General features: G+C 46.7%; 161 protein-coding genes, 1 other RNA gene, 5 pseudogenes, 2 riboswitches and 1 other annotated feature. Of the genes and pseudogenes, 49 read left to right on the top strand and 118 right to left on the bottom strand.

Annotation, left to right across the window (positions count from 1 at the left end; all coding sequences use genetic code 11):
• Window positions 1-61: 61 nt before the first annotated feature.
• The 12 genes from metQ to AXI59_RS08320 form a co-directional block, all read right to left on the bottom strand.
• Window positions 62-880 carry a methionine ABC transporter substrate-binding lipoprotein MetQ gene (gene metQ / locus AXI59_RS08375; protein ID WP_061522177.1) on the bottom strand — a complete coding sequence of 273 codons (819 nt, stop codon included), beginning with the start codon at window positions 878-880 and terminating at the stop codon, window positions 62-64.
• A gap of 13 nt (window positions 881-893) precedes the next feature.
• The gene (locus tag AXI59_RS08370; protein ID WP_061522176.1) at window positions 894-1,562 is read right to left on the bottom strand and encodes a methionine ABC transporter permease; all 669 of its coding nucleotides are present in this window, start codon (window positions 1,560-1,562) and stop codon (window positions 894-896) included.
• Window positions 1,555-2,580: a methionine ABC transporter ATP-binding protein MetN gene (gene metN / locus AXI59_RS08365; protein WP_061522175.1), complete on the bottom strand. Its 1,026-nt coding sequence runs from the start codon at window positions 2,578-2,580 to the stop codon at window positions 1,555-1,557. Before metN ends, AXI59_RS08370 begins: the two co-directional genes overlap by 8 nt.
• Before the next feature lie 105 nt (window positions 2,581-2,685).
• Window positions 2,686-2,792: riboswitch (SAM riboswitch) on the bottom strand.
• 113 nt (window positions 2,793-2,905) lie between these two features.
• The gene (locus AXI59_RS08360) at window positions 2,906-3,256 is read right to left on the bottom strand and encodes an SCP2 sterol-binding domain-containing protein (RefSeq protein WP_061522174.1); all 351 of its coding nucleotides are present in this window, start codon (window positions 3,254-3,256) and stop codon (window positions 2,906-2,908) included.
• 95 nt (window positions 3,257-3,351) lie between these two features.
• Complete coding sequence (locus tag AXI59_RS08355; RefSeq protein ID WP_061527913.1) at window positions 3,352-3,672, bottom strand: thioredoxin family protein; 321 nt, start codon at window positions 3,670-3,672, stop codon at window positions 3,352-3,354.
• 5 nt (window positions 3,673-3,677) lie between these two features.
• Complete coding sequence (locus AXI59_RS08350) at window positions 3,678-4,046, bottom strand: toprim domain-containing protein (protein WP_082791746.1); 369 nt, start codon at window positions 4,044-4,046, stop codon at window positions 3,678-3,680.
• Window positions 4,047-4,114: 68 nt separating this feature from the next.
• Window positions 4,115-4,351, bottom strand: a complete 237-nt coding sequence (locus AXI59_RS08345; RefSeq protein WP_061522172.1) for a YusG family protein — start codon at window positions 4,349-4,351, stop codon at window positions 4,115-4,117.
• A 54-nt stretch (window positions 4,352-4,405) separates the two neighbouring features.
• Window positions 4,406-4,789, bottom strand: coding sequence for a glycine cleavage system protein GcvH (gene gcvH / locus AXI59_RS08340; protein ID WP_061522171.1), 384 nt, complete (start codon window positions 4,787-4,789; stop codon window positions 4,406-4,408).
• Window positions 4,790-4,850: 61 nt separating this feature from the next.
• Window positions 4,851-5,207: an arsenate reductase family protein gene (locus AXI59_RS08335; RefSeq protein ID WP_061522170.1), complete on the bottom strand. Its 357-nt coding sequence runs from the start codon at window positions 5,205-5,207 to the stop codon at window positions 4,851-4,853.
• Window positions 5,208-5,322: 115 nt separating this feature from the next.
• Window positions 5,323-7,107, bottom strand: a complete 1,785-nt coding sequence (locus tag AXI59_RS08330; RefSeq protein WP_061527912.1) for an acyl-CoA dehydrogenase family protein — start codon at window positions 7,105-7,107, stop codon at window positions 5,323-5,325.
• A gap of 15 nt (window positions 7,108-7,122) precedes the next feature.
• Entirely contained in the window at window positions 7,123-8,298 is a 1,176-nt protein-coding gene (locus AXI59_RS08325) for an acetyl-CoA C-acetyltransferase (RefSeq protein ID WP_061522168.1), read from the bottom strand.
• Window positions 8,299-8,308: 10 nt separating this feature from the next.
• Window positions 8,309-10,678, bottom strand: coding sequence for a 3-hydroxyacyl-CoA dehydrogenase/enoyl-CoA hydratase family protein (locus tag AXI59_RS08320; RefSeq protein WP_061522167.1), 2,370 nt, complete (start codon window positions 10,676-10,678; stop codon window positions 8,309-8,311).
• A 190-nt stretch (window positions 10,679-10,868) separates the two neighbouring features.
• On the opposite strand from AXI59_RS08320, the gene AXI59_RS19285 reads away from it, so the two are divergent.
• Complete coding sequence (locus AXI59_RS19285) at window positions 10,869-11,009, top strand: YuzL family protein (RefSeq protein WP_082791745.1); 141 nt, start codon at window positions 10,869-10,871, stop codon at window positions 11,007-11,009.
• A 29-nt stretch (window positions 11,010-11,038) separates the two neighbouring features.
• Here AXI59_RS19285 and AXI59_RS08315 read toward each other — a convergent pair whose 3' ends face one another.
• On the bottom strand, window positions 11,039-11,947 hold the full coding sequence (locus AXI59_RS08315; protein ID WP_061522166.1) for a proline dehydrogenase family protein: 909 nt from the start codon (window positions 11,945-11,947) through the stop codon (window positions 11,039-11,041).
• 86 nt (window positions 11,948-12,033) lie between these two features.
• Between AXI59_RS08315 and AXI59_RS08310 the strand changes: the two genes are divergently transcribed.
• From AXI59_RS08310 to AXI59_RS08295, 4 genes are all read left to right on the top strand, one after another.
• Window positions 12,034-12,288, top strand: a complete 255-nt coding sequence (locus AXI59_RS08310; RefSeq protein WP_061522165.1) for a hypothetical protein — start codon at window positions 12,034-12,036, stop codon at window positions 12,286-12,288.
• Window positions 12,289-12,299: 11 nt separating this feature from the next.
• On the top strand, window positions 12,300-12,632 hold the full coding sequence (locus AXI59_RS08305) for a spore coat protein (RefSeq protein WP_061522164.1): 333 nt from the start codon (window positions 12,300-12,302) through the stop codon (window positions 12,630-12,632).
• A gap of 139 nt (window positions 12,633-12,771) precedes the next feature.
• Complete coding sequence (locus tag AXI59_RS08300; RefSeq protein ID WP_061527911.1) at window positions 12,772-13,257, top strand: MarR family winged helix-turn-helix transcriptional regulator; 486 nt, start codon at window positions 12,772-12,774, stop codon at window positions 13,255-13,257.
• Entirely contained in the window at window positions 13,254-14,849 is a 1,596-nt protein-coding gene (locus AXI59_RS08295; RefSeq protein WP_061522162.1) for an MDR family MFS transporter, read from the top strand. Before AXI59_RS08300 ends, AXI59_RS08295 begins: the two co-directional genes overlap by 4 nt.
• A gap of 33 nt (window positions 14,850-14,882) precedes the next feature.
• Here the strand turns inward: AXI59_RS08295 and AXI59_RS08290 are convergent, their stop codons facing one another.
• On the bottom strand, window positions 14,883-15,215 hold the full coding sequence (locus tag AXI59_RS08290; protein WP_061527910.1) for a tautomerase family protein: 333 nt from the start codon (window positions 15,213-15,215) through the stop codon (window positions 14,883-14,885).
• Window positions 15,216-15,223: 8 nt separating this feature from the next.
• Here AXI59_RS08290 and AXI59_RS19280 point away from each other — a divergent pair.
• Window positions 15,224-15,803 (top strand): annotated as a pseudogene (locus AXI59_RS19280) (LysR substrate-binding domain-containing protein); the annotation flags it as partial.
• Between the two features lie 14 nt (window positions 15,804-15,817).
• Here AXI59_RS19280 and AXI59_RS08280 read toward each other — a convergent pair.
• From AXI59_RS08280 to AXI59_RS08265, 4 genes are all read right to left on the bottom strand, one after another.
• The gene (locus tag AXI59_RS08280; RefSeq protein ID WP_061527908.1) at window positions 15,818-16,063 is read right to left on the bottom strand and encodes a YusU family protein; all 246 of its coding nucleotides are present in this window, start codon (window positions 16,061-16,063) and stop codon (window positions 15,818-15,820) included.
• A gap of 24 nt (window positions 16,064-16,087) precedes the next feature.
• Window positions 16,088-16,912, bottom strand: a complete 825-nt coding sequence (locus tag AXI59_RS08275; RefSeq protein WP_061522159.1) for an ABC transporter ATP-binding protein — start codon at window positions 16,910-16,912, stop codon at window positions 16,088-16,090.
• Between the two features lie 155 nt (window positions 16,913-17,067).
• On the bottom strand, window positions 17,068-17,505 hold the full coding sequence (locus tag AXI59_RS08270) for a YusW family protein (protein ID WP_061527907.1): 438 nt from the start codon (window positions 17,503-17,505) through the stop codon (window positions 17,068-17,070).
• A 118-nt stretch (window positions 17,506-17,623) separates the two neighbouring features.
• Window positions 17,624-19,408, bottom strand: a complete 1,785-nt coding sequence (locus tag AXI59_RS08265; protein WP_061527906.1) for a M3 family oligoendopeptidase — start codon at window positions 19,406-19,408, stop codon at window positions 17,624-17,626.
• A gap of 129 nt (window positions 19,409-19,537) precedes the next feature.
• Between AXI59_RS08265 and AXI59_RS08260 the strand changes: the two genes are divergently transcribed.
• Window positions 19,538-20,380, top strand: coding sequence for an oxidoreductase (locus AXI59_RS08260; RefSeq protein ID WP_061522156.1), 843 nt, complete (start codon window positions 19,538-19,540; stop codon window positions 20,378-20,380).
• Between the two features lie 88 nt (window positions 20,381-20,468).
• Window positions 20,469-20,933: a Dps family protein gene (locus AXI59_RS08255; RefSeq protein WP_061522155.1), complete on the top strand. Its 465-nt coding sequence runs from the start codon at window positions 20,469-20,471 to the stop codon at window positions 20,931-20,933.
• A gap of 49 nt (window positions 20,934-20,982) precedes the next feature.
• On the opposite strand, the gene AXI59_RS08250 is transcribed toward AXI59_RS08255, so the two are convergent.
• Complete coding sequence (locus tag AXI59_RS08250; protein WP_061527905.1) at window positions 20,983-22,332, bottom strand: S1C family serine protease; 1,350 nt, start codon at window positions 22,330-22,332, stop codon at window positions 20,983-20,985.
• Window positions 22,333-22,608: 276 nt separating this feature from the next.
• Between AXI59_RS08250 and cssR the strand changes: the two genes are divergently transcribed.
• Both cssR and cssS read left to right on the top strand, forming a co-directional pair.
• The gene (gene cssR / locus AXI59_RS08245) at window positions 22,609-23,286 is read left to right on the top strand and encodes a two-component system response regulator CssR (protein ID WP_061527904.1); all 678 of its coding nucleotides are present in this window, start codon (window positions 22,609-22,611) and stop codon (window positions 23,284-23,286) included.
• The gene (gene cssS / locus AXI59_RS08240; RefSeq protein ID WP_061522152.1) at window positions 23,283-24,638 is read left to right on the top strand and encodes a two-component system sensor histidine kinase CssS; all 1,356 of its coding nucleotides are present in this window, start codon (window positions 23,283-23,285) and stop codon (window positions 24,636-24,638) included. Before cssR ends, cssS begins: the two co-directional genes overlap by 4 nt.
• Window positions 24,639-24,665: 27 nt before the next feature.
• Here cssS and spxO read toward each other — a convergent pair whose 3' ends face one another.
• The gene (gene spxO, locus AXI59_RS19740) at window positions 24,666-24,830 is read right to left on the bottom strand and encodes an anti-adapter protein SpxO (protein ID WP_156476243.1); all 165 of its coding nucleotides are present in this window, start codon (window positions 24,828-24,830) and stop codon (window positions 24,666-24,668) included.
• Between the two features lie 179 nt (window positions 24,831-25,009).
• Here spxO and AXI59_RS08235 point away from each other — a divergent pair, with 179 nt between their 5' ends.
• On the top strand, window positions 25,010-25,885 hold the full coding sequence (locus AXI59_RS08235) for a TetR/AcrR family transcriptional regulator (protein WP_061527903.1): 876 nt from the start codon (window positions 25,010-25,012) through the stop codon (window positions 25,883-25,885).
• 37 nt (window positions 25,886-25,922) lie between these two features.
• On the opposite strand, the gene fumC is transcribed toward AXI59_RS08235, so the two are convergent.
• Both fumC and AXI59_RS08225 read right to left on the bottom strand, forming a co-directional pair.
• The gene (gene fumC, locus AXI59_RS08230; RefSeq protein WP_061527902.1) at window positions 25,923-27,311 is read right to left on the bottom strand and encodes a class II fumarate hydratase; all 1,389 of its coding nucleotides are present in this window, start codon (window positions 27,309-27,311) and stop codon (window positions 25,923-25,925) included.
• A gap of 69 nt (window positions 27,312-27,380) precedes the next feature.
• On the bottom strand, window positions 27,381-27,566 hold the full coding sequence (locus AXI59_RS08225) for a YvzF family protein (protein ID WP_061522149.1): 186 nt from the start codon (window positions 27,564-27,566) through the stop codon (window positions 27,381-27,383).
• A 118-nt stretch (window positions 27,567-27,684) separates the two neighbouring features.
• Here AXI59_RS08225 and AXI59_RS08220 point away from each other — a divergent pair, with 118 nt between their 5' ends.
• From AXI59_RS08220 to AXI59_RS08210, 3 genes are read left to right on the top strand one after another with little or no spacing between them, the layout of a single operon-like run.
• The gene (locus AXI59_RS08220) at window positions 27,685-29,127 is read left to right on the top strand and encodes a spore germination receptor protein GerAA (protein ID WP_061527921.1); all 1,443 of its coding nucleotides are present in this window, start codon (window positions 27,685-27,687) and stop codon (window positions 29,125-29,127) included.
• Window positions 29,102-30,202, top strand: coding sequence for an endospore germination permease (locus tag AXI59_RS08215; protein WP_061527901.1), 1,101 nt, complete (start codon window positions 29,102-29,104; stop codon window positions 30,200-30,202). The genes AXI59_RS08220 and AXI59_RS08215 overlap by 26 nt, the downstream gene beginning before the upstream one ends.
• Entirely contained in the window at window positions 30,199-31,311 is a 1,113-nt protein-coding gene (locus tag AXI59_RS08210) for a Ger(x)C family spore germination protein (RefSeq protein WP_061522147.1), read from the top strand. Before AXI59_RS08215 ends, AXI59_RS08210 begins: the two co-directional genes overlap by 4 nt.
• 41 nt (window positions 31,312-31,352) lie before the next feature.
• On the opposite strand, the gene liaR is transcribed toward AXI59_RS08210, so the two are convergent.
• The 11 genes from liaR to AXI59_RS08155 all read right to left on the bottom strand — a co-directional run bounded on the left by liaR (window position 31,353) and on the right by AXI59_RS08155 (window position 41,195).
• On the bottom strand, window positions 31,353-31,985 hold the full coding sequence (liaR, locus tag AXI59_RS08205) for a two-component system response regulator LiaR (protein WP_061527900.1): 633 nt from the start codon (window positions 31,983-31,985) through the stop codon (window positions 31,353-31,355).
• Window positions 31,963-33,045: a two-component system sensor histidine kinase LiaS gene (gene liaS / locus AXI59_RS08200; RefSeq protein ID WP_061527899.1), complete on the bottom strand. Its 1,083-nt coding sequence runs from the start codon at window positions 33,043-33,045 to the stop codon at window positions 31,963-31,965. The genes liaR and liaS overlap by 23 nt, the downstream gene beginning before the upstream one ends.
• Entirely contained in the window at window positions 33,042-33,773 is a 732-nt protein-coding gene (gene liaF / locus AXI59_RS08195) for a cell wall-active antibiotics response protein LiaF (RefSeq protein ID WP_061527898.1), read from the bottom strand. The genes liaS and liaF overlap by 4 nt, the downstream gene beginning before the upstream one ends.
• Window positions 33,774-33,811: 38 nt before the next feature.
• Window positions 33,812-34,681, bottom strand: a complete 870-nt coding sequence (gene liaG, locus AXI59_RS08190) for a LiaG family protein (RefSeq protein WP_061522296.1) — start codon at window positions 34,679-34,681, stop codon at window positions 33,812-33,814.
• Window positions 34,682-34,785: 104 nt separating this feature from the next.
• Complete coding sequence (liaH, locus tag AXI59_RS08185) at window positions 34,786-35,463, bottom strand: stress responsive protein LiaH (RefSeq protein ID WP_061522143.1); 678 nt, start codon at window positions 35,461-35,463, stop codon at window positions 34,786-34,788.
• A 13-nt stretch (window positions 35,464-35,476) separates the two neighbouring features.
• Entirely contained in the window at window positions 35,477-35,857 is a 381-nt protein-coding gene (locus tag AXI59_RS08180; protein ID WP_061522142.1) for a hypothetical protein, read from the bottom strand.
• Between the two features lie 154 nt (window positions 35,858-36,011).
• Entirely contained in the window at window positions 36,012-37,280 is a 1,269-nt protein-coding gene (locus AXI59_RS08175) for an MFS transporter (RefSeq protein ID WP_061527897.1), read from the bottom strand.
• A 162-nt stretch (window positions 37,281-37,442) separates the two neighbouring features.
• Window positions 37,443-38,012, bottom strand: a complete 570-nt coding sequence (locus AXI59_RS08170; RefSeq protein WP_061527896.1) for a cob(I)yrinic acid a,c-diamide adenosyltransferase — start codon at window positions 38,010-38,012, stop codon at window positions 37,443-37,445.
• Window positions 38,013-38,015: 3 nt separating this feature from the next.
• Window positions 38,016-39,245: an ABC transporter ATP-binding protein gene (locus tag AXI59_RS08165; protein WP_061527895.1), complete on the bottom strand. Its 1,230-nt coding sequence runs from the start codon at window positions 39,243-39,245 to the stop codon at window positions 38,016-38,018.
• The gene (locus AXI59_RS08160) at window positions 39,242-40,288 is read right to left on the bottom strand and encodes a FecCD family ABC transporter permease (RefSeq protein WP_061527894.1); all 1,047 of its coding nucleotides are present in this window, start codon (window positions 40,286-40,288) and stop codon (window positions 39,242-39,244) included. Before AXI59_RS08160 ends, AXI59_RS08165 begins: the two co-directional genes overlap by 4 nt.
• Window positions 40,251-41,195: an ABC transporter substrate-binding protein gene (locus tag AXI59_RS08155; RefSeq protein ID WP_061527893.1), complete on the bottom strand. Its 945-nt coding sequence runs from the start codon at window positions 41,193-41,195 to the stop codon at window positions 40,251-40,253. Before AXI59_RS08155 ends, AXI59_RS08160 begins: the two co-directional genes overlap by 38 nt.
• Window positions 41,196-41,383: 188 nt before the next feature.
• On the opposite strand from AXI59_RS08155, the gene AXI59_RS08150 reads away from it, so the two are divergent.
• Complete coding sequence (locus AXI59_RS08150; protein WP_061527892.1) at window positions 41,384-42,175, top strand: SDR family NAD(P)-dependent oxidoreductase; 792 nt, start codon at window positions 41,384-41,386, stop codon at window positions 42,173-42,175.
• Between the two features lie 55 nt (window positions 42,176-42,230).
• On the opposite strand, the gene AXI59_RS08145 is transcribed toward AXI59_RS08150, so the two are convergent.
• The 5 genes and pseudogenes from AXI59_RS08145 to AXI59_RS08125 form a co-directional block, all read right to left on the bottom strand.
• Window positions 42,231-43,109, bottom strand: coding sequence for an SMP-30/gluconolactonase/LRE family protein (locus tag AXI59_RS08145; RefSeq protein ID WP_061527891.1), 879 nt, complete (start codon window positions 43,107-43,109; stop codon window positions 42,231-42,233).
• 63 nt (window positions 43,110-43,172) lie between these two features.
• On the bottom strand, window positions 43,173-44,915 hold the full coding sequence (locus AXI59_RS08140) for a HAMP domain-containing sensor histidine kinase (protein WP_061527890.1): 1,743 nt from the start codon (window positions 44,913-44,915) through the stop codon (window positions 43,173-43,175).
• A complete protein-coding gene (locus AXI59_RS08135; RefSeq protein WP_061527889.1) occupies window positions 44,912-45,631 on the bottom strand; it encodes a response regulator transcription factor in 720 nt (239 codons plus the stop codon). The genes AXI59_RS08140 and AXI59_RS08135 overlap by 4 nt, the downstream gene beginning before the upstream one ends.
• A 170-nt stretch (window positions 45,632-45,801) precedes the next feature.
• Window positions 45,802-46,037 (bottom strand): annotated as a pseudogene (rsoA, locus tag AXI59_RS08130) (sigma-O factor regulator RsoA).
• On the bottom strand, window positions 46,034-46,570 hold the full coding sequence (locus AXI59_RS08125) for a sigma-70 family RNA polymerase sigma factor (RefSeq protein ID WP_156476245.1): 537 nt from the start codon (window positions 46,568-46,570) through the stop codon (window positions 46,034-46,036). Before AXI59_RS08125 ends, rsoA begins: the two are co-directional and overlap by 4 nt.
• 241 nt (window positions 46,571-46,811) lie before the next feature.
• On the opposite strand from AXI59_RS08125, the gene AXI59_RS19275 reads away from it, so the two are divergent.
• The 3 genes from AXI59_RS19275 to AXI59_RS08115 all read left to right on the top strand — a co-directional run bounded on the left by AXI59_RS19275 (window position 46,812) and on the right by AXI59_RS08115 (window position 48,734).
• Complete coding sequence (locus tag AXI59_RS19275) at window positions 46,812-46,967, top strand: YvrJ family protein (RefSeq protein ID WP_064485277.1); 156 nt, start codon at window positions 46,812-46,814, stop codon at window positions 46,965-46,967.
• A gap of 120 nt (window positions 46,968-47,087) precedes the next feature.
• Window positions 47,088-48,248, top strand: a complete 1,161-nt coding sequence (locus tag AXI59_RS08120) for an oxalate decarboxylase family bicupin (RefSeq protein WP_061522131.1) — start codon at window positions 47,088-47,090, stop codon at window positions 48,246-48,248.
• A gap of 66 nt (window positions 48,249-48,314) precedes the next feature.
• A complete protein-coding gene (locus AXI59_RS08115; protein WP_061522130.1) occupies window positions 48,315-48,734 on the top strand; it encodes a regulatory YrvL family protein in 420 nt (139 codons plus the stop codon).
• 33 nt (window positions 48,735-48,767) lie between these two features.
• On the opposite strand, the gene AXI59_RS08110 is transcribed toward AXI59_RS08115, so the two are convergent.
• Genes AXI59_RS08110 through AXI59_RS08100 form a run of 3 tightly spaced genes read right to left on the bottom strand, consistent with a single transcriptional unit; the run spans window position 48,768 to window position 51,637 of the window.
• The gene (locus tag AXI59_RS08110) at window positions 48,768-49,571 is read right to left on the bottom strand and encodes an ABC transporter ATP-binding protein (RefSeq protein WP_061527888.1); all 804 of its coding nucleotides are present in this window, start codon (window positions 49,569-49,571) and stop codon (window positions 48,768-48,770) included.
• 18 nt (window positions 49,572-49,589) lie between these two features.
• Entirely contained in the window at window positions 49,590-50,600 is a 1,011-nt protein-coding gene (locus tag AXI59_RS08105; protein ID WP_061527887.1) for a FecCD family ABC transporter permease, read from the bottom strand.
• Window positions 50,600-51,637, bottom strand: a complete 1,038-nt coding sequence (locus tag AXI59_RS08100; protein ID WP_205632583.1) for a FecCD family ABC transporter permease — start codon at window positions 51,635-51,637, stop codon at window positions 50,600-50,602. The genes AXI59_RS08105 and AXI59_RS08100 overlap by 1 nt, the downstream gene beginning before the upstream one ends.
• Before the next feature lie 242 nt (window positions 51,638-51,879).
• Between AXI59_RS08100 and AXI59_RS08095 the strand changes: the two genes are divergently transcribed.
• Entirely contained in the window at window positions 51,880-52,815 is a 936-nt protein-coding gene (locus AXI59_RS08095) for an iron-hydroxamate ABC transporter substrate-binding protein (protein WP_061527885.1), read from the top strand.
• Between the two features lie 150 nt (window positions 52,816-52,965).
• Window positions 52,966-53,880 (top strand): class I SAM-dependent methyltransferase, encoded by a 915-nt coding sequence (locus tag AXI59_RS08090; RefSeq protein ID WP_061527884.1) that lies wholly within the window; start codon window positions 52,966-52,968, stop codon window positions 53,878-53,880.
• A gap of 43 nt (window positions 53,881-53,923) precedes the next feature.
• On the opposite strand, the gene AXI59_RS08085 is transcribed toward AXI59_RS08090, so the two are convergent.
• Both AXI59_RS08085 and sspJ read right to left on the bottom strand, forming a co-directional pair.
• Window positions 53,924-55,336 (bottom strand): amino acid permease, encoded by a 1,413-nt coding sequence (locus tag AXI59_RS08085; protein ID WP_061527883.1) that lies wholly within the window; start codon window positions 55,334-55,336, stop codon window positions 53,924-53,926.
• Window positions 55,337-55,446: 110 nt separating this feature from the next.
• Window positions 55,447-55,627: riboswitch (Lysine riboswitch) on the bottom strand.
• Between the two features lie 118 nt (window positions 55,628-55,745).
• Window positions 55,746-55,886: a small acid-soluble spore protein SspJ gene (gene sspJ / locus AXI59_RS08080; protein WP_061522295.1), complete on the bottom strand. Its 141-nt coding sequence runs from the start codon at window positions 55,884-55,886 to the stop codon at window positions 55,746-55,748.
• 183 nt (window positions 55,887-56,069) lie between these two features.
• Here sspJ and AXI59_RS08075 point away from each other — a divergent pair, with 183 nt between their 5' ends.
• On the top strand, window positions 56,070-56,552 hold the full coding sequence (locus AXI59_RS08075) for a metal-dependent hydrolase (protein WP_061522123.1): 483 nt from the start codon (window positions 56,070-56,072) through the stop codon (window positions 56,550-56,552).
• A 51-nt stretch (window positions 56,553-56,603) separates the two neighbouring features.
• The gene (locus AXI59_RS08070) at window positions 56,604-58,460 is read left to right on the top strand and encodes an LTA synthase family protein (RefSeq protein ID WP_061527882.1); all 1,857 of its coding nucleotides are present in this window, start codon (window positions 56,604-56,606) and stop codon (window positions 58,458-58,460) included.
• A 30-nt stretch (window positions 58,461-58,490) separates the two neighbouring features.
• Here AXI59_RS08070 and AXI59_RS08065 read toward each other — a convergent pair whose 3' ends face one another.
• Window positions 58,491-59,417, bottom strand: a complete 927-nt coding sequence (locus tag AXI59_RS08065) for a substrate-binding domain-containing protein (RefSeq protein ID WP_061527881.1) — start codon at window positions 59,415-59,417, stop codon at window positions 58,491-58,493.
• Window positions 59,418-59,538: 121 nt separating this feature from the next.
• On the opposite strand from AXI59_RS08065, the gene modA reads away from it, so the two are divergent.
• From modA to AXI59_RS08050, 3 genes and pseudogenes are all read left to right on the top strand, one after another.
• Complete coding sequence (gene modA / locus AXI59_RS08060; RefSeq protein ID WP_061527880.1) at window positions 59,539-60,336, top strand: molybdate ABC transporter substrate-binding protein; 798 nt, start codon at window positions 59,539-59,541, stop codon at window positions 60,334-60,336.
• Window positions 60,317-61,000, top strand: coding sequence for a molybdate ABC transporter permease subunit (gene modB, locus AXI59_RS08055; protein ID WP_061527879.1), 684 nt, complete (start codon window positions 60,317-60,319; stop codon window positions 60,998-61,000). Before modA ends, modB begins: the two co-directional genes overlap by 20 nt.
• Window positions 61,001-61,094: 94 nt before the next feature.
• Window positions 61,095-61,298: pseudogene (locus AXI59_RS08050) on the top strand (response regulator transcription factor); the annotation flags it as partial.
• Between the two features lie 28 nt (window positions 61,299-61,326).
• Here AXI59_RS08050 and AXI59_RS08045 read toward each other — a convergent pair.
• Window positions 61,327-62,157 carry an aldo/keto reductase gene (locus tag AXI59_RS08045; RefSeq protein WP_061527878.1) on the bottom strand — a complete coding sequence of 277 codons (831 nt, stop codon included), beginning with the start codon at window positions 62,155-62,157 and terminating at the stop codon, window positions 61,327-61,329.
• Between the two features lie 217 nt (window positions 62,158-62,374).
• On the opposite strand from AXI59_RS08045, the gene AXI59_RS08040 reads away from it, so the two are divergent.
• Window positions 62,375-62,860 carry a hypothetical protein gene (locus AXI59_RS08040; RefSeq protein ID WP_061527877.1) on the top strand — a complete coding sequence of 162 codons (486 nt, stop codon included), beginning with the start codon at window positions 62,375-62,377 and terminating at the stop codon, window positions 62,858-62,860.
• 38 nt (window positions 62,861-62,898) lie between these two features.
• Here the strand turns inward: AXI59_RS08040 and AXI59_RS08035 are convergent, their stop codons facing one another.
• From AXI59_RS08035 to AXI59_RS08010, 6 genes are all read right to left on the bottom strand, one after another.
• Entirely contained in the window at window positions 62,899-64,914 is a 2,016-nt protein-coding gene (locus AXI59_RS08035; protein WP_061527876.1) for a Na+/H+ antiporter, read from the bottom strand.
• A 253-nt stretch (window positions 64,915-65,167) separates the two neighbouring features.
• On the bottom strand, window positions 65,168-65,650 hold the full coding sequence (locus AXI59_RS08030; RefSeq protein ID WP_061527875.1) for an SRPBCC family protein: 483 nt from the start codon (window positions 65,648-65,650) through the stop codon (window positions 65,168-65,170).
• Between the two features lie 120 nt (window positions 65,651-65,770).
• The gene (cysI, locus tag AXI59_RS08025; RefSeq protein WP_061527874.1) at window positions 65,771-67,489 is read right to left on the bottom strand and encodes an assimilatory sulfite reductase (NADPH) hemoprotein subunit; all 1,719 of its coding nucleotides are present in this window, start codon (window positions 67,487-67,489) and stop codon (window positions 65,771-65,773) included.
• 26 nt (window positions 67,490-67,515) lie between these two features.
• The gene (locus tag AXI59_RS08020) at window positions 67,516-69,324 is read right to left on the bottom strand and encodes an assimilatory sulfite reductase (NADPH) flavoprotein subunit (protein ID WP_061527873.1); all 1,809 of its coding nucleotides are present in this window, start codon (window positions 69,322-69,324) and stop codon (window positions 67,516-67,518) included.
• 172 nt (window positions 69,325-69,496) lie between these two features.
• Entirely contained in the window at window positions 69,497-71,812 is a 2,316-nt protein-coding gene (helD, locus tag AXI59_RS08015; RefSeq protein ID WP_061527872.1) for an RNA polymerase recycling motor HelD, read from the bottom strand.
• A 182-nt stretch (window positions 71,813-71,994) separates the two neighbouring features.
• A complete protein-coding gene (locus AXI59_RS08010; protein ID WP_061527871.1) occupies window positions 71,995-72,603 on the bottom strand; it encodes a trimeric intracellular cation channel family protein in 609 nt (202 codons plus the stop codon).
• A 245-nt stretch (window positions 72,604-72,848) separates the two neighbouring features.
• On the opposite strand from AXI59_RS08010, the gene AXI59_RS08005 reads away from it, so the two are divergent.
• The gene (locus tag AXI59_RS08005) at window positions 72,849-73,649 is read left to right on the top strand and encodes a zinc-dependent metalloprotease (RefSeq protein ID WP_061527920.1); all 801 of its coding nucleotides are present in this window, start codon (window positions 72,849-72,851) and stop codon (window positions 73,647-73,649) included.
• A gap of 33 nt (window positions 73,650-73,682) precedes the next feature.
• Here AXI59_RS08005 and AXI59_RS08000 read toward each other — a convergent pair whose 3' ends face one another.
• The 6 genes from AXI59_RS08000 to csoR form a co-directional block, all read right to left on the bottom strand.
• The gene (locus tag AXI59_RS08000) at window positions 73,683-74,102 is read right to left on the bottom strand and encodes a disulfide oxidoreductase (RefSeq protein ID WP_061522107.1); all 420 of its coding nucleotides are present in this window, start codon (window positions 74,100-74,102) and stop codon (window positions 73,683-73,685) included.
• Window positions 74,092-74,763, bottom strand: coding sequence for a DsbA family protein (locus AXI59_RS07995; protein ID WP_061527870.1), 672 nt, complete (start codon window positions 74,761-74,763; stop codon window positions 74,092-74,094). Before AXI59_RS07995 ends, AXI59_RS08000 begins: the two co-directional genes overlap by 11 nt.
• Window positions 74,764-74,879: 116 nt before the next feature.
• Window positions 74,880-76,991: a heavy metal translocating P-type ATPase gene (locus AXI59_RS07990; RefSeq protein ID WP_061527869.1), complete on the bottom strand. Its 2,112-nt coding sequence runs from the start codon at window positions 76,989-76,991 to the stop codon at window positions 74,880-74,882.
• A gap of 147 nt (window positions 76,992-77,138) precedes the next feature.
• Window positions 77,139-79,568, bottom strand: coding sequence for a copper-exporting P-type ATPase CopA (gene copA / locus AXI59_RS07985; protein ID WP_061527868.1), 2,430 nt, complete (start codon window positions 79,566-79,568; stop codon window positions 77,139-77,141).
• 83 nt (window positions 79,569-79,651) lie between these two features.
• Window positions 79,652-79,858, bottom strand: coding sequence for a copper chaperone CopZ (gene copZ, locus AXI59_RS07980; RefSeq protein WP_061521587.1), 207 nt, complete (start codon window positions 79,856-79,858; stop codon window positions 79,652-79,654).
• A gap of 72 nt (window positions 79,859-79,930) precedes the next feature.
• Complete coding sequence (csoR, locus tag AXI59_RS07975) at window positions 79,931-80,236, bottom strand: copper-sensing transcriptional repressor CsoR (RefSeq protein ID WP_061521588.1); 306 nt, start codon at window positions 80,234-80,236, stop codon at window positions 79,931-79,933.
• A 138-nt stretch (window positions 80,237-80,374) separates the two neighbouring features.
• Here csoR and AXI59_RS07970 point away from each other — a divergent pair.
• Window positions 80,375-81,391 (top strand): annotated as a pseudogene (locus tag AXI59_RS07970) (Gfo/Idh/MocA family oxidoreductase).
• 46 nt (window positions 81,392-81,437) lie between these two features.
• Here AXI59_RS07970 and azoRB read toward each other — a convergent pair.
• The 12 genes and pseudogenes from azoRB to AXI59_RS07910 all read right to left on the bottom strand — a co-directional run bounded on the left by azoRB (window position 81,438) and on the right by AXI59_RS07910 (window position 93,912).
• Window positions 81,438-82,073: an FMN-dependent NADH-azoreductase AzoRB gene (azoRB, locus tag AXI59_RS07965; RefSeq protein WP_061527867.1), complete on the bottom strand. Its 636-nt coding sequence runs from the start codon at window positions 82,071-82,073 to the stop codon at window positions 81,438-81,440.
• 161 nt (window positions 82,074-82,234) lie between these two features.
• Window positions 82,235-83,261 (bottom strand): annotated as a pseudogene (locus tag AXI59_RS07960) (FUSC family protein); the annotation flags it as partial.
• A 163-nt stretch (window positions 83,262-83,424) separates the two neighbouring features.
• Complete coding sequence (locus AXI59_RS07955) at window positions 83,425-83,730, bottom strand: barstar family protein (protein WP_061527865.1); 306 nt, start codon at window positions 83,728-83,730, stop codon at window positions 83,425-83,427.
• 15 nt (window positions 83,731-83,745) lie between these two features.
• Complete coding sequence (locus AXI59_RS19735; RefSeq protein ID WP_156476242.1) at window positions 83,746-85,266, bottom strand: pre-toxin TG domain-containing protein; 1,521 nt, start codon at window positions 85,264-85,266, stop codon at window positions 83,746-83,748.
• Window positions 85,267-86,359: 1,093 nt separating this feature from the next.
• Complete coding sequence (gene csn / locus AXI59_RS07945) at window positions 86,360-87,196, bottom strand: chitosanase (RefSeq protein WP_061527864.1); 837 nt, start codon at window positions 87,194-87,196, stop codon at window positions 86,360-86,362.
• Window positions 87,197-87,971: 775 nt separating this feature from the next.
• Window positions 87,972-88,565, bottom strand: a complete 594-nt coding sequence (locus tag AXI59_RS07940) for a YdeI/OmpD-associated family protein (protein WP_061527863.1) — start codon at window positions 88,563-88,565, stop codon at window positions 87,972-87,974.
• 453 nt (window positions 88,566-89,018) lie between these two features.
• Window positions 89,019-89,381, bottom strand: a transfer-messenger RNA (tmRNA) gene (ssrA, locus tag AXI59_RS07935).
• Window positions 89,382-89,552: 171 nt separating this feature from the next.
• Window positions 89,553-90,023: an SsrA-binding protein gene (gene smpB / locus AXI59_RS07930; protein WP_061527918.1), complete on the bottom strand. Its 471-nt coding sequence runs from the start codon at window positions 90,021-90,023 to the stop codon at window positions 89,553-89,555.
• A 137-nt stretch (window positions 90,024-90,160) separates the two neighbouring features.
• Window positions 90,161-92,494, bottom strand: coding sequence for a ribonuclease R (gene rnr, locus AXI59_RS07925; protein ID WP_061527862.1), 2,334 nt, complete (start codon window positions 92,492-92,494; stop codon window positions 90,161-90,163).
• Between the two features lie 18 nt (window positions 92,495-92,512).
• The gene (locus AXI59_RS07920; RefSeq protein WP_061521595.1) at window positions 92,513-93,253 is read right to left on the bottom strand and encodes an alpha/beta hydrolase; all 741 of its coding nucleotides are present in this window, start codon (window positions 93,251-93,253) and stop codon (window positions 92,513-92,515) included.
• Between the two features lie 118 nt (window positions 93,254-93,371).
• The gene (gene secG / locus AXI59_RS07915; protein ID WP_061521596.1) at window positions 93,372-93,602 is read right to left on the bottom strand and encodes a preprotein translocase subunit SecG; all 231 of its coding nucleotides are present in this window, start codon (window positions 93,600-93,602) and stop codon (window positions 93,372-93,374) included.
• 121 nt (window positions 93,603-93,723) lie between these two features.
• Window positions 93,724-93,912: a helix-turn-helix domain-containing protein gene (locus tag AXI59_RS07910; RefSeq protein ID WP_095241444.1), complete on the bottom strand. Its 189-nt coding sequence runs from the start codon at window positions 93,910-93,912 to the stop codon at window positions 93,724-93,726.
• A gap of 196 nt (window positions 93,913-94,108) precedes the next feature.
• Here AXI59_RS07910 and rghR point away from each other — a divergent pair, with 196 nt between their 5' ends.
• From rghR to AXI59_RS07890, 4 genes are all read left to right on the top strand, one after another.
• The gene (gene rghR / locus AXI59_RS07905; RefSeq protein WP_061521598.1) at window positions 94,109-94,516 is read left to right on the top strand and encodes a transcriptional repressor RghR; all 408 of its coding nucleotides are present in this window, start codon (window positions 94,109-94,111) and stop codon (window positions 94,514-94,516) included.
• Between the two features lie 27 nt (window positions 94,517-94,543).
• Window positions 94,544-94,975 carry a helix-turn-helix domain-containing protein gene (locus AXI59_RS07900; protein ID WP_061521599.1) on the top strand — a complete coding sequence of 144 codons (432 nt, stop codon included), beginning with the start codon at window positions 94,544-94,546 and terminating at the stop codon, window positions 94,973-94,975.
• An 81-nt stretch (window positions 94,976-95,056) separates the two neighbouring features.
• Window positions 95,057-95,374: a winged helix-turn-helix transcriptional regulator gene (locus tag AXI59_RS07895; RefSeq protein WP_061527861.1), complete on the top strand. Its 318-nt coding sequence runs from the start codon at window positions 95,057-95,059 to the stop codon at window positions 95,372-95,374.
• Between the two features lie 127 nt (window positions 95,375-95,501).
• A complete protein-coding gene (locus tag AXI59_RS07890; protein ID WP_061527860.1) occupies window positions 95,502-97,202 on the top strand; it encodes a methyl-accepting chemotaxis protein in 1,701 nt (566 codons plus the stop codon).
• Window positions 97,203-97,218: 16 nt separating this feature from the next.
• On the opposite strand, the gene AXI59_RS07885 is transcribed toward AXI59_RS07890, so the two are convergent.
• From AXI59_RS07885 to AXI59_RS07845, 9 genes are all read right to left on the bottom strand, one after another.
• Window positions 97,219-98,622: a sensor histidine kinase gene (locus tag AXI59_RS07885; RefSeq protein ID WP_061527859.1), complete on the bottom strand. Its 1,404-nt coding sequence runs from the start codon at window positions 98,620-98,622 to the stop codon at window positions 97,219-97,221.
• On the bottom strand, window positions 98,613-99,275 hold the full coding sequence (locus tag AXI59_RS07880; protein ID WP_061527858.1) for a response regulator transcription factor: 663 nt from the start codon (window positions 99,273-99,275) through the stop codon (window positions 98,613-98,615). Before AXI59_RS07880 ends, AXI59_RS07885 begins: the two co-directional genes overlap by 10 nt.
• 20 nt (window positions 99,276-99,295) lie before the next feature.
• On the bottom strand, window positions 99,296-100,066 hold the full coding sequence (locus AXI59_RS07875) for a lantibiotic immunity ABC transporter MutG family permease subunit (RefSeq protein ID WP_061527857.1): 771 nt from the start codon (window positions 100,064-100,066) through the stop codon (window positions 99,296-99,298).
• Between the two features lie 2 nt (window positions 100,067-100,068).
• The gene (locus AXI59_RS07870) at window positions 100,069-100,797 is read right to left on the bottom strand and encodes a lantibiotic immunity ABC transporter MutE/EpiE family permease subunit (protein WP_061527856.1); all 729 of its coding nucleotides are present in this window, start codon (window positions 100,795-100,797) and stop codon (window positions 100,069-100,071) included.
• Complete coding sequence (locus AXI59_RS07865; RefSeq protein ID WP_061527855.1) at window positions 100,794-101,507, bottom strand: lantibiotic protection ABC transporter ATP-binding protein; 714 nt, start codon at window positions 101,505-101,507, stop codon at window positions 100,794-100,796. The genes AXI59_RS07870 and AXI59_RS07865 overlap by 4 nt, the downstream gene beginning before the upstream one ends.
• Before the next feature lie 109 nt (window positions 101,508-101,616).
• On the bottom strand, window positions 101,617-102,300 hold the full coding sequence (locus tag AXI59_RS07860; protein ID WP_061527854.1) for an ABC transporter permease: 684 nt from the start codon (window positions 102,298-102,300) through the stop codon (window positions 101,617-101,619).
• Window positions 102,301-102,317: 17 nt separating this feature from the next.
• On the bottom strand, window positions 102,318-103,235 hold the full coding sequence (locus AXI59_RS07855) for an osmoprotectant ABC transporter substrate-binding protein (protein WP_061527853.1): 918 nt from the start codon (window positions 103,233-103,235) through the stop codon (window positions 102,318-102,320).
• A gap of 14 nt (window positions 103,236-103,249) precedes the next feature.
• Entirely contained in the window at window positions 103,250-103,903 is a 654-nt protein-coding gene (locus tag AXI59_RS07850) for an ABC transporter permease (RefSeq protein ID WP_061521612.1), read from the bottom strand.
• Window positions 103,904-103,920: 17 nt separating this feature from the next.
• Window positions 103,921-105,066, bottom strand: a complete 1,146-nt coding sequence (locus AXI59_RS07845; RefSeq protein ID WP_061527852.1) for a betaine/proline/choline family ABC transporter ATP-binding protein — start codon at window positions 105,064-105,066, stop codon at window positions 103,921-103,923.
• A gap of 285 nt (window positions 105,067-105,351) precedes the next feature.
• Between AXI59_RS07845 and AXI59_RS07840 the strand changes: the two genes are divergently transcribed.
• Window positions 105,352-105,885, top strand: a complete 534-nt coding sequence (locus tag AXI59_RS07840) for a GbsR/MarR family transcriptional regulator (protein WP_061527851.1) — start codon at window positions 105,352-105,354, stop codon at window positions 105,883-105,885.
• A 30-nt stretch (window positions 105,886-105,915) separates the two neighbouring features.
• On the opposite strand, the gene opuCD is transcribed toward AXI59_RS07840, so the two are convergent.
• From opuCD to opuCA, 4 genes are read right to left on the bottom strand one after another with little or no spacing between them, the layout of a single operon-like run.
• Window positions 105,916-106,590, bottom strand: coding sequence for a glycine betaine/carnitine/choline/choline sulfate ABC transporter permease OpuCD (opuCD, locus tag AXI59_RS07835; RefSeq protein WP_061527850.1), 675 nt, complete (start codon window positions 106,588-106,590; stop codon window positions 105,916-105,918).
• Between the two features lie 17 nt (window positions 106,591-106,607).
• Window positions 106,608-107,525: an osmoprotectant ABC transporter substrate-binding lipoprotein OpuCC gene (gene opuCC / locus AXI59_RS07830; protein WP_061527849.1), complete on the bottom strand. Its 918-nt coding sequence runs from the start codon at window positions 107,523-107,525 to the stop codon at window positions 106,608-106,610.
• Window positions 107,526-107,538: 13 nt separating this feature from the next.
• Window positions 107,539-108,192 (bottom strand): glycine betaine/carnitine/choline/choline sulfate ABC transporter permease OpuCB, encoded by a 654-nt coding sequence (gene opuCB / locus AXI59_RS07825; RefSeq protein ID WP_061521620.1) that lies wholly within the window; start codon window positions 108,190-108,192, stop codon window positions 107,539-107,541.
• Window positions 108,193-108,212: 20 nt separating this feature from the next.
• Window positions 108,213-109,352, bottom strand: coding sequence for an osmoprotectant ABC transporter ATP-binding protein OpuCA (gene opuCA, locus AXI59_RS07820; RefSeq protein ID WP_061527848.1), 1,140 nt, complete (start codon window positions 109,350-109,352; stop codon window positions 108,213-108,215).
• Between the two features lie 261 nt (window positions 109,353-109,613).
• Here opuCA and AXI59_RS07815 point away from each other — a divergent pair, with 261 nt between their 5' ends.
• Window positions 109,614-110,171, top strand: a complete 558-nt coding sequence (locus AXI59_RS07815; protein ID WP_061527847.1) for a GbsR/MarR family transcriptional regulator — start codon at window positions 109,614-109,616, stop codon at window positions 110,169-110,171.
• A 21-nt stretch (window positions 110,172-110,192) separates the two neighbouring features.
• Here the strand turns inward: AXI59_RS07815 and AXI59_RS07810 are convergent, their stop codons facing one another.
• Window positions 110,193-110,825 (bottom strand): NAAT family transporter, encoded by a 633-nt coding sequence (locus tag AXI59_RS07810; protein ID WP_061521623.1) that lies wholly within the window; start codon window positions 110,823-110,825, stop codon window positions 110,193-110,195.
• A 488-nt stretch (window positions 110,826-111,313) separates the two neighbouring features.
• On the opposite strand from AXI59_RS07810, the gene AXI59_RS07800 reads away from it, so the two are divergent.
• Window positions 111,314-112,024: a zinc ribbon domain-containing protein gene (locus tag AXI59_RS07800; protein WP_061521625.1), complete on the top strand. Its 711-nt coding sequence runs from the start codon at window positions 111,314-111,316 to the stop codon at window positions 112,022-112,024.
• 40 nt (window positions 112,025-112,064) lie between these two features.
• Here the strand turns inward: AXI59_RS07800 and AXI59_RS07795 are convergent, their stop codons facing one another.
• Entirely contained in the window at window positions 112,065-113,858 is a 1,794-nt protein-coding gene (locus tag AXI59_RS07795; protein WP_061527845.1) for a zinc ribbon domain-containing protein, read from the bottom strand.
• 125 nt (window positions 113,859-113,983) lie between these two features.
• Between AXI59_RS07795 and AXI59_RS07790 the strand changes: the two genes are divergently transcribed.
• Window positions 113,984-114,451: a GNAT family N-acetyltransferase gene (locus AXI59_RS07790; protein ID WP_156476241.1), complete on the top strand. Its 468-nt coding sequence runs from the start codon at window positions 113,984-113,986 to the stop codon at window positions 114,449-114,451.
• A gap of 44 nt (window positions 114,452-114,495) precedes the next feature.
• Here AXI59_RS07790 and eno read toward each other — a convergent pair whose 3' ends face one another.
• The 7 genes from eno to AXI59_RS07750 form a co-directional block, all read right to left on the bottom strand.
• Window positions 114,496-115,788, bottom strand: coding sequence for a phosphopyruvate hydratase (eno, locus tag AXI59_RS07785; protein ID WP_061521628.1), 1,293 nt, complete (start codon window positions 115,786-115,788; stop codon window positions 114,496-114,498).
• A 27-nt stretch (window positions 115,789-115,815) separates the two neighbouring features.
• Entirely contained in the window at window positions 115,816-117,351 is a 1,536-nt protein-coding gene (gpmI, locus tag AXI59_RS07780; RefSeq protein ID WP_061527844.1) for a 2,3-bisphosphoglycerate-independent phosphoglycerate mutase, read from the bottom strand.
• Entirely contained in the window at window positions 117,344-118,105 is a 762-nt protein-coding gene (gene tpiA / locus AXI59_RS07775) for a triose-phosphate isomerase (protein ID WP_061521630.1), read from the bottom strand. The genes gpmI and tpiA overlap by 8 nt, the downstream gene beginning before the upstream one ends.
• Window positions 118,106-118,130: 25 nt before the next feature.
• Window positions 118,131-119,315 (bottom strand): phosphoglycerate kinase, encoded by a 1,185-nt coding sequence (locus AXI59_RS07770; protein ID WP_061521631.1) that lies wholly within the window; start codon window positions 119,313-119,315, stop codon window positions 118,131-118,133.
• Between the two features lie 312 nt (window positions 119,316-119,627).
• Window positions 119,628-120,635 (bottom strand): type I glyceraldehyde-3-phosphate dehydrogenase, encoded by a 1,008-nt coding sequence (gene gap, locus AXI59_RS07760; protein WP_061521632.1) that lies wholly within the window; start codon window positions 120,633-120,635, stop codon window positions 119,628-119,630.
• A gap of 33 nt (window positions 120,636-120,668) precedes the next feature.
• Window positions 120,669-121,703 carry a gapA transcriptional regulator CggR gene (gene cggR, locus AXI59_RS07755; protein ID WP_061521633.1) on the bottom strand — a complete coding sequence of 345 codons (1,035 nt, stop codon included), beginning with the start codon at window positions 121,701-121,703 and terminating at the stop codon, window positions 120,669-120,671.
• Window positions 121,704-121,979: 276 nt separating this feature from the next.
• A complete protein-coding gene (locus AXI59_RS07750; RefSeq protein ID WP_061527843.1) occupies window positions 121,980-123,374 on the bottom strand; it encodes an arabinose-proton symporter AraE in 1,395 nt (464 codons plus the stop codon).
• Between the two features lie 254 nt (window positions 123,375-123,628).
• Between AXI59_RS07750 and AXI59_RS07745 the strand changes: the two genes are divergently transcribed.
• Window positions 123,629-124,717, top strand: a complete 1,089-nt coding sequence (locus tag AXI59_RS07745) for an arabinose utilization transcriptional regulator AraR (protein WP_061521635.1) — start codon at window positions 123,629-123,631, stop codon at window positions 124,715-124,717.
• A gap of 45 nt (window positions 124,718-124,762) precedes the next feature.
• Here the strand turns inward: AXI59_RS07745 and AXI59_RS07740 are convergent, their stop codons facing one another.
• Entirely contained in the window at window positions 124,763-125,770 is a 1,008-nt protein-coding gene (locus AXI59_RS07740; protein ID WP_061521636.1) for an LLM class flavin-dependent oxidoreductase, read from the bottom strand.
• A 112-nt stretch (window positions 125,771-125,882) separates the two neighbouring features.
• On the bottom strand, window positions 125,883-126,776 hold the full coding sequence (locus AXI59_RS07735; protein ID WP_061527842.1) for a LysR family transcriptional regulator: 894 nt from the start codon (window positions 126,774-126,776) through the stop codon (window positions 125,883-125,885).
• Between the two features lie 97 nt (window positions 126,777-126,873).
• Here AXI59_RS07735 and AXI59_RS07730 point away from each other — a divergent pair, with 97 nt between their 5' ends.
• Window positions 126,874-127,791, top strand: coding sequence for a DMT family transporter (locus AXI59_RS07730; protein ID WP_061527841.1), 918 nt, complete (start codon window positions 126,874-126,876; stop codon window positions 127,789-127,791).
• Window positions 127,792-127,824: 33 nt separating this feature from the next.
• Here AXI59_RS07730 and AXI59_RS07725 read toward each other — a convergent pair whose 3' ends face one another.
• On the bottom strand, window positions 127,825-129,168 hold the full coding sequence (locus tag AXI59_RS07725; RefSeq protein ID WP_061527840.1) for an amino acid permease: 1,344 nt from the start codon (window positions 129,166-129,168) through the stop codon (window positions 127,825-127,827).
• Window positions 129,169-129,226: 58 nt separating this feature from the next.
• Window positions 129,227-129,468: a binding site (T-box leader), on the bottom strand.
• Between the two features lie 441 nt (window positions 129,469-129,909).
• Here AXI59_RS07725 and AXI59_RS19730 point away from each other — a divergent pair.
• From AXI59_RS19730 to AXI59_RS20340, 4 genes are all read left to right on the top strand, one after another.
• Window positions 129,910-130,077, top strand: coding sequence for a hypothetical protein (locus AXI59_RS19730; RefSeq protein WP_156476240.1), 168 nt, complete (start codon window positions 129,910-129,912; stop codon window positions 130,075-130,077).
• Window positions 130,078-130,202: 125 nt separating this feature from the next.
• Window positions 130,203-130,412 carry a hypothetical protein gene (locus tag AXI59_RS20350; RefSeq protein ID WP_240491498.1) on the top strand — a complete coding sequence of 70 codons (210 nt, stop codon included), beginning with the start codon at window positions 130,203-130,205 and terminating at the stop codon, window positions 130,410-130,412.
• Window positions 130,376-130,999, top strand: a complete 624-nt coding sequence (locus AXI59_RS20345) for a hypothetical protein (RefSeq protein WP_240491497.1) — start codon at window positions 130,376-130,378, stop codon at window positions 130,997-130,999. Before AXI59_RS20350 ends, AXI59_RS20345 begins: the two co-directional genes overlap by 37 nt.
• Window positions 131,000-131,080: 81 nt before the next feature.
• Window positions 131,081-131,509 carry a hypothetical protein gene (locus AXI59_RS20340; RefSeq protein WP_240491496.1) on the top strand — a complete coding sequence of 143 codons (429 nt, stop codon included), beginning with the start codon at window positions 131,081-131,083 and terminating at the stop codon, window positions 131,507-131,509.
• Window positions 131,510-131,538: 29 nt separating this feature from the next.
• Here AXI59_RS20340 and AXI59_RS07715 read toward each other — a convergent pair whose 3' ends face one another.
• The 3 genes from AXI59_RS07715 to AXI59_RS07705 form a co-directional block, all read right to left on the bottom strand.
• Window positions 131,539-132,513, bottom strand: coding sequence for a LacI family DNA-binding transcriptional regulator (locus AXI59_RS07715; RefSeq protein ID WP_061527839.1), 975 nt, complete (start codon window positions 132,511-132,513; stop codon window positions 131,539-131,541).
• An 87-nt stretch (window positions 132,514-132,600) separates the two neighbouring features.
• The gene (locus tag AXI59_RS07710; RefSeq protein ID WP_061527838.1) at window positions 132,601-133,272 is read right to left on the bottom strand and encodes a YczE/YyaS/YitT family protein; all 672 of its coding nucleotides are present in this window, start codon (window positions 133,270-133,272) and stop codon (window positions 132,601-132,603) included.
• The gene (locus tag AXI59_RS07705) at window positions 133,269-134,156 is read right to left on the bottom strand and encodes a Cof-type HAD-IIB family hydrolase (protein WP_061527837.1); all 888 of its coding nucleotides are present in this window, start codon (window positions 134,154-134,156) and stop codon (window positions 133,269-133,271) included. Before AXI59_RS07705 ends, AXI59_RS07710 begins: the two co-directional genes overlap by 4 nt.
• A 726-nt stretch (window positions 134,157-134,882) precedes the next feature.
• Here AXI59_RS07705 and AXI59_RS07700 point away from each other — a divergent pair.
• From AXI59_RS07700 to AXI59_RS07690, 3 genes are all read left to right on the top strand, one after another.
• A complete protein-coding gene (locus tag AXI59_RS07700; RefSeq protein WP_061527836.1) occupies window positions 134,883-135,740 on the top strand; it encodes a MurR/RpiR family transcriptional regulator in 858 nt (285 codons plus the stop codon).
• A 183-nt stretch (window positions 135,741-135,923) separates the two neighbouring features.
• Complete coding sequence (gntK, locus tag AXI59_RS07695) at window positions 135,924-137,468, top strand: gluconokinase (protein ID WP_061527835.1); 1,545 nt, start codon at window positions 135,924-135,926, stop codon at window positions 137,466-137,468.
• Between the two features lie 26 nt (window positions 137,469-137,494).
• Complete coding sequence (locus AXI59_RS07690; RefSeq protein ID WP_061521643.1) at window positions 137,495-138,823, top strand: GntP family permease; 1,329 nt, start codon at window positions 137,495-137,497, stop codon at window positions 138,821-138,823.
• Between the two features lie 39 nt (window positions 138,824-138,862).
• Here the strand turns inward: AXI59_RS07690 and AXI59_RS07685 are convergent, their stop codons facing one another.
• From AXI59_RS07685 to lutR, 5 genes are all read right to left on the bottom strand, one after another.
• Window positions 138,863-139,585 (bottom strand): LutC/YkgG family protein, encoded by a 723-nt coding sequence (locus AXI59_RS07685; protein WP_061527834.1) that lies wholly within the window; start codon window positions 139,583-139,585, stop codon window positions 138,863-138,865.
• Entirely contained in the window at window positions 139,585-141,015 is a 1,431-nt protein-coding gene (locus AXI59_RS07680) for a LutB/LldF family L-lactate oxidation iron-sulfur protein (RefSeq protein ID WP_061527833.1), read from the bottom strand. The genes AXI59_RS07685 and AXI59_RS07680 overlap by 1 nt, the downstream gene beginning before the upstream one ends.
• Window positions 141,016-141,044: 29 nt before the next feature.
• On the bottom strand, window positions 141,045-141,761 hold the full coding sequence (locus AXI59_RS07675) for a (Fe-S)-binding protein (RefSeq protein WP_061521646.1): 717 nt from the start codon (window positions 141,759-141,761) through the stop codon (window positions 141,045-141,047).
• Between the two features lie 173 nt (window positions 141,762-141,934).
• Window positions 141,935-143,131 carry an aminotransferase-like domain-containing protein gene (locus AXI59_RS07670; RefSeq protein WP_061527917.1) on the bottom strand — a complete coding sequence of 399 codons (1,197 nt, stop codon included), beginning with the start codon at window positions 143,129-143,131 and terminating at the stop codon, window positions 141,935-141,937.
• 32 nt (window positions 143,132-143,163) lie between these two features.
• On the bottom strand, window positions 143,164-143,883 hold the full coding sequence (gene lutR / locus AXI59_RS07665) for an L-lactate utilization/bacilysin biosynthesis transcriptional regulator LutR (protein ID WP_061521648.1): 720 nt from the start codon (window positions 143,881-143,883) through the stop codon (window positions 143,164-143,166).
• 204 nt (window positions 143,884-144,087) lie between these two features.
• Between lutR and lutP the strand changes: the two genes are divergently transcribed.
• Window positions 144,088-145,767: an L-lactate permease LutP gene (lutP, locus tag AXI59_RS07660; protein WP_061521649.1), complete on the top strand. Its 1,680-nt coding sequence runs from the start codon at window positions 144,088-144,090 to the stop codon at window positions 145,765-145,767.
• Between the two features lie 35 nt (window positions 145,768-145,802).
• On the opposite strand, the gene rpoN is transcribed toward lutP, so the two are convergent.
• Window positions 145,803-147,110, bottom strand: coding sequence for an RNA polymerase factor sigma-54 (rpoN, locus tag AXI59_RS07655; protein ID WP_061527916.1), 1,308 nt, complete (start codon window positions 147,108-147,110; stop codon window positions 145,803-145,805).
• Between the two features lie 76 nt (window positions 147,111-147,186).
• On the opposite strand from rpoN, the gene yvfG reads away from it, so the two are divergent.
• Window positions 147,187-147,405: a protein YvfG gene (gene yvfG, locus AXI59_RS07650; RefSeq protein ID WP_061521650.1), complete on the top strand. Its 219-nt coding sequence runs from the start codon at window positions 147,187-147,189 to the stop codon at window positions 147,403-147,405.
• A gap of 10 nt (window positions 147,406-147,415) precedes the next feature.
• Here yvfG and AXI59_RS07645 read toward each other — a convergent pair whose 3' ends face one another.
• From AXI59_RS07645 to AXI59_RS07575, 15 genes are all read right to left on the bottom strand, one after another.
• On the bottom strand, window positions 147,416-148,387 hold the full coding sequence (locus AXI59_RS07645; protein WP_061527832.1) for a polysaccharide pyruvyl transferase family protein: 972 nt from the start codon (window positions 148,385-148,387) through the stop codon (window positions 147,416-147,418).
• Window positions 148,366-149,538, bottom strand: coding sequence for a DegT/DnrJ/EryC1/StrS family aminotransferase (locus tag AXI59_RS07640; protein ID WP_061521652.1), 1,173 nt, complete (start codon window positions 149,536-149,538; stop codon window positions 148,366-148,368). The genes AXI59_RS07645 and AXI59_RS07640 overlap by 22 nt, the downstream gene beginning before the upstream one ends.
• Window positions 149,539-149,552: 14 nt before the next feature.
• A complete protein-coding gene (locus AXI59_RS07635) occupies window positions 149,553-150,191 on the bottom strand; it encodes an acetyltransferase (protein ID WP_061527831.1) in 639 nt (212 codons plus the stop codon).
• Window positions 150,188-150,796, bottom strand: a complete 609-nt coding sequence (locus tag AXI59_RS07630; RefSeq protein WP_061527830.1) for a sugar transferase — start codon at window positions 150,794-150,796, stop codon at window positions 150,188-150,190. Before AXI59_RS07630 ends, AXI59_RS07635 begins: the two co-directional genes overlap by 4 nt.
• Complete coding sequence (locus tag AXI59_RS07625; RefSeq protein WP_061527829.1) at window positions 150,793-152,310, bottom strand: MATE family efflux transporter; 1,518 nt, start codon at window positions 152,308-152,310, stop codon at window positions 150,793-150,795. Before AXI59_RS07625 ends, AXI59_RS07630 begins: the two co-directional genes overlap by 4 nt.
• Window positions 152,307-153,341, bottom strand: coding sequence for a glycosyltransferase (locus tag AXI59_RS07620; RefSeq protein ID WP_061521656.1), 1,035 nt, complete (start codon window positions 153,339-153,341; stop codon window positions 152,307-152,309). The genes AXI59_RS07625 and AXI59_RS07620 overlap by 4 nt, the downstream gene beginning before the upstream one ends.
• Window positions 153,338-154,414 carry a polysaccharide pyruvyl transferase family protein gene (locus AXI59_RS07615; protein WP_061527828.1) on the bottom strand — a complete coding sequence of 359 codons (1,077 nt, stop codon included), beginning with the start codon at window positions 154,412-154,414 and terminating at the stop codon, window positions 153,338-153,340. The genes AXI59_RS07620 and AXI59_RS07615 overlap by 4 nt, the downstream gene beginning before the upstream one ends.
• Before the next feature lie 4 nt (window positions 154,415-154,418).
• Window positions 154,419-155,456, bottom strand: coding sequence for a glycosyltransferase family 2 protein (locus tag AXI59_RS07610; protein ID WP_061527827.1), 1,038 nt, complete (start codon window positions 155,454-155,456; stop codon window positions 154,419-154,421).
• 18 nt (window positions 155,457-155,474) lie between these two features.
• On the bottom strand, window positions 155,475-156,578 hold the full coding sequence (locus AXI59_RS07605) for an EpsG family protein (protein ID WP_061527826.1): 1,104 nt from the start codon (window positions 156,576-156,578) through the stop codon (window positions 155,475-155,477).
• 3 nt (window positions 156,579-156,581) lie between these two features.
• On the bottom strand, window positions 156,582-157,730 hold the full coding sequence (locus AXI59_RS07600) for a glycosyltransferase family 1 protein (RefSeq protein ID WP_061527825.1): 1,149 nt from the start codon (window positions 157,728-157,730) through the stop codon (window positions 156,582-156,584).
• Window positions 157,723-158,565, bottom strand: a complete 843-nt coding sequence (locus AXI59_RS07595; RefSeq protein WP_061527824.1) for a glycosyltransferase EpsE — start codon at window positions 158,563-158,565, stop codon at window positions 157,723-157,725. The genes AXI59_RS07600 and AXI59_RS07595 overlap by 8 nt, the downstream gene beginning before the upstream one ends.
• Complete coding sequence (locus tag AXI59_RS07590; protein WP_061527915.1) at window positions 158,562-159,701, bottom strand: glycosyltransferase family 4 protein; 1,140 nt, start codon at window positions 159,699-159,701, stop codon at window positions 158,562-158,564. Before AXI59_RS07590 ends, AXI59_RS07595 begins: the two co-directional genes overlap by 4 nt.
• A gap of 13 nt (window positions 159,702-159,714) precedes the next feature.
• A complete protein-coding gene (locus AXI59_RS07585; protein WP_205632582.1) occupies window positions 159,715-161,535 on the bottom strand; it encodes a polysaccharide biosynthesis protein in 1,821 nt (606 codons plus the stop codon).
• Between the two features lie 224 nt (window positions 161,536-161,759).
• Entirely contained in the window at window positions 161,760-162,440 is a 681-nt protein-coding gene (locus tag AXI59_RS07580; RefSeq protein ID WP_061521662.1) for a CpsD/CapB family tyrosine-protein kinase, read from the bottom strand.
• A 5-nt stretch (window positions 162,441-162,445) separates the two neighbouring features.
• On the bottom strand, window positions 162,446-163,153 hold the full coding sequence (locus AXI59_RS07575; protein ID WP_061527823.1) for a YveK family protein: 708 nt from the start codon (window positions 163,151-163,153) through the stop codon (window positions 162,446-162,448).
• Window positions 163,154-163,399: 246 nt separating this feature from the next.
• Here AXI59_RS07575 and slrR point away from each other — a divergent pair, with 246 nt between their 5' ends.
• Both slrR and AXI59_RS07565 read left to right on the top strand, forming a co-directional pair.
• The gene (gene slrR / locus AXI59_RS07570; protein ID WP_061527822.1) at window positions 163,400-163,855 is read left to right on the top strand and encodes an HTH-type transcriptional regulator SlrR; all 456 of its coding nucleotides are present in this window, start codon (window positions 163,400-163,402) and stop codon (window positions 163,853-163,855) included.
• 80 nt (window positions 163,856-163,935) lie between these two features.
• Window positions 163,936-165,384 carry a carboxylesterase/lipase family protein gene (locus AXI59_RS07565; protein ID WP_061527821.1) on the top strand — a complete coding sequence of 483 codons (1,449 nt, stop codon included), beginning with the start codon at window positions 163,936-163,938 and terminating at the stop codon, window positions 165,382-165,384.
• The last annotated feature ends 84 nt before the right edge of the window (window positions 165,385-165,468 follow it).

Here is a 165,468-nt window from a genome sequence, read left to right as displayed (position 1 = left end):
GCAGAAAAAACATGGTTTTCTCTACAAGCTGACCCCGGATTGTTCATCCGGGGTTTTCGTCTTATTCAGATACGGGAAGCACGGCTCCGTCGTATTTCTTCTCAATGAAGTCTTTAATTTCTTTAGAGTGAAGAACTTCCATAAGCGCTTTGATTTTTGCTGAGTTTTCGTCACCTTTGCGCACGGCAATGATGTTTGCGTATGGGTTGTTTTTCGTTGATTCTACTTCAATCGCGTCTTTTAACGGGTTTAATTTGTTTTGGATCGCATAGTTGACGTTGATGAAGACCGCGTCGCCTTCTTCTTCGTTATATGCTTTTGCCGTTAATTCCGGCGCGATTTTTTTGAACGTCAGGTTTTTCGGATTTTTTGCGATGTTTTTCGTTGTTGCATCAACCGTCTTCACTTTCGGATCTAACGTGATCAGCCCGGCTTTTTGAAGCATCGCCAGCATACGGCCTTGTTCAGCGACGTTATTTGTCAGGATGATTGTCGCGCCGTTTGGCAGGTCTTTCAGTGATTTATATTTTTTCGTGTAAATACCGAACGGCTCAAGGTGAACGGCGCCGGCATTAACGAGTTTGTAATCTTTATTTTCTTTCATTTCCTGCTCAAGGTAAGGAACATGCTGGAAGTAGTTGGCATCCACTTCTTTATCAGCTAATGCTTTGTTGTACATTTTGTAATCGTTCAGCACTTTTACTTTTAATGTATAGCCTTTTTTCTTCAGTAACGGCTCCGCTTCTTTTAAAATTTCAGCATGCGGTGTCTTTGTCGCGGCGACGACGATTTCTTTTTTATTTGAGCCGGCGCTTGATCCGCAGGCAGCCAAAACTCCTGCAAAAACAAGAAACAGCGCACTTAACGCAATCTTTTTCAATGTAAATCCTCCCTTATCTTTTGTCTATTATATTTGTGATCACATCACCGATAATCTGAATGATAAAGACGATGATGAGAATAAATACAGTTGCCACAAACGTTACATCCGTATTATTTGACTGGTAGCCTTCTACATATGCAAGGTTTCCGAGTCCGCCTGAACCGATGGCGCCTGCAATAGCGGTCGAACCGATCAGGGCGATGGCTGTAACGGTGATGCCTGAGATTAACGCAGGCATTGATTCAGGAATCAATACTTTAAAGATGATCGTCGAAGTTTTCGCTCCCATTGATCTGGCAGCTTCGATGACTCCTTTATCAACTTCCCGGAGCGCGATTTCCGCAAGGCGGGCATAAAACGGCGCAGATCCGATAATTAAAGCGGGCAAAGCCGCGTTCGGACCTAAGATCGATCCGACCAAAAACTTAGTAAAACCGAGGAGCAGAATAATTAAAATAAGAAACGGAATAGACCGGAATACGTTAACCACTGCCGCAATCACGCTGTTAATCGCTTTATTCTGCCATAAGCTTCCCTTGCCCGTTAAAAAGAGCAGAAGACCGAGGATAGCCCCGATGACAAAAGAAAAGAGTAAAGCGATAATCGTCATATAAAGGGTTTCATAAGTTGCGGTCCACAGTTCACTTACATCAACGTTCGGAAACCATTTTTCAAACATTTGTGATCACCTCTGCTTCTACCTGTTTGTCTTTAATGAACCGGATCACGTTTTCTACTTCTTTTTCCTGTCCGTCAATGTGGATGAATAAAGAACCGTACGCCCCGTCCTTCGTCTGAGAAATCTTGCCCTGCAGAATGTTGACATCCACATTGAAGTTCCTGATCATCTCAGTGATGAGAGGCTGTTCAGCAGCCTGACCGACAAACGAGAGCTGAATCGTTTTTCCTGTCGCTGTTTCCTGAAGCAGATGCTGAATGGTTTCTTTCGTTTCCTCAGGTTCGGTTACCTGCTGAACGAAACGCTTTGTCATCTGTTCGCGCGGATTTCTGAAGACTTGAAGCACTTCGCCTTCTTCGACGACTTTACCGTTTTCCATGACGGCGACTCTGTTGCAGATTTTGCGGATGACGTGCATTTCATGGGTAATGAGCACAATCGTCAAACCGAGTCTTTCATTTATATCGGATAAAAGATCTAAAATTGAATCTGTCGTCTGCGGATCAAGCGCTGACGTTGCTTCGTCACAAAGAAGGACCTTCGGATTATTGGCGAGCGCCCGCGCGATTCCGACACGCTGCTTTTGTCCGCCGCTCAGCTGGGAAGGATACGATTTTTCTTTTCCTTCTAATCCGACCAGTTTAATCAGTTCATCAGCACGGCGGATCCGTTCTCTTTTTTTCACGCCGGCAATTTCCAGCGGAAACATAATATTATCACGAACGGTGCGCGACCAAAGCAGATTAAAGTGCTGAAAAATCATGCTGATTTCCTGGCGCGCTTTTCTTAAACCGCGGCTGCTTACTTTATTTAATTCCGTCCCCGCGACTTCCACGGTACCTGAAGTCGGTTTTTCAAGACCGTTCAGAAGACGGATTAAGGAACTTTTACCAGCTCCGCTATATCCTATAATTCCAAAAATTTCGCCCTTTTTGATGTCAAGGTTGACATCTTGGACAGCATTGACATCCCCATGTTTCGCTTTGTACACTTTTGAAACATTTTGAAGATGGATCAAAGCAATCACCTGCCTTACACTATTCTAAGAAATCTTCCGGAATTCTCAGCAAAAGAAAAGCCTTTCTGCACAATTGAGCAGAAAGGCTTATTGAAAAAGGCCTTTCTCTCATCTTCCAAAGCAGATTGCTTCGAGTGAATTGGCACCATTTCAACATAGTTGATGGTTGCCGGGCTTCATAGGGCACTTCCCTCCACCTCTCTTGATAAGAGAAAACATATCGTCTTTTCGTCCGGAAATTCTTAATGTAGGATAGCATGGCGAATGATAAAAAGTCAATAAAATAAATAATGATAGATATTTTCACATAGTAGATTGGCAGATTTTAAGGCCTTTTGCTGATCGTTTGAAAAAATCCGTTTGTCAGCCACAGGATGGCTTCCAGTTTCAACAGGGCTCTGAATGATCCTTTCACTTTCAGTCTTCCGCTTTGAATGAGCTTTTGCAGGGAGATGTCGCCGTGCAGCAAATGAATGATTTCTGTTTGGTTTCCGTAAAAGGTCAAATTAGACCCTTCGGCTGAGGCCGAGGTTTTTCTCATTTCTCCCTGCCCGTTAATTGAGACCGTTAAAGCTTCTGTTTCACCTTGGAACGTAATCAGCAGCGTCGAGGTATGTAATAGGGGTTTCAAAAACAGATGCTGTCCGTCATTCTCTAAAACTTCTATTTTCTCCACTCGTATAACCTCCTGTTTATTGGCCGTACATACAAAGTTCTCTTTTAACGGGAAGAACCCTTTATAAAACGGACGACATTTTCCTATAAAAAATGTCACATAGAGGACGTTTGAGATGTTTTTTGTTTAATCAGCTCGTATAAATAGGAAACGGAGCGGAATGCGTATCCTTTCTCAACAAGCTTTCCGTCTTTAAACAGCAGAAAGCACGGGACACTCTCAATCTGAAAGGCTTTGGCGAAGACGGGGGAATAATTAACGTTGTTTTTATAGAAGGCGACGCCGGGCAGCATTTCCTCGGCAACAGACAGCATTTTGGCCGCCAGCTGGCACGTGCCGCAAAATGGGGTGTATAAATAAAGGAGATACACATCATCTTTAATGGATTCAAGTTCGTTTTCTTGGAGTTCTTTCATTTTGATTACCACCTCAGGTCTTTCTTTTTCAAAAATACGGGGTCCACATCCAGTCCGGCGCGAAGAAGCACCGATGCAAGATGGTGGCTTGGAGACGCCTCAACTTCCCTGTATGTTCTGTCTATATAGATATGGCGGGCTTCAGGAAGCTCCCGTTTCAGCTGCTTTCTTAATTTTTCTCCTGAATCGTCTGCATCAACTAAGATATAAACATCTTTGTCAAACAAACGGTCCGCTAAATCTTCCAATTCCGTTTGGCCGATCGTTCCATTTGTACAGACAATATCCAGAGGTGCACTGAGCACTTCCCTGACTTTGATTTTATCTGATTTTCCTTCTACGATTAAAACCTTCTCTTCATCGCCGATATTCATTGCGCATCACCTGCCGGTTTTTTTAGCCTCAGATTGAAAAAGAAGGCAGTGAAATTCACCGCCAACTGTTAACACCAGCCGCTTTCATAGTCGCAATCCACGTATTTCGGATCCTTCCCGGATACAACATCGGCTGTTTTATAAAATTTTTGATTTTCAAATGAAAAGCCCGGTTTGAGCTCATATTGGTTCATGCCTGTCATTTGGCCGATGGCTTCATTTTCATGAAACAAGGAAAACCGGCCGTTTTGCAAGCGGCCCGTTACGTTCTCCGTTACATCAACCTTTTGTTTATCAAAAGCCATTATGGACACCTCCCGTTACAGATAGAGTGTCCAAATGGTTCTTTTGCTATCCGATTAGTCTTCCTGCGTCATTTCTTCGTATTGTTCGGCAGTCATAAGGTTTTCGATTTCTTTTGCATCAGCCGGTTCAACGACGATCATCCACGCTTTTTCGTATGGAGACTCATTCACGAATTCCGGGCTGTCATCGAGGTCTTCGTTTACTTCCGTCACCGTTCCGTTGATCGGCGCGTACAGTTCAGATACCGTTTTTACGGATTCAACGCTGCCGAACGGCTCGTCCGCTTTAATTTCAGCGCCGACTTCAGGAAGCTCGACAAATACGATATCGCCAAGTTCAGATTGCGCGAAATGCGTAATTCCGATACGGACTTTTTCGCCTTCAACTTTTACCCATTCGTGTTCTTCTGAATAACGTAAATCTTTCGGTGTGCTCATCTAAATCCCTCCATTTTTTATGCTTATAATAAGAAGATACCATAATTCTTTGATACTGACATTAAATCCAATATTTTTCGAATTGGTCTTCTTTAAAGCCGACTGTGACTTTTGTGCCGTCGGACGTGATCGGACGCTTAAGCAGCATTCCGTCGGATGCCAGAAGTTCAAGCTGTTCATCCTCTGACATGTGGTACAGCTTTTCCTTTAAGTTCAGCTCACGGTATTTCATGCCGCTCGTGTTGAAAAACTTTTTCAGCTCAAGGCCGCTTTTTTCATAAAGGTCTTTGATTTCTTCTTTCGTCGGCGTTTGTTCCGTAATATGTATTTCGTTTATTTCCTTGCCGTGGTCTTCCAGCCATTTTTTCGCATTACGGCACGTTCCGCATTTAGGGTACCAGTAAAAATTTATCGACATCTTCTTCACCCCTTGTAAATGATCGTCGTTATTTTAACACAATCACTGGTAAAAACCTAAAACGTTGCTTCATGAAAAAGCGCTCCGAAATCGGAGCGCTTACAGAAGCTGTGCATTATACCGTATATTTTTCTTCTCTGAAAATGACGGCTGCCGCTTCACGTTTTTTCTGAATGAGATTTTTCGGTGTCAGGCGCGTCAGTTTGCGCAGCACGGAAAGCATCATTCGGAGTGAATCGCCTTCTTCCATGGCGATTAATGATTCTTTTGCGTGCGCTTCAATGTCCTGAAGAGCTTCCTGCGCAAAGATTTCTGTATATAACAGCTTTTGCGCGGCTTTTTCAGCGCCGTCTGCCGCGATCGCTTTTTCCGTTCTGAGGACGGCAGATTCCAACGCGTACAGCGCGCTGACGATGTCAGCGATGTTTACCATGATTTCCTGCTCGCGGTCAATCGCCTTCCCGTATTTCTGCGCCGCAAGACCGGCTGTTAAAAGGGCGATTTTCTTTGCCTGTCTGACGATGTATTTTTCCTGTTCAAGAGGCTCTGAACCCGGTTCTTCAGGCATCAGCATCATTAATTCCTCTTGAAGCGCCTTCGCTTTATCAAAGAGCGGAAGATCCCCTTTTACAGCTTTTTTAAGGAATGTGCTCGTCACGATCAAACGGTTGATTTCATTCGTTCCTTCAAAGATTCTGTTGATTCTCGAATCGCGGTAAGCGCGCTCAATTTCATATTCCTGCATAAAACCGTAACCGCCGTGGATTTGGACGCCTTCGTCGGCAATGTAATCAAGCGTCTCTGATCCGCACATTTTATTCAGCGAGCATTCGATCGCATACTCGGCAATGGATTTTGCGACTTCGCGGCCGTCTTTTTGTGCTTCCTCGGTCAGTCTGCTCATGTTATCTTCAAAAAGGCCGACCGTTCTGTATACAGAGCTTTCCATCGCATAAAGCTTTGCTGACATTGTCGCAAGCTTTTCCTGAGTAAGGGTAAAGCTTGAGATCGGCGTTTTAAATTGGCGGCGCTGGTTTGCATAAGCCGCTGACAGCTCAATGACCCGTTTTGAAGCGCCGATCGTGCCGACCGCAAGCTTGTAGCGCCCGATATTGAGGATATTAAACGCAATCACATGGCCTTTTCCGATTTCGCCAAGCAGGTTTTCTTTCGGCACTTCTGCTTGATCTAAAATAAGCGTTCTTGTGGATGAGCCTTTAATTCCCATCTTTTTCTCTTCAGGGCCGGTTGACACACCCGGATAATTTTTTTCTACAATAAATGCGGAAAATTTATCTCCGTCCACCTTTGCATAGACGACAAATACATCGGCAAACGCTGAGTTTGTAATCCATTGTTTTTCTCCGTTTAAAATGTAGTGCGTGCCCGCTTCATTTAAAACGGCGGTAGTTTTTGCGCCGAGCGCATCTGATCCGGATCCCGGCTCTGTCAAAGCGTATGCCGCGATTCTTTGACCTGAAGCTAAATCCGGCAAGTATGTTTTTTTCTGCTCTTCCGTTCCGAAAAACACGATCGGCAATGAACCGATGCCGACATGGGCGCCGTAAGAAAGAGAAAAGCTGCCAGCACGTGAAAATTTCTCTGTAATGAAGGCCGAACTGATTTTATCAAGTCCGATGCCGCCGTATGCTTCAGGCACATCTGCGCCGAGAAGGCCTAGATCGCCGGCTTTTTTCAGCAGTCTGACAGAGTGCTCAAACTGATGGTTTTCGATTTCATCAATGTACGGAAGAACATCGTTTACGACATAGTCTTCTGTCGTTTTTCCGATCATTTTATGTTCGTCTGTAAAATCCTCCGGTGTGAACACCTGATCATATGCGGTATCTTCAATAAGAAAGCTGCCGCCTTTTTTGACTTTGACCGTTTCCTGTTTCATGATTGTTTCCCCCTTTTAAAGTAGCTCAAATACGCCGGCAGCCCCCATGCCGCCTCCGATACACATTGTTACCACGCCGAATTGCTCGTTTCTCCGTTTCATTTCATGTATGAGTGAAAGAGTCAGCTTCGTTCCCGTGCAGCCGAGCGGATGACCGAGAGCGATCGCTCCGCCGTTGACGTTGACTTTTTCTTCGTCAATTCCGAGTGATCTGATCACTTGTATGGCTTGTGAAGCAAAGGCTTCATTCAATTCAAAGAGCCCGATATCCTGTAATTCCAGCCCGGCGAGCTTGAGGGCACGCGGAATGGCTTCAATCGGCCCGATTCCCATCACCTCAGGCGGGACGCCGCCCACGGCAAAGGAACGGAATTTCACAAGCGGCGCCAATCCGAGCGATGAAGCTTTCTCACGATCCATAAGCATGACCGCCGCTGCTCCGTCACTCGTTTGTGATGAGTTTCCGGCTGTCACGGTTCCGGTTTTTGAAAAAGCCGGACGGAGCTTCGCTAAAATATCAGCTGACGTTCCCGCGCGCACCCCTTCATCTTGAGAAAAAACAAAGTGCTTTTCCCGGGGTTTATGATCAGCGCCGATTTCTGTCAGCGACACGTCGACGGGCACGATTTCATCTTTAAATTTCCCTTCCTCCAGCGCTTTCGCCGCATTTTGGTGGCTGCGGACGGCAAATGCGTCCTGATCCTCGCGGGAAACGCCGTATGTTTCGGCAACCTGCTCCGCTGTATGGCCCATGCTCATATAATATTCAGGTGCATGTTCAGCCAAAGCGATATTCGGGCGCGTCACATGCCCCATCATCGGGACTTGCGACATAGATTCCGCTCCGCCCGCGATGACAGTGTCACCTGCGCCGATCATGATTTTTTCCGCTCCGTACGCGATGGATTGAAGTCCGGAAGAGCAGTATCGGTTTACCGTAATGGCCGGCACCGTATGGGGAAGCCCCGCCAGCGCGCCGATATTCCGCGCCATATTTAAGCCCTGCTCGGCTTCAGGTGTTGCACATCCGATAATTAAGTCATCGATATTTCCTTCATAGCCGCCTGCCCGTTTCAGCGTTTCTTTGACACAAAGCGCTCCCAAATCATCAGGACGAACGTTTGCCAGCGACCCTTTTTTCGCTTTACCGACCGGGGTTCTCGCACCGGCCACAATGACTGCTTCTCTCATAAACACCCTCCTAGTTCCGTAAAGGTTTGCCTTTGACCAGCATATGCTGCATTCTGGCTTGAGATTTCGCCTCGCCAGCGAGACTTAAAAAGGCTTCTCTTTCAATCTCGAGTAAATATTCTTCAGAAACCTCCGTACCGAACGGAACTCTTCCGCCGGCAATGACATTGGCAAGCTTTTTCGCAATCTTCATATCGTGATCTGATAAATACCCTGAACGCCTCATCTGATCAGCTCCGAGCAGCAAGGCCGCACAGCCGGTTTCTCCGGTAACTTTCACTTTTTTCCGTGCAGGCGGACGATAGCCGCTGTCATATAAGGACGCCGCAAGCTTTTTCGCGTCATGTAACAGATGGTCTTGGTTCATGCTGACTTGGTCAGCCGGAGACAGAATCCTCATATCACGGGCTTCGTGCGCAGAGCCTGACACCTTGGCTAAAGCAACTGTTTCGAACGTTTTAATAGCCGCGTCCATCAATTCCGCTCCGTTATCCACGTAATTCATGTACAATCCTTTGTTTCCGCCGCCGCCCGGAATCAGACCGACGCCTGTTTCGACAAGGCCCATGTATGATTCACTTGCAGCTTGAATGCGCGCCGCCGGAAGGCAGACTTCGGTTCCGCCGCCGAGCGTCATGCCGAATGGTGCCGCCACGACCGGTTTGGCGCTGTATTTTATGTTCATCATCGTTTGCTGAAAACGGCGGATGACAAAATCGACTTCCAAGAAGTTATCATCCTGGGCTTCCATTAAGATCATCGCCAGGTTGGCGCCCGCGCAGAAATGTCTGCCTTGGTTTCCGATGACAAGCCCTTTATAATTCCGCTCCGTCTCCTCGAGCGCTTTGTCAATCATTTGGATAATGTCTAACCCGATCGCATTGCTTTTCGTGTGGAATTCTAAAAGTACGACATCATCGCCGATATCAATCAGGCTCGCGCCCCCGTTTTTGCAGATGACGCCGTTTGTTTCTTTTATCGTTTGCAGACTGATTCGTTTCGGATTATCTTTGATCGCCCTGTATTGGCCGTTTGCATAATAAAATTGCGTTCCGTTTTCCTTCATATAGAAAGTGTCATTACCCTTATCAAGCATTTCTTTCACCCAGCCGGGAAGCTCCGCGCCTTCTTTTTCAAGACGTTTTACCGACTCACTGACGCCGATGGCATCCCACATTTCAAACGGCCCGAGCTCCCATCCGAAGCCCCATTTCATGGCTTCATCGATTGCTTTTATATCATCAGCGATTTCGCCCAGCAGCTGAGCGGAATATAAAAGTGTTTTCGAGGTGATGTTCCAAAGCAAGTGTCCGGCACGGTCATCAGAGTATATAAGCGCTTTCATTTTGGCTTTGGCACCCTTTGCCTGTTTGGCTGCTTCTAAAGCGGGCGTTTTCATTTTTGAGCGTTCACCATATGTCATGGTAAGCGGATCAAGCTCATATATTGTCTTACCTTCTTTTTTATAAAAGCCTTGGCCCGACTTGCTGCCAAGCCAGTTGTTATTCAGCATTTCATTCATAAATTCAGGCAGCTTAAACATGTCTTTTTCAGCGCCGTCAGCCTTATCGTACACATTTTTTGCGACATGGGCGAAAGTATCAAGCCCAACGACATCGAGAGTTCTGAAGGTTGCGCTTTTCGGTCTGCCGATCAGCGGCCCCGTCACGGTATCCACTTCGCCAATGCGATAGCCGCCGGAAAGCATTTCTCTTACAGTGACTAACAGGCCGTAAGTTCCGATGCGGTTGGCGATAAAGTTAGGCGTGTCTTTTGCGATCACGACACCTTTACCGAGCGTATTTTCAGCAAATGATGTCATGAATTCCAAAACGGCTGGATCGGTTTCCTGAATCGGTATGATTTCCAAAAGCTTGAGATAGCGGGCAGGATTGAAGAAATGGGTTCCTAAGAAATGAGCTTTAAAATCGGCTGATCTTCCTTCTGCCATTTTCGTGACAGAAATACCGGATGTATTGCTTGAAACGATGCTCCCCGGTTTGCGGTATTCATCAACAAGTGAGAAAATCTGTTTTTTCACGTCGAGATTTTCAACGACGACTTCAATAATCCAATCGGCATCCTTCAAATCAGCCGCGTTATCCTCTATGTTGCCAGGCGTAATATAGTCGAGATTGGCAGCAGAAGTCAGCGGTGCAGGCTTTTGCTTCAGCAGCTTTTTCACGGCCGATCGGCTCAGTCTGCTGCGGACCTCCGGGCTTTCTAATGACAGCCCTTTTTTCACCTCATCCTTTGTCAGCTCGTTTGGCACAATATCAAGCAGCAGGACGGGAATTCCGATGTTAGCCAAGTGCGCGGCGATTCCGGACCCCATTACTCCTGATCCAAGAACAGCTGCTTTCTTTATAAACTTGTGCATGAGTCATCCCCCTTGAACTTTGAATGAATAATCATTCATTTTTTCAGCAAAAAAAATGAAACCCTTTTCTTCTTTCATCTTAAAAGATTTCGAGGCTGACTTCAATAGCTAATATGGAATTTTTTTAAATTTTTTGGCTTTCGCATGATCCGCAGCGAAGACGGGAATCTTAAAGCCGGAGGTGAAGGGAATGGTGCGGGTAAAAAAAGATCCGTCTTCTGCGGCAGTGAGCGCGGCCAGCGTTAAAGGAAATGCGGGGCCGACACAAAAGCATGGCGGCGGCAAACGTACGAGCCAAAATCAGCAATATAAAAAAGAAAACATGGAATAACAGGCAGCGGCTGCTTTTCGGGGCAGCCGTTATTTTTTGAAGATCCCTTTTAACACAAACGCTGCATTGGCCGGACGTTCAGCAATCCTTCTCATAAAGTAGCTGTACCAGTCGGTTCCGTACGGCACATACACCCTCATCCGGTATCCTTCAGCAGCAAGCTCCTTCTGCCGCTCCGTCCTGATCCCGTACAGCATTTGAAATTCAAATTGCTCACGGGGAATATCGTGTTCGGAGATAAGTTTTTTCGTGTAAGAAATCATGTCATCGTCATGGGTCGCCACCGCTGTTTCATGGCCGCTCAGCAGCTGGAGCTTGATCAATTGCTGATAATGGAGATCGGTCCCTTTTTTATCCGGAAATGCAACAGCCGCCGATTCTTTATAAGCGCCTTTTACAAGCCTGAGCCGCGGCTTGTATGGCTGAAGGCTTCCGATATCCTCAGCGGCGCGGTACAAATACGCCTGAATCACGGTTCCGAGCATAGGGAAATCCGGTTTGCACCGTTTATACAGCTCCAGCGTTCGTCCGCATCTGGCGTAATCCTCCATGTCAATCGTTACAGGAACGTTCCGCTCTTTCGCTTCTGACAGGATCTCCCTTATATGATTCTCAGCGAGTTTCTCTGAAATATCCAATCCGATGGAAGTTAATTTCACAGACAGCTCACAATCTAATTGATGATCGGCAATGGCTCTGATCGCTTTTTTACATTCTTCCGCCGTCCGCCCAGCATCCTTCTTTGAACCGGCATATTCACCTAAATAATCAATGGAGGCCGATAATCCTGATTGATTGAGCCGCTTCACCGTTTTCACCGCTTCGCCGATCGTTTCGCCTGCGACGAATCTTCCTGCGCCGAAACGGATGCCGTAAGCCTGGGCAAGTTTGGTAAGCATTTTATTTTTGGACAAAAACAAACTTATGCTCCGCAGCAAGGATGAGCACCACCTTTTAATTTATCCGTATGAAATCACGAGCATAGAGAAACCTAACAAGAACAGAAATCAAAGGAGGCGTTTATATGAACAATCAAGAGCAGCACGCAAACATGCCGCCTGCCGTTATCTCAACGAAGGATCATTTGTATCTGGAGGACATGCTGAACTGGAATCTGCTTGCTATGAAAAAAGCGCACTTTATGGCAGGACAATGTCAGGATCAGACATTAAAACAAGAGCTTGAACAGATCGGCCAGATGCATGAAAAACATTTTCAAAAAATATTAGGCCATTTGAATCCTGCCCAAGGCGGACAGACAACAGGCTATATGCAATAGGAGGAAAAAATATGAATCAGCAAAACCAAAAAATCAGCAACCCGCAAACCCCGGTGCCGAATACGGCGCAAATGAATGACAGAGACTTGGTGAATGAGCTGCTGACGACTGAAAAATATATGACGTCATCATACTGTACAGCGTTGCACGAATTCAGCCACGAGTCTCTTTATCAAGATATTCAATCTATTTTCGATGAGTCACAAAAAGCGCAAAGAAGATTATACGATGTGATGTTTCAAAACGGCTGGTATTCCCTCGAAGCAGCGGATACCCAAAAGCTTCAGCAATCGTACCAGAAATTTCAGCAGACCATTCAGCAGCAATCTCCTTATCAGCAATAAGAAGTGTAAAGGATTGATGTTTTCGCCAAGCATCAAATCCTTTTTTTTTATTTTTTTACAAAAGGATTGACATATCATTAATCCTTATTTATATTTAACTAATGTTAATTATTTTCCGAGGAACAGATTAGGAGGATTTATGAAAAACGCGGATCAATATGTGTCTGATATTCAAGCATCCCTTCAGACCCTGCTGCAAAAAATACAGCCGGAAATGGTGGAAAGCATGGCAAAGCAAGAGGTGACACCCGCCCAATTATTTGTTTTAGCCAGTTTAAAAAAACACGGCAGCTGCAAGGTTTCTGAGATTGCGGAGCGCATGGAGGTGAGGCCGAGCGCGGTGACCTTAATGGCCGACCGCCTTGAGCAAAAAAGCCTTATCGTCCGCACACATAATAAGCAGGACAGACGAGTCATCGATATCAGCCTCACAAAAAAAGGCGAAAAAAAATTCGAAGACGTTGTCGCGGGAAGAAAAGCGATATTAGCGCGCAGCCTTTCCGTTCTGTCTGAAGAAGAGCTGATACAGGCGTCGAAGATCATTCAAAAAGTTGCGGATGCCGCCGACAATCACCTGACGGCGGAAGACAGACATGAAAAAGAAAAGAGGAGTTGCCGAAAATGAGCACTGAACATTCGAATTCAAAACGCACATTATTAATAACAGGCTTAATCATCGCCATGTTTTTCTCAGCCCTGGACGGCACAATTGTGGGAACAGCGATTCCTAAAATTGTGGGCGATCTTGGGGGATTAAGCATGATGACGTGGCTTACCACGGCATATCTGCTGACTTCTACCACGGTCGTTCCGATTGCGGGGAAACTTGCTGACTTATTGGGACGCCGCGTCGTATATGTCTCAGGTTTGATTATCTTTATGGGCGCTTCCGCATTGTGCGGAATGGCCAACAATATGACTGAATTGATTATTTTCCGCGGATTGCAGGGGATCGGCGGCGGTGTCATGATGCCGATGGCTATGATTGTCATCGGAGATTTGTTCACAGGTAAACAGCGCGCCAAGTTCCAAGGTCTGTTCGGAGCGATTTACGGCCTTGCATCCGTTATCGGCCCGCAAATCGGCGGATGGATTGTCGACTCTTTAAATTGGAAATGGGTCTTTTATATTAACCTTCCAGTCGGAATCTTAGCCGTAATCTTTATTGCAAGAGGGCTTCAAGGCAAGAAACAGACAGGACCGATCAATTTTGATATCGCCGGCATTTTCACAATGATTGTCGGGATTGTCAGCCTCCTTCTCGCGCTCAGCTTCGGCGGCAAGGATTACGCATGGGGCTCTTGGCAGATTATCAGTCTCTTTGCGCTTGCCCTTATCGGCATTGTCGGGTTTGTCATTGCTGAATGTAAAGCAAAAGAGCCGATTCTTCCGATGCATTTATTTAAAAACAGAACATTTACCGTGCTGAATTTGATCGGCTTTTTCATGAGTATCGGTATGTTTGGCGCCGTAACGTTTGTTCCTTTCTTTATGCAGGGCATTATCGGGGTCAGCGCCACTGCTTCCGGCACCATTATGACGCCGATGATGGTTTCTATGATTATTACAAGTATAATCGGAGGCCAGCTCGTCTATAAGATTGGCATTAAACCGCAAATCATGATCGGCATGCTGATTATGGGCGTCGGATTCTTTTTATTAACCACATTGCAGCTGGATACTAGCAAGCTTGCGGCAACGTGCTATATGGCCGTGATCGGGCTGGGCATGGGACTTGTCATGCCGCTTCTCACACTTGCGCTGCAAGAAACGTTCTCAAAAGAAGAGCTTGGAGTGGTTACATCTTCAAGCCAATTTTTCCGGATGATCGGGGGAACATTCGGAATTACGGTGCTCGGCGCCGTCATGAATGCGAGATCCGGCACCCTTTTAACCGACAGACTCGTGCCGTACTTAGACTCACTTCCGAAACAGGCCAGTGCCTTTGCCGCTCAGTTTAAAGACATGATTGCGAGCAATCCTGAAGGACTGCTTCAATCCCTGTTCAGCCAGGAATCGATTAAGCAAATTCCGGCCGCTTTCTCTTCCCATATCGTGCCGGTTTTGAAAACGTCGTTAATGGATTCGCTTCACAGCGTGTTTTATACTGGTTTGGCCTTCATCGCAGCCGGATTTGTTCTGACACTGTTCGTGAAATCAATTAAACTGACAAACAAAAAATCTGGAAAAGAAGAAGAAAAGGCGAAAGCCGTATAATGTACAAAAGCCCGCGAAAGCCGCGGGCTTTTTTTATGTCTCACTTATCATTTGCGCCATTCCGTTTCCGAATGACCAGTCTTCCTCCGTATTTCCGGAAAGCACGATAAACACGTCTTCTTTTCTGATCTCAAGGTCTTCATGAAGGCGGCTTGCCAATTGATGATAAAATGCTTTTTTCTGTTCGGCCGTTCTGGAGTTCTTCAATGTAAAATGCACATAAATCAGATCATCGGTCCGCTCGACTTGAAGATAGGACGGATCATAGAAAAACTCGCCTTTTTGATGCTGATGCACCACCTGAAAATAGTCATCATGCGGCACATCAATGATTTCCGTCATCGTTTTGTGAATAGCCGTACTCAGCTTTTTTTCAAACGACTGCCGCCGTCAGGCTGCCGAAGCTCCTGGCAGCCTATTATGAACGTTATCCTGACGTACAGCTGTCACTTTCTACAGGTCATACTCAATTTTTAACCGACAAAGTTCTGCGTTACGAATTAGACGGCGCATTTATCGGCTGTCATATCAAACATCCGGAACTGCAATCTGTCCCGGCGTTTGAAGAAGAAGCGGTGGTCGTGACGCCGGCTGCTGTCACTGATTTAGAAGAGGCAGTGAAAAAGCCGATCCTTGTGTACAGCACGGGCTGCACGTACACACTGGAGCGCTGGCTTCACTCCGCCGGAACGGCACACCCGGCCATTATGGAATTCGGCACTCTTGAAGCGATCATCGGCGGAGTGACGGCTGGACTCGGCACCACGCTGCTTCCTAAAAGCGTCATTGAACAGCATGCTGCACAAGGGTCCGTCCAAACCTGGACCATTCCGAAAGCATTCAGCTTTATAAAAAACAGCATTTGTCACGCGGAAGGATTCGTATATGAGCAGCGCATTGCGGGCTTTTATTGATTCTTTTTCAGCAAAAAAAGCTTCCGGCACCTCTATCTGATGCCGGAAGCTTTTTTATTGTTTTTTTCTGTGCTTTTCATTCAGCAGTTTTATATGCTGTATCGTATCTTTAATACCCTGTTTGGCGTCCGGATAGGATTCATTCCAATGTTTTACGAGCGGAGGCATGCTTTTTGCGATATGTGTATACAAAATCCACTGCTTGACTTCTTCCTTTAATTCATGATCGGTTTCGCCAAGCAACAGCTCCGTGTATTTCTCAAGCAAACCGTCAAGCTGCTGCTGAAGCTTCTCTTCCATACCGTTCCCTTCCCTCTTCAATGATTATGACGTACGGGCGGAGAGGGCCGCTTCCTGAACGATACATCTGCCGCGTCCGTGCGGGATGCAAAGCGGCGTGCCGAAGAGCGGGTCCTGCGTAACCTGACAGTTCATCGCAAATACCTGCTGCACAAGATCGCAAGTGATGACTTCCTCAGGGCGGCCTTCCGCATAAATCTGTTTATCCTTAATCGCCACGAGATAATGGGCATAGCGGCACGCCAAATTCAAGTCGTGCAGCACCATAACGATCGTCCGCTTTTCTTTCTCATTTAATTCAAACAGCAAATCAAGAATTTCAATTTGATGGGTCATGTCGAGATAGGTTGTCGGCTCGTCAAGCAGAATGATATCCGTATCCTGAGCGAGCGTCATCGCAATCCACGCGCGCTGGCGCTGGCCGCCTGACAAGGAATCTACCGGGCGGTCGGCCATTTCCTCAAGCTTCGTCGCTTTGAGCGCCTTCGCCACTGCGTTTTCGTCCTCTGCCGACCATTGCTTCAGCCAGCTTTGATAAGGGTATCTTCCCTGCTTCACAAGCTGATGCACCGTAAGGCCTTCGGGAGCCGACGGGCTCTGCGGCAAAATGGCAAGCTCTCTTGCCACTTCCTTTGTCGGAAGTTTGGCAATTGCTCTTCCTTCTAAAAGAACAGATCCGCCCCTCGGTTTCATCAGCCGTGCCAATGAACGTAAAAGTGTCGACTTTCCGCAGCCGTTGCTGCCAATCAATACGGTAATTTCGCCTTTTGGAATTGTCACATCCAACTCATCAATAATAACGGTTTCCCCGTACCCTAAGCTCAACGTTTCTGTAGAAATTGCACTCATTCCGCTAACCGCTCCTTTTTGTGTTTCCCAACACTATGTATATAAACAAATTGCCTAAATATTCAACAATGAGATCATGATTATATTGTAACAGAAATTAATGACTTTGAGTATCATTATCAATTAGTTTCAGGCAAAAAAGGCATTGCTGCGGTTTAGTTCTTGATTTCTGTCATTTCCCCGTCGCTTTTCTTAAGCTTCAAATAAAAATGGTCATAATGGCTGTCTAAATTGAACGCAGAGAGCACCTGCCGAACGACTTCCCTTTCCGGCATCCGGCTGTTTAAAGCCAGTTCTCCAAGAATCATCTTCATTTCATCAAGCGCTTCTTCACCTTCCCGATGGACGCCTGACAGCTTATCTTGTATGTCCGCCTTTTCGTCACGGCCCTTTTTTTTATACATGCCTTCATAGCGGTTATGCTCGCCGTCCCCGTAGTTCACCCGAAGGGAAAAGCTCTCGTAAGGAACCGGCTTTGCGGATGAGACGGGTGTGATGTCTTCTTTTGCTTCCCGTTCTTGTTCATTCAATCGGCATCCGGCAATCAGCATCAGCGTGATACATACGGCGCCCGCCGTCCTGATCCATTTCATGCGATTCACTCCCATTCATTTCCGATCGTTTTTAGGTATGTCCAAGGGCGGGCTCCGTCATTCATTCAAGATAAAAAACAGCCGGAGCGGTGAACACTCCGGCTGCTGCGTATGAAGATTAAGATTCAGTCAGCTTCAAAAAATCTTTCACGTCTTGTACGGCAAGACCGACTGCATCTTCCCAAAACGCGCGCTTCGTTAAATCCGCGCCTAAATGCTTCATTGCCAAATCTTCAACCGTCATGGAAGCAGTATCGCACAACAGCGCGATATATTTTTCTTCAAAATCGGTTTTTTCCCGAAGCGCTCTTGCGTATATGCCAAGCGAGAATAAATAACCGAACGTATACGGAAAATTGTAGAACGGAACTCCCGAAATATGAAAATGAAGCTTTGACGCCCAAAAATGAGGATAGTATTCTCCTAATGAATCACAGAATGCTTCTTTCTGCGCCGCTTCCATCAGCTCATTTAATCTGTCTGCCGGGACGACTCCCTGCTTCCGCTCTTCATAAAAACGTGTCTCAAATAAAAACCTCGCATGAATATTCATAAACATGGCTACGCTTCTTTGTATTTTATCCTCCAGTAAAAACAGCTTTTCATCCTTTGTCTCAGCTTGTTTCAAAGCGGCATCGGCTACGATCATTTCTGCAAAGGTTGAAGCGGTTTCGGCTACGTTCATCGCATAGGCTCTGTTTAACTGCCGCACTTGAAGCATCGCCTCCTGGTGAAACGCGTGCCCAAGTTCATGCGCAAGCGTTGACACATTTGAAGCGCTGCCGGAAAACGTCATAAAAATGCGTGATTCCCCGCTGTCAGGAAAGCTCGTGCAAAAGCCGCCGACCCGTTTGCCGCTGCGGTTTTCCGCCTCGATCCAGCGATCGCGAAACGCTTTTTCCGTGAATGAGGAAAGCTTTTTGCCGAACGTCGAGAATTGGCTGACGATCAGATTGGCCGCTTCATCATATGTGTATTCCTTAGGCGCCTCACCTACCGGAGCACTCACGTCATACCAATTCAGCCGCTCCAGCCCCAAAAGAGACGCTTTTCGATTTAAATACTCGACAAACGGCTGTTTATGATCAGTGATGACCTGCCACATCGCATCCAACGTTTCTTGTTTCATTCGGTTGATTGCAAGCGGTTCTTTTAAGGCGCTTTCCCAGCCCCGCGCTCTATATGTTTCGGTACGGAAGCCGGCCAGATGGTTCAATGTGCTGCTGAACAATCCCTCTTCCCGCTCCCATGCTTCATTTAACCTCTCAAACACGTTTTGTCTGACGGAACGATCCGGGTTCGCCATCATGTTTTCCGCTTGGCCGACTGATAGCTCCTGATCCTGAAACGGGATCTTCATTCTGCCGACTGACGCATTGTACAAGTCGCCCCAGGCATGATAGCCGTCAACGGCCAGGCCTTCAATCAGTTTCTCTTCTGCTGTACTGAGTTTCTCTGCGACCCTGTCTCTTCTTTCATTTAATATGTATGTGAGATCCTGCAGGCCGGGTTGTTGCAAAAGTCCTTCCCATACGGATTGATCAATTTGAGCAAGTGTATGGTCCAGCGTGACAAGAGAGGATTTAAAATCGCTGCTCAGCTGATTAATTTGCGCCTTCCATTCATTCGCCTTTTGATCTTTAATATTTTGGGCCTGAAGACAGCTGACGAATGCTCCGGCCTGCCTGATCATGATGGCTGACCGTTCAAACATATCAATCAGACGGGTCAGCTCCTTATCATCATCTGCATGCTGTGGGGCTTTAAACGCCTCTGCCGCTTGTTGAAAAGCGCTGAGATGATGTTTCAGCCTGCTGATGTACGCTTGAAATTCTTCCGACTGGCTTCCGCCTTTAAAAATTGAGCTTAAATCCCACGTTTCGTTCAAACCCTCTAAAGCCATCTTGTAAAACCCCTTTCATCCGAGTTTATTTTTATTATAGAACAATTCTGACAGATTTCCGAACGATTTTCCCTTCTTTCCGGAAGATGTTATACACTATGTATATGAAAAAAACGGGAGGATCACGATATGACCAAAAAAATTGCCATTGTAACGGGCGCAACGAGCGGATTTGGGCTGCTGACAGCCATTAAGCTTGCCGGGCCTTATCACGTCATCGCAACAGCAAGGCAGCCGGAAAAAGCTGAGGCGCTAAAGCAAACGGCCGCTCAATCAGGGGCTGGCGGGGATCTTACCATTGTTCCGTTAGATGTGACAGATGAACAATCCGTTTCTGACTTCGGGAAAACGATCAGCGATTACGGAGCTGTCGATCTGCTTGTAAACAATGCCGGTACGGCGTACGGAGGATTTATTGAAAACGTGCCGATGGAACATTACAGAAGGCAGTTTGAGACGAATGTATTCGGCCTGATCAACGTCACGAAAACCGTGCTGCCGTATATGAGAAAACATGGCGGCGCGAAAATCATTAATATCAGCAGTATCAGCGGCTTGACAGGCTTTCCTGCCCTCTCTCCTTATGCGTCTTCCAAATTTGCGATAGAAGGGTTTACAGAATGCCTGCGCTTAGAGCTTTTGCCTTTAGGGATTGCTGCCGCCTTAGTTGAACCGGGATCATATAAGACATCTATTTGGGAAACATCTCTCGCAAAGCAAATTACGCCTCCCGGCAAAGAATCGCCATATGACCGTTATTATGAACCCATTAAGGCTTACGTCGAAAACAGCGCTTCAAAAAGCGGGGATCCGCGTGAGGTAGCGGAGCTGATTTATCAATTAGCCCAGCAAAAACAGCTGAAAAAATTAAGGTATCCGATCGGCAAAGGCGTCAAACTGACTCTGGCCTTCCGCTCGGTTTTTTCCTGGTCCGCATGGGAATCCGCCATTAAGAAAAAGCTGTTCCACTGACCTTATTTATAATTATTATAATTTAGTATTGATTTTTATTTGATATGTGATATAATTAAATCAACAGATCACAGGGAGGACGATAAATATGAACACACAACATACGAAAAAAAATGAATCTTTAGTTGAGAACTCAATGAATACCCAATTATCAAACTGGTTTATTCTGTACTCTAAGCTGCACCGCTTCCATTGGTATGTAAAAGGGCCTCACTTCTTTACGCTTCATGAAAAATTTGAAGAGCTGTATAATCAAGCGGCGGAAACAGCCGATACGATTGCCGAACGGCTTCTGGCCATCGGCGGACAGCCGGCCGCAACATTAAACAGCTATCTTAAACAAGCCTCCATCTCTGATGAAGGCAGTGAAAAAACTGCTTCTGAAATGGTGCAAACGCTGATTAACGATTACAAACAAATCAGCAGCGAATCGAAATTTGTCATCGGCATCGCCGAGGAACAAAACGACCCTTCAACAGCCGATCTTTTTGTCGGTTTAGCGGAAGAAGCGGACAAACATGTGTGGATGCTTTCAGCATACTTAGGTGAATAACGAAAAAAAGCTGAACCCCTAATTTGAGGGTTCAGCTTTTTTATGCGCCTCAGCTTGCGCTTTCAGTTTGTTTTGTTAACGTGACATCCAGCGTCTTTTTGCTTCCGCCTCTGAGGACTTGGATAGACGTCTTGTCACCGATTTTCAATTCATTATAAAGGATCTGTCTGATATCTGCGCTGCTTTCAATATCTTTTCCATTTAATTTTACGATGACATCATTAGACTTGATGCCGGCTTTGGCCGCCGGTGAACCGGACTGTACTTCTTTTACATAAACGCCTTTAGACAGCTGGTCTCCAAACAATCCGAGCGTATTTTGCTGATACGTTTCCGGCACTTGCGCCATGTCAATCATCTGCACACCTAAAAATGGGCGTTCGACTTTCCCTTTGGCCAGCAGCTGGTCAACAATCGGTTCTACATCGTTGCTCGGGATGGCGAATCCGAGTGATTCCACACCGTTTTCACTGACTTTCATACTATTGATCCCGATGACTTGGCCGCTTGAGTTGATTAACGGGCCGCCGCTGTTACCCGGATTGATTGCCGCGTCTGTCTGAATGACGTTCATTTCCACCGTGCCTTGTGACGTATCGGCGTCAACCGTTCTGTTAAGCCCGCTGATGCCCCCTTGAGTGACGGTGCCGGAGAACTGCTGGCCGAGCGGGTTGCCGATGGCAATGACTTTATCCGCTATACGGAGCTTAGAGGAGTCCCCGAAGCTGGCCACCTTTTTGACATTTGACGAGCTGATTTCCAACACGGCTAAATCACTGATGGCATCCTTTCCGACGAGCTTCGCCGTTTCGGTTTTACCGTTATATAGATTCACCGCCAGTTTGTTGGCGCCTTCTACGACATGGTTATTTGTGATGATATACGCTTTTTGGCCATCCTTTTTAAAGATGACGCCGGACCCCGTGCCGCTCTCCGTTTCAGAGCTTGAGCTGCTGTCGAACCCGAACTGGCTGCTTTGAGATGCTTGATAGTTGGACACTCCGACGATGGCGGGCTCCAAATCCTCTACCATATCCGCTACGCTTGATGTATTTTTTAAAGGCGCTGACGTAAAGTTTGAGGACTGCACCTGCTTTGTATCTGAAACAGCTTCCATCTTATGCTGCTCACTCGGCAGATTCGGCACAATGCCAAGCACCAAACCTCCGCCGATAATTCCGCCTAAGATCGGGCTCAGCCATGCGGCTCTCCGTTTCTTTTCTTTTTTCACTGCAGCCGTCTTCTCGATTTCTGCTGACGAGGCTGTCTCTTTTATTGCTGGCGTTTCAAGCAGCTGCTGCTCCTGATGGCTTATCTGCTTCGGTTCCTGTTTATTTTGTTCCGTATGTGAAAGATCTGACTGATCCCTGCTGATACTGTCATCTCGGTGATCGTTCATATTCATGCACGCTCCTTTAGCATGTTTTCATTCTATTCATTGCATATTCATTGCATGTACAAGTTCTATTGTCCCAATAATAAGGAGAAAAGCAAAGCACCAAAACAATATGTGTTTGAACATGTTATCTTCCCCGCTTTTTTTCTTCCTTTCTTCCCTTATACACATCATAAACAAACATTGTGGGATAAAAATGAAAAGAATATGTGAAATTATGAAAATGCGCCTTGAATGTGTTAAAACTAGTATAATGACGTTGAAAGGATGTGAGATGCCTTGTCATACACCATTTATCTAGTTGAAGATGAGGATAATCTGAATGAACTGCTTACAAAATATTTAGAGAATGAAGGCTGGAACATTACATCTTTTACAAAAGGTGAGGATGCCAGAAAACGGATGCAGCCGTCTCCCCACCTGTGGATTCTTGACATCATGCTTCCGGATACAGACGGCTACACCCTCATAAAAGAAATAAAAGAAAAAGATCCTGATGTGCCGGTCATTTTTATTTCCGCACGGGACGCGGATATTGACAGAGTCCTTGGCTTAGAGCTTGGAAGCAATGATTATATCGCAAAGCCTTTTCTGCCCAGAGAGCTGATTATACGGGTTCAAAAGCTGTTGGAGCTTGTCTATAAAGAACAGCCTGCCGCTAAAAAAACCGGGACCGCCGTATCCTCCTACAATGTAGCCGAAGAAGCCAGAGAGGTTTATGGCGAAGATGGGAACCTGATCAATCTCACGTCTAAGGAATTTGATCTTCTGCTTTTATTCATTCATCATAAAGGCCATCCCTTTTCCAGAGAGGATATTTTGTTAAAAATATGGGGCCATGACTATTTCGGTACTGACCGGGTGGTCGATGATCTTGTCCGGAGGCTGCGGAAAAAAATGCCCGAGCTTAAGGTTGAAACCATTTACGGATTCGGCTACAGGATGATGACGTCATGAAAAATAAACCGCTCGCTTTTCAAATATGGATTGTGATTTCGGGCATCCTCTTAGCCATCTCTATCCTATTGCTCGTGCTGTTTTCAAATACGCTGCGTGACTTTTTCACGGATGAAACATACACGACAATTGAAAATGAACAGCATGTCCTGACGGAGTACCGTCTGCCCGGATCTATTGAGCGGGGATATTACAGCGAGGAAGCGACCGCCCCGACTACATTCCGTCCGGTGCAGCACGTCCTTTTGCCGGAGCGGGAAGAATCGGCCAGCGACAGAGATTTGAGCTACCTTTCTAACTCGTTTATCCATAAGGTGTACAAGCTCGCCGGCCGCCAGCACAGCATCACGAAACGATACAGCGCAGAAGTCAGCGGGGAGAAGGTGTTTTTTGTCATTAAAAAAGGCCTCACCATTAACGGACAAAATGCCATGATGCTGTCTTACGCACTTGATTCCTATCGGGATGATCTGGCATACACACTGTTTAGGCAGCTTCTGTTTATTATTGCAGGCGTTATTTTATTAAGCTGGATTCCGGCGATTTGGCTCGCCAAATATTTATCGCGGCCGCTCGTTTCCTTAGAAAAGCATGTAAAGCGGATATCTGAACAGGATTGGGATGATCCGGTCATCGTCGACCGAAAAGACGAAATCGGAAAATTAGGCCATACCATTGAGGATATGCGGAGCAAGCTGGTTCAAAAGGATGAGACAGAAAGAACGCTTTTACAAAATATCTCTCACGATTTAAAAACGCCTGTTATGGTTATAAGGGGTTATACCCAGTCGATAAAAGACGGGATTTTTCCTAAAGGTGATCTTGAAAACACAATTGACGTGATTGAAGGCGAAGCTGAAAAGCTTGAGAAAAAAATTAAGGATTTATTATATTTAACGAAACTTGATTATTTACTGAAACAGCCGATTCATCATGAAACATTCGACATTGTAAAGGTGACAGAAGAAGTGATTGAGCGGCTCAAATGGGCGCGGAAAGAATTATCGTGGACCGTTGACACGGGAGATGTGACGATGATGTCCGGTGATCCGGAGCAATGGAGCAAGCTCCTTGAAAACATTCTGGAAAATCAAATTCGCTACGCCGAAACGGCGATTCACGTTCAAATCAGCCAAAATCAGCAGCAGATTGTGATGACGGTTAAAAATGACGGTCCTCCGATTGAGGATGAGATGCTATCCAGCTTATACGAGCCTTTTAATAAAGGGAAGAAAGGCGAGTTTGGCATTGGACTCAGCATCGTAAAACGGATTTTAACACTGCACAAAGCATCTATTACAATTGAAAATGATCAATCGGGTGTTACCTACCGAATTATCGTTCCAAAGTAGACTGTAATTTTTTATTGCAGTCTTTTTTCATGTGAAGGAATAGCCGTTAAAATCTCTGTAGTTCGTTTTCAGCGGTTTTTGGCATTGATGAACCCATTTCTTTTCAGATATCGTCTGCTTTGGATATTTAACCTTTTCGACTTTAATCCCTCTGTTTCGCAAGCGGCTGATCATTTCGTCTAATTCTCTCATATTTGAGATTCACCCTTTCGCCAGAACTTTGACCATTCGGTCATCTCACTTTATAATATAAATAAAACAAAACAAAAAAACAAGTTACAATCAGGTTAAATTTATGGAAAATCAATATGACCACATAGTCATACATGAGCAGCAGACGCCAGCCTCCTGGCTCCGAAAGGGTGGAACCATTGAAGGAAAAAGAAAAGCTGATTATTGAAGCAGCTATAAAACTGTTTGCCCGTAAAGGGTACAAATCAACATCAGTTCAAGAAATTGCCGATGAATGCAAAATCTCCAAAGGCGCTTTTTACATTTATTTTCCTTCCAAAGAAGCTTTGCTTCTATCAATGCTGAATTACTACTATGATAAAACGTTTACCCGTATCACTACGATTCAAACAGAAGGTGACAGCCCGAGAGCCGCTTATCAGAAACAGCTTGCGGTGTTTTATGAATCGATTCTCACGCATCAGGATTTTATTACGGTTCAGATGAAAGACGGATCTCTGCCTTATACAGAGGAAGTGGCGCAGTGCGGAAAAAGAATCCGCAGTTCGATTCTGCAATTTCACATTGACAGCCTCCTCAATATTTACGGAGAAAAGGTTGAGCCGTATACAGCCGAGCTTTGTTTCTTAATAGAAGGAATCAATCAGATATATCTTGAATATATCATCTTGACGGGACGGGCCGTACAGCCGGCCGCATTGGCGGATACGGTGATTCATAGAATTGATGACATCGTGAACGGGATGGCGGACAGACGGGATGAACCTTTTATTTCTCTTGATGAGGCAAGCTCACTGTTCGGACCGCTTCATAACGGACAGCCCGATCCTTTAAGTAAATCGATTTTGCAGACCCTCCGTGCCTCAATCAGCACGATGGACAAATCGCAAGCATCTGAATTCACCGAGAGCTTGGAGATTCTGGAAGCGGAAATGAAGAAAAAGTCGCCGAAACCGGCAATTATAAAAGGGATGATTCTGAATTTGAAGGAATCAGAACTGCTGGCTGAAGATGCAGAGCAGCTCAGCTATTTATTAAAACAGCAGTTTATTTAGAAGAACGGCCGCAGTTTTTGCAGCCGTTCTTTCTTTTTTATGCTTTCGGGTGCACCATATCTTCCGGTCTTACCATTTCATTAAATTGCTCTTCTGTGAGCAGGTTCAGCTGTAATGCCGCTTCTTTCAGCGTCAAGCCTTCCTTGTGGGCAAGCTTGGCGATTTTCGCGGCGTTTTCGTAGCCGATATGCGGGTTGAGCGCCGTAACGAGCATTAATGAGTTAGACAGATTTTCTTGAATCGTCTCTTTATTCGGCTCAATTCCGACGGCACATTTGTCATGGAAGGAATTCATTCCGTCGCTGAGAAGCTGCACCGTTTGCAGGAAGTTATAGATAATAACCGGTTTGAAAACGTTCAGCTCGAAGTTGCCTTGGCTTGCTGCAAAACCGATTGTTGCGTCATTCCCCATGACTTGAGCGGCGATCATAGTCAGCGCCTCGCATTGAGTCGGATTGACTTTACCAGGCATGATAGAACTTCCCGGCTCATTTTCAGGGATGACGATTTCGCCGATGCCGCAGCGCGGGCCGCTTGCCAGCCATCTGACGTCATTTGCGATCTTCATCAGGTCGGCAGAAAGTGCTTTTAACGCGCCGTGAACGTGAGTGATTTCATCATGGCTTGTCAGCGCATGGAATTTGTTCGGCGAGCTTTTGAACGTCTGCCCCGTTACTTTTGTGATTTCCTCAGCCACGAGTTCACCGAATTGCGGATGGGCGTTGATTCCCGTTCCGACCGCCGTGCCTCCGATGGCAAGCGCACGGATTTTTTCAGTGGCTTCCAGAATCATTTCTTTCGAACGGTCAAGCATATAGACCCAGCCGCTGATTTCTTGGCCGAGCGTCAGCGGAGTCGCGTCCTGCAAATGCGTGCGTCCGATTTTAACAATGTCTTGATAAGCCTTCGCTTTTTCATCAAGTGTCGCGCGGAGCTGGTCAAGCGCCGGAACGAGCTGTTCGTATACGGCAAGAACCGCCGCAACGTGCATTGCCGTCGGGAATGTGTCGTTTGAGCTTTGGCTGCGGTTGACGTCATCATTCGGATGAATCGTAAGGTCAGAATGTTTTTCTTTCAATAAAGCAGTCGCGCGGTTCGCCACCACTTCATTCATATTCATGTTGCTTTGTGTGCCGCTTCCCGTCTGCCAAACGACGAGCGGAAAGTTATCGTCATATTTGCCTTTTAACACGTCATCACAAACAGCCGCAATCGCCTGTGCTTTTTCAGAATCTAAATTGCCGAGGCGTTCGTTAGCGATCGCCGTGCTTCTTTTTAATATTGCAAACGCCTTCACAACACGCTGAGGCATTTTTTCAAAACCGATTTTAAAGTTCTCTTTGCTGCGCTGTGTCTGAGCGCCCCAAAACTTATCTGCCGGAACTTTTATTTCTCCCATGGTGTCTTTTTCAATTCTGTATTCCATTTTATGTATCCCTCCATAACAGTTGCTTCACCCTGAGTATTATTCGCCAGTAACAGATGAAACCCTTTTTTATTTTTCGATCTTTGCGGACTTTAATTTCAGTTCAAGATAGACGCGCGAATCCTTAGAGTATTTATATTTCGGATTTGTTTTCCGGTACTCCTTTGACGTATAGGCTACCTCATAATGCGCCTCAAATGATTTGATAAGCTGTTCAATTTCTTCGGCATTCCCTGCCAGTCTGACTTGTGCCACATCTCTCCTCCGCTTTCATAAAAAAAACTTGTACCATGAAATACTTTAACATAGTATATCATTTTTTTAACAGGAAAAGATAACCTCTACATAAGGATTGGAAGGCGGGGTGATTGCGGTGGCACAATCGGAATTCAAGGAATATATTCACATTAATCTGGCTATGGTGCTTCCTCACGTTGAACAGAACGATGATCTTATTCAAAATAAAAAAATGCTTTCAAACGGCCTTGTTTTTTATTATTTGTATCTCAGCGAACTGAATGATGAAGACAAAATAAAAGAAGCAATCAAAACTCTGGTGAAGGAAGAGGAGACTCTTACATTAGAAACCGTAACAAAACGTCTCGATATGATTGACGCCCGCCCCGTCACTACGGCAAAAGAAGCCGTCACTTCCATTCTCAGAGGAAATTGCGCCGTTTTTATTAACGGGCTTGACAACGTATACATTCTGACCACGGGTAAAAAGGAAAAGCGAAGCATAACAGAGCCTACATCCGAAAAGGTCGTAAGAGGGCCGAAAGTCGCCTTCACCGAGGATACCGATTCAAACATTGCCATGATCAGACAAAGAACAAACCATCCGAAGCTGAAAACGAAAAAAATCCTGATCGGAGAAAGCAAGTTAAAATACGCAACCGTCATGTATATTGAGGGCAAAGCCAAATCGTCTGTCGTCAGCGATGTTGAAAAGCGCCTTGGCGAAGTGCAGCTGGACGACATCCAAGATTCCGGGACGCTTGAGGAACTCATTGAGGACAATAAGTATTCGCCGTTCCCGCAAATACAAAATACAGAACGGCCTGACAAAGTCTCCTCCGCCCTGTTCAACGGCCGGGTTGCCATACTGGTGGACAACTCTCCGTTCGCTCTGGTGGTGCCTGCTTCACTCGGCATTTTGATGCAGTCTCCCGACGATTATTATGAACGGTGGATCTCAGCCTCGCTCATCCGGGCGCTGCGGTTCACATCTATTTTTATCACGCTGTTTTTTTCGTCGATTTATATCGCGCTCGTATCGTTTCATCAAGGGCTTCTGCCGACGTCTCTTGCTGTCACCATCTCGGCGAATAGAGAAAATGTCCCATTTCCGCCTATCATTGAGGCGATGGTGATGGAAATTACGATTGAACTGCTGAGAGAGGCAGGCTTAAGGCTTCCCAGCCCGCTCGGCCAAACGATCGGGTTAGTAGGGGGAGTCGTTATCGGACAGGCAGCCGTTGAAGCCAACCTCGTCAGCTCTATCATGGTGATCGTCGTCAGCATTGTCGCGCTTGCTTCGTTTACGGTGCCGCAGTACGGGATGGGGCTGTCATTCCGTGTGCTCCGGTTCATCTCAATGTTCACTTCGGCAGCGTTCGGGCTGTTCGGCATGATTTTATTTATGCTGGCGATTTACACTCATTTATCGAGACAACGAAGCTTCGGTTCTCCGTATTTCTCGCCGAATGGGTTTTTCAGCTTAAAAAATGCCAATGACTCTATTCTCCGTCTCCCTATTAAAAACAAACCAAAAGAGGCGAAAAACGCAAATGAGCCAGAAAACAACTCAAAATAAGCTCACAACCTATCAAGGAACGGCCGTGATTTCCAATACAATGCTCGGTGCCGGCCTTCTCACCATGCCGCGGGCGCTGACATTAAAGTCAAATTCGCCTGACGGCTGGATTGCATTAGGGCTGGAAGGCATTATTTTTATCTTTTTGATCTATCTCAACACGCTCATTATGAAAAAGCACCAGTACTCTTCTTTTTTCGATTATATGAAAGAAGGGCTCGGCAAATGGGCCGGAAATATCGTGAATCTCATGATTTGTTTGTATTTTATGGGAGTCGCCAGCTTTGAAGCCCGGGCGATGGCGGAGATGGTCAAATTCTTCTTATTGGAAAGAACGCCCGTGCCGGTCACTCTCTTTATTTTTATTGCCTGCGCCGTCTATTTGATCATCGGGGGCATGAGCGATATGGGCCGGCTGTTTCCTTTCTATTTGACGATCACGATTATTATTTTATTGGTTGTGTTTTCTTTCAGCTTTAAAATATTTGATTTAGACAACCTGAGGCCGGTGCTCGGACAGGGGGTTTCTTCTATTATGAACTCTCTGACTGTCGTTTCAGTTTCTTTTTTAGGGATTGAAATCATGCTGTTTCTGCCCGAATACCTCAAGAATAAAAAGGATACATTTCGTTTGTCGGCTATGGGCTTTTCCATCCCCATTATGCTATACATCATTACATACGTGCTCGTCGTCGGGGCGTTAACCCTCCAGGATGTCAAAACAATGATTTGGCCGACGATTGCGCTCTTTCAATCCTTTGAAATAAAAGGGCTGTTTATCGAAAGGTTTGAGTCCTTTTTACTTGCTGTATGGATTATCCAGTTTTTCGGCACTTATGTATCGTACGGATATTTCGCCACGTCAGGGCTGAATAAAATTTTCGGGCTGAAGAAGAAAATAGGCGTTATCTTCGTGGCTATTGTCACATACTTCGGATCGTTATTGTCCAAAGACGCCAATAAGCTGATGCTGTTCAGTGATATTCTCGGCTACATTTTCTTAGGTTTGTTTTTGCTGCCTTTGCTGATGTTTGCAGTCGTTGCCGTGAAAAGGAAGGTGAAAAAAGCGCAATGAAGAAATCCATCGTCATCATTCTCTGCACATTGCTTTTGGCCGGATGCTGGGACAGCCGGAATATTGAGGATTTAAGCCTTGTCATCGGAGTCGGGCTGGATAAGCCGGCGGAAGAAAACGTGGAAGTGACGCAGCAAATTCTGATTCCGAAAAAAGTCAGTTCCGAGCAATCATCGTCAAGCGACACGACAAAGGTGACTTCCACCCCCGGGGAAACCGTTCATCAAGCCTTGAGGACGGCCTCATTAAAAAATCATCCTGCTTTTTCCCAGCATTTGCGCGTCATGCTGTTTTCTGAAGCGCTGTTAAAGGACGGCATCCCGCTTGACGCACTGATGAACCAATTTATCAGGGATAACGGAACAAGAAGAAGCTGCAATGTGCTGACGGTGCCCGACAAAACGAAAGACATTTTCTCAGTCAGTGATCAGGGAGAGCCTGCGTCAAACACCATTTACGACTTAACGGAGAATAACTCAGTGACCATCCGGCTGATGGAGCCCGTGACATTGGGGGATCTGTCTGAGAAAATCGCCAAAGGAGAAACCTTCGCCATTCCTCAAGTGCGCAAAATAAGCGGCAGACTGGAAATCTGGGGCGCGACCATTATTAAAAATAAATTTTGGTATGCGAATTTAACGCCTATTCAAGTTGAGAATTTGAATCTGTTTACGGGCAAGGTAAAGGGAGGGGTTACGTATACAAAGAACGACAACCGCTATTTATCATTCGAAATTTTTTCCAGCAACTACAAAGTTGACACGAAGTATCGAAACGGGAAATTTAAATTTATCGTGACCCGGTTCGTTGAAGGCCGGCTGTCCGAGGACTGGAATCCGAAGGAAGATTCCTTTAAGGAGTCCTATATTAATGAAATCAAAAATGCGGTAAAACGCAGCATTCATTCAGATGTCACCACATTCATCGATTATTTGCAGCATGAATTGAAGGTTGATATTACAGGTTTAGGCGATCAAGTCAGGATCCATTACCCGGTTAAATGGAGAAAGGTTTCGGCTGACTGGGACCATCATTTCAGCCAATCAGATATAGAATACAAGGTCAAAGTGGCCATCAAAGATTTCGGAACAAAGGGAATGTCCCAATAATACGACACGGAGGAGAGTGTGCATTCGCGGCTCTCCTTCGTTTATGTCACGAGATGATTGCGATGGGCGTATACCGCAGCCTGAGTCCGGTCACTGACGTCAAGCTTTGATAATATATTCGTAATGTGGGTTTTCACCGTTTTAATCGTAATAAAAAGCTCTTCGCCGATTTCTTTATTCGTCTTTCCTTCCGCGACAAGGCAAAGGATTTCCAGCTCTCTTTTTGTCAGCGTTTCGTGCGGAAGCGTGTTTTCTGAATGGCGCAGTCTTGATAACACCTTTCCGGCAACCTTCGATTCAAGCTTCGGCTCTCCCTTGGCAGCCGCTCTGATCGCTTCGGCTATTTCTGCGGCCTTGGATGTTTTCAGCAAGTAGCTGAGGGCTCCCGCCTCAATGACCGGATATACTTTGTCGTCATCAATAAAGCTTGTCAGCACGATGATTTTCGGATCTGCCAGTCTGGCGCAGATGAGCTTCGTCGCTTCAATGCCGTCCATGCCTTCCATGACAAGATCCATTAAGATCACATCGGGCAAAAGCTCTGCGGCAAGGTCGACTCCCTGCTGTCCGTCTGATGCTTCGCCGATGACTTCTATATCAGGCTGCGTTTCTAAAAACGCGGCCAGTCCCATTCTGACCATTTCATGATCGTCAATTAGTAACACTCGAATCACTGTCGTTCTCTCCTTCTGGTTTCCGATAAATCGGGACTTTCACGTCGACATGTGTGCCTTTTCCCTTTACAGAAATGATTTCTGCTATACCGCCGATTTCACTGGCTCTTTCTTTAATAGAATGTAAGCCGTAAGAGGAAGCCTTTACTTGATCCATCGTAAAACCCGCGCCGTTATCAATCACCTTAAGCTGCAGCTGCTGATGTTTCGCGCCGAGCCTTACTGTGACCTTTGTCGCTTTGGAATGCCTGAATACGTTGGAAAGCGCCTCCTGGACGATTCTGAACAGATGATCTTCCACACCTTTTGACACACCTGTGTCGCGGATATCCCACTCAATATCAAGCGGCTGCTTTGCTTTGAACTCTTTTAACAGCTCAATCAGCCCTTCCTTCAGGCCTTTTCCTTCTAACGTGACAGGCCTCAGGTGAAGAAGCAGCGCCCTCATTTCGTTTTGCGCCTCTCCCGCCATATGCTCGACCATTTTTATCCGTTTGACGATTTTGTCATCAGAGTCTTTCACCTGTTCCAAGACGGCGGACGTCATCATGGAGATGGCAAACAGCTGCTGGCTGACGGCATCGTGAAGGTCACGCGCCAGCCGCTGGCGTTCTTCAGAGATGACCGATTTCTTCATTTGATCCTGCCATTCCGACCGCTCGTTCGAAAGCTTTTGCAGCGATGTGACTTGAAGCTCAACCCGCTTGGCCATTTCGTTGAGCTGGTCTGCCGCCAAACCGATTTCGTCATCACCGAGAGGCGGCACCCGATAAGCAAAATTGCCGTTTTCAAATTTTAAAATCGCTTCAATCAGCTTATCCATTCTCGTTTTGAGGTAGTTTCCGTACATATATCCGGAGATCAGCCCGGCTGCAAGGCTCGTTAAAAGCAGGATGAGAACAAACGGAATGCCGAACCATCCGGAGGAAAGCAGCAGCACCGGGTCAAGCTGGTAGTATAAAAGCATCAGCGTGATAAACGCAGCGCAAAGGAGCAGGCTGATGCCCGTTGTCATCCGCATGGCGCGCCACTGGATATTGGCGAGTATTTTTTTCCTCATAAATAGTTCACATCCACATCGCCGATAAATAAAGAAATTGATATTTTAATCCGCCGCGGTGAATCGCCGTAATCAGGGGATACCGTATACAGCTTCGTGCTCATACCGCTTTTTTTAGAACCGAGCAGACTCATGTCGCCGATAAAAGCGGAAGAGCTGACGGCGACTTCAATATCAGGCGGGACGTATACATCTACATTGCCGATGACGCCGCTGATTGTAATCGTGCTTTCTCCTTCCGGAATGATGGCTTTTGACAAGTCGATTTTCACATCACCGATAAAACCGGATACATTTAAATCATTCAGATCAAACGGGTCCTTCATCATCCTGAGCTCGCCGATAAAAAAACTGCGGAGATCCGGTTGTCTGCTGTCCGGCTGGGAAGAAGGCTCCGGGTCTTCTTCTTTTTCCAGATTGATTTTCTTCTCTTTATGCTCAAACACACGCTTTCCTTTGAGAAGCCTGTAGCCCGCGTAAATGAGAAAGGCGGCGAAGGCATAGCCGAACAGGTTAAACGTGACGCTGAACAGGTTTTTTAAAAACAAAAAGGCGGCGAAGATATACAGGACGGAGCCGAACCAGCTGCGGGAATACTTTTTAAAAATATAGCCTGCAATCAGAAAAAAGAGCGGCCAAAACAGGAAATCGCCGATGCCGATAATACGTAAGAACATGCTGATGCCTAATAAGGCGATGATAAGTCCGAGAATCTGTTTTTTTGCCATTTCAGCTGCTTACGCCTCCTTTCCAGTGCCGATCTTGTCTATTGTAACGCAACATTCCCGCTTGTGACTTTTATTTCGATCGGCTGAGCGCCATTCCCTTTGACGCCGGTGAGCCTTTCGCCTTCTTGATGTGTCTCGTCAAATGAATAAGACGATTTGATATTTCCGCTTGCCGATTCGGCGTTGACCGTAAAATCCCCGTCTTTCGGCAGGCTGATTGCTGCGCTGCCGCTCGTAAGCCTGACGGACGCAGGAGCATTTGCTTCTTGCAGCGATGCATTTACATTTCCTGAAGTAACCAGCACGTTAAAAGCGCCCGCCACATGATGCAAATTAACATTTCCGGAGGATGAGCGGACATTTGCGGTTTTTGCGGCAAGATCGGAAGCAATCAGATGGCCTGATAATCCTTTCGCTTCAAACGTTTCAGCGCGGACCTTCTTTAATGTCATGCTGCCGCTTGAGGAACGGACGCCCAGGTGAGCTAAGCCTAATCCCCTGTTTCCGTCAACTTCAATGTTTCCGCTTGACGAGCGGACGGTAATGTCCTGCTTATATTCATATGGAATGCGGACGATTAAAATGGAGCGGTGAAAGACATTCAAAAATTGAAAGCCTTTTTCCTTTGCCGTGAGGTTTAACGTTTTGCCTTGACTGCGGACAAACAGTTTTCCGGATTGGCCTGTGACGTGTGCCGCAATGTCGTTGCGGGTCTCGGCAATGATTTTCACATCCATTTGTTCCGAAGAAACCGCCAGGCTGCTGATCTCCCGAGGCGAAACGCTTGCCGATTCTGCTTCAGTTCCATTCAGAGGAAAAAGCCGCTCTGCAAAAACATCTTTCACCAAAAACAAGCAGCAAATGAGGACGCCTGCCGTAATCAGCAATTTGCCAAACATGGGCTTCATTACGTTCCATCCTTTTTTATTCATTTTATTATAAAGGAAAAGCCGGATAATTGATACGTGCATATAGGGAAGAGGCTTTATACGCCGATCTTCCCTTTTGCACATTATTCACTGACAGCTGTCGGCTGATCTGTTTTTTTCAAGGACAGCGAGCGCATCTTATCAAGCTCGGCCTCCACCTCGTCCGAATATTGCGAGCGGCTGTATTCTGTGTTTGCCTCTGCGGAATTTCCGTATTTTACGCGGACTTCCATTTCTTCAATGCGGTTTTCAACCCGCAGAAACTCTCTGTAGGCGCTCTCATTATCAATCTTATCGAAAGATGCATTCATATGCTCTTTCGCTTTTGCCGCATTAGCGCGGGCGATGAGCGCCTGTTTTTTATCCTTTACATCACGAAGGCGTGTTTCAAGCGTATCAAGCTGTTCCTTCAGCTCGGCCAGCTGTGTTTTCGCCTGCTCATAGGCCTCTGCATGTTCAGCCGCTTTACCCTCCAGGTATTTCATTTCAGTCAGAGCTTTTTTCGCAAGCTCTTCCTCACCGGCATCAAAAGCGAGCTGGGCTTGATTTTTCCGCTTAGCCGCCGTTTCGTGAGCATCTTCCTGCTTTTTCTTAAACTGATGGACGATCGTGTGCTGTTTGACAATCGTTTGTTTTGCCTTGGCGATGTCACTCTCCATATCACGCACATATTGATTCAGCATGACTTTCGGATTTTCTAATTTATCCAACCCTTCGTTAACAGATGCGACGAACATATCTCTTATTCTTTTTAAGACCATTTTTTATTCCTCCTTATTTTTTCTTCAAAAATTCTTCCCACTCTGAATCAAAATTAGATTGATAGCCGGGGGATGCCGTTTCCGGCTCATATGAGCGGGCGTCAGCTGATGAGCTGCCTTGCTTCATCATTTTCCAGCCAAAGTACACCATGGCTCCCGCCAGACCGATCGCAACGATAAACGGAAGAGAAGCGACGAGAATCATCGCCCCGATTAATCCGGCGATCATACCTGTAACGGCGCTGCCTTTTGAAAAGCGTTTGATTCCCCAATACAGTAAGAGGCCGCCGATGGCAAGCGGAATGATAAATGCGAAATGGCCTCCTCCGAAAAAGACGGAAAGTCCAAACACGATAAGCAGAAAACCGCCTGCAGTTTTTACATTTATATTCATGTATATCCTCCTTTCGTTTTCCTTGTCTTTACTATAAACAAAACGGATCGCCGGCAAAACGAGTCAGAGATTGATTTTCACATCAGACCGGAGTCGTATAAGGCCCCGGACCCCAAATAAAAAAACGCCGCTGGAAACGGCGTTTTTTAGTATGTTATATTCGGATGCTTGCTTCTTTTTCTCTGATTAAATCAGAGCGTTCCGCTTTCGCCAGCTTCGTAAAGAGCAAGATGCCGATACCGGAAAGCACTTCAACCAAACCGCCCGCCGCAATGACTTTCCCGGAGCCGAAGGCATTTGCGGCATATCCGCAGAGGACGGCGCCGAGCGGAATGGAGATATTAGAGATCATATGGATGACCGCGTAGACTTGCGGCTGATCATCGTGATCGACAGAGGTCTGGATAATGGTATATTCCGGCACGTTGATGGCGCTGACCGCAGAACCGAACGCAAAGGCTGCGAAGAATACGAGCGGCAAAAACGTGTTTATGCCTGTGATAAAAAACGCGGCTCCTTCAATGATCCCTGCCGATACAAATAAGAGCCCGTATTTGTTCACCTTCACCTTAGCCAGAATAAATCCCATTAAAAACGCTCCCCCGGTGCCCGTCGCCTTCAGAAGAGAGAAAACAAGCGGCGGCATGTTTAATTCCTCCGCGACATATACAGCCGAGAGCGCTTCCCACGGAGCGGCCGCAAAATTCATGAAAATACAGTAAATCGCAAGCGGAAATAAAATCTGGTGCTTTCTGACAAGGGTGAAGCCCCGTTTGAGCCTGCCAAAATATGTACCCCGCTGTTTGACGGCGACAGCTTCCGTTTTTGCCTGATTCACTTGATATGTAATAAAAAGAACGAGAAAACCTGATAGAAGATAGAAAATAAGTGCAATAAACATGGAATAGACGGGACTGATAAAAGTCAAAAACACCCCGCTTAACGTAATCGCGGCAAGCCTCACGATCTGGCCGGATGACTGAATAACCGCATTCGCTTTTTGCAGGCTGTTTTCTCCGACAATATTGGGGATTAAAGAAATTGAGGCGGGATTATAGGCAGCGCCAGTCGCCGAATGGACAATCATCAGAAGCATGACAAACCATAAGGGAGAAAAACCGTTGAAATAACAGATCGGAATGATTAAAACGACCGCGGCCCGTGTAATATCAGAAAAATACATCCAGAATTTCAGCGTATGCTGCTTCATAAAAGGCCCGGTAATCGGCGCCAGCATCGCCTCCGGAAGAAAAGTGACAGCAATTAAAAGCGCTGTGCCGATCGCGCCTTCCCCGTCAAAAATTAAAAACCAAAGAATTGAATTGAAGGCAAAACCGTCACCTGACAATTTGATAAGCCTGGAGATAAACAGAAAGGTGAAATTTTTATGCCAGATGCTCTCGCTCTTATTATATGTATCCATCTATCAAATCCCCCATTTTTTTACAATGTTTCTTACAATATCTCATTGTTTCATTTTTCAGTCAATAATGCATAAGATACATTTTCCTACGGGCAATAGGGGATCAATTGAGCGATAAATAAAAAAACAGCCGGCATGGCGAATGTACCGGCTGCGAAAAGCTTATTTATCGTCTCGGAATACGGCTGCGCTTCTTTCATACTCGATATCCTTGACGCCTTGTCTTGCGTTCACTGCTCTCGCCGCCGCAAAGAAATAATCTGACAGGCGGTTCAAGTAACGCAGCACCGCTTCGTTTATATCTTCAGTTTTTCTCAGTTTCACCACGATCCGCTCCGCCCGTCTCGTGATGGTCCGCGCGATATGAAGCTGCGCAGCCGCCTTATGCCCGCCAGGCAGAATGAATTTCTCAATCGGCGGCGCTTCAGCCGTGTAACGGTCAATACAGGTTTCCAAAACGGAAACCGCTTCATCTTTCAATTTGTATTCCTTATGTTCGGTAACAGCCGCCAAGTCGCCGCCGCAGTCAAACAGCTCGTGCTGAATGTTTTGCAGCTCGGCTTGCAGATCACTGCAGTCCGGGCAGCAGGAAAGCTCCGCAAGCGCGAGTCCGACAAAGCTGTTCAGTTCATCAATCGTCCCGTAGCTTTCGACCCGGAGACTGTCTTTGTCCGTTCTTCCGCCGATCAGACTTGTTTGGCCTTTATCGCCTGTTTTCGTATACAGCCTCATGGGCTACATCCCTCCTTCTTCCGCTTCTTTTACGCATTGCCTCACGCCGCGGCGGATCACCTGCTCCGCATGGCTTACATCCAGTTCATGTCCGGTTTGCGAAGCGGCAATGACAATATCGCCTTTTGCTTGTTTGCCGCAAAGGGCTTGCGCTCTCGCTTCGCTCGCCGCCATTAAAAACCTTGCAAACGCTTGATCAGATAAAGAGCCGCTGATCAGCACCCAAAGGCTGTGACGTGCTGTCACGGTAATGCAGACCGAATCAAACGTGAGGCAAACATAATCGCTCTCTTTTTCGCCGCATGTGCTCATAAGCCGGCGGCTCCATGAGAAACCTGAGCCGTCAGCCGCCGTTGACAATATTCTCAGCGGTTGGTCTGTATGCAGTGTCACAGTATTTCCGCTTTTGTTTATGAGTGATGAAAAAGGAACGGGTTCCGCTCCTTTTTGATTCCCATCCTCCGATACAAGCGTGATTAGCGGTTTAGGCGACGTTTCCTGATGAACAGCGCTGACGTTTGTACCGTATATGTCTTCGATTTTCTGTTTCGTCAAGGCTTGCTCCGGCGTTTGTTTCGGATAAGCACAGCCTTCTTTCATCATCAGCAGATGATCACAGTATTGGCTTGCGGCATTAAGGTCGTGAAAAATACTGACTGCCGTAAGCCCTTTTTCTCTCGTCAGCCGCTTTACGATATCGAGCAGGCCTTTTTGGTACTTGAGATCGAGAAATGTCGTCGGCTCGTCCAGGCATAAAATATTCGGCTGCTGGGCCAAGGCTTGAGCCAAATAGACACGCTGCCGTTCTCCGCCGCTCAGATGCCGAACGGATTGGTGCGCATATTGAGCGATGCCTGCCATTTCCATCGCTTCTTGAACGATTTCTTCGTCTTTTTGATTCGTCTGCCTGAATAGGCCTTTTTGAAAAGGGTATCTGCCGAAGGACACCGTTTCTTTCACGGTAAATGTAAAAGCTTGTTCTGTTTGCTGCGGCAAAACGGCCATGATTTTCGCAAGCTCCCTCGGCTTATATGCGCCGACGGGCCTGCCGCAGAGAAGCACATCCCCTTTTTCCGGAGCCATCATTCCTGTCAGCAATTTCATAAGTGTTGTTTTCCCGGATCCGTTCGGCCCGAGAATTCCCAGAAATTCACCCTTTTCAGCCGTAAAGCTTACATCCTTCACAATCAGCCGTTCCCCGTACCCTCCGGACAGGCTGTTAACCTCTATCATAAACGTTTCCCCCCATGATGCTGACGAAGCAGAATCAGCGCAAATACGGGCGCTCCCGCCAAGGCTGTCATAATGCCGATCGGCAATTCGACCGGTTCAATCACGGTCCGGGAAAACAAGTCTGCCAGAATGAGAAAACCGGCGCCCGTCAATGCAGACAGCGGAAGCAAATGGCGATGGTCCGTTCCCCACAAAAGCCGTGTCACATGCGGAATGACCAGGCCGACAAAACCGATGGTTCCAGATACGGCCACAGCTCCTCCCGTCAGCAGAGACCCGGCAATGATCATGAGAAATTTTCTCCTCTGGACACTGACGCCCAAAAGCCTCGCCTTTTCCTCTCCATAGGTCATGACGTTCAATTCTCTCCCGTTGATGAGCAAAAGCGCCGTCCCGGCCAGAAAAAAAGGCAGAAACAGCGCGACATAGCCCCAGCCCCTCATCGACACGCTCCCTAACAGCCAGCGGACGATCGGCAGCAGATCATTTCCCGTTAAGGCGATCACAAGAGAAATGAGGGCGCCTAAAAATGAATTCATGATAATGCCGGTCAAAATGAGCGTCGAAACAGACATGGACGCATGGACGAGCCGGCTGAAAAACAGCACCGCCGCCATGACCGCAAGAGCTGCGGCGACACTGATAACCGGCAGTGTAAATCGTCCGAAGAAAGGCAGCTGAATACCGAAAAACAAGGTCAGGACAGCTCCCGCGGAGGCCCCTGAGGAAACGCCGAGCGTATACGAATCAGCGAGCGGATTTTTCAAAAGCCCCTGAAAGGCCGCCCCCGCGATCGAAAGCGCTGCTCCGACAAGAGCTGCCAGGACGACTCTCGGCAAACGGATATTCATCATAATATTTGTGTACATAGGATCAACCGAAGACGTCCGGCCGATTCCGATCATAACGACATCGGATACAGGAATATGCAGGCTCCCGATCGAGATGCCGAGCAGCATACAGATCGCTAAAAACAAAAGGCTTACCGTATATGCCAGTGCGCGGTTATTTTTTAAACGTGTCAGGATAAACGCTTTCTGCAAGTTTCTCGACCCCTTTTACAAGGCGCGGGCCTGAACGTGTGACAAGGTCAGGATCAACCGAATATACACGATGGTCTTTCACCGCATTGATGGCGCCCCAGCCGGCGCGTTTTTCCACTTCAGCGGCTTTTACGCCGTCCGTCGTTATGATGACATCAGGATTCAGTTTTACAATCGCTTCATCCGTCAGCTGCACCCATCCGGTTTGGCTGCCGGCGGCGTTTTTCGCGTGTATATCCTCAAGCATTTCATTCATAAATGTGCCTTTGCCCGTCGTATAGACGTCAGGAGACACTTCGACGAATACTTTCTTTTCATCTTTTTCAGAAATAGAATCCGCCTTTTTTTCTATGGCAGAAAGGTCTGATTTCATTTTTCCGACTAAGCGGTCTGCTTCCTTCTCTTTGCCGGCCGCTTTTCCGATCATATGAATAGACTTGTACACATCTTGGAACGATTGCGCGTCATTGACCGTCAGGACGGTAATTCCTGCATCTTTTAATTGCTTCATCGCATCAGCCGAAGCGGACATGGATGACGCGTGGGCCAGCACGAGATCAGGTTTCAGCGCGATCACCTTCTCTGCGTTAATATTCATATCTCCGACTTTCGCGATTTTTTTTGTTTCCTTTGGATATGTATCATTTGTCGTGACGCCGACGACCTTATCTCCAAGTCCCAGAGCGTATGTAATTTCGGTATTGCTCGGCATCAGCGAAACGATTTTTTTCGGTTCCTTCTGAATGGTTACTTTTTCATTTGCGGCATCCTTGACGGTTACCGGGAATGCCTCGGTTGAGACGGCCTTTTGTTTGGTCTGGCTTCCTTCTTCATGGCCGCCGGAACAGCCGACGATCAGGAACGCGGTGACAAGCAGCGCCGTCCAGATTGCGGTGATTTTTTTCATTTTTTATACTCCCCCTGCTTATGATAAACGATTTGTCCCTCTGACATTCGTATCCTTTTTTCGCAGTAATTATACTATATGTCTGTCAAGCTTGTATATCAGTCCTTTTTACATGAAAGCAGGTTGTTCGTAAACACTAAAATCCATCGTGTATACTGTTACATTATCGCGCAAAAGGGAGGATCATCATGCAATTACAGCTTGAACAGAAGCTCGTTCTCATTACAGGGTCAACTTCCGGCATCGGAAAAGCCGCCGCGAAATGCTTTTTAGCCGAAGGAGCCGCAGTGATTGTGAACGGGAGAAAAAAAGACACCGTTGAACGGACGGTTGAAGAGCTTTCCGCTTACGGGACGGTTCACGGCATTGCCGCCGATTTATCACGCCAAGAGGAGGCCGACGAGCTGATAAAACAGGTCAGCCGCATCGGAGAAGTGGATATTCTCGTCAATAACCTCGGCTTTTTTGAAGTGAAGGATTTTGCTGAGGTGACGGATGAAGAATGGAGCCGGTATTTCGAGGTGAATGTCATGAGCGCCGTCCGCCTGTGCCGCCGCTATCTGCCGCAAATGCTCGAGAGAAACAGCGGCCGGATTTTGAACATTTCCAGTGAAGCAGGTGTCAAACCGCTTGCACAAATGATTCCTTATTCAATGACTAAAACAGCCTTAATCAGTTTATCCCGAGGAATGGCGGAAATGACAAAGGGCACAAAAGTCACCGTCAATTCCGTGCTGCCGGGGCCTACTTGGACCGAGGGCGTCGCTTCCTACATGGAAGGAGCTGCAAAGGCTGCCGGTGAAGATACGGATACCTTTGTGAAAGATTATTTCAAAGTGAACGAGCCGACATCGCTCATTCAGCGTTACACCACTCCTGAAGAAGTAGCCAACACGATTGTATTTCTCGCGTCTGAGACGGCTTCTGCCATTAACGGCACCGCGCAAAGGGTCGAAGGCGGCATTATCCGCTCCATTTAACCCATACAAAAAGCCCAGCACAAGGGGGACAGTCCCCCAAGGTGCCCGGGCTTTTTTATACAATGCCTGCAAAAGGGACCGGCTCCCAGCCCCCAGTCTCAAGCTCGATCGAAAACAGGCCGCCAGCGTGCGGCTGTTCGAGTCTCTCGGCTTCCGTCATTTTTTCCGTCGCCGTCGTAATATACAACGTTTTCAGCTCTTTGCCTCCGAAGGCGCAGCAGGTGACATATTTTGCGAGAACGTCAATCGACGCGATTTCTTTATGCTGAAACGGGTCAATCTGAACGGCCCGTCCGCCTCCGAATAAAGCCACCCACAGCATCCCGTTTTGGTCAATGGTCATTCCGTCAGGAGACCCGTCCGATTTTGGAAACCGGTAGACGGTTTTAGGATCCGATACATCTCCGGTTTCAGGATCGTATGTGTAGCAGACGATTTCCTGTGTCGGGGTATCGATATAGTACATCAGGTTTCGATTCCGATCCCAGTCCAATCCGTTGGAGGTGGAGACTTGATCCTTGATTTTCACTAGGCTGCCGTCCGTGTTTAACCGGTACAGCGAAGCCTCCTCCTCCTTACCTTCCATACTCGTCGTTCCCGCCCAAAGCCTTCCGGACGGATCACATTTCGCGTCATTGAAGCGGATGCCGTCCCGCATGTCCTTCGGCCGCTTCATTTTCGTCAATGTATCTTCCTGAAGATGATAAAGATAAAATCCATCTTTCATCGTCATGACCAATTCTTCCTTTGAATACAAAGCAAGCGCCGTCACAAACGATTTAAATTTAACGGAACGGTTTATTCCGTCAGCCGGGGTGAACATATGGAGCTGGCTGCCCAATATATCTACCCAGTACAGGCATTCTTTCTCCTTGTCCCATAAAGGGCCTTCTCCGATGACTGCTCTCGTATCTGCTTGTAATGCTGCTTCCATGTTTGCACACCTCATTTGCTCGTCGTTCTCTTATTGTTATTCCCGACAAAGCGGCGTCCAAACTCAATCTTTTTTTAAAAGAATCGTAATTACCGTTCCTGCATTGATTCTGCTGTTGACATGGATGGTTCCGTTATGGAGATGAACGAGCTCCTTGGCAATCGCAAGCCCGAGCCCCGTGCCTTCTGACGGACCCTTCGTATTCGTTCCGCGGTAATAGCGGTTAAACAGCTGATGGATGGTTTCTTCGTCCATTCCTCTGCCGTTATCCTTTACCTTCAGAATGAGCTGTTCTGCGGATTCCTCAAGTACGACCTGAATGGCGGTTCCTTTCTTATTATGCTTCACAGCATTCGCCAGCAGATTCTCCAGGATGCGGCGGAACCATGCTTCGTCAATCGCGAAAAGAATGTCTTCATCTTTCGTAGAAAATGTAATGTCATAGCCTTCTGAAAATGTATTTTTCGTAAAATCATTCGTGACGTTTCTGATAAAGGGAACGACGCTGATCATTCTTCTTTCGATTGGCAGAGCGGCGTTTTTCAGCCGGTACGTTAAGTTTAAGTCCTCAATCAGCTTAGACATATATTCTGATTTTTCTCTGACGATCTGCCCCATTTCTTTGACTTCTTCCGGCGTCCAGTCGTATTGCTTCGACTCCAGCATCATGCTGTAGCCGTAAATCGTACTGAGCGGCGTTTTTAAATCATGGGACAGACCGGCGATCCATTCTTCCCTTGTCGTCTGAATTTTTTCCCTGTTTTCCTTGTCCCGTTTCAGCGTGTCGGTCAGCTGATCCATTGATTCGAAAATCTCGGAGAAAAAGCGGAACGGATGCTTTGTTTTGCCTTTTTTGTTTTTGCTGACAGGGCGGCCTTTTCGGTTGCGCGGCTCCTCAAGCCGGCCTTTCGATAAGTTGACGAGCCATCTGATCGTGTGAAAAAGCGGCCATCCGAAACGGAAGGAATACCAAATCGTCAGCATGCAAATCATGAAAACCAAAACTCCGATCAGCAGAAACAGGGTTTTCAGCACATTTTTCAAAAATGATTTATTAAATTCATGATCGGGAATATAAACGGGATTCGGAACTGTCGCGACCATCCATTTTGTTTTATCAATTCTTTTAAAGGAAAATTCCCGCTTATAATTCCACGGCTTTGAACTGTATTTCAAAAGCTCGAGCTCATTTATATTTTCCCGCTCTTTTTTCGTGCTGTTGATATCTCCGAGCAGTCTGCCGTTGGCCTCAAGAAGATACACCGCGCCTTTTTCCCGTTTAATAAAATCTTTTGTGCTTTTTTTGTATTGAGTAAGGGAAGAAAGAGATGGTTCATGTGACTCGATGTACGTGAAGAGCTGTTCACTGGCAGATTTCCAGCCAAACAAAATTAAATAGGTCTCATCATTAATCGTGACTGTCCAATAGTTCAGCTTGTAGTTGTCAAAATTTCTATTCTGATAAATGGATAAGAGCTCTTTTCTGCTGTAATGGCTCGGCACATCTCTTGGCACACGGTAAGCGTAATCTGTTTTCTCCTGGTCATTAATAATTTGAAGCCAGCCATGCTGTTTTCTGACCGACATCTTTAAAAATTCATCGACCTCCCATGATCCGTCCTCATTTTTATCAAGCCATGCTTCAAAGGAGTCAGCCGTCGCTTTTGTGAGGCCGGCGTTGGCTTCAGCTTCACTGAAGCGCCAATCCAAATAGAAAAACGAAGCGATGGCCATGGCGGTAATCAGCAGGATGACAAGCAGCAGCTGCCCGAAAAAATGGAGCAGAAATTTCCCGCGCATCCTCATGATTCGGTTCCTTTTTCTCCTTGATCGGGAATGAACCGGTAGCCGAGGCCGCGAACGGTCACGATATAATCCGGATTGCTTGGGTCCTTCTCAATCTTTTCTCTTAGCTTACGGATGTGCACCATGACCGTATTGTTGTCACCGTAAGACGGATATCCCCATACTTTTTCATAGATTTGATCCTTTGAGAGCACCACATTGGGATGCTCGCAGAAAAACTGCAGCAATTGCAGAAGCTGCGCGGAGCAGCTGACGGGCTGGCCGCCGACAATCAGCTCGGCGTTTTGCGGTGAATATGAAAAATAGCCGTATGAATACGTCTTTTCCGCCTCTTTATCTTCCCGCTTATATGTTCTCTTTAAGTGCGCTCTGATGCGCGCCGCCAATTCGAGCGGGTTAAACGGTTTCGTTATATAATCATCTGCTCCCAATGCAAATCCTGACAGCTTGTCCGCGTCAGATGACCGGGCAGTCAGAAAAAAGATCGGAGCGTCGGTATAGTTTCGTATTTCCGTGCACGCTTCAAAACCGGACATCCCTTCCATCATGACATCCAGCACAAGCAGATCGACGCTTTCATGCTTGACATGCTCTATGGCTTCCTCAGCGCTTCCGGCCGACTTTACGTTATGATAGCCTTCTTTGATGAGAACGCGTTTAACCATATCAACAATCGCCTTCTCATCGTCTACAATTAAAATTGACGCATTTTCCACTTTGACGTTCCTTTCTCTCTGTTTTTTTCATCATATCATTATATGGATGAGATTTGGTACTTTTTTAGTGCGGAGGTATTACGGGGCACAGAAAAGAAAAACGAGACCGGACAGCTGCTCTCGTTTTTCTCGTGTGTGATGGCAGAGTATAGTTGAAGCCGCCGTTCGCCTCAGGAGCTTTCATTAATAAGATGAAGAATAAATTCCCAAAATCCCGGTACTTCCTGACATAACAGCATGTCCGCTTTCTCAAATATCTTGATCTTCAGTTCCTGTTCCAAATCCTCTCTTTCCTGGTAAGAAGTATTGTTCAGTTTTTTTTTATCATTGGTGAAAAACGCGAAATGAAGTATTCCATTTCGTCATGATCTGTTTTCTCTTTGTTGCATTCAAATGGCCCGTTCACTGCTCCTTTTCCCCCTTTTTTTGCTTGTCCAGCTGTTTTCTGAGATTGTCCAGCCCCTTTTTGTGAATATTGGAAATGTTTTGCCTGGATTCGCCTAACGACTCGGCAATCTCCTTCATTGTTGCCCCGTGAAGGTAAATGTTCGTTAATACACTTTTTTGTTTATCGGTTAATGTTTGAAGCGCTTCGTACAAGTCCCGGTTTTGGACGTGCTGGCTCAAATCCCCCTGCTGCCGCAAAAACTCTTCATATGCGTCTTTCCCCATTTCATAGGGAAGCGGTTCGCCTCCTTCCGGCTGATCAACCGTCAGCGGATACCGCTTTTGGTTTTTACGGATGCGCTTGTCAAAGTCGATGGAGAAAATCCGGATCATCGAGTTCATATATTTAATGATCCGGATTTCCTTATAAAACTGCTTAAAATTTTCGTCCAGTGATTTTGCATCCTTCTCATTTGAGTGTTCCATCACATTTTTGAACTGCTCGTAATGCTGGGGGTTGCTCAAAAAATGTTTAACAATAGGGTGTTTCATAATTTCCTTGCATTTTGACCGTAAAAGAACTTGATAGTCCATAAAACCGCCTCCTAGTTACATTAAATGAAAGAAAGCAAAAAAAGTAAACTACTCCTTTCCGCCTAAGGTTTCTTATCCCTTATGGCCCAGTTTTTTATCGGACAAAAAAAGAACCGCTCCCGGGCTTTCAGGTTTACGATATCCGTTCTATCTTTCACTTATATACATGACTACAGATCAAGACAGGAGGTGGTAGGAGATGGATCAGGTTTTTATAGAAGAAGTTGTGAGACAAATCGGCAATCTCGGTTTCCCCGCACTGATTGCCATGTACCTTCTCACCCGGTTTGAGAAAAAGTTTGACCACCTGATCGAGCTGATGACGGAACTGAAAGACCAGAAGATGAAAAATTAATTTTCGAACGAAGTTGACTTTTCATCGGAACGCATCACTTAACTAAGCAGAAGGGAAAACGAAAGGCCTTTCACATTCTCTTTCTGGCAAAAAAACATAGTTTGAGAGGGGACGATTTACATGTCAAAAGAAAACAACGGCAATATCCCGCAGCCGATCAGAGGAGACAAAGGGGCTACAGTCACCATTCCCCGAAACCTTGAAAGGGACCGCCAAAACCCTGATATGCTGGTGCCGCCGGAAACAGATCACGGTACAGTCGACAACATGAAATTCTCGTTCTCAGATGTTCACAACCGGTTAGAAAAAGGCGGTTACGCCCGTGAGGTAACCGTGCGCGAGCTGCCGATCTCAAAAAATCTGGCTTCTGTCAACATGCGTTTAAAACCAGGGGCGATTCGCGAGCTTCACTGGCATAAGGAAGCGGAATGGGCTTATATGATGACAGGGAAAGCGCGCATTACCATTGTTGATGAACAAGGCCGCAGCTTTATCGATGATGTGAAGGAAGGGGATTTATGGTACTTCCCGTCAGGTCTTCCCCACTCCATTCAGGGGCTTAAAGAAGGCTGTGAATTCCTGCTTGTCTTTGATGACGGGTCATTCTCTGAAAATAGTACGTTCCAATTAACAGACTGGCTTGCCCATACGCCTTTGGATGTCATCGCGAATAACTTCGGGGTAACGGAGAAAGAGCTTGCTAATCTTCCGGCGAAAGAAAAATATATCTTTGAAGAACCGGTTCCGGGCTGCCTGAAGGATGATATTACAGAAGGGCCGAACGGCGAACCGCCTTACCCATTCACGTACCGTCTGCTTGATGAAGGGCCGACTGCGGAAACAGACGGCGGTAAAGTATATATCGCCGATTCTGCAAACTTCAAAGTGTCAAAAACAATTGCTTCCGCGCTCGTTGTTGTAGAACCCGGCGCAATGAGGGAGTTGCACTGGCATCCGAATACGCATGAATGGCAATATTATATTTCCGGCAAAGCGCGTATGACGGTGTTTGCTTCTGACGGCCATGCGAGAACCTTTAACTATCAGGCGGGCGATGTCGGTTACGTTCCATTCGCGATGGGCCACTATGTTGAGAACCTTGGAGATGAGCCGCTTGTCTTCTTAGAAATCTTTAAGGATGATCACTATGCCGATGTGTCACTGAACCAATGGCTCGCCATGCTTCCTGAGACATTCGTTCAGCAGCACCTTGAATTAGGCAAAGACTTTACGGATATCCTTTCAAAAGAAAAACATCCTGTTGTGAAAAAGAAAAAATAAAGACACAAATGGACTTGCAGAGTTCCGCCTCTGCAAGTTTCCTCTGTGTGAAAAGGAGCTGAACTGATGATCACTCAAACCCCGAAAGTGTTTCTTCTTCAAGTGCTTCAATATACAGCAGCTGCGGCAGCCGTATTATTCGGTTATTTTATCGTAATGATGACAGTGTTTTCTTTAGCCGGGACAAGCTATGGATCAATTGCGTACGTCCTGCTTTTTGCCGTGCTTTTTATCTTTCTCGGATTATGCTTTGAACCGCTTGAGCGGCTGATGATACATAGCTTCACTTTTTTTCAAACGGGCAGGCTGTCTTTTATCCTTTTAGCAAGCACCGTGCAGCTGTTATTTCTCTGGATGACCGCCTATATGACAGATGAGCTGGTTGGGGACATTTGGCTGTCGACGACGGAGGAGCTGATTGTAGCCGCTGTTTTTTTTGTTTTGGATAAATGCTTTTCCGGCCATAAAAACACACGGGAACACTAAAAAAACGCAGGCCGGATGGCTGCGTTTTTTGCGTTACACCGTTACGCTTTCATGCTCGATTAAATCGTAGGTTAAGCAAACGGGTTTGTTCGTGCGCGGATCTTTTACGATTTGCGCGTCAATATGAAAGACCTCTTCCAAAATGCCGGGTGTCATGACTTCCTCCGCAGTCCCTTCCTTCATGACCCGCCCTTTTTTAAGCGCGATCATATAATGGGAAAAACGTGCGGCATGGTTCAAATCATGAATAACCATCAAAATGGTGCGGCCCTGTTCTTTATTTAATTTATCCAGCAGCTGCAAAATTTCAAGCTGATGGGCAAGATCTAGATATGTGGTCGGTTCATCGAGAAGAAGCAGCTCTGTTTCTTGAGCAAGCGCCATGGCAATCCATACACGCTGCCGCTGTCCTCCTGATAGCACCTCGATCGGACGGTCGTGAAAGGAGGCCATTCCCGTCTCCTCAAGGGCCCACTTGATCATTTCGCGGTCTTTTTCACTCAGGCGCCCCATTCCGGACTGATGCGGGAACCTGCCGTAGGAGACAAGTTCGTATACGGTCAGCCCGCTCGGCGCTTCAGGCGTCTGCGGAAGGATCGCCATTTCCTTCGCTATATCCTTCGTAGACATTTTCATGATCGCCTGTCCGTTTAAATAGACGGCGCCCGTTTTCGGACGCATGATTCTGGACATCGTTTTAAGAACCGTCGATTTTCCGCAGCCGTTAGGACCGATTAACGTTGTGATTTTTCCCTTTGGTATGGCGATATGCAAGTCTTTCGCAATCAAACGGTCGCCATAACCGACAGTAAGCTGTTCTGCCAATAATGAGTTCATCGCAGCAGTCTCCCTCCTTTATTTCGTTTTCATCAGCAAATAAATAAAATACGGCGCTCCGAGCACGGAAATCACCAAACCGACCGGAACCTCCGACGGAGCGAGTACATTTCTCGCCAGCGTATCAGCCAGCAGAAATAAAAACGCGCCGATTAAAGCGGAAACGGGGATAAGCGTTTGATGGCGCGGGCCTGTAAGCCTTCTTGCCAAATGCGGCGCAATCAAGCCGAGAAATGCGATTCCGCCAGCAGTAGCGACGCATGAAGCGGCCAGCGCAACGGCAGCAATCAGCAAAATGCGCCGTTCCTTTTCAACCGCTGTTCCAAGCCCCGTTGCCAGCTGATCTCCAAGCTGGAGCACATTTAAATACCGGGCTTTATAGAGGCTGAACGGCAAAAGAATCAAAAGCCACGGCAAAATGGACAGCACCATCTTCCAATTGGCATTCCAAATCGAGCCGGAAATCCACACCAGCGCCTGCATGAAGTCTTGCGGCGCCATTTTCAGCTGGAAAATCAGCAATAGAGCGTTAAATCCCGCATTTACGCCAATCCCGACTAAAATGAGCCGAACCGGCGAGACTCCTTTTTTCCAGGCCAGGACATAGATGAGAAGAGCGGCGAGAAAGGCTCCGGCCAACGCACTTACCGGCAGCAGCCACGTGCTGAACATGCTTAAATCAGCAGCGGTCCCCTGGAAAAAGAAAATAAACAGTACAACGGACAGGGAAGCCCCGGCATTAATGCCGAGAATTCCGGGCTCCGCCAAATCATTTTGAGAGACGCTTTGAAAAATCGCGCCTGCCGCAGCAATTCCGGCGCCGACCAATAAGGACAGCACCATTCGCGGCAATCTGAATTCAAATAAAACAAGCTGGTCGCGGGCGTCTCCCTGTCCGAAAAAGACACGAATCGTCTCTAAAGGAGCGATGCGGATGACGCCCATGTTTAAGCTGATAAAAAAGACGATTAATATAAGAAGAAACGTAACGGCCATAACGGCCAGCGGTTTTTTCGTTTTTGTTTTCATTACAGCCCTCTCCTTTCCCTGCGCGCCAAATAAAAGAAAAAGGGAACGCCGATGAGGGCGGTCAAAGCGCCGACCGGTGTTTCAAACGGCGCATTCACGAGTCTTGCAGCAATATCACTGAACACAAGCAGGACAGCGCCGAAAACCGCTGAACAAGGAATAATCCACCTGTAATCAACCCCGACCAAAAAACGGGTGATATGCGGAATGACCAGGCCGATAAAGGAAATGGCTCCGGCGACTGAGACAGAAACGCCCGTTAACAGGACGACGACAAGCATTCCGACGACTTTCACGAGCGCTGTGTATTGCCCGAGCCCCTTGGCCAGCTCCTCCCCTAAACTGAGCACCGTTACTGAACGCGCAATGAGAAATGCGAGCACCAATCCAACGGCCCCGACAACCAAAAGCAGCTGCACGCCCTGCCATTTCACGGATGCGACTCCGCCGGCATACCAAAACTTCACATCTTGGGCGACATCGAAACGGATCGCAATCGCGCTTGACAGCCCCGTTAAAAAATAGCCGACGGCCGTACCGGCCAGCGCAAGCTTCACCGGTGTCAGCCCGCCTTTAGAAAACATGCCGATGCCAAAAACCGCCAGAGCCCCGATGCCCGCACCAGCGAAGGACCATAATACAAGCCCGGCGGCAGACAATGCCGGAAAAAAAGCAAACGCCAAAGCGATTGCAAATCCTGACCCTGATGTCACTCCCATAATGGAAGGCTCAGCCAGCGGGTTTCGCGTCAGCCCTTGCATAATAGCCCCGGACACAGCTAAAAAAGCCCCGACCAAAGCGGCAGCGGCAGTTCTCGGCAGCCTCAGATCACGTACGATCTGATGGGATGTATTTTGCGGCTGAAAGTGAAAGAGAGCATCCCACACCGTCCGAAGATGAATGTCAGCAGCCCCGACAGAAACGGAAAGAGCTGCGCCGATCAGTAAGACGGCAATACCTGCACAAAGCAAAATGACCGCTCTGAAGGAACGCGCCGTCCACTGAATTTCGCTCCCTGAAGCACCTTGAGCCGTCATTGTCTGTTTCTTTTTCAATAGACCCAACACTCGTTCTTCCTTTCTCAAAACGACAATAGTGATAATGATTATCAATGACTTTTTTCAGTATAGCATCTTTACCTTCCCTTGTAAGGACTAAATTCATATAAAAAAGAAAGATTTCTTTAAAAAATAGCGTGCTTCTCTGAAACCGCAATGATATAATCACATTGATAATGATTCTCTTTATCACCCATAATCTATGAAAGAGGGAATGACAGATGTTCTATACATACAAGAAGATCGGCGCAGCGCTCATTGCCGTATTGCTCATCGCCGCTTTGGCCGCCTGCGGAAATTCATCAGACACGAAAGGTTCTTCTCAAAAAGAAGAAACCGTCACATATAAAGCCGAAAACGGCAATATCAAAATTCCGAAGCATCCGAAACGGGTCGTCGTCATGGCTGACGGCTACTACGGCGACTTTAAACAGCTCGGCATCAACGTTGTCGGCGCGCCGGAAAACGTATTTAAAAACCCTTACTACAAAGGAAAAACAAAGGGCGTTACAAATATCGGCGACGGCACATCCGTTGAAAAAATCGTCGACTTAAAGCCTGATTTAATCGTCGTCTGGACGACACAGGGCGCAGATATAGAAAAACTTGAAAAAATCGCTCCGACGGTTGCCATCAAATATGACAAGCTGAACAACATAGACCAGTTCAAAGAATTTGCGAAAATGACAGGCACGGAAGATAAAGCCGACAAATGGCTCGCCGAATGGGATAAAAAAACCGCAGCCGCTAAAACAAAGGTTCATAAAGCGGTCGGCTCGAAAACCATCTCCATTATGCAGACAAACGGCAAAGATATTTACGTATTCGGTAAAGACTTCGGCCGGGGCGGAAGCATCATTTACGACAAACTGGGGCTCAATGCTACAAAGCTGACGAAGGAAAAAGCTATTAATCAAGGACCTGGCTATGCCAGCATTTCACTTGAAAAACTTCCTGACTTCGCCGGAGACTATATCTTTATGGGACCGTGGCAGGCGGGCGGCGACACAGGCGTACTCGACAGCCCGATTTGGAAAAACCTCGATGCCGTGAAACAAAAGCATGTGTACCATATTGACCCGATCGGCTTCTATTTCTCTGATCCGATCTCACTTGAGGGCCAGCTTGACTACATGACGAAAAGTTTAACGAAGTAACCGGAGAGCCGCTAAAACAGCGGCTCTTTTTCCGTAAATATCTTGACAAAGAAATTTATTTATGCTAAAATTTACAAATTTGGATCAACGTGTATAATAAGATTCTCCCGGTCGGGGGAATCTTATTTTTTTATATGGAGGATGAATAGCATGAAGCAAAATGAATCGAGTGTAACTTCCTTAATATCAGCTTTTGGGCGGGCCTATCACAGTAAATACGATCGTCCGAAAATTTTTGATGATTTTATCGCCCAGGATCTCATTTCCCAAAAAGAGTTCTCAGACATCAAAGATCATATGATCCAAGGTATACAGTTTTTCAGCAAAGATATTGCTCAACGGTTTCAGGATGATCCGGAAGAAATTCTGAAATGGATTACCCAAGTCCAGCTTTCTCCAACACCCTTAGCACGTGCCGCGTATTGTGAAAAAGCATTGCTTAACGAAGTGATGTTAGGAGCAAGGCAGTATGTCATACTTGGAGCCGGGATGGATACGTTTTGTTTCCGGCATCCGGAATTGGAAAACAGCTTAGACATATTTGAAATTGATCACCCGGCTTCACAGGAATGTAAAATAAACAGGCTGGAAGCTGCTGGTTTTAGCATTCCGAGCCATCTTCACTTTGTTCCGATGGACTTCACCGATACGTTTTCTTTCAAACAGCTACAAGAGCATGGATTTGGCTGCAAAAAAACCTTTTTCAGCCTTTTGGGCGTTTCTTATTATGTAGCGAAGGAGGACATTGCACGCTTAATCAATCACTTATTTGCCCAAGTCCCGGCAGGAAGTTCTATCGTGTTTGATTATGCGGACGAAAAACTCTTTGAAGAAAAAGGGATGTCTGACAGAGTTGAACATATGGTACAAATGGCTTCAGCGAGCGGAGAACCAATGAAGTCATGTTTTACCTATGATGAAATCGAGAAAATGTCAGAAGCATCAGGTTTACTCATTTACGAACATTTATCGCCGTCTGCAATCCATGACCTTTTCTTTCGAAATCGTACGGACTATTTGTCAGCATTTGAAACGATTCATTATATTCACGCTGTAAAAAAATAAGCCGATACAAAAAGACACCTCACATCTGTGAAGTGTCTTTTTTTCATACCGTCTGTTTGCCTCTGATAAATTTCTTTGACACAAACGGATATAATATCAATCCGACGAAAAACAGCCCGATGCCGAGAATAAAGGTCGTTAAATCGGCAGTTCCGGTCACAATCACGTATAAAGAGTATACGCAGGCGAGAATAGCGATAATGCCGTCCTTCACTCTTGAACCCTTCAGCTGATCATACGTCTCGCCTTTCCATATGAGCTTCAGGCTGTAGATGGCCGATACAAGGTATGGAATCAAGTATGCGAGCGTCGCCGCCGTCGTCAAAAATGTAAACGCGTCACTAATCGTCCGGGAAATCACCGAAAAGATAAAGATCTGAGACATCACGTTCGTTACGATAAGCGCAACAACCGGACTGCCCTGTTTATTTGTTTTCGCAAAAACTGCGGGAAAGTCGCCAGATTTCGCCGCTTGATACGGTACCTCGGAACCGAGCAGAATCCATCCGAGCATTGTTCCGAACAAGCAAAGGATGGCCAAAATTGCCATAATGATGCTTCCCGCGCTGCCGACAATCGCATACAGCACGTCAACAAACGGTTTTTCCGAGCCGACAAGCTTATCATGCGGAAGCACCCCCATCGTAATCAATGTGACGATGATATAGATGCTCAGCGCGATTAACAAGCCGGTAATAGTCGCGCGTTTGACGTCACGCTGTGAGCTCGCGCGGCCTGATAAAATAACGGCCGATTCAATTCCCACGAATGCCCATAATGTTGAAATCGCCGCATTGTGAATTTGGCCGCCGATTCCGTCAACTGTATGAGGTGCGCTTTGAACGGGAAAATAAAAATGATCAAAAAACGACGTTTGAAACACAAACAAACCTGCAATGATAAAAAAGATAAATCCTAACACTTTTGAAAACGTCGTTATGAAATTTAACTTACTCGCACCGTTAATGCTGGAAACGAGAATCGTATGAGTGCCCCACAATAAAACCGTACATACGGCAAACGTCAAAAGCTGGCCGAGCGTCACCGTCTGGCTGCCGATTGAAAACATGTCGCGCTTATCCGTCAAGATCGGGAAAAACGACGTTAAATAACCGGCAAGGCTCGTGATGATCGCCACGTTGCTGATCCAGCTCGCCACCCAATATCCCCAAACCATTGTAAATCCGGCGGCGTTGCCTTTTTTCGGATCGTTAAACAGCGCTCTTGCATAGCTTTGCGGGCCGGCCGTCAGCTCAGGCTTACGGATGGATAAGTGCCCGAAAACAAGCGCGATCATTAAAACGCCGGCTCCCGTTAAGAGCCATGCTGATGCAGCGCCGAGCGGACTCGCGATGGCCGCAAGCGAGCTCGGCAGCGAAAAGATGCCCGAACCTACCATATTCCCTACGACAAATGCCGTTAATAACCAAAAACCCCATTTTTTCGTCTGTTCCATTCCAGTACCTCCACATTATTCATTCGTAAGGACCAGACCCCGAGACCACATTTATACACAAAAAAAGCCTGAACAAAAGTCCATGCTTAAAGAAACACACACACCCTTGATCTCCGGATAGCCCTCCGCGAAAAAGCACGCGGCAGTCCTGCACTTATTCAGATACAGTCCCAGCATAAAGAAGGATCGGCATTCTTTACACTTCGGCGCTGATGCCTTTAACACATGTTTTGCGGCCCCTGTCAGCCTGGCATGTGCGACTCATCATCAAGCGCAACCTCTACCTCACCGAGAAAGAGTGAGGATTTTTATCATTCAATTCTAATCAGAGGTTATCAGAGATAAAAAGATCTGTCAAAGGGAATTAGATGGAAAACGGATAGAGCGTTTGCCCTATCCGATTGATGTGTCAGCGATTGTTTTTTTTCTTTTGAACCGCTTCTTGAAGCGGATCGTCTTTAAGAGCTGCACCGGCGTCGTCAAGCGCGCCTTGCATGATGTTTTTGTCTTTATCGTTGTTTTTTCCTTTTTCTTTGTTAAAGAAAGCCATCAGTATCACCTCTTTATGAAAAATGGGTACACCTATAATGTGGCTTTTTCCGCAGCATAATATGCGAAAATCCGCGTCTCCTTCCTTTTGGCGGAACAGGTAAAGTTTGTTGCTCAAACATGCATTCTCTTGATATATTTGTAATTCAGGGGAATTTGGCAAAAATAAAAAGGAGAAGCGAAAATGACAGGAAAAACACACATCATGGGAGGCATCGCTTCTTGTTCGGCAATCGCATATTATTACGGGTTTGATCCGGTTCTTATGACGGCATCGGGGGCCATTGGAGCGTTAATTCCCGATATATGCCATACGAAAAGCAAAATCGGCAGGACGCTGCCTTTACTGTCTAAAGTCGTGAGTACGGTGTTCGGCCACAGGACCTTTACGCACAGCCTGCTGTTTATGCTCATTATGTTTTTGATTACGGCAGCTTACATTCCTAATAAAAGCATTTCTGCCGGGCTGATGATCGGGATGGCGAGCCATCTGGTGCTGGACGCATGGACGGTTAACGGAATTAAACTGCTGTTTCCGTCCGCGATCCGCTTCCGGCTTCCTTTATACATGAGGACGGGAAGCTTTTCGGAACAGCTTGTACTGGCCGGCTTAACGATTGTATCCTGCTATTATTTTTACGAACTGTTTCACGGCCGCATCTCATAAACGAAAGCGTTCGGGATATGACCGGCGCTGCGAGGGTGAGGAGTCATACATATGAAAGCAATCTTCATAAAAAAACAATGGTTTTTATGCCTGTCTATTCTGTTAATGTGGATAAAAACCTATCTCGTCTATAAACTCGGCTTTGATTTGCAGATTAATTCCTTCCTGGAGGAATGTCTGCTTCTCATGAATCCGCTGAGCTTTATTCTGCCGCTGTTCGGAATCGGGCTTTTGCTGGCGGGAAAAAAACAGCGGATATTTTTGCTCGCCGCCAACGTCATATTGACGGGGATTTTGATCGCAAACACGGTTTTTTACGGGTTTTACATTGATTTTATTACCATTCCGGTACTGTTTCAGGCCAGCAATATGGGCGATATGGGGAGCAGCGTCCAAGAGCTGTTTCACCCGCTTTATATCGCTTTGTTTATCGATATTGCGCTTCTTTTTTATCTTGGGAAAAGAAACGCGTCCGTTAAAGAAAAGGCGGGCGCCCGCACCGTCAAGACGTACGCCTGGGCTTCTGCCGGCCTGATTCTGTGCAATCTCGCGCTCTCGGAAGCTGAGCAGCCGAAGCTGTTCACGCATCCCTTTGACCGCGAAGCGCTTGTGAAAGGAATCGGGCTGTTCCACTTTCATTTGTATGACACCGTTTCGCAAACCTTCTATGCCGGCGCAAAAGCGTTTGCTGACGAAGACAGCCTGGCAGCGGTTTCTAATTACACCCAAGCGGATTACAGCAAGCCGTCCGAATCAAAGTTCGGGCTGGCAAAGGGGCGCAATGTAATCTTTGTCACGCTCGAATCAACGCAGAGCTTCGTCATGAATAAGCGGGTCAACGGGCAGGAAATTACCCCGTTTATGAATAAGCTGCGGAAAGAAAGTTATGATTTCACCCATTTTTATCAGCAGACCGAGCAGGGAAAAACATCTGACTCGGAATTCATCACCGCCAATTCGTTATACCCGTCTTCAAGCGGCGCCGTTTTTTTTACAAAAAGCGGCCATCAGTTTCATACGATATATCATACGTTAAAAGACCATGATTACTATTCCGCCGTGTTTCACGCCAACAATAAGGCCTTTTGGAACCGGGACGAGATGTATCAGACATTTGGAATTGACCGTTTTTTTGATGTAGATGAATTTAAGGTGACACCGGAAACATCAACAGGCTGGGGATTAAAGGACAAAGAGTTTTTGGAGCAGTCCGCTGCAAAATTAAAAAAACTGCCTCAGCCCTTTTACAGCAATTTGCTGACTTTGACTAACCACTTCCCGTTTGAAATCGGGGAACAGGATAAACTCATTGATGAATCCGACACAAGCAGCAGCTTATTAAATCGCTATGTGACAACGGTCCGCTACGAAGATGAAGCCCTGAAACACTTTTTCAAAAAGCTGAAAGAAGAAGGCCTGTATGACAACGCGATGATCGTCCTGATGGGAGATCATTACGGCATCTCGGAAGCCCATAATAATGGGCTCGCCGAGTTTTTAGGAAAAGAGGAGATCACTCCGTATGACACGGTTCAGTTTCAGCGCGTGCCGTTTATCATTCATATACCGGGAGTGACCGACCGTGCGCCCGAAACGATTTCTGCGGCCGGAGGACAGGTTGATGTGAAGCCGACCTTATTGCATCTTCTCGGTATAGAAACGAAAGGCAGCATCCAGTTCGGCAATGATCTGTTTTCCAAAGAAAGAGCACCGTTTGCCGTTTTGAGAAACGGCAGCTTTATCACGAAAGATCATGTTTATACGAAAAACACGTGTTACCGCCGCAAAACAGGAGAACCCCTGCCTGAAGACGGTGCGTGCAGACATGATAAAGAGAAAGCGGAGCAAGAGCTCATGCTCTCAGATAAAGTATTGAACGGCGACTTGCTTCGGTTTTACAAACAATAAAAAAATCCCTCCGTGTCCAGGGGGATTTTTTTATGTTTCGTATAAAAGACGTCCAGTCATTTTCGTATCATAGCCGGCTAATTGAGACAGCTGAGACCGGAATTCCTCTGAATGAAGAATATCCTTTACGCTTTGAACGAGCTCCCGGTTTTGTTTCAATACGACAATATCGTACTGCTCCCGGATAATTGGGATAAAATCCGTTCCGGCCATATGCGCCGCATGCTGCGCCCCGACTCCCGCATCCGCCTTCCCGCTTGATACTTGAGACGCCGCGGATAAATGATCCGTCACAATATCGTTGTAACCGGCGACTTCAAACGGTTTCATGCCGAGTGAGCCCAGCTGTTCATCCAGCAGCACTCTTGCGCCTGACCCTTTTTCACGATTGACGATGCGGACATCCTTTCTGTTCAAGTCTTTGAAGCCTTGAATGTTCAGAGGGTTTCCTTTTTTCACATATAATCCTGCCTGCCGGAGCACGACGTGGAAAAGTACAAACGGCTCTCCTGTCAGGATGCGCTTCACATACGGAATGTTGTACTGCCCCGTCTCGCCGTCGTATAAATGCAGACTGACGATGTCGCATGCTCCCCGGTACATCTCAATCAGGCTGTTTAAGCTGCCGCTGTATTTGCGGAGCGGTGCCGCCTGTATCTTTTGCTCCAGCTGTTTGCTGAGCAGGTCCATAGAGACATCCTGTCCGCTGATGATGACAGACTGCCTTTGTTCCGGCTCCTGTCTGCCGGACATGTCCGATGTCTCCTTCACCGGTGTCTTTGCAGTCGTTCTCATGTTCGTTTTATATTGTTTTAAGTCCTCTTCATCGACCCTCATCTGCCTTCCGACCCTGTATGCCGGAATGAGTCCTTTTTTTATCAGATCATATACGGTAAGCTTTGAGACCTTCAACAGACCCGCAACTTCTTCTATCGTATAGGAAGTGGCTTCGCTCATATTATCACGCTCCGCTTTTATTATAACTGTTCATATGTTGAAAAAAAACAGCACCATTTCGTACAATTACGTTATAATTAGTTTGATCTAATGATATTTAACTATAAGGGGTGCAATCATCTTGAAAAAGAAAGCAACAATCTTAACAACTGCGGCCATGGCTGTTTTCTTAGTAACTGCTGGGTGCTCATCCGGACAATCCTCCAAAGGCGGAGAAAGCGAAAAAAAAGTAACGCTTACCGTTTCTGCGGCAGCCAGCGCTCAGGATGCGCTTGAAGAAATTCAAACCAACTACGAAAAATCTCATTCAAACGTAACCATCCAAGATAACTTCGGATCATCCGGGACATTACAAAAACAAATTTCACAGGGCGCGGGAGCGGATTTATTTTTCTCAGCCGCCGAAGATAAATTTGATACGCTTGTCAATGACGGAGATATTGACAAAAAAGACAGCAAGGATCTTCTGAAAAATGAGCTTGTACTCATTGTGCCTGAGAAAAACAGCGCCCACATTAACCATTTAGATGACCTGAAAAAAGACAGCACGGAAAAAATCGCGCTCGGCACGCCTGAATCGGTGCCTGCCGGCCAATACGCGAAGCAGTCACTGACGAAACTGTCATTGTGGGATCAGGTAAAAAGCAAAGTCGTATATGCAAAAGACGTCCGCCAAGTGCTTTCCTATGTTGAGACCGGAAATGTCGATGCCGGGCTTGTGTATAAAACCGATGCGCTCGTTTCGAAGAAAGTGAAGATTACCGATGAAGCGCCTGCGAAAACACACGATCCGATTGTTTATCCGCTTGGGATCGTAAAGGATACGAAGCATCGGAAAGAGGCAGAGGCATTTTATATGTATCTGCAATCAAAGGAAGCAATGAAAGTGTTTAAGAAATATGGATTTACTGCCAAGTAACCTGACGGCTGCGGAGTTTTTCACCCCTGTCGCCCTCTCTTTTGAAGTGGCTGCGGCAGCGGGCATTGCCGTCATCATTCTCGGGACGCTTGCAGGCGCCTGGATGGCGAAAGCGCGTTTTTTCGGCAAAACGGCTGTGGAAACCCTTTTTATGCTTCCGCTCGTTCTTCCTCCGACCGTTGTCGGTTTTATCCTTATTATCATTTTCGGAAAGCACAGCTTTTTCGGCCGGGCGATTGAATGGATCTTTCATCAGCCCGTCATCTTCACTTGGTGGGCCGCCGTGATCGCTTCGGCCATTGTTGCCTTTCCGCTCATGTATCAATCAGCCAAAACCGGTTTCGCTGCGATAGACCCCGACATCGAAGGGGCGGCGAGAGTAGACGGAGCCGGAAGCTGGAGGGTTTTTACCCATATTTCCGTTCCGCTCGCCTTTCCGTCCTTACTGACAGGGAGCATTCTCAGTCTCGCAAGGGCGCTCGGCGAATTCGGGGCAACGTTAATGTTTGCCGGAAACATCCCGGGCGTTACCCAAACTCTGCCGACCGCGATTTATGTCGCGATGGATTCCGGCAACGAAACGCTCGCTTGGGCTTGGGTGATTTGCATTATGATCATTTCTTTTTTCATGCTGTTTTTCATTCAATTGAAAAAACCGGTGTAACCATCATCGCCTCTCCGTAAAGTTTTACGGGAGGCTTTTTCTTTTAAAATCGGGTTGGTATATAATGAAACAAAAACAGGTAAAGGGTGCGGCCATGATGATTAACGTCATTATTGCGGATGATAATTCTTTCATCAGAGAAGGAATGAAAATCATTTTACACACATATGAAGAATTTTCGGTATCAGCAACATTGGAAAACGGGCTGGAGGCTGTTGACTATTGCAAAAACAACCCCGTCGATATCGCCCTTTTGGACGTCCGCATGCCGGTCATGAATGGCGTCGAAGCCGCAAAAAAACAGCCTTTTCAGGCTGTTTTTTTGATTAGAACAGAAGCTCATCCGGGTTCGGACCGACACGCTCGTCCTTATTCAATGCATTGATTTTTTCGATTTCTTCCTGTGACAGTTCGAAATCAAAAATGTCGGCATTTTCTATAATGCGGTGCTCTTTAATGGATTTTGGAATTGTTACGACTTCGTTTTGAAGGTCCCAGCGCAAAATCACTTGGGCAACCGATTTGTTATGTTTTTCTGCGATTTGTGACAGCACGTCGTTATCCAGCAGCTGCCCCTGCATAAGCGGAGACCATGCTTCCACTTGAATGCCCTGCGCCTTACAGAAATCTCTTACTTCTTTCTGAGTCAAACGAGGATGGAATTCAATTTGGTTGACCATCGGCTTGATTTCGGCATCCTTCAGCAGCTCTTCCAAATGATGCACTTGGAAGTTGCTGACGCCGATCGCGCGGATTTTGCCGTCTTTGTACAGCTTTTCAAGAGCGCGCCATGTGTCTTTGTACTTGTCCTTCCCAGGCCAGTGGATCAAATACAGATCCAGGTAATCAAGGCCGAGGCGCTCAAGGCTTTTCTCAAACGCGTCAAGTGTCTTTTCATACCCTTGGTCTTCATTCCACACTTTTGACGTGATGAACAGCTCGTCTCTGGCAACGCCTGAAGCTTTAATGCCTTCACCGACGCCTTCTTCATTTTTATAAATAGCCGCCGTGTCAATGCTGCGGTAACCGTTTTTAATCGCTGCTTTGACAGAGTCTGCCGCTTCGCTTCCGTTTTCTACCTTGTAGACACCAAGGCCGAACCACGGCATTTCTACACCATTATGCAGCTTCACAGTATCTTTTAAGCTATTAGCCACTTTGAACCATCCTTTCTATTCACTATGTAAACGTTTATTATTATCTCACATTTTTACCGTCTGAAACCAACAATACGCTCGCAGCCATATAGGGAACCATCTTTAGTTCCCAAGAACCATAAACGTTATTATTTTCCTATTTTATAAAAAGCTGGTTAACTGGGTGGCTGACCGGGTAAAACCAACTGTACCCACCAAACATTAAAGGAGGAGATACATGAAACGTTTACGTATCCCTATGACCGTTGCCCTCGGCGCCGCTTTGTCACTCGCTCCTATGTCCTTTGTATCTGCGAAAGAAAATCCAGCTCCTCAGAACATCTCACAGAAATCATCAGACGTCACAGCAAAAGATGTCGGTTTAAACATCGACGTTGACCTATTAGGAATCGACAGCAAAATTGCTGACGCGATTAAATCCGCCCAAAACCGTGATGGATTTGTGAAAAATTTAATGGAGTCTTCTTTTTACTCATCCGGTCAAAAATATAATGTCATGGTGTTTAATTTGAGCCAGGAATATGAAGACCATTTAAACGGCGTCCAGTTTTACGGTTCCGCGGTTTATGACGGGATTACGTACGGCATTTGGGTGTTTGAAGACGGAAGCTTCACCAATAAAGGCGACGGCGGCTGGATCAACTGGGCCTTCAGAGGCTGGTTCGACCGCGACGGCAACTCTGTCGAATTCCATCGCCCGTAATATGCAAAAAAAGCCGGCGCCTTATGCGCCGGCCTTTTTTATTCCCCTCCGTCAAGCATTGCCGCTTCCACATCATTAATGTATTGGCGAAGCTCATGTGACATGTCCCGGGAAATTTCCCGTTCTTCGAATAAGGTTTGAATTTCGTTACGGATGGCCTGTACGGCCTTCAGCTTAATTTCAAGCTTCTGATTTTCAAAACGGCGGCTCGGGCTCTGCTCTTGATACGTATTCTCCAGCCTGAAGATCAAATGATTGTAAAATGATAGGACGGCGAGCGTAACGTCTTTATTTTCATCCGTCATATGTTTTTTTAGGCTTTCAATGGCCGCTTTAGCCGTTTTGACCCTGGTTGTGCGGATTAAACCTTCTTCATTTAAAATCGACATTTCCGGCTTTTTATGCTCGCCGAAAAATATCCAATACATAAGCCGTTTCAGCTTCGTCTTTGATAAGCCGACTTTAAATGGGTTGGTGTACAGCACTTCCAGCTCATCAAACCTTTCCTGAAGGCTTTCAGCCGTTTCTTCCGGTATCTCTCCCCGGTCAATCAGCCGCAGCAGCTCTTCTTGTTCAGCCTGAATACCCTGCGCGCGAACTTTTCGTTCATCTTTTTTCGTGCGTTTTTTAACAGTGAATTGCTGAAACCTGAGATTTTTCATTTTCTCATTGTATTCGGCAATGACCGCAAGAGACGCTGTTTTGTTTGTATCATTCATGTTTTCCTTAATCGTCGTTAAAGCAGCCTTAATCAGCTTCCGTCTCGCTGTCAGCAATTTGACTTTCTTTTCTTTTACATTGTCCTCCGGTTTATCAGTCAATATCGGAAGCACAATCGTGGCCAAAACCAATGTGCACAGAATAACGCCCGCAGCCAAAAAGAGAATCAAATTCCGTTCAGGAAACGGTGTGCCGTCAGCCAGCACGTAAGGAATTGAAAACGAACCTGCAAGCGTGACCGCTCCCCTTACCCCAGAGACAGAAATCAGCAGGGTGGTGCGCAGTCCCGGTTTATAAATGTTTTGATCCTTGTTAAAGAACCATTTCCCGTTCCAAAAAAACAGCACCCATAAAAACCTGAGAATCATTACCGTCATTGTAATGACGAGAATGTACCCGATGACCATCATATTGTTAAACGCGGTATCATTAAAAATGACAGACACGACATCCGGTATTTGTGCTCCCAGGATGACAAAGACGAGACCGTTGAGAATGAACAGAATGATATTCCACGTACTTGAAGACACGATCTGCAGTTTGACCATCGTGGATTCAAGACGATCCTGCTCGACTGCATGTGTAATGCCGCCAGCCACAACTGCTAAAATGCCTGATACACCGATTTCTTCCGCAGCCAGATAAATGACAAACGGCGTCAGGATTTGAATGAGCATGTGCATCGTGACATCCTGCATACCGAGGCGGCGCAAAAATAATCGGAAACGGATGATCAGAAAGGAAATGACGACACCGCTGAGCAGGCCGCCGACTGAGATAAGAACGAAGCTGAACGCGGCCTGCGTCAACGAAAACGCGCCCGTCACGGCAGCCGCAATCGCAAACTTGAAAGCGACAAGACCTGACGCATCATTCATCAGACCTTCCCCTTCAAGCAAACGGAGAATCCCTTTAGGCATCTTCACACGCCCTGACAGCGCGCTGACCGCCACAACGTCAGTCGGTGACAGGATCGCCGCCAGCCCAAATGCGGCGGCAAGCGGAATGTCCGGGATCATCCAGTGAATCGTATAACCGCCGACAATCACGGTGGCAAACACAAGACCCAGCGCCAGCAGCAATATCGGCGCTCTTAAATTCCAAAGCTCCGCCCGCGGCGTTCTCTTCCCGTCGTTAAAAAGAAGAGGCGCGATAAACAGAACAAAAAACAATTCCGTATTGAGTTCAAAATGAAGCCCCTGCGGAAATGAAGCCGCAATAATACCGAGCGCCACCTGAATCAGCGGCACTGGAATAAAGGGGACAAACCGATTTACGATATTTGAGATCGCAATGATGGATAAAAGTACGAGTACAACTAAAAATATGTCCAAACGCATGACCTCCTTCATCTGCTGCATCGATTTATGATGATCATTGCCTGTCTTGTTCATTTTGCCAAGGGTCAGCGCTATTTACCTGACAATCCAATACCATTTTCGCCCCATGTGTCTTCTTTTATTTTACCCTTTTTTATTTAATATTTCTCACAATGCGCTCACGGCGAACTTTTTTGCCGCAGGCTTTTTTCTTTTTATAGAAACAAGAAAAAAGCCTGTTTTGAAAAAACACGCTTTTCGTTCTTGTTTATGGTAACTGATCGATAATCGCGGCGTATTTCTCACGCTGTTTTTCCCATTCGTCTTTTGGAAAGTCCATATATTCACCGTCCAGTAATGCGCGGTATACATCAAGGCATACGTGCCATCCGGCCAGGTCTTTTGAGGTATGATCGCTGAGAGCCGGAATATATTCTTTTAATATCAATAAACAGCGATCATTCTCAGGATAAAGCTCAAAGCGCACCCAGCCTTCCCCCCATTCGTACTGGAGAAAGGATTGTTCTTTGAAGTCTGTTATTTTCATATCAAAAGAAGCACCTGTCCCGTCGTTCATATGAAATGTGATCGCGCCGTTTTTTCGAAGATCTTTCACTTGGAGGTTAGGCATCCATTTTTGCAATGTATCATTTTCAGTTAATGCCGCCCAAACCTTTTCTGGTGAATGATGCAGCGGACAATGATACACGGCTGTATAGCCGCCCCCAGTCTTCTCTACTGCTGCTGACATAATGTGACTCCTCCTCACTCGGATAAGGTGCTTGAAGTTACCCTGAAAAAGGATAGAGAAAGCTGCTCTTTAGTCAGCATTTCTCTATCCTTTTTTATTTTTGGCATTGCGTCTCTCTTTTTATTCGTGAAAATTCGTTCCGTCTGTCGTTGCTTTAATCATCCCGGCTCGGATGACGAAATCTCCAAAGTGTTCGCCTTCCTCGCGTTCTTTGGCGTAGCGCGGGAGAATCGTCCGAAGCTCGCTCAGAATCTCTTCTTCGCCTAAATTTTCACGGTACATTTTGCTTAAGCGGCTGCCGTCAAAAGCCGCTCCCAAATACATGTTATATTTTCCGGGCGCCTTGCCGATAAATCCGATTTCACCAAGGGCATGGCGGGCGCAGCCGTTCGGGCATCCCGTCATACGGATGGTGATTTCTTCATCACGGAGCCCGTTTTCATCCATGATTTCTTCAATTTTATCAATCAGCTTCGGCAGATAACGCTCCGCTTCCGCCATTGCGAGTCCGCATGTCGGAAGAGCGACGCAGGCCATTGAGCTGCGGCGCAGGGCGGAATGCTGTCTGCCGTCGGACAAGCCGTATTGTTCAATTAATTCGCTGATTTGTTTCTTTTTCTGGCTTGTGACATTGCCGATAATCAGGTTTTGATTAGACGTAAGGCGGAAATCGCCGGTATGGACTTTGGCAATTTCCCGTAAGCCTGTCATGAGCTTGTAATCTTCGTAGTCTATGACGCGGCCGCCTTCGATAAACATCGTAAAATGCCATTTTCCTTTAACGCCCTTTACCCAGCCGTAACGGTCGCCGTTATGGTCGAAATGATAAGCTTTCGCTTCATCCAAACGCCAGCCGAGGCGGTTTTCCAGCTCGGTTTTTACGTTTTCGAGCCCGAGGCGGTCAACTGTATACTTAAATCTGGCGTTTTTTCTGACGGAGCGGTTTCCGTAATCACGCTGAATCGTAATGACTTTTTCCGCTACATCGTACAGCTGCTCCGGTTTGCAGAATCCGATTACTTTAGAAAGCTGGGGATAAGTGGCCGTATCACCGTGCGTCATTCCCATGCCGCCCCCGATCGCCACATTGAAGCCGATCAGCTTACCCTCTTCCACGATGGCGATAAAGCCCAGGTCTTGAGAAAAAACGTCGACATCATTGGACGGAGGCACGGCAATCCCGATTTTGAATTTCCGCGGCAGATAAAGCGGCCCGTACATCGGCTCTGTTTCTTCCGTTTCCGGCGTACCTGCCACACGCTCTTCATCAAGCCAGATTTCATGATAGGCTCTTGTGCGCGGGAGAAGGTCGTCACTCAGTTTCTTTGACCATTCATATACTTCCGCATGGATCTCAGACTGATACGGGTTTGAAGCGCACATGACGTTTCGGTTGACGTCTCCGCAGGCGGCTATTGTATCTAATAACGCAGCGTTAATTTCCTGAATCGTTTTTTTCATGTTCCATTTTAAAATCCCATGCATCTGGAACGTCTCACGCGTTGTGAGCTTTAACGTGTGATTGCCGTATTTTTGCGACAGTTCATCCATCACAAGCCACTGTGCCGGCGTTGAAACGCCCCCGGGCATACGGACGCGCAGCATGAACTGATAAGCCGGTTCAAGCTTTTGCTTTTGGCGTTCATTGCGGAGATCGCGGTCATCCTGCAAGTAGCTGCCGTGATGCTTCATCAGGCGGTTGTCGTCATCCGGGATGCCGGCTGAAATCCGGTCTAGCATGACTTCCTTCAGTGTGCCGCGTAAATAATCGCTTTTTTCTTTAATTTCCTCAACATCACTCGGAGGGCCTTCCGGCGCTTTTAAAATGTTGTTCACCATGCTGAAAAACTCCTTTCAAACCAAAATCAATATACGTCACGCTGATAGCGTTTTTTCTGCTGCATGTCAGCCAGGAAGCTTTCCGCTTTTTCACGGCTCATGCCGCCTTCTTCCTGAATGATGTCAAGCAGCGCCTGGTGCACGTCATGCGCCATATGCTGTTCGTCTCCGCAGATGTAAACGGCAGCCCCTTGCTGCAGCCATTCAAATAGTTTTTTGCTTTGCTCTTTCATGCGGTGCTGCACATAAACTTTTTCTTCTGCATCACGAGAAAATGCGACATCCATTTTTGTCAGCACACCGTCTTTCAGCCGCTTTTGCCATTCCGTCTGATACAGAAAATCTGTGACGAAGTGCTGGTCTCCGAAAAACAGCCATGTCTTCCCTTGCGCTCCGGACTCTTCACGCTCCTGCATAAATGAACGGAACGGCGCGATGCCTGTCCCCGGTCCCACCATGATAATAGGTGTATCAGGATTTTCCGGAAGCTTGAAGTTTTGGTTGTGCTGAATGTAAATCGGCAGTGTGTCTCCGGGCTGGAGCCTTTCCGCACACAGGATGCTGCACACGCCTTTACGTTCCCGGCCATGCGCATCGTACCGGACTGCTCCGATCGTCAGATGCACTTCTTCCGGATTCGCTTCTAAACTGCTTGCAATCGAGTAAAGGCGGGCCGGCATTTTACGCAGAATGGAAATAAACTCTTCCGCGGATGCTTCCCACGGTCCGAAATCACGGATAAGATCAAGCAGATCACGGCCTTCAAGATAGGCTTTTGCCTGCTCTTCATTTCCTTCCGCCAGCAGCTCACTCAACTTATTGTCAGACGTAAACTGGACAAATTTTTGCAAGAGCGGTTTTGTTAACACTGTGATTTCAAAGTGAGAAGTGAGCGCGTCCTTCAGCGAGCGGACCTCTCCTTGTTTATTCACCGCCACCTCTTGCTCGGGATTCCACTTCAGCTCTTTGAGAAGCTCGTCAACGAGAGCCGGATCATTTTCGGGATAAATGCCGAGGCTGTCTCCCGGCTGATACGTCAGACCCGAGCCTTCAAGAGACAGCTCAAGATGGCGTGTCTCTTTATTTGAGCCGCGTCCGTTCAAATTGATGTTCTCAAGAACCTCCGCCCGAAACGGATTCGTTCTGGAATAAACGGATTCACCGGTCTGCGGCGCTTGAGCCGGAGCTTCGGCTGCGCTGTTTCCCTCTCCTTCGCTCAAACCGCCAATAACGGCATCAAGCCATTCCGAAAATGGTTCATCATAGTCAAGATCACAATCAACCCTCGGCGCAAGCTGCGTGCCGCCGAGTTCTTCAAGGCGCTGATCAAATTCTTTACCGGTTTGGCAGAAGAATTCATAAGAGCTGTCGCCGAGCGCCAATACGGAATAACGGAGAGCATCAAGCTTCGGAGCGCGTCTGCTGTGAAGAAATTCATGAAAAGCCAGCGCGTTATCCGGCGGATCGCCTTCTCCGTGCGTACTCACGACGATCAGTAAATTGTTTATTTTTTTCAGACTATTCGGCTTAAAATCATTCATCGGCGCGACGGTGACTTGGAATCCCCGTTCCTCAAGCGTTTTTACCGTCTGTTTCGCAAGACCTTCCGCATTTCCGGTTTGTGATCCGTATAATACGGTCACTTCTTTGGAGAGCGCAGGGCTTTCAGCCGGGAGCCCTGCGGCAGGTGCCGCGGTGTCGACGGATTCGGTTCGGGCTGCAGCCAGGTAACCGCTCAGCCAGATTTTCTGTGATTCGGTCAAGGTCGGCAGAAGGCGGTTAAGGAGCTCTGCCTGCTCCTGATTAAACGGGCTGTTCATGACCTGAAGTTGCAACGATATCCACCTCACAAGGAATTAAACGTAATGTACGTTATTTCTATAGGAATTGTCAAAATAAGTTCTAATTGAACTTTACCGAAAGTTTGTATGTAAGTAAAATATATAATCATGATGATAATGATTAAGATTTCTAATGATAAAAAGCCCTTTGCGGCAGGCAAAGGACTTACACATATAAATCAGCTGGGACTTCTGTAATGAAGGGTGTCACTTCTCCGAGAGACAGCACGGTCAGATGGTGCATCGCCCGCGTACAGGCTGTATATAAAAGCTTGCGGTCATGATCGCTGCTGTATTGGCGAAAGGAGGCATCATACACAATGACGGCGTCAAACTCAATGCCTTTTGCCAAATAAACCGGAATGACACAAACGCCCTGTTGAAAGGTATGGTTTTCTTTGCTGATCAATCGGATGCTGTTTTTTTCGCTGACGGCACTGTAAAGCCGTTTCGCATCATCTGCTGTTTTACAAATGACGGCGATTGTTCCCAATCCTTTTTGCTGCAGCTCCCGTATCGTATCCGCCAGTTTTTCTTGCTGCGCTTCTGCTGTGTCCGTCCGGCAGACACTCGGTATTTCACCGTTCCGGTTAAACGGCTCAATGTCAGCGCCATCGGCCAGCAGCGCTTTCGTAAACTCGACGATCTGCCTAGTCGATCTGTAGGTCCGCGTCAGACTGATGCGTTCCGCTTCTCCTCCCTGAATACATCCGGCGAGTGAAGAAGGGCCTCTCATCGCATGAGCGTAGATAGACTGGTTTACGTCACCAAGTATCGTCATTCTCGCCGCGGGAAAGATGCTTCGTATATAAGTGAGCTGAAACGGAGAATAATCTTGCGCTTCATCAATGAATATGTGCTTCATTTGTGTATTTTTTCTTTTTCCTTCTATTAAGTCCTGCAAGTAAAGATACGGGGCTGCATCTTCGTACGGAAGCGTCTGCTCTGCAAATGCTTTGCTGCTCAGTGCCCCGATCAGTTGCCATTGATCGGGTTTTTCAAAGGTTCCCCAGTCTGAGAATAACTGAAGATACATCCGTTTGATATCGAGAAAGCCGAGCTGTCTGACCGCCTGCTTAATCGGCTTATAGGCTTTGCTGACAATGATGGCGCAAAGCAGCCGCTGTTCCCGCTGATGGTCGTCAAAGGTATGCTCGCCAAACGCCTCTTTTTTTTGGAGTTTTTGATATACATCAGCATAGTCTTCCTTATCGAGCAGCTCGCTTTCCTGCATCACCCATTCCTTCCGCCGTTCCTTTTTTTCCAGCGCGCTGATTTCAGCAAGAAGCCATTCAGCCGTCAGCTCCGCTCTGTTCGGGATCGGCAGATGATGATCAAGCGAATAAAAATAAGCTTCAATTTGCTCCTTTGGAATCAAGGTTTCTCCGCGAAAGCTGATATGTTTACAAAGGAGGCCGGAAGCAGACAGTGAACTGACATAGCGGTCAATGAGACTTTGAAACGATGATGATGCTTTATAAGCAATTGCAGAAAGCCTCACAGAGAGAGCGGCATTATCTTGCTCTGTCAAACAATATTCGAGCTGCTCATACGGGCTTTCACAATGAAACTTGCGCCCGAGCCGGCGGACGATGTATTCCTGAAAGGTTGCCTGTTCCATGTTTTCTTCTCCCAGCTCGGGCAATACAGCGGATACGTAGCTGTTAAAAAGAATGTTTGGAGAAAACAAAACAATCTGGCGGGCATCAAGCACACCGCGCCCCCGATACAGCAAATAGGCGGCACGCTGAAGCGCTGCGGATGTTTTTCCGCTTCCTGCGGCTCCCTGCACAATCAGATATTTACTTTTTTCATTCCGAATGATTTCATTTTGTTCTTTTTGAATGGTTGACACGATGCTTTTCATTTGCGAGCCGGAATGGTCGCTCAGCACCTCTTGGAGCATTTCATCGCCAATCGTCATATCCGTATTAAACATCGCTTTAAGCGTCCCGTTTTTAATCATAAACTGCCGCTTCAGCGTGATTTCTCCTTCTATTGTTTCTTCCGGCACTTCATAACGGGCTTTTCCCGGGGAATATTGATAGTAGAGTGAGGAAATGGGGGCACGCCAATCGTAAATGAGAAATCGCTCGTCTTTTTCATCCATCAGAGAGGTCAGTCCAATATATATCTGCTCCGATGCAGACTCTCCTTTTTCCGTAAAATCAACACGGCCGAAATAAGGAGATGCCTTCAGCTTTTTGATTCTCTGAAGCTGCTGATATTGATGCCGATGGTTTCGTTCACGTTCTGAGAGCATATCCGCCTGCTGTTTGATGCTTGAAAACGTCTCCGCTTTTTCATGGTCATCCTCCAAATTAACGGTGACATCCTCCCAAAACGTTTTTCTCAGACCGATAATATCCTGCTTCAGTCCGCCGGACGACGATTCAAGCCGATTTTGCTTTTTATCAAGTTCGTCCAGTACGGCATCTATCCTTGCCTGCTCTTCTTTCCACTCTTGATCATGCTTTGCCATCAGCGGCACCTCCGACATAAAAGTTGACAAACAAGCTGACATACTTTAAAATTAAAATTGGATATTAATATATATTATTCAATATTTTAGTCAAATACAATTCATCTTATCATATCAGCCAGGACTTTTTCAAGGAGGGCCTGTTTATACAAAAACCGATTTCCTTTTGGGAAATCGGTTTTTTATTGATCTATATGATAGGAACGATTCGGCAGCCTCCATCTGAATACATAGGAACAGATGCGGCATGCCACAAGCACAAGGAACAGCACATACAAGCCGATGGCATTTCCTGCCCAGCCGAGTCCTACGATTAATCCTCCGAGTGCGGCCCAGACCGCATAAATTTCCGCCTTGAGCACCAGCGGTTTCCTTCCCGCAAGCAAATCACGGATGATGCCGCCCCCGCTGCCTGTCAGCACGGCCGCTGCAACCACCGCACTGAGCGGATGACCCATTTTGACGGCATACAAAGCGCCTTGGATGGCAAACGCGGCAAGCCCGATCGCATCCGATAGGTTCCCCCACTTCTTCCAGTGCCTTAACAAAAGCTTCGGAAACAAAAAGACAATCGTAACTGATGCGAGTGCGATCTGAAAAAACGCGCCCTGCTCCCACAAGGCAGAGATCGGAACACCGATAAGCAGATTTCGGATGGCGCCTCCGCCAAACGCCGTGACAATCCCCAAAATATACACGCCTAAAATATCATACTCCTCTTCCATCGCAACAATCGCTCCGCTGACCGCAAACGCAATGATGCCGATTACACTAAGCAGCTCCCAGGCCATTCCATATGCTCCTTTTTATTTGTTAAATTTTCTGACGACCTTTAGATTTTATAATCGCTTTCCCTTAAAATCAACCTTATTTTTGAAAGATTCTGATCTCTGATAGGCCTCATTCCGTTCCAAAACCGGGACAGCCGTATCCCAAACGGTTGGAGTCCCAGAATATTTTCCTATTTTACACTTTAATGGAAGGTATTTTGCGATTTTCATTGAATTACTTTTCTAACTTAAAGGGGGTATATGAGATAAAAATCAGTTCACTTGTTTTTCCTGTTTTATTGACTGCCGGATTAATCCCCGGCCTGCCATCTGCCGAAAGCCATACACATTCGCACAGCCATGCAGAGCCTGCAAAGACGGTGTATACGGACCCGCTTCCGAAGGCTGATCATTTTAAGGATATAAACGGTCCCGTCCAGATTGAACAGACGGTTGATACGAAAATTTTGGATGAACACGGAAAACAGGTCGGCACAAAACGGTTTAACGCCAATGTCAGCCAAAATAAAGCTTCGACAAAAGCAAGCACAGGCAGCCAAAAGGTAAGAGTGCTCGCTGTGGCGGACGCAGAATACCGGGCCAAATACAGCGACTGGCAAACCAGAATCGTCCAGATTGTGGAGCAGGTCGATGTCGCGTTCAATCGTGATCACAATATTGATTTCGTTGTTCAGGCTGTCCAAGCGTGGAATTCCTCCGGCTCTAACAGTTCTCAAATTTTATCTAATCTCCAAAACAGCTTCAGCAATCAAAATTATCATTTTGTCGTCGGTTTTACCGCAAAATCGAGCTTTGACGCAGGCGGTATTGCGTATGTATATAACGGAAAGCCGAGCGGCCCCGCTTTCAGCGTCAACCTTGACCAAGGAACGGCCAATACCGCAAAAGCGGCTCAGCATGAATTTTCCCATAACTTCGGGCTGCAGCATGACGCCCAAGGAAGCGGCATCCGCTGCGTCATGAACTATGATTACGCGTACTCAGTAGATATTTGGGACAGCTCCCATAACAGACAGATTGAGACAAATAAATCTTGGTATAAGTAATAGAAAAAGAGCCGCTCAAATTGAGCAGGCTCTTTATTTTGAAGTGCGTTCCGTTTTCACAAAACACATACAGATGATAATGAGAATAAATGCCGTAAGGGCTAAGAAAGGAATCGTGATAAAACCGAACCAGTTAATATATTCAGATGAGCAAGGCACGCCGTATACGCAAGGCTTAATGCCGCTGAAACCGGGCACCTTCTGTTCCAGGTAATGCATGGTTGAAATAAACGCACCGATAACGGCCATCGGGAGCACATATTTTTTCACACGCATGTCACCTTGGAAGGTGGCGATTCCCAAGATCAGGACAAGCGGGTACATCAATATCCTCTGGTACCAGCACAGCTCGCATGGAATAAACTTTCTGATCTCGCTGAAATAAAGGCTGCCGAGCATGGCAGCAAGAGCGATAACCCAAGAAGCATATAAAAATACGATTCTATTTTTCATTTTTCAGCTCTTTCTTAATCGTTTTTGAGATTTCATCATAATTAGAGAATGTTTTAATCACCTTATCATTCACGTAAATCGTCGGTGTAGCCGTAATGTTTAATTTATCATTCAGGTCAGTGTCAGCTTTAAGCTCTTTTGCGAAGGTCTCTTTATCGAGGTTTTCTTTCAGCTTCTCAGGATCAACCTTTTTTGCGGTGCTTTTCACCGTTTTTTCAAGAAGCGCAGGCGTGACCCATTCCTGTTCGCTAGACGGCTGCTCCTCAAACAGCTTCTCATGAAATGCCCAGAATGATTTCGGATCTTCTTTCCAGACCTCTTCTGAAGCAAGAGCGGCCAGACGGGAGCCCGTTCCGTGGAACATCACGTTCACAAATGAAAATTTGACGTCGCCTTTGTCAATAAAGTCCTTTTTGATTTTCGGAAAAATATCGCTGTTAACTATTTTACAGGAAGGACACTTGTAATCTCCGAATTCCACTACCGTGACCGGAGCGCTTTCCTTGCCGAGCACTGGCTGGCCTTTAATGGAAGGCTGGCTGGCGACCGTTTCGCCCGCTTTTTCTGTTTGATTATTCATAATCACGATGGCCGCAAATAAAACGACAACGATCAACGTCAGGATCACCGCAAATTTCGCAGACGTTTGTTTCTTTTTCACTCAGACACCTCATTGTTTTTAAAATAAAAAAGAAGCGGATGCCGGATGGCCCGCTTCTCTATTTTACCAAGACAACCTTCGGGAGCAAACCCTGAAAAACGAATTATCTTTGACATTTATCCGATTTTCACTCTCATGACGCGCATGGCGTTGGCAACGGCAATAAGCGTGACGCCGACATCAGAAAAGACCGCTTCCCACATCGTAGCGAATCCGAGCGCGCCGAGCAGGAGAAAAATGATTTTTACGCCTAACGCAAAGCCGATGTTCTGCCAGACGATTCGGCGGGTGCGGCGTGCAATCCGGATGGCTTCTGCTGTTTTTGACGGCTGGTCTGTCATCAGGACCACATCAGCTGCTTCCACAGCGGCATCCGAACCGAGAGCGCCCATGGCAACCCCGATATCAGCTCTGGCAAGCACAGGCGTATCATTAATCCCGTCGCCGACGAACATCAGTTTTTCATTCGGCGAAAGCTTCGCTTCCAGTTCTTCAATACGCTGCACCTTATCCTCTGGCAGCAGCTCGGCATATACGTCATCGATGCCTAACGCTCTGCCGACGGCCTCTCCGGTCTGTTTTGAGTCGCCTGTCAGCATCATCGTCCGTTTGACGCCGAGTGCTTTTAAGGAAGCGATGGCCTGTTTGGCATCCTCCTTGATTTCATCAGCGATCACGATGGCTCCGGCATACTGCTGATCAATGGCTATATAGACAACCGTTCCGGCGTCTTCACCCTTGCTGAAGGCGATCTGTTCTTTTTCCATGAGCTTTTTATTCCCAGCCAAAATCGTTGATCCGCCAGCTTTTGCCCGAATACCGTGTCCGGGAATTTCTTCATAATCGTCTATTTTTTCAGCAGCCAGCGGTTTCCCGTAAGCTTCGCGAATGGATGCTGCGATCGGGTGGTTGGAATGGATTTCTGCAAGTGCCGCCGAATAAAGCAGCCGGTCTTTTGTGAAACCTTCCGCCGGTTTGATGTCAGTAACGGCAAAATTGCCTTTTGTTAAGGTTCCCGTTTTATCAAAAACCGCGTAAGCCACCTGATTAAGCGCTTCTAAATAGTTGCTGCCTTTCACAAGCACCCCCGCTTTTGACGCGGCTCCGATACCGCCGAAAAAGCCGAGCGGGATGGAGACGACGAGCGCGCACGGACAAGAAATCACAAGAAAAATCAGCGCCCGATACACCCAGTCGGAAAGCGCGGCGGATGGGACGAGAAGCGGCGGCAAAAAGGCGAGAAGCACCGCAACAATGACGACTGCCGGCGTATAATATTTGGCAAATTTCGTGATGAAGTTTTCCGTTTTTGCTTTCCGGCTGCCCGCATTTTCAACAAGATCTAATATTTTCGATACGGCAGAGTCTTCATACCCTTTTGACGTCTCAATGTGCAAAACGCCGTTTTGGTTCATGAAACCGGCCATCACATCTTGTCCGGGCGCCGCTTTTTTCGGTACGGATTCTCCGGTCAAGGCGGATGTATCAACCATTGATGATCCGCTCAGCACCTTTCCGTCTAACGGAATGCGTTCTCCCGGATTGACGACAATGACCTGTCCTGCCTTTACTTCCTGCGGAGAAACCGCCGTAATGCCTTCTTCTGTTTTCAAATTTGCGTACTCAGGACGAATGTCCAATAGCGCGCTGATTGATTTTCTGGATCGGTTGACTGCCGCTCCCTGAAACAGTTCGCCGATTTGGTAAAACAGCATGACCGCGACGCCTTCCGGGTACTGATGAATGATAAAAGCGCCGATTGTGGCAAGCGCCATCAGAAAATGCTCATCAAACACCTGGCCCCGCACAATATTTTTGGCCGCTCTGGCCGCGATATCACCGCCGATGATCAAATAAGATGCGAAAAAGAGCAGAAATTCAAGGACGGCCCCCGCGTGAACGAAATAAGCAATTGCCGCCAAAATGGCGCCTGCGGCCAGCCTCGCCATCATCATCCGCAATTTTTTGAGGTATACATCGCCGCCTGTTTTTTTATCATGTTTCGAACGGACGGTTACGTGCGGATCAATGGTTTTTACTTTTTTCGCAACTTCGTCTTTCATCCATTGTTCGTCTTTGCCGCCGGCTGAAACCGTGATGGTGCTCGCCGCAAAATTGACATCACACCCGTCAACGCCGTCAATGGACTTTACGCCGTTTTCAATTTTTTTCGCACAGTTGCTGCAATCCAGTCCGTCTAACACAAATTCCCGTTTGGCTGCTTTCATTTTGACTCACCTTACCTTCCGTAACAGGATTCCCAAAACACGAATGTAAGTAAACAAATTATATATATGATCACATATTCATATATTAGATACATTTATTATATGCCGGTTTTGAATAAAGTGTCAATAAAAAAGACAAAACCGGCATCAGCCGACTTTGCCTTTTTTCACCTTTTGTAAACGCAATGCGTTGAGGACCACCGATACTGAACTGAAAGCCATTGCCGCGCCCGCAACCCACGGGGCTAAAAAGCCGGCTGCGGCAATCGGAATGCCGATGCTGTTGTAGCCCAAAGCCCAGCCTAAATTCTGTTTAATATTTCTCATAGTCAGACGGCTCATGCCGATGGCGTCTGCGATGCCATTCAGGTCTCCGCGGATCAGCGTGATATCCGCAGTCTCCATTGCAATGTCAGCCCCCGTGCCGATAGCCATGCCGATATCAGCCGTCGCCAGTGCCGGAGCATCGTTAATACCGTCGCCGACCATGGCCACGAGCCTGCCTTCTTGCTGCAGCCGGGAAATTTCTTCAGCCTTTTGTTCAGGAAGCACTTCAGCAATCACAGCGGTGATGCCGGCTTCTTTTGCGATGGCTTCCGCTGTTTTCTTGTTGTCTCCGGTCATCATAATGACATCAAGACCCATGTCCGTCAGGCGTTTCACCGCAGCTTTTGACGTATCTTTTATTGTATCGGCGACAGCGATAAGCCCTGCTGCTTTTCCGTCCGCGGCTGCAAGCATGACCGTTTTCCCCTCCGCTTCAAGCTCAGACATTTGAGAAAGAAGCGCTTCATGTTCGATGTTTTCACTTTCCATCAGCCTTCTTGACCCGACGAGAATCGTTTTGCCTTCCGCTTCGGCTTGTATGCCGGAACCGACGCGGGCTTCGAAACGGGTCAGTTTCGGAATGGTGACGCCCCGTTTTCTCACACCGGATACGATTGCTTCGCCGAGCGGATGCTCCGAGCCTGTTTCAGCAGCAGCCGCAAACCTCAGCAGATCCTCTTCTTTCACGCCGGCTGCGGGAACGGCGTCTGTCAAAACCGGTTTGCCGTTTGTAACGGTTCCCGTTTTATCAAGCACGATCGTCGTCAGCCGCTGTGTTTTTTCTAAATGTTCTCCGCCTTTAAACAGAATGCCGAATTCAGCCGCCCGGCCTGATCCCGCCATAATGCTCGTCGGCGTGGCAAGTCCGAGGGCGCACGGGCAGGCGATGACGAGAACCGCGATGAACTTGCCGATCGCTTCAGAAAACTGTCCCGGCGCCGCCCATATATACCAAATGAGAAAGGTCAGCACGGCAACGCCTAACACAATCGGGACAAAGATGCCGGATATGTGATCCGCGAGCCGCTGAATCGGCGCTTTTGATCCTTGTGCTTCCTCCACAATTTTAATAATGTGAGAGAGGGCCGTATCCTTTCCGACATTGACTGCCCTGATCTTGAGAAAGCCGTTTGCGTTAATCGTTGCGCCGATTACGGTGCTCCCCGGAGATTTATCAACGGGCAGGCTTTCTCCGGTGATCATAGATTCATCAATCGCTGAATGTCCTTCGATGACCTCACCGTCTACAGGCACGCGCTCTCCCGGTTTCACATATACGATGTCACCGGTGCGGACCTCTTCGATCGGAATCACCTGTTCCCGGCCGTCCCGCACAACCGCGGCCGTCTTCGCCTGAAGCTTCATTAATTTTTTAATCGCTTCTGATGAGCGCCCCTTCGCCTTCGTTTCTAAAAGTTTCCCCAACAAAATCAAAGTCAGCAGAATCGCGCTCGTTTCATAATAAAGCCCCTCAGCATGACCGTTTCGGCCGAGGCCGGTGATAGTCAGATAAAGGCTGTAAACATATGCCGCCGTCGTGCCGAGCGCAACAAGGACATCCATATTGGCGCTTTTATTTTTGAGGGCTTTGTACGCTCCTGTGTAAAAAGGCCATCCGATGATGAGCTGTACCGGTGTGGCGAGTGCGAATTGCATCCATGGGTTCATCAGGATGTCAGGCATCCAGATAAAGGACGTAAATGAAAAGTGGCTAACCATCGACCATAAGAGGGGAAATGAGAGAACGGCGGAAAATATCAGCCTGATCAGCTGTTTTCGCTGTTCCTTTTGCTTGCGGCTTTCGGCTGAACTTTCCTCGTCATCTCCCATTTCTTCTAAACGGTAGCCGAGTTTTGCGACTGTGTCTTTTAAGTCTGCGGCTGTAACGGCTTTTGGATTGTATTCAACGGTTACTGTTTCCAAAGCGAAGTTAACCGGCGCGCTGTCGACCCCCTCTAGTTTATTCAGCCGCTTTTCAATCCGATTGGCACAGGCGGCGCAGGTCATCCCTTCAATCTGAAAATCCGTTTTTTCTGTGACGACGTGATATCCGAGTTTCTCAATTTTTTCTTTAATCGCTTCAGATTCGATTTTGTCAGGGTCATAGGAAATGTTTGACGTCTCAAGCGCCAGATTGACGGAGGCGTCAGTAACCCCGTCCATACGTTTCAGACCTTTTTCAATTCTTGCTGCACAGGCGGCGCAAGTCATGCCTGCCACTTGAATCGTCATCTCTTTATGTTCTTTCAATGCACTCACCTCTCATTAAACCCCCATGGGGTATGTAAAACGATAAAAGAAAACCGCGCCCGTGTCCCAAGCGCGATAAGGCATTACACGACATCATAGCCCTGATCTTCAATAGCGTCTTTTATATCTGATACGGAGACTTGTTTTTCATCAAACGTAACGTCAACCTGTCCGGCTTCAAGATGCACCTGAACCGCGGTGACTCCGTTCAGCTCTCCGACGCTCGTTTCCACGGCTTTTACACAGTGCTGGCAGGACATGCCTTCTACTTGTAACGTTTTTTGTTCCATGATGCTTCCCTCCACATATAATTTTCACATTCAGTTTACCATACCCCTGTAGGGTATTTCAAAACGTTTTGTTTAGGATTTCGCAAATTTTTTTATCACATCCAGCAGCTCGGTAATGGCGTGCTCCCCGTTTCCGCTCTTAATCGCATCTGATACGCAGTGATGAGTGTGGTCTTCTAACAGATGAAGAGCGACCTTTTGCATGGCTGCCTGTACGGCCGAAATCTGAACGAGAATATCCACGCAGTACCGCTCATTCTCTACCATGTTCTGAATGCCTCTCACCTGGCCTTCAATCCGTTTCAGCCGGTTTTTAATCTGTTCTTTTTCCTTTGAACTTTTATGATTTAACGATTGATGCTCCGTATGCTTGTCCATTCATCCACCTCTATTTCTCATAATCATTCTCATTATACAAGTTCAGAAAACTGATGTAAAAATAATTCACCTCACAGGTTTTACCAGCCGGCACATAGGGTATAAAACGTTTATCTGTTATGAAGAGGGGGAGAATCATTGAATACAATACAGGTCGGCCTATTAGGGTACGGTTTGTCAGGTTTCGTCTTTCATGCTCCGCTGTTAGACGTTCTTGAGGACTACCATATTAAAAAAGTCATGACATCCAGAACGAATGAGGTGAAACGGGATCTGCCCGGGGCTGATGCCGTACGCACGATAGAAGAGATTACCGGCGACCCTGACATCGGCCTCGTCATCGTCACTACACCGAGCGGAATGCATTATGAATCAGCGATGAAATGTCTCCTGGCGGGAAAACATGTCGTTGTGGAAAAACCGATGACGGCCACGGCCGCTGAAGCTGAAGAGCTGAAGAAAACGGCTGAAGACAAAGGGGTCCTATTGAGTGTGTATCATAACCGCCGCTGGGACAATGACTTTTTAACGATTCAAAAGCTTATTCAAGACGGATCGCTTAAGGACATTCATACATCCGGAAGTACGGGAAAAATGGCGGAAAAAAAGCGGAGCTGCCACAGGCACGCTGTATGATCTCGGTTCGCATATCATCGACCAGGCCCTCTGCCTCTTCGGCATGCCGCAAGCTGTCACGGCACATGTGATGAAACAGCGGGAGAACAGCGAAACAACCGACTGCTTTCATGTCACATTGCATTACAGCAAGCTTCATGCCGTTCTTCACTCCGGCTCTATGAATGCGGCAAGCGGTCCCCGCTACCAAATTCACGGGAAGCATTCAAGCTTTATCAAATACGGGACGGACAAGAGGACGCGCTGCTTGCGGGCAAAAAACCGGTTGATGACAGCTGGGGCGCAGACGATCCCGACTATTTCGGAAAGCTGACAATCGCAGAGGGTAATAAGAGAAATACAGACACAATTCCCTCGCTGCACGGTTCATACCTTACGTATTATAAGCATTTAGCAGACAGCATTCAGAAAGAAAAACCGCTTCCCGTTACGGCTGAGGAAGGCATTCAAGTCATTCGCATCATTGAAGCCGCAATGAAAAGCGATGAACAAAAACGGACAGTTATACTGGAATCTTAAATCAAAAACCTCCCCGCCGTATAAAGCAGGGAGGTTTTTATCGGGATCAGAAGGATTTTCCGGCTTCTTTCGCGCGGGCAATCGCATCTTCTTTAATTTGCTGCGCTTTATCCGGCTCAGCATTATGGCCTTCCACGATTAATCCGTCGAAAGAAGGAACCCCGAAGAAGTTCATCATGATGCCGATGTAGCGGTGGCCCATTTCCATATCAGCCGCCGGGCCTTCAGAGTAATAGCCTCCGCGCGCTTGAATGTGCAGCGCTTTTTTATCAGTCAGAAGGCCGATCGGTCCTTGTTCTGTGTATTTGAATGATTTTCCTGCTACTGCTACAGAATCAAGATACGCTTTCATCACAGGCGGGAATGAGAAGTTCCAAAGCGGTGTGACAAACACGTATTTATCAGCTGACGCGAATTGATCGCTCAATTCATTAAGACGGCCGACTTTCGCTTTTTCCGTTTCAGAAAGCTCTTCAAAACCAGTGCCTGATCGAAGTTTGCCCCAGCCGCTGAATACGTCCGCATCAATGTGAGGAATGTTTTCTTTATACAGGTCGATATGTACAACCTCGTCATTCGGGTTTGACTCTTTATAAGATTCGATAAACGCTTTTCCGGTTGCCATGCTGTAAGATGTTGCTTCATCGTGAGGGTGAGCAGTGATATAAAGTATTTTTGCCATAGTATAACAGCCCTTTCGTTTTCAGATTACACACACATTTATTATGAAATATGAATGTTTTTTTATACTATTCAACTCTGTAATAATTATAGTTACAAAAAAATCATTTAGCAACTATAATATCTCGAAATTAGTGTATTTTTTTAAAAAAGACGGACGGCTTACCGTTTATAGGCCGTCCGCAATCCGTTGTAAAGCACGGATAATTCCCCGCTGATCCTTGGATATGCCTGTAACGTCGGCACTTCCGTCAGCGGGCTGTGTTTGTTTCAAAGCGGCTTCCGCCATGCTATCAAATAATGCCGCAACTCGCCGCACTTCTTTCTGATCGATGGCGGGGCGGCGGTTATACTTGTAAGCCGACAGCAGGGAATAGCCTAAATGCTCCGCCCCGGCAATGGCTGGCCATAACACATCTGAATGGCTTTTCGGGTACTCGCCGAGCGCCTTATCATACTCATCTCTCAGCTGAATCAGGCTGACCCTCAAGCGGTGCACATCAAACGGTTTCTTTCCGGTGTCAGGCATTAATAAAATCTGCAAAAATTCACCTTCCCGGCGGATGACGCCGCTTAACAGCTCCGGCAGCCTTTTTGAAGAAAAGCGCCGCCACAAAAGCATCGTACCCGCCAGTCCGATTAAACTGCCCAATATGACATCCGTCAGCCTTGCCGTCATAAAATAAACGATGCTCTCGTTTGCATGCATACTTTCGGCAATCAATAACGCGTTCGCTGTCAAAAAGAGCACGGCAAAGACGTAATTGCGGACGATAAACAGCTCAAGCAGGCATTGGAGAACGGCCACACATAACGCAATATAAACGCCCTCCGGCCTGCCGTACAAAACAGCCGCCGCAATGATGACGCCGATAATGGTGTCGGCCGAACGCTGAATCGCCCTGTGCAAGGTGAACAAAACCGTTGTTCCGAGCATAACCGCCGATGCTGAAAGAGGAATCCAATACGAGCAGTGAAACCCAAGGCCTCCCGCAAACAATGACGCAACCATCAGAACGATTCCGTATTTTAGCGCCCTGATGAAAACCGGGGAATCCCAGCTTAAAGCGTTTCGCAGAAAGAGAAACGGTGATCGGAGACGGATCTGTTCTGTTTTTTGGTCCGGCTCACCTGATGCGGCATTGAGCACTTCCTGCAGCTGCGCATACAGCTTTTTCTGTGCTTTTGTCACCGATCCGGACGGTATCGGCGTCTCCATCTTTACGGCCACGGCGCATTCAGAAGCTTCTATACCCGCGGGGGTTTCCGTATATATGGACAGAAATCGAAAGCCTAAACCTCTTCATCCCTATTATCGGATAGAAAAATGGCTGACGGGAAGTACGCACTTTTTAGTGCCTGTCAGTTTTCCCATCTGACGGCTGTTCTATCCTAATGAAAAATTCATCATCCAATTCTTCCTCAGCCTTTTTTAATATCCTTAATACATCATCAGCATCCGAACCTAAATACATTTGACTGGTCTCAAAATGTCTCCAAACCAAAGTCAGCGGCAGTTCCATCCAGCCTGTAAGGCAATCCCATAATGCATTCAAATTTTCACCATAATAGTCCGGGAAATCTAACTTATCTTTTAATATGCGGTGTAAAGCTTCTATGCTTGTAAAATCTTTACCGTCTATAATTACTTCTATCATTAAAACCGCCCTCCATTATTTTATTTTATGAAATGTTTTATAGTGATCAGTTGATTTGTAAATCAAACCATCATTCGAAAAAAGCAGCCTGTCATTTCCCCTATACCCTTTAGTATAGTTTATATCCGCTTCATACCATACTCTATTTTTCGCTGAAGGTAAAGGGTTTCCCTCGTTCATAAATATATCTCCACCAAGACTTTTTCCCGGTGCTACATCTGCTAAATTTCCCTTTTTTCTTACCCAACCCAATTTTTTCGCTTCTGCTTTTGTTATGTAGTTATTTGGCAATTTACCGTGTTTAGAAACAAAATCAGCCACTTCATTGAAGCTATTTAGTACTTTATTAGCTTTAACACTGTTCTCAACATATTTTGATGTTTTGTTAGCCTTTGATACGGTGCCCGCTAATTTCCCTGGAAGCTTAGTTAAATCTCCCCCTACTATACTTAATGCAGCTACTGTTCTATCAAATGCGGAAAGATCATTTTGAGTAATGAGATCTTTACCTGATATGGCTTCGCTCCCCCCTTTAATATTCGATAAAATTGGAATAAGGTCAGCAGTAACAGAGAACACGCTTTTTGCATTTTTTAGGTTACCTGCATCATAATGAGAGATATTGTTTATATTAACTTCTATTTTCTTTATATTTTTTTGAGAATTCTCCAATTCCTTTGTTTTTTTATTTAGTTTATTTAATTTTGTAGTCGTTAAACCATCTGAAGAATAATAATGGTAATTATAAATCACTTTAGTTTTACCTATAGCATCCAAGTTTTTATCTAGCTTATCAAGTGAATTATTCACATGTTTCATACTTTTGGATACTTGCGTAACTCCAGAATTAATCTGATCAACTGATTTGGTCATTTGCTTTATATTAGAATCAATAGCTTTAAGATTTGCATTTGTCTCGTCTGCTGCTTTATTCAGACCGACAAGTGCATGGTTCATTTGATCATAACCACGATTACACTGATCCATGGCTCTTTGCATATCATCTAAGTCCCTATTCATTTCGTCTACTTTTTTATTCATGTCATCCAGGTTTTTAACCCATCCGTCCATGGCTTTATTCATTTCGTTAAGATTTTTTACTTCTCCATCAAGAATAACATTAATTTCATCCATAGCTTTATTACATTGATCTAATGCAGCAACTATTTCATCAATATCGTTACCAATTTCCTTCAAAGTCCGCACAAGAATTTTATAATCATCTACTGCTTTTTGCACTACTGGGATAACCTTAGTTCTTATTAATTTTTTTGCACTTTTAATTTCGCTGTCAATAATTTTTTTGACTGCTTTCTTTTTGGTTTCTACCCATTTTGTTTGTTTAGACTTGTCTAATTTGTGATACTCTTCCTGAAGCTTTAAAAGCGTATTTAAAGCTTTGTCTAAATCAGTAAGATCCTTCTTGTTTATTTCATTTGAAGCAGCAATTGCTTTTTCAGGCTTTATGTAATTCGGTAAATTAATCATTGAAAACATGAAAATAATTAGAATAGCAATTAAGATTTTTTTCACCATTAGTTCCTCCAATTTATTCTTTAGCTTATTACATGCTCAATTCAATGTGCCAAATCATCCCTCCCTCTCATATATTTTTATAAATTTTAAATAATTCCCTTAATAGGTATAACACATAAATATAGTTTTATCAACCTATAAAAATTCCTTATTTTATATTAATATTTAATAAAATAAGGGATTTTCATTTACTTCTATCCTTAAATAAATAACATAAGCAATATGTATTTTAAGTTTGAGTAACCTCACTTAGAAAAGAATTTTAGTTTAAATTAAGGAATATTCTGAATAAATAGTGTATTAGGGCGTTTTAAAAACAGGTTGGCTATTGTCTTTGTTCTGGCTTTAGGTATCTCAGCTGTCACCGGCTCAAACATCGCCACAGAATAAGTACCAAGACAAAAGAGAAGCTGAACTTCTGGCTATTGCCCTTGTACGAAGCATCAATTTACCACCAAGAAAATAGCAGATATACGTTTAATGTAGAAAGGCAATCGCGGCAGGAGTTCCTTTGATTGATATTGTTCAAATGAAAAATTTCCTTAAATCCCTTTCACCTGCTTAAGCGAAAAATGCAACAAATGGGTGCTGTCAAAGATAGAAGAAAGCTTCAAATCTTATTTTTTGGGCTATAGTGATTAGAGGCTGCAGGCCTTGGATAGCTGGCGAATCACTGGTCATGGATGAATATGGGTTCTTATAGGGAGACTATAACAGTGTCACAAAATATGTTTGCATGATGACATTTCTGGGTTACAAACGGATTATGTTGGAGTATTAAACTTGAACAATGTGTAGGGTCGTTTCATAAACTGGCTGGTTATACTCTTCGCGATTTAATAATCAAATTAGTAAGAAAAGCTGTCATTAGCTCAAGGAGTAATTAAAAAAGGGGATATACGCGGATTTACAATGTTAAGGCAAAAAACCTTAAATCAATTCGGTGTTTCTCAATGCTACTTGTACACTCTTTACGATCAACTGCTATTGATGAATCATAATTGCCAACAAAAAAATAGCAGGCCGTGTTAAAAGGCGGCCAAAACGGCCGCCCATGTTTTGGGAATCCCCCTCCGGCACAACTCGTTGCTGCTTACTTGATCACGAAGTCACCATACTCGTCTGATGAAACCTTAATCGGCCCGTTCAGATTATAGTTGTTCGCCTTTGCGATAGAGCGAAGCACATCCACTCGGGCAACTGATTCTCTCCATTCATCACGTGTATCAGAATTTGATGGATTCATCAGGTCGTCATAGCGTACATCCAAGAATTTAGTTAACCATTTCTTCTCATCTGCTCCATCTTTAGGAGAGCCGCCCGCTTTTTTGTTTGTGCGTTTGATCAATGCATACAAGGAGTCCGGGTCGTCACCATCGCCATGCTGGATAATTGTATCGTACATCACAGCTTTCGCCAGTGCCGTTTTCAGTCCGATATTATCTGACCGTTTCATGGCAGGCTGATAATACAAGCTGTCGTTTACAGCGTCTTGAGCAGCGCGGAAGTCCTTATCGTTTCCAAGCGAGCGCCACGCAGAATCAAATCCCTTGAGATTGCTTATATTACCGCTTTCTTTTTCTGCCAGGCGGCGCAATTCAGGCAGGTACTTTTTCAGTTTGTTATCCGGTACTGCCTTTGTATACACTTCCACTACTTCCAGTGCATCCCCGGTAGCGGTTGTAAAGACGGCCCGGCCGCAAGTATAGCCTCTTCCATCAGGCAAATGTTCCACATATCCATATTGAATTTCTGTCTTGCCGTTTTCAAAAATACTGGTCAGCTGCTCCGCTCGACGCTTCTGATCCTTGTCCAGCCCCGCTGCAAAAACCGTTTCGTTCATCATCAGGGTAAAAATCACGGCCAGAATAAGTGAAGAAATTGCTGCCCTTCTCCATGAAACTACTTTTGCCTTCAAACGGACTCTCATTCTATTACCCCTTTCAACATAAGATAACTACTGGTTTAGTATACAATAAGGTGCTGTTCTTTTGTTAAAATAAATATTTTTTGTCATTATTTTCTATAATAGATGTCGGTCCGGATTAAAAGGTTTTGCGTTTCAATTTCTGTCCATATATAAAGGAAATCCTTGACTATGACCGGGAGGGATACATGATGCAGCAGCTGAAAGGGATGTAACCAGCTACTAAAACAAAACTGAATTCATTCCGCTGCTAAGGTATTCAATTTCGGCTTCGTAACCTATTCTATTTTAATGAGAAACCTATTCCCCAATTCTTCTTGTGCCTCTTGAAATATCTCTAATACATCATCGGCATCTGCACCTACATACATTTTACTGAACTCAAAATCCATAGGAGTGCGGGAGTCTAACTTATCTTTCAATGATGAAAAGCTTCTATCTTTTTAAAATCTTTTCTGTCTATAATGACTTCTTTCATGAAGCGCATTCTCCTTTTTTTGTTTCACAAAAACGCAGTGCCGTCACATTGACATTTAAACCATAAAAATAGGGATTTGGAATGCAAAAAAAGCGTACCTTTCAGCAAAAAGCCAAAGAGTACGCTTTTGTGTGCAGTATTTTTCTTTTCTTAGCTGGTAATGCGTAGGACTGTTACGGTAGTTGTTTGCTTATACTTAACGGATCACTTTTATGTTTTTTCCATTTTAAATTATTGATTGAGTGTTACCTGCGATCCAAAAAGGAGCTTAACGTTTGATTCATTTATTGTCTCAATCGATTAATCATTTAATCCCTTTCCATTGAGAATGTGCTGTACATATTTTTCAACCCTTGACTCTCGCGTTTTGGATTGTTTGGCTTTAGAAAAATATAGAATATATGCTCTTTGCCGACCGGGCGTCAACGCTTCAAACGCAGTTTTCAAGGCGGGGATTTCATCGAATTTATTTTGAAGTTCTTCAGGAATTGTGAATTCTGTTTCCTTTTTAAAATTCACTTTCAGACCGGCTTTTTCAACTTTAACGGCTTCATCAATATAGGCTTTCAAGATGGTTTCCATTTCAGCTATTTCTTGAACATTGGTGAACCGAATCTGGCGCGCCGCCTGTACATTCTCTGTTTGTTGGATTAGAATTCCATGCGGATCCTGTAACAAGACCCCTTTGGGAAACAGAAGCGCACAATATTCTTTAAATCCATGTATTAAAACGATGTTTTTTTTCTCAAACGTGTAACAAGGATGCATCCACTTAAATTCTTCGGTCAGCTCACAGTCAAGAACAATATTTCTCAACTTCTCATATTCTTCCTTCCACTTTGTGGCTTTACTTATATATTCATCAACCTTAGGATTCGTACTGCTATTTGTCATCAAGGAACACCCCTCTTCAATTTCTCGATCATCTGACAGTTAAGGATATTCGTACTCAATTTCTCCAACTATTTATAATGAAACATTAATTGTTATCGTGTCAAGCAGATCTGGCCTGGAAAGTTTTAGTCGCTAATCTGCCCTTTCAGTTAAAGAAAATCAACAATATTTGTTTAACAGAACCAATAAGTAAGAACAGGCCCCGAAAGATAGTATCTATAAAAAGCTTATAAGCATGGGGGCTATAACTCCTTGCTCTAATAACTTCATAAGATTCCAAAACTTATTGATCATCATTTCCTAAAATATATTTAATACACATTAATGCATAATATTCGCTCGACAAATTGCATTCATTTCATATAAATCATTGCAAAAAATAAAGCATAAACTGTCCTTTTGGACAATTTATGCTTTATTTTAGCCACAGACTACACTGTGGTTTGGCGTTATGTATGGAGACGGTGGGAGTCGAACCCACGTCCAGAAACATCGATTACTTAAGCGTCTACGAGCGTAGCCTGCATATTTAGTGTTTCACTCGTCTTCGTGCCTGCGGGCGGGCCTTCCGAGAGCTAGTCTGTCAGTCTCTTCTTACGTTCTCAGACGGGAACGCAAGCGTAGCCTACTTGGATGTGCTCTTCACGGACACATAGGCAATGTCAGGAAGAGCTCGCTGCGTTTATTAGGCAGCTAGTGCTAAGTTTTGGTTAAAACTTTTAGTTTTGCCAGTTATATTTAGGTGCGTGTTAACGAGATCGCCTCTCGGCTCGCAGCTCAAGCTCGATCCATCCCTGTCGAATCCGTAACGTCCCCTTGTAAAGGGTATACGGGAGATATATCAAGCTCTTGCTCACTGGCTGTACTCTTATTATATCATGGTCACAGACAAATTCAATTGGGAATTACTTCAAAAAAAAAACCGCCTGTGAACTTGATGTGTGAACAGTATAGCATAAGGCTGATCATCACATCAAGCTGTATGCATCAGAAGCCTTTTTGTCTGTCTCTGAACGCTCTTTCAATTTCCCGCTTGGCGTCTTTGCGTTTTAAGTCTTCACGTTTATCGTATGTTTTTTTGCCTTTTCCGAGGCCGATCAATACTTTGGCAAAGCCATTTTTCAAGTACAGCTTTAACGGCACGAGGGAATAGCCCTTTTCTTTTGTCAGCCCGATCAGCTTATTGATTTCTTTCCGGTGCATCAAAAGCTTTCTCGTCCGCAGCGGGTCATGGTTGTAGCGGTTTCCCTGCTCGTACGGGCTGATGTGCATGTTGTGCAGAAACACTTCGCCGTGTTCGATTTTTGCGAAGGAATCCTTCATGTTTACGCGGCCGGCGCGGATGGACTTAATCTCCGTTCCTTGCAGCACGATGCCTGTTTCATAGGTTTCTTCTATAAAATAATCGTGGTTCGCTTTTTTGTTTTGCGATAATACTTTGCCTGATCCTTTTGGCATGCCTTGCCCTCCTCTCTCCAAAAAACCGTTCGTATGTGCGATACGCTCTATTTTAGCAAAAGGAACGCGTAACGACAATGAATATGCGGCTTGCGAAAGAAAGCAAACAGAGCATTTTGCCCTATTTGCTTTCTCTGTTACTTCTTCTTTTTGCGCTTTTGCTTCGGCGCGTTTTGGAAGCCGCGTTTCTTCTTTTTCTTTTTCGGCTTTGTAAACCATTCCCCTTTTTCTTCTGATGGCGGCGGGGAAGCAGGTGTATTGCTGTTTAATACACGTTTTCGCGCCGGTCTGCCGCGTTTTCTGCGGTCGCCTGTTGTTTCTCTCGGACGGCGGGTGCCTTTCATGCCGACAATTTCAAAGTCGATGTTTCTTTCGTCTTTATTGACGTCAACGACTTTGACCGTAATTTCATCTCCGATGCGGTAAACGTTGCCCGTGCGTTCGCCGATCATAGCGAAGTGCTGCTCGTCAAAACGGTAATAATCATCCGTCATGAAGCTGACATGCACAAGCCCTTCAATTGTATTCGGCAGCTCGACGAACATCCCGAAGTTGGTAACGGAGCTGATCATGCCGTCAAATTCTTCTCCGATCTTATCAAGCATATATTCCGCTTTTTTCAGATCGTCCGTTTCCCGTTCGGCATCTACGGCGCGCCGTTCCATCGTTGACGTATGGTCAGCGATTTCCGACAGGCGCTCGGCCCACTTTTCTCTCGTTGCTTCGTCCGTTTTCCCGTTGATTAAATACGTTCTGATCAATCTGTGAACGATTAAATCAGGGTAGCGGCGGATCGGCGATGTGAAGTGAGTGTAGAATTCAGTTGCCAGCCCGAAATGCCCCAGGCTTTGCGGATCATATTTCGCCTGCTTCATGGAACGCAGCATAACCGTTGAAATGACCGTTTCTTCCGGACGGTCCCGCACTTCGTCGAGAATGCTTTGCAATGCGCGCGGATGAATATCTCCGGCTTTTCCCTTTACGATGTAACCGAATGTCGTCACAAATTCCAAAAACTTTTGGAGCTTTTCGGCGTTCGGCTCTTCGTGAATCCGGTAAATAAACGGAACGTTCATCCAATGGAAATGCTCGGCCACCGTTTCGTTTGCGACAAGCATAAATTCTTCAATCAGCTTTTCAGCGACGGAACGCTCTCTGATCACGACGTCTTTTACGGCGCCTTCATCATCGACGAGCACTTTCGCTTCTTTAAAATCGAAGTCAACGGCCCCGCGGTTCATCCGCTTGGCCCGGAGAATTTCAGCCAGACGCTCCATGTCTTTAAACATCGGAACAAGCGGCTCATATCTTTCTTTCAGCTCGGCGTCGTCTTCGGTGAGAATCTGATTGACATCTGAATATGTCATTCTTTCCGCCGTTTTGATCACGCTTTGGAAAATCTCATGCTCTGTCACTTGCCCCTGCTGATTGATGGTCATTTCGCAGGAAAGCGTCAGGCGGTCGACTTTAGGATTTAAAGAGCAGATCCCGTTTGACAGTCTGTGCGGAATCATCGGAATAACCCTGTCGACTAAATATACGCTTGTGCCTCTTTCCAGCGCTTCTTGATCAATCGGCGAGTTCTCTGTGACGTAATGGCTGACGTCGGCGATATGGACACCGAGTTTGTAACTGCCGTTATCAAGCTTTGTCACGGTGACGGCGTCATCCAAATCCTTCGCGTCCGCGCCGTCGATGGTGACGATGACTTGGTCTCGTAAATCACGGCGGTCTTTTATGTCCTTTTCATCAATGGTGTCCGGCGTATTTGTTGCCTGCTCCATCGCTTCAGCCGGAAAATCTCCCGGCAGACCGTGCTTATGGATAATTGATAAAATATCAATGCCCGGATCATTTTTATGTCCGAGAATCTCAACGATTTCTCCCTCGGCGTTCATCCGGCCTTCCGGATAGCTTGTCAGCTTCACCACGACTTTATGGCCTTCCGCCGCGCCGTTTTTGGCGTGTTTCGGGATAAAGATATCACTCGTGATTTTTTTATCATCCGGGATGACAAAGCCGAAGCTTTTTGTTTCTGTGTATGTGCCGACGACGCGGTCAATGCTTCTTTCTAAAATGCGGATGACCGTTCCTTCCTGTCTCGAACCGCTTGACTGAGAATTCAGCCGCACCATGACAATATCGCCGTTCATGGCCGTATTCAGCTCAGTCGGCGGGATAAACACGTCGCTTAAAGCGGTATCCTCCGGCAGCAGAAAAGCAAAACCCTTCGCATGCGCCGAAATTTTTCCTTTTATTAAATTCATTTTTTCCGGAAGCCCGTAGCGGTTGCTCCGCGTGCGCACGATTTGGCCTGTCTCCTCGAGCGCCACTAAAGCTTTCACCAGCTCTTTAAAATCCTCCGCTTCCGTAATATTCATCATCTCCTCAAGCTCTTGAACGGTAAGGGGCTTGTACGCCTCTTCCTTCATGAACGAGACAAGGCGGTCCATAAACGCTTCTTTTTCCATTATCCGACCTCCTGTTTGTTACCAATCGAGTTTCTCTAAAAATTCATACACATCTTGATGAACGAGGTCACGTTCTTTATCCAGCGTAATGACATGTCCGGATTCTTCGTACCATTTCAGCTGCTTATCGTCCGTTTCTACCTCATTATAAATGATGTTTGCACTTTCCGTGTTAATCATATGGTCATGCCGGGCCTGAACCACAAATGTCGGGGAATAGATCATGTCGACGTTTTGGCGCACATCGGCAATTAGCTTTTGCAGTGATTTCAGCGTATTCATCGGCGTTTTTTCAAACTCCTTCATTTCCTTTTCAATCTGCTCCGGCTGTTTTCCTTCGAATTTTTTATAATTGCGCGCGTAGGAAAGAACTCCCTTGTACATAACCTCTTCACTTTTTATGTGCATCGGCGCACACATAGGAACAATTCCCTTTATGGGTACAGTGTAACCCAATTTTAATGAAAAAACCCCGCCGAGGGACAGTCCGCAGGCCGCGATGTTTTCATAGCCTTCAGATTTTAAATACTCATAACCGTCCATAACGTCTTTCCACCAATCGTCCGGCCCCGTATGAACAAGCTCTTCCGGAGGAACGCCGTGCCCTTTATATTGAGGCGCATGGCAAGTATAGCCGCGTTCATTTAAGTAACGTCCGAGCATTCTGACATCGGCCGTATTTCCGGTAAATCCGTGCAGCAGAAGAACCGCTTTGTCTCCGCCTTTAAATGTAAATGGTTTTGGTGTCACGATTTTCATAATTATAACCCCTTTTTTGCACATTCAATTTAGTTTTCCACAGTTTGCCGAGAAACAAACACCGTCTCTCAACAAGAAAAAGGCCTGATATTAAATCAGACCTTATACAAACATTGCCTTATACGATATACGCTAGCGAAATCGTTAAAACGAAAAACAAGACTGCCAGCACAACGGTTGTGCGGTGAAGAATCAGATCAAGGCCTCTTGCTTTTTGTTTTCCGAAGAGCTGCTCCGCCCCGCCTGAAATCGCACCCGATAAACCGGCGCTTTTGCTGGACTGAAGCAATACGACAATAATAAGTGCAATACTGACGATAACCAATAAGGTAATCAAAAATGTGTGCATCCCATACACCTCCAGACTGACTGGCCTACATTACTTTTATTTTACATGAAAAGCATTGGCATGTCACGCCGTATCAATACATAGCACATCACAAAAACTGAAATAAAATGAGATTCAATTTTCATCGTTGACTTTTGTCAACAAAATCATAGTAAAAAAGGTCCTCAAATTTCATGTCAAAATAATACAGCATCTTTCCGATGACCAGCTGGCCCGGCCTCCTCTCTCCATTCAGTACGCGGCTCAGTGTGGCGGGGGATATTCCGATCTCCAGGGCGAGCTGGTTTAACGAGTAGTCGTTATTGACCATATATTGCAGCACATAATCTCTTCTGATCTGTATCTTTTCGACCACTTTCTTCACCTTCCGTTCTGTATAATACTTTCTGTCTTACTACATAAGATACGGGTTTTGTTAACTTTTGTCAATACTTTTCCAGTCCAGCTATTCCCTTTAGTCAACGAACATACTAGAATAGAGGTAGCGTTCGGGAGGGGGAGAGACTGTGGAAAGCTTCGGTAAACAATTACGGACACTGCGGGAAAAACGAAAAATGACAGTGAACCAGCTGGCAACGTATTCAGGCGTCAGTGCAGCCGGAATCTCACGGATTGAAAACGGCAAACGCGGGGTGCCGAAACCGGCAACCATCAAAAAGCTCGCAGAAGCGCTGAAAATCCCTTACGAGGAACTCATGAAAAAAGCCGGATACATTGAGACCGTTCAAGAAACGAGAGCTCCATACGGCACGAGCTGCCAATTGATTGAAAAAGCAGAAATGTATCAGCTGAACGATTTATCCCTTTTGGAGCACGAGAACTGGCAGTACCTGTCGAAAGAAGATTTAGTCCTGCTTGATAAATATTTCACGTTCTTGTCGGCTGAAGCCAAAAAAAGAACGAATGAAGAATAATGAATCTGCACATGCGAGGCGATCATATTGAGCACATTCGGAAAGCAATTAAGAGAGCTGCGCCGCGCCCGAAAACTAACGGTCAATCAGCTTGCCGTCTATTCCGGCGTCAGCTCGGCTACCATTTCCAGAATTGAAAACGGGCACCGCGGCATTCCCAAGCCCGCCACCATCAAAAAATTGGCGGACACATTAAAAATCCCGTATGAGGATTTAATGGCAAGAGCAGGACACATTAAAGCATTTCAGGAGGAAATCCGCGAGGCCCCTGAAAGCTATCAATCCATTTACACCATCTATCAGACGGCCGTTGCCAGAGGCGCGGAGCAGCTTCCGCTGTTTGACAGCAGAAAATGGCAGCACTTCACAAAAGAAGATATTGAAAGCGTCAGTAAATACTTTGATTTTATCGCGGCTGAAGCAAAAAAACGTTCCTCCACCTCCTCCTCCTCATCCTGATGCACTCCCCAACTTAACAAGCGGCAGACGTACTTTCCCTCTGATTTTGCGGTATAATAGCAACAGACGAGGTGAAAAAGCATGAAGCAATCAGAAATGTGTCCCAGATTTGAAAAGGCAGTCGACATCTTGAGTAAACGCTGGGTCGCTCTTATCGTCTTTCAGCTATTGAACGGACAGCAGCGATTCAGCGAAATTGAAGCGGCGCTTCCGAATTTAAGCGGCAGAGTCCTGTCAGAGAGGCTGAAAGAACTTGAAACAGAAGGTGTGATCAAACGGGAAGTCATTCCGGAAACGCCTGTCCGCATTGAATATTCATTGACCGATAAGGGAAAGGCGTTAGCCCCCATTTTAGGAGAAATTTCTAAATGGTCTTCAGAATGGATAGATCCTTCCTAATAAACTCTCCCGCCAATAAACGGCTGATCTCAAAACGGGCAGCCGTTTTTTATTTTGCTTTTTTAAAGAAAAAGCGGATCAATAGCCGATATAAACAATAACGACATCACTTTAAAGGAGATTTGATATGCGGCTAACGATTTCACGCAAATTCAGCCTTGTTTTTGCCACACTGATTGTGATTATGATGCTCACCGCTGGACTCGGGGCGCTTAATATGCAGTTTTTGATCCGGCAGACAAATGACATGAACACAAAATGGATTGACGGCATTAAACAAATTACAAAGGTAGATTATTTAACAGAGCACCTTTCCTCTCAAGAAAAAGAGTATTTAATTAACAAAGATAAAACGAAATTGGAGACGATCCGGAAATCAATGGATCAGACCCTGAATGAGATTGACAAAAGTCTCACCGATTATAAAAAAACAATCTCCAGCGCGAAGGAACAAAAGATTTATGAGACGCTCTCAAGCGAGATCGCGGAATATAAAGACGTTCACTCGAAAATTGTGGAGAGCGGAAAAAGCGATAATACAGATATGGCAAGAGGACTGCTCGTCCAATCCGAAACAAAGTTTGACACCATGAAAGATCATATTAACGAACTGGTTGATTTAAACAAAGAAGGCAGCAATAAAGCGGTTGATGAATCCGAACAGATTTACCGCAAAGGCATCACGTTTACGATTCTGCTGCTCGCCGCCGCTGTCCTTATCAGCGTCTTCATCTGGATCTATATCAACCGGAAAATCGTCAAACCAATCATCCGCATGAAAGAATCTGCCGACGAGATTGCGGGGGGAAATCTCTCAAATGATCTTGAAGCGCTCAATGCGAAAGATGAACTCGGCGATCTGAACGGCGCGCTTCAGCAGATGGTCGGAAATTTAAGAGACATTGTCGGCTATTCGAAAGGAATTTCTCAGCATGTTCTTTCGTCTTCACAAATGCTGACGGCTGCGACGAACGAAACAAGGTCGGGCAGCCAGGCCATTGCCGAAACGATGAACGAAATGGCGGAAGGATCAGAACAGCAGGCGCAAGACGCCGTCACGATTTCCGAAACAATGAACGATTTCACAGACCGGATAGATAAAGCGTATTCTCACAGCATGACCATCAGCGGCACATCACAGAACGTGCTGGATTTAGCCGTAAACGGAAATGAAAATATGGATTCGTCGTTAAAGCAGATGGAATCCATCCACAGCATCGTCGAGCAATCCGTTCAAAAAGTACGGGCGCTTGATCAGCATTCCCAAGACATTAATAAACTCGTCCTCGTCATTAACGGCATTGCCGAACAGACGAACCTGCTGTCCTTAAATGCCGCAATTGAAGCAGCGCGTGCCGGAGAAAGCGGCAAAGGCTTCGCTGTCGTGGCCGAAGAAGTCAGAAAGCTCGCCGATGGCGTCCGGGGCTCCGTCCAGGATATTACGAGAATCGTTGGCGGCACCCAGCAGGAAATCAGCACCGTCATTCACTATTTAGAAAGCAGCTTTACCGAGGTAGAAAAAGGAAAAGCAAACCTTACAGACACCGGCAGCACAATGCAGCAAATCAAACGGTCAATGACGGATGTGGCTGCAAGCATCGAAGAAGTGACTGGCGGTTTGAAGAAGTTAACTGAACAATCGGTTACAATCAGCCATTCGATCGAAAATATCGCCTCTGTTTCCGAAGAATCAGCGGCAGGCATTGAAGAAACATTTTCCATCACGGAACAGTCAGCCCACTCCATGGATCAGGTATTATCAAAAGCCGAGGAGCTGGAAGATTTGGCAAACAAGCTGAACGAACGGATGGCGCAATTTACGATTTAAGCAAAAAAACAAGCCCTCATATCTGAAGGGCTTGTTTTTGTTTGACAGTTTTTAGAGGAATACGGATTTCTGCCCGGGCGCCTCCCGTTTCTTTATTTTCAAGCTTTAATTCACCGTGATGAAGGTTGACGACATTATGGGCAAACGTAAGCCCCATGCCGTGATGCCCCGCTGAATGTCTGCTTTTATCCTCCGTGTAAAAAAGCTGTGTCGCTTTTTTCAGCGCTGCGGATGAAAAACCCCTGCCGCTGTCTGATACAGCAATGCTGAGAAACGTATCGGTGCACACTGTTTCCATACAGATTTCTCCGCCTTCGGGCGTATAGTCAACAGCGTTGGAAACGATATTCATGATTGCCCTGTGAAGCAGGTGCTTGTCCATTGCCGCTTCTATTCCGTCAGTGCCCCGTTCGCTGAGAATGAGATCAATCCGTTTCGGCCCCATCAGCGCAGCAGCATCACGATGCACATGTTTGATCCACCCTTTAATGCCTGTATATTCCACATATACAGAGACGGCCTCCTCCGTTTTTGACAGTTGGATTAATTGCCTGACATACTGCTCAATCTTCATTCCGGCATCCAGAATATAGCGGGTGTATTCCGATTGTTCCTCATCAGGCTCTGTTAAACTCAGCAGTTCCGCATTGCCTTTAATAATGGTTACCGGAATTTTAATATCATGAGCAAGCGCGCCGATTTGTTCTTTTTTTGTTCTTTCTGATTCCCATTGCGCCGCAAGAGAAGCTTGGAGCGCGTCTTTCATTTTCATCAGCGAGTCAATGACATCGTCAAATTCCTTAATACGGGAGCGCTGCGGATCTACATTTAAATTTTGTTTTTGAATGCTTCCCGTTATGGAACTGAGCGTGTGGAAATGCCGCCTCAGCTGATTGGCAAAACGTGTCGTCACGATAAAAACAGTCAGAAGCAGCATGACGACCAGAATGGAAAGTCCCGTCAGTTCATAATTCGGCAGATAGCGCCGTAAAAGCGGTGAATGAAATTCCGACCTGAGCGAATATTGCAAGACGCAATACTCGTTTTTCCGATCAATCACCATATACCCTTTCTGAGAAAAATGAAAGTACGGCTGATGCTGAATTTTTTTTCTGGCGTTGGACGCGTCTTTTTCAGTCATCGTTCCCTCTGACATGCGTTTGCTCTTTTTATCAAAAACGGCGTACGAAATGCCTTCAGGAATCATGTCTTTTTTTATGCTTTTTGCTGATTGCAGGCGGGGTTTGATGTTTTCCGCTGCATGCTCGCTGTAGTTTGCCGGCAGAATTGCGCCGGCATTCAGCGCAATGGCATTGAGCGTGACGCATAAAGCAGCTACGCCCATCGTGCTCAGACACAGGGTGATTGTGAATTTGACAAGCTCTTTTCGGATACTTGATTTCCCCTTCGTTATTCCCACTTGTACCCTACACCCCAAACCGTTTTTATAGGATCTGCCCCATGCTCTTTGCATTTCTTCCGTATCGTTCTGATAAACTCCGTGATGGTTGAGTAGAGCGCATCTCCGTCCAATCCATACACTTCATCGTAAATCTGTTCGCGTGAGAACGTTCTGTTTTTATGCTGTGCCAGAAATTCAACGATTTTATATTCATTTTTTGTAAGGGATAATTGATGGTCACCGATAAATACTTCTTTATTATTGAAATCAAACATAAAACCTGATATCAGCCTTTTTGTCTGATGTTTCTCACGCTGCTCCCTTCTGACGTGCGCGTTCACTCTTGCCATTAGTTCCTGTACGCCGAACGGCTTTGTGATATAGTCGTCAGCGCCTGTCATAAGCCCTTTTACGATGGATTCCTCATCCGACTTGGCCGTTAAAAACAGGATCGGGCTGTCTACCAGCGGCCGAATCCGCCGGCAGAGCTCGATGCCGTCTGTACCGGGCATCATGACATCAAGCAAAATTAAATCATATCCTTGAAAAAATGCTAAAGGCTCATTTTCTGCCTTTTCCAGCACTGTTACGTTGTGCTTATCCCGCTGTAAAATGTTTTTGATGAGGACGAGAATATCTCTCTCATCGTCTACCGCCAAAATGTTTGCCACCGGGCGATCACCCTTTGTCTTTATTCATAAGAACGCCTGCCTTCCCATCTTTTACACCAAAAGAGACCGGCAAGGAATAATATGATTATAGCAAAATATAACAATATTTCTCCGATTCTCATATCGTGCCTCACATAGGGGAGAAACTCTTTTTTTACCTTTTCAAAATGCACCAGCCCTTCAAGCCCGGCCAACCGCACACTCCATGCCCACGGCACATACCGCCAAATAATATCACCCAATCCCGTGTTCATCAGAGCCGCCATTAACAAACCCGCTCCGCCAAAAAGGCTGGACGGCCCCGTTCCGTAATTTATACTGACAAAAAAGGACAGCATATAAAGAGGAACGCTTCCGGCGATCAGCCAGGCTCCTCCCCTTAAAAAGGCGAGATAAGGGAGGTCATGTACATGAAGAACAAATTTCAGTCCGATCAGATAAAGACCGATCGCAAGACATACTGATAAGACATTCAGCAAAAGCAGCAGCAAAAGCTTACTGGCGAAACTGACGATTTTAGAATGCGGCACCGCCAGCATCATTTGAAAATGGCCCGCCTGTTCCTCAACAGAGGCAGCCATCCCGCAAACAATCCCGATCAAAAGCGGGTATATCACGGCAATCGTAGCGGTATAAACGTGATAGAGTGCAAAAGGCTCATGAATCCTTCCATACATATAAAGAAGGAAAAATACTGCGAGTAAAAGCGGAGCCGCCACATGCATCCATATGAGCGGTGTGCGTTTTGTTTTTAGTACATCAGCCCATATATATCGGAGCAGCACGTCCATTATCAGCGTCCTCCTTTTGAAAAGGGCAAAGCAGATAAGATGCTGAGACCCATAAATAGAATGATAGACAGAAGGATTGCCGGGATGATAACATGCCCGCTTAATAAAACACTGTTTTCAGGAAGCGGTAAGCCGTTAGGGTGAATTCCGAGAACCGGAGACATCACCCGGAGCGGCCAGCTCCAAGGACTCAGCCGCCAAAACGAACCGGACGCCGGCGCAATACCGAAAATAAAGGCCGCTAATATATTTACGAGAATGACAGCAGTAAAGCCGAATTGTCTGGCAATTAATAAGCAGAGCGGGATTTCCCAAAGCGTCGTCAGCCAAAGCAAAGCGCTTGCTTCTACGCCTTTTGGCTGTACTCCCGCAAAACCCGGCATAACAAGCCCCATCAGGAACATAAGGGCTAAAAAAACAATTTGTGACGCGAGTGAATACAGTGAGATGACGCCTATTTTCGACAGCCATATGTTTCTGAGGCTCGCAGGCAATGAATACACCGCTCGGTCGTTCGCTGATTTTTTCTCTTTTTTAATAGATAAGCCGCATAGTAAAGCGATCATTAACGGCATGAAAATAACCGACCACCAATTGAAGGTGCCTATCATAATATAAGCGGCATTCAGAAGGAAAGAGAAGGCTGTGTTCAGAAGCGGGATAAGAACAACAAGTTTTCTGGTAAACGTTCTTTTGGATGTAAGGTGCTCCGCCTGCATATACCGAATCATTTCGCAGCCCCCGCTTTCTCCCTGCTTGACTTCACAACATCCAAAAACAGCTGCTCCAAATCGTCTTCCCGGCTGATTTCTCCTTGATAACCTAAAATGCCGTCGCTGATGATTCCGATATGGTCGGCGATCTGCTCGACCTCTGATAACAGATGGCTTGATAAAATAACTGTCATTCCCTGCTCCGGAAGGGACCGGATAAATTCCCGCAAATCCTGAATGCCCATCGGGTCTAATCCGTTGGTCGGCTCGTCAAGAATTAACAGCGACGGGCGGTTTAATAAAGCCAGAGCGATACCGAGCCGCTGTTTCATCCCCATGGAAAATTGGCCGGCGCGCTTCTTTCCGGTTCCCGTTAAATCCGTGATTTCCAATACTTCAGCAATCCTTGAATCGGGAAGTCCTAGCAATGTACAGCGGACTTTCAAATTCTCAGCAGCGGTTAAGTTGCTGTAAAGCGGCGGAGATTCAATCAGTGAACCGATGTTTTTCAAATCTTCCCGCTTCCATTTACGGCCGTCGAATAAGACGTCGCCGGATGTTTGCTTCAGCATGCCCGTCACTATTTTAAGTGTAGTAGACTTTCCGGCGCCGTTCGGACCGAGAAGCCCGTATATGCTGTTTCGTTTGACCTGCAGCGACACATCAGCCACAGCTTGATGTTTTCCGAATGTTTTTTGTAACTGTCTGGTTTCTATGATGTTGCCCATATGATTACCCCTTCGCTTTGTTTTTGATATAAATGACTTTACGGCAGAGTTATCAAAATTTAATCAAGAAACGAAAAAAGCATTCTTCGCGAGGAAGAATGCTGATTGATTATGATGCAGATCGTACAGGTTTAAACGGTTTTCTTTTCTTTTTCTTCACCGGACTGAGAGCCCGTTCAAGCCAAGCCATCAACAGATCTGCCGCCACTGCCATCAGCGCGGTCGGGATGGCGCCCGCTAAAATGATGGCGGTTCCGTTTGTCGCATTCGACCCTCTGACGATCATGTCGCCAAGCCCGCCGGCGCCGACGAATGTGCCGATTGCCGTTATGCCGATGGCAATGACGAGCGCCGTTCGGAGACCCGCCATGATGACAGAGAGCGCGAGCGGCAGCTCCACCATGCGCAGCACTTGATATTTCGTCATACCCATCGCTTTTCCAGACTCCAAATAGGCGTGTTCGATGCTGACGATGCCCGTGTACGTATTCCGGAGAATCGGCAGGAGTGAGTATAAAAACAAGGCTGTAATGACCGTATTGGCGCCGAGCCCCATCACAAGCATCAGGACGGCGAGCATCGCAAGCGCCGGCACGGTTTGAATGACGTTCGTCACCGCAAACACCCAGCCGGAAAGACGCCGATACCGGGCGATGACAATTCCGGCCGGAATGGCGGCAGCGGCGGCAAATATGACACCGTACGCCGACATGAGAAAATGGCGCCAGCACTCATACAGGACATAGCTGCCGTTTTGAGAGTAATATGTGAAAAGTTCTTTCAGCGTGTCCATCCGGCATCCCCTTTCTGTTATTCAAAGTAATGGTACTTCTCTAAATATTCCTTTGCCACGACGGACGGTTCTTTCAAATGGCCGTCGACTTCATAGTTCATCTTCTGCATCATTTTCGTGTCAATTCTGCCGATCATTTTATTGATCACGCCTTTCAGCTCGGGGTGCTCCTTTAAAACACGTTCCGGGACGACGGGTGAACAGTCGTACGGAGGAAAGAACTGCTTATCATCCTTCAGCATTTTAAGGCCGTAGGAGATGATTCTTCCGTCGGTGGAATAGGCGAGCACGATATCCATCTTATTGCTTTTCAGCGCATCATACACGAGGCCGATCTGCATCGGGTACGTGCCTTCAAACGTCATCCCGTATGTTTTCATGAAATCCTCATATCCATTGCCTCTCAGCTTCATCCAATAGTTATCAACGCCGAATTTCAGATGAGACGCTTCTGTTTTCACATCGGATACCGTTTCTAAATGGTATTTGCGGGCAAGCTGTTTGGAAACGGTAAAGACGTATGTATTGTCAAACCCATAGGAGTCGAACCATTTCATATGGTACCTGTTTTGAAATTCACGCTGAACGAGCCGCAGCGCTTTGGCCGGGTCTTTCTCAGGCTCCATGCGCAGCGTGCCCGTCAGCGCGTCGCCGGTATAACGCGTTGCGGCGATATCAATTTCTCCGTTGATCAGCGACTGCTGCTGGACGGCGTTGGAGCCGAGATTTTTAATTGTCGTCGTTTTTAAATCGGTATTGTGTTCAATGAGCTGGCCCAGCATGCTCGCGATGATTTCTGATTCGGTCATGCTTTGCGCGCCGATTTTAATCGTATCCTCTGAGGCCGCGCTCAATCCCGGGAGCGAGCAGCCCCCAAGGAGCAGCATGCCGATACAGGCAAACCCGAGCAGCCGCGTTTTGTATTTTCTATTCATGAGAGAGCCCCTCCTTATGAAGCATCCTTCAAGTCCTTCAGTCCGTCTGGCGTAACCTTCCGCTCCGTCAGCCCCAGCACATAATCGACGGCGATCGCCATTATCGTCACCGGGACGGCTCCTCCGATAATATACTCCGGCTGATAAAGGTTCAGCCCGATGAAAATATAATCACCAAGCCCTCCGCCGCCGATAAAGGAAGCGAGCGTCGCCCAGCCGATTAAATATATGGAGGATGTTCTGATGCCGGCCATGATGACAGGAGCGGCAAGCGGAAGCTCCACAAGCCGGATTTGCTCCCCCGCCGTCATGCCGATCCCTTTTCCCGATTCCAGCAGATTTTGATTCACGCCGAGAATGCCTGTATACGTATTTCTCAGAATCGGAAGCACCGAATAGAAAAACAGTGCGGCAATTGCGGGAACCTTGCCTACGCCTAACAGCGGAATAAAAAACGCAAGAATGGCGAGGCTCGGCAAGGTTTGAATGACATTGACGATGCCGATGACGGTGCCGGCGCCTTTTTTCATCCTTGTCAGCGCGACGCCGAGCGGCACGGCGGCCATTATGCCCAGCACTACGGCGATTAATGAGATGTACAGATGCTCCCATGTTTTATAAAGCAGTTCTCCGCCGTTTGCCTGTAAAAATTGAAAGGTCTGATTCATATGTCAATTCCGCCTCCTCATGACATCACCGCAAGCTGGTTTTCTTCTCCCCAGATGGAATCGTAAACGATGTCAACAAGGCTCGCCCTTGTCACGATTCCCGTTAAACATCCGGCTTCATCGATGACAGGCACATATTTCATGCCCCGTTTTAAAATTTTATGGACGGCATCGCGCAGCAAGGTGCTGCTTACTACCGTATAAATGTCCCGCTCAAGCACTTCGGCAACGAGCGCCGCGTTTTTACGTTCACGGTCGATCATTTCTACATCGACGTAACCTTGCAGGACGTTCTGCTGATCAACGACGAGCAGCGAATCCACACGCTCGGTGCGCATCAGCTGGATGGCTTCGGACAGCGTTTTCTCAGCTGTTATCGCCACAGGCTGGGTGTTCATGATCTGTTCCACCCGCTCCACATCAGGGCGGGATGACTGAATCAGCCGTTCCTTGCCGATAAATTCCTCGACAAACTCGTTCGCCGGAAACCTGAGAATCTCGTCGGGCGTTCCGACTTGGACGATTTCTCCCGCTTTTAAAATGACGATCCGGTCCGCCAGCTTGATCGCTTCGTCCATATCATGGGTAACAAATACGATGGTTTTATGTAAGGTTTTCTGCAGTTTTTTAAATTCTTCCTGAAGGGAATCCCTCGTAATCGGGTCAAGCGCCCCGAACGGTTCATCCATTAAGATAAGCGGCGGCTCTGCGGCAAGTGCCCGTAATACACCTATTCGCTGCTGCTGTCCTCCGCTTAATTCATGAGGGTAACGGTCTAAATATTCAGGCCCCATATCCACCAGCTTTAAAAGCTCCCGCGCCCGTTCTTTTCGTTTTTCGTCAGGCCATTTTAAAAGCTTCGGCACGAGAGAAATGTTCTGCTGAATGGTCATGTGCGGAAACAGCCCGATCTGCTGGATGACATAGCCGATTTTTCTTCTCAGCTCCACCGGGTCCTGTTCCATAATGTTGTCGCCTTCTATACAGATCTTGCCTTCTGACGGCTCAATCAACCGGTTGATCATCTTCATTGTCGTCGTTTTCCCGCAGCCGCTCGGCCCGATAAAACAAATAAATTCGCCTTTGCCGATGTTCAAATTGATGCTGTTGACGGCTTTTTTTCCGCCTTTATACGTTTTCGAGACATTTTCTAATGTCAGCAAACTTCCACACCTCCGTCATTAAATTTATTCAATTTGTTAAAATCATATTTTATTTTTCAGACAATTGAACGTTTCCCATTATAAATTAAACTTTATAAAATAAAAAGTTTATAATTTGTCTATATTTTATATAAAGTATGTGTAAGCGCTGATTTACCCGTATGGACCGGCGATGTTCTTCTTATTGCTCCGAATTCCTGCCAAATTCTCTGGTAATAGCATTTTCCCCGGTTTAAAAATGTGGTATATTGACATCGGAATTGCCACCTGAAAGGATTGAAACTGTTGGAGAAAGATCCGTTACACGTAATCGAACAAGCTGAAGACCATTTAATAGAACGAATCGCTGAAAACATGCATACATTCGGAATGCCCGCTACGGTAGGGCGCATTTTAGGCATTATTTATATGAACCGCAAGCCGATGACCTTAACTGAATTATCAGAAGCAACCGGCATGAGCAAAACGAGAATGAGCCAGGCCGTCCGAGAAATGCTTGACGTCAATCTGGCGGAAAAAGTGTTTGAAAAAGGAGTTCGCAAAGATTTATACGACGTCGAGCAGGATTATTACCAAACCTTCATTACGTTATTTACGGCCACGTGGAGCAAGGTCGTCAGCAAAAATAAAATGATGCACAAAAAGCTCAACCGCGAACTGACAAACGCGCTGGAAAACGGCGTGCCGGAAGAGGCGGAGGAAAAAATCAATGAACTGCTGAAGGAATTAAAGGAATGGCTCGACTACTACAACTGGATCAGCCGCCTGATTGAGTTTTTTGAGAGTGAAGAAATTTTCAAGCATGTCCCGAAGCCATAAAAAAACGCCCTGGAATCCAAGGCGTTTTTCTTATGCCGCATTCGGCAGTTTGTTTCTCTTTTTCTTTTTCACTGGACTTAACGCACGCTCCAGCCAGCCCATGACAAGGTCGGCGATGACTGCCATCAGCGCTGTCGGAATCGCACCGGCTAAAATAATCGCTGTTCCGTTCGTGGCGTTTGATCCCCTGACAATAATGTCACCGAGTCCGCCAGCGCCGACAAACGTTCCGATTGCCGTAATGCCGATCGCGATCACAAGCGCCGTCCGAAGACCGGCCATAATGACGGAGAGCGCAAGGGGAAGCTCCACCATGCGGAGCACTTGAAATTTCGTCATGCCCATCGCTTTACCCGATTCCAAATAAGCGTGTTCAATACTGACGATACCCGTATACGTATTCCGGATGATCGGAAGAAGCGAATATAAAAACAATGATAAAATGACCGTGTTTGCGCCAAGCCCCATCACAAGCATCAGCACCGCCAGCATCGCCAGCGCAGGCACGGTCTGAATCACGTTTGTCACCGCGAAAATCCAGCCGCTTAATTTTCTGTACCTCGCAATGAAGATGCCGAGCGGAATGCCGGCGAGCGCCGCAAATAAAACACCGTACACCGACATGAGAAAATGCCGGTAAAACTCCTGAAGCACATAGCCGCCGTTTTGAGAATAATAAGTGCCAAGCTGCTGCAGCACTTCCATTTGCCCCACCTCATTCCTTATTCAAAATAATGATGTTTCTCCAAAAATTCTTTAGCCACGACAGACGGTTCTTTCAGCTTGCCGTCCACTTCATAATTCAATTCCTGCATCGTTTCCGTATCGATTTGGCCGATCAGTTTATTGACAATGCCCTTCAGCTCCGGATGCTGTTTCAGCACACTATCGGGAATGACCGGCGAACAGTCATACGGCGGGAAAAAGTGTTTGTCGTCTTTTAAAATTTTCAGATTATACGCCTTAATGCGCCCGTCCGTTGAATAAGCGAGGACGGCGTCCATCTTTCCGTTTTTCACGGCGTCATACACAAGCCCGATTTGCATCGGATAAGTCGAACCGAATTCAAAGCCGTACGTATCAACAAAGCCCTGATAACCGTCGCCTTTTCTCTTCAGCCAGGCATTGTCGACCCCGAGCTTAAATTGATCAGCAGTCTTTTTAATATCAGACACCTTGTTTAAATGATCTTTTTCCGCAAGTTCTTTAGTTACGGTAAAAGCGTATGTGTTTTCAAATCCGTAAGAATCAAACCATTTATATTGAAATCGTTTCTCAAACTCTTTTTGAACGATTGATAATGCCTTTTTCGGGTCTTTTTCCGCTTCCATGCCGAGCGTGCTCGTTAAATCAGTCCCGGAGTAGCGCGTGGCCGCAATATCGATGTCTCCGCCGAGCATCGCCTGCTGCTGCACATAATTTGATCCGAGGTTTTTAATTAATGCCGTATTCAAGTCTGTATTATGTTCGATCAGCTGTGCGAGCATATTGGCTAAAATTTCTGATTCCGTTATGTTTTGCGCCCCGATTTTGATCGTATCATCGGAGGCTCCGCTAAGCCCCGGCAGGGAACAGCCGCCTAAGAGCAAAGCAAATGACAGCGCAAGCGCGCACACCCATCTTTTTTGTTTACTTTTCAAAACAGCCAACTCCTTATGATACTTCCTTCAATCCCTTCAGCCCTTTCGGCGTCACCTTCCGCTCTGTCATCGCAAGCAAATAATCGATAATAATGGCCAATATGGTGACAGGCACGGCGCCGCCAATAATGTATTCAGGCTGATACAGATTCAAGCCGATGAAAATATAGTCGCCGAGCCCTCCGCCGCCGATAAATGAAGCGAGCGTCGCCCAGCCGATCAGATAAATCGTTGACGTGCGGATTCCGGCCATGATGATCGGAATCGCAAGCGGCAGCTCGACAAGCCGGATTTGCTCCCAGACTGTCATGCCGATGCCCTTTCCTGATTCCAACAGATTTTTGTTTACGCCTTGAATGCCGGTATAGGTGTTTCTGAGAATCGGCAGCACCGAATAGAAAAACAGCGCGACAATCGCAGGCACTTTTCCCACACCTAAAAGCGGGATAAAGAAAGCCAGGATCGCAAGGCTCGGCAGCGTTTGCACGATGTTGACGGCACCGATCACCGCGCCAGCTCCTTTTTTCATTCTCGTCAGCGCGACCCCCAGCGGAACCGCGACGATAATGCCTAAAATCACGGCGATAATGGAAATATATAAATGCTCCCATGTTTTATATAACAGCTCTCCGCCGTTCGTCTGCAAAAACTTCATCATCTCATTCATTGTAAGAGTTCCTCCTCTTGTCAGCCCGTCACCAGCTGGTCTTCCTCGCCCCAAATTGAATCATAAACAATGTCGACAAGGCTGGCTCTTGTGACGATCCCGACTAAATGATGCTTCTCATCTACGACCGGAACATACTTAATTCCGCGCTTTAAGATTTTGCGGACCGTATCGCGAAGCAGTGTTCCGCGCTCAACCGTATACAGGTCAGGGCAGAATACATCGCCGACAAAGCTCGCTTTTTTTCGGTTCTGGTCAATGATTTCCACATCGACATAACCTTGCAGCACATTCAGGTCATCCACGACAAGCAAGGAATCAACACGATGCTCTCTCATCAGCTGAATCGCGTGAGAAAGCGTTTTGTCCGCTGTGACGGTCACAGGCTTTTTGTTCATCATTTGCTCGACACGCTCAATGTCCGGTCTTGATTGCAATAATCGCTCTTTGCCGATAAACTCTTCGACAAATTCATTGGCCGGATTTCGAAGGATGTCATCAGGAGTGCCGACCTGGACGATCTCTCCCGCTTTTAAAATCACGATCCGATCAGCAAGCTTTATTGCTTCATCCATGTCGTGCGTGACAAACACAATCGTTTTGTTTAACGTTCTTTGCAGTTTTTTGAATTCTTCCTGAAGCGAATCACGCGTAATCGGGTCAAGCGCTCCGAAGGGTTCATCCATGAGAATAAGCGGGGGTTCCGCCGCCAGCGCACGCAGCACACCGATTCTTTGCTGCTGACCTCCGCTCAGCTCGTGAGGATAGCGGTCTAAATATTCAGGGCCCATATCGACAAGCTTTAACAGCTCACGCGCCCGTTCTTTTCGCTTTTCTTCCGGCCATTTCAGCAGCTTCGGCACGAGGGAAATATTCTGCTGAATGGTCATATGGGGGAAAAGTCCGATCTGCTGGATGACATAGCCGATTTTTCTTCTCAGCTCCACCGGGTCCTGCTCCATAATATTGTCGCCGTCGATAAAGATCTTTCCTGATGACGGCTCGATCAATCTGTTAATCATTTTCATCGTCGTTGTTTTTCCGCAGCCGCTCGGCCCGATAAAACAAATAAACTCGCCTTTGGCGATATCTAAATTGATGCTGTTGACAGCTTTTTTTCCGCCTTTATACGTTTTTGTTACATTTTCTAATCTCAGCAATCCGTGCACCTCCGTAAGGTTTCCGTTATTTTTCTGAAAAGTATAATCTTTATTATAAGATGAAATTTGTAAAATAAAAAGTTTACAATGTGTTGAAATTATATAAGATATACGTTTTATTTCATGTTATCCCGCTGACAATGCCGAAGTTCTTAGAATCGCTCGCAATAGCTCGCATATCCTGCCGCATCGCCTTTTTCAACAACTGTAAAAAATATGATATATTGACAGCATGAAAAGCCAGTGAAGGGATGATCAGCTGTGGAAAAAAACGCTCTTGATATTATCGGACATGCTGAAGAGCATCTCATTGAGAGAATCGCTGAAAACATGCATACATTCGGAATGCCGTCTACACTCGGGCGTGTGCTCGGTATTATTTATATGAACCGCAAGCCGATGACGTTAAATGAGCTGTCAGAAGCGACCGGGATGAGCAAAACAAGAATGAGCCAGGTCGTCCGCGAGATGACAGATGCCAACCTGGCTGAAAAAGTATTTGAAAAAGGCGTTCGGAAAGACCTGTACGACGTGGAGCAGGATTACTACCAGACATTCATCTCCCTGTTTACGGCAAATTGGACAAAGGTGGTCAGCAGAAATAAAATGCTCTATAAAAAGCTGAACCGTGAGCTGACCGAGCTTCTCGAGTCAGAGAACCTCAGTCCGGAAATCGAAGACAGAGTCTGTCAGCTTTTGGATGAATTGAAGGAATGGCTCAATTATTATGACTGGCTGAGCCGCTTGATTGAATTTTTCGAAAGTGAAGAAGTGTTTCAATATGTGCCGAAAACCATAAAAAGCAGCCCCCAGAAGTAACCGGGAACTGCTTTTTTTCTGTCAGGAGACCAATACTGGAAACATGCCTTTCAAGCCGGCGCCGATCATGCCGATCGCCACCACCGCCAATATCAGCCCCATCAGCCTTGTAATGACGTTCATTTCCGTTTTTCCGAGCTTATTGCTGATAAAAGAGGAATAGTGAAAGAAAACAAATGTCATCAAAATGACAGCGGCAATGCCGATAAGCACACTGATATAATGAGTGATTCCGCCGTGGCCCGCCGACAGGCTCATCACCGTGGCAATCGTGCCCGGCCCGGCAATGATCGGAATGGATAAAGGCGTTACGAAGATATCAGCCTTTTCCTTGCTCTCTTTATGCTCATCGTGATGAAGGGACTGCACATGAGATTCCTTCGCGTTCAGAAGATTATAAGCGATGCCGAAAATGAAAATACCGCCGGCCACGCGCAGCGCGTGAATATTAATATCAAACAGCTTAAATATGAGATGGCCGAAGACTAAAAAGGCTGCCAAAATGAGAAACGACAGCACGGCAGCCTTGCGCGCGATCGCAGTTCTTTCTTCCGGCGTGTACCCTTCTGTCAATGTAATAAAAATCGGCACGTTGCCAATCGGGTTGGAAACCGCAAATAGAGAAATGAAGACATGGATGATCAGTGAAAACATGAGTACCTCCTTATGTCGGCCGTTATTGATTTATTCTTTGTTGCCGGCTGTTTCTTATGCATGGTTTTTACCCCGGCGGCGCCTTTTTGTAACGTCAGCCGACAGACTCGGCGCCTGGTAAAAAAGAAAAAAACCGCCCATGTATTGAGCGGTTTTTTTCCCATTGCTATTTCGATAATCCCTTGCCGAATTTCAACAGCCGATAAAGCATTTTTAACTTTTTAAGCATTTTAAATTCCTTTGTCACCTTGCATCAGTCTAAGAGGAGGAAACCATTTTCCCCTAATCACTAAGATTTTACCATAATATGTACTTTTCCACTAATAACAATTGCAAAATATCTCATTTCGCATTTGAATTTTTAGTAGGGAAGCATCAGAAAAAGAACTCATGTATTTTTAGATCTATCAGTTACTTCTTCTCTATTTTCTTTTATAATGTAAATATTAGAATAAAATACCTATATTTCATGTAAAAGGAGTTTTAGAATGTATTGTCCTCAATGCGGTCATCAAACAGATGGCGGAAAGTTTTGTGAAAAATGCGGGGCGCCTCAGCCCGGCCAAGCAGGTGCAGGCCAAATACAAGGCCAGGCCGCACAAGCCGGGGCCGCCGCAAAGAAAGCCTCAAAGCAATTTGCTTTATTCGGCTTGGATGTCTTAAAAAGTCCTTATCAGACATGCAAAACAACAGGCGGCGAACAGTTTATCAGCAGTATCATCACAATGGTTCTTTTCTGCCTTGTGACACCGGTTATGCTGTATATCCTTTTATCAGACGGCTTTCGCGACATCAGTTTCGCAGGCACAGTGCTGAAACCTGCGCTTACCTTTGCTTTGATCATTTTCTGTCTGCATCTCCTCATTTTTATCGCTTTGAAGGCGGGCGGAGCACAGGTGTCATTTAAAGATTCGATCTCAAGATTCGGGGCGTTTTTGATCCCGTTTACAGCCATTTTACTTTTCGCACTCATTTTAATGTTACTGCACACAACTGTTTGTTTTACCGTTCTCGCTGTCGGCCTGATCGGCGCGGCGTTCGCCGTTCCCGCTCTCATGCTGGCGAGTTATCAGCATTTGCTCACGTCAAAAGCAGATATTATCTATTCTGTCATCGTTATTTATTTGATCATTTGCGTTACGTCCCAGTACACCATCAAACATTATGTTAAGGAACTTATCAGCTATTTCTTATTCTGAAAAAGAAATCCCCGCCGCCTGATCGGTGCCGGGGATTCTTTTATTGAATGGATGTTAAATAAATTCTTCCGTTTTTGACAACGCCGCTGTAGGTCCAGTTATAGGTTCTCAGTTTCGGGCTGCCGCCGGCCTTTGTAATATAAAACTCTTCATACGTTTTAATCGTGATATGCGAGCCGTCTTGGCTGAAGCTTTTCACAGTAACATCGTTAAATACTTCTGTCGTTCCCTCGCTGTGTAATTTTTTGACCAGTTTTTGCTGGTCGGCGTACAAAGGGCTTCCTTCTTCCAAATTGCCCGCCATTATGGCGAATTCGTTAAGATCGACGGCGCTTGATTGGTTTGTCAGGTAATCAGACATAAATGATGTGACCTGATCGCGTGTAACGCTGCCGGAAGCTGCTGCGTTACCTTTTGATGATGCCCATGCGGATGTGTAGGTTTCCGGATGATCATTTTTTATCTTTTTCATGTTTGTCCCTGCGGAATCAGGGGCTGGATCGGCTTTTTCAAAAACCCATTTTTTATCTTTTGTATCATATGAGAGCAAATAATGAAAGCTCGGCTCCGCCTCTTCCATATCAGGTTTTGTATTCTCGTCGAAATAAGCCGACTGATGAAGCTCTTTACCCGTAACAGTTACTTGCCAATTGCCGTTCTCTTGAGAAATCGCAAACGAATCAAGATCAAAATCAGTCTCTTTATACTGATCCTTCAGAAAAGTGCCGGAACTCTTCATGCCGGAAACCGCTTCTTTCGTCTGCTCTTTCCACGCTGATCCCGCCTCGGTCATCTGATCAGTATTGCCGTCTGCCATGGCTTTCGTGTACTGTTTCGTTGTTTTGACAATCGTGTCCATGATTGTTTGTTGTGTATCTTGGTCCGGAATCAGAGATAAATCCATCTCCTTATTGTCTATCGGCACCTCTGCTGTTGTTGTTTTTCCCCAAGGAAAATCCGCTTCCACGGCCGCCGTCATAGAGCCGTCCGTCAAAAGCGGGCCGTATGTGACCGATTTGAAAGGGTCTTTATGGATGGACTTTCCGTTAATCAGCAGATCCCCTTTGGCGTTTTTAAAGCGATCAGCTAACGTGAACGTCACATCCTCGGCGTCTAACGGCAGGTCAAGGTCAAAATTTCTGCTGCCCGCAGCTTGTATCTCTTCTTTTTTGACCACGTCCACCACGTCATTTTTAAGCTTGGCTTCCGCTGTATAGTCGCCGGGTGTGTACGGGCCGAAGATTTGGGTTTCGCCGGCTTTTTTGACTGAGCCCGTTTTTTCCTTATTTATGTAAAGATCGGCGCCCTTATAATTGCTCGTCACACGGAAATAGACCGGGTCGATTTTCAGCTCATAATGATCAAAAAACAGCAGGGTTTTGCCGTCTTTATCCGTGTACACGGCATCTTTTTCTGAAGAAGCCCCGCGAAGCGATGAAATCAGTTCATCATGTTTCTTTACATATGTGAGAAGCGGTTTTACATTGCTTTCATTTAACGTCAGCTTGCTGTCTGACGGTGTCAGAAGCGCAGACAGCTTTTTGGCGTCCCCGTCATGAACCGCCTGCTCTAATTGATCAACAAGCCTTTCCTTTGACGTCAAGTAGGCTCCGGTTTTATATGCGGCAAATAATATGATAAGAGCCGCGGCGATGCTGCTCCATATTAAGATCGTTTTTTTAGGGATCGGCTTTCGCGGCTGGGGCGCAGTTTCAGCGGCACTTGCTGTCTCCTGCTGTTCCGGCCTGCTTCCTCCCCCGATCGGTCTTCCGCATTCTTTACAAAAACGCGCCTCTTCCTTATTCTGCTGGCCGCAATGCTTACAAAAAAACATGACTTTCCTCCTACTCAATTCTACTAACTTGTATAACATTTCCTATCTTACATATTTTATAATAAAATAGAATGAAATTGGAGCGTATTAGAAAAAATAGATGTCTATCATCATAAAAAGGTGGAATAAACATGCAAGAGCTCAGCATTCAAAGAACGACAGAGACAAACGAGGCATTATATGATCTGCTGCTTCTCGCCGATCCGTCGAAAGAAATTGCAGATGAATATCTTGTAAGAGGCGAATGCTATACGGCATGGACCTCTGATGAGCTTGCAGGTGTCTTCGTCCTTTTAAAAACAAGACCGAAAACGGTTGAAATCGTAAACATCGCAGTAAAAGAATCCATGCAAAACAACGGTATCGGCCGAAAGCTCGTAGAAGAGGCTATGAAAAAGGCAAAACAAATGGGAGCGGCAACTATTGAAATCGGGACCGGCAACTCCAGCATCGGCCAGCTCGCGCTTTATCAAAAATGCGGGTTCAGGCTCCAAGCCATCGACCATGATTTTTTCGTAAGGCATTACGAGGAGGAGATTTTTGAAAACGGGATTCAGTGCCGTGATATGGTGAGGATGTATGCGGATGTATGAATATAATAAGAAAAACCTCCCCTTGCCGGGGAGGTTTTTTCTTATTACTTATTCAAGTTATAGAAAGAGTTGATACCGTGGAACTGAGCAGTTTCAGCCAGCTGGTCTTCGATGCGAAGAAGCTGGTTGTATTTCGCAACACGGTCCGTACGTGACGGAGCACCTGTTTTGATTTGGCCTGCGTTTGTTGCCACAGCGATGTCAGCGATTGTGCTGTCTTCTGTTTCACCTGAACGGTGAGAGATAACGGCAGTGTAGCCTGCGCGTTTCGCCATTTCGATTGCATCGAATGTTTCAGTCAATGTACCGATTTGGTTTACTTTGATCAGGATAGAGTTGCCTACGCCGTTTTTGATACCTTCAGCAAGCTTTTTCGTGTTTGTAACGAAGAGATCGTCACCAACAAGCTGAACTTTTTTGCCAAGACGCTCAGTAAGAAGCTTATGGCCTTCCCAGTCGTTTTCGTCAAGTCCGTCTTCGATAGAGATGATTGGGTATTTAGAAACCATTTCTTCGTACCAGTCAACCATTTCAGCAGATGTTTTCACAACGCCTTCGCCAGACAGATGGTATTTGCCGTCTTCTTTGTTGTAGAACTCAGAAGATGCAGCATCCATTGCAAGTTTTACTTCTTCGCCAGGTTTGAAGCCGGCTTTTTCGATTGCTTCAACAATTGTTTGAAGAGCTTCTTCGTTAGAACCAAGGTTTGGAGCGAATCCGCCTTCATCACCTACAGCTGTGTTCATTCCTTTAGCAGAAAGAACTGATTTCAGGCTGTGGAAGATTTGAGCGCCCATGCGAAGCGCTTCACGGAAGTTAGGCGCACCTACAGGCATAATCATGAATTCTTGAATGTCTACGTTGTTGTCAGCATGCTCTCCGCCGTTTACGATGTTCATCATCGGCACAGGAAGTGTTTTTGAGTTGAATCCTCCAAGATATTGATAAAGAGGAATCTGTAAGAAATCAGCAGCAGCGCGTGCAACAGCCATAGATACACCAAGGATTGCGTTGGCGCCAAGCTTGCCTTTGTTTTCAGTACCGTCAAGCTCGATTAAAAGCTGGTCGATTGCATTTTGTTCTGTTACGTCAAAGCCGAGAAGCTCTGGAGAAATGATTTCGTTTACGTTGTTAACCGCAGTTAACACGCCTTTTCCAAGGTAACGGTCTTTGTCGCCGTCACGAAGCTCAACTGCTTCGTATTCACCTGTAGAAGCACCGCTTGGAACCAATGCGCGGCCGAATGCTCCTGTTTCTGTATATACTTCAACTTCAACTGTTGGGTTGCCGCGGGAGTCTAATACTTCGCGTGCATAAACATCAACAATGTATGGCATGAGTTTGTCTCTCCTTTTGATTTCAAGTTATTTTTGAATTAAAGATGTTCCAGTCATTTCTTTCGGTTTTTCAACACCGAGAAGGTCTAATAACGTTGGTGCAAGGTCGCCTAGGATTCCGCCGTCACGCAATGTCACGCCTTCTTTTGTCACAATGACAGGGACTGGGTTTGTCGTATGGGCAGTGTGCGGTTTGCCGGATTCTGTAATCAGAACGTCTGCATTACCGTGATCAGCGGTAATGATGGCGTGTCCGCCTTTAGCGATAATGGCGTCAACCACTTCGCCTAAGCATTCATCCACTGCTTCAATCGCTTTAATTGTCGGTTCGACCATTCCGGAGTGGCCGACCATGTCAGGGTTTGCGAAGTTCAGGATGATCGCGTCATGCTTGTCAGCCGCGATTTCTTTTACGAGGGCATCCTTCACTTCATACGCGCTCATTTCAGGCTTCAGGTCATATGTTGCAACCTTCGGCGAGTTAATGAGAATACGCTCTTCACCCGGGAATTCTTCTTCGCGGCCGCCGCTCATAAAGAACGTGACGTGCGGATACTTTTCGGTTTCCGCGATGCGAAGCTGTTTTAATCCGTGCTGTGACAATACTTCACCGACCGTATTATCAAGGTTTACCGGTTTAAAAGCTACATATCCGTCAACTGATTCACTGAAATGAGTCAGGCAGACGAAATGCAGGTTTTTCGGATGGTTTTCTCCGCGGTCAAAGTCACGGAAATCTTTATTGGTAAACGTGTTGGAAATCTGGATGGCGCGGTCCGGTCTGAAATTATAGAAAATCACAGAATCGCCGTCATGAATCGTCGCAACAGGTTCACCGTTTTCTTTTGTAATGACGGACGGAATGACGAATTCATCATAAATGCCGTTCGCATAAGAATCGTCTACTACATCCATCGCGCTCTTGTAAGACGGGCCTTCGCCATACGCCATTGCGCGGTACGCTTTTTCCACACGGTCCCAGCGTTTGTCGCGGTCCATGGAATAGTAGCGTCCGGAAATGCTGGCGATTTCGCCGACACCGATCTCTTTGATTTGCTCATTCAGCTGCTGAATGTAGGTTTTCGCTGTTTGCGGGCCCACATCGCGGCCGTCAAGGAAACCGTGAATATACACCTTCGTCAGCCCTTCATTTTTCGCCAGCTTTAACAGCGCGAACAAATGATTGATATGGCTGTGTACGCCTCCGTCAGACAGAAGGCCGAACAGGTGCAGCGCTTTGTTGTTTTCTTTCGCGTGGCTGATCGCATCAAGGAATGTTTGATTGCGTTCAAACTCTCCTTCACGGATGGCAACGTTCACACGTGTTAAGCTTTGGTACACAATACGTCCGGCGCCGATATTTAAATGACCGACTTCGGAGTTCCCCATCTGCCCTTCCGGCAGTCCGACAGCCTCGCCTGAAGCGGTCAGCGTCTGGTGAGGGTATTGGTTCCAGTAACGGTCGAAATTCGGTTTTTTCGCTTGTGCGACTGCGTTTCCGACTGTTTCATTGCGTAATCCGAACCCATCAAGAATGATGAGTGCAGCTGGTTTTTTACTCATATTGACCTTCCTCCAATAATTGAACGAAAGACTGCGGTTCAAGGCTTGCGCCGCCGACCAAAGCACCGTCAATATCGGACTCTGCCATATATTCTTTAATGTTTGCAGGCTTTACGCTTCCGCCGTATTGAATGCGGAGCTTGTCAGCTGCTTCCTGGCTGAAGCTTTCAGCGACGGTTTGACGGATATGCGCGCACACGTCGTTTGCATCTTTAGAAGTTGAAGATTTGCCTGTTCCGATTGCCCAGATTGGCTCGTAAGCAATAACGGAAGCTGCAACTTGTTCTTCAGAAAGACCCGCAAGGCCTTTTTTCACTTGATCGGCAACAAGATCATTTGTTTTGCCGGCTTCGCGCTCTTCAAGCGTTTCACCTACACAGATGATCGGCACGATGCCGTGTTTGAACGCGGCATGCGCTTTTTTGTTGACAGTTTCGTCAGTTTCAGCGAACATTTCACGGCGCTCAGAGTGGCCGATGACGCAGTAGTCCACGCCAAGGTCTTTCAGAGCGACCGGGCTGATTTCACCTGTGAACGCACCGTTTTCTTCAAAGTGCATGTTTTGGGCGCCGACTTTTAAGTCAGTTCCTTTAACAGCAGAAGTCAGCTTCTCTAAGAAAAGAGCTGGTGCGCAAACAACGGCTTCCGCTTTGTCTGCTGCTGGAATGGAAGATTTCACTTCTTCAACGAAGCTGACAGCCTCGCCGAGTGTTTTGTTCATTTTCCAGTTACCGGCTATAATTGGTTTTCTCATCTGTTCCACTTCCTTATAGCAGTTTTTATTTATCGTTCAGCGCAGCTACCCCTGGAAGCTCTTTGCCTTCCATAAATTCAAGGGAAGCGCCGCCGCCTGTTGAGATGTGGCTCATTTTGTCAGCAAGGCCGAATTTTTCAACGGCTGCCGCAGAGTCTCCTCCGCCGATGACAGAGTATGTATCTTTTGCCTCTGCCAACGCTTCAGCCACAGCTTTTGTGCCTTGAGCGAACAAGTCGATTTCGAATACGCCCATCGGTCCGTTCCACACGACAAGTTTACTGTTTTTAATAACGTCAGCATACGTTTCGCGTGTTTTCGTTCCGATGTCAATCGCTTCTAAATCACTTGGAATTTCAGAAACCGGCACCATTTTTACGTTTGCATCGTTAGAGAAATCATCCGCAACCAATACATCTTCAGGCATGTAGAATTTCACACCTTTTTCTTTCGCACGGTCCATGAATGATTTCGCGAGCTCGATTTTATCTTCTTCAAGCAAAGATTTACCGATTTCATACCCGAGGGCTTTGACGAATGTGTAAGCAAGACCTCCGCCGATGATCAGGTTGTCCACTTTATCAAGCAGGCTTTCGATCACGCCGATTTTGTCTTTTACTTTCGCTCCGCCGATGATCGCCGTAAACGGGCGCTCAGGATTTGTAACGGCTTTGCCGAGAACGTCAAGCTCTTTTTCCATTAAGAACCCTGCAACGGCCGGCAGATGTTCAGCGATTCCTGCTGTAGATGCATGCGCGCGGTGGGCAGCACCGAATGCGTCATTGACATATACATCTGCAAGCTCAGCGAATGCTTTTGCCAGCTCAGGATCGTTTTTCTCTTCACCAGGGTAGAAGCGTACGTTTTCTAATACGAGAATGTCTCCGTCTTTCATGTCAGAAATCTTTGCTTTTACAGCATCGCCGTAAGCTTCATCCGCTTTTTTCACTTCTTTGCCGAGCAGTTCGCCTAAGCGTGCAGCGACAGGAGTTAAACGAAGCTCCTCTGAAACTGCGCCTTTCGGACGGCCTAAGTGGCTTGCCAGAAGGACTTTTGCGCCTTGGTCTGCAAGGTATTGAATGGTTGGAAGCGCAGCGCGGATACGAGTATCGTCTGTTACTTCCCCGTCTTTCATTGGAACGTTAAAGTCAACGCGGCAGAATACGACTTTGCCTTTTACGTCGATGTCTTTTACTGTTTTCTTATTCATGCCTTAGGAGATCCTCCTTCAAAATGGTTTACATAGCACGAAAAACGTGAAACCGCCTTATGATGCGTTCCGCCGCGGGGCAGATTGCAGCTGTCGGCACGGGGCAGATCGTCTTCGGAGCCTGGGCAGGCGGCCCGGAAACGAAAGTGCCGCAAAGATGCAAAACGCGAGCGTTATTCACCATTCCGGCGTTTTCTGAAAGCAGGTCCTCATGGAAAAAGGGAAAGGGAGTCCGTCCCCTTCCCTTGTCCGCTTTCATTATAGCGTTTCTGTCCGAAAGAACCAAGTCCGGCCCTTTCCGGGAGCTATGAATTAAAGACCTTGTTTCGCGATGTAAGCTGCAAGGTCAACAACGCGGTTAGAGTAGCCGCTTTCGTTATCGTACCAAGAGATTACTTTTACCATGCTGCCTTCCATAACCATTGTAGAAAGAGCATCGATTGTAGAAGAGTTAGCATTACCATTGTAGTCGCCTGATACTAATGGCTCTTCGCTGTAGCCAAGGATTCCTTTAAGATCGCCTTCAGCTGCTTCTTTAAGAGCTGCGTTTACGTCTTCAGCCGTTACGTCTTGGTTCAGTTCAGCAACTAAGTCAACAAGAGAAACGTTTGGAGTCGGCACACGCATAGCTCCGCCGTTCAGTTTGCCTTTCAGTTCAGGAAGAACAAGAGAAACTGCTTTTGCAGCACCAGTTGATGTAGGAATGATGTTTTCGGCTGCTGCACGCGCACGACGGTAGTCTTTGTGCGGAAGATCAAGGATTTGCTGATCGTTCGTGTAAGAGTGAACAGTCGTCATCATACCGCGTTTGATGCCGAATTTATCGTTAAGTACTTTAGCAAACGGCGCAAGGCAGTTTGTTGTGCAAGATGCGTTAGAGATAACGTCATGTTTAGCCGCATCGTATTTATCTTCGTTAACACCCATAACGATTGTGATATCTTCTTCGTTAGCAGGAGCTGAGATGATAACTTTTTTCGCGCCTGCTTCTAAGTGTTTCGCAGCGTCTGCGCGTTTTGTGAAGAAACCAGTAGATTCAACTACGATTTCAACGCCTTGTTTGCCCCAGCTGAGTTTCGCAGGATCGCGCTCAGCAGAAACTTCAATTGTTTTTCCGTTAACAACAAGGTTGTTACCGTCAACTGAAACCTCAGCGTCTAATTTTCCGTGTACAGAATCATATTGTAAAAGGTGAGCGAGCATGTTAGCGTCTGTTAAATCGTTAACCGCTACGACCTCAACTTCAGGATTGTTTAATGCTGCGCGGAATACGTTACGTCCAATACGACCAAAACCGTTAATACCGACTTTTACTGCCATGATTGTTTCCTCCTTTAAATAAGTGAGAGATATTTATATTGAGGGACTGGTATCCCTTAATAACTTCTTTGCGGCTCCTTCGTCCGTGACGAGAACCGTGTTTCGCTGCTTCTTGAAATAAGCCTCGATTGCTTCCGCTTTTGATGATCCGCCCGCTACCGCGATAATGTCGGGAATTTCGTCGATGTCATCAAGCTGCATTCCGACTGAATGCACCTTATGGACGACTTCGCCATCCGCGTTAAAGTAGTAGCCGAATGCTTCTGTCACTGCGCGGTTGTCATCTATTTTCTTCAAATCTTCCAGAGGCGTGTTTCTGCGCTCCGCCATTGTTCTAGCTTCGCCGATTCCGTGAACCAGCATACTCGCTGATTTAATGGTGTTGAGCACCTCTTTTACGGAAGGCTCTTCAATAATAGATGAATAGGCCCCTTGTGACAGCTGTCCCGGAACAAACAAAAGCCGATAAGTGCCTGAAGCTTTTTCTGCCATATGCGCGCATATGGTGTTCGCCTGATTTTTGACGTTTTCGCCTAAACCGCCTCTTGCCGGCACAAACAGGAGCTCACGGTTTTTTGAATCCGGCGTCATCATGTCGGCGACAGCTTCAATTGTCGTACCGCCGGTTACAGCGACGATATTTTTTCCTGAAAATCTCTTTTTCATACATGCGACGGCCGCTCTCCCTAATTCTTTTTTGACCCAAGGAGATTGGTCGCTGTCTCCGGAAACGATAATGGCGTCTTTCAGATTAAGCCGCTCCTTTAATGTCTTTTCCAAAAGCGTCAATCCTAAAACATCCTTCATCGTATCTTCCAGAATCGAAAGCAGTGAATAGCCCTCTTCCGTCAGTGTCATGCCGTTTGTTTTAATATCAATGAGATTCTGTTCTTTCAAAAACTGAACCTCGCTTCTGAGCACGCGCTCGGTCAACCCGAGGCTGGCTGACAGACTTCTGCGGCCGATTGGTTCAGTAAGCCTGATATACTGCAAGATTTCAAATCTTTTTTGCATCACAAGCAAAAGATCAGGCAATAATTTTTTTTGAGCTTGTATTAACTGGTTCATGACTCAAACGTTCCTTCCTATTCATACTGGACAGAAAATGTCCCGCTATGACAAAAAACGTCCCATCATAGCCAAAAAAAATTATGTCTGCTTTCTTTAATTATTTTAACAGGGTGACATTGTTAATTCAACTGTTAAAGGCCAATTCCTCGACATTCTTCGCTGGGTTTTACCAGTATCTCCTTTATACAGCTATAATATACAATTATGGTGAAAAGGTGACGGAGAAAAGCCCGCTGCGGCAGGCTTGAGGGGACTTTCTTCATTAAAACGCTTTCATTTTACCCAGAGCTTCTCTATCTCTTCCAACGTTTTGTTTTTCGTCTCCGGGCAGATCGTCACAACAAACAAAAAGCAGAGGATATTAATGACGGCGAATATCCAAAAAGTATACGCGAGGCCGAATGCACTGATCATCATCGGCACAAACTGGCCGATCGCCCAGTTTGCCCCCCATAAGAAGATCGTCGCAATGCCGGCGGCTCGGGCGCGGAGATGATTCGGAAAGATTTCTGAAATCATGATCCATGTAATCGGCCCGACCGAAACGCAGAAAGCGGCAACGAATCCTAAAATGATGACGACGAGCGCAGGCCCGCTGGCCAGCTGAAAATAAAAGGACGCGCCGATCAATATCATAAACAGCGCCATAAAGGCCGAACCGACGCCCATCAGTTTTTTCCGGCCGATTTTATCGATTAAAAGGACCGCAATGACGGTGAATATCACCTCTACGACACCGACGATGCAGGTCGTTACAAATCCTGCATTTTGGCCGAAGCCCATCATTTTAAAGATTTCCGGCCCGTAATACGTGATCGCGTTCATTCCGATGACCTGGTTGAACAGAGCCAGCAGGATGCCGATGATCAGCGCTTTTCTGAGACCCGGTTTAAAAAGCTGGGATAACGAGCCCATTTTTTCTAATTGTAATGAAGTTTCTATTTGTTTGAATTCTTCTTTCGCAACGGTTTCTCCATTAATACGCGTCAATACGGTGAGGGCTTCTTTCGTACGCCCCGCTTTTGCCAGCCAGCGCGGGCTTTCGGGCACAACGAGCAGGACGATAAAAAAAATGACGGACGGAACCATTCCGTAAGCGAGCATCCACCGCCAGCCGGTGTGCACTCCCCATTCATATGAGCCTGATTGCTGGACGGCGAGGTTAATAAAATAAGTGCCGGAGATTCCTAATATCGTAAACAGCTGATACAGCGATGACAGGCTGCCCCGTATGGCCGGCGGGGAGGATTCGGTAATATACGTGACAGAAAGCGAGGAGCCCATTCCGATACCCAAGCCGCCGATGACTCTGGCGATAATTAAGGAAGAAACATTTTGAGAAAGCGCGGAGACGACCGCTGAGACTGCAAACAAAAGCGCCGCCGTCATCAGGATTTTTTTCCGGCCGAAGCGGTCACTCAAAAATCCGGAAATGCCGACTCCAAAAACGCCGCCGATCATAATACTTGAAATCACAAGACCTTCCATGAAAGGGCTCAGGCGGTACAGCTCCTTCAAAAAACCGATCGCGCCGGAAATCACCGCCGTGTCGTAACCGTACAAAAGCCCTCCGAGTCCGGCCGCACATGAAATGAGGATGACAAACCCCATGGAATGCTGCCGAGTGACAGGTACGTTTGAATCAATTGGTGCCGGGTGATTCTTCATGAATGTTACCCTCCCGCTAATAACAGAATAAAAACGTTTACAAATATCGGCGCTCCGCTTTCTGTTTTGTAAGGCCGGCGGCGTCTTCAGGTTGTACGTACTTATATAGAGTTTTATCTAAAAATTACCTAAATTAGTACGTACAAATAAAGAATAAGCAGTTTTTCACTTTCTGTCAATTATTTTTATCATTTTATGAAAGGGCTTACTATGTTATACTGGAATTTGTCCGTATACATTTTGGAGGAATTCATATGCTACCGAAATATGCACAAGTAAAAGAAGAAATATGTTCCTGGCTCAATCAAGGCAAAATACAGCCTGATCAAAAGCTGCCTACGGAAAATGAGCTGATGCAGCAATTCAGCGTCAGCCGCCATACGATCAGAAAAGCGATCGGGGATTTGGTCTCGCAAGGCCTGCTTTACAGCGTTCAGGGCGGGGGCACCTTTGTCGCTTCACGCTCGGCGAAATCAGCCAGGCATTCAAACAAAACGATCGGTGTCATTACAACCTACATATCAGACTATATTTTCCCGAGCATCATCAGGGGAATCGAATCTTATTTAAGCGAGCAGGGCTACTCGATGCTTCTGACCAGCACCAACAACAATACAGAAAGCGAAAGAAGAGGGCTTGAAAACCTGCTGTCCAAAAATATCGACGGGCTGATTGTCGAGCCTACAAAAAGCGCGCTGCAAACGCCGAATATCGGCTACTATCTCAATCTTGAGAAAAACGGCATTCCGTTTGCCATGATTAACGCCTCGTATTCGGAGCTTGCGGCGCCAAGCTTTTCCGTCAATGATGTGAAAGGCGGCATGATGGCGGCTGAATATTTGATGTCCCTCGGCCACTCTCACATTATGGGCATCTTTAAAGCCGATGACACGCAGGGCGTCAGACGGATGAACGGCTATCTGCAGGCGCATCGGGAGCGGGGGCTGTTCCCTTCCCCCGACATGATTGTGACATTCACGACAGGAGAAAAAGAAACCGTGCTGCTTGAAAAAATAAAGCGCACGCTTGAACAAAACAGCGGTTCATACCCGACGGCGATTCTTTGTTATAACGACGAAATCGCGCTGAAAACGATTAATCTGCTGAGGGAATTGGGATTAAAGGTGCCTGATGATGTGTCTGTCATCGGCTACGACGACTCTCATTTCGCCCAAATTTCCGAGGTGAAGCTCACCTCCATTAAGCACCCGAAATCGGTTATGGGGAGAGCAGCGGCGAAATATGTTATTGACTGCTTGGAACATAAAAAACCGAAGCAGGAAGATGTGGTGTATGAGCCGGAATTGATTATCCGGCATTCTGTTAAGCGGATTGGAGAATAAAAAAGCAATGTGACGCAGTTTACGCGCACATTGCTTTTTTTATGATCAGCCGTTTTTTAGATCCGCGATAATTTCAAATGAACGCATTCTGTCAGCATGCTCAAAACTCTCTGAATTGACCATGATTTCATCTGCCTGCGTCGTCCGGATAAAGCTTTCCAGCTTCTCTTTTACTTTATCCGGCCCGCCGACGATTGTTGAACTGAGCTGTTCATTGACCATCGCTTTTTCATACGGCGACCAGATTTGATCCATATCTTCTACAGGCGGCTTGAGCTGGTTCGGCGTGCCGCGGACGAGGTCTAAAAATCTTTGGTAATGTGATGTCGCCAAATAATCCGCTTTCTCATCCGTATCTGCCGCAATGACGGTGACGCCGACCATCGCGTACGGTTTATCGAGCACGTCTGACGGGCGGAAGGAGCTGCGGTACAGTTCTAATGCCGGCACCGTGTTTTTTGGCGAGAAGTGGGCCGCAAATGCAAACGGAAGCCCCAGCTCTCCGGCAAGACGGGCGCTGAAACCGCTTGAGCCAAGCAGCCAAATCGGCACGTCAAGCCCTTCGCCCGGTATGGCGCGGACTTGATTGCGAACATTGCCTGACGGCTTAAAGTAATTTCTCAGTTCCTCAAGCTGCTCAGGGAAATCCTCACCGCTGTTTATATTTCGTCTTAATGCTCTTGCCGTTAATTGATCCGTTCCCGGCGCGCGTCCGAGCCCGAGATCAATCCGCCCCGGGTATAACGTTTCAAGGGTGCCGAATTGCTCGGCGATGACAAGTGACGAGTGGTTCGGCAGCATAATGCCGCCTGAGCCGACGCGGATTTTTTTCGTGCCGCCGGCAATATGCCCGATCAGCACTGACGTCGCCGAGCTTGCGACGCCTTCTATATTATGATGCTCCGCCAGCCAATAGCGGTTGTAGCCCCATTCTTCGGCGCGGCGGGCCAGGTCCATACTGTTGCGAAACGATTCGGCAACCGTTCCTCCCTGCACGATCGGAGATAAATTTAATACGGAAAAGGCAGTATCTTTCAATGTATGTTCAGCCATCATTTTCTCCTTTATGGTTTAGTGTGGTCAGATCTTTAAGAAGGTCTATATCCACACCTTACCACAGCTCTTGCCGTAAATTAAAGAAATTGATTCGATGAAATTCGAACAATCACTCAGCGGCGGTATTCTCATGGATGAACAGTTCCTCTGCGATATCAATAAAAAGCTTGGCGGCAAGCGATGCGTCTTTTATAGAAGGAACGGCCAGCTGCACCTCCCTGAATACGTCCGGCGTAAACTCTTTGACAACCACTTCATCCGGAAGCGGGGTGCCGGCCATCGACATTTCTGATAAAATCGCCAAACCTAAACCTTCCCGGACCATATTAATGGATGTGCTGACATTAAAAACGGTAAAGGCGGCGCAAAGCTCGGCGCCGGCTTTTTTAAACAGGCCTGCAATCGGTGATGTGTAACCGCCGTCGCACACGACCATCGGTTCGCCGTCCAAATCCTTAATCGTCACGGATGAACGGGCGCACAGCGGATGATCTTTGTGCATAATTGCCGCCATTTTGTCTTTTTTCAGCAGCAGATAATCCATGTCTTCCGTCGGAAAAAGCAGGATGCCGGCATCAATCACCCGGGAGTGAAGCCATTCCTTCACCTCGTCCGCCGTTCCTTCGTGGAGCACCAGCTCAAGCTTCGGATACCTTTGCTTAAACACGCTGATGAGCTTCGGCATAAAATAAGCGGAAGCGGCAGGAAATGTGCCGATGTGAATCGTGCCCTGCTCCAGCCCTTTTTCTGCGGCGGCCAGCTGCTCGACTTTTTCAATGCCTTTGAGCACCTCTCTGATATGAACGAGGATTTTTTTCCCTGTATCTGTGAGCAGTAAGCCGTTTCGGCGGTCGCGGATGATCAGCTTGACGCCGAGCTCGGATTCGAGCGCCGAGACCGCGTGGCTGACAGCAGGCTGTGTCATGTTCAGCGCCTGCCCCGCTTTTGTAAAGCTTCCCGTTTCTGCAATTTTGACAAAAACCCGTAATTGTGTGATCGTCATAACGTTTTACTTATGCTCCTTATAAAAAAGATTCATTTTATTTATCTTACTGATTACCGTATCATATGATGGAATTAGTCTACAAGGAGTGAACGAAGTGAAACAGCCTACTAAAATACAGACGGCTCTTCTGCTCGCGTTTTTAGTCACCGTATGGGGGATTAACTGGCCGCTGTCAAAAGCGGCGCTCGCCTATTCACCGCCCCTTCTCTTCGCCGGAATTCGGACGCTTATCGGCGGGCTGCTGCTGCTGATTGTCGCTCTGCCCCGTTTCAGCAAGCTGCGGTTTAAAGAAACGTGGCCGATCTATCTTGTTTCTGCCATTTTAAATATTACATTATTTTACGGCCTGCAAACGATCGGCCTGAATTACCTGCCGGCCGGTTTATTTTCTGCCATCGTGTTCTTTCAGCCTGTCTTGATGGGCATTTTTTCTTGGCTCTGGCTTGGAGAATCGATGTTTGCGCTGAAAATCGCCGGGCTTGTGCTCGGATTTGCCGGGGTGGCCGTCATCAGCGCCGCCGGTTTCGGAGGGCATATCTCGTTTACGGGCATCCTTTTGGCACTCGGTTCAGCGGTCAGCTGGGCGCTCGGCACTGTATTTATGAAAAAAACGGGAAGCCGCGTCGATTCCATCTGGATGGTCGCTCTTCAGCTTCTCATCGGCGGCGTGCTGCTTGTCAGCTCCGGAGAATTTACCGAAAGCTGGTCCGCGATTCAATGGACGGCTCCGTTCATTCTCAGCCTTCTTTTTATTTCGGTATTTGTCATCGCGCTCGGCTGGCTTGTCTTTTTTACGCTTGTCGGTTCGGGGGAAGCGAGCAAGGTTGCCTCTTACACCTTCCTCATTCCGCTGATCTCTATTGTCGTAAGTTCGATTTTCTTACATGAGCCGCTGACTTTCAGCCTTCTGGCCGGGCTGCTCTTGATCGTCACAAGCATATGCCTTGTCAATATGACACCGAAGAAGCTGAAAACACCGGCTCTAGCCGCGGAAGAAAAGGCCGTCCAATAAAAAAACTCTTGCCACACGGCAAGAGTTTTTTGCTTATTGATGATGTCTCCCTTTCACAACATACGCAGCCGTGATAAGCAGATAGATGGCTGCCGTGATGCATGTGATGATGATCGATGTCGTGAAAATGACGCCGACAAGAATGGCCAGTAATGCAATCACCGCAAACCATGTCGTGTACGGGAACCATTTTACATAATACGCCGGCTGTTCCGTTACATGTTTTCTTGATTTCAAATGGGCGAATCCGATGATCAGCCAAATGAAGAGAACGGTATAGCCGAGGGAGCCCATTAAATAATTAAAGGTTTGGCTGCCCGCAAATAAGGATATCAGAACGCCTACATATAAAAACGACGTACATGTTAAGATCGCGTAAACGGGAACCTTTTTCTTTGAGAGCTTTGAAAAGATCTTCGGCACCCGGCCGTCCGTCGCCTGCGTAAATAATACGCGGGAGGAGCCGTATAACCCCGAGTTCATGGATGAAATGATCGCCAGCAGAATAACGGCGTTCATGATATGGTCAGCCCCGGGAATCCCGATCATTTTAAACACCATGACAAACGGGCTTTCCGGCGCGCTGTTCACTTGATTCCAAGGGATCAGGCTGACGATAATGAAAAACGGAAGCAAATAAAAAGCGACGATCCGCGTCAATGTGCCGCGCACTGCCTTCGGAATAACCTTCTCGGGATTTTTCGTCTCCGCAAGCGTAACACCGATGATTTCCGTCCCGCCATATGAATAGATGACGACAAGCATCGCCGTAATGACGCCGCCCGCCCCATGCGGGAAAAAGCCGCCGTGACTCGTTAAATGCGACAGGCCCGTCGCTGTGTGATTGCCGAATGAGAAAAATAACAGCAGGATACCGAATAGGATGAACAAGACAATCACTGTAATTTTAATGAGCGCAAGCCAGTATTCTGTCTCAGCAAACAGTTTTACAGAAAGCATATTGACGACCGTTACCACTACGGAAATGATCAAGGCCAGCACCCAAATCGGGCAATCCGGAAGCCAATATTGGATAAAAATCGCGGCGACGACCGCCTCCGCGGCAATATTGAGCACCCACATTTTCCAGTAAATCCAGTCTAAAAAGTACGCCGCGTACGGGCCGAGAGCCTGTTGAACCAAATCCCGGAACGTTCTTGCATTCCGGTTCCGCACGGCCATTTCGGCCAGACCCTGCATTATAAACAGCAAAATAATTCCTCCGAGGAGATACGCCAATAAAACGGCCGGTCCGGCTTCATCAATTGCCGTACTGCTGCCTTTAAACAGCCCCGCTCCAATCGCTCCTCCCAGCGCCATCATCATAATATGTCTGGACGACATCGTCCGTTTTAACGTTTGTTTGTCCTTTTCCATCTATCGCACGCCCTCTTCTTTTTTTCATCACATAAAAAAGGCACGCCGTCTCTTCCGTAAAAGAGACGGCGTGCCTTAGGCCAACCGCGGTACCACTCTTGTTGATTCCGTACATCCGGAATCCAGCTTTTGAACCTGGTAACGAAGGTCAGCCGTTAGGACATAGGGAATATTCCGACAATTCCGTTCCGTCCTGCCACTTCCAGGCGAGTTCAAAGACCGATCAGTCCGCGTTGCACCACCCCGCGGCTCTCTTTTTTCTGACCGGATTCTTTTACTGCTCCCGTTCACAGTGTTTTATATTTGAATCTGCTGATTTTTTATTTTCTGAATATAGTAACATAATATACAGCCTTCTATTTTCAAAGTCAATACACAAATTTTGCGCTGGTTTTCTTTTCATTCCTATATAAAACATTATGACTGAACATGGTTTACTCTTATTTCGGGGTATCTCAACTTAGCGACTTTCCTCATTTCATTTCTAATAAGTTTGAATAAAGATCCATCGGAGTAAGCAGAGTTCTTTAAAGTTTTCTTTTAATTTAACTCTAGTTATTTTTCTAAATTCCATGTAGAAATTAGGAATAATACTCTAATTTTTTTAAAGCCATTGACATGAAACCAATTCCACAAATTAAACTCATGGAGAACACTAGTTGGCGTAACACGAAAGGGTATAGAAGCATTGGTGGCGTTACAGCTAGTGTTGTTTGAATTTTTAAAGGAGATTTTCAGGATATGAATGAAATAGTTATGTTTGATTGGATGAATAAAAATAAAGCTCCTTTTGCTTTTAAACTAAAAGTAATGGAATTATTGCAATTAAATACACTGCTTGTAAATATGGATAAAGAATTAATGGAAAAAGAAATCATAATGATGAGAAGAAATGCTATAGGAAGTTAAACAACCTACCTATATTTTTACAAAAAAAATGAGAATAAAAGGTTGATATGGTACGGGTTCCATACTTTAAGATGATGATATGTCTTCGCTGAATACTAAATAAACATTTCCAGGAGGAATTACCTATGCAGTCTAGTACATCATTTAATAGCCCAGCTTACCTTGAAACAAATGGAGTAATGAAAATCGCTAATATAACCTATAGTAATAGTGAATGGCTGAACTTCGAAATTGGCGGAGAAGGGATTTTTAAGAAATCAGGTTCTTATTTAGTCCCATCTCTTCCAGTAGAGTTTCATTGTCATGGAATCGGTCACTATATTTTAGCAATTTAGATCAATTAGATATTGAAAAGATCAATACACTAGCTGAATTAGAAGGGATTTTCTGTGTACCCTCTATCTTTCTTCCTCATAATCAATTAGACCAATTTGTAGTCTTTATGAAAGAATTCCATAAACAAAAGAGAAAGGGACGTTACCGTAATATTTTAGGTATTTCACTAGAAGGACCATTATTGGCCAGCTTTGCAGGCACACCAGAAAGAGGGAATTGGGCACCATTAAAAGAAGAATGGGAAAAGATCGCGTCTTGTGGAGAATATGGTCTTATTTATACTGTACTGTCTCCAGATGCTATGACTGAAAACTCCTATCTAAAGAAATATATCACTGAAGAACATCCAAGTTTAGAATGGATTGTAGATACACTTGTGGAGGCTGGAGTAAAGCCGGCGCTAGGTCACTTCCAAAAAGCATATCCAGAGGAAACCTCTAGACTTATAATGAAAGTTATAGATACAGCGCAAAAACGCAGCAATTATGCTGGATCAGATGCTGTTTTAACAGACCATTTGTTAATGATATGCCAAACAATTTTAAACACACCTGGAGAACACCCCAAGAAAGAACACATAGATTAGAGGGGTTAAAAGATGCTCGATTAGATAAATGGAAACTTAGATAATATAAACACACTTGTCGGAGAAGTTCCTGGTACTTTGATGAGAGCCGCGAAAGAAGGTTTGTTAACAATTTGTATGAATTTTGATAGTGAACATGTAGACTTAGAAGTTGCACGACGAGTTGTAGAACTTGTTGGCTCTCAGGGTATTATAGCAATGACAGATCGTATTGACACAGACTCCATGTGTGGCCAATCATTAGAAAAAATTGAAGGAAATAATTTGTGGTATCAAGGAAAAGGGTATGTAGCAGCAGGATCTTACACAATTGATCGACTTATGCATAATATTCGTGCTATAGGTTTTAATGAGAAGATTGTATGGAATATGACTTCATTTGTACCATTAAAAGCTTGTAATTTCCTAAATGAACTTGAAAACCTATCCATGAAGCCATTCAGTTTTATAGATGAAACGAAAAAAAGAACTCATTTCAAAGCGCCTATCCCAGAGCTGATTCTAGACTAAGCAAAAAAGACCACTTTAAAGTGGTCTTTTTAAGTTGACTTTCTTTTAATAAATTTTAGATCCAACTTATTTATATTGGGGACATCTTTGTTATTAATTAAGTTATATAATAAGTTTGCTGCTGTTTGTCCCAACTCTTTAATGGGTTGATGTATCGTTGAAAGTTCTATTACCTTAGATATCGGCTGATTATCAAATCCTATAACCGCCAGTTCTTCAGGTATTCGTATTCCCTGCCTCTTCGCTTCATAAATGATCCCAGCAGCAACATAATCACTTCCTACAACCATTGCCGTAGGACGAGGTGATTTATTTAGAAATGATTTTGCTATTTCAATACCATTCTCAATGGTGTACTGTTCTTCAAAGTACCAATTATAACTCCATTTCAATCCGTATTCATTTTGAAAGTAAAAAAATGATTTTTTTCTACTTATGCCAACACCACTCTTAGGATTTCCTATACATAGACCAATGGATTGATGTCCTTGATTTCGCAAATGATCAATAGCCATTTTGATTCCTGACTCATGATTAATAAATATATGTGCAACCTGTTTGCTTGCAGAAGCTTCACAGGAAACAATATTACCAAATCCAGATATCTCGTCGAGTACGTGACGGGGGCTTATACAGGATCCTAAAATAAGACCGTCAATAAGTTTGTATTTTAATCTGTTAAAAAACTCTAGTTCTTGTTCAGGATCGTTATTTGACTGGTGCACAAGTAAACTATAATTATGTTTATTACACTCTTCACCTATTCCAGCAATTAGCTTACTAAAAAATGGATGGTTGATTTTAGGAACAATGACTCCGAATACATTTGTCTTCCCCCTAGATAGGTTAATCGCGTTGAAATTTGGTACATAATTTAATTCCTTCATAGCTTTTAAAACAGCGTCTCGTTTCTCAGGTTTTACATAAGGATGATTATTGAGAACCCTAGATACTGTTGTCCGAGAAACGTTCGCTTTCTTTGCTATCTCTGTAATGTTTGTCATTACTATTACTCCTTCTTAGGCAGCGTTATCAGGATTTTACGCTAAACAACACCAAGGAAAAATACTCTAAATCAAGGATAAGCATAATTAATTGACTTTATCATGGCGTATATTAAAATGTGCCCTTTCCTGACTATGTCCCTCACTATAAATAGAACGAGGCTTACCCATCTTGTGTAATAGTTTATCAAATAAACCTACTAATATCCCTAGACATAGCAACACAATGATGGTCCCTATCCCAACCGGCCCCTGAAGAATGATTGAAAGTACAAAAGCTAAAGCTTCCCCTATAGTCTTTGTAATATTAATACCCCAACCTGTACGTTCAGTAATAGCTAACATTAATTCATCATTCGGTATCGAAGGAAAAGATGCTCTTAAATTAATAGCGATTCCCATAGCCAATATACATAACCCTATCAAAAATAAACTCCATTGAAGAATTACAGCATCTGTTTTTAAGAATGAAAGAATCTTTAAGTTTAAAAGGTCAACAAAAACTCCAATAATAAAAATCGGAATAAAACCGGCTAGATTAGGAAACCGCATTTTTATTAGGCTATTTATAAAGATAAGGATTCCTCCGACAATGAAAACCCATGACCCAATTGTAAGGCCAATGAGTTCTGATAAAGCCACATTTAGAGCATCCCAGGGGGCAATCCCAGTATTAGATTTAATCATACATACAACCCCTAAGGATAAAACAAACAATCCAACAATATAAATTAAACATCTTTTAACAAAATGGCTCATGATTGTATACTCCGCGGTTTAGGGTCTTCTTCTTTAGTTAGAATATAGTGATCGAAAGCATAAGATACACCACACTCATAATTCGATAACGTTTTGAAAGTAGCCAATTGAATAAGCTTCTTATCAGCATTTCCCATGGCTATCCCTATTCCTGCTACATTAAACATAGGCAGATCATTTAGATTGTCACCTATTGCTATTGCATTTTCCGCATCAATTTCATAATATTCACAAAGCTTATTTAATGACGCTCCTTTATCTACCCCTGCACTTGTGATTTCGAGATTGAATGCGCCTGAACTAGTTACGACACACTCCTTCAGTTGCCCAAAATATTCTTTTGCTTTTTTTAATTTTCTTTGGTTTAGCGAAACTATCATAAATTTTATGACATAACGATAATCGATAGGGTCAATTGTACCCGGTATTTCCTCTAACCCGTATTGATGTATTTGAGCTTTAATAGAATTCCAAAACACCTCTTGATTAAAATGAGGCTCTTCCATTACTGTATCGTAAAGTTCTTTTTCAAGTTGCTGAATCCCCTGATTTGATACGACAATTTTGTCAGATAAGTAAATCTGATAATAGATTTCCTCTTTATTTAACCATGTTATGATAGGCTGGATTACATCTGAATCCATAAAATGTTCGAATATAACCTGGTTTTCTACATAAATTTGAGCTCCGTTTGAAGCAATGATCGGAAAATTTAAATTATATTTATTGATGATGTGTTTTGCATCAAATAGAGCCCTTCCCGTAGCGATTGTTACAATATGCCCTTGTTTTTGTCCAAGCTTTAAGGCACTTACATCTTGTTCTTGGATAGTTAAGTTCTCTGATAACAGCGTACCATCTAAGTCAATTGCAATTACTTTCATGTGAATTTCCTCCCTAGATTTTAAAAATCATTGAAAGTATAAAGTATGGTACGCGTTTCAGAGCAATTAGATTATTATATTAATTTAAAGTTTTTCTGAGAAGCTAAACTACAATGATTTAAATTAAAAATTTGATTAGAACTGTGTTTCTCAGGCGGTCTCCGACTAAATGATCTTTCTCTTTTGATAAATGCAGTTAATAATGAATTGACTGCTAATGGTGGAAGACTTAGAGGTCAGTACTGCTCATAATAGGCCTACTCGTTTCGTACACCTCTTCAAGTGAATTCATAATGGTATCTCCTCACTTACATCTAGATCAACTTATAACGAATCATTCATAGGTTGTTCTTCATAAGTTTCAATGTGTTCGATTGTATTATTATCCTTCGGAATTGATGAGAATAGAGAACTTATTCCATTTGAAGAATCAATCATTTCATCTAGAACTTCAGGCACTGGCAACTCACTAGAAACTGAGCTGTGACAGGACAGCTTACCATAATGAGTTTGACTCATGGCCAGCTACTTGGGAACCGGCACTTTTCTGAGAACACTCACTTTTTGTAAAAAGCGGGTGTATTAAGTTTCGCTGAGGCGGTGTCCCCGCCATACTTTTCTCTTTTCTTCAATACGTGGTAAAGAAAGCAAAAACCTGTTTCCCTTATAACAGAACTTGCTATATCATAAAAGTATGCGTTTACATTCGAGTAGGGAGGTTATAGTATGACCCCTGTCAATACAAGCAGCATCGGGAAAATCCAAGCAGCCAGCAAAGGCTTGTCTCCAAAATTGAGAGCGATTGCAGACCATATCGTGAAGGAGCCGAAAGATGTGATTCACCTGTCCATCATTCAGCTGGCAGAAAAAACAAAAAGCTCTGAAGCGACGATCTTCAGGCTGTGCAAGCGGCTCGGTTTTTCCGGCTATCAGGATTTAAAAATCGCGCTTGCCCAGGAAATCGTTCAGGAGCCGGTCCAGCATCTGCATGAAGATATGAGCCCGGATGATGATATCGAGGTGATCATTCAGAAAGTTTTCCGTACGAATATTTCCGGCCTCACGGATACCTTTCATTTATTAGATCCCGCTGATGTAGAAAAAGCGGTAGAGCTGATTCATCAGGCCGACAGAATCGAGTTTTACGGAAACGGCGGCTCAGGGCTGATCGCCACTGACGCTTATCATAAGTTTATGCGCACGGGCTTAAATTGCATCGCCCATACCGATTCCCATTTTCAGGCGATGTCAGCGGGTCTTCTCGGTCCCGGCAGCGTGGTCATCGGGATTTCTCATTCAGGCAGCAACAAGGATGTGCTCGATGCCGTAAAAACGGCTAAATCGCTCGGCGCCGGCACGATCGGCATTACCAGCTACCAAAAATCGCCGCTCACTCAAATATCTGATGTTGTTTTATATACATCAACAAGGGAGACGGCCTTCAGGACGGAAGCGATGTCCGCAAGACTCGCCCAGCTGACGGTCATTGATACGTTATATTTCGCGACGGCGCGCCTGAGGCAGGAAAAAACGCTTTCCAACCTCCAGAAAATCAGAAAAATGATCGCGCACAAACGTTTGTAATCGTTTTCTTAAGATTTATTTTTTAAAAGCAAAAATGCCGATACAGCGGGATATAAGGAAATTTTATGAAAAAATTTTTCTTCCTTATCGTTGATTTATAAAAAAATTATTCCTATAATTGACTTTGTAAGGGCATACATTATGAATCTATCATTTTATTCATTAGATTAGGCGGGATATTATATGAAAGAAACCCAAGCTGTTATCGGTCTGGATATTGGAACAACCAGCACGAAAGCCGTTCTGTTTGGACCAAAAGGCAAGGTGCTATCCAAGCATTCGGTTCATTATGATTTAATACAGCCAAAGCCGGCATGGGCCGAGCAGGATCCTGAGCACATCTTAGAAGCAGTCATCGCAAGCATCAGAGGCGCGGTCACAAAAGCCGGATGCAGCCCTGACAATCTGCTTGCGGTCGGTATCAGCACCGCCATGCACTCTTTGATTGCTGTCGATCAAAACGGCGGCTTGCTGACAAAAAGCATCATTTGGGCTGACAACCGCAGTACGGAGCAATCAAAACGAATTCTGAAAGATATGAACGGGTTCGATATTTATAAAAGAACAGGCACGCCGATTCACCCGATGTCCCCTCTTTCCAAGATTGTGTGGATGAAGGAGCAGGACCCGGAAACATTTTCGAAAGCCGCCAAATTCATCAGTATTAAAGAATATATTCTGCATCAATTTTTCGGGGCGTATGTCGTGGATTATTCCATCGCTTCGGCAACGGGGTTATTCCGTTTAGACACGCTTTCCTGGGATGAAGAAGCACTGCGGATTGCCGGAATCCGTGAAGACCAGCTGTCGGATATCGTGCCGACCACTCATCAGCTGAGCGGGCTTGCGCCTGAGATCGCGGCGCGGATGGGCATTCATGTACATACACCGTTTATCATCGGCGCAAATGACGGAGTGCTTGCCAACTTAGGCGTAGGAGCGATCGGCAAAGGCGAGGTTGCCGTTACGATCGGCACAAGCGGAGCGGTGCGTTCTGTGACGGATACCCCGGTGACGGATGAAAAATCACGGACGTTCTGCTATGCGCTGACGGACAAGCATTGGGTCATCGGAGGCCCGACCAATAACGGAGGCATTATGCTGCGCTGGCTTCGTGACGAATTCGCTTCCTCTGAAGTCGAAACGGCGAAGCGGCTGGGCGTTGACCCGTACGATTTAATGATTGACATCGCGAATAAAGTGCCTGCGGGGTCTGAAGGATTGTTATTTCTCCCGTTTTTATCAGGGGAACGCGCGCCGTTTTGGAATCCGAATGCCCGCGGAACGTTTTTCGGCATCAGCCTGCGCCATAAACGGGAGCATTTTATCAGGGCGGTGCTGGAAGGTGTCATCATGAGCGTCTTTTCCATCGGAATTGCCTTGAGAGATTTGGCAGGCCCTGCAAAAGACGTGCGGGCTTCGGGAGGATTCGCGAGATCGCCGCTGTGGAGGCAGATTTTGGCCGATACGATGGGGCGGGAGGTTCTCGTTCCGGAAAGTTATGAAGCATCAGCACTCGGAGCGGCTGTCCTCGCTTTACACAGCCTCGGCGAAATGGAGCGGATTGAGGATGTGCAGGACTGGATCAGAATTTCCCACCGGCACGAACCGGATGTCAAAAACAGCGAAATTTATATTGAGCTGTTTTACTTATACGAGCGGCTGTATGACAAGCTCAAGGATGAATTTGACGTCATCAGTGAATTTCAGCTCAAACAAAGTCGTTAATTCTTCTTTGAAAGGGTGAAAAGGTCATGTTACTGTTTATTGTCATTGCCGCTATTATCGTTTTACTCCTATTGATTACGGTCGCTAAGTTAAATCCGTTTATCAGTTTGCTCATCACATCCATTCTTGTCGGTTTCGCAACCGGAATGAACATGCAGGACATTATCACATCTATGAAAACCGGGCTTGGCAATACGCTTTCTCTTCTTGCGATTGTGCTTGCCCTCGGGACGATGCTTGGAAAAATGATGGCTGAATCAGGCGGGGCGGAGCGGATCGCCCATACCCTGATCGGCCGCTTCGGCAAAAAGAACGTCCATTGGGCGATGATGGCCGTCGCTTTTATCGTCGGCATTCCGGTCTTTTTCCAGGTCGGCTTTGTATTGCTCGTGCCGCTGCTGTTTACGATTGCCATTGAGACAGGCGTTTCCTTAGTGACGATCGGGATTCCGCTGCTCGCGGGGCTTTCCGTCGTTCACGGATTGGTTCCTCCCCATCCGGCGGCGATGGCAGCGGTCGGCATTTATCACGCAAATGTCGGAAAAACGATTTTGTATTCATTAATCGTCGGCATCCCGACGGCCATTATTGCAGGGCCGCTTTACGGAAAATGGATTGGTAAGCGCATTCATAAACCCGTTCCTGAACTTTTGAAAAAACAATTTATCGAACGGAATGAAAATCGCAAGCTTCCGGGATTCGCAAATACATTGTTTACGATATTAGTACCGGTTATCCTGATGCTTTTGGCGACGCTCGCCGACATTGTACTGCCGGAAAAAAGCACACTCTATCAAGCTTTTAAATTTATCGGTGATCCTGTTACGGCGCTTTTGATCGCAACGGTTTACTCCTTTTTCAGCCTCGGATTTTACCAAGGCTTTAACAGGGACAGCATTTTAAAATTCAGCAATGACTGCTTAGGACCGATTGCTTCCATTCTGCTTGTGATCGGAGCCGGCGGCGCCTTTAACAATGTGCTGATCGATTCAGGCGTCGGCACTTATATTGCGGATATGGCGAAGCATTCAAGCTTTTCTCCCGTTCTTTTAAGCTGGACGATCGCTGCGGTCATTCGCATTGCCACAGGCTCAGCGACTGTATCCATGATGACGGCGGCAGGCATTGTTGCGCCGATCGCTTCAGTGATGCCCGGCGTCAGCAGTGAATTGCTCGTTTTAGCCACAGGAGCGGGTTCTCTGATCCTGTCTCATGTCAACGATTCCGGTTTCTGGCTCATTAAAGAGTATTTCGGAATGACGGTAAAAGAGACTTTCCTGACTTGGACGGCGATGGAGACGATAATTTCTGTCAGCGCCATCTGTTTTATCATGATGATTAACGCATTTATTTAATAAAGTTAGCCCCGGCTATAATAGCCGGGGCTTTTGATGTTAGCGGTCATTTACGAGGATATAAGCCGCCTTTACAGGACCGTGGACGCCGACGACCAAATCCATTTCGATGTCGGCTGAGTTGCTTGGACCTGTAATGTAGTTAATGCAGGAAGGGACGGTGACCCCGTCTGCGATATTTTGTTTCATTATATCACTGGCCTGTGTCATTCTCGGCACAAGGGTAGATTTCGGGATAATCGCGATATACGTTGTCGGAAGCAGACTGACGGAACGCCCGGCATTTTCAGAAGCGTACAAAACGACAGTAGCTGATTCCGCAAGTGTGATCTCGCTGAATGTAATGCCCACATTCGCTTGTTCCGCCTTTTCGATATTTTTCGCTCCTTGTTCCGCATCCCATTCCCAAACGGGAATCCCTTCAGCCGGCCAGTCTTCTGTCAAAAGCCCTTGTAAGCCGTAAGCTTCAAACCTGCTGTCTTTCGGAATGATGACAGGGCCTCCTTCAAAGCGGCTCACCTGCGCTCGCAATGCGTCATAAAGCCCGGCGGCATCCGTTTCGATCAGCTCGGTATGGATGTTGACGCAGTGGTCTTTCAGCATTGTAACGAGATCATCTGACGTACAGCCTGCGTGTGTTTTATATTGAGGCTGATAGTTCCACTCAGGTACGGACACGCCTTCTGTTCTGCGTTCCCTGCCAAGGCTTTCGGCGATTCGGTTTAAAAAGGATTCTTGATGTTTAATGGTTCCCTTCGCCATCACTCTTCCCCCTTTTTGTTTTCCCGATCTGTAAACCAGTCTCTGAATCTTGTTTTATGCGGCGCCGGAAAATCCCGGATTGACGTCCAGCCTTTTAACGGCCCCGGCCCTTTAGAAATTTTGTCATCTTCCGTAAACGGGGTCATGGCAGCCGGCGCCCATTTCGATCCCATTTTATACAGGGACGGGGAAGACGAACCAAGCCCGAACGCTTTCATTGCCAACTTTTCGCTGATCGGCGCTTTGCCTTCTTTTTCGACGATGTTTTGCCGATGCTTGAGAAGCAGCTCGTGCAGCGGAATTTTTACCGGGCACGCTTCTGTGCAAGCCGCGCACAAGGTCGATGCGTACGGAAGCTCCTTATACTCGTCATATCCGCCGAGAAGCGGCGATAAGACGGCGCCGATCGGGCCCGAATAGATCGAACCGTACGAATGGCCGCCGACGTGCCGGTATACGGGGCAGACGTTGATGCAAGCAGCGCAGCGGATACATTGCAGAACGGATTGGAATTCCGTTCCGAGAATTCGGGATCGGCCGTTGTCCACGATCACGAGATGAAATTCCTCCGGACCGTCAGCTTCGCCCTCTTGCCGAGGCCCCGTCAGCGCCGTGATATAACTTGTCAGCCGCTGACCGACCGCGCTTCTCGTCAGCATGCTGACGAGCACTTCAAATTCAGAAAAAGACGGAACGATCCGCTCCATGCCCATCACGGTAATCTGCGTTTTCGGCAAGGCGGACACAAGACGGCCGTTTCCTTCATTTGTTACGAGGCTGACCGAGCCAGTATCGGCGATCGCAAAGTTGCAGCCGGTGATGCCGACGTCCGCTTCGAGAAATTTTTTCCGCAGAACGGCGCGCGCATGCATGACGAGTTCTTCCGGTTTTTCCGTCTGTTTGTAGCCGAGCCTGTCTTTAAACACGTCGCGGATCTGCTCTTTGTTTTTGTGGAGGGCGGGCGCGACGATGTGTGATGGCGGATCATGGTCGTCAATCTGGAGGATGTATTCACCCAGATCGGTCTCGACCACTTCACAGCCTTCTTTCTCAAGCACTTCGTTTAAATTGATTTCCTCTGTCACCATTGATTTTGATTTGACGACTTTTTTGCCGTTTTTCTTTTGAATGACATCACGAATATACGAGGACGCTTCTTCCGCCGTTTCAGCGAAGAAAACGCAGCCGCCTCTTTCGGCGACGTTTTTGGCCAGCTGTTCCAAATAGAAATCAAGATTGTTCAGCACATGCTGCCTGATTTCTTCCGCATGTGAACGCCATTCCTCCCAGTTTCCCAATTCCTCGGCCGCTTGGAGCCTCCTTGTCCGCAGCCGTTCCTGCGCTCCGGAAACGGCTCCTCTCATAAACTCATTATCTATTCCCTCTGACACCCGCTCTTTAAATGCGGCTGTACCGATTTTCATCGCCATGATTTTACCCCCTCTGTCGTTTCTGCCTGTTATCTGCTGTTCAGCACTTCGGCGATGTGCATTACTCTGATATGTTTATCTTTCCGGCCAAGCCTTCCCCCGATATTCATCAAACAGCCGCAATCCGCTCCGATCAGCACCTCGGCTTCCGTTTCTTCCACACAGGCAACCTTTTCATCTACCATCTGTTCGGAGATTTGCGCCATTTTCACCGAAAACGTGCCTCCAAAGCCGCAGCATTGATGCTTCCCGGGAAGTTGCGTAAACTCAAGCCCCTTTACATGGCTTAAAAGCTTCATCGGCTCCTCTGACACGCCGAGCAGCCTTGTCATGTGGCACGATGTATGTAATGTCGCTTTTTTATGCAGCTCCGCCCCGACATCCTCTACCCCAAGGACGTTGACAATAAAGTCTGTTAACTCATACGTTTTGTCCGCGAGCCGCTGCGCTTTCTCAGCCCATTTCGGGTCGTTCTGAAACAGCTGCGGATATTCACGGAACATCGTCGTGCAGGAACCCGACGGACTGACAACGTACTCTGCCTCCTCAAACGCGGCAATCATCCGCTTCATCGCTTTTTTCGCATCGGTCACATACCCGCTGTTATACGCAGGCTGCCCGCAGCAAATCTGTCCCTCGGGAAAATCAACTTCACACCCAAGCCGCTCCAGTACCTCAACCGTCGCCTTTCCGACATCGGTCTGGAACATATCCACAAGGCACGTGACAAATAATGAGACTTTCATGATGAACCCCTCTTTCATCCTCAATAATGATCTGGTCATCTGATGACCTGTTTTTAGGAAAACCTCTATGAATATCGTACACTATTCTGAATATGAAATGGAAGTGTTTTCTGGGAAATTCCTTTTTGCGGATGTTCTCTCTATAAAAAAGAGAAGCTCTTCCGGCCTCTCTTTCAGCTTCTAACATTCTGTTTTAAGATACTTCCCAGGCTTTGAACGCCTTTGACGATGCTGTTTTTATCAGCGTAACTGAACGATAAACGGAGAAATTCGGTTCCGTCTTGCGGGTCTAAGAAAAAATATTTGCCGGGTACAAACGAAACGCCTTGAGAAAGAGCTTGAGTCAGCAATGCTGAAGTATCCGCCCCCGGGACTTTTATCCATACAAAGTAGCCGCCTTTCGGAACGTGCCAGGACACGGATTCCGGGACATATTGTGTTAATGCTGATATTAAGACGGCACACTTGGTCCGGTATGTGTCACGTATGACGGCCAGCCTTTCATTGAAATCCGTTTGCTGTAAATATACAGCGGTCACAGCTTGGGAAAAGGGATGGTCTAAATCTTTTTTAAACCATGACAGGGCTCTAATAAATTTACTTGCCCCCGTTATCCATCCGATCCGCATTCCCGGTGCCGCGATCTTTGATAATGAACCGACGTGCAGAACCCTGTGATCTTGATCCATGGCTTTCAGCGGCGGGGGGATGTCGGTAAATCCCAGCTCTCCGTACGCATCATCCTCCAAGATGAGAAAATCATACGTTTCGGCAAGCTGTAATATGTGGGTTCTCCGCTTCGCTGACATGGTGGTTCCCGCAGGGTTTTGAAAGGCTGGAATGGTATAGAGAAGTCGCGGAAGGACAAGCCCTTTGCGCTTTCTTTCCTCCAGCATACTTTCTAATTGATCTGTCTGAAGGCCGTCCTCATCTGACGGAATGCTCATGATATGCGGCGTATAGTTCTTAAAAATCTCCAGCGCCTCCATATATGATGGAGACTCAATGGCAACTGCCGTTTTGTCGTCAATGAGTATCCGGGCAATCAGATCAATCGCCTGACAAGCACCTGATGAAATCATGAGCTCATCATCTGAAGAGTGAATACCGCGGGCCGACAGCCTATCTTGAATTTGCTTTTTTAATGCGTTGATTCTTGGGCTCCCAAGATAATGAAGCGGCAAATCACGCTCCTCTTCAAGAAGATCGGATGCGGCTTTTTTCAGCTGCTCATAGGGTACGAGAGCAGGATCGGGATAGCCGGAATGCAGATGGATACACTCATGAGGAACAGCCGGCATCCATTCACCCGGAGGATCATTTTTAAGAGCTTTCCTGATGTTTTCAGAAAAAAAGGATTCGGCCTGCATTTGATCATATCCCCTTTCACCAATCAGCTTTTTCACACATTTTCTTCAAAATAAGCCCCAAGCACCCTTTCCACATTCGTCAAATGCGCCGTCATCGCTTCTTCGGCCTTAGCTGCATCTCTGGCGGCGACGGCGTTGTAGATGCGTTCATGTTCTTCGTACAGCCGTTGCACGCTCGTTTTTTTAGAGAACAGCCAGATCTTCCTTGTTTCTCTCATCGTTTCCAAAAGCAGAGCGGAGACATGGTTCATGAGATGCTTGAGCAGCTCGTTTTGTGAAGCTTCCGCCAGCGCCATATGAAAGGAGAAGTCTGCTTTTTCTCCCAGTTCCTCGTCTCCGTCGATGTCTTTCATCTCGATGAGCGCCTGATGGATTTTGTTCAGGTCTTCTTCTGTTCGTTTTTCGGCGGCCATGGCGGCGACGCCGAGTTCGAGCAGTTTTCTGACTTCAAGCAGCTGTTTGACGTCCTCTTTTTTCATTAAGAGTGCCGATGAGAGCTGCTGGGAGATATGGGACGGCTCAAATTCTTTAATGTACGTGCCTTCCCCCTGCTTCATATCCACGAGCCCCATCGCTTTCAAGGCTGACAGCGCCTCTCTGACCGCAGATCGGCTCACTTGAAAGCTCTCAGAAAGCGCCTGAACGGAGTCCAGCTTTTCGCCGGGCTTGAGCTCGCCTGCTTTAATTTTCTCCAGCAGCGCGTCTGCAACTTCCTCGTATATTTTTTTCGTTTTAATCTGTTTATATTTCAACGCGTATCACCCCGTGACTTGTGAGTCTTGATGTTTATCGTCTATTATACTTCTTTTTTCGTTCCGTCAACAGATTCAGACAATTTATTTAAGAAAAGTATTGAACTTTCAAATTTCTCAAAATATAATGCTAGTTAACCCGGTCATCTGATGACCTTATCATAAATCGCAATCGCTTACATAATACGGGGAGGGGTTTTTGGGATGCAATGGACACAGGAGTATGCTCCTTTAGGGGGGAACTTGCTTTTGTCGGCCGCTTGTGCGCTCGTGCCGATTGTTTTCTTTTTTTGGGCGCTTGCTGTGAAACGAATGAAGGGGTACATAGCGGGACTTTTGACTTTAGGGGTTTCGCTTTTGACTGCTGTATTGGTTTATGGAATGCCGGCGGAGAAAGCACTGCTGTCTGCTTCGCAGGGAGCGGTGTACGGTTTGCTTCCGATCGGCTGGATCATTGTCACATCCGTCTTTTTGTATAAAATCACCGTCAAAACGGGGCAATTTGACATCATTCGCAGCTCGGTGCTGTCGATCACAGATGACCGCCGCTTGCAGGCGCTGCTCATTGCCTTCTCGTTCGGGGCTTTTTTAGAAGGCGCCGCGGGTTTCGGCGCACCTGTAGCGATATCAGCCGCTTTGCTCGTCGGACTCGGTTTTCAGCCGCTTTATGCCGCGGGTATTTGCTTGATCGCCAATACGGCGCCCGTTGCTTTTGGCGCGATCGGCATCCCGATTACCGCAGTCGAAGGCCCGACAGGCATACCGGCAATGGAGATTTCGCAAATGGTCGGCCGCCAGCTGCCGTTTTTATCCGTCTTTATTCCGCTATATTTAATCATTCTGATGAGCGGGTTTAAGAAAGCTTTTGAAGTGTGGCCCGCAATTGTTGTATCCGGCGTTTCCTTTGCGGCCGTGCAGTATGCCAGCTCGAATTTTTTAGGGCCTGAGCTGCCGGATGTGCTGTCAGCTCTTGTTTCTATGGGTGCGCTTGCGGTGTTTCTGAAATTTTGGAAGCCGAAAACAGCGTTCCGCTTTGCGGCGGAACGGGAATCAGCGGCCGCCTCTGATCATGATGCGCCGGCGGTGTACGGAGGCGCCGCCATTTTTAAAGCATGGTCGCCGTTCCTTCTTTTGACAGCCATGATCTCCATTTGGGGCATTCCGCAGATGAAGGCAGCGCTGACCGGACACTACGACGGGACTTCGCTGTGGCTTTCCTGGCTGAATGCGGCCGGAAAAGCATTGACCTTTACGCCTCCCGTTCCATTTGTAAACAATCAAATTCTGCATGCGGACGGCACTCCGATCGAAGCGGTGTATAAGCTGGAGCTTTTCGGTTCTGCGGGTACGGCGATCTTCATTGCCGCCATTATGTCCAAGTTCGTTTTGGACATGTCATGGAAAGCATGGGGCGAAGCATTTGCGGAGACATTAAAGGAATTAATGCTCCCGATTTTAACCATCGGTTCTGTCGTCGGTTTTGCCTATGTGACAAACGCTTCCGGCATGAGTACGACGTTAGGCCTGGCGCTTGCGATGACAGGTGCGATGTTCACCTTCTTTTCGCCCGTTCTCGGCTGGCTCGGCGTGTTTATTACAGGCTCTGATACCTCGGCCAATCTCTTGTTCGGCGGCTTGCAAAAGGTGACGGCACTATCTGTCGGTATGGACCCGGTTCTTTCCGTCGCCGCGAACTCGTCAGGAGGCGTCACCGGAAAAATGATTTCTCCGCAATCCATTGCGGTCGCATGCGCTGCTGTGGGCCTTGCCGGCAAGGAGGCAGATCTTTTTCGGTTCACCATTAAGCACAGCCTCTTTTTGCTGCTGCTCGTCTGTATCATTACCTTTTTGCAGCACCATGTTTTTTCATGGATGATCCCATAATGCGGAGAACCTCCCCGTACTTGCCGCGGGGAGGTTCAGCTGTATCGTTTTCTCGCCGAGGACGGCGGGATATTCATTTGATCACGGTATTTGGCGACGGTGCGCCTTGATACCCGAATGTCATATTGGCCGAATAACATGTCAGCCAGTTTTTGATCTGAAAGCGGTTTCGTTTTATCTTCTGCGCTGATGAGTGCTTCCAGATGGGCTTTGACGGCATAATTGGAGGCATCCCCGTCTCCTGATGATTCTGCTTTTGCCGAGAAAAAGGTTTTCATATCGTACAGCCCGTATGGCGTCTGCACGTATTTTCCTTTAATGGCCCGGCTGATCGTTGATTCGTGGAGCTCCAGCGTTTCAGCGACCTCTCTTAACGTCAGCGGCTTCATCCCGCTTCTCCCTGTCAGAAAAAAAGATCTTTGCCGTTCCGTCAGTACGCTGATGATTCTGGTGATGGTTTGTTTTCTTTGTGTTAAAGCACGTCGCAGCCAGCGCCATTCTTGATATTTCGCCGACAGGTAGGCTTCCGTATCCCGGCATCCGGATGATAACAGCGGCTGATAATTGGCATGGAGCTGAATATCCGGAAAAGAACGGCTGTTCAGCTGCGCTTTAATGCTGCCGTTTTTCACCGTGATGAAAATATCAGGTTCGACATAAAAGCCCGGCTCCTCATGTGCGTAGCGAAGCCCGGGTCTCGGGTCGAGCGCCGTGATCATATCAGAAATGTCCTGAATGTCCATGAGCGATATGCCCGTTTTTAATGTAAGCGCTTTCCAGTTTTTTCTTGCAAATAGCTCAAAGTAGTCACCGATAATCCGTTCCGCCTGTTCGTTCCGCTCAGGAAGACGGCGCAGCTGAAGAATGATGCACTCTTGCAGAGAACGGGCGCCGATTCCGGCCGGTTCAAGCGACTGGAGTTTTCCGAGAACCGCCTCCGTCTCCTCTGCCGTAGCTGACACATGATCGGCAGCAGCTTGGATATCCTCTTGTAAATAGCCGTTTGAATCGAGCGAATGTATCAGATAATTAAAAATTTTCTCCTCATTCTTAGACAGCTTAATATCTAAAGATTGCTGTTTCAGCGCATCCTGCAGGGTTTTCCGGGTGTGGCTTATCTGCTGTCTTCCGTCCTGCGCTTTCATCCTGTTTTTATTTATTTTGTGGTAAGATAGTGGCGGTGTGTCTGTTTCCTTTCGTTCAATCAGAGGGTTTTCCAGTGAGAGCTCATCAATATATTCGGCCAGTTCCGCGGAGTTATATCCGAGTAATGTAATGGCCTGTTTAAGCTCTTGAGTTAATTGAGGCTTTAGTATTTGTGTTTGCTGAAGTTTGATATCCATCATGCTCACTCCCCTTTTTTCATTGTACATGATTGGCTTCATACCGTATATATTTATTAAAAGGAGTGCTTTATAAATGTCAGAACTTTTTTCCGTTCCTTATTTTATTGAGAACTTTACACAGCATATTGAAATGAATCCCAATGAAGACCGAATTCATGCGATGAACAGCTATTACCGCTCCGTCGTTTCAACCCTTGTACAGGATCAGCTGACGAAAAACGCGGTTGTGCTCAAAAGAATCCAGCATTTGGACGAAGCTTATAACAAAGTCAAACGGGGAGAAACAAAATAAAACCTTCCGCTCATGTCAGAGCAGGAAGGTTTTCCTTCGTTTCGGGGGTTTCCCGGATGAGCCGGGTGTTCGGCGCTTCTTTCATCCAGGTGTGATAATAGTTGGCGTTTTTTCCGTACGAATTGTCAATGACGGTATTTTTCTTTCCAAGCAGCGAGGAAAGGATGTGGCCGTGAAGCCTTGACGTTTCGACCGCTTCATAACGGCTGAAAAATCGGATCGCCTTTTTCACTAGGTAATCTGAATATTTTCCCCATATGAGCGCCATCGGCAGCGGATTTCCCGCTTTTTTATTCAGGACATTCACCGTTTGGAGAAAAGCGATTCCCCGGCGGTCGGCGGCTGACAGTACGTGCTTCCAGTCATAGCTTTGGACCGGATCAACTATTTGCAGATCCGGATTAGCCTCGCCGTCCATGCGGATAAAATGCAGCTTCCCGCAAGAAGCAGCGGATTTCGGGATAATCGGAAACAGCTGATGGGCCATGTCGGGCATAAGCCCAATATGGTTAGCCGAAAAATAACGTTTCGCCGTTTCATAAGATACATTATCCCTTGTGAAAAGGTGCAGATCCCTGTGTTCAGAGAAAAGCGCCGCTGTCCGGCGCCGCTGTTTTTCATCCCGAAAATAAATGGATTGCGGCAGAATGACGATCCTGTTTTCAGGAAAGGCTTTGACGATTTTTTCCCTGAAGGCCTGATAATACGGATAGAGATCTCCGAAATTACCGCCTCCCTGACAGACAATGACAGCGTTCCGCCCAACCCGCCGGCCGAATGGAAAATTGTCCGGATTCCAGCGCTTTTTCACGCGGATGCCGTGCGCTTTGAAAAAAGCCTCCGTCCCTTTCATAATAAATAAATCCCCTACATTTCCGTATAGGGGATAGTCGGCGTAAATGATCTCAGATTGCGGCGGTATGACGCTGAGGAGACCCGTCAGCGTTTCTTTTAAACCGGTCATGACATGCTGGCTGTCCATGATGTCGCCCCTTTCGATTCAAACAGATGCACAAGTGCAGCAATCACGCGGTTTTGATCCGCTTCAGACAGATTTGAGCCTGACGGCAGACAGATCCCGCGGCTGAAAAGATTTTCGCAGACCCGTTCCTGATCGCTGTGAGGATAAAACAAAGATGATGAGAATAACGGCTGTGTATGCAGAGGCTTCCAAAGCGGCCTGGCTTCTATATTTTGTTCAGCAAGGCAGGCGATGGCGTCATTCGGCGTCACGCCGTTGTCAAGCGTCAGGGCGGTCAGCCAGCGGTTGGATGCCGTTCCTTCAAGCTCCGGCATCATGCGGATGCCCGGAAACCTTTCTAATGCTTCCTTATACCGGTCAAACACCTTTCTCCTCGCCTGAACGCGCTCTTCCAGCACTTCCAGCTGAGAAATCCCCACGCCTGCGAGAATATTGCTGAGCCTGTAGTTATATCCGATCTGGCTGTGCTGGTAATGAACGGCCGCATCCCGGGCCTGTGATGCAAGAAACCTCGCTTTTTCAATGGAAGCTTCGTCGTTTGAAACGAGCATGCCTCCCCCTGATGTCGTAATGATTTTGTTGCCGTTAAATGAATAAATGCCGAAATGGCCGAACGTGCCGCTCTGCCTGCCTTTGTATACCGATCCCAGCGATTCAGCCGCATCTTCAATGAGACAAACGCCGTATGCATCGCAAAGGCTCAGCAATTCATCCATTTTCGCGCTTTGGCCGTAAAGGTTGACGGCAATGACCGCTTTCGGCAGTATGCCGCGCCGCTTCGCATCCTGCAGCGCCCGTTCCAGCGCATCCGGCGACATATTCCACGTCTCCCATTCTGAGTCAATAAAAACGGGCTCCGCCTGCTCATATAAAATCGGATTCGCGGTGGCGACAAAAGTAAAGGAGGAGCAAAACACAGTGTCTCCTTTTGTAACGCCCGCAAGCCGCAGGGCAAGGTGGATCGCCGCCGTTCCCGAGCTGACAGCCGCCGCACCTTTAACGCCCGCATAATCCGCCAGCCGTTTTTCGAATGTGTTGACGAGCGGACCGAGCGGCGCAATCCAATTAGAGCGGAAGGCTTCAGCGATGTACTCTTGTTCTTTCCCGCTCATATGAGGCGGAGATAAATAAATTCGGTTGTTTGTTTGCATGGAATCATCCTTTTTTATGTGTGAATAGAGGAGATGACACGGGCCGGAACACCGACGGCCGTCACATCATCGGGAATCGGGCTGATCACGGCCGCCCCTGCGCCGATGACGCTCCAGCGGCCGATTTCTATTTGCGGAATGACTGATGCGCCGATTCCGATATGCGCTCCTTCCCGAACCTTTACGCCTCCCGCAAGTGCGGCGCGCGGTGAAAGATGGACGTAATCTCCGATTGAATTGTCGTGCTCCGCGATTGCGCCTGTATTGATAATGCAATGTGCGCCAATGTTTGCGTCAGCCTGAATGACGGCTCCCGCCATGATGACCGTTCCGCTTCCGATGGCGGCCGTTTCGCTGACGATTGCTGCCGGGTGAATGAGGGAGGTGCAATCCTCATGCCGCAGCCCAAGCCGTTCAGCGAGCTGTTTTCTTACGCCGTTATCTCCGACGCTTATGACAAAGACGACATCGGGAATGAGTTTCCGCAAGAGGTGTATGTCGTCCGGGCGGCCTGTATACAAGCCTTCCCGGCCGGCAAAGCCGCTGAAGCTGTCGTCAAATATGCCCGCAAGCTGCATATCAGAGCGGGCATTCACAATCTCTTTTACTACTTTGCCGTGTCCGCCGTTTCCGATCAGCCCCACCTGTTTCATGAGGAGATATCCCCGCTGCCCGTAAAACGCTTCGCCGTCACATGGTTGGCCTCGTGTATGCCCTCTGAAACAAGGACTTTTCGGACCGTTAACAGCAGAATTTTCAGATCGAGAAAGAAAGAGCGGTTGTCGACATACCAAACATCGAGCTTGAATTTTTCTTCCCATGAGATGGCGTTTCTTCCGTTGATCTGCGCCCATCCCGTAATGCCCGGCTTCACCTCGTGGCGCCTCGCCTGCGTTTTTGTGTAAAGCGGCAAATAGTCCATCAGCAAAGGACGAGGGCCGACAAGGCTGAGATCTCCTTTTATGACATTAATAAGTTGCGGAAGCTCATCAATGCTCAGCTTTCTGATCAGCTGCCCCGTTTTGGTCAGCCGAAGATGATCCGGCAGCAGCACGCCGTTTTCATCACGCTCATCCGTCATCGTTCTGAGCTTATATAAGGTAAACGGGCGCCCGTGAAGTCCGGGCCTCGTCTGTTTAAAAAACACCGGTGAACCGATATTGCATCTGACGGCAGCCATGGCGAAGAGGAGAATAACACTTGCGACGCACAATAAAAGAATGGCCGCAGCCGTATCAAATAAGCGTTTCGCCATCAAATCTGAACAGCTCCTTTCCCTTTTCTGAATTGCTTAAAAGCAAGCCGCCTTTCTTCTTTCGTACAAACAAAGAAAAAGGCAAATACCGCATAGCCTATACATACGGCAAGCGCCGCGGCAATGAGCCCGGCCCAGCTGTCAACCGGATAAAACAGCCGAATCGCCCAGCAGACCGCCCAGGCAAATACAGCGGCCGCAATCGGGCCGAACATGCCTTTATAAAACACATGTTTTTTAAAGCCTGTAATATGCGATACGTAAAGCGGCGTAAAGACGACATTTTTAAGAACGAGGGCAATGGCCCCGGCAATGGTGATGCCGTATAAATCAAGATGGGCCGGCCCGCTGAGGACAACGGCCAAGATGACGTTCAGCCCGCCTAAACATAACGTGACGATTGCGGGCGTTTTTTGTTTATTAAAAGCCGTCCATACGTAAAATAGCGGCATGACCGACAGGCTGACCGCCAAATACGCGGCGTGAATATATAAGAGCGGCGCGGTCTGCACAAACGACGGGCCGAGCCAAATCGCAAGAAACGGTTCAGCAAGCCCCCCTAACAAAGCTGCAGGAAGCGCGAGGAGAAGCCCGTTCATCCGCACGGCCTGATTGGCGTACGTCATCAGACCATCCATATCGCCTTTTGAATAGTACGATGTCAAAATCGGCGCAAACAAGGAAGCAAGAGTCCCCGCCAAGCTTCTGAGCAGGAGAGGAAACTGAATAATCGCCGCATATATCCCGGCCTCAGACGGCCCCAGCACAAGATTCGCGGTCATTAAGTCAATCTGCAAAAACAGCAGCACGCCGATCTGATTGACCGAGCTCCACGCCCCCGCCTGAAACAGCACCTTGCTCGTTTGAAACGACAAATTTTTACGTGTAAACGAAAACCACGGAATCAGCTTTTTAAAAAAGAAAAAAGACAGTATCGCAGCACAAGCAGCTCCCGCTAAGGCCGAAAGCTGAATCTGCCAAATCTTCGGCGTAAAACAAGTAAACAAAAACAGCACACACAGCACCCTGACCAGCATTTGCACGGCCTGAATGGAGCTTGAGATATAAAGACGGTTGGCAAAAAACGGACCAGTCGCGAATCCCGCCATAAAAAACGTCAGCATAAACAGCACGCTGCCGATCAAAATGGACAGACGCACATCCGACAGAAGCTCTTCCGGCACATTCATCACCCGGTCAATAAAAAAAGCCGTCCCGGCGAGCGGCACAGCGAGCAATAACGATATAATGACAGACGCGGCTAAATAATTGCTTACATACGCATTGGCCTCTTCCTTGTTCCCCCTGTGGGCAGCGACAGTAAAAAACCTCACAACGACCGAGCTGAGCGCAACGGTGATAATGGAGAAATAATTAATGATATTTTGCGTCAGATGAACAAATCCAAAAGCCTCTACGCCCAATGTTTTCACAATAAAAGGTGTCATCCAGACTGATAAAAAGACCGATAGTAAAAACGCCGTCACATTGGTGCCGAAATTAATGGCGAATTTCATGCTCCTTCCGCACTGCCTTTCTCTTTCGTTTTCCGTTCAAAGAACGCTTGCAGGAGAATAGGCAGGCGCATTTTGCATAAGCCGAGCACAACCCGCTCCCCCGTCAGGAGCTGTTTATGCCTGCACGGCGTGTTACGGACAGCGGTTTTCACCATGTCATAAGATAAGATCCGCCGGATGTGGTCTGTGATTTCATGTGACGGCTGCGGGGAAGCACAGGCATTGGCCAAAAGCATGGGAATTTGATGCTTGCACAAATACGTATCAATATCTGTCCGGCAAGCTTCAGTCAGTCCGTTTGACTCGTAAAAAGCCATTTTCGCCTCGTATTGCTTTTGAAGCTGCTCATCTAAATAAGGCTTAAATGGTATTTCTGTAAGGCTCTGAGGGTTTTCCCGGTAGATATACAAACCCTCGTCAATGACTTTGACACGGGCGGCTTTTCGAAACGCATCAAGATTAAACGGAGAATCTTCGGCAAACCGGATGTCTTCATCAAATAAAAGTCCGTTTAATGCGTCACGCCGGTAAATATAGCGCCACACATACCAAATGAATCTTAATTCGTGCGCGCGTGTCAGCTGATCGGTCATATCAGCTTTTGTGAAGACGCGGCCCGCGGGAAGCGGCGGCCGCACATATGTCCTTTCCTTTAACGGCGTTTCTTTGTAAAATCCGCAGCCTGCAATATCAAGCCGTCCCTTTTCCGCTTCTTTATAAAGCCGTTCGAACATCGTGTCGGCCACATAGTCATCACCATCCACAAAGCCGATGTATCGGCCGCGTGCAGCTTTGATCCCGGCATTGCGGGCCGAGCTGAGTCCTCCGTTTTCTTTATGAATCACTTGAATTCTTGCATCTTGAGCCGCCAGTTCTTCAGCTATCCGGCCGGACTCATCCGGCGAACCGTCATTGACGAAAATGATCTCGACAGATGTAAGCGTCTGTTTCATAAGAGAGGCCGCACATTCTTTGATAAAAGGCTCTGTCCTGTACATTGGGACAATAATGCTCACAAGCGGGGCGGTCAATTGGCATCACCGCTGATCTTTTCCCTCAGCCCTTCAAAATAGACGCTGTGCGAAAAACCGCCTTCCCCTGTCTCAGAAGCAAGGAGCCTGTTTACAGCGGCTGCCACCGTTTCGGGCTCGGGCCGCTCAATGAATGTCATGTGCGGAATGCTTTTCAGCCATTGATAGCCTTCCATCACTTTATGGTCAAAGGAGCGGATGACGACACAGGGCGTTTTTGTCAGCGCACAAAAAATCATCCCGTGGAGCCTGTCAGTCACGACGGCCTCCGAACCCTTAAGCGTATCCCACAGCGCTTCAAGCTCCTTTTCGCGTGTACGGCGGCTGACCCTCCGGCCGACCGTCGTGGTAAAAGAGTGCAGCTCCCCGAATTCCTCGGTCAAAGCGGCTTTTATCCTATTTCTCTCATCATCGGTAAGCGCGCTTTCGCGGTCCTCCCGTAAACAAAGAAAAATTCCTTCGCGCGGAACATGCTGTTCGCTTTTGTCTAAATATAAAACCATGTCAGGCTGTTTGAGAACGGTTTTTCCCGGAAAATGGCGCTTCATCCATTGATACGTCGTCTCGTCCCTCGCCATTAACAAAAGCTCCGGGTGCGCATTGTACACTTTTTTGGCGCGCTTCAGCTCCTTCCGCCCTTTTTTTGTGTCAGAAAAGTGAGCCGTCGCCGGAAGCTGGACGATTTTATACTGATGAAAGGTTTTAATGATAAAGCGGCGCGTCCATTCTTCATAACGGTACAAATCGCCCATATTCCCGCCGCCGATGATAAACACCATGTCCTCGGGGTGGCGCTTTTTGATCAGCGCCTTAGCAGACCTGTATATATCCTTCATATCCACCTCAATGATGTCAAAATCGGGATACTCCCGTTCAAGAAACGTTTTGCTCGCGTAAGCGATGGCGTGATCGCCGAGATTATCGTGGGACGGGAGCAGGGTCAGAATGATTTTTTTGCGTGCGGCTGTCTGTCCCTGCTTCTCTTTTGCCGCCCCGAAGTGAAACTCGGACGGGTATTTGACCTTGAGCAGAAGCCACTCTGCGAGATTGATTTTCCATGATTGTATCGACATGTCTTCACCCTCTGATTTTCATTTTGTACTCGATTGCTCTTTGATACACCGCCGACGCCAGCGAGACAAACGGAACAAGCCTCAGCTTCGCCAAAAGCAAGAGGCATGAACGTTTGGCGTCAAACGGCGCAGTCCCTGTTTTCGACAGGCTTAGCCGGAATACCGGATCAGCGCATATCCGGCTGATATTGCTCCATTTCTCGGCAAGCAGGCCTCCGTTATTCCGTTTCCATTCATTAAGCAGGCAGACTGTGCCGTGCTGCACGATGAAGAAATCCAGCTCCTGCTGATACTCTTGCAAATTGCCGTTTTCACGCAAAAAAGCCTCGTTCAGCCGATAAAGAACGAGACCTGAGTCAAACAGCTTTTTCTGATAGCTTTGGACAATGGAGGTCAGATGAATCCTATAGTGATAGAGCGGCTCTTCCACATACGATACCGTCCGTGCGAAAAAATGCGCCCGCAGGCTGAAATATTGATCCTCCACATGCTCCAGCTCATCCCGAAGCGGAAAGCGCAGCTGATGTTTTTCAATCATGGCTCTGCTGTACAGCTTATTCCACGAAAACCCGCTGACTTTCCCCTCGAATAAATCTTTCACATACGTTTGTTTCGGCCGGCCCTGATACGCCGAAGCGATCGTTGAAACGGCGGTTTTGCCCGTATCGGCAAACTCGGCCGTATATTCACAAATGACAAGCTCGGCTTCATCAGCCTTCGCCTTTTCATACATACGCAGGCAATAATCAGGCTCAATCCAGTCGTCCGCGTCAATAAAAGCGATAAACTCGCCCCTCGCCGCCTCAATGCCCCTGTTGCGGACCGCGCCGAGCCCCTGATTACTTTGATGAATGACGCGGATTCTCTCATCCCGTTTTTCATAGACTTCAATCATATCCGGGCTTTTGTCCGTGGACCCGTCATTGACGAGAATGATTTCGATATTGCCAAGCGACTGATGGAGCAGTGATTCCAAGCAGCGCTCTATATATGTTTCCGTATTATACACAGCAACTAACAAACTGACCGCGGGTGTTTCCATATGAACCTCCAGTATAAATTACCGGGAAAAAATCGTTCTGTACGGGAGCACAGATGAATCTACCGGCATAAGCAAATAACTATAGAGAAAATAACAAACGATAATGGCGATATAAATCAGCGCATTCGATTTTTCATCAAAAACTCTGACAAAATAAGGAATCAAGATCATCTGGTACAGACCGAAATAAATATTAAACCGGGCAAAGATGACATCCTTTGTCGCCAGCAGGCCGAATAACAATCCAAGCAGACAGAAATTAACGATTACATCAATGTCCGGCCACAGCTTTCTGAGCCTTTCACGATAGCAGAATGCCAAAAACAGCGGCAGCAGCAGCACCGCAATTTTCACCACATTCATCCCGTTCGTATTGGTCATCAGCCATTTTTCATAATGGCCGTATGAGCTGTTTTCAAGCACAACGACAAACACGGAAATGAATTTCTGATACAAAAACGTCATGAGGAGAAACAAAGCCGACAGCCCGAAAATGGCCGGCGACCATGCCCTTCTTCTGACGATAAAATAAACCGGAATCATGATCAGCGCCGAGGAATGAAAGAGCGAGCACAGCAGCACAATCAAAAAATAGCGTTTCCAGCTCCCGCTGATCACATAGCGGACAGCCCAAAAGAGCGCCGCCGCCACCATATACTGTCTGATGCCGTTGAAGGAGGCATAATAATGATAAGTGCCTAAAAACAAAAACACACTCAGCTCAAACGGCCGGCCGAACTCGGCGAGCGCCTTTAAAATAAAGGTGCACGTCACAACGGCAACGGTAAAATACATGATTTGCGGATCTTTCGTTATGAAATTCATGAGCCAAATAAGGGCGGTAAAACCGGGATCAACAGCGGCTTTTTTGGCGCCGATTCCAAATATCTCCCATATGCTCCTGTAGTTTCCCGCTAGCCTGTACATCAGCGCGTATGTCTGAAAATCCGTTCCGACTCTGTAGCGTAAACCGGAGACAAAAATCAGCGATGCCAGCGGAACGAGCATGACAAGCTGATTCGGCCGATATCCGGTCGAAAGTGACTCATCACGGCCGCCGCACATTTTGGCAAACCATGACCAAATATAAACAATTCCCATATTGACTACATATACAATCATCGATTACTGTCCTTTTTCACAGTTCATATTGTAAAGCTTCATGACAACCCCCACATTTTCCTTCACGTCATAACCGAGCCTCCCGAGAATCCGCCTGATGTGCCCCTCGTCGGGCCTTTGCTCGGCGGCTGCCTGCAAAACGGCGGCCGCCCATTCTTCCGGCGGCACGCCAATGCTGAGCCTTTTTATGAGCCCAAGCCCCGCATCGGCTTCTTCTGTGATGCCTTCTGAAATCACACACGGGAGACCGGATGCCTGCGCTTCGACGAGCACGACCGGCAGGCCTTCATAAAGCGACGGCATAACAAACACATCAATCGCCTTCATCAACTCATGAACGCGCTCCTCTATGCCCGCAAAAAGCACATTATCGCCGAGCCCCAGCTTCTCCGCCATCTCCTCGATTTGGGGGCGAAGCGGTCCGTCTCCGGCAAGAACAAGCTGAAAATCCGTTCCCCGCTCCTTCATATAAGCGGCAAGCCGAAGCAGAAACACGTGGTTTTTTTCTTCTGTGAAGCGTCCGATATGCCCGATAATCAGCCGATCGGCGGCAATGCCCCGCTTCTTTTTTTCATGTTCGGCTCCCGTTTTATCACCGGAAAACAAGTCTAGATCAATCCCGTTCGGCACAAGGTGCACGGCTTTTTGCTTCAGTTTTGCTTCCCCGAATAAAAAGCGGCCCGCGTCTTCCCCGCAGGCACATAGTGTCGTGGCGCAAGATGTAATCAGCCGTCTGAATACAAACAGCTGCATCCGGCCGAGAAAGGATGACCGCGCCCGCCACGACGTGCTGTGAGAATGGCAGATCCGCACGGGAACGCCCGCTAACCGCGCCGCAAGAGCGATAAATCCTGTTTGGAAATCAGTATGGGCATGGACGGCGGCAAACGGCCCTTTTTCCTGAATGATCTGCTTCACATTTCTCACAAACGCAATCGGATTTGTCCGTCCTATGCTCGGCACATAAAAAAGCCGTCCGCCGAGAGAGAGAATCTCCTCATCATAAGCGCACGGATCATTCCGATGGGTTAAAAAATCAAACTGCACCTGCGTCCTGTCCATCTTCCGATATAAATTCATCAGCATCGTTTCGGCGCCGCCTCTGTTCATCCCGCTGAAAATGTGCAGCACCCGCTGTGTTCCGTTATTCATGTTCGGCAAGCCCTTCTTTTTGGCGGAGGCCTCTGTTTTTGTGATAGCGGTTCATGACAGCGGGCGGTGTAACCGCGCGAATGAGCGGCTTTGCGACATATATGTAATCAGAAAGCGGAAGCTTCAGCCGTCTGCATGCCTGAAAAACAAGCACCGCATTGTCAATCGAGTACGTAAACGATCTCCGTTTAAATGCTTCGCTGTCTTCCCTTACTTTATAGAGCGTCTCTTGAAGGTTGTAGCCTCTGAAGCCTGCTTCAAAAAAGCGCAGCCACAAATCAATATCCTCCATCCGCCGGGTCCGCTTTACAGAACGATAGCCGTTAAGCGTGTGGTAAGCCTCGGCCCGCATCATAATGGTGCCATGGCAAAACGGCGTCCCTTTCGCCATAATTCTCGGTTTCGGAACGGCCGGCAGCAGCCTTGCGCCTCTTACACCGTATTCGTCGAAAACGAGCATCCCCGTTCCTACAACTTGATAGTGGGAATGCTTATTCAAGAAGGCTGCTTGTTTTTCAAGCCGACGCGGGGCAGAAATGTCATCCCCATCCTGCCGGGCAATATAGGCGCCCGTTGCGTATGAAAGACAGCGGTTAAGGGAAGCGGCAAGCCGTTTGTTCGTTTTATTTTGAATCAGCGTGATCCGGTCGCTGTAATGTTCCGCATACCTGCGCGCAATCTGAAGCGTACCGTCAGTTGACGCATCATCACACATGATCAGCTCCCAATTTTTATAGGATTGGCTCAAAATAGATTCGATGCTTTCTGCCAATGTCTGTTCACAATTATAAATGCCCATGATGACAGAGATTTTCGGTTGTGCTCCTGAATTCATACGCTTTTCTCCTTTTTATCCATGTAAACGGCGTAAATACGCGCCATTTCCTCTACCGTACGTGTTTCTGAAAATGTTTCGGCCGTTTTCCGCCCTTTCTGCCCCAATGCTTTCCTCAAATCAGGCGAGCGGTACAGCCGTTCAATGCGGTCTGCAAATGATTCGCTGTCTCCGAGCGGGACGAGAAAACCGTTCACTCCGTCTTGAATAATCTCCCGGTGCCCCCTGTTATCTGTAGCGACAGCGGGCTTTTCGGCCGCCATTCCCTCAAGCACATTCATGCCGAGCCCTTCTCTCACACTGGAAGCGACAGACAGATCTGCAAGCTGAATCAGCTCATGGATGTCACGGCAGAAACCGTAAAATCGCACCTGCTTTGACACTCCGAGTGTCTCAGCCATCCTCCTGTACGAATCTTCCATCGTTCCTTCTCCGGCAAACACGAGGCGCAGCCCGGGGATGCGGTTCTTCAGCAATGCGGCCGCCTCGATGAGAAGGCCTTGATTTTTGTTCACATTTAATTCTGCGGGATACACGAGGATAAACTCTCCGGCGCCGAAACCGTGTTTTTCCCGCAGCCGCTCAATCTCTGTTTGGCTGACAGGCCTGAATCTGTCCGTATCAACGCCGATGCCGTGTATCTTTTTTGCCCGGCATTCTGTTTTCCTCATGTTTTTCGCCCGTTTGTAATCCTCTTCATTAATCGTAATCAGACAGTCTGTATAGGAAGAAAGCAGTTTTTCGATCGGATAATAGATCAGCCAATTTTTCAGCGGCGCTCCGCTGCAGAAATGAAACCCGTGTGCGGTATACAGCACCTTTGTCCCCTTCCGCCGTGCTTGTCTCGCCGCAAGGCGGGCAAGCACGCCGCCGACCGGCGTATGGCAATGAACCATGTCATACCCGTTCTCTTCAATCAGCTGTTTCAGCCGTTTGTAAACGGAAAAGTTATCGGGATGAAACGGCGACCGCCGGATCGGGACGGAAAACTTCTCATCCACAAACGGAAGGCTCATTTCGCCATGAGCCGCAACATGCACCTGCCAGCCCATGTCTTGAAACCATTTAAAATACGGAAGATGAAAAGCTTTAAAATGATAATCGACAGTGGCGCAAAATAGCACTTTTTTTGTCATCATTCCAGTCCCCCTAATGAACGCCGGCCGCCGCTTGTTCTTGTGTTGATTCAATCGCCTCAAACAGCCTTTTTCTCAGCTCCGCTTCCGAAAGCCGGCTGAATTCATCCATAAAGCGGATCAGCACGGGCCAATCGCCGTCTACCGCTTTCCCGATATGGATTTTCGGAAAAATCTGTTCCGTATGTACTTCGTTATGATTCAGCAATTCCTCATACATTTTTTCTCCGGGGCGGATGCCGGAAAATTCGATGGGAATCTGTTCTGTCGTATATCCTGATAAATGAATCAGATTTTTGGCCAGGTCGACGATTTTTACGGGTTCCCCCATATCCAGCACAAAAATCTGCCGGCCTTTTGCAAGCGCGCCGGCCTGAATGACAAGCCTTGACGCTTCCGGAATCGTCATGAAGTAACGCGTCATCGACGGATGCGTGACTGTGACGGGGCCGCCTTTTTCGATCTGCTTCTTAAAAATCGGAATAACGCTGCCGCGGCTGCCGAGCACGTTTCCGAAGCGGACGGCTGCAAATTTGGTGCGGCTGACTTTGCCGAGATTCATGATGACCATTTCCGCGAAACGTTTCGTCGCCCCCATGACGTTGGCGGGATTGACCGCTTTGTCAGAAGAAATCAGCACGAACGTTTCCGTTTCGCACATATCGGCGGCTTCCGCCACATTTTTAGTGCCGATGATGTTATTTTTGACAGCTTCTTCAGGGTTATGTTCCATTAACGGCACATGCTTATGGGCAGCCGCATGGTAGACGACGTGCGGCTCGTATTTTTTCATCAAGGTGAAGATTTTATCTCTGTCCTGAATATCAGCGATCTCCGTATGAAAGGCCACCTGCCTGCCGAAGCGTCCGGCCAGTTCGGCATGGACGGAGTGGATGCTGTTTTCCCCATGTCCGAGCAAGACGATCTCTTTCGGCTGAAATCCGCTGATCTGCCGGCATATTTCCGAACCGATCGAGCCGCCTGCGCCCGTGACTAAAATCGTTTTACCCTTTATGCTGTTTGAAATCTTGCTCGTATCAAGCGTCACCGGCTTTCTCCCGAGCAAATCCTCAGCTTTTACATCTCTGATATGGCCGGCCGTCTGTGAGCCGAGCAGAATTTCGTCAAATTGAGGCATGATTTTAATATGGGCGCCCGTCTGCACACATTCCTTATATAACCTCTGAAGCTCATGGGTGCGAAGCGACGGTATCGCAATCACGATGCGGTGAATTCTCAGCTTTTGCACCGCCGGCATTATGCTTTCTTTTCCGCCGACCACGGGCAGCCCCATGATTTCAAGTTTATGTTTCGTCTGGTCGTCATCAATAAATGCAACAGGCGTCATCCCAAGGTCATTTTTCTGCAAAAGCTGCCGAACGAGCAGCGTGCCGCCCGATCCTGCCCCGATAATAAGCGCGCGGGAAGAGGAATTCTGTTTCTTCCCGATCGTTTCTTTCAGCACTCGCGAGACCATGCGGCTCCCGCCGATAAACAAAAGCTGTACCATCCAGCTGACGGCCAAAAGGCGGAACAAGACCGTGTGGAACGCCGCATATTGAATGGCTGCCGTCATGGCGGCGGACAGCGTAATCCCCTTGATCAGGGCGAGCAGTTCACCGATCCCCGTATACGTCCACACCTGCTTATATTGATGAAACAAAAAAGCGCATACATGGTGGCTGATGAGCATGCTGACCGCAGTCAGCAGCAATGCTCCGGAGTCGTAAAAATGATAAGAATCCTCAAAAAATTGATATCCTATAATAATGGAAAGTAAAACGAGATAAGTATCCAATGCGAAAATCATTGAAAGTCTTCTCCGGTAACTCAATCTTTCCCCTCCTCATTTATCGGTTTAGCTGATACGGTTTTCTTTTTAAAAAACAGGCGTAACAGCTAAACCGATAACCTGAATCATCTTGAAGATAAAATGGGCATTTAACCCGTCCTCACACCCCGCCACCGACGACCAGCATCTAAGGCAGCTTCAACCGCTGCCCACAGCAGAGCCGAGTGCCTCCGTTGATAAAGGTAAGGAGACATCACCTGCACCGCTCAATACGAGTAATGCTCTGTTTTTTTGATTTTCTTTTTATTGAGCAGCGCGCCCAAGAGCTTCGCTTTTGACTGCTGGAGCGCGTCCCTCGCTTTTTGGACGGTATCCATTTTGGTTTTGCCGCTTAAGACGACGAGCACGCTCCCATCTGTCTGGTTCGCCAAAATTTGCCCGTCCGCCACTGCCAAAAGCGGCGGGGAATCAAAAATCACCAGGCTGTACTGGTTATAAATCTCCTGGATCAGCTCTCCCATCGCTTTTGAAGAAAGAAGTTCAGCCGGATTCGGCGGCGTCGGCCCGCTCGTTAATACGTAGAGATTATCAATCAGTGTTTTTTGAACCGTTTCGCCGAGAGAAGCGTTTCCGACTAACACATTCGTCAGGCCCTGTACATTTTCAAGCTGGTAAGTCTCGTGGATTGTCGGTTTTCTTAAATCCGCATCCACAAGCAGCACCTTTTTCTCCTGCTGCGCGAATACCGCCGCAAGATTAGCGGCGCTGAATGACTTGCCTTCTCCCGAAACGGAAGACGTAACGAGAATGGAGCGTAAATGGGTCTGGACAGAGGAAAACTCAATGTTTGTCCGAATGGTGCGGTATTGTTCAGCTACCAATGATTTATGATGTAAAACGGATATTTGAGCCAGCCCTCGTCTTGTTTTCTTTTTTCTAAAGCCCAAACGCCTCACTCCCCGAAATATTTTTCATCAGATTGTGTCTGCTTATTTTTGATGTCATACACAACCCCTAATACAGGCAAGTCTGTTTTTTCGCTGAGCTGCCGCTCGCTTTTAATGGTTTCATCCAGAAAATGCAGAAAAAACGCCAGCGTAACGCCCGCCATAAGTGCCGCACCGAACGCCATGATAATGTTTCGGAGGCGCGAAGGCTTGACCATCGGACTTTCCGAAGCCTTTGCCTCAGACAGAACGACCACACCTTTCATATTCATCCTGTCGCGGACCTCTTGTTTAAACGTCTTGATCATCGTGTTCGCAATAGCGGCTGCCCGGGCCGGATTTTGATCCTGCACCGCAACCGTAATGATTTCAGAATCGGTTTCGCTGCTTGTCGCAATCTTTCCTTTTAAGGCAGACGCCGTTTCAGAAAGATGTAAGGTGTGTTTCACCTTCCCCAGCACAACCGGGCTTTTCATAATGGTTTGAAATGTGTTGTTGTAGTGAAGATTCAGCTGGATGTCGCTGAGACTCGAGTTTTTTTCACCGCTTGTTTCATGAATGAGCACTTGGGTCGACGCCTGGTAAACGGGAGAGATCACCCGAAACTGAATGTATCCCGTGATGAGCGTCACAACTGCAGTCATGATGAAGATCAGTAAAAATCTGTGCTTGATAATTCCGAATAACTCTTTAAAACTCATATTCTCATTCATGTAATATATAGCCCTCAGCCTTATTGCAGCAGGCTTTTACGCCCCCTTCTGTTAATGATTGGATTATAAAAGAAAACCTTGAAATTTGAAAATTTCAAATTAAGCCATTAAGTTCTCTTTAGAGAACATTATCATGATTTTCCTCTTATTTACTGCACTTACCTTATAATTTTAAATTTTATAAAGAACGAAAAATTTCTTATAATGAACGAAAAAATGCCAGTACACAGGGGAGAATCCAGCACAATGATTGGAAGAATAATTCGTTTATACCGCAGAAGAAAAGGCTACTCTATTAATCAGCTAGCAGTCGAAGCAGGTGTCTCTAAGTCTTATTTAAGCAAGATAGAAAGAGGCGTTCACTCAAATCCGTCTATACAGTTTCTGAAAAAAGTATCCGCCACCCTGCAGGTAGATCTGACAGAACTCTTTGATGCTGAAACGATGCTTCATCATATGGGGGGCAAAGAAGATGAATGGCGGATTCATCTCGTTCAAGCCGTGCAGTCGGGAATGCCGAAGGAAGAGCTGTTCACCTTTACGAACAAACTGACCGAAAAACGGCAGGAGCCCGCTCCCTACAGAAACAGAAAGCTGACCGAGTCCAATATCGAGGAATGGAAAGCGCTCATGCAGGAAGCAAAAGAACTCGGCCTGTCCATTCAGGAGGTCAGATCTTTTTTAGAACGAAAGCGTTACTGATGATATGCATATGAAAGGGCTTTTATTCGCTTCCTTTCATCCTCTCTGTTTATAATGAAAAGAAAAAGGGGGATGATGTTATGACTGCACTTACCGTTCAAACTCGTTACGGAGCTTTAAAAGGAACGGCCGAACACGGCGTCCATTCATGGAAAGGCATTCCGTATGCAGAGCCGCCGGTCGGAAAGTTGAGATTCAAAGCGCCTGAGCCGCCCGCATCGTGGGAAGGTATAAAAAGTGCCGATTCATTCGGTCCTATCTGTCCGCAGCCGACTGATTTGCTGTTCATGTCATTTTCAGGAGACATACCGCCTCAATCTGAAGATTGCCTTTATTTAAACGTCTTCACCCCCGGCTCCCCCGGAACGAACCGGCCAGTCATGGTATGGATTCACGGCGGCGCGTTTTATTTAGGAGCAGGCAGTGAGCCAATGTACGGCGGATCTGCGCTTGCCGGGCAGGGTGACGTCATTGTGGTGACACTCAACTACAGGCTGGGCCCATTCGGTTTTTTACATATGGGTGCAGTTGATGAATCCTATGCCAATAACATCGGCCTGCTCGACCAAATTGCCGCGCTGCAATGGGTGAAAGACAATATCTCCGCTTTCGGCGGCAACCCTGATAACGTCACGGTGTTCGGAGAATCTGCAGGCGGCATGAGCATCGCATCCCTCATGGCAATGCCTGATGCAAAAGGCCTGTTTCACAAAGCGATTTTAGAAAGCGGCGCGTCTCAAACGATGACGGCGGACATGGCAAAAGACATCACAACGGCATTTATTAATGAAGCCGGCACTGATCAATTGCAGGGGCTTTCCGTTAATGACATGCTCAAAACTGCGGATAAAGTGCGGAGCACAAAAGAACAAAACATTTTTCAGCTTTTGTTTCAGCCCGCCATCGATCCGGCTACATTACCTGCGGAACCGGCAGAAGCCATTGCAGACGGGGCCGCTGAAGGCATACCGATGATCATCGGAACCAATCGTGATGAAGCATATTTGTTTTTCACCCCTGATACAGAAATTCATTCCGAGAAAAAGCAGCAAGACTATTTGCTTCATCATCTCGGAGAGAACTGCACCAAGCAAGCGGCAGATTTGTACCCGCATTCTTTAACGGGACAAATCAATATGATGACGGATCTGATTTTCTGGCGGCCGGCTGTCGCTTTCGCACAAGGACAGTCGCAATACGCGCCGGTCTGGATGTACCGCTTTGATTGGCACGGCCAAACACCGCCGTTTCATAAAGCTGTGCACGCTTTAGAATTGCCGTTTGTGTTCGGAAACTTTGATTCTTTGAAAAAGACACTGCAAGAACCGCTCGGTGAGGACACAAAACAGCTTTCCAAGCAAATCCAATCCGCATGGCTGGCTTTTGCAAAAACCGGAAACCCGAATACCCCTCACTTCAATTGGCCTGAGTATCAAACCAGCTCACGTGACACCTTGATTTTCAACACGGCAGTTTCAGTCGAAAGCGATCCTGATTCCGAAAAACGCCGCATCCTCTTTCAAGCATAAAAAAACCCAAGGGAGCCCGGGGACTGACCCCATAGAGTGAGACAAATAAAAAACACCTTTAAGTTAAAAGCGGGTATGGAATAC

Origin of the sequence: Bacillus nakamurai (genome assembly GCF_001584325.1) — a bacterium.
GTDB lineage: Bacteria > Bacillota > Bacilli > Bacillales > Bacillaceae > Bacillus > Bacillus nakamurai.
The sequence above is the reverse complement of the archived record's forward strand: the minus strand, read 5'-3'. Positions and strand labels throughout refer to the sequence as shown.

What these genes read in the sequence shown, in the direction of transcription:
- AXI59_RS08370 (WP_061522176.1), bottom strand. Translation starts at nt 1,562, where the DNA reads ATGTTTGAAAAATGGTTTCCGAACGTTGATGTAAGTGAACTGTGGACC.
- AXI59_RS08355 (WP_061527913.1), bottom strand. Translation starts at nt 3,672, where the DNA reads ATGAAAGAACTCCAAGAAAACGAACTTGAATCCATTAAAGATGATGTG.
- AXI59_RS08350 (WP_082791746.1), bottom strand. Translation starts at nt 4,046, where the DNA reads ATGAATATCGGCGATGAAGAGAAGGTTTTAATCGTAGAAGGAAAATCA.
- AXI59_RS08345 (WP_061522172.1), bottom strand. Translation starts at nt 4,351, where the DNA reads ATGGCTTTTGATAAACAAAAGGTTGATGTAACGGAGAACGTAACGGGC.
- gcvH (WP_061522171.1), bottom strand. Translation starts at nt 4,789, where the DNA reads ATGAGCACACCGAAAGATTTACGTTATTCAGAAGAACACGAATGGGTA.
- AXI59_RS08335 (WP_061522170.1), bottom strand. Translation starts at nt 5,207, where the DNA reads ATGTCGATAAATTTTTACTGGTACCCTAAATGCGGAACGTGCCGTAAT.
- AXI59_RS08330 (WP_061527912.1), bottom strand. Translation starts at nt 7,107, where the DNA reads ATGAAACAGGAAACGGTCAAAGTCAAAAAAGGCGGCAGCTTTCTTATT.
- AXI59_RS08325 (WP_061522168.1), bottom strand. Translation starts at nt 8,298, where the DNA reads ATGAGAGAAGCAGTCATTGTGGCCGGTGCGAGAACCCCGGTCGGTAAA.
- AXI59_RS08320 (WP_061522167.1), bottom strand. Translation starts at nt 10,678, where the DNA reads ATGCACAAGTTTATAAAGAAAGCAGCTGTTCTTGGATCAGGAGTAATG.
- AXI59_RS19285 (WP_082791745.1), top strand. Translation starts at nt 10,869, where the DNA reads ATGGTGCGGGTAAAAAAAGATCCGTCTTCTGCGGCAGTGAGCGCGGCC.
- AXI59_RS08310 (WP_061522165.1), top strand. Translation starts at nt 12,034, where the DNA reads ATGAACAATCAAGAGCAGCACGCAAACATGCCGCCTGCCGTTATCTCA.
- AXI59_RS08305 (WP_061522164.1), top strand. Translation starts at nt 12,300, where the DNA reads ATGAATCAGCAAAACCAAAAAATCAGCAACCCGCAAACCCCGGTGCCG.
- AXI59_RS08300 (WP_061527911.1), top strand. Translation starts at nt 12,772, where the DNA reads ATGAAAAACGCGGATCAATATGTGTCTGATATTCAAGCATCCCTTCAG.
- AXI59_RS08295 (WP_061522162.1), top strand. Translation starts at nt 13,254, where the DNA reads ATGAGCACTGAACATTCGAATTCAAAACGCACATTATTAATAACAGGC.
- AXI59_RS08280 (WP_061527908.1), bottom strand. Translation starts at nt 16,063, where the DNA reads ATGGAAGAGAAGCTTCAGCAGCAGCTTGACGGTTTGCTTGAGAAATAC.
- AXI59_RS08275 (WP_061522159.1), bottom strand. Translation starts at nt 16,912, where the DNA reads ATGAGTGCAATTTCTACAGAAACGTTGAGCTTAGGGTACGGGGAAACC.
- AXI59_RS08270 (WP_061527907.1), bottom strand. Translation starts at nt 17,505, where the DNA reads ATGAAATGGATCAGGACGGCGGGCGCCGTATGTATCACGCTGATGCTG.
- AXI59_RS08265 (WP_061527906.1), bottom strand. Translation starts at nt 19,408, where the DNA reads ATGGCTTTAGAGGGTTTGAACGAAACGTGGGATTTAAGCTCAATTTTT.
- AXI59_RS08260 (WP_061522156.1), top strand. Translation starts at nt 19,538, where the DNA reads ATGACCAAAAAAATTGCCATTGTAACGGGCGCAACGAGCGGATTTGGG.
- AXI59_RS08255 (WP_061522155.1), top strand. Translation starts at nt 20,469, where the DNA reads ATGAACACACAACATACGAAAAAAAATGAATCTTTAGTTGAGAACTCA.
- AXI59_RS08250 (WP_061527905.1), bottom strand. Translation starts at nt 22,332, where the DNA reads ATGAACGATCACCGAGATGACAGTATCAGCAGGGATCAGTCAGATCTT.
- cssS (WP_061522152.1), top strand. Translation starts at nt 23,283, where the DNA reads ATGAAAAATAAACCGCTCGCTTTTCAAATATGGATTGTGATTTCGGGC.
- spxO (WP_156476243.1), bottom strand. Translation starts at nt 24,830, where the DNA reads ATGAGAGAATTAGACGAAATGATCAGCCGCTTGCGAAACAGAGGGATT.
- fumC (WP_061527902.1), bottom strand. Translation starts at nt 27,311, where the DNA reads ATGGAATACAGAATTGAAAAAGACACCATGGGAGAAATAAAAGTTCCG.
- AXI59_RS08215 (WP_061527901.1), top strand. Translation starts at nt 29,102, where the DNA reads ATGAGCCAGAAAACAACTCAAAATAAGCTCACAACCTATCAAGGAACG.
- AXI59_RS08210 (WP_061522147.1), top strand. Translation starts at nt 30,199, where the DNA reads ATGAAGAAATCCATCGTCATCATTCTCTGCACATTGCTTTTGGCCGGA.
- liaS (WP_061527899.1), bottom strand. Translation starts at nt 33,045, where the DNA reads ATGAGGAAAAAAATACTCGCCAATATCCAGTGGCGCGCCATGCGGATG.
- liaF (WP_061527898.1), bottom strand. Translation starts at nt 33,773, where the DNA reads ATGGCAAAAAAACAGATTCTCGGACTTATCATCGCCTTATTAGGCATC.
- liaG (WP_061522296.1), bottom strand. Translation starts at nt 34,681, where the DNA reads ATGAAGCCCATGTTTGGCAAATTGCTGATTACGGCAGGCGTCCTCATT.
- liaH (WP_061522143.1), bottom strand. Translation starts at nt 35,463, where the DNA reads ATGGTCTTAAAAAGAATAAGAGATATGTTCGTCGCATCTGTTAACGAA.
- AXI59_RS08180 (WP_061522142.1), bottom strand. Translation starts at nt 35,857, where the DNA reads ATGAATATAAATGTAAAAACTGCAGGCGGTTTTCTGCTTATCGTGTTT.
- AXI59_RS08175 (WP_061527897.1), bottom strand. Translation starts at nt 37,280, where the DNA reads ATGGATACATATAATAAGAGCGAGAGCATCTGGCATAAAAATTTCACC.
- AXI59_RS08170 (WP_061527896.1), bottom strand. Translation starts at nt 38,012, where the DNA reads ATGAGGCTGTATACGAAAACAGGCGATAAAGGCCAAACAAGTCTGATC.
- AXI59_RS08165 (WP_061527895.1), bottom strand. Translation starts at nt 39,245, where the DNA reads ATGATAGAGGTTAACAGCCTGTCCGGAGGGTACGGGGAACGGCTGATT.
- AXI59_RS08155 (WP_061527893.1), bottom strand. Translation starts at nt 41,195, where the DNA reads ATGAAAAAAATCACCGCAATCTGGACGGCGCTGCTTGTCACCGCGTTC.
- AXI59_RS08150 (WP_061527892.1), top strand. Translation starts at nt 41,384, where the DNA reads ATGCAATTACAGCTTGAACAGAAGCTCGTTCTCATTACAGGGTCAACT.
- AXI59_RS08145 (WP_061527891.1), bottom strand. Translation starts at nt 43,109, where the DNA reads ATGGAAGCAGCATTACAAGCAGATACGAGAGCAGTCATCGGAGAAGGC.
- AXI59_RS08140 (WP_061527890.1), bottom strand. Translation starts at nt 44,915, where the DNA reads ATGAGGATGCGCGGGAAATTTCTGCTCCATTTTTTCGGGCAGCTGCTG.
- AXI59_RS08125 (WP_156476245.1), bottom strand. Translation starts at nt 46,570, where the DNA reads ATGAAACACCCTATTGTTAAACATTTTTTGAGCAACCCCCAGCATTAC.
- AXI59_RS19275 (WP_064485277.1), top strand. Translation starts at nt 46,812, where the DNA reads ATGGATCAGGTTTTTATAGAAGAAGTTGTGAGACAAATCGGCAATCTC.
- AXI59_RS08120 (WP_061522131.1), top strand. Translation starts at nt 47,088, where the DNA reads ATGTCAAAAGAAAACAACGGCAATATCCCGCAGCCGATCAGAGGAGAC.
- AXI59_RS08115 (WP_061522130.1), top strand. Translation starts at nt 48,315, where the DNA reads ATGATCACTCAAACCCCGAAAGTGTTTCTTCTTCAAGTGCTTCAATAT.
- AXI59_RS08110 (WP_061527888.1), bottom strand. Translation starts at nt 49,571, where the DNA reads ATGAACTCATTATTGGCAGAACAGCTTACTGTCGGTTATGGCGACCGT.
- AXI59_RS08105 (WP_061527887.1), bottom strand. Translation starts at nt 50,600, where the DNA reads ATGAAAACAAAAACGAAAAAACCGCTGGCCGTTATGGCCGTTACGTTT.
- AXI59_RS08100 (WP_205632583.1), bottom strand. Translation starts at nt 51,637, where the DNA reads ATGACGGCTCAAGGTGCTTCAGGGAGCGAAATTCAGTGGACGGCGCGT.
- AXI59_RS08095 (WP_061527885.1), top strand. Translation starts at nt 51,880, where the DNA reads ATGTTCTATACATACAAGAAGATCGGCGCAGCGCTCATTGCCGTATTG.
- AXI59_RS08090 (WP_061527884.1), top strand. Translation starts at nt 52,966, where the DNA reads ATGAAGCAAAATGAATCGAGTGTAACTTCCTTAATATCAGCTTTTGGG.
- AXI59_RS08085 (WP_061527883.1), bottom strand. Translation starts at nt 55,336, where the DNA reads ATGGAACAGACGAAAAAATGGGGTTTTTGGTTATTAACGGCATTTGTC.
- sspJ (WP_061522295.1), bottom strand. Translation starts at nt 55,886, where the DNA reads ATGGCTTTCTTTAACAAAGAAAAAGGAAAAAACAACGATAAAGACAAA.
- AXI59_RS08075 (WP_061522123.1), top strand. Translation starts at nt 56,070, where the DNA reads ATGACAGGAAAAACACACATCATGGGAGGCATCGCTTCTTGTTCGGCA.
- AXI59_RS08070 (WP_061527882.1), top strand. Translation starts at nt 56,604, where the DNA reads ATGAAAGCAATCTTCATAAAAAAACAATGGTTTTTATGCCTGTCTATT.
- AXI59_RS08065 (WP_061527881.1), bottom strand. Translation starts at nt 59,417, where the DNA reads ATGAGCGAAGCCACTTCCTATACGATAGAAGAAGTTGCGGGTCTGTTG.
- modB (WP_061527879.1), top strand. Translation starts at nt 60,317, where the DNA reads ATGGATTTACTGCCAAGTAACCTGACGGCTGCGGAGTTTTTCACCCCT.
- AXI59_RS08040 (WP_061527877.1), top strand. Translation starts at nt 62,375, where the DNA reads ATGAAACGTTTACGTATCCCTATGACCGTTGCCCTCGGCGCCGCTTTG.
- AXI59_RS08030 (WP_061527875.1), bottom strand. Translation starts at nt 65,650, where the DNA reads ATGTCAGCAGCAGTAGAGAAGACTGGGGGCGGCTATACAGCCGTGTAT.
- cysI (WP_061527874.1), bottom strand. Translation starts at nt 67,489, where the DNA reads ATGGTGAACAACATTTTAAAAGCGCCGGAAGGCCCTCCGAGTGATGTT.
- helD (WP_061527872.1), bottom strand. Translation starts at nt 71,812, where the DNA reads ATGGCAAAGCATGATCAAGAGTGGAAAGAAGAGCAGGCAAGGATAGAT.
- AXI59_RS08010 (WP_061527871.1), bottom strand. Translation starts at nt 72,603, where the DNA reads ATGGCCTGGGAGCTGCTTAGTGTAATCGGCATCATTGCGTTTGCGGTC.
- AXI59_RS08000 (WP_061522107.1), bottom strand. Translation starts at nt 74,102, where the DNA reads ATGAAAAATAGAATCGTATTTTTATATGCTTCTTGGGTTATCGCTCTT.
- AXI59_RS07990 (WP_061527869.1), bottom strand. Translation starts at nt 76,991, where the DNA reads ATGAAAGCAGCCAAACGGGAATTTGTGTTAGACGGACTGGATTGCAGC.
- copZ (WP_061521587.1), bottom strand. Translation starts at nt 79,858, where the DNA reads ATGGAACAAAAAACGTTACAAGTAGAAGGCATGTCCTGCCAGCACTGT.
- csoR (WP_061521588.1), bottom strand. Translation starts at nt 80,236, where the DNA reads ATGGACAAGCATACGGAGCATCAATCGTTAAATCATAAAAGTTCAAAG.
- azoRB (WP_061527867.1), bottom strand. Translation starts at nt 82,073, where the DNA reads ATGGCAAAAATACTTTATATCACTGCTCACCCTCACGATGAAGCAACA.
- AXI59_RS07955 (WP_061527865.1), bottom strand. Translation starts at nt 83,730, where the DNA reads ATGATAGAAGTAATTATAGACGGTAAAGATTTTACAAGCATAGAAGCT.
- AXI59_RS19735 (WP_156476242.1), bottom strand. Translation starts at nt 85,266, where the DNA reads ATGGTGAAAAAAATCTTAATTGCTATTCTAATTATTTTCATGTTTTCA.
- csn (WP_061527864.1), bottom strand. Translation starts at nt 87,196, where the DNA reads ATGAGAGTCCGTTTGAAGGCAAAAGTAGTTTCATGGAGAAGGGCAGCA.
- AXI59_RS07940 (WP_061527863.1), bottom strand. Translation starts at nt 88,565, where the DNA reads ATGACAAATAGCAGTACGAATCCTAAGGTTGATGAATATATAAGTAAA.
- smpB (WP_061527918.1), bottom strand. Translation starts at nt 90,023, where the DNA reads ATGCCAAAAGGATCAGGCAAAGTATTATCGCAAAACAAAAAAGCGAAC.
- rnr (WP_061527862.1), bottom strand. Translation starts at nt 92,494, where the DNA reads ATGGAAAAAGAAGCGTTTATGGACCGCCTTGTCTCGTTCATGAAGGAA.
- AXI59_RS07920 (WP_061521595.1), bottom strand. Translation starts at nt 93,253, where the DNA reads ATGAAAATCGTGACACCAAAACCATTTACATTTAAAGGCGGAGACAAA.
- secG (WP_061521596.1), bottom strand. Translation starts at nt 93,602, where the DNA reads ATGCACACATTTTTGATTACCTTATTGGTTATCGTCAGTATTGCACTT.
- AXI59_RS07910 (WP_095241444.1), bottom strand. Translation starts at nt 93,912, where the DNA reads ATGGTCAATAACGACTACTCGTTAAACCAGCTCGCCCTGGAGATCGGA.
- AXI59_RS07895 (WP_061527861.1), top strand. Translation starts at nt 95,057, where the DNA reads ATGAAGCAATCAGAAATGTGTCCCAGATTTGAAAAGGCAGTCGACATC.
- AXI59_RS07890 (WP_061527860.1), top strand. Translation starts at nt 95,502, where the DNA reads ATGCGGCTAACGATTTCACGCAAATTCAGCCTTGTTTTTGCCACACTG.
- AXI59_RS07875 (WP_061527857.1), bottom strand. Translation starts at nt 100,066, where the DNA reads ATGGACGTGCTGCTCCGATATATATGGGCTGATGTACTAAAAACAAAA.
- AXI59_RS07870 (WP_061527856.1), bottom strand. Translation starts at nt 100,797, where the DNA reads ATGATTCGGTATATGCAGGCGGAGCACCTTACATCCAAAAGAACGTTT.
- AXI59_RS07865 (WP_061527855.1), bottom strand. Translation starts at nt 101,507, where the DNA reads ATGGGCAACATCATAGAAACCAGACAGTTACAAAAAACATTCGGAAAA.
- AXI59_RS07860 (WP_061527854.1), bottom strand. Translation starts at nt 102,300, where the DNA reads ATGGACACGCTGAAAGAACTTTTCACATATTACTCTCAAAACGGCAGC.
- AXI59_RS07855 (WP_061527853.1), bottom strand. Translation starts at nt 103,235, where the DNA reads ATGAATAGAAAATACAAAACGCGGCTGCTCGGGTTTGCCTGTATCGGC.
- AXI59_RS07850 (WP_061521612.1), bottom strand. Translation starts at nt 103,903, where the DNA reads ATGAATCAGACCTTTCAATTTTTACAGGCAAACGGCGGAGAACTGCTT.
- opuCD (WP_061527850.1), bottom strand. Translation starts at nt 106,590, where the DNA reads ATGGAAGTGCTGCAGCAGCTTGGCACTTATTATTCTCAAAACGGCGGC.
- opuCB (WP_061521620.1), bottom strand. Translation starts at nt 108,192, where the DNA reads ATGAATGAGATGATGAAGTTTTTGCAGACGAACGGCGGAGAGCTGTTA.
- AXI59_RS07810 (WP_061521623.1), bottom strand. Translation starts at nt 110,825, where the DNA reads ATGTTTTCACTGATCATCCATGTCTTCATTTCTCTATTTGCGGTTTCC.
- AXI59_RS07800 (WP_061521625.1), top strand. Translation starts at nt 111,314, where the DNA reads ATGTATTGTCCTCAATGCGGTCATCAAACAGATGGCGGAAAGTTTTGT.
- AXI59_RS07795 (WP_061527845.1), bottom strand. Translation starts at nt 113,858, where the DNA reads ATGTTTTTTTGTAAGCATTGCGGCCAGCAGAATAAGGAAGAGGCGCGT.
- eno (WP_061521628.1), bottom strand. Translation starts at nt 115,788, where the DNA reads ATGCCATACATTGTTGATGTTTATGCACGCGAAGTATTAGACTCCCGC.
- gpmI (WP_061527844.1), bottom strand. Translation starts at nt 117,351, where the DNA reads ATGAGTAAAAAACCAGCTGCACTCATCATTCTTGATGGGTTCGGATTA.
- tpiA (WP_061521630.1), bottom strand. Translation starts at nt 118,105, where the DNA reads ATGAGAAAACCAATTATAGCCGGTAACTGGAAAATGAACAAAACACTC.
- AXI59_RS07770 (WP_061521631.1), bottom strand. Translation starts at nt 119,315, where the DNA reads ATGAATAAGAAAACAGTAAAAGACATCGACGTAAAAGGCAAAGTCGTA.
- gap (WP_061521632.1), bottom strand. Translation starts at nt 120,635, where the DNA reads ATGGCAGTAAAAGTCGGTATTAACGGTTTTGGTCGTATTGGACGTAAC.
- cggR (WP_061521633.1), bottom strand. Translation starts at nt 121,703, where the DNA reads ATGAACCAGTTAATACAAGCTCAAAAAAAATTATTGCCTGATCTTTTG.
- AXI59_RS07750 (WP_061527843.1), bottom strand. Translation starts at nt 123,374, where the DNA reads ATGAAGAATCACCCGGCACCAATTGATTCAAACGTACCTGTCACTCGG.
- AXI59_RS07745 (WP_061521635.1), top strand. Translation starts at nt 123,629, where the DNA reads ATGCTACCGAAATATGCACAAGTAAAAGAAGAAATATGTTCCTGGCTC.
- AXI59_RS07740 (WP_061521636.1), bottom strand. Translation starts at nt 125,770, where the DNA reads ATGGCTGAACATACATTGAAAGATACTGCCTTTTCCGTATTAAATTTA.
- AXI59_RS07735 (WP_061527842.1), bottom strand. Translation starts at nt 126,776, where the DNA reads ATGACGATCACACAATTACGGGTTTTTGTCAAAATTGCAGAAACGGGA.
- AXI59_RS07725 (WP_061527840.1), bottom strand. Translation starts at nt 129,168, where the DNA reads ATGGAAAAGGACAAACAAACGTTAAAACGGACGATGTCGTCCAGACAT.
- AXI59_RS19730 (WP_156476240.1), top strand. Translation starts at nt 129,910, where the DNA reads ATGAATGAAATAGTTATGTTTGATTGGATGAATAAAAATAAAGCTCCT.
- AXI59_RS20350 (WP_240491498.1), top strand. Translation starts at nt 130,203, where the DNA reads ATGCAGTCTAGTACATCATTTAATAGCCCAGCTTACCTTGAAACAAAT.
- AXI59_RS20340 (WP_240491496.1), top strand. Translation starts at nt 131,081, where the DNA reads ATGAGAGCCGCGAAAGAAGGTTTGTTAACAATTTGTATGAATTTTGAT.
- AXI59_RS07715 (WP_061527839.1), bottom strand. Translation starts at nt 132,513, where the DNA reads ATGACAAACATTACAGAGATAGCAAAGAAAGCGAACGTTTCTCGGACA.
- AXI59_RS07710 (WP_061527838.1), bottom strand. Translation starts at nt 133,272, where the DNA reads ATGAGCCATTTTGTTAAAAGATGTTTAATTTATATTGTTGGATTGTTT.
- AXI59_RS07705 (WP_061527837.1), bottom strand. Translation starts at nt 134,156, where the DNA reads ATGAAAGTAATTGCAATTGACTTAGATGGTACGCTGTTATCAGAGAAC.
- AXI59_RS07700 (WP_061527836.1), top strand. Translation starts at nt 134,883, where the DNA reads ATGACCCCTGTCAATACAAGCAGCATCGGGAAAATCCAAGCAGCCAGC.
- gntK (WP_061527835.1), top strand. Translation starts at nt 135,924, where the DNA reads ATGAAAGAAACCCAAGCTGTTATCGGTCTGGATATTGGAACAACCAGC.
- AXI59_RS07690 (WP_061521643.1), top strand. Translation starts at nt 137,495, where the DNA reads ATGTTACTGTTTATTGTCATTGCCGCTATTATCGTTTTACTCCTATTG.
- AXI59_RS07685 (WP_061527834.1), bottom strand. Translation starts at nt 139,585, where the DNA reads ATGGCGAAGGGAACCATTAAACATCAAGAATCCTTTTTAAACCGAATC.
- AXI59_RS07680 (WP_061527833.1), bottom strand. Translation starts at nt 141,015, where the DNA reads ATGGCGATGAAAATCGGTACAGCCGCATTTAAAGAGCGGGTGTCAGAG.
- AXI59_RS07675 (WP_061521646.1), bottom strand. Translation starts at nt 141,761, where the DNA reads ATGAAAGTCTCATTATTTGTCACGTGCCTTGTGGATATGTTCCAGACC.
- AXI59_RS07670 (WP_061527917.1), bottom strand. Translation starts at nt 143,131, where the DNA reads ATGCAGGCCGAATCCTTTTTTTCTGAAAACATCAGGAAAGCTCTTAAA.
- lutP (WP_061521649.1), top strand. Translation starts at nt 144,088, where the DNA reads ATGCAATGGACACAGGAGTATGCTCCTTTAGGGGGGAACTTGCTTTTG.
- rpoN (WP_061527916.1), bottom strand. Translation starts at nt 147,110, where the DNA reads ATGGATATCAAACTTCAGCAAACACAAATACTAAAGCCTCAATTAACT.
- yvfG (WP_061521650.1), top strand. Translation starts at nt 147,187, where the DNA reads ATGTCAGAACTTTTTTCCGTTCCTTATTTTATTGAGAACTTTACACAG.
- AXI59_RS07645 (WP_061527832.1), bottom strand. Translation starts at nt 148,387, where the DNA reads ATGGACAGCCAGCATGTCATGACCGGTTTAAAAGAAACGCTGACGGGT.
- AXI59_RS07640 (WP_061521652.1), bottom strand. Translation starts at nt 149,538, where the DNA reads ATGCAAACAAACAACCGAATTTATTTATCTCCGCCTCATATGAGCGGG.
- AXI59_RS07635 (WP_061527831.1), bottom strand. Translation starts at nt 150,191, where the DNA reads ATGAAACAGGTGGGGCTGATCGGAAACGGCGGACACGGCAAAGTAGTA.
- AXI59_RS07625 (WP_061527829.1), bottom strand. Translation starts at nt 152,310, where the DNA reads ATGAAATTCGCCATTAATTTCGGCACCAATGTGACGGCGTTTTTACTA.
- AXI59_RS07615 (WP_061527828.1), bottom strand. Translation starts at nt 154,414, where the DNA reads ATGTCGATACAATCATGGAAAATCAATCTCGCAGAGTGGCTTCTGCTC.
- AXI59_RS07610 (WP_061527827.1), bottom strand. Translation starts at nt 155,456, where the DNA reads ATGGAAACACCCGCGGTCAGTTTGTTAGTTGCTGTGTATAATACGGAA.
- AXI59_RS07605 (WP_061527826.1), bottom strand. Translation starts at nt 156,578, where the DNA reads ATGATTGTATATGTAGTCAATATGGGAATTGTTTATATTTGGTCATGG.
- AXI59_RS07600 (WP_061527825.1), bottom strand. Translation starts at nt 157,730, where the DNA reads ATGAATAACGGAACACAGCGGGTGCTGCACATTTTCAGCGGGATGAAC.
- AXI59_RS07595 (WP_061527824.1), bottom strand. Translation starts at nt 158,565, where the DNA reads ATGAATTCAGGAGCACAACCGAAAATCTCTGTCATCATGGGCATTTAT.
- AXI59_RS07590 (WP_061527915.1), bottom strand. Translation starts at nt 159,701, where the DNA reads ATGACAAAAAAAGTGCTATTTTGCGCCACTGTCGATTATCATTTTAAA.
- AXI59_RS07575 (WP_061527823.1), bottom strand. Translation starts at nt 163,153, where the DNA reads ATGAATGAGAATATGAGTTTTAAAGAGTTATTCGGAATTATCAAGCAC.
- slrR (WP_061527822.1), top strand. Translation starts at nt 163,400, where the DNA reads ATGATTGGAAGAATAATTCGTTTATACCGCAGAAGAAAAGGCTACTCT.
- AXI59_RS07565 (WP_061527821.1), top strand. Translation starts at nt 163,936, where the DNA reads ATGACTGCACTTACCGTTCAAACTCGTTACGGAGCTTTAAAAGGAACG.